The organism is Pseudomonas sp. IT-P74 (assembly GCF_949768175.1).
Lineage (GTDB): Bacteria > Pseudomonadota > Gammaproteobacteria > Pseudomonadales > Pseudomonadaceae > Aquipseudomonas.
In genome coordinates this window covers 169,444-331,928 of record NZ_CATKQD010000093.1, presented here as the reverse complement: position 1 = coordinate 331,928, position 162,485 = coordinate 169,444, and the positions used below count along the sequence as shown (strand labels likewise).

Here is a 162,485-nt window from a genome sequence, read left to right as displayed (position 1 = left end):
TGGCCTATTTACACCTCGAACACTGTGCCCTGTAGGAGCGAGCCTGCTCGCGAAGGTCGTCAATGATGACGCTAACTGCCTGGGGCCACGCGGTGTCCTGGCGTTCTTCGCGAGCGAGCTCGCTCCTACAAATGTTAAAGTCGTCCTTCGATTTTGCATTTCCAGGGACGCCACTATGCCGGACGCAACACCTCTCAGTGCTGGTTTTATGGTGGTTCACGGCAACCGCCTGGACGAATTGCGCAGCCTGGTGGTCAGCTGGATGCGGCGCTACCCGCTCGCTCCCCTGGAGAATGAAATCGCCTTGGTGCAAAGCAATGGCATTGCCCAATGGCTGAAGCTTGCACTGGCGGAAGATTCTGAAGAAGACGACATGGGAGGCTGCGGCATCGCTGCCGCCATCGATGTGCAGTTGCCCGGCAGCTTCATGTGGCAGCTCTATCGCATGGTCCTTGGCCGCGACGAAATTCCGGTCAAGTCCCTGCTCGATAAAGCCCCGCTGACCTGGCGCCTGATGCGCCTGCTGCCGCAACTGATCAATCAGCCGTACTTCGAGCCTCTGCAACGTTTCCTGACCCATGACACCGATCTGCGCAAACGCTATCAACTGGCTGAGCGTCTGGCGGATCTGTTCGACCAATATCAGGTGTATCGAGCTGACTGGCTCGAAGACTGGGCGCAAGGTCGCCATCAAACCAGAACCGCCAGGGGCGAAGCCAAACCCCTGACCCCGGCCAATTGCTGGCAGGCAGAGTTATGGCGCGCACTCTTGCTGGATGTGGGAGAAGAAGGCATGGCGCAAAGTCGTGCCGGCGTCCATCAGCGATTTGTCGAGCGCATCAATAACCTCGAAACAGCTCCCAAGGGATTACCCTCGCGAGTGATCGTTTTCGGGATTTCTTCCCTGCCTGCCCAAGCCCTGGAAGCACTGGCGGGACTGGCACGGTTCAGCCAGGTCCTGCTGTGTGTACACAACCCGTGTCGTCACCATTGGGCGGACATCGTCGCCGATAAAGACCTGTTGCGGCATCAATACAAGCGTCAGGCCCGCAAGAGCGGCACGCCGGTAGTGATCGATCCGCAAACCCTGCACCAGCATGCCCACCCGCTGCTGGCTGCCTGGGGCAAGCAGGGGCGGGACTACATCAACCTGCTCGACAGTTATGACGATCCCAGCAGCTATCGTTCGGCATTCCGCGACGGGCGCATCGACCTGTTCAGTGACGGTCAGCCGCTGAACGTGCTCAACCAGTTGCAGGACGACATCCTCGAACTGCGGCCCCTCAACGAGACTCGGGAGCGTTGGCCGGCTATCGATCTGCACAAGGACGAATCGATCCGTTTTCACATCGCCCATAGCGCCCAGCGAGAAGTCGAGATCCTCCACGATCAACTGCTCGCGCGCTTCAGTGCCGATCCGACACTGCGACCCAGGGACATCATCGTGATGGTCCCGGACATCGATAGCTACGCACCGCATATTCGTGCCGTTTTTGGCCAGCTTGACCGCCAGGACCCGCGCTTCATTCCGTTTACCCTGGCTGACCAGGGCCAGCGTGGTCGTGATCCATTGCTGATTGCGGTCGAGCACCTGCTCAAGCTGCCTGACAGCCGATTCCCCGTCAGTGAGATTCTCGATCTGCTGGACGTCCCCGCACTGCGCGCCCGTTTTGCTGTCGAGGAGCGTGACCTGCCGACGCTGCACCGCTGGATCGAAGGTGCCGGCATTCGCTGGGGCATGAATGCCGAGCAACGTGCCGGGCTCGGGCTGCCCAAAGAGCTGGAGCAAAACAGCTGGCGTTTCGGCTTGCGACGGATGTTGCTCGGTTATGCCGTTGGCAGCGCCGATGCTTATGAGGGCATCGAACCCTACGACGAGATCGGTGGTCTGGACGCTGCGCTCATCGGTCCGCTGGTTGCCTTGCTCGACGCGCTGGAAGTGGCTCATCACGAACTCTCTCAGCCTGCATCGCCGGGGCAATGGGGCTTGCGCTTGCAGGCGTTGGTGCAGTTGTTCTTCCTTGCCGGTAACGAACACGATGACTACTTGCTGGCCCAGCTCGAAGAGCTGCGTGAGACCTGGCTCGAGACCTGCGAATCCGTCGGGTTGCAGGACGAGTTGCCGCTGACCGTCGTCCGTGAAGCCTGGCTTGCAGGTCTGGATCAGGGCCGTCTCTCCCAGCGTTTTCTGGCCGGAGCGGTCAACTTCTGCACCTTGATGCCCATGCGCGCCATCCCGTTCAAACTGGTGTGCCTGTTGGGCATGAATGACGGCGATTATCCGCGCGCGCAGCCGCCGCTGGATTTCGACCTGATGGGCAGTGATTACCGTCCGGGTGACCGCTCCCGGCGCGAAGACGATCGCTACCTGCTACTGGAAGCCTTGCTGTCGGCAAGGGACCAGCTCTACATCAGTTGGGTGGGCCGCAGCATCCGCGATAACAGCGAGCGGCCTGCCTCGGTGCTGATTGGCCAGTTGCGTGATCACCTGGCCAGTGGTTGGCGATTGCTGCAAGGCGACGAGGATCTGCTGGAAGCCATGACCCGGGAACATCCGTTGCAACCCTTCAGCGCTCGCTACTTTCACGACGGGGATGAATCGTTCAGCTACGCCAGCGAATGGCAGGTGCTTCATCAGGCGGCAGAGCAGCAGCCAAGCACCGAAGTGCTCGCGCCCCACGTTCAGGACGAACCACTGAGTCTCGGTCAGGTGCAGGATTTCCTGCGCAATCCGGTACGGCACTTTTTCAGCCAGCGACTGAAGGTCTTCTTCGAGGCGGCTGAAGTGCCGTTGGCCGATGAAGAGCCCTTTGTCCTGGATGCGTTGCAGCGTTACAGCCTCAGCGACCGTTTGCTCGAAGCGGCGTTGGCGGCTCCGGCAAATACCGGACAGGCACTGGAAGATCAGGCGAAACGGTTGCAGAACAGCGGGCTGCTGCCCATGGCCGGATTCGGTGAGTGCCTGCAACGGGAGTTGATCGAGCCATTGCCTGACTTGCTGCAACGCCACCAACAGCTCCTGGCGTTGTGGCCAACACCGCTCAGCAGCGCGTTGCCCATCAGTATCGAGTTGCAGGGCCTGCACATCGAGGGCTGGCTCAGCGGCCTGCATCAGCGTGCTGATGGTGGTTTGTTGTCTGTCACAACGATCCCCAACAGTATCGGCTCGATCAAGTCGCGCAAATGGCATCGTCTGACACGCCCGTGGGTCAATCATCTGATGGCTTGTGCCAGTGGCATGGCGCTGACCACCGCATTGGTGGCCAGCGACGACAGCCTGTTGCTCGGTCCGCTGGAGCAGTCCACGGCGCGGAAAATTCTCGCTGACCTGTTGATGGCCTGGCAGTCGGGGATGCGCCAGCCTCTGCCGATCGCGGTCAAGACAGCCTTCGCGTGGCTGGGGCAAACCGACCCGGTCAAAGCCGAAGCCGCTGCGCGCAAGGCCTATGAAGGGGATGGGCAGACGACGGACGGAGAGCGTCGCGAAAGCCCGGCATTGGCGCGCCAATTCGCCGATTACGATGCCTTGATCGCCGATGAGACGTTCCCCCAATGGTGTGACGCACTCTATCGCCCGCTTCTCGAAGCACCCTGGCGTTCACTGTCCAGCGAGGAGTCGCGCTGATGAGCACGAAGACACCTCTGGCCCTGGCATTCCCGCTGCGCGGCAGTCAACTGATCGAAGCCAGCGCCGGGACCGGCAAGACGTTCACCATTTCCGCGTTGTACCTGCGTCTGGTGCTTGGCAACGGCGGGGAGGACAGTGGCTTCGGACGTGAGCTGTTGCCGCCGCAGATCCTCGTCGTGACGTTCACCGACGCCGCGACCAAAGAGCTGCGCGAACGCATCCGCACACGGCTCGCCGAGGCCGCACGCTATTTCCGCGATGAAACCCCGGCCCCCGACAGCCTGATTGCCGAGTTGCGTGGTCAGTACTTGCCCGAGCAATGGCCCGGCTGCGCAAACCGCCTGGACATCGCCGCCCAGTGGATGGACGAGGCGGCGGTGTCGACCATCCACAGTTGGTGCCAGCGCATGTTGCGCGAGCACGCGTTCGACAGCGGCAGCCTGTTTACCCAGACCCTGGAAACCGACCACAGCGACTTGCTGGGGGAGGTTCTGCGCGATTACTGGCGGCTGTTCTGTTACCCGATGCAAGGTGACGCCTTGAATTGGGTGCGCAGCAATTGGGGCGGGCCGGCGGCGCTGCTGCCGCGGATTCGTGCGCTGTTCGCCAGCGAGCGGGATGCGCATGAAGGGAAAGATCCCGCCGAAGTGATTGCGCAATGCCTGCAAGAACGAAGGGTTGCCCTGATCGAAATGAAGAAACCCTGGCTGCAGTGGGCGGACGAGTTGCTCGCGATCTGTCACCAGGGCGTTGCCGACAAGGCTGTCGACGGTCGCAAGATGCAGGCACGCTATTTCGAGCCCTGGTTTGAAAAGATCAAAGCCTGGGCCGAGGACGAATCCCTTGAGCAACTGGATATCGGCACCGGCTTCACTCGCCTGACCCCGGATGGCATGGCTGAAGCCTGGAAAGGTGAGGCGCCTCGACATCCGGGGCTCGATGCGATGGCCGGCCTCAAGGCCTGTCTCGATGGGTTGCCAACGCCTGATGCCGCCGTACTGCAACATGCGGCCCGTTGGGTCGGGGCGCGATTCGAGGAAGAGAAACGCCGCCGCGCGGAAATGGGTTTCGACGACATGTTGCTGCGCCTTGATGCGGCCTTGCAGTCCGATGGCGGCGAACGATTGGCAACTCTGATTCGTGAACAGTTTCCGGTCGCCCTGATCGATGAGTTCCAGGACACCGACCCGGTGCAATACCGGATCTTCGAGAGCATCTACCGCATTGAAGAGAACGGCCCCGAGTGCGGTCTGTTCCTGATCGGCGACCCGAAGCAGGCGATCTATGCTTTTCGCGGTGCCGACATCCATACCTACCTGCGCGCCCGCCAGGCCACCACCGGCCGCTTGCACACCCTGGGCACCAACTTCCGCTCGAGCCACGGCATGGTCAACGCAGTGAACCATATGTTCGAGCGCGCCGAAGCCCGGGAGTCAGGGCGCGGCGCTTTCCTCTTTCGGCAGAAGAATGGCGACAATCCGGTGCCGTTCACGCCAGTGGCCTCCCAGGGTCGCAAAGAAGTCTTGCGCATCAATGACCAGGCAATCCCGGCCTTGAACATCTGGCACTTGCCGGCCGAACAAGCGTTGTCCGGTGCGGTGTACCGGCAACATCTGGCGGCTGCCTGCGCCAGTGAAATCACGGCATTGCTCAATGGCGGGCAGCAGGGGCAAGCGGGGTTCACCCAGGACGGCAAAGCCTTCAGAGGCCTGCTGCCGGCGGACATCGCCATCCTGGTACGCGACGGCAAGGAGGCGCAAGCGGTTCGTGCGCAATTGGCCGCCCGTGGCGTGCGCAGTGTTTACCTGTCGGACAAGGACTCGGTGTTCGCCGCCCAGGAGGCGCATGACGTACTGACCTGGCTCAAGGCCTGCGCCGAGCCGGATGTCGAGCGTCCGTTGCGGGCCGCGTTGGCCAGCATCACGTTGAACCTGTCATTGACGGAACTTGAGCGTCTGAATCAGGACGAGTTGGCCTGGGAATCCCGGGTCATGCAGTTCCGTGGCTATCGCGAAGTCTGGCGCAAACAGGGCGTACTGCCGATGCTGCGCCGCCTGCTGCACGACTTCCGTTTGCCCCAGGCGTTGATCGCCCGCAGTGACGGCGAGCGCGTCTTGACCAACCTTCTGCACCTTTTCGAACTGCTGCAACAAGCCGCCGCCGAACTTGATGGCGAACAAGCCCTGATCCGGCATTTGTCGGAGCATCTGGCGTTGTCCGGGCAGGCTGGCGAAGAGCAGATCCTGCGTCTGGAAAGTGATGAGCAATTGGTCAAGGTCGTGACCATTCACAAGTCCAAGGGCCTTGAATATCCCTTGGTGTTCCTGCCGTTCATATGCTCGGCGAAACCGGTGGATGGCAGCCGCCTGCCGCTGCACTACCACGATGAATCCGGCAATGCCCAGGTCACCTTGAAGCCGACGGCAGAGTTGATTGCCCTGGCTGACGATGAGCGTCTGGCCGAGGATCTGCGCTTGCTCTATGTCGCCCTGACCCGGGCGCAACACGCCTGCTGGCTGGGAGTGGCCGACCTCAAGCGCGGCAACAACAATGGCTCGGTGCTGCATCTGTCGGCATTGGGTTATCTGCTGGGCGGCGGTGCGCCATTGGCCGACTCCCCGGCGTTGCAGCTTTGGTTGCGGGACCTGCAACAGGACTGCCCGGCGCTGGCCTGTGCCGAGATGCCTGAAGCGACAACAGTGCATTACCAGCCACCGCAAAACGACGCGACGCTGTTGGTTCCGCTGGTTCCGAAACGCAAGGCCAGTGAAAACTGGTGGATCGCTTCCTACAGCGCGCTGCGCATTGGCGACACCCTGAGTGTCGGCACGGATGAGGCGCCGGAGAGCCCGCAGGCGCAAAAACTGTTCGACGACGAACGCCTCGACCCGCAGGCCCCTAGGGAAGTGGTGGCCGGTGGCGGCGATATCCATCGCTTTCCGCGCGGCCCGAACCCCGGCACCTTCCTCCATGGCTTGCTCGAATGGGCGGGGGACGAGGGTTTTGCTGCGGCACCACAAGAGGTGATCGACGCCATTGCCCGTCGCTGCAACCGTCGAGGCTGGGAGGGTTGGATCAGCACCTTGAGTGACTGGTTGCAGCATCTGCTCAAGTCGCCGCTGCAACTGGGCAGCGGTCAGGCACCGGTGGTATTCGGCCAGTTGACGCAGTATCAGGTCGAGATGGAGTTCTGGTTCGCCAGCCATAAGGTCGATGTGCTCAAGCTCGATGCGCTGGTGTGCCAATACACTCACAACGGCGTGGCACGGGTCGCCGCCGAACCGGTGTTGCTCAACGGCATGTTCAAGGGTTTCATCGACCTGACGTTCGAACATGACGGCCGCTATTACGTGGCTGACTACAAATCCAACTGGCTCGGCGTCGATGATGCGGCCTACACCGCGCAGGCCATGGAACAATCGATTCTCGACAACCGTTACGACCTGCAATACGTGTTGTACCTGTTGGCCCTGCATCGCCAGCTCAAGGCACGGCTCGCCGATTACGACTACGACCGGCATGTCGGCGGTGCGTTGTACCTGTTTTTGCGCGGCACGCGTGCGGCCAGCCAGGGTGTGTTTTTCGCCCGGCCGCCAAGAGAACTGATCGAGCGTCTGGACAGGCTGTTCCAGGGCAAGCCAGAGCCCAAGGCCGAGCCCGCCTGGGAACAGGGAGTACTGTTATGAGTCGCACATTCGCCGATTTGCTGCCCACATCGCTGGCCGCCGAAAGCCTGGCCGATCTGGCACCACTGAGTCGTGCCGACGACTTGCTGTTGTTGCTCTCGCGTTGGGTCGAGCGTGGCTGGTTGCGCGCGCTGGACAAAGCTTTTGTGGCGTTTCTGCATGAACTGGCACCGGAAGACGATCCACTGGTGTTGCTGGCGGCTGCGCTGACCAGCCACCAGTTGGGCCATGGGCATGTCTGCCTCGACCTGTTCGAGACGCTGAAAGAACCGGACTTCGCCCTGTCGCTGCCACCCGAAGGTGACGTGCAGGGCGGCGCGATGCTGTTGCCCTCGCAGCTGCTGGGATCGCTGGACGGCGCTCATTGGTGCAAGGTGCTGGCCGCCAGCAATCTGGTCGCACTGGCCGCTGACAGTCGTGACAACGTGCGCGACCGGCCTTTGGTTCTATCGGGCAAACGCTTGTACCTGCGTCGCTATTGGGCGTACGAGCGGCGGATCGACCTCTCGCTACGCGAGCGCCTGACGGAACACGAATCCACGCCGAATGACTTGCTCCAGCGCCTCACCGGGTTGTTTGGCCCTGCCCGGCCGGGTGAAGTGATCGACTGGCAGAAGCTGGCCTGCGCCCTGGCGACGCGCAGCGCCTTCAGCATCGTCACGGGGGGACCGGGAACCGGCAAGACCACCACCGTCGTGCGCTTGCTGGCATTGCTCCAGGCGCCAGCGGTCGATGCCGGCATGCCCCTGCGCATTCGCCTCGCCGCACCGACCGGCAAGGCCGCGGCGCGTCTGACAGAATCCATCAGCCAGCAAGTCCAGACCTTGAAGGTCACAGAGGGCGTTCGGGAAAAGATCCCCTCCGACGTCACCACCGTTCACCGCCTGCTCGGCAGCCGGCCCGGGACTCGTCATTTCCGCCACCACGCCGGCAATCGCTTGCCGCTGGATGTGTTGGTGGTGGACGAGGCCTCGATGATCGACCTGGAAATGATGGCCAACCTGCTCGATGCCTTGCCGGCCCATGCGCGCCTCGTGCTGTTGGGGGACAAGGACCAATTGGCGTCGGTAGAAGCAGGTGCGGTTTTGGGGGACCTGTGTCGCGATGCGGAGGCTGGCTGGTACAGCCCGCAGACCCGCCAGTGGCTGGAAACCGTCAGTGGCGAAAGCCTGCAGGCCAGCGGGTTGCAGGAGGACGCCCAGGGCACTCATCCATTGGCTCAACAGGTCGTGATGTTGCGTCATTCCCGGCGATTCGGTGAAGGCAGCGGCATTGGCCAACTGGCTCGCTGGGTCAACCAGCAGCAACCCGAAGAAGCCCGCAAGTTGTTGTCGGCGCGAAGCCATGACGATGTGTATTGCCTGGCCCTCAAGGGGGAGCAGGATCGGGCCCTGGAGCGCTTGCTTCTAGATGGCCATGGTGAGGGGCCGCAGGGTTATCGACATTACCTGAGCGTGCTGCGCAATCAGCGGCCGCCACTGGACAGCCCGCTGGAAGATTCGCGCTGGATTGATTGGGCTCGACAAGTGTTGCAGGCCTTCGACGCGTTCCAGTTGTTATGTGCCGTGCGCAAGGGGCCGTGGGGTGTCGAGGGCTTGAACCAGCGGGTGACGGAGGCGTTGCTCAGGGCGCGCCTGATCGACAGCGACCAGCAGTGGTACGAAGGTCGCCCTGTGCTGATGACCCGCAACGATTACGGGCTGGGTTTGATGAACGGCGATATCGGCATTGCCCTCAAGCTCCCGGAACAGGAAGGCCACGGAAAACAGGTTTTGCGCGTGGCATTCCCACGCAATGATGGCCAGGGTGGCGTGCGATTTGTCCTGCCCAGTCGCCTGAATGATGTCGAAACCGTGTACGCCATGACCGTGCATAAATCCCAGGGCTCGGAATTCGCGCATACCGCGTTGATTCTTCCCGATGCCTTGAATCCGGTACTCACCAAGGAACTGATCTACACCGGCATTACCCGGGCCAAGGACTGGTTCACCTTGATCGAGTCTCGTGCGGGCGTGTTTGAAGAGGCGGTGAAACGCCGGGTCAAACGCTTGAGCGGGCTGATGCTGGAGCTAAAGGACGGCAGCGAGCCGGCAGGCTGAAAGGTCAGTAACAGTTGTAGGAAATTGCCCGAGGCTACGTAGTACGTGGCCTCGCTGGCATTTCGTTGCTGTGCTATCGTTGCGGCATCATTTCGCTACGATCCAAGAGTATCCCTGCATGAAGGTGGCTGTCAGGACGACAGAGCGCGTCGTTGGCTGTAGAAAAGCGCTGCTGGCCATCCTTCTCTGTCTGCTGGCCAGCGTCGCTTTCGCTCAATCGCAAGCCCCGGTGGGCATGGCGGACCAACGCGCCAAAGCAGTTACCCAGGTGGTTCTTGGAATCCTCAGCTATGCCCGCTGGCCCGTCGAGCCTTTGCTGCTGCGCTTGTGCCTGGTTGGCCCCACCGAATACACCGACGACCTGGTCAAGGGCACGACCCAGGCAACGGGTCGACCTGTCACGGTACAACGTTTGTTGGCCGACAACCCATCGATTGTCAGTGACTGCGATGCGGTTTATATCGGCAAGCTGACTGGCGTAGAACGCAGCCGATTGTTTGCCGCACTGATCGGGCATCCGGTGTTGAGCATCAGCGAGAGCGATGAGCAATGCACCGTCGGCAGCCTGTTTTGCTTGCGGGTCAGCGACGAGCAGGTGTCGTTCGAGGTCAATCTCGACTCTGTCGCCCGCAGCGGCGTACGCATTCATCCGAGCGTGTTGCAACTCTCCCGTCGCAAGCCGGCGGCGCCATGAAGCTACTGACACCGGGAAGCCGCCCGACTTTGCATTCGGTCATCGGTCGCGGCAATTTGCTCGTTGCGCTGGTGGGCGTTGCCATGGCCAGTGTTTCACTGACGTTGCTCGGCGTGCTGGCCTTGCGCGTGTACGCCGATCACAACCTGCACCTGATCGCGCGCTCGATCAGCTACACCGTGGAAGCCGCGGTGGTGTTCAACGACAAACCCGCCACCACCGAAGCGCTGGCGTTGATTGCCGCCAACGAAGAGGTGGCCGACGCCCAGGTGTTTGACCAGCAGGGCCAGTTGCTGGCCCGCTGGCAACGACCGGAAACCGGTTGGGTGTCCGATCTCGAATTGCACATCGCCAAAGCGTTTCTGGAAGAACCCATGAGCATGCCGATCACCCACCAAGGGCGGGAAGTCGGCAGCATCAGGCTCACCGGTCACGGCGCCAACCTGATGCGCTTTTTGCTCAGCGGTCTGGTGGGCATCCTGGTGTGCACGGCCATCAGTGCCTGGGTTGCGCTCTTCTTGGCGCGCCGACAACTTCGCGGGATCATCAAGCCCCTGCGCAACCTGGCCACCGTCGCCCACGCCGCGCGCAGTGATCGGGCCTTCGACAAACGCGTACCGCCTGCCGACATTACCGAGCTCGATGACTTCGGCAACGACTTCAATGCCCTGCTCGATGAACTCGAAGCCTGGCACTCGCACCTGCAAAGCGAAAACGAATCCCTGGCTCACCAGGCCAGCCACGACAGCCTCACCGGGTTGCCCAATCGGGCGTTTTTCGAAGGTCGCCTGATGCGCGCCCTGCGCAGCGCCAACAAACTCGGCGAGCGAGTGGCGGTGCTGTTTCTCGACAGCGATCGCTTCAAGGAGATCAACGACAGTTTCGGCCATGCGGCGGGTGATGCGGTGCTGGTGGCCGTGGCCAATCGGGTTCGGGCGCAACTGCGCGAAGGCGACCTGGTGGCGCGCTTGGGTGGCGATGAATTTGCCGTGCTGCTGACGCCGCTGCACAAGACCGAAGACGCCGAACGGATTGCCGACAAGATTCTGGCCAGCATGGACATACCGATTCCATTGCCGGGCAGTACCCAGGTACTGACCTCCCTCAGCATCGGCGTCGCGGTGTACCCGGATCATGGCGCAACGCCGGGTGCCCTGCTCAACGCCGCCGATGGTGCGATGTACCAGGCCAAGCGCCTGTCCCGAGGCGCACAGTACACGGCAGGGTCGGAGCACCCTGCCGCCGATGTTCAAAACAGGAGCTGATTTACGTGTTCACTTTCAACCCGCGTTCCCTGCGTTTTTTCACCATGACACTGTTCGTGGCCTTGCTGAGCCTGACCGGTTGCCAGACCGCCCCGCCAAAAGGCCTGACCCCGGCGCAGATTGCCGTGCTGAAACAGCAGGGTTTCGAGCTGACCGACGATGGCTGGGCCTTCGGGTTGTCCGGCAAGGTGTTGTTCGGCAGCGACGATGACAGCCTGAACAAACAGAGCACCGAAATCGTCGAGCGCATCGGCAAGGCGCTGCTCGGTGTAGGAATCGATCGAGTGCGGGTCGATGGCCACACCGACGCATCGGGCAAAGAGGCCTACAACGAGCAACTGTCCGTGCGCCGGGCGAAAAGCGTGGCCAAAGTGCTCAACACCGTCGGCATGAAACAGGAAAACATCCAGCTGCGTGGCCTGGGCAGCAGCGTGCCGGTGGCCAGCAACAGCACATCCAGTGGCCGCACCGAAAATCGCCGGGTGGCGATTGTGGTCAGCTCCGACTAATCGGCAAACAACATCTCCCGACTTTCCCCCATCAACAGCCCCTGATTCTGCTCGGTGACCTGGCGGATGTAATCCCACAACAGGGTGATCCGCTTGAGCTTGCGCAGATCCTCCCGGCAGTACATCCAGAACTGTCGGGTGATGTTGATTTCCTGCGGCAACACCGGCAGCAGGCGCGGGTCTTGAGTGGCTAGGAAGCACGGCAGGATCGCCAGTGAGCGTCCTTGCTGCGCCGCCACGAACTGCGCGATCACGCTGGTGCTGCGCAGGTTGGCGCTGGCGCCGGGCAGTACGTTGGCCAGGTACAACAGCTCCGAGCTGAACGCCAGGTCGTCGACGTAACTGATAAACGAATGTTTGGCCAAATCGGCTGGTTTGCGGATCGGCGGGTGGTTGTCCAGATAATCCTGGGTCGCGTACAGCTGCAATCGGTAGTCGCACAGTTTGCAGCAGACGTACGGGCCATGCTCCGGGCGCTCCAGGGCGATGACGATGTCGGCCTCGCGCTTGGACAGGCTGATGAAGTGCGGCAGCGGCAGGATATCCACCGAGATCGCCGGGTAGGTGTCGACGAAGTGGCTCAGCTGTGGCGTGATGAAAAAGCTGCCGAAGCCTTCGGTGCAGCCCATGCGCACATGCCCGGACAGTGCCACGCCAGACCCGGAAACCTGCTCGCACGCCATGTGCAAGGTACTTTCGATCGACTCGGCATACCCCATCAACCGCTGGCCTTCGGCGGTCAGGACAAAGCCGTTGGTCCGGGACTTTTCGAACAGCAATGTGCCTAACGCCGTTTCCAGGGAACTGATGCGTCGCGACACCGTGGTGTAGTCGACCGCCAGGCGCTTGGCCGCGGTGCTTGCCTTGCGGGTGCGGGCAACTTCAAGGAAAAACTTGAGGTCATCCCAGTTCAGCGAACCGAGGGAGGTGATGTTTTTTTGCATGTTGGACCGGTTTTTATGTGCGTTCTTATCAGATGTTTGCACATCTATACTCCAAAAACAGTCCGACAACCAATTCGTGACACATGGCTCATCTCAGGGCGACTATCTCGCCCCGGCTCCCAAGATAGCTCTCAATAAAAAAAGCAAAGATCCGGAGACCCACATGAACGTATCGCTCACGTCCAACGACACCACCGTACAAAAGGTCAAACTGTTGATCGACGGCGAGTGGGTCGAATCCAAGACCACCGAATGGCACGACATCATCAACCCGGCGACCCAGCAAGTACTGGCCAAAGTGCCGTTTGCCACTTCTGAAGAAGTCGACGCTGCCATCAGCGCTGCTCATCGTGCTTTCCAGACCTGGAAGCTGACCCCGATCGGCGCCCGCATGCGCATCATGCTCAAGCTGCAGGCGCTGATTCGCGAACACTCCAAGCGCATCGCCGCAGTCCTCAGCGCCGAGCAGGGCAAGACCATTGCCGACGCTGAAGGCGACATTTTCCGTGGCCTGGAAGTGGTCGAGCACGCCTGCTCCATTGGCAGCCTGCAAATGGGCGAGTTCGCTGAAAACGTCGCCGGTGGCGTCGACACCTATACCCTGCGTCAGCCCATCGGCGTGTGCGCCGGCATTACCCCGTTCAACTTCCCGGCGATGATTCCGCTGTGGATGTTCCCGATGGCCATCGCCTGCGGCAACACCTTCGTGCTCAAGCCGTCCGAACAGGACCCGATGTCGACCATGCTGCTGGTGGAACTGGCGATTGAGGCGGGCATTCCGGCCGGTGTGCTCAACGTCGTGCATGGCGGCAAGGACGTGGTGGACGGGCTTTGCACCCACAAGGACATCAAGGCGGTTTCCTTCGTCGGTTCAACCGCCGTCGGTACTCATGTCTACGACCTGGCCGGTAAACACGGCAAGCGCGTGCAATCGATGATGGGTGCGAAGAACCACGCCGTGGTGCTGCCGGACGCCAATCGCGAACAAGCGCTGAATGCGCTGGTGGGTGCCGGTTTCGGCGCTGCCGGTCAACGCTGCATGGCCACCTCTGTGGTGGTGCTGGTGGGCGCGGCCAAGCAGTGGCTGCCGGATCTCAAGGCGCTGGCGCAGAAGCTCAAGGTCAATGCCGGCAGCGAGCCGGGCACCGACGTCGGCCCGGTGATCTCGAAAAAGGCCAAGGCACGGATTCTCGATCTGATCGAGAGCGGCATCAAGGAAGGCGCGAAACTGGAGCTGGACGGTCGCGAGATCACGGTTCCGGGTTACGAGAAGGGCAACTTTGTCGGCCCGACCCTGTTCTCCGGCGTGACCACCGACATGCAGATCTACACCCAGGAAATCTTCGGTCCGGTGCTGGTGGTGCTGGAAGTCAACACGCTCGACGAGGCCATTGCCCTGGTCAACGCCAACCCGTTCGGCAACGGCACGGGCCTGTTCACCCAGAGCGGCGCGGCGGCGCGTAAATTCCAGAACGAAATCGACGTCGGCCAGGTCGGCATCAACATCCCGATTCCGGTGCCGGTCCCGTTCTTCAGCTTCACCGGTTCGCGCGGTTCCAAGCTCGGCGACCTCGGCCCGTACGGCAAGCAAGTGGTGCAGTTCTACACTCAGACCAAGACCGTCACCAGCCGCTGGTTCGATGACAACAGCGTCAACGACGGTGTGAACACCACCATCAACCTGCGTTAAGGAGCCGGACATGAAAATCGCTTTTATCGGTCTGGGCAACATGGGCGCGCCGATGGCGCGCAACCTGATCAAGGCCGGCCATGCATTGCGCCTGGTGGACCTGAACAAAGCCGTGCTGGCGGAGCTGGAGCAACTGGGCGGCAGCATCAGCGCATCGGCCCGTGAAGCGGCAGAGGGTGCCGAACTGGTGATCACCATGCTGCCTGCCGCAGTGCATGTACGCAGTGTGTGGCTGGGTGAAGACGGCGTGCTCGCCGGCATCGGCAAAGGTGTGCCGGCCGTGGATTGCAGCACCATCGATCCGCAGACCGCGCGGGACGTAGCCGCCGCCGCCGCCAAACAGGGCGTGGCCATGGCCGATGCGCCGGTCTCTGGCGGCACCGGTGGTGCAGCCGCCGGGACGCTGACCTTCATGGTCGGCGCCACCCCCGAGCTGTTCGCCACTCTGCAACCGGTACTGGCGCAAATGGGTCGTAACATCGTCCATTGTGGTGAGGTCGGCACCGGGCAAATCGCTAAAATCTGCAACAACCTGTTGTTGGGAATTTCCATGGTCGGCGTCAGCGAAGCCATGGCGCTGGGCGATGCCCTGGGCATCGACACCAAGGTGCTGGCGGGCATCATCAACAGTTCAACCGGGCGTTGCTGGAGCTCGGAGATGTACAACCCATGGCCGGGCATCGTCGAAACGGCGCCAGCGTCGCGCGGTTATACCGGCGGCTTCGGGGCCGAACTGATGCTCAAGGATCTGGGGCTGGCGACCGAAGCGGCACGTCAGGCGCACCAGCCGGTGGTACTCGGCGCGGTGGCCCAGCAGTTGTATCAGGCGATGAGTTTGCGTGGGGAGGGGGGGCAGGACTTCTCGGCGATCATCAACGGCTATCGCAAGCCGCAATAAAACTGTGGGAGCGAGCCTGCTCGCGATAGCGGTGGGTCAGACAACATCAATGTTGCCTGATACATCGCCATCGCGAGCAGGCTCGCTCCCACAGGGTTCTGCGTGTGGCAGAGAACTATTTACCGGGAGATCACGTCGGGTGATCCCCCGGTTTTTTTGTATCAGGCAAACACGAAATATTTGCGCACGGTTTCCACCACTTCCCAGGTGCCTTTCATCCCCGGCTCGATGACGAAAATGTCGCCGGCGCGCAGGTGGATCGGCGCCATGCCTTCCGGGGTGATGATGCAGTAGCCTTCCTGGAAGTGGCAGTACTCCCACTTCACGTATTCCACGTACCACTTGCCCGGCGTGCAGATCCAGGTGCCCATGATCTTGCTGCCGTCTTCACTGGTGTAGGCATTGAGGTTGACGGTGTGCGGGTCGCCTTCGAGTTTTTCCCATTTGCAGGCGTCGAGCACGGGCAGCGGGTGGGTGTCGCGAAGAACGGTAATCGGTGCGGTCATGATGACTCCGGGCAGTGGGCTCAAGAACTGAGGTCGCACCCTATAGCGCTTGTCCAATCATCAGTTGTCTGTGCTCGACACTGAGCTGTCCAGAAACGCACGGCCCTCAAAGACTGTTCAGGGGGCAGTCGCGCCTGGAGTGTTCGAGGCTGTTCTCGAATTCGACCAATTGCGAGTGCTGTTGCGACAGCGCCGCAATCCGCTCGGCGATTTCCTGTTTTTTGCTGGCGATGACTTGATGTGCCTGTTCCCAAGGCAACTGCGGGCCCTGATGTCCGGCGAAGACCGACTGCAGTTCCTTGAGCCTGAACCCCAACTGCTGGGCACATTTGATGAACGTCAGCAGGTCGACGCTGTGCTGGTCATAGATGCGGTACTTGCCCTGGCGGCGAGCGGCGGGCAGCAGGCCAATCGACTCGTAGTGCCGGATGCTTTTGACCGTGGTACCGGAACGTTGCGCGGCTTGGCCGATGTACATGGGAAGGTCCTTTTCTCCGAGGATAAAGCTCGGCGCATTATCGACCGACTCAAGCGCTGGCGATAGCTTCGGCTTGGCGTAACCAGGCCGCCTGCCGGTCTGCGCTGGCGCCGAGAGTTGGCCCGAAGGTGAGGGTTGGCTTGATGCCACAGAATTCCAGGGTGGTTTTGCGGACCTGATGCAAACCGGGCATGCGGTAGATCCATCGGTAGTACCAGGGCGGTGTGTCCATGGTCACCAGCAGGTGGGCGGTTCGGCCGCGCAGGAGTTTGTCGGGGAAGGCTTTGCCCTGGCGATACTTGAAGGCAAAACCCGGCAAGAACACCCGGTCGAAAAAGCCCTTGAGCAAGGCCGGTACGCCACCCCACCAGATCGGATAGACCAGCGTCAGTTGTTCGGCCCACAGGATGTCGGTCTGGGCGTTACGCAAATCGGCCTCCAGCGGCTGGACCTGCCGATAACCTTCACGCAGCACCGGATCAAAATCCATGGCGCCCAGAAACAGCTGACGCACTTCATGCCCGGCGCGCAATGCCGACTGTGTATAACGCTCGGCGAGGGCGGCGCAGAAGCTGTTGCTGGACGGATGCCCGAGGATCACCAGTATTCGTTTGCCCATCGTCGCTGTCCTTGAGGCTCAAACCTCAAGGATAAAGTCTGCCCCTCAGGGGAGAGTCAAGGCGTGCAGCAGAGCCTTGGCATAGCCGGGCAATGCGGCGAAGTCCCGGGCACAAAGCAACAGTCTGCGTTGGCCCCAGGGTTCTTGCAGGGCGAGGCTTTTGAAGGACAGTCCGCCTGACCCGCGTTCGACCGCGGCCAACGGTACGATTGCCAGCCCCGCTCCTCGGGCGACCATGCGCATCACGCCATCGAAGCTATCGGCGCGGATGCGAATCTGCATGCGCAGGCCGGCGTGCAGTGCCTGCTCTTCCAGGTACACCGCCAAGGCGCTGTTGGCATTCAGGCCGACGTAGTCGTGATGCAGCGTGTCGGTGAAGCTCACTGAGGTCGCCTGCGCCAAGGGATGTTCCCGAGGCATGATCAGCACCAGCGGGTCATCGCGGAACGCTTGGGTCTGCAAGTCATCGGTGTCCACCGCGTCGGAAACGATGCCCAGGTCCGCCGCGCCCTGGCGCAAGGCGTGGGTGATGCGGGTGCTGGGCAGTTCCTGCAGGTCGATGTCGAGGTTGGGGTGGCTGTGCAGGAAGTCCGCGAGCAGCTCCGGCAGGTACTCGGTGATCGCCGTGGTGTTGCACAGCAGCCGCACCTGACCTTTGACGCCCTGGGCGTATTCGGCCAGTTCCTGTTGCAGGCGTTCGGCCTGTTGCAGCAGGACCCGGGCGTGTCGGGCCAGGGCATTGCCGGCCGGCGTCGGGCTGACCCCGCGACGATTGCGCTGAAGAAACTCGACGCCCAGCGACGACTCCATGGCACGGATGCGTGCGCTGGCTGCCGCGAGGGACAAATGACTGCGTGCGGCGCCGGCGGTGATGTTGCCGGTGTCGAGGATGTTCAGGTACAGGCGCAGGTCGGTCAGGTCGAAGTGCATTGCGGCAACCTCTGGATGTTTACTGTCTGGATGGACGCCATCGCGAGCAGGCTCGCTCCTACAGTGGGTATGCGTTGTTCACAAATCCCCTGTAGGAGCGAGCCTGCTCGCGAAGAGGCCAGTAGCCTCAATCCATTTCTCAGCCTCTTGTATTGGGAGAGGCAGCCTCAGTATATGGCAGATTTTCAATCAGCCCTCGGGGGCCCACCATGGCCCCATGAATACACTCTCTGCGTTTTATCAGAATCTCGGGTTGGCCCTTTCGTTGTTGGTTATCGGCACCTTTGTGCTGGCCGGCATGATCAAGGGCGTGATCGGCCTCGGCCTGCCGACCGTTGCCATGGGCCTGCTCGGTCTGGCTATGGCACCGACGCAGGCTGCGGCGCTGTTGATCATTCCGGCGACACTCACCAACGTCTGGCAACTGGCGTTCGGCGGGCATCTGTCGGGGCTGGTCAAACGGCTGTGGCCGATGCTGCTGGCGATTTTCATCGGCACCGGGGCGGGCACGCTGTGGATCGGCATGAGCGGTGGCCATTGGGTGGTGCGGGGGTTGGGGGCGGCATTGTTGCTGTATGCACTGAGCGGTTTGTTCCTGCCGACTGTGCGCGTGGGACGGTGCAGCGAACGCTGGCTCGGTCCACTGTGTGGCGTGCTGACCGGCGTCATCACGTCGGCCACCGGCGTGTTCGTGATTCCAGCGGTGCCCTATCTGCAAGCGCTGGGCTTTAGCAAGGATGAACTGGTGCAGGCGCTGGGCCTGTCGTTCACCGTCTCGACCCTGGCCCTGGCCGGTGGATTGCTATGGCGCGGCGCGCTCGGCGGGGGCGAGTTGAGCGCATCGCTGCTGGCGCTGATCCCGGCCATGCTCGGCATGTGGCTGGGGCAATCGCTGCGCCAGCGGATCAGCGCCCTGTGGTTCAAGCGCGTGTTTTTCGTTGGCCTGGGTGTGCTCGGCGGCCATTTGCTGATCAGCGGCTAGCGGACGACGGGCTGATCATCTCGATGGCGCGGATCTCGAAGTCTCGTTCCAGGTATTCATCACGCTGTTCGAGAAACTGCTTCATGTGCGGCAGGTTCGAGTGCACGTCGAGGTGGGCCCGGGATTGCCAGATCTCGTAGAAGATGAACAGGGTCGGGTCCTGTTTGTCGCGCAACATGTGGTATTCGATGCAACCGGGTTCGGCTCGGCTCGCTTGCACGTAGCCGCTGAAAAACGCTTCGAAGGCGTCGGATTTTTCCGGACGGGTCTTGGCGTGCAGGATGAAGCCCTGGATTTCACTCATCTACATCTCTCCTCAAGTCAGAATTGGCGCCAGTCTAAGGCAACAATCGCCTGTCGATTCGTGCTTGTAGGTCAAATGAATTTTGCCAAATCGACGCTTACTCCGCGCGAGGTCGATCGGTACTCTGCCGCCATTGAATTCCCGACCCTTCCCGAGATCTCTCATGAAAAAAGTCCTGTTGCTCAATGGCGGCAAAAAATTTGCGCACTCCGACGGCCGCTACAACGCCACCCTGCATGAAGCCGCATTGAGCGTGCTGGATCGCGGCGGTATGGATGTGAAAACCACCTTCATCGACGAGGGCTACGACGTCGCCGAAGAAGTGGCCAAGTTCCTCTGGGCCGACGTGATCATCTACCAGATGCCCGGCTGGTGGATGGGCGCGCCGTGGACCGTGAAAAAGTACATCGACGAAGTCTTCACCGAAGGCCATGGCAGCCTCTATGCCAGCGACGGTCGCACCCGTTCGGACGCGTCGCAGAAGTACGGCAGCGGCGGTCTGATTCACGGCAAGCAGTACATGCTGTCGCTGACCTGGAACGCCCCGCAGCAAGCCTTCGACGACCCGACCGATTTCTTCGAAGCCAAAGGTGTGGACGCGGTGTACTTTCCGTTCCACAAGGCCAACGAGTTCCTGGGCATGACCGGCTTGCCGACGTTCCTGTGCGTGGACGTGATGAAGCGCCCGAACATCGAAGGCGACGTGGCGCGTTATGAGCAGCATTTGGCTGAGGTGTTTGGCCTCAAGGCTTAACGCTCGGCTACTATCCGATGCAACGGCCAGGAAGATCGCAGCGCCGATTCGCAAACGAGGACACACGTGAAAGCCAGATCCGATGAATTGCAGGTTTTCGTCTGTGTGATTGAATGCGGGTCGATTTCCGCGGCGGCCGAGCAGGTCGGGCAAACGCCTTCGGCGGTCAGCCGTACGCTGTCGCGGCTGGAGGCCAAGCTCGACACCACGTTGATCAATCGCACCACGCGGCGCATGGACCTGACCGAAGAGGGCAAGTACTTCTTCGAGCACGCCAAGCGGATTCTCGATCAGATGGACGAGCTCGAAGAACGCCTGTCCTCACGCCAGCAAACACCGTCCGGGCGGCTGCGGATCAACGCGGCATCACCTTTCATGCTGCATGCCATCGTGCCCTACATCGATGAATTCCGCAGGCTTTACCCGGACATTCAGCTCGAACTCAACAGCAACGATTTGATCATCGACCTGCTGGAGCAAAGCACCGACATCGCCATTCGCATCGGCACCCTGACCGACTCGACGCTGCATGCCCGCTCCCTGGGTTGCAGCCCGCTGCACATCGTCGCCAGTCCGGCCTACCTGGAAAAGCACGGCGCACCGCAAGCCGTGGCTGACCTGGTCCACCATACGCTGCTGGGGTTCACCCAGAACGAAGGCCTCAACCAGTGGCCGCTGCGTTATGTGCATGGCGATCGCTGGCCGATCCAGGCGTCGATCAGCGCCTCCAGCGGCGAAACCATCCGCCATCTCGCACTGGACGGCCAGGGCATCGCCAGCCTGTCGCATTTCATGACTATCGAAGACATTCGTGCCGGACGCTTGAAAGTGTTGTTGGCCGAATTCAACAGCGGCTATCGCCAGCCGATCAACGCGGTGTACTACCGCAACTCGCAACTGGCCCTGCGGATTCAATGCTTCCTGGACTTTATCCAGGGCAAGCTGGCGGATTATGCGAGCGCGGATTTCAAGGGTTGATTCGTGATTCCTGCGCAAAAGTGAATTGGGCCGGCAGGGATTTTTCCTCCGGGATCGCTGCCGGATACTCCTTGCATCACTTATCCACGCAGGGAGTTTCTCCATGAATGTATTCGTTACCGGCGCCGCCGGATTTATCGGCGGTTCCATCGCCACGGGCCTGGTCCAGGCCGGTCACAACGTCACCGGTCTGGTGCGCAGCGCCGAACAAGCCGATGAACTGCGCGCACTGGGCATCACCCCGGTGATCGGCACCCTCGACGACTGCGCCCTGCTGGCCGATCAGGCGCTTGCCGCGGACGCTGTGATCAACGCCGCCAGCAGCGATCATCGTGGAGCGGTGCAAGCCTTGCTCGATGCCTTGCGCGGTTCCGGCAAAGTGTTCCTGCACACCAGCGGTTCGAGCATTGTCGGCGATGCCTCGGGCGGTAAATCCAGTGATGTCATCTACGTCGAAGACAACCTGCCGGAGCCGACGGTCGACAAGGCTGCACGCGTGGCCATCGATAATCTGGTCCTGGCGGCGGCCATGGACGGGGTGAACTCGGCAGTGATTTGTAACACCCTGATCTACGGCCACAGCCTGGGCGTCCATCGCGACAGCGTGCAACTGCCGCGCCTGCTCAAACAGGCACGCAAAAGCGGTGTGGTGCGTCATGTCGGCCCCGGCCAGAACATCTGGTCCAATGTGCACATCGAGGACGTGGTGGCGCTGTACCTGCTGGCGTTGACTGAAAACGTGCCTGGCACCTTCTACTTCGTCGAAAGCGGTGAAGCGTCGTTCATCGACATGACCACCGCCATGGCCCAGGCGCTGAACCTGGGCGAGCCGCAGGACTGGGCGCTCAAGGATGCCGAAGCCGAGTGGGGCTATGAAATGGCCAACTATGGTTTGGGCTCCAACAGTCGGGTGCGTGGCAAGCATGCTCGGGAGTTGTTGGGCTGGGTGCCGAAGCGCACGTCGGTAGTGGAGTGGATTCGCGACGAGATGGTGTGAGTTCGCTTTAGACCGCGTCATCGTTCATCGCGAGCAGGCTCACTCCTACATTTGATTGCATTCCTTCTGATGGAACGCGGTTAAATGTAGGAGTGAGCCTGCTCGCGATTGCGTTTCCATTGGCCCATCTGCTGGCCGGGCTGCCTCTGATTCCGTAACATCCGCACACTCTTTTCCTGCTTCCCCTGCATGCGGTCCTCCATGAAACCAAAACGTCTACGCGCCGATGTCCTGGCCGGACTTACCACTTCCTTCGCCCTGCTGCCCGAGTGCATCGCCTTCGCGCTGGTGGCTCATCTCAATCCGCTGATGGGGCTTTACGGCGCGTTCATCATCTGCACCCTGACCGCGCTGTTCGGTGGGCGACCGGGCATGGTGTCCGGCGCGGCCGGGTCGATGGCCGTGGTGATCGTCGCGCTGGTGGTGCAGCACGGCGTGCAGTATCTGCTGGCCACGGTGTTGCTGGGCGGGCTGATCATGATGGCGTTCGGGTTGCTCAAGCTCGGCAAGCTGGTGCGCATGGTGCCGTATCCGGTGATGCTCGGCTTCGTCAACGGCCTGGCGATCGTCATTGCCCTGGCACAACTGGAGCACTTCAAGAGCGGGGAGGCCTGGTTGAGCGGTACGCCGCTGTACATGATGATCGGGCTGGTCGCGGTGACCATGACGGTTGTCTATGTGATGCCGCGCCTGACCCGTACGGTGCCGCCGGCGCTGGTGGCGATTCTCGGCGTGGGCGTGGCGGTGTATCTGCTGGGCCTGCCGACCCGCACTCTGGGCGACATGGCGCACATTGCCGGTGGCTTGCCGACGCTGGCGCTGCCGGACATTGCGTGGAACCTGGACACCCTGGGCATCATCGCGCCCTACGCGATCCTGATGGCGCTGGTCGGGTTGCTGGAAACCCTGTTGACCCTCAACCTCACCGACGAAATCACCGAGAGCCGTGGCTACCCGGATCGCGAGTGCGTAGCGCTGGGGGCGGCGAATGTGGTGTCCGGTGTGTTCGGCGGCATGGGCGGTTGCGCCATGATCGGTCAGACCGTGATCAATCTCAGTTCCGGCGGGCGCGGGCGCTTGTCCGGGGTGGTGGCCGGGGTGATGATCCTGTTGTTCATCCTGTTTCTGTCGCCACTGATCGAGCGCATTCCGCTGGCCGCGCTGGTGGGGGTGATGTTCGTGGTGTCGCAACAGACCTTCGCCTGGGCCTCGTTGCGGGTGCTGAACAAGGTGCCGCTCAACGACGTGCTGGTGATCATCGCGGTGACCGTGATTACCGTTTTCACCGACCTGGCCATGGCGGTGCTTTGCGGGATCATCATCGCGGCGCTGAACTTTGCCTGGCAACAGGCCCGACAGTTGTATGCCGACAGCCACCTGGAGAACGACGGCAGCAAGCTGTACCGGGTGCATGGCACGCTGTTTTTTGCCTCGACCACACCCTTCCTCAATCAGTTCGATCCGGCCAATGACCCGGCGCAAGTGACACTTGATTGCCAGCACCTGAGTTTTGTCGACTACTCGGCCATCGCCGCGCTGGGCACCCTGCGCGAGCGCTACACCAGGGCCGGCAAGCACCTGCGGGTGCTGCATTTGTCTGAGCGTTGCAAGAAATTGCTCAAGCGCGCCCGGATGCAGCACGACTGAAATCAAACAGGCAGGTGCGATGAAAATCCGCCTGCCTGATTTTCATTATTTGCGACAACTCATACCTCTGCGCGACACGCCTTACCTCTGCACGAAAATGACTTTCACCTCGTTTGAAAATCACCTTCCGAAATGTTTTAAGAGTTTCACAAATATTTCGACGTGACCCTCTCGAGGAGTACCGCATGACCCTGTCCTTCGGTTATTGGCTGCTGGTGTATGCTGCCATCGCCATCATTGCACTGATCGTTCTGATCGCCCGTTACCGGCTCAACCCGTTCATTGTCATCACCCTGATTTCCATCGGCCTGGCGCTGGTGGCTGGCATGCCGCCATCGGGTGTGGTGGGGGCGTACGAGGCGGGTGTCGGCAAGACCCTGGGGCACATCGCACTGGTGGTGGCGCTGGGCACCATGCTCGGCAAGATGATGGCCGAGTCCGGGGGCGCCGAGCAGGTGGCGCGGACCTTGGTCGACCGTTTCGGCGAGAAGAACGCGCACTGGGCGATGGTTTGCATCGCGTTTCTGGTGGGGCTGCCGCTGTTCTTCGAGGTCGGTTTCGTCTTGCTGGTGCCGATTGCCTTTACCGTGGCGCGGCGCGTGGGCGTGTCGATCCTGATGGTCGGCTTGCCGATGGTCGCCGGGCTTTCGGTGGTGCATGCGCTGGTACCGCCGCACCCGGCGGCGATGCTGGCGGTGCAGGTGTATCAGGCGTCGGTGGGGCAGACCTTGATGTACGCGATCCTGATCGGCATTCCGACCGCGATCATTGCCGGTCCTCTGTACGCCAAATTCATTGTGCCGCGCATTCAGTTGCCGGCGGAAAACCCGCTGGAACGCCAGTTCCTTGAGCGTGAACCGCGCGACAGTCTGCCGGGTTTCGGCATCACCATGGCAACCATCCTGTTGCCGGTGGTGCTAATGCTGATCGGCGGCTGGGCCAACCTGATTTCCACACCGGGCACAGGTTTCAACCAGTTCTTGCTGTTCATCGGCAACTCGGTGATCGCGCTGTTGCTGGCGACATTGCTGAGCTTCTGGACCCTCGGCCTGGCCCAGGGCTTCAACCGCGAATCGATCCTCAAATTCACCAACGAATGCCTGGCGCCGACCGCGAGCATCACGCTGCTGGTGGGCGCCGGCGGTGGCCTGAACCGGATTCTGGTGGATGCCGGCGTCACCGACCAGATCGTCGGCCTGGCCCACGAATTTCATTTGTCGCCGCTGTTGATGGGCTGGCTGTTCGCCGCGCTGATGCGCATCGCCACCGGTTCTGCCACTGTGGCCATGACCACCGCTTCAGGCGTGGTCGCACCCGTAGCCATTGGTCTGGGTTATCCCCATCCCGAGTTGCTGGTGCTGGCGACTGGCGCCGGGTCGGTTATCTTTTCCCACGTTAACGACGGCGGTTTCTGGTTGATCAAGGAATACTTCAACATGACCGTTACCCAGACCTTCAAGACCTGGACCGTGCTCGAGACGTTGATCTCGGTCGTTGCTTTCGCGTTGACCGTTGGTCTTTCTTACCTGATTTAGCCGGAGCCACTTGCATGGACATCCTCTACCAGATCCGCGCCCGTCAGGACTCCTTCAGCGCCGGTGAAGGACGCATCGCTCGCCTGATGCTCGACGACGTAGGATTTGCTGCCTCCGCCAGCCTCGAGGAGCTGGCGCTGCGGGCGGAGGTCAGCAGCGCCACACTGTCGCGCTTCGCCCGCACGGTCGGCTGTAAGGACCTGCGTGACTTGCGCTTGCAACTGGCCCAGGCCAGCGGCGTCGGCAGCCGGTTTCTCGATCCGGCGGGCACGCCCGAGCAGTCAGCGTTCTACGGGCAGATCGTGGGCGACATCGAGTCGACCTTGCGCCAGCACCTGGCGGCGTTCGATGAGTCGCGTTTCGCCGATGCGGTGAAACTGCTGGGCAAGGCGCGGATGATTCATGCTTTCGGCATGGGCGGCTGCTCGACCCTGTGCAGCGATGAACTACAAGTGCGCCTGGTACGCCTCGGCTATCCGATTGCGGTGTGCCACGATGCGGTGATGATGCGCGTCACCGCCGCCAGCCTCAGCGCCGAACAGGTGGTGATTGTCTGCTCGCTGACCGGCATCACCCCGGAACTGGTCGAAACAGTGGAACTGGCGCGCAACTACGGCGCACGCATTCTGGCCATCACCCGGGCCGATTCGCCGCTGGCGCAACTGGCCGACGTCGTCCTGCCCCTGCAAAGCGCCGAAACCTCGTTCATCTACAAACCCACGGCAGCGCGCTACGGCATGCTGCTGGCCATCGACGTGCTCGCCACCGAGCTGGCGTTGGCCAATCCTGAAGACAATCAAGAACGTCTGCGGCGGATCAAACTCGCCCTCGACGAATACCGCGGCGGCGACGATCACTTGCCGCTGGGAGACTGACATGCAGTACGACACGCTGATTCGCAACGCCCTGATCATCGACGGCAGCAACCGCCCCGGTTACCCCGCCGACGTGGCCATTCTCAACGGGCGCATCGAGCGTATCGGCGACTTGCGCGATGCCCGCGCCAGCGAAGAAATCGACGCGCAGGGCCATGTGCTGGCGCCGGGTTTCATCGACGTGCACACCCATGACGACACCGTGGTGATTCGTCAGCCACAGATGCTGCCCAAACTCAGCCAGGGCGTGACCACGGTCATCGTCGGCAACTGTGGGATCAGCGCGTCGCCAGTGAGCTTGCGCGGCGATCCACCGGACCCGATGAATCTGCTGGGCACGGCCGCTGCGTTCGTATATCCGACCTTCCGTGACTACCGCGCGGCGGTCGAAGCGGCGAACACCACGCTGAACGTTGCCGCGCTGGTCGGCCATACGGCGTTGCGCAGCAATCATCTGGATGACCTGTTGCGCACCGCCACGGCGGAAGAAATCAGTGCGATGCGCGAGCAACTGCGCGAAAGCCTCGAGGCTGGCGCCTTGGGCCTGTCCACCGGCCTTGCCTATGCCAGCGCCTTCTCGGCATCCACCGATGAAGTGATGCAACTGACCGAAGAATTGACCGCGTTCGGGGCGGTCTACACCACCCATTTACGCAGCGAATTCGAACCGGTGCTGGAGGCCATGGACGAGGCATTCCAGATCGGTCGCCATGCGCAAAGTCCGGTGATCATTTCCCACCTCAAATGCGCCGGTGCTGGCAACTGGGGGCGCAGTCCGCAGCTACTGGCATCCCTCGAAGAGGCGGCGAAAACCCACCCGGTGGGTTGCGATTGTTATCCGTATGCAGCGAGCTCTTCGACTCTGGATTTGAAGCAGGTGACCGATGCCCACCGCATCACCATCACCTGGTCGACCCCGCACCCGGAAATGGGCGGTCGCGACCTGATGGACATCGCCGCCGAATGGAATGTGCCGTTGCTGGAGGCCGCTCGCCAACTGCAACCGGCCGGTGCGGTGTACTACGGAATGGATGAGGCGGATGTCCGCAGAATCCTTGCGCATCCGCTGTCGATGGTCGGCTCCGACGGCTTGCCGGAAGACCCGTTTCCACACCCACGCTTGTGGGGCGCATTCCCCCGGGTGCTCGGACATTTCAGCCGTGACGTAGGACTGTTCCCGCTGCACACCGCCGTACACAAAATGACCGGGCTGTCGGCGGCACGCTTCGGTTTGAAGGGGCGAGGTGAGATCCGCGAAGGCCATTGGGCCGACCTGGTGTTGTTCGATCCGGCGACCATCCGCGATGTCGCCGATTTCAACGATCCGCAGCGGGCGGCGCAAGGCATCGAGGGCGTATGGGTCAACGGTGTGTTGAGTTACCGCGACGGCCAGGCCAACGGGCGCAGGCAAGGGCGGTTCCTGGCCCGGGAAGGGGATTTGCGCACGGGTTTTCAGTGAGTTTCGAGCACTGCGTCATAATGATGGCACTTTGAGGCTGGAGTATGGCATTTCCGCGCCGACTACCCTTGCTGGTCGGTACGTATTTTGTAGGAGCGAGCTTGCTCGCGATGGACAAAAAGGCACCGCGTTTATCCTGTAGAAACGCGTCATCGTTAACGTCCATCGCGAGCAGGCTCGCTCCCACCAGCCTCTGATCTTCAACCTTCGTTCGGCACCCGGTGGGTTTGGCGAAACTCGCCCGGCGGCATCCCGCGCCGGCTTTTGAACGTGCGGTGAAACGAGCGGGGTTCGGTGAAGCCCAGGTACTGGGCGATGTCCTGGATCGGCAGGGTGCTGTTGAGCAGGTAATGCTCGGCCAGTTCCTGGCGCAGGTCATCGAGGATCTGCTGGTACGACGTTCCGGCCAGATGCAGCTGGCGTTGCAGCGTGCGCACGGACACCGCGAGATGCTCGGCCACCTGCTCCTTGCGTGGCAGACCTTCCTTGAGCAACTTTCGCAGGATACTTTTGACCCGCTGCTCCAGCGACGCGTCCTCCAGTGTGGCCATCAATCCCTGGGCATGTTCTTCCAGTGTGCGCAGCAATTGCGCATCGGCCTGGCGCAATGGCAACTGCAAATACGGCAACGGGACAATCAGCGCCGAATAAGGCTGGTCGAACAGCACCGGACAGTCGAAGAACTGCTCGTATTCTGCCAGCGTCGTGTCGGCCGGGCAGGCATGTTCCAGCCAGACGGCGGCCGGCGACATTTGCGTGTCGGCGATCCAGCGCGCGTATTGCAGCCAGGAACCGAGCACGTTTTCCACCAGGTGCCGGCGAATTCGCGGGCGCTGATGGCGGCATGTCCAGATCAGGTGCACCTCGCTGCCTTGCACTTCGGCGCGGCTGACGCCCATGTCTCCCACCAGCTTCTCGAACGGCATGATGCGGCTCATGGCGTCGCCCAGTGTCGCGCAGTTCATGGTGATGTAGCCCAGCACGCTCCAGGAGTTGGGTAACACAAAACGCGCGGCGTTGAGACCGAACAACGCATCGCCCGAGTGTTCGCAGAAATAATCGAGCAGCCGTTCATGGGCTTCACCCGGCAACCGCAGGCTGTTGTCACTCAACTGCTGTGCCTGCAACCCGGCAGCCGCCAACGCCGGCTCGATGGCCATGCCCAGTTGTTCGGCATGTCGCAGGTATTTGAGCAGCGGCGGAACTGAAGTGAAGCCCAGGGATTGCATGACCGTATTCCTTTGATCAAGGCCCGCGTGCGCGGATGAATGCCCTGAAAGGTAATTTGAAACCACGGCTAAAGTAAATGGCTGACGCCTGCGCGACGTTTGACTCAATTGGCTACTCGAACTGGCCCGATGCGACCGTGACACTTTCGGGCGGCTGACTAGTATGGGGGCCTGAAATATCACTGATCAGAACCGCAAAAGGACACAGGCATGCGACGCTGGAACGGCTGGGGAGATGCAACCACGGTGGTCGAACTGCCGGCCCAGGGCGCGGGTTTTCTCGCCCGGCGGGTGGGTGACGGTCGAGCGCTGCCCGACGCGACGCTTGAGACGGCGTTGGCCCGCGTACCCCCATCGCGGTTGCAGCAACACTTCTTGTACAGCGTGGATGCCCATGATCGTTTGCTGCATGCTCGCGGCCAGAGCCTGCCGGACTGGCTGGCGTTGCGTGAGGGCGCGCTGGGAAATTATCCCGACGCCGTGGCCTATCCCGTGAGCGCTGAACAGATTCGCCGGTTACTGCTGCTCGCCCATGAACAGGACCTGTGTCTGATTCCTTATGGAGGGGGCACCTCGGTGGCCGGCCACATCAATCCGCCGGTTTCCGCGCGGCCGGTGGTGACGGTTTCCCTGTCCCGCATGAATCGCCTGCTGGAGCTCGACGAAGAGAGCCTGCTGGCCACCTTCGGCCCCGGTACCAGTGGGCCGCAGGTGGAAAGTCAGTTGCGCGCCCGGGGTTACACTCTGGGGCATTTCCCGCAGTCGTGGGAGCTGTCAACTCTGGGTGGTTGGGTCGCCAGCCGCTCCAGTGGCCAGCAGTCATTGCGCTATGGGCGGATCGAGCAACTGTTCGCCGGCGGGACCCTGGAAACCTTTGCCGGACCTCTGGAAATTCCCTCCTTTCCGGCCTCGGCGGCCGGGCCCGATTTGCGTGAGGTGGTGTTGGGCTGTGAGGGCCGTTTCGGAATCATTTCCGAGGTGAAGGTGCGGGTCAGCGCATTACCTGCCGATGAGCGTTTCTACGGGGTGTTTCTGCCCGATTGGCCCAAGGCGCTGCAAGCCATCCGCCAGTTGGCCCAGGCGCGGGTGCCGCTGTCGATGCTGCGCCTGTCCAACGCGGTGGAAACCGAAACCCAGCTGGCGCTGGCCGGTCACCCGCAGCAGATCGCCTGGCTGGAAAAGTACCTGGCCCTGCGCGGCGCCGGTGCGGGCAAATGCCTGCTGACGTTCGGCGTGACCGGTAACCGTCGGCAAAATGCGCTGTCCCTGCGTCAGGCCCGGCAGCACCTCAAGGCGTTCGGCGGGGTGTTTACCGGCACCTTGCTCGGCAAGAAGTGGGCGCAGAACCGTTTTCGTTTTCCCTACCTGCGCGAGAACCTGTGGAACGCAGGTTACGTGGTCGACACCCTGGAAACGGCCACCGACTGGAGCAACGTCGATAACCTCCTCACGCTGATCGAAAACAGCCTGCGCGACGCCCTGGCTGCCGAAGGCGAGCGGGTGCATGTCTTCACCCACCTTTCCCATGTCTACGGCGAGGGGTCGAGCATCTACACCACCTATGTGTTTCGCCCGGCGGCGGACTACCCCGCCACCCTGGCGCGCTGGCAGGCACTCAAACAGGCGGCCAGCCAGACCATCGTCGACAACCAAGGCACCATCAGCCACCAGCATGGCGTGGGCAAGGATCACGCGCCGTACCTGCGGCGGGAAAAGGGCGCGCTGGCGATGGACACCCTGCAGGCACTGAGTCGGCATTTCGATCCGGCCGGGCGACTGAACCCTGGCACGCTGTTGCAGGAGTGACGGCCATGAGCCTGGACTGGAACGCGGCGTGGCGACAGCGGGTGCTGCCGACGCTGGCGGATGAAACCTGGGATTTGATCGTCATCGGCGGCGGCATCAGCGGCGCCGGCATCCTGCGCGAAGCCGCGCGCCGTGGCTGGCGCTGCCTGCTACTGGAGCAGCGCGATTTCGCCTGGGGTACCTCCAGCCGCTCCTCGAAAATGGTCCATGGCGGCTTGCGCTACATCGCCAAGGGCCAGTGGCGCCTGACCCGCGATTCGGTCCGCGAGCGCCAGCGCCTGCTCGACGAAGCGCCGGGGCTGGTGGAGCCGATGAGTTTCATGATGCCGCATTACCGTGGCGGTTTTCCCGGACCTCGGGTGCTGGGTGGTTTGCTGTCCATCTATGACGCCTTGGCCGGGCGGCGCAGCCATCACTTCCATGACGCGCAACAACTGCGTTATCTGGCGCCCGGGGTGAAGGAAGATGACCTGCTGGGCGGCACCTGTTTTATCGATGCGCTGACCGATGATGCCCGCCTGGTGATGCGCGTATTGGGCGAGGCCCGGGCCGACGGCGCCGTGGTGCTCAACGGCGTGCGCGTGCAGCGATTGCTACGTGAAGAGGGGCGTGTTTGCGGGGTTCAGGTCGAAGACTGCGAGGGCGGCGGATCACTGACATTGCGTTGTGCTGTGCTGGCCGTGGCTACCGGCGCGTGGGCCGAGCGCTTGCGCCTGCCCGAAGCCCCTCGCCAGTTGCGCCCGTTGCGTGGCAGTCATCTGTTGTTGCCGGGTTGGCGTCTGCCAGTGGCGCAAGCCTTCACCTTCCTGCACGAGCGCGACCGTCGACCGGTGTTCGTTTTCCCGTGGGAGGGGGCCACGGTGGTCGGCACCACGGACCTCGATCATCACGGCGATCTGGACCAGAGCGCGAGCATCAGTCCTGAGGAACTCGACTATCTGCTGGCGGCCTGTAGTCAGCAATTCCCCGGCGCTGAAGTGGTCGCTGCCGACGTGCTGTCGACCTGGTCGGGTGTGCGCCCGGTAGTGGGCAGTGCGGCGGGTGAGCATCAAGGCAAACCGTCGAATGAAACCCGCGAGCATGTGCTGTGGCAGGAGCCGGGTTGCGTGACCCTGGCCGGCGGCAAGCTGACCACCTTTCGCCCGCAGGCGATCGAAGTGCTCAAGGCCTGCGCGACCATGCTCGACCGGCCCTTCAATGATGACGCCGCGCCGGTGTTCGCCATCGTGCCGCCGCTGGCTATACCGGGACTCAGCGCCAACCGCTGGCGGCGCCTGGCCGGGCGGCATGGCCGTGACCTGCCGAGGCTGGCGAAGCTGCTCGGCGAACTGGGCCACGACACCGTCGGCGGCACCGACACCTTGTGGGCGGAGCTGGCCGTTGCCTGCGATGCGGAAATGGTCCTGCACCTGGATGACCTGCTGCTGCGCCGAACCCGCCTGGGCCTGTTGCTGCCACGCGGTGGCGAGGATTATTTCGCTGCCATTGGCCAACTCTGCCAACCGCGACTGGGCTGGGACGATGAGCATTGGCAGCAGGAATTACAGCGTTATCAGGCGTTGTGGCAACGCCATCATGGTTTGCCGGATGCCGCGCATTGATGCCCCTTGAAGAGAGCTACATGGATAACCACCCGAACAAGCGTTACCTGTTGGCCATCGACAATGGCACCCAGAGCGTGCGCGCGCTGCTCTTCGACCTGCAGGGCAATCTGCTGGGCAAAGGCAAGGTCGAGTTGCAGGCCTATTACTCGACTCAACCTGGCTGGGCCGAGCAGGACCCGGAATATTACTGGGCAAAACTGGGTGAGGCCTGCCAGCAGTTGTGGCAGCAAACCGGCGTCGATCGTTCACAGATTGCCGGTGTATCCCTGACCACCCAGCGCGGCACAGTGATCAATGTCGATGCCCAGGGCAAGGCGCTGCGCCCGGCGATCCTGTGGCTCGATCAACGCCAGGACGAAGTCAAAGGCGGCATCAAGGGACCCTGGGGCTGGCTGTTCAAACTGGTCGGCGCGCAAGCCACGGTGGACTACTTTCGCGCCCAGGCCGAGGCCAACTGGATCGCCCGCAATCAGCCTGAAGTGTGGGCGGCGACCGACAAGTTTTTGCTGCTTTCGGGGTTTCTCACCCATCGCCTTTGCGGGCGCTTTGTCGATTCGGTGGGCTGTTGCGTCGGTTATCTGCCGTTCGACTTCAAACGCCTGAAATGGGCCGCCCCCACCGACTGGAAATGGCAGGCGCTGGCGGTGCGTCCCGAGCAACTGCCGAGCCTGCACAAACCCGGTGAAACCCTGGGCTACATCAGCGCCGAGGCCAGCTGCCACACCGGGATTCCCGAGGGGCTGCCGCTGATCGCCGCGGGTGCCGACAAGGCCTGCGAAGTCGTGGGTTCTGGCGTCGTTGACGCAGGCACTGTGTGCCTTTCCTACGGCACCACGGCGACGATCACCAGCACCCGGTCGCGCTATCTGGAAATCGTCCCGTTGATTCCGCCTTACCCGTCCGCGGTGCCGGATCAATACAACTGCGAGGTGATGATTTATCGCGGCTACTGGATGGTCAGCTGGTTCAAGAACGAGTTCGGCCTGCGGGAAATGCAGCAGGCCAAAGCCCAGGGCGTAGAGCCCGAACAACTCTTCGATGCGCTGGTCGACGCCGTGCCGCCGGGTTCCATGGGGTTGATGCTGCAACCCTACTGGTCGCCCGGCATCCGCGAGCCGGGTGTGGAAGCCAAGGGCGCGATGATCGGCTTCGGCGACGTGCATACCCGCGCGCACATTTACCGGGCGATCCTCGAAGGCCTGGCGTATGCCTTGCGTCAGGGCATGGAGAAGATCGAGAAGCGCTCGAAGGTCTCCATCACGCGCTTGCGTGTCGCCGGTGGCGGCTCCCAGAGCGATGCCGCGATGCAGCTCACGGCGAACATTTTCGGCCTGCCGGCCGAGCGTCCGCATGTCTACGAAGCGTCCGGCCTGGGCGCGGCCATTTGCTGCGCGGTGGGCCTGGGGCTGCACGCGGATTTCCCCACGGCGATGGCCGCCATGACGCGGGTCGGTGCGGTATTCATGCCGCAACCCGAGGCGCAGCAGATCTATGAGCGACTGTACAAAGAGGTCTACCTGCGCATGTATCGACAGCTCAAGCCGTTGTACCAGAGCATCCGCAAAATCACCGGTTACCCGGCCTGAAGGAACACCGAAGAACCCCTGTAGGAGCGAGCCTGCTCGCGATGGCGGTGTGTCAGTAAAATCAATAGTGACTGACACTCCGCCATCGCGAGCAAGCTCGCTCCTACAATGTTCAGCGGTGTTTTCACGCCACCTCATGTGGCGCTATCGGAGAACTTTTCTGGTGAGATCGGACAGTGTCAGGGGCTGGGTCGGTTGTTAGGCTCAACCCCCACGGCACATCCAATAAGAACCAGGCAATGAAGCTGACATTCCTCCTGTTGCTGCTTTGTGCAACGGCCCCCACAGCCTGGGGCTGGTCGAACCATACGGTGGGCAGCTACTTGGCGTTGCACGATTTGCCGACGTTGCGTGATGCGCCGCAGGTCGAAGCCGAGCCGCTGGAACAGTTTCTTTCCCAGCAATACCAAGCCGTGAGTGCGCTGCTCGATGAGCAGGAACGCTTCGCCCGCGAACACTTCGCCCAATACCCGCCGCGCCCCGACAACCTGCGATTGCCAGCCGTGCCTGGGGACAATCTGCGCCACGACTTCCTCACCGCACTGCGCATCAATCCCGGGATTCATCTGGCGATGGTCATCCAGCCGCTGCCGGGCAAGGATCTGCCCGAGCGTGAGCACCTCAAGGCCGAACAAGTCATGGTGGAGCAGACGCTCTCACCGTGGAACCGCCAGCGCTTCATCGTTGTGGCTGACCACGAACAAGTCGCGCCCCTGGCCGTGTTGGCCAGCGCCGCCGATGAGCCGGATTACGGCCACGACATCAACCTGTTCAGCGACAACCCGGGCGAGGTGGGCGCGTTGTACGGCTTCGGGCCGCAGTCTTTCGGCGACGCGCGGTTTCAGTACAGCTCCCAGGCGCCTTTCCATATGGGCTTCTTCCATGAAAGCCCGGTGGTGTACGCCGCTGCCGGATTTCTGCAGCGCAGCTGGCCGGACTGGCGCGCCTACCAGTACATGGGCTTGGCGCGACTGGCGTTTGCCACTGGCCATCCCTATTGGGGTTATCGATTTCTCGGTTGGGGCCTGCACCACGTTCAGGACCTGACCCAGCCTTATCACGCCAAGCCATTGCCCGGTGTCGACCTCGCCAATCTTCTTCTGTTGGAAGGCAAGGCTCTGGCCGGCTTCGATGCCGACAAGCAGGCGTCCATCGAACGGGTCGCCACCCGGCACATGGAAGTGGAGAAGTATCAGTCGATATGGCTGCGTCGATTACTGCGAGCGGGGCAGCCCCATCCGATGCTCGACGTTTATGCCGACTCTGCCAGAGACACCCATTACCCGCCGTACTCGGTGGACTACTTGCGTGAAGTGGTGAGTGCCGAGTCCGTCGACGAATCCGCGGCGTTTGATGAAGCCATCGGCCAGTGGCTGGACATGGCACCGATCACCAGTGATTTCAGCAACGGTAATCAGCTGCAGCGCGAAGACTTCGACCATCCGGCACTTAACCGGCAGCTGTTCAAACTGCTGGGGCATTTCGGCGCCCACAGCCGGATTTATACCCGCGCGGGATTGGCGCCATAGCCATCGCAGCAACAGTGTCAGAACACAAAAACAATAAAACCAGGGAAAGAGGAAAGGATCATGAGCACTCGATTTCGCCTGTCTGGCGCGGCGCTTCCCGGCGTGGGCCTGGCAGGGCTGCTGCAACTGTGCGCGGTCGACGGCGTGCAGGCCAAGGAGTTCAGCGTGCTGGACAATCAGGTCACCGGTTCATTCGACAGTACCTTGTCTTATGGCCGCTTGTGGCGGGTCCAGGGCCGGGACAAGAACAACGATGACGTCAACACCAACGACGGCAATCGCAACTTCGACACCGGGCTGGTTTCCGAGGTGTACAAGATCACCTCGGAGCTCGAGGCCAACTATCAGAACTACGGGATGTTCATGCGCGGCACCGCGTTCTATGACACCCAACTGATGGACAAGCGCAACGATTACTACCGTAACAACAACCCGTCGCAACCCAGCCAGAGTTTCCCGCAGGACGACCACTTCACCGACCAGACCCGCGATATCGCCGGCAGCCGGGTGGAGATGCTCGACGCCTACCTCTATGGCAACTGGGACGTCGCGCAGATGCCGCTCACGGCACGCATAGGGCGCCAGGTGTTCAACTGGGGCGAGGGGATTTTCTACCGTGGCGGGATCAACACCACCAACCCGGTGGATGCGGCCAAGTACCGTCTGCCCGGGGCCGAAGTCAAGGAAGTGCTGGTACCGGTGGAAGCGCTGAGCTTCAACATCGGCCTGACCGACAGCCTGACCATGGAAAGCTTTTACCAGACGAACTGGAAGGAAACCCGCATCGACCCGGTCGGCACGTTCTACTCGCAGACGGACCTGTTCGCCGACGGCGGCAACACCGCCTACAACAACTTCAGCGGTACCGCCCTGGACACCCCGGTGCCAGGCTTCGGCAACGTGATCGATCTGTACAGCGCGCTGGGCAACAACCCGCTGCTCAGCCAGGCCCTGAGCACCACCGGCCTGTACGCCAACGGGGTCACCCCGGCCTTTGGCAACACCGTCAAAGTGGCCACGGTCGGCAAGGACTTCAACGCGCGCAACGACGGCCAGTTCGGTTTCGCTTTTCGCTACATCGTAGAAGAGCTCAACAGCACCGAGTTCGGGTTGTACATGGTCAACTACCACGCCAAGGAACCAACCATTTCCGCCGATCTGGGCGGGTACCAGGGCATCGACATGAATGCCCTGACCAACTTGTTGGCCGGTGTCGCCGGCAGCCAGGCGGGACAACTGGCCAACGGCCTGGCGACCATGGACGTGCTGGGCAATATCCAGGCGCATCGGCGCTACGCCGAAGACATCCGCATGTACGGCTTCAGTTTCAACACCACCCTGGGCCAGGCGTCGGTGTTCGGTGAAGTGGCCTATCGGCCGAACCTGCCCATCGGGGTCGCCGCCACCAACGACCTGATCGGCGACCTGGCCAACGGCGCCGCCGCAGCGGCAGGCGGCCAGACCATCAACATCGGCGGGCAGCAGGTGACGCTCGACAGCCAGATCAATAACGCCGAACGGGTGGAAGCGTTCAACACATCCCTGGGCACCATTTACAACTTTGGCCCGAGCCTGTCATTCGACTCGATGTTCGGCGTATTCGAGTTGGCGTCCGAGCACCTGCGCGGCAGCAGCCTGCAATACACCGCGTATGACGGCAGTACCCGTTACTACGCTGGCACCGGCAACTTTTCCTATGTGTCCGGCGGCGAACGCAGCGACCAGGTCAACCGCAACTCCTACAGCTACACCGCGATGCTCAACGGCACCTGGAACGACGTGTATGCCGGGGTCAACGTCTCGCCTTATGTCGTCTACAAGGATGACTTCGAGGGCAACAGCTACCAGGCGGGCAACGTCATCGAGGGCCGCAAGGCCTACACCCTGGGGATCAAGGCCAACTACCAGAACAAGCTGGAGGCCGAGCTGCAATACACCGAGTTCTACGGCGGTGGGCAGGACAACGGCCTGCGTGATCGCGACAACGTCGGCTTCAACCTCAAGTATTTCTTGTGAGTTCCAACTCATCCCCCTGTAGGAGCGAGCCTGCTCGCGATGACGGACTTTCAGTCGAAGTTAATGTCGGCTGACACACCGCTATCGTCGGAACGCCGCCCGGAGCAGGCTCGCTCCTACAGGGATCTGCCGTGTTTTGCAGACCAGCTGGATTTTTTCGGAGAACGATCATGTTTCACACTTCACGACTGACCAAGACCACGCTGGCGCTGTTCCTGAGCCTGGCCGCCGGCAGCGCGCTGGCCGCGGTCACGCCCCAGCTAGCCGAGCAATTGAAGACCACGCTGACGCCGCTGGGGGCCGAGCGTGCCGGCAATGCGGCCGGAACCATTCCGGCCTGGAACGGCGGTATCACTCAGGCGCCGGCGGGCTACAAGCCGGGTCAGCATCACCTGGACCCGTATGCGGCGGACAAGCCGCTGTTCACCATCACCAAGGCCAACCTTGAACAGTACAAGGCCCACCTCAGCCCGGGTCAGATCGCACTGTTCAACAGCTACCCCGACACCTTCCAGATGCCGGTCTATCCCTCTCGCCGCTCGGGCTCGGCGCCGCAGTGGCTGTATGACAACACCTCGAAAAATGCGACCGCGACCAAGCTGCTCGATGGCGGAACCGGTTTTGCCGATGCCTATGGCGGTGTGCCGTTCCCGGTGCCCAAGGATGGCATCGAGGCGCTGTGGAACCACATCACCCGTTATCGCGGCATCTATGTGGTCCGTCGTGCCTCCGAAGCACCGGTACAACGCAACGGCAGCTTCGCGCTCGTGACCTCGCAGCAGGAAGGGCTGTTCAACTATTACCGCCCGGGCGGGCAGTTTGCCGACCTGAAGAACATCCTGTTCTACTACCTGGCGTTCGTGAAGAGCCCGGCCCGGTTGGCGGGCGGTGCAGCGTTGGTTCACGAGACCCTGGACCAGCTCAAGGACCCGCGCCAGGCCTGGGTCTACGACGCGGGCCAGCGCCGTGTACGCCGGGCGCCGAACCTCGCGTATGACACCCCGATCGCCTCATCCGACGGCCTGCGCACGGCGGACGATACGGACATGTTCAACGGCTCGCCAGACCGCTACGACTGGAAGCTCAAGGGCAAGCAAGAGGTCTACATTCCCTATAACAATTACAAAGTCGGCAGCCCTGAGGTGAAGTACGAGCAGTTGCTCACACCGGGCCACCTCAACCCGCAATTCACCCGATATGAGCTGCATCGGGTCTGGGTGGTCGAAGGCATGCTCAAACCGGGCGCGCGGCATATCTATTCCAAGCGCGTGCTGTTTCTGGACGAGGACAGCTGGGGCGCCGCCTTGGTGGATCAATACGACGGGCGAGGGGAGTTGTGGCGGGTGTCGATGGCCTACCTGAAAAACTTCTACGACCTGCCCACCACCTGGAGCGCGCTGGACGTATTCCATGACTTGCAGGCGCGTCGTTACTACGTGCAGAACCTGGACAACGAAGAGCCGGCCACAGTGGACTTCGCCCAAGCGGTGCCGGAAGACGCGTACTTCATGCCGTCGGCGTTGCGCCAGCGCGGGACGCGGTGATATTGGCCATTCGGAAGATTGCCGGGTTTTGGTTTACCAGGATGTGCTAGCCTGCAATCAATGATTTCATTGATTGCAGGGGGCATCATGGCCAGCATCACCATTAGAAACCTTGATGAGAAGCTCAAGGAGCAGCTGCGTATTACAGCGGCTCATAACGGACATTCCATGGAAGAAGAGGCTCGCCTGATTCTGGGCAGGGCCTTGGCGACTGTTGATCGCGCCGGTGGACTTGGAAGCAGGATCCGCAACAGATTCAGCGCTCTCGGAGGCGTCGAGCTTGATCTGCCAGAGCGTTCAGAGAAAGCAACGGCGGTGGATTTTTCTGAATGATAGTGCTCGATACCAACGTTCTTTCTGAGTTTATGCGAGTCGAGCCTGAAACCCGGGTGCTTGCCTGGGTTGATGCGCAGCCATCGATGGACCTGGCAGTCAGTGCGATAACGGTGGCAGAAATACTCCACGGCATCGCACGCCTGCCTTCGGGCAAGCGCAAACAGAAACTTGAAGCCCATGCCATGGCCATGTTCGAAGAGGACTTTGCCGGACGCATTTTGCCGTTCGATGCTCATGCCGCTGTTGAGTACGCAACGCTGACGGCAGGTGCTGAAGCCAATGGGCGTGCGGTTTCAATGGCAGATGCGCAAGTCGCTGCCATTTGCCGAAGCCATGGGGCAGCCATAGCCACCCGCAATGTACGAGATTTCGAGTTCAGCGGTGTTGAAGTGATAGATCCCTGGATGAGCTGAGCCCCCCTGTAGGAGCGAGCTCGCTCGCGAAAAACTTGCCAGCGCCGCGATCATTCAGAATGCACGCGTTATCGTTGACCACCATCGCGAGCAAGCTCGCTCCTACAGGACGAGCCTGCTCGCGATTGGATGGTCGATTCAGCGAGCGCTGAATGTCACACGCGGAAGTGGCTAACCATCTGCTGCAATTGACCACCCAGCCGCGCCAGTTCAATGCTGGACTTGGCGGTCTCGTCGCTCGCCGCGGCGGTCTGTTCGGACACGTCGCGCACGTTGATGATGCTGCGGCTGATCTCTTCGGCCACGGCGCTTTGCTGTTCGGCAGCGGCGGCGATCTGCTGGTTCATCGACTGGATGTTGGACACCGTGCGGGTGATGTTCTCCAGTGACTCGCCGGCCTTGCGGGTCAGGGCCACGCTGCTATCGGTGAGGACGCGGCTGTTGTTCATCACGGCGGATACTTGTTGCGTGCCGTTCTGCAGGCCGGCCACCAGGCCTTCGATTTCCTCGGTGGATTTCTGCGTACGCTGAGCCAGGCCTCGGACCTCGTCGGCCACCACCGCAAAACCACGACCGGCTTCACCGGCCCGGGCCGCTTCGATGGCGGCATTGAGTGCCAGCAGGTTGGTCTGCTCGGCGACGGCCTTGATTACGTCCATGACGCTGCCGATCTTGTCGCTTTCCCGTTGCAGCACGCTCATGGCTTCGGTGGAACGCACCACTTCGCTGGCCAGGCGTTCGATCTGAGCGATGGCTTCGTTGACCACTTTGTCCCCTTCACGGGCTTCGCCGTCCGCCGCCGCAGCGGCTTGCGAGGCTTCTTCGGCGTTGCGCGCGACTTCCTGCACCGTGGCGGTCATTTCGTGCATGGCGGTGGCGACCTGATCGGTCTCGACTTTCTGGCTGTTGACCCCGGCGCTGGTCTGCTCGGTCACGGCCGACAGCTCTTCGGCGGCGCTGGCGATCTGGGTCACGCCATCGCGGATGCCGCTGATCAAGTCGCGCAGGGTCACGCCCATGCGCGCGATGCCTTGTTGCAACACGCCAAGCTCATCACGACGGGTGACCAGCGCATTGTGGGACAGGTCACCGCTGGCGATGCGGTCGACCACCGCCAGGGTTTCGCGCAGTGGACGGGTGATCTGGCGAGTGATGACCACGGCGGCAATGATGCCCACCAGCAGTGCCAGCAGGGTGCTGATCAGTTGCAGAGTGCGCGCCCGGGCGCTTTCGGCGTCGCGACGGTCGAGCTGGATCTGATACAGCTGATCGCTCTGGGACACGATGGCGGCGCCCTGGTCGGTCATTTCCTTGCGCGCTTGCACTGCGTCATTGCTGGCGGCCTTGTAGGTCTGCAACGCGCTGCGGTAGTTGCCCAGCGCGGTTTCCAGCTGACGCAGGGCGTCTTGTTGGGAATCGGCAAAATGCACGTTCAGCGGTTTCAGGCTGGCGATGGCGGCGTCCAGTTGGCCGACGGCTTTTTGCTCGGTCTCGGCATTGGTACTGGCGGTGTAGCCGCGCACTTCGTAGCGCGCCAGCAGGAACGCTTCCTTGGCCGCGGTGATGGCCTGGAACTGTTCGAAACGCTGGTCGCTCAACGGCATTTGTTGCACGCGGGTATTGATGTCATTGATCAGCGTGTTGGCGGTTTCCGCGTTGGCGCTCATGGCGTCGCGGGCGCTGTTGCCGGCGCGATAGGCGCTGCGCATCTTGCCTAGTGACGTTCTGTAGGCGTCGATGACGGTGCCTTGCTCGCGCAGCAGCTTGAGGTTTTCCGGGCTCTTGAACTTCGCCAGCAGGGCTTGCTGCTGGGCCGAGAAGGCGTCAAGGGTGGTCTGCACGTTCTGCGCGGCGGTTTCGTCGCCGTTGGTCAGCATGTACTGCAGGCGAACCACGCGCAGCTTGGTCAGGCCGGCGTTGAGCTGGGTGATGTCGCTCATCCAGTTGCTGCGGTCAATCAACCCGCCCAGGCTGGTCCAGCCGGTCAGGGCCAGAACGCAGGTCAGTGTCAGGACCAGGCCAAACCCCAGGCCCAGTTTCAGGTTCACGCTGATGTTGCCGAACCAGCTATTCATCACATTCCTCCAGGAACTTGGTACTTCTTTATCGTCGGTTGGCTGGAAGATTGTTTTTTTTGGAAGCCGCCAAGCTGTGTAAGCAGGATGTATCGGCAGCAATCCCGGGAGCTGAAAGGATTTTTCCGCAGGGTTTGTGTAACAAGATTTTTACAGCGCTTTTAAGCTTTTTTTCACATAGGTTTCACCAGCCACCGACGCGCCTTTCTTTAACCTGCCGGGAATTTGATGAAGTAGCGCGTGCCGGCGAGGCGGCTTGATGTGGAATTAAGACTGAGTCTTTTCGGGATAAAACGCTCGATCGATCTGAACCGCTTCGCCCGCTATCGCAACGCAGCGGTGGTGTTGGCCTCGGTGTTGCTGGTGATCCCGTTGACGGTGTTTTTGCTGCGACCTGCCGCCGTTGCAGACCTGGCTCACGGCAATGTGACCGGTGCACAGGCGTTGATGACCGGGTGGGCCAAGGGCGACCTGATCGTTCTGGTGCGCCACGTCGAACGCTGCGATCACTCCTCGGCACCTTGCCTGTTTGGCAACGATGGCATTACCGAACGCTCGCGCCGTGTTGCCATGGGAGTCGGTGCGCACTTCCAGGACCTGGGCCTGGACAAGGCCGATATCTACAACAGCCCGATCCTGCGCGCGGCGCAGACCGCCAGCTTCATGTTCAACAAAGTCGGCACGGGCGAAGACTGGTTGATCAGTTGCAAGGGCACCATGCTGCGCGACGCGTTGGCGCACAAGGTGGCCGGGCGTAACCTGATTCTGGTGACCCACAGCGAATGCATGGCCCAACTGACAAAAGACCTCCATTTGCCGACGTCGACCCTGGGTTACGGGGCCTCTCTGTTTATCTCCGCCGAATCGCCGCAGACTCCGCGCATGCTTGGCTTCATCGAAGCCTCGGATTGGCCGACGGTGACAACCCGTTGAATTTCACCATCCCTTTGAATCAGGACTGAGCATGCCGACCGCCTCCCGCTACCGCTTTTACTGGGTGAATTTTGGTATTCCGCTGGCCTGCGCGGTCGCGGTGTTCCTGATGTTCGACATGACTGGCATCGACATCGCCTTCAACAATTACTTTTTTGATCCGGTGACGCAGACGTACCCGTTGGACCAGGTCCATCTGTTCGAAAAAATCACCCACAAATGGGCGCGGATCATTCCGAACTGGACCGGCGAAATCGCGATTATCGGTGCCTTGCTGTCGTTTCTCTGGCCGCGCCTGAAGGCTGAAAAGCACTCGAAAATCATCGCCTTCCTGGAAAAAATCAAAGTCGCACCGGTACTGCGCTTTGCCAACCGCCATCGACGCGACTTTCTCTACGTGGTGTTCGCGTTCTCCATCAGCACCGGGGTCATTCACTACCTCAAGGGCCACACCAGCGTGTATTGCCCGATCGAGACCACCCTGTACGGCGGCAAGATGGAGCACATTGAGTGGTATGAGAATTTCGACCTGCTGAAAGTCGCCGGTGAGGGGCGCTGCTGGCCGGGCGGACATGCGTCGGGCGGCTTCACCATGCTGGCGTTGTACTTCGTGGCGCGCCGTTATCGCTGGCGCTATTCCAAAGCGATCATGTACGGCTCGCTGACCCTCGGTTTCATCTATGGCACCACGCGGGTATTGCAAGGGTGGCACTACATGTCCCACACCTTCTGGGCCGGGATCTTCGTGTGGTTGGCGTGTTTACTGACGGCGCTGGCGTTTTATGGGCGAGCGAGGCTGGAGCAGCCGGTGCTTTCCAAAGTGCAACAACCGGTGGCGGCGACTCAGACCCAACCAGCGAATTGAGTTGGCGTTGAACCGCAAAACCCGCACCTCGAAAGGGTGCGGGTTTTTTGTTACTCGAGGAAACCTTCAGTGAGTCTCGGATTGCGAAGTCGCAGACAAAAAAAAGCCCGCGGGAGGCGGGCAAACCGTAGTTTCTTGAATGAGCGAGGACAATGTACAGGCCGGTGCGAGGGGGTGGGGTGAAGAAAAATTCATCTCGCTCCAAGTCCCGGGCTTTGCGGGTTCGCCCAGCGACTAATCTGTCTGTCAGGCATCGACTGGATGCCACTACCTGGAAACTGGGAGGCCCGTGTTTTCATTGCCGATTTCGCTGCTGCTGGCGTTCCTCATCGGCTGGGTCTCTCAGCGCATGGGTATGTGCCTGGTCAATGCCATCAGGCTGCTGCTCAAGCGTCGGCCGACCCTGTTCGTGTCGCTGGTCAGTTGTGGCTTGTTCGGTCTGTTGCTCGCACCGCTCTACGCCTTGTCTGGCGTCAGTCAGCCGCTGTTCATCCCAGAGGTTGGCTATCTGTCACTGGTTGGTGGCGGGTTGCTGTTTGGCCTCGCCTCGGTGCTCAACGACGGGTGCAGCGTCGGCACCCTCACCAAGCTCGCCAGCGGCAACCTCAACAAGGTCTTTACCATCCTCGGCTGGGTGCTGGGCATCGTACTGTGGCATCACCTGAACATGCTGCCCGAACACCGGGCGCTGCAAATGCCGATGATCACCAGCCGTCATTACTGGCTGGTCATTGGCATCGTGCTGCTGATTCTGCTGTTCCTGATCCGGATCCACGGTGACAAATACCTGGTGCTGTCGAGCCTGCTCCTGGGGGCGTTGACCAGCGCCCTCTACACCTTTGAACCGCTGTGGACGCCCAGCGTGTTTTTCTACGATCTCTCACAATTGTTCTGGGGCTCGGGCGACAGATCATTGACCACCCCGCGTGTGACGGTGTTCGCCATGCTGATGCTGGGCATGCTCTGTTACACCTTGCATCGCCGTACCTTCAACTACCAGCGGTTTGCCACGATGACAGCGGCCAGGCATTTGCTCGCGGGCGTGTTGATGGGCACCGGTGCATCGATGATGCTGGGCGGCAATGACTCGCAGATTTTGTTGGTGTTTCCGACGCTGACCTGGGTGGGGGCGGTGCCGTTGGTGTCGATTGTGTTGGGGATATTGGTGGGGGTTGGGGTTAAGCGGCTGCGTGCCTGATGATCGCGGCCCTGGAGTCGGACGACCTCAATGAGGCCGTCCATTTTCCAATGATCAAACCTGCATCCGCAACCGCCGCCCAACCACATCCAGCAAATCGCAACCATCGCGCAGGGAGGTGACCAGCACCCGCGCCAGTTCGCTGTAAACACCCTCGTCAGCCGCGAAGCTCTCCAGCAATTGTGTCGCGGTTCGAATGCGATAGGCGGCTGTTTCGTGCAGCACATCCAGCGGTGCTTCGGTGTCGATCAGCAGCGACGCGATGATGCAGTCGATACCGGTCATCGGCATGTAGCGATCGATCTCAAGCCTCCACTTCGTCGAGTGGCGCGATGTTGTCCAGTGCCCGGTTTACCAGCAATTGCGCCAGCACGGCCAGTTGCTGGATCGCCAGGGCGATGTTGCGACGCGAGCTTTCAAGTTCACAGGCAAGGTCGGTGCTCATGACGTTGAGCGAGGCGAGGGTTTCGCTGGCGTGGGTGAGCAGGGACGGTGTGTCGATGTCGGGGCGGAGGGTGAAGACGTGGCTGATGGGGTCGAGGTGGTTGGGGTTGCGCAGGCGGGTGCTGATGGTGGGTTCGGTGGTTTTTGAGAGGTTGGATAAGTCGGGTATTTCGGTTGTTGAATCTGGCGGATTAGGGCTGTGCTTTTTCATGACGGGGTTCCTGGTTTGTTCAAAGGAGCCGGCGCTATCCTGCTGTCAAACAAGGTAGGGTGGCAGCTGTACGCAGGTTGACAGACCGGAAACACAGGAAACCGGTGCATCCGAAGATGCCCCACGCACAGCCACCATGAAAATTGCACGCGCGAAAGCATGCCGTTTTATTGGGACGAGTGGAAGGTTCCGGTTTCAGCCTGTCAAAACTGATCGCTGATTTGCAGCGACCTCTGAAGGCTATCCTCGAGAAGTTGCGTCCGCCAGTTCATGAAAGGCGATGCGTTTTGAGGGAAATGTCCTAGGACGCGGTGAAGTCGTTGCACCGATCACAGGTCACTCGATTTCACCGTGTGCTTGAAATGATGCTCCCAAAGCCTGACCCCTAACCCGCCCGTCCGGTCCAGTGACGACCCCACCGTCAAATCCGTAATCAATGTCGGCTGCAAACCCGCATCAAACAGCGCAAACCCCGCCGCCAGGCAGCAGGTCTCGGTCTGCAGGCCGCACACCAGCACGCGTTCGACATTGAGGCTTCTCAGGTAGTCGATGGTTTCCGGTGTGGGCGCGTAGCCGTGCTTGATAAAGACGCGGTCGGCCGGGATCAGGCTGTCATCGTCGGTCGCAGGGTGCCAGCCGAGCTGTTTTTCGAAGGGGGTTATGGATTCGTCATGGCGCTCGACCGTGGCGACACTGGGCAGGGTGCCGATGAGCGTCTGGATACCGTCGATCAGCCATTGTGGCGGGGCGAAGCAGGGTTGTACGTCGATGATCAGGAGGGCTTGGCGCATGGGCTTCTCCGAGGTGATGGCAGTTTTAGGGGCGACTGTGCACATAGCGGCATTGCGCGACTGACCATGCGACCCTATCGTCAGATTTTACCTGCCACAAAGTGCTTTTGTGAGTTGTGGGCGTACGATGTAACTCACGTTTTCGCTGAAATCCTGGGGGAGCGAACGAAGCGACTGAACGATGTTGAATTGGAGAAAAGTCATGATTCGCAAGCACTACTTGAAAGCCCTGGCGACGCTGCTCATCGCCGCCGGCGTGCAGTGGGTGACGCTACCCGTCTACGCGACCGAGCAGGGTGAACAGCGACGTGAAGCGCGCGATACCAGGCAGGAAGGACGATCCACTGCCCGGCAAACCAAGGATGAATGCAGAAAGGGCAGTGACAAGAGCAACGTGGAATGTCGCCAGGACAAGCGCAGCACCAAGCAGGATACCCGTCGTACGGCTCGGGATATCAAGTACTGATCGTTGGTGTCGGGGCTGCTTCAGGCTGTTGCAGAGTTTGCGATGCAGCCGGAAACAACAACCCCGCACAAGGCGGGCTTCGTTGGTGTCTCAATTGGTGGGCCGGGGTAATCTGAAACAAGTCGGTATCTATCTGTTTTGGCTAGTAAATAATTGTTTGGTCAACTTGCTTGGAATACCAGTTGGAACGCTGCGTGGTCTGGATTCCGATGGACGGTGCTTTCTGAGCTCCGCCCCCCAAAACTAATCGGGGCTGAATCTATCAAGCCAATGGTCGAGCTGTTGATTGTTGCCCCTGCGCTCGCAGGTACAGGGGCTCCTAGCAAACGATACCGTCAATGATTGCTGTGTTGGCTAAGCCGACTCTCGAAGTATTGCGCAGTCTCTTTGTCGGTGCAGTACAGGTAGCAACCCTTCATTCCGCGTGTCATCAGGGTTCGGTATGTATTTTTGATGATCAGGTCTGTTTCATTTTTCGCGAGGGTAGGTTGCTCTTTCATCATTTTTTCCAGCCGCGAATCGATTTATCGTGCTTGTCGCGCTCATCCGGGGATGTCACTACCTTACCGTCACGTACGACTAGGTCTGGCCCGATGATCACCCCGATGTAGTCGACTTCCAAACCTTGGCAGGTATGAATGCAGCCAACCTGCTCGATGGATTTCTCAGCGATGATCCATAGGCTGCCATCCTGATCCAGGTTCCATTGGCGTTTGTAGTCACCAATGACGATATCAGCAGCGGAGGGGTCTTTCTTGCTCAACCAAGGCCAGCAATAGCCTGCGACCACACGAGCTTTGTTTCCGTGGTTTTTCTCGTTGATTGCCTCATGCATCGCCTGAGGTGAGTCGAACAGCCGAAGCGTCAGTGACCATTGAGTTGCCCATGGCCGGGCAATTAATCACGGTAAAATGGCCAGCCTCGGATCCTGAGGGCTGCGCGCAATTTATTCGGGCTGTCGCTCAATGATCCGCATCGATGCAATCTGGTTGGCCACCGAGCCGATGGATATGCGCGGCGGTACCGAAACCGAATTAGCCCGGGTGATCGCGGTGTTCGGTGCGGCGAAGCAACCTCGGCAACATTAGGTGCTTGGTAGGAGGGCTTGCGTTCTGGTTCGGCGGTTTGCTAGATTATTTCTCGCGCAGGGTAGGCGCATCACACCCGTCTTTGAAAGCTGGAAACGGCACTACCTGTTGGTTCTCTCATGCTCAAGGCCATGTTATTTCGAGGCCCTGTAGCGGCGTAGGCGGGTGGCGTTGCATTACGGGCGGAGAAACCAACATGAGCACCATTTCCAACGTTCGTCCTTCTACCCTCGCGGGTATCAAACGTACGGCCACTCGTATCAATGGCAAGAACCCCGAAATCATATACATGCAAGCCTTAGAGCTCGCTGCAAGACAGTCGGGTTTCGAAAGCTATCAACACGCACGTAAATCGTTGAAGGCTGGGTTCAAAATTCCAGTCCTCCATAGCGTTTATTTCTCTGCCTACTGGCGTGACTCTTCGACCAAGCCCCGAACGGCCGGTCTGGAGACTCTGGAGATTAAGCTCCCGAGGCCGCTGCCGGACTTCCTGGGCAAGCATCAGTGCCATTTCGCTCAAAATCTGCAAGGGTTCTTCGTTGAGTCGTTGGATCATGTGGAAATGAGGAGCACCGCTGAGAGCTTGGAGAGAGCGAGGGAGTTGCTGACTCGTGCAGCTCTGTCTCTTCAATTTATTGAAGCAGCACGGCTCCAGCCGGCAACAACCAAGATCCAGCGCTCGGCCATGGATAAGGCAGAACAGCTGCCTTATGCAGACCACATCTCTCGTTGGGTATGCGCCGACACTGGTGCCTGGCTGATGCTTGATGAGCCCTACGGCCATGTTGACCGGCCTGAATATCAAGCTAGGCGCAACGACTGGTCTATCGAGCATGGCTTGAGACTGGTAAAGCCAAGTTGGGAAGGTTTGTATTACCCGGGCAGCGCAGTCCCACATTTCGTGAGTCGTGATGTTGGCCTCCTCAACCGAGTCGTCGCTACGGCTGAGCGCCTCAGTGCGAACGCGGCTGACAGTTGGGTTTTCCAATCAGCGAATTTCAGCAGCCAGTTTGTAAGTCCTGCACGAGCTGAGTCAGGGAAGAAGCGGAAACCTCGCCCTGGTACCACGTACGGTTTCAGCAAGAATGCGGTCGAATACCGTCGGATGGAAGGATGGAGTTCCACCTGGCGACCCGCGCAGAAAATGAGCATCGCCGGCCACAACGAAATGGGCTGGATACTCAAGCGGCTGTACGCAACAGCCATGCCTTTCACCGCCCGCACGCCGTTGTCGGAGCTCCAAGCTGAGTTGGAAAACTGGATGGACGCCGAGTATCGGGGGGAAAAACATCCTGAATTCGACACAGATGCCTACTATGGCGGGCACAACATCTCTAGCTACCCAAGCCGTGTCGAAACGCTTGAGGCAGTGGATCGTCTGCGATCGATCATGACGGGTACCTACCTGGACTCAAAGCCGCTGAGAGATCACCTCAAAAAGCTGGATTCGGCACGTCTGCATATCGCCAAGTCGTAATCTCAACTCAGGGCTTTTGTGGTTTTTTTACTTCGGAGGTGGAAGTGGAAGGTCATAATTTTGAGCGCTTAAGGGCGCACATTCTGGAACTCTCAGTTGCTTCGAATTTCGACCAGGCTAGGCTTGAGTGGAAGCTCGATGCTGTGGAGGTTAGTGAGGAATTTGATCAGTGTCCGTGCGGAAAGGAAATCAAAGAGCACTGCTATATTTTGAATTTCAGGAACGGTAACAAGACTTACGTAGGGAACGTTTGTATTGACCGCTTCTTGGGTATTGATACGGGAAATCTGTTTGATGGGCTTCGGCGAATTAGCCTCGACCCGACTGCAAATGCAAACGCAGATGTGGTCGAATATGCTTGGGAAAAAGGCTATCTATTCAATGAGGAAGAGTACAACTTCTTGAGGCGTACCGTACTTAAGCGGAAGCTATCACCGAAACAAATTGCTTGGAAGAAAAAAGTAAATATTAGGATTTTGAAAGGCACAGTGGTAAGGCGTCGGACAGTCCGAGATTGAAGAAGGCGGACAGGCATCCAATGGACGCAGGTAATAATGCTGAGGTAGCTGAGAATTGCTCGATACCACCATACGGCGTGGTGGCAGACTGCTCCGGTTCTAGAGTCATGTCATGGAATCATGCAGCTTGCTTAGGATGGGGCGCCTTGGCGAAAGAACGTCAAAAATAATATGGTCGGTCTCAGTCGTTGGTAGCGCCATACAGCAGTCTTCGTAGTTTCTGATACTTCTCATGCAAGGGCATGGGAATGTGGGTGAGTGAACACCTGTATGTTTCGCTAGCGGTATTCCTTGTTTAAAAGCTGAAAACCATTCTCGAGGAGTCTCGACTATCTGCAGGGCGGCTCTTAGCGCCGAGTAGTCATAATGGTCGATTTCGGAGTTGAAGGGCACGGATGCCTTTATAACTGGGTTCGATACTAAATCGTATGTGATGAGTTCAAAGTCTTCCACTACATCGTTGCAAAGCTCGCCGGCGTACAGTTTTCCCCTACGATGTCTGCAGCCCTGAAGGACAGACCTAGGAGTGTGACAAATTGAACAGCTCATCTTTTTGATGATTTCACGGCTGCTGAAAAAAAGCTTATATGGATAAAGAAGTTGCCAGCTGTTAACTGCGTTGTTCAGAAAAGATTGACCAAAATCACCATTGACATACTCTCGATTGCTGCGAAGGTTCGCTAAAAGAATTTCGAGTCTTTCAAGCTTGCACCAGGCTTGATAAAACTCTTCGGCCGCTAGCAGACCAAAAATTTCCAAGTATAGGAAGTGGCCTTCAAGTAGAGTGCTGTAGACCCAGGCGTGGTTCTTGACTTTATTGTCGTCAGTCGCCTTTTTAAGATTGCTTAGTAGTGCGAGGTAGTACTCGTGCTGAGAAGATACGCCCCACCAATCGCTGAGCAATTTTTCAACCTCTGGTAATATATTTGCAGAGCTCATTTTTTCTCGAGTTCCTTGACGACCTTAAGGACGGCATTGGCCCTTCCGGATACACGATATTTTCTCTTGTTAGCCCCTTTGCCCTTGATAAGTTCAATGCGGACTTCAATATCCTCAGAGTTGTGTTGACTGATTTTGGAATGAATATAGGCGCCAAAAACTGTAACAAACAATGGTACGCTGACATCGCTTAGGATGTAGGTGCCAATATCAATAATGATGCTGTTTAGCTGGGAGTAATGAACACTGTCAGCATCGCCGCAAACTTTGATGCTGACGTCTTCAGAAAGGTGATCTCTCAGCAGTGCCATGAAATCAATTGCATCTGCACCTATAATCGCAGCAGGCCCCTCAGGGCTGGCTTCAGGGATCAGAAGGGTGATCGCGCTTGTGTCACCAAGACTGTCAATGTATTTTGATGCAGCACTGTTCTCAGCTACAACTTCTTCAAATATTCTTGCGGTAGAACTCATTGAAATGCTCCCTGTAATTCAATGAGGCGAATGGTACAGTTCCATTCCAGCCATCATGAAAGCGCTTGATGCGGCTTGTTTTTGCTCGCGTTATTATTTTCAGTAATATCGTATTTTCGGCTTTCCCGATCGCCATAATTAGTGAGAAAAAATAATGGCGGGGTTTAGTGTCGCTGCGACGAATAGTTGATATTAATAAGTGCTCTATAGGAGGCCGGGCTACGCCCGGCCTCCTATAGAGCGGTAGTTCAGTGTAACCCGATCATCTATATTGGTAGGCCGTCTGTCAATATAAAAGTCAACTAGATGTGGTGGTCTACATGCTCGACATTGCTGAGGGAAGGACGATACGAAGCCTGATCGAGCAAGCGTGATTAGCACGATTAGCACGATTCGTCTCGTAGTGTGCCGATGCGGCAGGCTTTGAATGGTTCGAGGGCGAGCGTGTGGCTGTCAGAGGCTTCGTGATCGATCACGCCGCATGTCATGCAGACTGGGTATGTCGCTGCTACGGACTCGAAGAGGCCGGCTACTGGGGGTGAAAAAGCGGAGGGGCGAGCGGCCTGCTGCTTCCAGCCTAAGCTGAAGCTGATGGAGGCGGTTTCTAGATGCCAGAAACGAAAACCCCGGCTCGAGGCCGGGGCGGGTGTTTCGTGGTCTTTGCAAGGAGTCGTAAGCTTTCGCTCATTGGAGCTCAGTGCCAACCGTTTTTCAATCCTACGAGCGGTTGACACCGATGTCAACCCTCTTTATATAGGCACCTGGCCAGTAGGAAGCCGAGCATGCCGCACACCGTCCAGTATAGACCCCATCTGATTGACCAGCTCATCAGCTCTCACCGAATTACCAGCTACAGCAGGGTGTTTTCGACCAGCAACGATGCTGAGCTCGTGGGGGCCTACCTGTGGAACTCCCACGTTTGCGGTGTTCTGTACCCGTTGCTCAGCGCTGCGGAGGTAACGCTTCGGAACTCAATTGACACCGTTCTGACCGCCGATATCGGGAAGTTCTGGTGGAAGGCCGGTAAGCTCAGATATAAAAGCTTCACCCCGGGCGCTGCGAATCCGCCGGATGCCGTTGCTAAGCTGACCAAAAATTTCGGTTCAGCCTACAACGCTGCCTTCATCGAGCGGAAAAATCGTAAGGTGAGGGGCAGCCCTGATCACCAGGACGTCGTCTCGAAAACGGACTTTTCCACCTGGGAATTCGTTCTGGACAACGAGTACATGGGTGACAAGCTCATCTGGCCGAAGCACCTGGGCCGCGTTTTTAAAGGGCAGTGGCCCACCAACCAGGCCGGCAACATGCTTTCCAGCTGCAAGGATCAAGTCAATCTGGTTAGGAAGTTTCGAAATCGGGTGTCGCACCATGAGCCCGTCTGGAAGCGATTCAATGTCACCGACGAACAGCAAGCCGTAGCTCATCTCCACGAGAAAATCGGCAAGATTACCGAGCTGATTTCGTGGATTTCGCCTGAGAAAATCGATCTGCTTGAGAAAAGCGGCGTGATCAAAACGGCCTACCGGGCCTGCTCAATTGCTGAAATCGAGCGCTTCAAGTATCAGTCCAAGACGAGTACGGTCAACAGCATGGCCAAGCTCATCAAGGTCGCAGAGGCTGCAAGCGCCGGGAACGAGGTGTTGAAAATAGCGGTTTACGGCAAGCGGAAGGGGATTTATACCCTCCAGGCTGACTGACCTGCGGGATTATCAGTCACGCTTCCTTTTAATCAGCCTAGCCTCCTGAGCCAAGTACATGGTCTTGGGCCGTAGAGGGGTACCTTGACCGTGTAGCCCATCCAGCCCTCTTCACTACTCATCAGGCGGCGGCGAGCAGTGTCAAAGGCGCTCAGCCAAGCCATCTGTATGTCGTCGCTGCTACGGACACGACGTGGCCGCCTAAATAGCGAGGCAAGGAACACCATGGAGGTATGGTCGATGCAAGCGATCTGATGCTAGGGTTTGCACACCAACCGACTCCACACTACGCAAGGAACGCTATGCGATCACTTGGAATACGCGCTGAGCCCAAGAAGGCGACGTTCGTCATCTACGACGATGAAGCGAAGCAAATCTTGAACGTCGAGTCCTTGATCATCCCGCAGATACTGAACAAGCCAGAGCAGCTCAAATTCGCCCGACACAGCATCCTCGACATCCTTCGGGAATATCAGGTCGACGTAGCTGGCATCCGGGTCGCAGAAGGCAACTCACAGAACCAGGATGCTGATCGGCTCTACCTGGAAGCCGTGTTCATGGAGTCGTTCGCAAGCAGCAGCATCAGAAAATACTTCGTGGGGCGCAAGACAAGCATCAGCGCTCGGCTTGGCATCACCGCAGCTCAATTCGCCTCGATCGTGAAGTGCGAAGCTGATCTTGATGACGTCGAGGGGTGGCCAGCCGGCAAGGCTCAAGCTGTTCGTGAGGCGATCCTTGTAGCCGTAGGAGCCACCCGATGATCATTCCTTACCAGGCGGCCCAGGTATCGTTCCAGAAGAAGCAACGCATCGGTGAGCATGGCGAAAACTCCGAGGTGTATGTCGCCCATGACGAACACCTGGACGCCGAGCTCGTGATCAAGCAGGTCAAGACCGATGGGTTCAACGAAGAGCGGTATCTGCTCGAGGCTCAGCTGCTTTACAAGAGCGTGCACCCCAACGTCGTGCAGGTGCTGTACGCCTGTAAGGATGCTCAGAACATCTACATTGCCATGCCGTATTACAGCAGAGGATCGCTTCATCAGATCGTAGAAGCGGAAGGGCTAACCTGCAGACAGCTCATCCGTTACTCCATCCAATTCCTAAGCGGCCTCAACAACATCCATTCCAAGGGGCTGCTCCACTTCGATATCAAGCCTGACAACATCCTGATCTCTGATACCGACGAGGCACTGCTGTCAGATTTCGGGTTCGCCAAGAACATGGACGACGATGGCTTTGCCACGCCCGAAGCCACCTACCGTCTCCATCTACCGCCGGAAAGCTCTGCGACCCGAGACTTCAACAACAGCGCAGACATCTATCAGGTCGGGCTGACTTTGTACCGTCTACTGGTGGGTTTGGATTCCCTGCAACGTCAGCGAGATTCCTACCACCTTGGTGCCGAGCTGATCCGTGCGCAACGCACAGAAACCTACCCAAACCTCACGCAACTGCCGCTTCATGTCCCGAAAAAACTCAAGACCATCATCAAGAAGTGCTTGAGATTCGACCCTGACACGCGGTATCAATCAGTAATGGATCTACTGAATGAGTTGTCGTCGATCGATGATTTAGGCCTGGATTGGCGGTTCTCAACGGTTGGGAATACCCAGCGCTGGGAAAGCATTTCGTCGGACGGTACATCGCTTTTGGTAGAGGTGGCCGATAATGGCCAGTGCACCGCCTCGAAAAAAACGGCTGGTGGCACGTATCGCAAGAAGCCGAAGCTCTGCGAGGCCAATGTAACCCCGGAGCGGACTCATGAAATCCTCATGTCATCAGAGTGGTAAGCAGGCAGGCAGGAAGGATGGGGATGGTTATCTGACCAGATCCCAAATTTCCACAGGACGTAGCCAGACAAGCTCTGGTCGCGCTCGCTCGTCTGTACCTCTGGTGAAAGTCGAAGACCTGATGGGCGATTCGAAAATCGTATATCACGGCCGATAACTCCGCCGGGCCTACGCGATTTTTTCGTGTAGGCCTATCTCTTGAGTCCTCCGTATCCTCGTAAATTTCCCTAGTCGATCGTTCCTAGCTTGAGCTTCTTTTGTGTCGATCGAAGGCCAGCTAGGCTCACTGACCAACGCAAGGGGTGGCCAGTTTGGGGAGCTAATTCCTACTGTTCGTCTGATCGACAGCTGAGGGCCGGATGTCGGCTGCGCTGTAGTTCATGCCATGTGTATGTCGCTGCTACGGGTTCGAAGAGACCGCCTGGCTCTTGACTGGACCTGGCTGACTTGGATGCCGCTGATAAAGCAGAGGGCGGGCAAGTGGTAAATCGCACTGCGATCAAGGCGGCACTGGCGAAGATTGAGGCCAAGCAGCAAGACAACCGTAGTTGCCAAGCCTTGATGAAGTCGATGGGGCTGGAACAATTCGACACGCACGAAAGCGATGCCCGAATGATGCGCACGCCAAAGGGGCGCGTGTTGCCTATAACGTGCAAACAGCCGTGGACGCAGAGCACTGTCTGATTTTGCATTACCAGGTGACGCAAGAGGGTGACGACCGCAAGCAGCTTGAATCCATAGCTAAAGCTGCCAAGGCCGAACTGGGTCAGGACACGCTGACCGTGACGGCCGATATAGGTTACTCAAATGGCCCGCAACTCCAGGCGTCCGAGGAAGCCTCCATTAGCGTGTACGTGCTGCCAAACTGAACCCCGAATCTTGGCGGCGAAACATTATCACAGCCACTGTCTATTGGGTCGATAGCAGTCGGTCTCACTCAGCGATTGAACCCCCATGTTTTTTGTAAACGACGAGCGAGCAGCCGCACGGTCAGCAAATAGTAATACCGCGTCGCATCGCTGCGTCGATTTAGGCGATGCTCAAGAAACCAAACCACGTGCTTTTTCTGCCAAGCCCAAGGCGTCTGTCGCTGCCAGCGCTCCGAGATTTCAGCTTGGATGATTCTCGCCTGCCGCAAATGGCGTTGCCTCGTGACGTGCGATCCGGTCAGCACGCTAGCCAAGAACAATTCCATATCGAATGGCTTACTCATGTGCGTCCTCCAATGTAGGTGGCGACCACATCGATTCGACCGTGCCCCAGCTCATAGCTGATTCGCCTCCGGGCCTCACGATCAAGGCGCTGATCTAACTGGTAGTATTTACCGCCGTTGATAGGCGCGCGGTGTTGGGTGATCTGCTCATAGCGTTCACACGCGAACGCCGCCCGTAGCTCATGAAAGCCTTTGAGGTTGTGGGAATGGAGGATGTCCCGCGCAGGTCGGATGACTTCCTGCAGAACGTTCAGGTAACTTTCGTTTGGCGCGATCAGATTGCGGCTACCCGCCGGCGACACCTGCTCCGCTAATGCAAGCGCATCACGCACATAGTCATCCACCGCAATCCAACGTGGTGCTGAGGCTCCGGCGCGGCCGCCTTTGGTACCGTCCTGGATATTGATCTTTTCGAAGACTTCAGCCTCACGACTTAGCCGTGACAGATCAGCCAAGATAGCCTCACGTAAGCGCATTCCGGTAGCTCGCGCCAACAGAACGATCGCTGCGGCCCGTCTCTGATCACGGCTACAAAGCGCATCGACAATCTGCTCAACCTGTTCGCGGTCTTGGCCCTGCGGCACTGAGTGGCGAATCCCGGTGCGCTGCATACCCAAAGCCTTACTCGGACTATGCAACCTCACGTACTGATCACCGCGAAGCGCCGCCATGGTCCTGTTAACGCTGGATAGCCGGTTTTGTGCGGTGCTGATGGCGAGGTCACCGCGCCCAACCACGTTGCGCAGGTACGCTGCATAGTCGGCCAACACCTTCCGATCGATGTGCCGCGCATCATTGATATCGGGCCCCTCCTCGGAACGACACCACTTCACGAATGCCTGCCAGCGATCACAGTGCGCCTTGACCGTGCCGTAGTGGCCACCGCCGAACATGTCTTTCAGCGCCTGAGGTCCTGCGTAGCTCAACTGCCTGCCGTAGCCGAAATTGCGGCCATCCCGCCTACCTACCAATGCCATGTCGATCACCTCATCGCTCGTTCTCCGATCCTTGCACCACGTCATCCCGCCAAGAATGCTGAGTGTTGTCAGGGATCAAGGCCCCTGCGACCTGTGGGGAATGTCCACTACGCGGGACTGACGGCTCCTTACGACTAGGAGCAAGGGCATCTCGTGATCTGGCCTCCTTAACACCGTTGCCGGTGGGCGGGTGGAGGCAGCACTTGCTGACGAAACCAGCGCCTGTAGATCCTGAGCCGGGTGAAACATCGATGAGATGGCCGGGGCATGCCTGACTGTCAGTCAGGTGCAGTCCATTCCGTGGTCTGCGGCACCATCATCTGCATCGCTGCTACTGGTGACATCGGCGTTTGTCACGCCGATTGTCACAAGGGGGATTGCCGCAAAGCCATGTGCGATCAGGGCTGCAGCAGTGGTAGAAGTGCCCGTCTCTTTCCAGAAGAAAGAGACGGGCACAGGTTGGCGCAATATTCGGCCAAGCGGATAGGTTGCTGCAGGGCAGCGAGGTACGGTGTAGCTGGCGCACTAGGGCCATGAGATTAGAGAGCATCCATCACCGGGGAGGTGACCGGGCGAGCTGCCGGATGCGAATCGCCTTTAGGGAGAACCACCGCGGGAGCGGCGTGACCTTGAAGGTTCGGGCCACCTGGGGTGCTGTCAGCGACAGCGCTTGCACGGCCAGTTCTACGCTTGTGGATAAACCCGGTCAAGGGTCGAAATTCAGCGTTACTCTGGACTTGGAGTGGGGTTATCCACCTATGGAATTCCGTGGTAAACCTCGGACAACGTCGTGGCTTTTAGCTTTTCAAAGTGAGGTCCTTCCAAAGAGGGCGGCTTTGCAGCCCTGTTTGGAAGGACCCGCGCTTACAAGCGGATAAACGAGACTGCTTGCCCTGAATTTTGAGCGCTCAGTAGTTGTTGTTGCCGTTATTGCGCCTGTACAGCGCTAGCGGATCGGTACCACATTCTTGTCTCTGACTTGGCTGTATGCTGAGGCGAGCAGGCTACCGGTGGCGGCTTTCTGGATGTACTCACTCCACCAGGCCATCATCGGCCGCCGGCGTTCGATGTAGTCGGCCCGGTTGTAGGCGCTCCGCACCTCATCCTTGTCGACGTGCGCCAGCGCAACCTCGATGAGTTCTGGGTCCCACCCGTGTTCATTCAAGATGGTACTGGCCATCGAGCGCATACCGTGGCTAACCAAGCGGTCCTGGAAGCCCATGCGTTTCAACGCCATGTTGGCGGTCTGGCTATTGGCATGAGTACGTGGATTTCGGTCTGCCGGGAAGACGTATTCTCGATGACCGCTATGGGGTTTGAGTATTTCCAGCAATGCCATTGCTTGATCGCTTAACGGGATGATGTGTGGGCGGCGCTTCTTCATCCGCTCCGGAGGGATGGTCCAGACACGCCTTTCAAAGTCGATGTCTGCCCAGCGAGTCGTCGCCGCCTCGGCGGGGCGAGTCATGGTGTGCAACTGCCACTCGATCAGGCAGCGGGTCGTGCGTTTGATACTGGCGTTTGCGATCTCCAGCATGAGCTGAGGGAGCTCTTCGGGCGGAAGTGCGGCCATGTTTTCTTTCTTGGGTTTCTTGAAAACCGCCCGGATGCCACTCAGTGGGTTAGCGAAGATCAGGCCGGAGTTCACGCCGTACGTCATGATCTCGTTGAGCCGCTGGCTAAGACGCTTGACCGTTTCCAGGCTGCCTTTAGCCTCGATTGGACGAAGCAATTCGATCACCATCGGCGCGGTGATTTTCGCGAGTGGCATCGTCTTCAAATCGGGTAGTACATGCAGAGTGAGTGACCGCCAGATGTCCTCGGCGTAAGCCGGCGTGACCGAGTCTTTCTTGAGCTCGAACCAGGCGGTGGCCACGTTCTCGAAGGTGTGTTCCGTTTCTGCGCGCTTGGCTTCATTCAGCGTATTGCGCTGCACCTTCGGATCGATGCCTTGGGCGAGCAGCTCGCGTGCTTCTACCGCCATCTTTCGGGCGTTCGCCAGCGAGAGCTCTGGGTAGGTACCCAAGCCCATGTTGATTCGGTTCTTGGTCACCGGTTCGCGGTAGTTGAAATTCCATAGCAATGAGCCGTTGCTGCGTACGCGGAGCTGCAAACCGTCGCCGTCTGTGAGGACGTAATCCTTGGACGCGGGTTTGACTCCCTTGAGCTGCCGATCGGAGAGGCGGAGGGCTGGAGCAGGCATGAGATTTTCCTCAGGCACTGATTTGGTATTCCAAAGATTAGCACCGGATGGTCTGGAATACCGTTTGGAATACCCGAGCGGCTGGAACTCAAAAACTCTCAAAAGACCGCAAAAGCGCTGGAAGCCGCGTATTTTCTGGGCCGCAGGCACAAAAAAAGACGTCCTTGGACGTCTTTGATTGATCATTTGGTGGAGCCGGGGGGATTTGAACCCCCGTCCGCCAGTACTCCGCTGTCGGTACTACATGCGTAGCCGTGTCTATTAAGTTAACCCTCAGCGACCCGACGGGCAGGGTGCTTTGGGCGAGTTGTGTAAGTTTTAGCCGCTTCGTCCACAACGTACTGCACGGCGATTCTGTTCTATATGACAATCACTTTGGGTTTACAGACATCCCCTGGTGATTGCTGGACCCGAAGGTACCAGAAGCTCAGGGCTAAGGCTGCTTACGCAGCGAGAGCGAATTCCTGGCCGTAGTTTTCGTCATTGGCAACTATAAGTAGTTGCAACAGTGGATTTACGAGTTCTGTTACCAACTCGGCATGCACCTAAAGTTTCGCAACCGGCGTCGAATCCTAAACGGCCCCGAGCCTGATGCTCTGTGAATCAAGTGAGCAGCAGGCCTGTACAGTGTACGTCATCACGCCCCGGAAGGCCAACCCGAAGGTTGACCACTACAGATCATGGGTTTGGCTGGTTGCTCTGACTGCCCGCGAGTGCCAAGGCCTGGGTGGCCTCGGTGACGCATTTATTGTCGTCTCCGGAGGCTTGTGAGGCTTCGGCGCTGGACATCAGCCTTTTGATCTCCATTGAGGTGTTTGTGGCGGTCGCCGGCAGCGCATTCACTTTGCCTTTGAGCTCTTGCAACTTGCTCGTACAAAGGTTGTTGTCCGCGGCAAATACAGGAGAGGCCAGCATGGCAGCAGCAATGAACAGGCCAGCGAGTGTGGTGCGTTTCATGGGGATCTCCTTGAGCTGATGGTCTCGGTGCTGCCGTATGAGCGGACGGTCAAGCCGAGCCCGAAGAATCAGCCACGATCTGACGGGGCCTACCTCAAAGACTACGATTCAACGCAAGAATTCGGTTTTTCAGACAATGTGCCGAGCTTTTCCAGCGATGGGGGGTTACACATGTCCAGACCCCGGATGCAACAAAACCCGCAACTGGCGGGTTTTGGTTTGCTTCGTATCGGGCGCAGCCGGGCTTTGAACTCCCGGCTGCCAGTACTCCGTTGTTGATGTACGCCAGCGCGGCCCGGAAGGCCAACCCGAAGGCTGGCCATGAACCGGGTTATTTCCCGCCTTTTTTCGCGTCAGTGACGGCCTTGATGATGTCGTTGGTCTCGGCGACGCAATCATCAGTGCCTTCCTTGGTGCCTTTTGCCTGGTCGGCTTTGGCTTGCTCGACGGAGGCTTTTACCTGCTCAGTCATTTCCGGAGGAATCTGTGCCTTGCCGTTTTCGATGGTTTTCAGGTTGACCGCGCAAAGGTCTTCTGCAGCAAACGAAGTGGAAGCCATGATGGATGCAGCAACGAACAAACCTAACAGCACAGAACGATTCATGTGTTTCTCCTTGAACTGAAGGACCAGCATTGCTGGCTATCAAATCGGTCTACCGAGTTTTGGGAAGGTCCCGCATTGGCGGGACTTGATCAGTGGACTGCGGCGGCACATCAGGGTTCTTTTTTCTGCTGTAGAACTGTTGATTCCGGCAAGAAGCATCAAGGAGGGCGCATTGATGCGCATGCCTTGATGTCCAGATTTCAGGGCTCCCTAGCCTGGGTAACGCGGTCCACCAGATAGACTAGTCCGTGGTAGTCAATGCCGCCATGTTGCGTCAGACCGATCTCACAGGTGCGGCTGGTGGAAATCCCTTCGCTGCACTGTTGCACCGCGTCCTTGAGCGTGCGCAGCGAATGGGCGTTCAGCTCCGGGGTGGTGAAACCCTTGTCGCCGGCGAAGCCGCAGCAGTGAATGCCTTCGGGAATGATCACGTTTTTGCTGCATTTGCGCGCCAGGTCGATCAACGCCTGGCTTTCCCCGAGGTGCTGGGTGCTGCAGGTGACGTGCACGGCGATCGGCGCCTCCTGAGGCGTGAAATCCAGGCGTTCCATCAGGTGCGTGCGGATGAAACGCACCGGGTCGTACAGGTCCAGACGGACTTCGCCGAGGTCTTGAACCAGGCGCAAGGTGCAGGGGCTGGTGTCGCAGTAGATCGGGTCGAGCCCGCCACGGCTGGCGTGAAGCAAGGCGCCGATCAGTTCCTGACGTTTGTGCTCGGCTTGTTCGGCGTAGCCTTTGGAGGCGAATGGCTGACCGCAGCACAGGTTGTCCAGGTTGTCCGGGAACACCACTTGATATCCGGCCTTCTCCAGCAAGCCTCGGGTCTTGTCGTGCAGCGACATTTGCTCCGTGTCGCCTGCTGCCGGCCCCATGGCGCGGGATACACAGGCCGCCAGATAGACCACGCGCGGGCGCGCGTCCGTCACTGTCGGGCTGAAGCGGATGGCTTTTTCCGGTTGCGGCATCGCGTTGGTCCATTGCGGGACCTGACCCTTGGACAGGCGCGTCAGCGTCGCCGACAACTTCGCCAATCTCGGCGCCCCCAGCAACATCCGCGCGCCATTGGCTACGTGCAGCGTGAAACGCGCACCTTGCAGTGCCGTGGCGAAATGTCCTTCAAGCCAGTTGGCGGTTTTCGTATGCGTCGCTTTCCGGCTACGCAGCTTTTTCACCAGCTCGCCGGTATTGATGCCTACAGGGCAACGTTGTGCGCACAGGCCGGTCGCGGCGCAGGTATCGATGCCTTGATAGTCGTAGGCGGCTTCGAGTTCGGACGTATCGATGCCCGCGCGTTTCTTCGCCTGGATGTCGCGCCAGATCACGATGCGCTGGCGCGGACTCAGGGTCAGGCCCTTTGACGGACAGACCGGTTCGCAGAAGCCGCACTCGATGCACTTGTCCACAATCTCGTCAGCGGCGGGCAAGGGCTTGAGGTGCTTGAGGTGGATCTGTGGGTCTTCGCTGAGCACCACGTCCGGGTTGAGAATGCCGTTGGGGTCGAGCAGTCGTTTGAGTTGCCACATCAACTGGTAGGCATCGCTGCCCCATTCCAGTTCAACGAAGGGCGCCATGTTGCGCCCGGTGCCGTGTTCGGCTTTCAGCGAACCGCCGAACTCCACCGCCACCAGTTGCGCCACGTCGTCCATGAACGCTTGATAGCGTGCGACTTCTTCCGGGCTGTTGAAGCCTTGGGTGAAGACGAAGTGCAGATTGCCTTCCAGGGCGTGTCCGAAAAGGATCGCTTCGTCGTAGTGATGTTTGTCGAACAGTTCGATCAGGCGGTTGACGCCAATGGCCAGCTGTTCGACCGGGAAGGTGACGTCTTCGATGATCACCGTGGTGCCGGTCTTGCGCACCGCGCCGACGGCGGGGAAGGTGTCTTTGCGGATGGCCCAGAGGCGGGCGTTTTCCTGCGGGTCTTCGGTGAAGTCGACCTGCTTTTCCACCGGGAACGCCTTCAGCGACGCCATGATTTGCGCCAGTTGCTCGTGCAGCAAGGTGGACGACGCGGCGCGGGACTCGATCAACAGCGCACAGGCATTGTTCGACAGATGCTGTACGAAAGCGGGCATGCCGGGTTTGTTTTGTACCGAGCGCAGGCTGCGGCGGTCCAGCAATTCCACGGCCGATACCGGTTGGTTCTTCAACACAGTGACCGCGTTGCAGCAGGTCTCGACATCCGGGAACACAATCAGGGCCGAAGCCTTGTTCGGGTGGTCGATCACGGTGTCGTAGGTCACGGCACTGATGAACCCGAGCGTGCCCTCGGAGCCCACCAGCAAGTGACTCAAGATATCCACAGGCTCGTCGAAATCCACCAGGGCATTGAGCGACAGGCCGGTGGTATTTTTCAGACGGTATTTGTGGCGAATTTTCGCAGCCAGTTCGGCGTTTGCCCGGGTCTCGCGTCCCAGGGTTGCCAAGCGCTCCAGCAATGCGGCATGGCTTTGGCGAAATGCCGTGACGCTGGCGGCATCCTCGGTATCGAGACGACTGCCGTCGGCCAGCACCAGGCGAATGCCGGCCAGGGTGTGATAGGTATTTTGCGCCGTGCCGCAGCACATGCCGCTGGCATTGTTGGCGACGATGCCGCCGATCTTGCAGGCGTTGATCGAGGCCGGGTCCGGACCGATCTTGCGTCCGAACGGTGCCAGCCAGGCATTGGCCTGAGCGCCGATCACACCCGGTTGCAATCGAATTTGTGTGCCTTGGCCGCGAATCTCGCGACCGTTCCAGTTATCCCCCAGCACGATCAGCACCGAGTCGCTGATGGCCTGGCCGGACAGGCTGGTACCGGCGGCGCGGAAAGTCACCGGCACTTGATCCCGTTGCGCCAGTCGCAGCAGCGCCACTACTTCGTCTTCGGACTCGACGCGGATAACCAGTTGCGGAATCAAACGATAGAAACTGGCGTCGGTGCCGAAGGCCAGGGTCGACAGCGGGTCATCGAAACGTCGTTCTGGTGGAATCAGTTGCTGTGCATCACGCAGGAAAGCGGCCGGTAGACTCATTGGTCCTCCAGGATCAGTACCACCAGGTCTTTCGGGCCGTGGGCGCCGTACGCCAGCACTTGTTCGATGTCGGCGGTTTTCGACGGGCCGGACACCAGCAGCGCGTTGGTCGGCATGCCCTGGGCCCACTCGAATTCCTGCTGCACCTGATAGAAGTTGTCGCGGATTTCGCTGGCCTTGAGCAGGGCGAAATGCACCGGTGGCACCAGGCTCATCAGGCGTGGCTCTTCCCGTGTCGGCCAGAGAATCAGGCTGCCCGTGGCAGCGATGGCGCCGAGGGGGGTGGTCAGGCTCGCCGGGGTGTCGTTGAACAACTCGGCTTTCCATTCTTCAACCGGGCGGTCGTAGGCCTTGAGCATTGGCAGGTCGGGATTGTTCGCCCAGTGTTGCGTGATCCGTTGACCGTGGGGCGTTGTCGGTGCGATCAGCAGACTCGGCAATTGGCGCTCCCGCAGCAACTGCGCGAGTAGCGTCGGCCACTGTTCACCGGACGTCAGATGAATCTCCGTGTGCACCGCTTCCATCAGCTTGCGCAGTTGTGCAATGCGTTGCTCAGGCGCGTAGGTGTAAGGCTGGGTCACCAGATCGACATCAAAGTTGTCAGCCACTGGCGTGGTGCCTGTCAGACTTTTGCGCAGCTTGGCGAGGATATTTTGCTTGGCGCTCATCAACGGTCTCCCTGTTTGGCCAAATGTTCGCGGGCCATGTCATGCAGCGAGCGGGCAGCGGGTTTCGGTGCGCTGTGGTTTTGCGTCCATGGGCCGACGTTGCTCGGCGTGAGGGCGCGCAACCGGGTGGCGAAGAAACCGAACAGGCGATACAGCGTTGGCGAGCTGTTGAGCTTCGCCCAGGCGTTCCAGATGAACCGCTCTTTGCGTGAGTACTTGCTGCCCTGACCGCGCATCACTTGATGAGGGCTGTCCGGGGCCTTGACGTTTTCTTCCCGCAGGCGCCGAAGCAAAGCAGGGATCGGGATTTTCACCGGGCACACTTCACCGCAGGCACCGCACAGCGACGAGGCGCTCGGATGATCCGGCACTTTCGCCAGGCCAACCATGTGTGGGGTGATGATTTTTCCGATAGGGCCGGGGTAAACCTCCCCATAGGCATGGCCGCCGATTCGGGTGTAGACCGGGCAATGATTCATACAGGCGCCGCAGCGAATGCAGTTCAGGGTCTGGCGCAGTTCGCTGTCGGCAAAGGCCTGGCTGCGGCCGTTGTCGAGCAGTACCAGATGCACTTCCTGCGGGCCGTCGAGTTCATGCTCCTTGCGTGGGCCGGAGATCATGTTGACGTAGGTGGTGATCGGGATGCCCAGGGCCGAGCGGGTTAGCAGCGACAGCAGCGGCACTACGTCGCGCAGGTTTTCCACGACTTTTTCGATGCCGGTGACGGCGATGTGCACGGGTGGCACCGTGGTGGTCATGCGACCGTTGCCTTCGTTTTCCACCAGCAGCAAGGTGCCGGTTTCGGCCACGGCGAAGTTGACGCCGGAGACACCGATGTCTGCTTCGAAGAATTTCTGTCGCAAGACCTTGCGACCGATCTGAATGAGTTGGTCAACGTCCTTGGTGTATTCCACGCCAAGTTTGTCGTGGAACAAGGACGCGACCTGACCGGCATTCTTGTGGATTGCCGGCATGATTATGTGTGAAGGCTTCTCGTGGTCGAGCTGGACGATGTACTCGCCCATGTCCGATTCCAGGCATTCAATGCCCCGATCAGCGAGGAAGTGGTTCATCTCCATCTCTTCGCTGACCATCGATTTGCCCTTGATCACTTGCCGCCCCTCGTGAGCGCGGATGATCGAGAGGACGATGCCATTGGCCTCGTCCACCGTTTCCGCCCAGTGCACTGTCACACCGTTGCGGGTCAGGTTCTGTTCCAGTTGTTCGAGCAGGTCGGGCAACTTGGAGAGCGCGCGGGCACGGATTGCATTGCCCAGTGCGCGCAAGTGTTCTCTTTCATGGGCATCGCTGAACGCCGCTGCCCGTTTGGTCATCAATGAATCCATCGCCTTGCGAAAGTTGCCTCGCAATTGCGCGTCACCCAGCGCCTTGTGGGCGCGGGTTCGGAAATCTTCTTCTACGGCGACCGTAGGAATAATCGTCGAGGTGCTCATTTCGCACCTCCGGTTCGCTGCCAGAGGAAACTGGCCAGATGCTGACCGCGCAACGCTTCCTGCTGCTTTTCCAGCGAGCCGTTGATGTTCATCAAGCAGCCGCAGTCGGCACTCAATACCTTGTGCGCGCCGGACTCCTTCAGCGCCCGGGTCTTGTCAGCCACCATCGCGCCGGAAATGTCTGGCATACGGACGCTGAATGTCCCGCCAAAGCCACAGCACTCACTTTCGTGATCGTGATTGACCCGCTCCACATTGCTCAACTGCGCCAACAACTCGCGGCCGTGCAGGTGGGTGTTCATCTCACGGCGTGCCGAACACGAGGTGTGCAGCGCCACTTTCACCGGCTCGCCGCTGTCCTTGAGCTGCACCTTGCAGACAAACAACAGGAACTCGGCCAGCTCAAAGGTTCTGGCCGCCAGGGCCTGGACCTGTTCCAACGTGTCTGGCTCGTCCTTGAACAAGTCCGCGTAATGTTCGCGCAACATGCCAGCGCAAGAACCTGACGGCACCACCACCGGATAGTCGCCGGCAAACAGCGCCAGTTGCGAGCGCGCCACGGTCCGTGCCTGTTCGGTGTAACCGGAGGTGTAGGCCGGTTGGCCGCAGCAGCTTTGCCCTTGCGGGTATTCGACACGAATGCCTTCGCGCTCCAGCAGGTGGATCGCATCCATCCCGGCTTGCGGGTAGAACAAATCGACCACGCAGGTCCCGAACAGGTAGACCCGTGACGGTTTCTCGCTGGGGTATTGCCGAGGCTCGGGCAGTGGCGGGGCGACACGGGTCGCATTCGGCACGGCGTTGTAAAAAAGCTCGCTCATCAGGCGGTCTCCGGGTGGTCCCGGTTATTCGTCTGTTGAGGCTGCTGAATATAGAGCCGGAAGCTTTCAGCAGCCTTACAGACCGGGGTGTGAATAGCGGACGCCGGGGGCGTGGCCCGGCGTCGGTTTTTATCGTGTTGCCTATAGCCTTAATGCACCAGCATGCCGGTGAACCAGTAAGCCTGGGCCAACGTGATCAAGCCGACAATCGTTGCAAAGAATAGGCTGTGCTTGAGGGTGAAGCGGAACAGATCCGATTCTTTGCCCACCAGACCGGTCGCGGCGCAAGCTACGGCGATCGATTGTGGCGAGATCATCTTGCCGGTCACGCCGCCGCTGGTGTTCGCCGCCACCAGCAAGGTGTCGTTGACGCCGATCTGGTGCGCAGTGGTTGCTTGCAGCGAACTGAACAGGGCGTTGGACGAGGTATCGGAACCGGTGAGGAACACGCCCAGCCAGCCGAGGAACGGCGAGAAGAACGGGAAGGCCGCACCCGTCGCCGCCAGCACCAGCGCCATGGTCGAGGACATGCCCGAGTAGTTGGTGACGAAGGCAAACGCCAACACCATGCCGATGGACAGGATCGGCCAGCGCAGTTCGTAGAAGGTCTCTCTAAAAGTGGTCAGACCAGTTTTGATATTGATCTTCAACACCAGCATGGAGATCAGGGCCGAGAAGAAAATCGCCGTGCCGGTGGCGGAAATCGGGTCCAGTTTGAACACTGCCGGAAGGGCGGTCGGCGCGGCCACGATCGGTGCGACCTTGATCACCATTTGATCCAGATGCGGGATGGCGAAGTTGAATACGAAGCTGTACATCGAACCGCCGGCGGCGAACATCGCCTTGAACGGCTTCAGGGTCCAGATGGTGACCAGTACCGTCAGGATCAGGAACGGCGACCAGGCCTTGAAAATTTCCCCAAGGCTGTAAGGCGAAGCCACGGTGGTGCGCTTCTGGCCGAAACCACCGACGCTGGCGCTCACCACGGAGGCCGAGACAGCACCGACGATGTGTTGGCCGGCGGCGCGTTTGGGTTGCCAGACTTTCAGGAACAGGGTCAGGGAAATCAGGCTGGCCAGGGCCGAGGTGATGTCCGGCAGTTCCGGGCCGATGAAGTTCGAGGTGAAGTACTGGGTCACGGCAAAGCTCAAGCCAGCTACCAGGGCTGCCGGCCAGGTTTCCCGCACGCCTCGCAGGCCGTCCATCATGAACACCAGCCAGAACGGTACGAACAGCGACAGCAGCGGCAGTTGGCGACCGGTCATGGCGCCGATCTTGAACGCGTCGATGCCGGTGACTTGGCCGGCAACGATGATCGGAATGCCCAGAGCACCGAAGGCCACCGGTGCGGTGTTGGCGATCAGGCACAAGCCAGCGGCGTACAGCGGGTTGAAGCCAAGACCTACCAGCAGCGCAGCGGTAATCGCCACGGGTGCGCCAAAACCGGCCGCACCTTCGAGGAAGGCGCCGAAGCAGAAACCGATCAGCAAGACCTGCAGGCGCTGGTCATCGGTGATCGACAGGACCGAACTGCGGATGACTTCAAACTGCCCGCTCTTGACCGTCAGTTTGTAGAGGAACACCGCTGCCACGATGATCCAGGCAATCGGCCACAGGCCATAGGCGAAGCCATACCCGGCGGCGGCGAACGCCATATCGACCGGCATCTGGAAAGCGAAGATCGCCACCAGAATCGACAAAGCCAGGGTGATGCTGCCGGCCACATGCCCTTTGAGGCGGAACACGGCCAAAGCCAGGAAGAAAAACACGATGGGGATGACGGCGGCGAGTGCGGACAGGCCGAGGCTGCCGAGCGGGGTATAGAGCTGTTGCCAGGTTTGCATATGGGGTGGCCCCTAATTGTTGTTGGTCAGGCACTGATCAGCGTTCTTGGATAATTGGTAAGACCAATTTACAATCGCTGTTGGCTAGGGTAAAAGCCTTGTAGGCGGTGTGTCAATTTGCCGCCCTAAAACTTTTGTCGAATGCGAAGTACGCAGGTCGTCTGTCTGGTCTTGCCAAATGCGCAATGGCAGGTGCTGGCGCAGCGTCAATAGGCCAGAATAGAGCCCCGGCGAGCCGTCGGATCGTGGAGTAATCGAGTTATGGGGTTTGATCAGATTCGTCAGCGCCGTTTGTCTGACGATATTGTCGAGCAGCTTGAGGGCATGATCCTCGAGGGCACGCTGAAAGCGGGTGAGCGCTTGCCGGCCGAGCGCGCGCTGGCCGAGCAATTTGGCGTGTCACGCCCTTCGTTGCGCGAAGCCATTCAGAAGCTGACCGCCAAGGGTCTGCTGGTGAGTCGCCAGGGTGGCGGCAACTATGTGGTGGAATCGCTGGGTAGCACCTTCAGTGATCCCTTGTTGCATCTGCTGGAAAGCAACCCCGAGGCGCAGCGCGATCTGCTGGAGTTTCGCCATACGCTGGAGGCGTCTTGCGCCTACTACGCGGCGCTGCGTGCCACGGATGTGGATCGCGAGCGGTTGACCGCGGCATTCAACGAATTGCAGGACTGTTATTCGCGTCACGAAGAGGTGAGTCGTGCCGAAGAAGGGGCGGCGGACGCAAGCTTCCACCTGGCGATCGCCGAGGCCAGCCACAATGCCGTGTTGCTGCACACCATTCGCGGGCTGTTCGACCTGCTCAAGCGCAACGTGGTGACCAACATCGGTGGCATGTACAAGCAGCGCACTGAAACCCGCGACATGCTGATCATGCAGCATCGGGAGTTGTATCAGGCGATTATCGACGGGCATGCGGAGCTGGCGCGGGAAGTTTCCAGTCGACACATTCTGTATGTGCAGGAGGTGCTGGAAGAGGTGCGTCAGGAAGTGCAGCGCGTGGCCCGGGCGGAGCGGCGCAAGGGGATGTAGTCAGTTCACTGTGGCGAGGGAGCTTGCTCCCTCGCCACAAAAAGCCGCGATCAGGCCGAAAGATTAATCTTCCTTGCCCTTGTTGCGCACCGCACGCTGCAACTCGCGACCAGCGTCGCGTTCGCGTTCGGTATCGCGCTTGTCGTATTCCTTCTTGCCCTTGCCCAGGGCGATCTCGCACTTGACCATGTGCTTGCTCCAGTACCAGGACAGGCACACGCAGGCGTAACCCTTTTGCTGCACGGCCGCGGCCAGCTTTTCCAGCTCGCGCCGGTTGAGCAGCAATTTACGGGTGCGCACCGGATCCGCGATGACGTGGGTACTGGCGGTCGTCAGGGGCGTAATGTGGCTGCCGAGCAGCCAGGCTTCGCCATCCTTGAGCAGCACGTAGCTGTCCACCAGCTGCAGCTTGCTTGCCCGCAGACTTTTTACTTCCCAGCCGGCCAGGACCAGACCAGCCTCGAACCGATGTTCGATGAAGTAATCGTGTCGCGCCTTTTTGTTTTGCGCGATGGTCCCTGTTGGGTGTTTCTTCTGTTTAGCCATAGGGGCGGCATTATAGGGACTTGCACGCGAGTCGGCTACGGTATCGCTACGTGCTTGAGCAGGTTGATTGAATCCCGGACAATGCGGCCTCTTTTTTGAACGCTTGGGCGTGATAACGATGTCGACAGACAAGGTTTCTGTCCACGGCAGTTGGGCTAGCCGCTGGGTCTTCATACTCGCCGCGACCGGTTCGGCCGTGGGGCTGGGTAGTATCTGGAAATTCCCGTACATGGTCGGCGTATACGGCGGCGGTGCTTTCGTGCTGATGTTCCTGGCCTGCATCGCGCTGATCGGGGTGCCGGTGATGCTGGCGGAAACCCTGATCGGCCGGCGTGCCCGGCAGAGTCCGGCCAATGCCTTGAAGATCCTGGCGACCGAGGCGGGGCACTCACCCAAATGGTCCTGGGGCGCGTTTGCCGGGATGATCACGGCGTTGCTGATCCTGTCGTTCTACAGTGTGGTCGGCGGCTGGTCGCTGGACTACATCATCGACATGGGGCGTGGCGATTTTCAGGGCGCGACGCCTGATCAGGTGGGGGCTTACTTCGGCAATGTGATCGCCGATCCCTGGCGCCTGACACTTTGGCACACGATTTTCATGCTGCTGTCAGCTGTGGTGATCGCCAAGGGCGTGGTTGCCGGGCTTGAGCGCAGTTTGCGCATCATGATGCCGTTGTTGTTCGTGATGATCCTGGTGCTGCTGGGCTACAGCATGACTACCGGTCATTTCATGGAGGGCGTGCATTTCATGTTCGACTTCCACCCGGAAAAGGTCCTGGACGGCTTGCTGCCGGCGATGGGGCATGCGTTCTTTTCCCTGAGCGTGGGCGTCGGCTCGATCATGATCTACGGCGCCTACATGCCGAAGAGCTCGTCTATATCAGGGACGGTCGTTGGCGTGGCGCTGCTCGACACGTTCGTTTCCCTGGTGGCCGGTCTGGCGTTGTTTCCGATTGTGTTCGCGGCGGGCCTGAACCCGAGCGAAGGCCCGGGGCTGATGTTTGTCAGCCTGCCGTTTGCCTTCGGTAACGTGGCGTTCGGGCAATTGATGGGGGTGGTGTTCTTCGTGCTGGTGGCGGTCGCTGCCTGGAGTTCGGCGATCTCCCTGCTTGAGCCGATGGTGGCCTACCTGGTCGAGCGCACTAAAGTGAGTCGTGCCTGGGTCACCTTCTGGCTGGCTTTCAGCTGCTGGTTTGTCGGCCTGGGCACGGTGTTCTCCTTCAATATCTGGAAGGAGGCCAAGTTCTTCGTGAACGAAGGCGGGATGTTCCACCTCTACCAATGGGGAGCAACCGGTGGCCTGGACTTCTTCGGTGTGATCGATTTCTTCACCTCGCGACTCATGTTGCCGCTTGGCGGTTTGTGTTTCGTGGTGTTTGCAGGCTGGATCATGGGGCGTGAAGCGGTGCGCGACGAGTTGTCGATCCGCAACCCTGCGCTGTTTGGCCTGTCCTTGTTCTTGATGCGCTATGTGGCGCCCATCGGCATTCTCGTAGTGTTTGCCGCCCAGCTGTGGAAGTGACGCTGACATGACGACACACATTTCACGTTCGGCCTTGCTGCCGTACCCGGCGCAAGCGCTGTATGACCTGGTCAACGACGTGGCGCGCTATCCGGAGTTTCTGCCGTGGTGTTCCTCGGCCGAAGTCCTGGAGAGCACCCCTGAGCATATGCGGGCGAGCGTCGGCGTGGCGAAGGGTGGCCTCAGTCAGCATTTCGTGACGCGCAACACGCTGGTTGCGGGGCAGTCGATCGAAATGAACCTCGAAGAGGGTCCTTTCACCCAATTGCATGGCATCTGGGTATTCAAGGCGCTGACTGACAAAGCCTGCAAGATCAGCCTCGATCTGTCGTTCGATTATGCCGGGCCACTGGTTCGTGCCACCTTGGGGCCGCTGTTCAATCAGGCGGCGAACACTTTGGTGGATGCGTTCTGCCAGCGCGCCAAGCAGATACATGGTTGAGGTCATGATTGAAGTCGAGGTGGTCTACGCGGCCGTAGACCGTCAGGTGCTGCTGACAGTGGCCGTGCCTGTCGGAACGACCGTGCGTGCGGCCTTGCTCAGGTCGGCCGTGGCTGAAGAGTTTCCGGAGCTGGATCTGACCCTTTGCCCTGTGGGGATCTTCGGCAAGGTGGTAGCTGACCCGGAGAGTCGGGCAGTGCAGGCCGGGGATCGCATCGAGATTTACCGCCCGTTGCTGGCTGATCCGAAAGAGGTGCGCCGACTGCGGGCAGCGAAAGCTGCCGAGGCCAAAGCGCGGAATCAGTGAGTGGCTGAAACGCCAGACAATAAAAAGCCCGGGCATGCCGGGCTTTTTATTGCGTCGCAAATTATTGCGGCGAGGTGTCCAGTGGTTGCGGCGTCGGGACCGGAACGGTTTCTACTCCGTCGACGTCCTTCTGGATCTGATCCAGCAACGAACCTGGCTTGACCGGTTTTTCCGGTTTTGGCTTCTCGACGTTTTCTGCCGGGGCGGCCACTGTCGTGCCGCTGTCCTTGCCGAGAATGGCTTCGTCACGGCTCACGCCGGGCATGAAATCACCGGAGAGGCTGACAAGCTGATCATTTGGGTTGAAGATAACGCTAATGCGTTCCTGTTGGCGTTCACCGCCACCCGGTTGCAGGCTGTACAGATAATCCCAGCGATCGGCATGGAACGTGTCGGTCAGCAGAGGGTTGCCCATGATAAACCGTACTTGCTTACGGGTCATTCCCGGGCGTAACTGGTCTATCATGTCCTGCGTGACGACATTGCCCTGCTGGATGTCGATTTTGTAAACCCCGGGGAATGAACAACCGGCGAGTGCGAGCAGTCCCACAAAGGTGAAACTGGTTAGCAAGAGCTTGGTGTTTTGCATCGGTGGGCGACTTCCACTATCTTGGCTGGGACAACGTAAACGCCGATCATACCCGCATTAAGAGAAGCTGCGAAGCAGCATCGCGAGAAAGCTGACCATGGTTGAAAATAGCGAACTACGCAAAGCCGGCCTCAAAGTGACCCTGCCACGGGTCAAAATTTTGCAAATGCTCGATTCCGCCGAGCAACGCCACATGAGTGCCGAGGATGTCTACAAGGCCCTTATGGAGGCTGGTGAGGACGTCGGTCTGGCCACGGTTTACCGTGTTCTGACCCAGTTCGAGGCAGCTGGCCTTGTGGTGCGGCACAACTTCGACGGAGGCCATGCGGTCTTCGAGCTGGACGACGGCAAGCATCACGACCATATGGTCAACGTCGAAACCAGCGAAGTGATCGAATTCTTCGACGAAGAAATCGAGCGGCTTCAGAAAGCAATCGTCGACAAGTATGGCTTCGAGATGGTTGATCACAATCTGGTGCTGTACGTGCGCAAGAAAAAGTAAGCATGTCGCGCGAACATCAGTTCGCGAAACGAACGAAGGCGACCCCAGGGTCGCCTTCGTGCTTTCTGCCTTTATTTATTCAGGCTTTTGCGGCGACCACCATTTTTTTGGCATGCGCCAGGGACTCCTTGGTGAGATCGATGCCGCCCAGCATCCGTGCGACTTCTTCGACGCGATCGTTTTTGCTCAATTTGGATACGGCCGTGCGGGTGGCGTCTTCGCCGCGCACTTTGTGCACAAATAGATGCTGATGACCTTGCGCCGCCACTTGCGGTAAGTGGGTCACAGTCAGTACCTGCCCGCGCTCGCCGAGCCTGCGCAGCAGCTGGCCGACGATTTCCGCGGTCGGGCCGCCAATGCCGACGTCGACTTCGTCGAACACCAGGGTCGGTACACGGGAGGTCTGTGCGGTGATCACCTGGATCGCCAGGCTGATCCGCGACAGCTCGCCTCCGGATGCGACTTTTGCCAAGGCTTTCAACGGTTGGCCCGGGTTGGCGCTGACCAGCAGTTCAACCTGTTCAAGCCCGTTAGGCAGCAGCTCGTTGCTGCTGTTTGGGCGCAACTCGATGGTGAAACGCCCGCCAGGCATGCCCAGGCGCTGGATTTCCTGCTCCACGGCGCTGGCCAGGCTACTCGAGGCTTGATGGCGCAGGTCGCTCAGCTCCCGAGCCCTTTCCTGGTAATGGCGAGCGTATGAAGACAGCTCGTCGCTCAGTCGCTCGATGGATTCGTCGTTGGCATTGAGGGTTTCGATTTCATCCAGCAGTTTCTGCTGCATCTCGGCGACTTCGGTCGGCTGGATGCGGTGTTTGCGCGCCAGGGTGTAGATCGCGTCGAGGCGTTCTTCCAGATATTGCAGGCGGGCGGGGTCTGCATCGAAGTTGTCGAGAAAGCGATTGAGTTCGCCAACAGCTTCTTCGACCTGGATCTGTGCGCTGGTCAGCAGGCTGCTGGCTTCGCCCAGAGCGCCGACTGAATTGTTCACGCTGGAAAGGCGGTTGAGGCTGGCTGTTAGCGCATTCAACACATTCCCGGAATCACTTTCACTGCATTGCTCGACGACTTGCCGGCAGATGCCGAGCAGGGTCTCGGCGTTGGTCAGGTTCTTGTGTTCCTGCTCAAGCTGCTCCAGTTCGTTGTCGCCAAGGCCAAGGTTTTCCAGCTCCTCGAGTTGATAGCTGAGCAACTGATGTCGGGCGCGTTGCTCGTCGCCGGAGTTGGAGAGTCGCTCCAGCTCCTGGCGGATCTGGCGCCAGCGCTGGGCGGCGAGTTGAACCTGACGGGCCAGATCGGTCGCGCCGGCATATTCATCGAGCAGACGACGGTGGGTATCGGTCTTGAGCAGCGATTGGTGTTCGTGCTGGCTGTGAATATCGATCAGCAGCTCGCCCAGCGCCTTGAGGTCGCCCAGCGGGCAGGGCGTGCCGTTGATGTAGCCGCGCGAGCGCCCTTCGGATGTGATGACCCGGCGCAGGATGCACGGGCCGTCGTTTTCGAGGTCGCGTTCGGCCAGCCAGGCGCTGGCTTCCGGAATGTCGACCAGATCGAAGGTGGCCAGGATGTCGGCCTTGTCGGCGCCGGGGCGGACCACGCCGCTGTCGGCGCGATCGCCCAGGGTCAGGCCCAGCGCGTCGAGCATGATCGACTTGCCCGCGCCGGTTTCCCCGGTGATCACGCTCATCCCGCGATCGAGTTCGAGATCGAGATGTTCAACGATGGCGTAGTTGTGTACGGACAGGTGCACCAGCATATGGGCCGCTCCCAGGTGTTAGGTCTGGTTATTTATACAGTGTTTTGTTTCTGGCTGACAATGCCCCTCGTTAGCTCGATTCGCTCGGTCCGACGAAAGTCTTATCGCGACCGGCAATGACAAAGCAGTTGTTTTTTGTAGGGTTAATCGTTGAGCCCCCTTGAAGCCGGATTTTGCGGCCCCATATAGCTGGGCAGAAGCGCGAGTTGAGCTCGCGGACGAAATTGAAAGGAGAAATCTATGGCTGACGAACAGACAGTGGATACGCAAAACCCAGACGCCAACCAGGCGCCCGAGGCTTCGGGTGATGACCTGGCGGCTCGTGTACAAGTGCTCGAAGAGCAACTGGCAGGCGCTCAGGATCAGGCTTTGCGTGTAGCCGCCGATCTGCAGAACGTCCGCCGTCGCGCCGAGCAGGATGTGGAGAAGGCTCACAAGTTCGCGCTGGAAAAATTCGCCGGCGACCTGCTGCCGATCGTCGACAGCCTGGAGCGCGGCCTGGAATTGTCCAGCCCGGACGACGAAAGCATCCGTCCTATGCGCGAAGGCATCGAGCTGACCCTGAAAATGTTCCAGGACACCCTCAAGCGTTATCAGCTTGAAGCGATCGATCCCCATGGCGAACCGTTCAACGCCGTTCTCCATCAGGCGATGGCCATGCAGGAAAGCGCCGATGTCGAGCCGAACAGCGTTCTGAAGGTGTTCCAGAAGGGCTATCAGCTCAATGGCCGCCTGCTGCGCCCGGCGATGGTCGTGGTCAGCAAGGCGCCTGCGCCGGTTTCGCCTTCGATTGACGAGCAGGCTTGAAATCCGCCGCAAGGCCCCCATTTATAAGTCAAGCGTTTAAGTGCTACCGCAGTTAGCCACCACTGCTGCGGCAACCAAATCCAAAGTTTCGGGAGAGTGAACATGGGCAAAATTATCGGTATCGACCTGGGGACTACCAACTCCTGCGTCTCCGTGCTGGAAAACGGCAAGGCAAAAGTTATTGAAAACGCTGAAGGCGCGCGTACTACGCCGTCGATCATCGCTTACGCCAACGATGGCGAAATCCTGGTTGGCCAGTCGGCCAAGCGTCAGGCCGTGACCAATCCGCATAACACCCTGTACGCGGTGAAGCGTCTGATCGGTCGTCGTTTCGACGAAGAAGTCGTACAGAAAGACATTCAGATGGTCCCTTACAAGATCGTCAAGGCTGACAACAGCGACGCCTGGGTTGAAGTGAACGGCCAGAAAATGGCACCGCCACAAATCTCGGCTGAAATCCTGAAGAAAATGAAGAAGACCGCCGAAGACTACCTCGGCGAGACCGTGACTGAAGCGGTGATCACCGTTCCGGCCTACTTCAACGACAGCCAGCGTCAGGCCACCAAAGACGCCGGCCGCATCGCTGGCCTGGACGTAAAACGTATCATCAACGAACCAACCGCAGCTGCTCTGGCTTACGGTATGGACAAGGCCAAGGGCGATCACACCGTGATCGTTTACGACCTGGGCGGTGGTACTTTCGACGTTTCCGTGATCGAGATCGCTGAAGTCGATGGCGAGCACCAGTTCGAAGTGCTGGCCACCAACGGTGACACGTTCCTGGGCGGTGAAGACTTTGACATTCGTCTGATCGACTACCTCGTCGACGAATTCAAGAAAGAAAGCGGCATGAACCTCAAGGGCGACCCGCTGGCCATGCAGCGCCTGAAAGAAGCCGCTGAAAAAGCCAAGATCGAACTGTCCTCGAGCCAGTCGACCGACGTGAACCTGCCGTACATCACTGCAGACGCCACCGGTCCCAAGCACTTGAACGTGAAGATCTCCCGCGCCAAGCTCGAAGCGCTGGTGGAAGACCTGGTTCAGCGCACCATCGAACCTTGCCGCATCGCAATGAAAGATGCCGGTATCGACGTTGGCGCGATCAACGATGTGATCCTGGTAGGCGGTCAGACCCGTATGCCACTGGTTCAGAAGCTGGTAACCGAGTTCTTCGGTAAAGAAGCTCGTAAAGACGTCAACCCGGACGAAGCGGTTGCCATGGGTGCTGCCATCCAGGGTGCGGTACTGGCCGGTGACGTGAAGGACGTTCTGCTGCTCGACGTCAGCCCGCTGACCCTGGGTATCGAAACCATGGGTGGCGTGATGACCGCGCTGATCGAGAAAAACACCACGATTCCTACCAAGAAATCGCAAGTGTTCTCGACTGCCGACGACAACCAGGGCGCCGTGACCATTCACGTGCTGCAAGGCGAGCGCAAGCAAGCCGCACAGAACAAGTCCCTGGGCAAGTTCGACCTGGCCGACATTCCACCAGCTCCACGTGGTGTGCCGCAGATCGAAGTGACCTTCGACATCGACGCCAACGGCATCCTGCACGTCGGTGCGAAGGACAAGGCTACCGGCAAGACTCAGTCGATCGTGATCAAGGCCAACTCCGGTCTGTCCGACGAAGAAATCGAGCGCATGGTGCGTGATGCCGAGGCGAACGCCGAGGAAGACCGCAAGTTCGAAGAGCTGGCCGCTGCCCGTAACCAGGGCGACGCACTGGTTCACTCGACGCGCAAAATGGTTACCGATGCTGGCGATAAAGTGACTGCCGAAGAGAAGACGGCAATCGAAGCAGCCGTAGTTGCCCTGGAAGCCGCTGTCAAAGGCGACGACAAGGCTGCTATCGACGCCAAGGTTGAAGAGCTGTCGAAAGTCTCCGCTCCAGTGGCGCAGAAGATGTACGCCGAACAGGCTCAGCCTGCTGAAGGCGCTGCACCGCAGGGCGAATCGGCTGAGAAGGCTGACGACGTTGTCGATGCCGAGTTCGAAGAAGTCAAAGACCACAAGTAAGTTGTTGGTCGGCCGGTTGACTGCCTTCTGGCGGTGACTGGTAGGATGTCGCCGCGCGGGAGCTTGCTCCCGCGTTGGCGTATCTGGAATACGCGAATTTTTACAGCATGCGACACGGTTCGCGTGTTGTCGGCATGGTCGGGAATGCTCCTGCTTTCCGAGCTGAAAGTGCCATCGAAATAAAGACCAGGATCGTTGAATTGACGTGAGTTGGGTCCGGGCCTGTATTGGGGCTCAACGAGTTCGGCAAACTCAGGAGGGTTTTGTCGGACGTCCTCAAGAGTGCGAAGACTTATGGCAAAGCGTGACTATTACGAAGTGTTGGGTGTTGAGCGTGGCTCAAGCGAAGCGGACCTGAAGAAGGCTTACCGTCGCCTGGCGATGAAGCACCACCCGGACCGTAATCCCGATGACAAGGCGTCGGAAGAGATGTTCAAGGAGGCCAACGAGGCCTACGAAGTGCTGTCCGACTCCAGCAAGCGCGCGGCGTACGACCAGTACGGCCATGCCGGTGTCGATCCGAGCATGGGTGGTGGCGGTGCCGGTTTCGGCGGTCAGAACTTCTCCGACATCTTTGGTGATGTCTTCAGTGACTTCTTCGGTGGCGGTCGCGGCGGTTCCCGTGGCGGCGCTCAGCGCGGCAGTGACTTGCGCTACACCCTGGAACTGGACCTCGAAGAGGCGGTGCGCGGTACGACCGTGAATATCCGCGTTCCGACGCTGGTCAACTGCAAGCCTTGCGACGGCTCCGGCGCCAAGAAAGGCTCCGCGCCGGTGACCTGCCCGACGTGCGGCGGTATCGGCCAGGTGCGCATGCAGCAAGGCTTCTTCTCGGTGCAGCAAACCTGCCCGCGCTGCCATGGCCAGGGCAAGATCATTTCCGATCCGTGCGACTCCTGCCACGGCGAAGGTCGTGTCGAAGAGTACAAGACCCTGTCGGTGAAAGTGCCGGCCGGTGTCGATACCGGTGACCGCATTCGTCTGTCCGGCGAAGGCGAAGCGGGTGCCCAAGGTGGGCCTACCGGCGACCTGTACGTGGTGATCAACGTGCGCGAGCACTCGATTTTCCAGCGCGATGGCAAGCATCTGTTCTGCGAAGTGCCGATCAGCTTCGTCGATGCGGCGCTGGGTGGCGAGCTGGAGATTCCGACCCTCGATGGTCGGGTCAAGCTGAAGATCCCTGAGGGGACCCAGACCGGCAAGCAGTTCCGTGTGCGTGGCAAGGGTGTCGCGCCTGTGCGTGGCGGCGGTGCCGGTGACCTGATGTGCCGTGTGGCGGTCGAGACTCCGGTCAACCTGAGCCGTCGCCAGCGTGAAATGCTCGAGGAGTTCCGTAGTTCGCTGGCGGATGACAACAGCCATTCGCCAAAAACCACCGGTTGGTTCGAAGGCGTGAAGCGCTTCTTCGGCGATTTGTAAGGAGACAGGCATGCGACGTATTGCAGTGATGGGCGCCGCCGGGCGCATGGGCAAGACCCTGATTGAGGCGGTGCAGCAAACCCCGGGTGCCGGTTTGACGGCGGCGGTGGATCGTCCCGACAGCACGCTGGTCGGCGCGGATGCCGGTGAGCTGGCTGCGCTGGGTCGTATCGGCGTGCCCCTGTCCGGTGATCTGGATCGGGTGGTCGACGAGTTCGACGTGCTGATCGACTTCACGCACCCGACGGTGACCCTGAAGAACCTGGCTTTCTGCCGCAAGCACGGCAAGGCCATGATCATCGGTACCACCGGTTTCAGCGTTGAAGAAAAGCAATTGCTGGCGGAAGCGGGCAAGGACATTCCGATTGTCTTCGCGGCCAACTTCAGTGTCGGGGTCAACCTCTGCCTGAAGCTGCTCGACACGGCCGCTCGCGTTTTGGGCGACGATGTCGACATCGAAATCACCGAAGCTCACCATCGGCATAAAGTCGATGCGCCGTCCGGCACTGCCGTGCGCATGGGCGAGGTAATTGCCGATGCGCTGGGGCGTGATCTGAAGAAGGTGGCGGTGTATGGCCGCGAGGGTCAGACCGGCGCTCGCGATCGCGAGACCATCGGTTTCGCCACTGTGCGTGCTGGCGACATCGTCGGTGATCACACCGTGCTGTTCGCCGCCGAAGGCGAGCGTGTCGAGATCACTCACAAGGCGTCCAGTCGCATGACGTTCGCCAAGGGCGCGGTACGTGCTGCTTTGTGGCTGGATGGGCGCGAGCCCGGCCTTTACGACATGCAAGACGTGCTCGATCTGCGTTAAGATGCACCCGAAATCGGGCTCGCGCACCGCGTTTGAGCCCGGTTTTGTTCCGCCAGGCGACGTCCTGTCGCATTCTCCAGCCTTTAAGGCTCATTGGCGGTAGACCAAAAAAGCCTTTTTCTGTAAGCTACAGCTTTAGTGTGTCCACTAAAAGCGCGCAGAATAATTCAGTGAACAAGCGGGGTGACGTGTCCATACGTCACTCCGCTTTTTTACAACCTGCGATCGCCCTTTCAGGCTTTATTTACGGGAGGTCTTCTTGACTAAGCCAGCCATACTCGCCCTTGCTGATGGCAGCATTTTTCGCGGCGAAGCCATTGGAGCCGACGGTCAAACCGTTGGTGAGGTGGTGTTCAACACCGCAATGACCGGCTATCAGGAAATCCTTACCGATCCTTCCTACGCCCAACAAATCGTTACCCTGACTTACCCGCACATCGGCAACACCGGCACCACGCCGGAAGACGCCGAGTCCAACCGCGTCTGGTCTGCCGGCCTGGTCATCCGTGACCTGCCGCTGGTGGCGAGCAACTGGCGTAACACGATGTCCCTGTCCGACTACCTGAAGGCCAACAATGTTGTGGCCATCGCCGGTATCGACACCCGCCGCCTGACGCGCATCCTGCGTGAAAAAGGCGCGCAGAACGGCTGTATCATGGCCGGTGACAACATTTCCGAAGCTGCCGCCATCGCCGCCGCCCAGGGTTTCCCTGGCCTGAAAGGCATGGACCTGGCGAAAGTCGTCAGCACCAAGGAAAGCTACGAGTGGCGCTCGACTGTCTGGGATCTGAAAACCGACAGCCACGCGACCATCGAAGCCTCCGAGCTGCCGTACCACGTGGTTGCCTACGACTACGGCGTCAAGGTGAACATCCTGCGCATGCTGGTCGAGCGCGGTTGCCGCGTGACCGTCGTGCCCGCGCAAACCCCTGCCGCCGACGTGTTGGCGCTGAAGCCGGACGGCGTGTTCCTGTCCAACGGCCCTGGTGATCCGGAGCCTTGCGACTACGCGATCCAGGCGATCAAGGACGTGCTGGAAACCGAGATCCCGGTCTTTGGTATCTGCCTCGGTCACCAGCTGCTGGCCCTGGCCTCCGGCGCCAAGACCCTGAAAATGGGTCACGGCCACCACGGTGCCAACCACCCCGTCCAGGATCTGGACAGCGGCGTGGTGATGATCACCAGCCAGAACCACGGTTTTGCCGTAGACGAAGCGACCCTGCCGGCCAACGTTCGCGCGATCCACAAATCGCTGTTCGACGGCACCCTGCAAGGTATCGAGCGTACCGACAAGAGCGCCTTCAGCTTCCAGGGTCACCCGGAAGCCAGCCCTGGCCCGAACGACGTAGCGCCATTGTTCGATCGCTTCATCACCGAGATGGCCAAGCGACGCTGATCGCTCGCCCTGATGTAGCAAAGCTTGAGGGTGGCCCCGTACCGGCGGCCCCCTCAAGGCTTCAGAGATTGAACAAGACGGCTTGCCGACTGACCTGCGGATTTGAGTGACAAACCCATGCCAAAACGTACAGACATTAAAAGCATCCTGATTCTCGGCGCTGGCCCGATCGTGATCGGCCAGGCCTGCGAATTCGACTACTCCGGCGCCCAGGCCTGTAAAGCCCTGCGCGAGGAGGGTTACCGCGTCATCCTGGTGAACTCCAACCCGGCCACCATCATGACCGACCCGGCCATGGCCGACGCCACCTACATCGAGCCGATCAAGTGGCAGACCGTTGCCAAGATCATCGAAAAAGAGCGTCCGGACGCGCTGCTGCCGACCATGGGTGGCCAGACCGCTCTGAACTGCGCCCTGGACCTGGAGCGCGAAGGCGTTCTGGAGAAGTTCGGCGTAGAGATGATCGGTGCCAACGCCGACACCATCGACAAGGCTGAAGACCGTTCGCGTTTCGACAAGGCGATGAAGTCCATCGGCCTGGCGTGCCCGCGTTCCGGTATCGCCCACAGCATGGAAGAGGCCAATGCGGTCCTCGAGAAGCTCGGCTTCCCGTGCATCATCCGTCCGTCCTTCACCATGGGCGGCACCGGTGGCGGTATCGCTTACAACCGTGAAGAGTTCGAAGAAATCTGCGCCCGTGGTCTGGACCTGTCGCCGACCAAAGAGCTGCTGATCGACGAATCGCTGATCGGCTGGAAAGAATACGAGATGGAGGTTGTCCGCGATAAGAAGGACAACTGCATCATCGTCTGCTCCATCGAAAACTTCGACCCGATGGGTGTGCACACCGGTGACTCGATCACCGTGGCTCCGGCACAGACCCTGACCGACAAGGAATACCAGATCCTGCGTAACGCCTCCCTGGCGGTACTGCGCGAGATCGGCGTGGAAACCGGCGGTTCCAACGTTCAGTTCGGCATCTGCCCGAACACCGGCCGCATGGTCGTGATCGAGATGAACCCGCGAGTATCGCGTTCCTCGGCGCTGGCTTCGAAAGCCACCGGTTTCCCGATCGCCAAGGTCGCGGCCAAGCTGGCTGTGGGTTACACCCTGGACGAGCTGTCGAACGACATCACCGGCGGCAAGACCCCGGCGTCCTTCGAGCCGTCCATCGACTACGTCGTCACCAAGTTGCCGCGTTTTGCCTTCGAGAAATTCCCGAAAGCCGACGCCCGCCTGACCACTCAAATGAAGTCGGTCGGTGAAGTCATGGCCATCGGCCGTACCTTCCAGGAATCCCTGCAGAAAGCCCTGCGCGGTCTGGAAGTGGGCGTTTGCGGTCTGGACGAGAAGGTTGATCTGGCCAACCCGGAAAGCATGAGCGTACTCAAGCGCGAGCTGACCGTGCCGGGCGCCGAGCGTATCTGGTACGTGGCGGACGCGATGCGCGCCGGCATGACCGTCGAAGACATCTTCGGCATGACCATGATCGACCCTTGGTTCCTGGTGCAGATGGAAGACCTGATCAAGGAAGAAGAGAAGGTCAAGACCCTGGGCCTGACCAGCATCGACCGCGATCTGATGTTCCGCCTCAAGCGCAAAGGTTTCTCCGATATGCGCCTGGCCAAGTTGCTGGGTGTGACCGAGAAGAGCCTGCGCGCTCACCGTCACAAGCTGGAAATCTTCCCGGTCTACAAGCGCGTCGACACCTGCGCCGCCGAGTTCGCCACCGATACTGCCTACCTCTACTCGACGTACGAGGAAGAGTGCGAAGCGGCGCCGTCGGGTCGCGACAAGATCATGATCCTGGGTGGCGGTCCTAACCGTATCGGCCAGGGCATCGAGTTCGACTACTGCTGCGTACACGCGGCACTGGCTCTGCGTGATGACGGCTACGAGACCATCATGGTCAACTGCAACCCGGAAACCGTTTCCACCGACTACGACACTTCCGATCGCCTGTACTTCGAACCAGTGACCCTGGAAGACGTGCTGGAAATCGTCCGCGTCGAGAAGCCAAAAGGCGTGATCGTCCAGTACGGCGGCCAGACTCCGCTGAAACTGGCGCGTGCCCTGGAAGCAGCTGGCGTGCCGATCATCGGCACCAGTCCTGACGCCATCGACCGTGCCGAAGACCGTGAGCGTTTCCAGCAGATGGTCCAGCGCCTGAACCTGCGTCAGCCGCCAAACGCCACCGTGCGCAGTGAAGACGAAGCCATTCGTGCCGCCAGCAAGATCGGTTACCCGCTGGTGGTGCGCCCGTCCTATGTACTGGGCGGCCGCGCGATGGAAATCGTCTACGAAGAAGAAGAGCTCAAGCGCTACCTGCGTGAAGCGGTTCAAGTGTCCAACGACAGCCCGGTGCTGCTGGACCACTTCCTCAACTGCGCCATCGAAATGGACGTGGATGCGGTCTGCGACGGCAAGGACGTGGTAATCGGCGCGATCATGCAGCACATCGAGCAGGCTGGTGTTCACTCCGGTGACTCCGCGTGCTCGCTGCCGCCGTACTCGCTGCCGGCGCACATCCAGGACGAGATGCGCGAACAGGTCAAGAAAATGGCCCTGGAGCTCGGCGTGATCGGCCTGATGAACGTACAGTTGGCGCTGCAAGGCGACGACATCTACGTCATCGAAGTCAACCCGCGCGCTTCCCGCACTGTGCCGTTCGTGTCCAAGTGCATCGGTGTTTCCCTGGCAATGATCGCGGCTCGCGTCATGGCCGGTAAGACCTTGAAGGAAATCGGCTTCACCAAGGAAATCATTCCAAACTTCTACAGCGTGAAAGAGGCGGTGTTCCCGTTCGCCAAATTCCCTGGCGTTGACCCGATCCTCGGCCCTGAGATGAAGTCCACCGGTGAAGTGATGGGCGTGGGCGACACCTTCGGTGAAGCGTTCGCCAAGGCCCAGATGGGCGCGAGCGAAGTGCTGCCGACCGGCGGTACTGCGTTCATCAGCGTGCGTGACGACGACAAGCCGCTGGTTGCGGGCGTGGCCCGTGATCTGATCAACTTGGGCTTCGAAGTGGTCGCCACTGCCGGTACTGCCAGGCTGATCGAGGCTGCAGGCCTGAAAGTGCGCCGTGTGAACAAGGTGACCGAGGGTCGTCCGCACGTGGTCGACATGATCAAGAATGACGAAGTCACCCTGATCATCAACACCACCGAAGGTCGTCAGTCGATTGCTGATTCGTACTCCATTCGTCGTAATGCCCTGCAGCACAAGATTTACTGCACCACCACCATTGCTGCTGGCGAAGCCATCTGTGAAGCGCTGAAGTTCGGTCCCGAGAAGACCGTGCGTCGCTTGCAGGATCTACACGCAGGATTGAAGGCATGAGCATAACGAAGTACCCAATGACCGTTCAGGGCGCTCGCGCCCTGGAAGAAGAACACACTCACCTGACCAAGGTCGTTCGTCCGAAGCTCAGCCAGGACATCGGTACGGCCCGCGAGTTGGGTGACTTGAAGGAAAACGCCGAATACCACGCTGCCCGTGAGCAGCAGGGTATGGTCGAGGCGCGGATCCGTGATATCGAAGGCCGAATTCAGAATCAGGTCATCATTGATGTCACGACCATTCCGCACACCGGCAAAGTGATTTTCGGCACCACCGTTGAAATCGCCAACGTCGAGACGGATGAGCGCGTCACTTACCACATCGTGGGTGAGGATGAGGCTGACTTCAAACTCGGCAAGATTTCGGTGGGTTCGCCACTGGCCCGCGCCTTGATTGCCAAGGAAGAGGGTGATGTGGTCGCCGTGAAAACGCCTGGCGGCGTTATCGAGTACGAGATTGTCGAAGTTCGTCACATCTGAAGGTTGGCGCCCGCTTCGTGCGGGCGCCATGCTTTGGCAACTGACCCAGATGTTGTGGGTCGGCGGCCTGTGGCTGTTGCAAATCGGTCTGCTGCCGGTGCTGGGGCGAATTGGCCTGGCGCCGCTGCTGATCGACGAAATCGCAGGCATGCTCAATACGCTGGTAACGGGATTCGCTACGGCGTGTGTGATTTTTCAGGCTTTGGTGCTGGTTAAGGCCGAGGGCCTTGCCAGTCTATGGCGGGATATTCGCGGGCAGCTGCTGTTGATGTCGCTGTGTGCGTGCGCGATGTACTTCGCGGTGCGTTTCGGCTGGCCGGATGCCGATCGTTGGCAGGTGTTCAGCTATCTTGTCTTGGGCTTTTCCGGGCTGGTGCTGGTGTTGCAGCCGATGCCGGGGTGGAGTGGCAGGGTGCGCGAAGCACACCCTTGACCCTTGCCATCACTTGAAGCGATGGACGTTCGACAGCTGCTTGTTGACGCTGAAGTTCTTGCGGTAGATCAGTGCCATCTTGCCGATGACCTGGACCAGATCCGCTTTGCCGACCTTGCAGAGCTCTGCAATGGACGCCAGGCGCGATTCGCGATCGAGGATGTTGAGCTTGATCTTGATCAGCTCGTGATCCGCCAATGCGCGTTCGAGTTCGGCTAACACACCTTCAGTCAAACCATTGTCTGCCACAATCAAAACCGGTTTCAGATGGTGGCCAATGGATTTGTACTGTTTCTTCTGCTCTTGAGTGAGCGGCATAATCTGACCCCTGCGTCTGATCTTGTAAAAAGCGGCGGCCAGTTTACCCGAGCGAGTCCGGGACCGCCCAGTTAATCACGACCCGTTTTATTTTCGAGGTGGCCCGTGGCCCGTTCCAAGACAAGTCTTAAATGGCTGCAAGAACATTTCAACGACCCATTCGTCAAAATGGCGCAAAAAGACGGGTACCGTTCCCGCGCCAGCTACAAACTGCTGGAGATCCAGGAAAAGGATCGTCTGATCCGCCCGGGCATGAGCGTAATCGACCTTGGTGCGGCCCCGGGTGGTTGGTCCCAGGTGACCAGTCGTCTGATTGGTGGGCAGGGCACACTGATCGCTTCTGACATTCTGGAAATGGACAGCATCCCGGACGTCACCTTCATTCAGGGCGACTTTACCGAGGATGCCGTACTGGCCCAGATCCTCGATGCCGTCGGAAATAAGGAAGTAGACCTTGTGATTTCCGACATGGCCCCCAATATGAGTGGATTACCGGCCGTGGACATGCCGCGAGCGATGTTCCTGTGCGAGTTGGCACTGGATCTTTCGACTCGGGTGCTCAAGCCCGGTGGTGATTTTTTGATCAAGATCTTCCAGGGCGAAGGCTTCGACGAGTTCCACAAGAGCGTTCGCCAGCAGTTCGAGAAGGTGCAGATGCGCAAGCCGACCTCATCGCGCGACCGTTCTCGCGAACAGTACCTGCTGGGTCGCGGTTTCCGCGGACGCAGTGAGGGTTGAGTGAATTTTCGATCAGGGTGATAGGTTTTTTGTATTACGCCTTGTCAGAATTAGCGAATATTGTGTAGGAAGTGTTTCACAAAGGGTTACAGACGGCGCCTGCCAAGTTGTAGGTAATGTAGTAAGTTAGGCCGGTGAATATCATGCGAAGCGCGCGTCAGTAGCGGAGCTTGCTTCAGAGGGTAGTTAATTGAACGATATGGCAAAGAATCTGATCCTGTGGTTGATCATCGCGGCTGTCCTGGTGACGGTGATGAACAACTTCTCCAGCCCTAACGAGCCGCAGACCCTCAACTATTCCGACTTCATCCAGCAGGTCAAGGATGGCAAGGTCGAGCGCGTGGCGGTTGATGGCTACGTGATTACAGGCAAGCGCAACGATGGCGACAGCTTCAAGACCATCCGTCCCGCGATCCAGGACAACGGCCTGATCGGCGACCTGGTGGATAACCACGTCGTGGTCGAAGGCAAGCAGCCTGAACAGCAATCCATCTGGACTCAGCTTCTGGTCGCCAGCTTCCCTATCCTCGTGATCATCGCCGTGTTCATGTTCTTCATGCGCCAGATGCAGGGCGGTGCCGGTGGCAAGGGCGGGCCGATGAGCTTCGGTAAAAGCAAGGCGCGCCTGCTCTCGGAAGATCAGGTGAAAACGACCCTGGCTGACGTTGCCGGTTGCGACGAAGCCAAGGAAGAAGTCGGTGAACTGGTCGAATTCCTGCGCGATCCGGGCAAGTTCCAGCGCCTGGGTGGTCGCATTCCTCGCGGTGTGCTGATGGTCGGTCCTCCGGGTACCGGTAAGACCTTGCTCGCCAAGGCCATCGCCGGCGAAGCCAAAGTGCCATTCTTCACCATTTCCGGTTCCGACTTTGTCGAAATGTTCGTCGGTGTCGGTGCCAGCCGTGTTCGCGACATGTTCGAACAGGCCAAGAAACACGCTCCGTGCATCATCTTCATCGACGAAATCGATGCGGTCGGTCGCCATCGTGGCGCCGGCATGGGTGGCGGTCACGACGAACGCGAGCAGACGCTCAACCAGTTGCTGGTCGAGATGGACGGCTTCGAAATGAATGACGGCATCATCGTGATTGCCGCGACCAACCGTCCTGATGTACTGGACCCTGCGCTGCTGCGTCCGGGCCGTTTCGACCGCCAGGTAGTGGTCGGTCTGCCGGACATCCGTGGTCGCGAACAGATTCTCAAGGTTCACATGCGCAAAGTGCCGATGGGCGACGACGTTGCTCCGGCCGTGATCGCTCGTGGTACTCCAGGCTTCTCCGGTGCTGACCTGGCCAACCTGGTGAACGAGGCATCGTTGTTCGCTGCCCGTGCCGGCAAGCGCATCGTCGAGATGAAAGAGTTCGAACTGGCGAAAGACAAGATCATGATGGGCGCCGAGCGAAAATCCATGGTCATGTCCGAGAAAGAAAAGCAGAACACGGCTTATCACGAAGCGGGCCACGCCATCGTGGGGCGTGTCGTGCCGGAGCATGATCCGGTGTACAAGGTGTCGATCATCCCGCGCGGTCGTGCGCTGGGTGTGACCATGTTCCTGCCGGAAGAAGATCGTTACAGCCTGTCCAAGCGTGCGTTGATCAGCCAGATCTGCTCGCTGTACGGCGGTCGTATCGCTGAAGAAATGACCCTGGGCTTCGATGGCGTGACCACCGGTGCCTCCAACGACATCATGCGCGCCAGCCAGATTGCGCGGAACATGGTGACCAAGTGGGGTCTTTCGGAAAAGCTCGGTCCGTTGATGTATGCCGAAGAAGAGGGTGAAGTGTTCCTCGGTCGCGGCGGTGGCGGTCAGGGTGCAAGCTTCTCTGGTGAGACAGCCAAGCTGATCGACTCCGAAGTACGCAGCATCATCGATCAGTGCTATGGCACGGCGAAGCAGATTCTCACGGACAATCGTGACAAGCTCGATGCGATGGCTGATGCCTTGATGAAGTACGAAACGATCGATGCCGAGCAGATTGACGACATCATGGCCGGTCGTCCGCCTCGCGAGCCTCGTGACTGGTCGGGTGGCACGGGTACTTCCGGTACTCCGCCGGTGGTGCAGGATGAGCGTCCGGAAACACCGATCGGCGGTCCTGCTGCTGACGTATAAGGTTTGAAATGACTTCTGTTCAGTCCTCGACCCGGTTGCCTTGCGGCAACCGGGTTCTTGATTTGGCCCAGACGCATGTCATGGGTATTCTCAATGTCACCCCTGATTCTTTCTCCGATGGTGGCCAATACAGCCAGCTCGACGCGGCCATGCGCCACGCCGAAGCCATGGTGGCGGCCGGCGCGACGCTGATCGATGTCGGTGGAGAATCCACCCGCCCCGGAGCCAGGGTCGTATCGCCACTCGAAGAGCTGGAGCGCGTAGCTCCCATCATCGAGCGCATCAGCCGCGAGCTGGATGTGATCATATCGGTCGACACCTCAACGCCAGCCGTCATGCGAGAAGCCGCGCGCCTGGGTGCCGGGTTGATCAATGACGTGCGTTCGTTGCGTCGCGATGGTGCCCTGGATGCAGCAGCGGCCACCGGTCTGCCGGTCTGCCTGATGCATATGCTGGGCGAGCCGGGCGATATGCAGGACAATCCGCAGTATCAGGATGTCACAAGGGAAGTCGGCGAGTTTCTCGCTGAGCGCCTGCATCAGTGTTCTTTGGTGGGCATTCCGGCTGAGCGGGTCATTCTTGACCCCGGCTTTGGCTTCGCCAAAACCTTGCAGCACAATCTAAGCTTGTTCAAGCATATGGAAGCCCTGCATGCCTTTGGGCGGCCACTTCTGGTGGGCGTTTCGCGCAAGAGCATGATAGGTCAGGCCTTGAACCGGCCGGTCGGAGAGCGCTTGTATGGCGGTCTTGCTCTCGCGGCCCTGGCTGTGCAGAAGGGCGCGCGTATTTTGCGCGTCCATGACGTGGCCGAAACAGTGGATGTGGTGAGAATGATCGCCGCAGTGGAATCAGCCGAATAAGAATCATGGAGCATTTATGACTAGGAAATATTTTGGTACCGACGGTATTCGTGGTCGGGTGGGTCAATACCCGATTACTCCTGATTTCATGCTCAAGCTCGGCTGGGCTGCTGGCATGGCTTTTCGCAAGATGGGCGCCTGCAAGGTGCTGGTCGGCAAGGACACCCGAATTTCCGGCTACATGTTTGAGTCGGCGCTCGAGGCGGGCCTGACGTCGGCAGGTGCCGATGTGATGCTGCTGGGGCCGATGCCGACTCCGGCTATCGCCTATCTGACGCGCACTTTCCATGCCGAGGCTGGCATCGTGATCAGTGCGTCGCACAATCCCCATGATGACAACGGCATCAAGTTCTTCTCCGGTAAGGGCACCAAGCTCCCGGATGAAGTCGAACTGATGATTGAAGAGTTGCTCGATACGCCAATGACCGTGGTGGAGTCGAGCAAGATCGGCAAGGTCTCGCGAATCAATGATGCGTCGGGACGCTATATCGAATTCTGCAAGAGCAGCGTGCCGACCGGCACCAGCTTCTCGGGCCTGAAAATCGTCATCGATTGCGCTCACGGTGCGACCTACAAAGTGGCACCGAGTGTGTTTCGCGAGTTGGGCGCTGAAGTCGTCGTGCTGTCGGCGCAGCCGAATGGTTTGAACATCAACGACAATTGCGGTTCGACCCATATGGGGGCGCTGCAGGCTGCCGTTGTGGCCGAGCAGGCCGATCTGGGTATTGCCTTCGATGGTGACGGTGACCGCGTTCAGATGGTCGATCACACCGGTGCGGTGGTGGATGGTGACGAATTGCTGTTCATCATTGCCCGTGATCTGCATGAGCGCGACAGGCTGCAGGGCGGTGTGGTCGGAACCCTGATGAGTAACCTGGGGCTGGAACTGGCCCTGGCGGACCTGGGCATTCCATTGGTGCGTGCCAACGTCGGCGATCGCTATGTCATTGCCGAGCTGCTGGAGCGCAACTGGATCGTGGGGGGTGAAAACTCCGGGCACATCGTATGCTTCAGTCACACCACCACGGGTGATGCAATCATTGCGGCGCTGCAGGTGTTGATGGCGCTGCAATCGCGTGGCGATGGTCTGGCGCAATCCCGGCAGGCGCTACGCAAGTGCCCTCAGGTGTTGATCAATGTGCGATTCGGTGGCGGCGCAAGTCCTCTTGATCATCCGTCGGTCAAGGAGGCCAGTGAGCGTGTGACCAAGGCCATGGCCGGTCGGGGGCGTGTGCTGTTGCGCAAGTCCGGAACCGAACCACTGGTGCGTGTGATGGTCGAAGGCGAAGACGAAACGCAGGTTCGCGGCTATGCCGAAGAGCTGGCAAAACTGGTTACTGAAGTTTCTGCCTGAATTCGGCTTGCCAGCCATGATTGTGTTGGGTAACATCTGCGCCCACTTTGACCGACGAGGTACAGCATGCGTCGCCCTATGGTAGCTGGTAACTGGAAGATGCACGGTACCCGCGCCAGCGTCGCTGAGCTGATCAACGGCCTTCGTGACTTGGCCTTGCCGAGCAGTGTTGATGTCGCGGTATTCCCGCCTTTCCTGCATATCAATCAAGTGATTGATGGCCTGGAAGGAAAGTCGATTTCGGTCGGCGCGCAGAATTCTGCGGTGGAATCCGGACAAGGTGCGTTGACCGGTGAGGTTGCGCCGAGTCAGTTGGTGGATGCAGGTTGTTCCCTGGTGCTTGTCGGGCACTCCGAGCGCCGCCAGATCATGGGCGAGCAGGACGCAGTGCTGATCCGCAAGTTCGCAGCGGCGCAGGCATGTGGCTTGATTCCGGTGTTGTGCATAGGGGAAACCCTTGAGCAGCGTGAAGCCGGAAAAACTCTTGAGGTTGTCTCGCGTCAGCTGGGCAGTATCATCGAGGAGCTGGGTGTCGGTGCCTTTGCCAAGGCAGTGATCGCTTACGAGCCGGTCTGGGCCATTGGTACCGGGCTGACTGCAACGCCGCAACAAGCGCAGGATGTGCACGCAGCCATTCGCGCCCAGTTGGCGGCAGAGAATTCTGAAGTCGCACAAGGTGTGCGGCTTCTATACGGCGGCAGCGTGAAGGCGGCCAATGCGGTCGAACTGTTCGGCATGCCGGATATCGATGGGGGTCTCATTGGTGGGGCTTCCCTGAATGCAGATGAGTTCGGTGCGATCTGTCGCGCCGCGGGAAACTGAAAAAATGCTGGAAACAGTCGTAGTCGTTTTTCATCTGCTGGGTGCATTGGGCGTAGTGGCTCTGGTTTTGCTGCAGCAGGGTAAAGGTGCGGATGCTGGCGCGTCTTTCGGAGCAGGTGCTTCAAATACTGTGTTCGGAAGCCAAGGTTCCTCTACCTTTCTTAGTAAGTTTACTGCTATACTTGCCGCAGGTTTTTTCATAACCAGCTTGGGGTTAGGTTACTTTGCTAAAGAGAAGGCTCACCAGCTGACTCAAGTAGGTCTCCCAAATCCAGCGGTACTGGAAGTTCCAAAGCAACAACCGGCTTCTGATGATGTCCCGGTGCTTCAAGAGCAAAAGTCGGCTACTCCAGCGACTGACGTGCCTCCAGCTCAAGAGCAGAAGTAAGAAGGGTTTCAAACGTAGTATTGCCGAGGTGGTGGAATTGGTAGACACGCAACCTTGAGGTGGTTGTGCCCATAGGGTGTAGGGGTTCGAGTCCCCTTCTCGGTACCAATTAGTCAGGAGAGCCCGCTGTTGCGGGCTTTCTTGCAGGTGGAAGGTTACATTGACCCTGTAGGGGATCGGTCGTATACTTCCGCCCCAGCTTTGTCGCGGGGTGGAGCAGTCTGGTAGCTCGTCGGGCTCATAACCCGAAGGTCGTCGGTTCAAATCCGGCCCCCGCAACCAGTTTAAGGAGCCCCTTTTAAGGGGCTTTTTGTTAGCTGGACACTTTCAACGCCGCTGTTCGACGGCGTTTCAAGGATGGGCGTTTCGCCCATTTTTTTATTTTGCATAGCATGCACATACATGCACTAGGGGGTTCAGGTGTCGAGCAAGCTAGAAGAGTTGCAGGCCTTGCTGGCCCCGGTGGTCGTGGCCCTAGGCTATGAATGCTGGGGTATCGAGTTTTCGGCTCAGGGTCGTCACTCGATGTTGCGCGTTTATATCGATAAAGAAGGCGGCGTGCTGGTGGACGATTGCGCCATCGTCAGCCGCCAGATCAGCGGTGTGCTGGATGTTGAAGATCCAATCTCCGTTGAGTACACCCTTGAAGTTTCCTCGCCTGGCATGGAACGCCCTCTGTTCACTCTTGAGCAGTTTGCAAAATTTGCCGGTGAACAAGTGAAGATCAAGCTGCGCTCGCCTTTTGAAGGACGACGCAACTTTCAGGGCCTTCTGCGCGGCGTAGAAGAGCAGGATGTCGTGGTGCAGGTAGAAGACCATGAGTTCCTGTTGCCGATCGATATGATCGACAAGGCCAACATTATTCCCAGTTTTGACTGAGGCGTGCCAGATACTGCGGATCCCGCGGATCCAATGGCTTGCGAAAGGCGAGGCGTACGATGAGCAAAGAAGTACTGCTGGTTGTTGAGTCGGTATCCAATGAAAAGGGCGTACCGGCAAACGTGATTTTTGAAGCGCTGGAGCTGGCCCTGGCCACTGCTACCAAAAAGCGTTTCGAAGACGAAGTTGATCTGCGTGTGGAAATCAATCGCCACACCGGTGCTTACGAGACATTCCGTCGCTGGACGGTCGTCGAAGAAGCAGACCTGGACGATCCGGCCATCGAAACCTGGCCGAGCAAGGTTGCCGAAACGCATCCTGGCGCCAAGGTCGGTGACGTCGTAGAAGAGAAGATCGAGTCCATCGAATTCGGCCGTATCGCTGCACAGACTGCCAAGCAAGTCATTGTGCAGAAAGTTCGCGAAGCCGAGCGCGCTCAGGTTGTTGACGCTTACCGCGAACGCCTGGGTGAAATCATCTCCGGCACCGTGAAAAAAGTCACCCGCGACAACGTGATCGTTGATCTGGGCAACAACGCTGAAGCGTTGCTGGCCCGTGAAGACATCATTTCTCGCGAAACTTTCCGGGTTGGCGTGCGTCTGCGTGCGCTGCTCAAGGAAATCCGCACCGAGAACCGCGGCCCGCAGCTGATCCTGTCGCGTACCGCGCCGGAAATGCTGATCGAGTTGTTCCGCATCGAAGTGCCGGAAATTGCCGAAGGCCTGATCGAAGTGATGGCTGCGTCCCGTGATCCGGGTTCGCGTGCCAAGATCGCCGTTCGCTCCAAGGACAAACGCATCGACCCGCAGGGCGCTTGCATCGGTATGCGCGGTTCGCGCGTCCAGGCAGTGTCGGGTGAGTTGGGCGGTGAGCGTGTTGACATCGTTCTGTGGGACGACAACCCGGCTCAATTCGTGATCAACGCCATGTCCCCGGCCGAGGTTGCGGCAATTATCGTTGACGAAGATGCCCACGCAATGGACATCGCCGTTGGCGCAGACAATCTGGCTCAGGCCATCGGTCGCGGTGGTCAGAACGTGCGTCTGGCTAGCCAGTTGACTGGCTGGACCCTGAACGTGATGACCGAATCGGACATCCAGGCTAAGCAGCAAGCAGAAACCGGCGACATCCTGCGCAACTTCATCGACGAGCTGGAAGTCGACGAAGACCTGGCACAGGTGCTGGTAGATGAAGGCTTCACCAGCCTGGAAGAGATTGCCTACGTACCGTTGGAAGAAATGCTCAACATCGACGGCTTTGACGAAGAAACCGTCAACGAGCTTCGCGCTCGTGCCAAGGATCGTTTGTTGACCAAAGCCATCGCTACTGAGGAAAAGCTGGCAGACGCCCATCCGGCCGAAGACCTGCTCTCGCTTGAGGGTATGGACAAGGATTTGGCGATGGAACTGGCGGTGCGCGGCGTAATTACCCGCGAAGACCTGGCCGAGCAGTCTATTGACGACCTGCTCGACATCGACGGCATTGACGATGATCGTGCCGGCAAGTTGATCATGGCCGCCCGAGCCCACTGGTTCGAGTAATTAGGCGCGGCCTGAGGAGAGAAGTGCATGACGCAAGTCACGGTGAAACAACTGGCCGATGAGGTCAAAACACCGGTAGAGCGCCTGTTGCAGCAGATGCGTGAGGCAGGTCTGCCGCACACCGCCGCCGAAGAACATGTGACTGACAGTGAGAAGCAATCGTTGCTGACTCACTTGAAAAGCAGCCACAAGGCGAAAGTGGAAGAACCACGCAAGATTACGCTGCAGCGTAAAACCACCAGCACCCTGCGTGTTGCTGGCAGCAAGAGCATCAGCGTTGAAGTACGCAAGAAGAAAGTCTTCGTACAGCGCAGCCCGGAAGAAATCGAAGCCGAGCGCAAGCGTGAACTGGATGAACGTCGCGCAGTAGAAAATGCTGCTCGTCAGAAGGCTGAAGAAGAAGCCAAGCGTCGCGCCGAAGAAGAAGCGCGTCGCCAGCCTGCTACTGCGCAGACCGCTCAAGCCGAACCTGTTGCAGCGCCTGCTACGGTGGCCGAGCCAGTTCGCGAAAGCGCACCGGTTGTGGCGGCTGCTCCAGCGCCTGCGGCCGATACCCGCAAGCGTGACGAACAGCGCCGTCCGGACAAGCCACGTGCCGACGACAGCAACCGTCGCGGTAGCGGCGATGGCGAGCGCAAAAACGCTCCGCATCGTGCTTCCGTCAAGGAAAAGGCTCCGGCTCCACGTGTTGCTCCACGTACTACCGACGAAGAAAGCGATGGCTTCCGTCGTGGTGGTCGCGGCAAGGCCAAGCTGAAGAAGCGCAACGCTCACGGTTTCCAGAGCCCTACCGGTCCTGTCGTGCGCGAAGTGAAGATCGGCGAAACCATCACTGTTGGCGATCTCGCCCAGCAGATGTCGGTGAAGGCTGCTGAAATCATCAAGTTCATGTTCAAACTGGGTACTCCAGCGACCATCAACCAGGTACTGGATCAGGAAACTGCCCAGTTGGTTGCTGAAGAGCTGGGCCACAAAGTGACCCTGGTCAGCGACACCGCCCTGGAAGATTCCCTGGCCGAGTCCCTGAAGTTTGAAGGCGAGGCAGTTTCCCGTGCACCAGTCGTGACCGTAATGGGCCACGTTGACCACGGTAAGACTTCCCTGCTCGACTACATTCGTCGTGCCAAGGTTGCTGCTGGCGAAGCCGGTGGTATCACCCAGCACATCGGTGCTTACCACGTTGAAACCGACCGTGGCATGGTGACGTTCCTCGACACCCCTGGTCACGCTGCGTTTACCGCAATGCGTGCCCGTGGTGCCAAGGCGACCGACATCGTGATCCTGGTGGTTGCAGCGGACGACGGCGTGATGCCACAAACCATCGAAGCCGTTCAGCATGCCAAGGCAGCTGGCGTACCGTTGGTAGTAGCAGTGAACAAAATCGACAAGCCGGGCGCCGATCTCGATCGCATCCGTAGCGAACTGTCGGTTCACGGCGTGACGTCGGAAGAGTGGGGTGGTGACACGCCGTTCGTACCGGTCTCGGCGAAGATGGGTACTGGCGTCGACGAACTGCTCGAAGCTGTATTGCTGCAAGCCGAAGTTCTGGAGCTGACTGCAACTCCGTCGGCTCCTGGTCGCGGTGTCGTGGTTGAATCCCGTCTCGACAAGGGCCGTGGTCCGGTGGCTACCGTTCTGGTTCAAGACGGTACCCTGCGCCAAGGCGACATGGTCCTGGTCGGTTCGAACTATGGCCGCGTTCGCGCCATGCTCGACGAGAACGGCAAGCCAATCAAGGAAGCCGGTCCGGCCATCCCTGTCGAGATCCTCGGCCTGGACGGTACCCCGGACGCTGGCGACGAGATGAGCGTGGTTGCCGACGAGAAGAAAGCCCGTGAAGTGGCTCTGTTCCGTCAAGGCAAGTTCCGTGAAGTCAAGCTGGCCCGTGCTCACGCCGGCAAGCTGGAAAACATCTTCGAAAACATGGGTCAGGAAGAGAAGAAGACGCTCAACATCGTCCTCAAATCCGACGTCCGTGGTTCGCTGGAAGCGTTGAACGGTGCCTTGAACGGCCTGGGTAACGACGAAGTGCAAGTGCGTGTGGTCGGTGGCGGTGTCGGTGGTATCACCGAATCCGACGCCAACCTGGCACTGGCCTCCAACGCTGTACTGTTCGGCTTCAACGTGCGTGCCGATGCCGGCGCGCGCAAGATCGTCGAGCAGGAAGGTCTGGATATGCGTTACTACAACGTGATCTACGACATCATCGAAGACGTCAAGAAAGCCCTGACCGGTATGCTCGGCAGCGATGTTCGCGAGAACATCCTGGGTATCGCCGAAGTGCGTGACGTGTTCCGTTCGCCGAAGTTTGGCGCGATCGCCGGTTGCATGGTTATCGAAGGTGTTGTGCACCGTAACCGTCCAATCCGTGTACTGCGTGAAGACATCGTTATCTTCGAAGGCGAGCTGGAATCCCTGCGCCGCTTCAAGGATGACGCTTCCGAAGTACGTGCCGGCATGGAATGCGGTATCGGCGTGAAGAGCTACAACGACGTTAAAGTCGGTGACAAGATCGAAGTCTTCGAGAAGGTGCAGGTTGCTCGCAGCCTCTAATTCGCGCACTTCAGGAGCCGTGACGGGTAGCCGCATGCAAATGCGCAGCTCGTCACCAGGACTCTAAACGCAACGCCCGGTCTGGCTTCTGTCAGGCCGGGCGTTTGCCGCTTTCAGACCACACGGGTTTCACCGTGAGGCAGTAACAGGTAACAAGACATGGCAAAAGAATATAGCCGTACCCAACGTATCGGCGATCAGATGCAGCGCGAGCTGGCACAACTGATCCGTCGTGAAGTCAAAGACCCGCGCGTCGGCCTGGTCACCATTACCGCTGTGGAAGTCAGTCGTGACGTCGGTCACGCCAAGATCTTCATCACCGTGATGGGTCAGGACAGCGCCGAAGAAATCGCACAAAGCATCAAGGTGCTCAACTCCGCCGCCGGTTTCCTGCGCATGCAGCTGGCTCGCGAGATGAAACTGCGTAGCGTTCCACAGCTGCACTTCCACTACGACGAAAGCGTCGTGCGTGGCGCGCACCTGTCGGCATTGATCGAGCGCGCAGTGGCTGAAGACAATCAGCATCCGGTTGCGGCAGAAGCCGAAGACACCAAGGAGTAATCGGTGGCTCAGGTCAAACGTATCCGTCGTAACGTCAGCGGCATTATCCTTCTCGACAAGCCGCTGGGGTTCACCTCCAACGCGGCCTTGCAGAAGGTTCGCTGGTTGCTGAACGCCGAAAAGGCAGGTCATACCGGTAGTCTCGATCCTTTGGCCACCGGGGTGTTGCCGCTGTGCTTCGGTGAGGCGACCAAGTTCTCGCAATACCTGCTCGATTCCGACAAGGGTTATGAAACCCTGGCGCAACTGGGCAAGACCACCACCACGGCGGATGCCGAAGGTGAAGTTTTGCAGGAACGTCCGGTGACCGTTGGTCGCTCCGATGTCGAGGCTGTACTGCCGAAATTTCGTGGGCAAATCAGTCAGATACCGCCGATGTACTCGGCGCTCAAGCGTGATGGCCAGCCGCTGTACAAGCTGGCTCGTGCGGGCGAAGTAGTGGAGCGCGAACCGCGTTCTGTTACTATTACGCGCTTGGAATTACTGGCCTTCGAAGGTGATACTGCGCGGCTGGCGGTGGATTGCACCAAAGGCACCTATATCCGTACCCTGGTGGAGGATATCGGTGAGCAACTCGGTTGTGGCGCTTACGTTGCAGAACTGCGACGTACCCAGGCCGGGCCATTCACCCTGGCGCAGACGGTTACCCTCGAAGAGCTGGAAGCGGTACATGCCGAAGGCGGCAACGAAGCGGTCGATCGCTTCCTGATGCCATCGGACAGCGGCCTGCTGGATTGGCCACTGTTGCAGTTCTCGGAAGCGAGTGCGTTCTACTGGCTCAACGGCCAGCCGGTACGTGCCCCGGATGCTCCGAAGTTCGGCATGGTGCGGGTACAGGATCACAATGGTCGTTTCATCGGTATCGGTGAAGTGAGCGAAGACGGGCGCATCGCGCCGCGTCGACTGATTCGGTCAGAATGACCGAAACCAGTCTGTGTAACAGCAGGCTGGCGAGGGTGGCTGTCAACAGGCACGGTCACTACTCTTTTTTAGATACAGGGATTTGTCCCTGGCCTGTTGAAACTGTTTTTCGACAAACAGTTTCCTGATAAAAGGATTGCCTCATGGCTCTCGACGTTCAAGAAAAAGCTCAAATCGTAGCTGACTACCAGCAAGCTGTTGGTGACACTGGTTCGCCAGAAGTGCAAGTTGCACTGCTGACCGCCAACATCAACAAGCTGCAAGGTCACTTCAAGGCCAACGGTAAAGACCACCACTCCCGTCGTGGTCTGATCCGCATGGTTAACCAGCGTCGTAAGCTGCTGGACTACCTGAAAGGCAAGGATCTGGGTCGCTATCAGACTCTGATCGGTCGCCTGGGTCTGCGTCGCTAATAAGCGATTGCGCTAGAGGTTGGCTGTCTGTCGTGCACCAGCGGGTTTCCCGCTGGTGCATGGCAGGCTTCCAGCCTCAAGTTTTATCTGGATACCTGCTTTACCTGAGTGACACCTGGACAAACCAGTCGGGCCGATTCCCGACATTGCCCAAGAATTTCGCAAGAAACCAGTTCCCCCAAGAGCCACAAAGAAGGTAGGACACCGTGAACCCGGTAATCAAAAAATTCCAGTTCGGTCAGTCGACCGTTACCCTCGAGACTGGCCGTATCGCCCGTCAGGCCTCCGGCGCAGTATTGGTCACCGTTGACGACGACGTCAGCGTATTGGTGACCGTAGTCGGTGCAAAACAAGCCGATCCAGGCAAGGGCTTCTTCCCTCTGTCTGTTCACTACCAGGAAAAGACTTACGCTGCCGGTAAGATCCCTGGCGGTTTCTTCAAGCGCGAAGGCCGTCCTTCCGAGAAAGAAACCCTGACTTCCCGACTGATCGACCGTCCGATCCGTCCGCTGTTCCCTGAAGGCTTCATGAACGAAGTGCAGGTAGTCTGCACCGTCGTTTCCACCAGCAAGAAGACCGATCCGGACATCGCTGCGATGATCGGTACCTCGGCTGCGCTGGCGATCTCCGGCATTCCTTTCGATGGCCCGATCGGCGCTGCCCGCGTTGCGTTCCACGAAAGCACCGGCTACCTGCTGAACCCGACCTACGAGCAACAGGCGGCTTCCAGCCTGGACATGGTCGTTGCCGGTACTTCGGACGCCGTGCTGATGGTTGAATCGGAAGCCAAAGAGCTGACCGAAGACCAGATGCTGGGCGCGGTACTGTTCGCTCACGACGAGTTCCAGGTTGTGATCAACGCCGTTAAAGAACTGGCCGCTGAAGCTGCCAAGCCAACCTGGACCTGGGCTCCTGCGCCAGAAGCCACCGAACTGCTGGGCGCTATCCGTGCCGAGTTCGGCGAAGCGATCTCCCAGGCCTACACCATCACCGTCAAGGCCGACCGTTACGCTCGTCTGGGCGAGTTGAAGGACCAGGTCGTTGCCAAGCTGTCCGGTGAAGAAGGCCAGCCTTCTTCCAGCGAAGTCAAAGCGGCTTTCGGCGAAATCGAATACCGCACCGTTCGCGAAAACATCGTTAACGGCAAGCCACGTATCGACGGTCGCGACACCAAGACCGTACGTCCATTGAACATCGAAGTCGGTGTTCTGCCCAAGACCCACGGTTCGGCTCTGTTCACCCGTGGCGAAACCCAGGCTCTGGTCGTTGCAACTCTGGGTACTGCCCGTGATGCACAGCTGCTGGACACCCTGGAAGGCGAGAAGAAAGACCCGTTCATGCTGCACTACAACTTCCCACCGTTCTCGGTAGGCGAGTGTGGTCGCATGGGTGGCGCTGGTCGTCGTGAAATCGGTCACGGCCGTCTGGCCCGTCGTTCGGTTTCGGCCATGCTGCCTGCCGCTGACGTGTTCCCGTACACCATCCGCGTGGTTTCGGAAATCACCGAATCCAACGGTTCGAGCTCGATGGCTTCCGTTTGCGGCGCTTCCCTGGCCCTGATGGACGCCGGTGTGCCGATGAAGGCGCCGGTTGCCGGTATCGCCATGGGTCTGGTTAAAGAAGGCGAAAAATTCGCCGTCCTGACCGACATCCTGGGTGACGAAGACCACCTGGGCGACATGGACTTCAAGGTAGCCGGTACCGCCAAAGGCGTCACCGCGCTGCAGATGGACATCAAGATCAAGGGCATCACCGAAGAGATCATGGAAATCGCTCTGGGCCAAGCCCTGGAAGCGCGCCTGAACATCCTCGGCCAGATGAACCAGATCATTGGCCAGTCGCGTACCGAACTGTCGGCCAACGCTCCGACCATGATCGCGATGAAAATCGACACCGACAAAATCCGTGACGTCATCGGTAAAGGCGGCGCGACCATTCGTGCGATCTGTGAAGAGACCAAGGCTTCGATCGACATCGAAGACGACGGTTCGATCAAGATCTTCGGCGAAACCAAGGAAGCGGCTGAAGCTGCACGTCAGCGCGTTCTGGGCATCACCGCTGAAGCCGAGATCGGCAAGATCTACGTGGGCAAGGTTGAGCGCATCGTCGACTTCGGCGCATTCGTCAACATCCTGCCGGGCAAGGACGGTCTGGTTCACATCTCCATGCTGAGCGACGCTCGCGTTGAGAAAGTGACCGACATCCTGAAAGAAGGCCAGGAAGTGGAAGTGTTGGTACTGGACGTGGACAACCGCGGTCGTATCAAGCTGTCCATCAAAGACGTGGCAGCAGCCAAGGCTTCGGGCGTTTAATCACGCCTTACGCCTGAGCGCTTCAACGTTGTAGAAAGTGCCCCGCAGTGAAAGCTGTGGGGCATTTTTTTGTCTGCAGGAAATTGAGACGTTCCGGAAGTTGCCTGCCCCTGAAGTCAGTGCTAGGTTTAGCCCACCGCCCGTGTAGCTCAGCCGGTAGAGCAGCGCACTCGTAACGCGAAGGTCGCAGGTTCGATTCCTGTCTCGGGCACCAGCAAGACTTGTTTTCAGATGATCCCGAATGGTTCTGAAGGCCAGACAAACCGCGCTGCTTACGGTTTTTTGCGTCAGAGAGATCCTTGATGATCCAGATCCATCTTCCATTCCCCAGATCAACGAGAACGCCATGACAATAAAAGAATTGACCCAAGAAGCCAGACACGAAGAAGCACTGAAAAAGTACGTGCTGGATGTGCCGGATCTGATGGAAGAGATCAAGGACCTGAGTGCCGATGATCAGAAAGACCAGATTCAATGGGCGTTCGAGGACGAGGCCGAAGCCCAGGGCCTGCAGCCGTGGGAGCTGACGCTCAAGTACACCTCAACGCCGGAAGAATACGAAGCAGAACGCCTGAAGTTGCACAAAGAAGCTGCCGAGGTGTTGGGCGTCGGGTGGGAAGAGTACTGCGAGATGAACAACCTGGTGGTTTGACACGAACTGTAGGAGCGAGCCTGCTCGCGATGGTCGTAAACGATTACGCGGGTTTATTGGTTAAACGTGGCGCTCTCGGGTACATCGCGAGCAAGCTCGCTCCTACAATTTGTACGTGTGATCAGAGACTCAGGCGCATCGACAGATCAACCGCCTTCACATCCTTGGTCATCGCACCGATCGAAATGTAATCCACCCCGGTCTGTGCAATCGGCAGCAACGTGCTTTCGTTGATCCCGCCGCTGGCCTCCAGCTTGGCCTTGCCGGCGTTCAGGCGCACGGCTTCGCGCATGTCGTCCAGGCTCAGTTCGTCGAGCATGATGATGTCGGCACCAGCCTCCAGCGCTTCCTTGAGTTCATCCAGGCTTTCCACTTCAATCTCGACCGGTTTGCCCGGGGCGATCTTGTGCGCGGCGGCGATGGCCTGGGCGATACCGCCGCTGGCGGCGATGTGGTTTTCCTTGATCAGGAAGGCGTCATACAGGCCAATGCGGTGGTTGTGGCAACCGCCGCAGGTTACGGCGTACTTTTGAGCCAGGCGCAGCCCCGGCAGTGTTTTGCGGGTATCGAGCAGCTTGACCTGAGTCTCGGCCACGAAGTCCGCCAGGTACTGCGCGCGGGTCGCCACGCCGGAGAGCAGCTGCAGGAAGTTCAGGGCGCTGCGTTCGCCGGTCAGCAGCGAGCGTGCAGGGCCTTCGAGGTGGAACAGCACCTGGTTGGGCGCCACCCGTTCACCGTCGGCAACCTGCCAATGCACCGCCACCCGTGGGTCCAGTTGCCGAAACACGTTATCCACCCAGGCGGTGCCGCTGATGACGGCCGCATCGCGGGTAATGATGGTGGCCTTGGCCAGGCGTTCGGCCGGGATCAACTGCGCGGTGATGTCGCCGCTGCCGATGTCTTCACGCAACGCACGGCGCACGTTGGCTTCGATTTCGGCGGTCAGATCGGCGAGATGTAGGTTCGGCATAACGGACTCCACAAACAAAGTGGCTCGATTATAGGGCCATGGCACGGACCAACCCAAGGCATCAGAGCGTTACGTTGGCACGGGCGCCTGCATTTGGTCGAATCCCTGCCGTTGTCGTGTTGGTCATCGTTGCCAAGCAAACGCCTGTTTGAGAGCAGATGCAGAGTCTTCTGGCACAAGGGGGAGTTTTTAAAAGATAATTCGCCTTGTATTTGACGTCATGAGTTTGACGAGTTGACGCATCACCGTTCCAGGGAGGCCGAATGCACAACGACGGGAATGTAGTGCCTTTGCACAAGGCAACTACCGACCAGGTGGCTCACTCGCCACTCGCCCGACTGCCGGCGATTCTTCTTCAGGTTCGCGACAAGGCCGCGCAACAGCTGCGACACGGATTGCAGGCGCTGTTCGACAACGCCGACGACACCCTCTTCGAAATGGCCGACCGCGCCCGCTGTGACATCGAGCAGAACATCTTCTTTCAAGCGATGCGCGATTTGCGCCTCAAGCGCAAAAGCATCGAGCGGGTTTTTCTCGAACAGCTTTTCGCCGCGTTTATCCGACTTGCCCAATACGAAAGCGCGTTTGCGGCCTTGCCCCAGACTCTGGCGGCCGACACCTCGACGGCGCAACCCGATGACGAGCGCGAGCGCACGGTCGCGGTGCAGGCGATGGTCAGCCGGGTGCTGGATCGCGACGGTTTCGCCCTGGACCAACTGACGGCCCGACTCTGTGCCTTGTTGGGCAAGGAGCCGGGCGACCTGCACAACCCTCTGGGTCCGGCGATGTTCTGCGAATACTTTTTGCAAGCCGCACGCCAGCTCGGGCTTGAGATCAAGGTCAAGCTGATCATCCTCACGTTGTTCGAACGCTATGTCCTCAGCGAGGCCGATCAGCTTTACGCAGAAGCCAATCAGCTGCTGCTAGCCACCGGTGTCTTACCCAACCTGAAACCGGCCCCGGTGCGTCGTACCACGGACCGACCTGACAAAAGCGTCACGGTCGGACTGACCGACGAGGGCCCCGATCCGATTTCCACGCGAGATCTGTTGCGCCTGCTTTCGCACTTGCAGCAATACGTGCCGGCACCGGCGGCCGTTGATGATTTCGATCTGCGCAACCAGCTCGAACAGTTATTGACCCGAGTCAGCGTCAAAAGCGGTCGGTCGCGGGTTTTCGGGGAGGCCGATGAAGATGTGATCAACCTGGTCGCCATGCTTTTCGAATGCATGCTCGATGATCGCAACCTGCCGGATTCCCTCAAGGCACTGATTGGCCGATTGCAGATTCCGCTGGTCAAGGTGGCGGTGCTCGACAAGAGCTTCTTCAATCGCAGCAATCATCCGGCGCGACGTCTGCTCAACGAAATCGCCAACGCGGCCATGGGGTGGGGAGCCTGTGACGATCATGAGCGTGACAGCCTTTACGTGCGCATCGACCAGGTCGTACAGCGTCTGTTGAATGACTTTGTCGATGACCCAGCGATATTTTCCGAATTGCTGGCCGACTTTCTCGCGGTTACCCAGGGCGAGCGCCGCCGCACCGACCTGGCCCTGGAGCTGCGCAACGGCGTGGCGCGAGTGCTTGACGACACCTTGCTGTTCGAGCGGGCGCTGGAGTCGGTGATCGGCAACCTCAAGTGCCTCAATCGCGGCAAGTGATCGCGCCCCGGGGGATTATCGCGGCATACTGTGCCAATACAGTCGACGTTGAAGGAATCGGTATGCAGTTGGACCCCGCGAGCGGTTGGATTCAGGGTGTGCATGTCTGCCCCTCACCCAACTTCAATGCGCGCCCCACAGGCGAAATTTCCCTGCTGGTGATCCACAACATCAGCCTGCCGCCAGCGCAGTTCGCCACCGGCAAGGTGCAGGAATTTTTCCAGAATCGTCTGGATGTCACCGAACACCCCTATTTTGAAGGGATCGCGGATTTGCGGGTGTCGGCGCACTTTCTGATCGAACGTGACGGTACCGTCACCCAGTTTGTTTCATGTCTTGAGCGTGCGTGGCATGCGGGTGTCTCGTGCTTCGAGGGGCGGGAAACCTGTAACGATTTTTCCGTGGGCATCGAGCTTGAAGGCACGGATGATCTGCCGTTCACTGACGCGCAATACAGCGCATTGACAGCCCTGACCCGCCAGTTGCAACAGGCGTTCACGGCAATCACCACAGAGCGCATCTGCGGGCACAGCGACATTGCACCGGGGCGCAAAACCGATCCAGGGCCGGCGTTCGACTGGGCACGCTATCGTGCCGCCCTGGCACAAGAGGAAGGACGATGAGTTTTCTGGTGTTGCTGTTGGCGGTATGGATCGAGAAGTTCTCGGCCCTGCGTCATCGGGTTCAGCGTGACAATGGCTGGACACACGAGCTGAACAAGCTTGAGGCCAGCCCGCGACTTTCGGAGCGGCCATGGCTGGTGTTGGCGGTAATGGTCTTGTTGCCGGTGGCGTTGCTGGGTTTGCTGCTGGTCGTCATCGAGCCGGTGGCCTACGGGTTACTGGCGTTGCCGATCCATTTGCTGGTGGTGATCTACAGCCTGGGGCGCGGTGATCTGTTGGGTGATCTCGGACCGTTCCGTGATGCCTGGCGTCGGGAGGACCTGCAAGCGGCGGCCCATGTCGCCAAGCGCGATCTGGATATCTGCGCAGACAGTGGCGAGCAGTTGCTGGAGCAGGTCGAAGGGCATTTGCTGTGGGAGGCCTACCAGAGCTTTTTCGCGGTGATTTTCTGGTACTTCCTGTTGGGACCGGTCGCGGCGCTGAGTTATCGGCTGCTGGCGCTGGCCGAAGAACACGGGAAAAACCCGGCGGTGGTAGAGCGCGCCGGGCAACTGCGTCATGCCTTCGACTGGTTGCCGGTGCGTCTGCTGGCGGCGAGCCTGGCGTTGGTTGGCAATTTTGTCGCGGTCAGTCGGGTCATGCTGCATGAGCTGCTGAACTGGAACATCAGCGCCGCGCAATTGATCGTGAAAGTCGGGCTGGTGGCCGGTGAAATTCCGGCACCGGTGAGCGGCGCCGAAGGTATCAACAATCTGGACCGCATCTGGGCGTTGCTGCTGCGTGCGGCGGTGCTCTGGTATGCCGGGTTTGCGTTGTGGACGGTCCTGCATTAACGCTGCATTCAGAACAAGCTCCTTGATCACAGGGCGGTCACTAGTGCGAAGTGCTTCGCCCTGTCGTTAACCTTAAGTTACAAAACCTCCTGCCGATTTAAGTTATACAGAGATAGCGCCGAATAGTGGCTATCTGCCGTCTGTCTGCGCCCGCCAATAAAAAAAATAAGAAATCGAAGGGAGACATCCAGTGAAGAGCTTGCTCTATCCCGCTGTCGCACTGATGAACCGCCTGAGCTTCGGCATGAAGTTCAGCCTGATCAGCGTACTGTTCCTGGTGCCGATGCTGGTGACCAACTTCTATCTGGTGCGGGACTCCTATCGCGAATTCCAGGGCACGCGCATCGAACTGCAAAGTCTCGACCTGTTGGGCAGCAGCCTGACGCTGCGGCGCGATCTGGAAACCCTGAACAACCTGGTGCAGATCAATGTCAGCCTCGGCCAATCCGGCAAGGCCGGCAATGTCGAATCGAAAATCAGCACCCTCGAGCAGAATATTCTGACTCGCCTGCAAGGGCTGACACCGATGGCCAGCGACCCGGAGCAGGTCGCGGTGTTTGATGGTAAACGCGATGAAATGATCACCGCGTTCAAGGCCCAGCAAACGGAAAACTCCCTGCAAAGCAAAAGTGCCTTGATCGGCAAACTGGTGGGCAGCGCGCAGATATTCAGCCAGCTCATCACCAGCCAGTCGGGCCTGAGTCGCGACAACCAGAGCGACATGCGCCAGTTGAGCGAGCTCGTCACCCTCGTCACGCCACGGGTCACCCAGATCCTGGGCGAAGGTCGGGCGATGGGGTCTTACTCGTTGGGGCAGGGGTTCATCAATTCGGCTTCGAGTACCCGTTTCGATGAATTGCTGGCGCAGATTGAAAAGCTCCAGGCCGAGTATGGCCTGAAGTTGCAGGATGCCCTGGGTTCCAGCAAGGCTGCGCGTGAGACCCTGGCCGCTCAGGCCGATAGCAGCCGGGCATCCTTGAAGAAGGCCAGCGAGCTGTTCGAAGAGCAAGTGGTCATGGCCGATACCCTCGACGCGCCGTGGCAGGGTTTTTACGATCAGGTCACTGCCCTGATGGACCAGACCTACCAACTCAACGAAGCCACCCTGAAGTATCTGGGCCCGCAGTTGCAGCAACGCCTGGACCAGAACCGCACGCACATGGTGTTGCAGGCCGTGGCGCTGTCAGTCGTATTTGTGCTGATCTTTTATCTCTACGGCGCTTTCTACGCCTCGACCCGCACCACGCTCAAGCGCCTGGGGGCGGTGATGGACAAGGTGGCGGCCGGCGACATGACCGTGACCTTCAGTGCCCACAGCCGCGATGAGCTGGGGGAGTTGGGCGAGGTGTTCAACGGCACGGTGAAAAAAATCCATGACCTGATCGAGCGGGTAGGGCAGACCGTCAGCGAAGTCGAGCGTCAGGCCGGGCAAGTGCAAAACGTTTCCGCGCAAAGCAACCAGGCCGTCGCCGGGCAGCGCACGCAGATCGAACAAGTGGCCACGGCCATGAACCAGATGTCGGCCACTTCCCAGGAAGTGGCGCGCAGTGCCGCCGCGGCGGTGAGCAGTGCCCACAGTGTCAACGATGAGACCATCAGTGGCCGCAGTCTGGTGGAATCTCAGCAAGGCAGCATTGCCGCGCTGGCCAGCGAGATCGATCAATCGGTACTGGTGATCAACCAACTGGCCAGCGACAGCCAGTCCATCAGCCGCGTGCTCGAAGTGATCAAGAGCATCGCCGAGCAGACCAACCTGCTGGCGCTCAATGCCGCCATCGAGGCAGCGCGGGCCGGTGAGCAGGGCCGTGGTTTCGCCGTGGTGGCCGACGAAGTCCGGACCCTGGCCAAACGAACCCAGCAATCGACCGAAGAAATCGAGCAGATGATCGCCAGGCTCCATGGCGGTGTCGGCGCGGCGGTCAAGGCCATGGGCACCAGCCATGAAATGGCCAGCGGCACGGTCGGGCAGTCGGAGAAGGTCCAGCGGGCGCTGGAAAACATCCTGGGAGCGGTCGGCATGATCGTCGACCAGAACCAACAGATTGCCGCCGCCGTGGAGCAGCAAACCGCGGTGGCTCACGACATCGACCAGAACATCGTCGAGATCAATCGCGCCGGCGAGCGCACCGCTGAAGGTGCGCATCAGACCGAAGATGCCAGTCGAGCATTGTCGGCCCAGGTCGTGGAGTTGAAGCAGTTGATCAGCGCGTTTCGGGTTTGAAAGAGCGCTCGGGGACCCTGTAGGAGCGAGCCTGCTCGCGATAACGGTTTATCAGGCGACATTGATGTCGACTGATACTCAGCCATCGCGAGCAGGCTCGCTCCTACAGTGGGCGGGTGCTGGCCGTTATGACCAGTTAAACAACTCGCAGGCATTGGCCGTACTGGCCGTGGCCAATTGCTCGGGGCTGATCGCCATGATGTCGGCCAGTGCCGCGCAGATCGCCGGCAGGTGTGCCGGGCTGTTGCGCTGGCCGGGGAACATGGCTGGGGCCATGTCCGGCGAGTCGGTTTCCAGCACCACAGAATCCAGCGGTAGCTCGGCGAGCACGCGGTGCATGCGCAGCGCTTGAGGCCAGGTCGCAGCGCCGCCAAGGCCGAGTTTGAAACCCAGCTTGATGTATTCCCGGGCCTCTTCCTTGCTGCCGGCAAAGGCATGGATGATGCCTGCCCGTTTGAGCTTGAAGCGTTTGAGCGTGGCAATCACCGCCGCATGGCTGCGCCGCACATGGATCAAAGCCGGAAGATTGAAATCCGCCGCCAGTCGCAATTGCGCCTCGAACAACGCCTGCTGGCGGTCGCGGTCCAGGGTTTCGATGAAGTAGTCCAGGCCGATCTCGCCGACTGCACACAGTTGCCGATGGCCGGCCAGACGGCTCAGCCAGTCAGCGAGTTCGCTCAGGTGTTGCGGGCGATGATCGTCCAGGTACACCGGGTGCAATCCGAACGCGGCGTGCAGGTCGGGATCACTCTGCACCAGTTCCCAGACCCGCTGCCAATTGGCCTGATAAACCCCCAGCACCACCATCCGCCGCACCCCGAGGGCGCGGCTTTCGGCCAGCAACGCCTGACGGTCGGCGTCGAAGTCCGGAAAATCCAGATGGGTGTGGGTGTCGATCAGCTCCACGGTTCAGTCCTGGCGAATACGCTGCTTGAACGTGCGCGCGATGGCTTGCACGCCAGGCCGGTAATCCGACTGCTCGATGGCGGCCAGGGCCAGTGCAAGAGCCTTGTCGGCGATCAACTGGTGTTGCTGGGCCATGGCGTTGACCGGCAGCGGCAGGAAGTCCAGCAACTGGGTGTCGCCGAATGTGCCGAGGCGCAGCGGGCGGTTTTTCAGTGGGAAGTCGTGCAGCGCATCGAACACACCCTGAAGCAGCACGTAGGATGTGGTCACCAGGGCATCGGGCAAATGACCCAGACGCTGCAGCAACTCTTCCATCAGTTGTTTGCCGCACTCACGGCTGAAGGATTCGCCTTCTTCGATCAGCACCTCGCCGCTGAACCCGGCGAGCGCTTCTTTGAAGCCGGCGCAACGTTCCTGGCTGATGCTCAGCTCCGGGCGGGCGCCGATCAGCGCGATCTGTTTGGGCAAGGGATCGAGCAGGCTGCGGGTCAGTTGCAGGCTGGCCTCGCGGTCGTCACTGATCACCGAGCAGAAATGCTCGGGTTCCATGACCCGGTCGATGGCGATGATCGGAATGCCCTTGGCCTGCAATTGGCGATAGCTGTCGTCGCCGGCCGGCAGGCAACTGGCAACGATCAGTGCGTCGCAGCGCCGGGCGCGGAACAGTTGCAGCAGTTGCCGTTCACTGTCCGGCGCATCATCGGAACTGGCGATCAGCAACTGATAACCCTGGGCCCGCGCGCCTTGCTCCAGCAATTTGGCGATTCGCGCGTAACTGGGGTTTTCCAGATCCGGCAGAATGAAGCCCAATGTGCGGGTGTGCCGGCTGCGCAAACCGGCAGCCTGTGGGTTAGGCGTGAAGCCATGTTGTTCGACGACCGCGCGCACGCGTTCGACGGTGGCGCTGCTGATGCGCTGTTGTTCGGCCTTGCCATTGATGACATAGCTGGCGGTGGTGACGGACACACCGGCCAACTGGGCAATATCACTGAGTTTCAACCCGCTGTTTCCTTGTTTTTTCGAGATTGCCTCGACATTTTCGTCAATCCTAACCGATTAAGGCAGGCGACCATTGTCGCAACGCATCCGACAAGTTGGACTTCAAGGATGGGCCAATATCGAGTAACGTGCCAATCGATCTAGATTAAACGATTCAGCAAGCGTATTTTCTACGCTTTAGGCGCCTTTGGTCGGTTCTGCCGTGAAACCGCCAAAAACGATGGCCAGGCGCCTGAGCTGACTCATTCAAAACAATACCTGGTGCCCCAAGGCGCCAAAAAGGAGAAAGCATGCTCGAGCTCACTGTAGAGCAGATTTCCATGGGCCAGTCGGCCGTGGATAAGTCCGCAGCGCTGCAATTGCTGGCCGGGCATCTGGTCGCCGATGGCCTGGTTGCCGAAGGGTATCTCGCCGGTTTGCAGGCGCGGGAAGCCCAGGGCTCGACCTTTCTCGGTCAGGGTATTGCCATCCCCCACGGTACGCCCGAAACCCGCGACCTGGTGTTCACCACCGGTGTGCGCCTGATGCAGTTCCCTGAAGGCGTGGACTGGGGCGACGGTCATATCGTTTACCTGGCGATCGGTATCGCCGCCAAATCCGATGAGCATCTGCGCCTGTTGCAATTGCTCACCCGCGCCCTCGGTGAAACTGACCTGGGCCAGGCCTTGCGTCGCGCCGGTTCCGCCGAAGCCTTGCTGAAGTTGCTGCAAGGCGCGCCGCAGGAGCTGGCGCTGGATGCGCAAATGATCGGCCTCGGTGTGGCGGCCGAAGATTTCGAAGAGCTGGTCTGGCGCGGCGCACGTTTGTTGCGGCAGGCCGACTGCGTGAGCAACGGGTTTTCCGCCGTTTTGCAACAGGTTGACGCGCTGCCCTTGGGCGATGGCCTGTGGTGGCTGCACAGCGAGCAGACGGTGAAGCGTCCGGGCCTGGCCTTCGTCACCCCGGACAGACCGCTGCGCTATCTCGGCCAGCCACTCAATGGACTGTTCTGCCTGGCCAGCCTCGGTGAGGCCCATCAAGCCCTGCTCGAACGCCTGTGCGCGTTGTTGATCGAAGGGCGTGGCCATGAGTTGGGGCGCGCCACCAGCAGCCGCAAGGTCCTCGAAGTGCTTGGTGGTGAAGTGCCCGCCGACTGGCCCAGTGCGCGAATTGCATTGGCCAACGCTCACGGTTTGCATGCGCGGCCGGCAAAAATCCTCGCGCAACTGGCGAAAAGTTTTGAAGGTGACATCCGCGTGCGCATCGTCGATGGTCACGACAGCGCCGTGTCGGTAAAGAGCTTGAGCAAGTTGCTCAGCCTCGGCGCCCGTCGTGGGCAGGTCCTGGAAATCATCGCCGAACCGGGCATCGCAGCCGATGCATTGCCGGCCTTGTTGGCCGCCATCGAAGAAGGCCTGGGTGAAGAGGTCGAACCGCTGCCGCCGGTAAGCCAGGCGCGCGAAGTCGTTGCCGATATGGCCGAAGTGGTCCTCGCCCCGATATCTGGCAGCGTGGTTCAGGCGATTGCCGCAGCTCCGGGGATTGCCATCGGCCCGGCGCATATTCAGGTGCTGCAAACCATCGATTATCCGTTGCGCGGCGAATCCGCCGGCATCGAGCGTGAGCGTCTCCAGCAAGCCCTGGCGCAGGTACGCCGTGACATCCAGGGCCTGATCGAGCGCAGCAAGAGCAAAGCCATCCGCGAAATCTTCATCACCCACCAGGAGATGCTCGACGACCCGGAACTGACCGATGAGGTCGATACGCGGCTCAAGCAGGGCGAAAGCGCCGAGGCGGCGTGGATGGCCGTGATTGAAGCGGCGGCCCGGCAGCAGGAAGCGTTGCAGGATGCCTTGCTCGCCGAACGTGCCGCCGACTTGCGCGACATCGGACGTCGGGTATTGATGCAGCTCTGCGGCATCGAAACCCCCAGCGAACCGGATCAACCGTACATTCTGGTGATGGACGAGGTCGGTCCGTCCGACGTCGCGCGTCTCGATCCTGCTCGCGTGGCGGGGATTCTTACCGCCCGGGGTGGCGCGACGGCGCACAGTGCGATTGTTGCCAGGGCCTTGGGTATTCCGGCATTGGTCGGCGCCGGCCCCGGCGTGTTGCTGCTGGTGCCGGGCACGCCGTTGCTGCTCGATGGCCAGCGTGGTCGCCTGCATGTGGACGCTGACGCAGCGACCTTGCAGCGCGCCACGGCCGAACGCGATACCCGCGAGCAGCGCTTGAAGGCGGCTGCAGAACTGCGCCATGAACCAGCGCTGACCACCGATGGCCACGCCGTCGAAGTGTTCGCCAACATTGGTGAAAGCGCCGGCGTCACCAGTGCGGTGGAGCAGGGCGCCGAAGGCATTGGCCTGTTGCGCACCGAACTGATTTTCATGGCCCACCCGCAAGCGCCCGACGAGGCAACCCAGGAAGCCGAGTACCGTCGCGTCCTCGATGGTCTGGCCGGGCGGCCGTTGGTGGTGCGCACCCTTGATGTCGGTGGCGACAAACCGCTGCCGTACTGGCCGATTGCGAAGGAAGAAAACCCCTTCCTCGGCGTACGCGGCATTCGCTTGACCTTGCAGCGCCCGCAGATCATGGAAGCGCAACTGCGCGCCTTGCTGCGGGCTGCCGACAACCGACCGCTGCGGATCATGTTCCCGATGGTGGGCAGCGTCGACGAGTGGCGCCAGGCCCGCGACATGACCGAACGCCTGCGCCAGGAAATCCCGGTCGCCGACCTGCAACTGGGGATCATGATCGAAGTGCCGTCGGCGGCGTTGCTAGCGCCGGTGCTGGCCCAGGAGGTCGACTTTTTCAGCGTCGGTACCAACGACCTGACGCAATACACCCTGGCCATCGACCGTGGCCATCCGACGCTGTCGGCCCAGGCCGATGGCTTGCATCCGGCGGTGCTGCAACTGATCGACATCACCGTGCGCGCGGCCCATGCCCATGGTAAATGGGTTGGTGTGTGCGGCGAGCTGGCGGCCGACCCGCTGGCGGTGCCGGTGCTGGTCGGTCTCGGGGTGGATGAGCTCAGCGTCGGGGCGCGCAGCATTGCCGAAGTCAAGGCGCGGATTCGCGAACTGGGCTTCACTCAGACTCAAACCCTTGCCCGCCAGGCCTTGGCCGTGGGCAGCGCCAATGAAGTTCGCGCATTAGTGGAGGCCCTGTAATGGCCCGGATTCTTACCCTGACCCTCAACCCGGCGCTGGACCTGACCGTCCAGTTGCCGCGCCTTGAAGCCGGCCAGGTCAACCGCAGCGATGTGATGCACACCCACGCCGCCGGCAAAGGCGTGAACGTGGCGCAAGTGCTGGCCGACCTCGGGCATCAGCTGACCGTCAGTGGCTTTCTCGGCGAAGACAACCTGCAAGCCTTTGAAACGTTGTTCGCCAAACGCGGTTTTGTCGATGCCTTCATCCGTGTACCAGGCGAGACCCGCAGCAATATCAAACTGGCGGAAAGCGACGGGCGCATCACCGACATCAACGGGCCGGGACCGCAGGTCAGCGAGGCGGCGCAGCAGGCCTTGATGGATCGACTGGAGCAGATTGCGCCGGGACACGATGCAGTCGTGGTCGCTGGCAGCTTGCCGTTGGGCGTGAGTGGGCAGTGGTTGCAGGCGTTGATTGTACGCTTGAAAGAACTGGGGCTTAACGTCGCACTCGACACCAGTGGCGAGGCGTTGCGTGCTGCGCTCAAAGCGGGGCCGTGGCTGATCAAACCCAACACTGAAGAGCTGGCCGAGGTGCTCGACTGCGAGGTCGTGTCGGTCAGCGCCCAATCCATAGCGGCGGAGCGTTTGCACGCTCAGGGCATCGAGCATGTGGTGATCTCCCACGGTGCCGAAGGCGTGAACTGGTTCAGCGTCGGCTCGGCATTGCATGCCACGCCACCCAAGGTCAGCGTCGCCAGCACGGTGGGCGCGGGTGATTCGTTGCTGGCGGGGATGCTCCACGGTTTGCTCAGTGCCGATACGCCGGAACAGACCTTGCGCACCGCCACGGCGATTGCCGCGATGGCAGTGACCCAGATCGGTTTCGGTATTGGCGATGCAGCGCAACTGGCGCAGCTTGAACAGGGTGTACGCGTGCGTCCCCTGACAGAACAATAAGAGGGTTTGTCATGAAGTTAGCCATCGTTACGGCCTGCCCGAACGGCATGGTCACCAGCGTGCTGTGTGCCCGGTTGCTCGATGCCGCGGCCCAGCGTCAGGGCTGGAGCACCAGCGTCGAAGTCACCGATGCCGCGCATCCCGAAAAACAACTGTCGGCGGCCACCCTCGACGCGGCCGAGTGGGTGCTGCTGGTGACCAGCGCGCCGGTGGACATGTCACGGTTTGTCGGCAAACGGGTGTTCCAGAGCACCCCGGCCCAAGCCCTGCAGGACGTGGAAGCCGTGCTGCAGCGAGGAGCGCAGGAGGCACAGGTCTACGTCGCTACCGAAGCCGTCATCGAACCTGTGGCGGCGGTCCAGAACGCACCGCGACTGGTGGCCGTCACCGCGTGCCCGACGGGTGTCGCTCACACGTTCATGGCCGCCGAGGCCTTGCAGCAAGCGGCCAAGCGCCTGGGTTATGACCTGCAGGTGGAAACCCAGGGCTCGGTCGGCGCGCGCAATCCATTGAGCGCACAAGCCATTGCCGAGGCCGATGTGGTGCTGCTGGCGGCCGATATCGAAGTCGCCACCGAGCGTTTCGCCGGCAAGAAAATCTATCGCTGTGGCACCGGCATTGCTCTCAAGCAAGCCGAGGCGACCTTGAAAAAAGCCTTGGCCGAAGGTCAGCAGGAAAACGCCTCGAGTGCAGCCAAGACAACGGCCAAACAGGAGAAGACGGGCGTTTATAAACACCTGCTGACCGGCGTGTCGTTCATGTTGCCAATGGTGGTGGCCGGCGGCTTGATGATCGCCTTGTCGTTCGTGTTCGGCATCACCGCTTTCAAGGAGGAGGGCACGCTGGCGGCGGCGTTGATGCAGACCGGCGGCGACACTGCGTTCAAGCTGATGGTGCCTCTGTTGGCGGGTTATATCGCCTATTCCATTGCCGACCGTCCGGGCCTCGCGCCGGGGATGATCGGCGGCATGCTGGCGAGCACCCTGGGCGCCGGTTTCATCGGCGGGATCATCGCCGGTTTTCTGGCTGGCTATGCGGCCAAGGCGATCAACCGTTATGCGCGATTGCCGCAAAGTCTTGAGGCGCTCAAGCCGATCCTGATCATCCCGCTACTGGCGAGTCTGTTCACCGGTCTGGTGATGATCTACGTGGTCGGTAAACCGGTGGCCGGGATGCTTGCCGGGCTCACGCATTTCCTCGACAGCATGGGCACCACCAACGCGATTCTGCTCGGTGTGCTGCTGGGCGGGATGATGTGCGTCGACCTCGGCGGGCCGATCAACAAGGCGGCCTATGCGTTCTCGGTGGGCTTGCTGGCGTCGCAGAGCTACGCGCCGATGGCGGCGACCATGGCGGCCGGCATGGTGCCGCCGATCGGGCTTGGCATTGCTACGTTCATTGCCCGGCGCAAGTTTGCGCAGGCTGAGCGCGAAGCCGGTAAAGCAGCGCTGGTACTGGGGCTGTGTTTCATCTCCGAAGGGGCGATTCCGTTTGCCGCCAAGGACCCGTTGCGAGTGATTCCGGCGAGCATCGCCGGCGGTGCACTGACCGGTGCGTTGTCGATGTATTTCGGCTGTAAATTGATGGCGCCCCACGGTGGGTTGTTCGTCCTGGCGATCCCGAATGCGATCAACCATGCGTTGCTTTATTTGTTGGCGATTGTGGCGGGGAGCCTGTTGACGGCGGTGGTGTATGCGCTGGTCAAGCGGCCGGAGACGGTGGAGTTGGCGGTAGAGCCCGTCACCGCCTGACATAGCCCCTTTGTAGGAGCGAGCCTGCTCGCGATTGCAGTGTGTCAGTCGACATGCATGTTGAATGTGTTACCGCCATCGCGAGCAAGCTCGCTCCCACAGGGATCTGCAGCGCTGGGAAGACCTGTGTCATGCCAGGGTCATAGGGCCATGCTTTAGTTTTTCCTTTTTCAGGGAGAACACCATGAGCGATTTCAACCTCGGGCGCCGTCGTGTCATGCAAGCGGTCGGCGCCGGGCTGTTGTTGCCGGGGCTGGCGCCGGCGGTGATCGCTTCGGTCAAGGATCGGCCGCAACTCACCGACGGCGTGCAGTCCGGCGACCTGCTGGGCGACCGGGCAATCATCTGGAGCCGCTGCGATCGCCCCGCGCGGATGGTGGTGGAGTGGGACACCCGCAGCCTGTTTCCCAACCCCCGGCGATTCGTCTCGCCCCTGGCCGATGCGCGCACCGATTTCACTGCCCGGGTCGAGCTCACCGGGCTGCCCGCCGACCAGGCGATTTTCTATCGCGTGCAATTCGAGGAAGCCCAGAGCGGCGTCGCCAGCGAGCCCTGGTTCGGTCATTTGCGCAGCGTGCCGCAAACCCGCCGCGACATTCGCTTTGTCTGGAGCGGCGACACCGTCGGGCAGGGCTTCGGCATCAACCCGGACATTGGCGGCATGCGCATCTACGAAGCAATGCGCCTGCGTCTGCCGGATTTTTTTATTCACAGCGGCGACACCATTTACGCCGACGGCCCGATCCCGGCGCAGCTCACCACGGAAGGCGGCCGGGTGTGGCGCAACATCACCACTGAGGCCAAGAGCAAAGTCGCCGAGACCCTCGATGAGTATCGCGGCAACTATCGCTACAACCTGATGGACGAAAACATCCGTCGCTTCAACGCCGAGGTCCCGCAGATCTGGCAGTGGGACGACCACGAAGTGGTGAACAACTGGTCGCCGGGCAAACAGCTGGATGCACGTTACCAGGACAAGGATATCCACAGCCTGGTGGGCCGCGCACGCCAGGCCTGGCTCGAATACGCGCCGATGCGTTTGCAGAGCGGCGATGGCGGCGGGCGGATCTATCGCAAGCTTGGCTACGGGCCGCTGCTCGATGTTTTCGTGCTGGACATGCGCAGTTATCGCGGGGCCAACGATGACAATCTGGGCGCTGAAAAACCCTTCCTCGGGCGTGAGCAACTGGACTGGCTCAAGCGTGAAATGCAGGCCTCGAAGGCGCAATGGAAAGTGATCGCCGCCGACATGCCCATTGGCCTCGGCGTGCCCGATGGTGAAGTCAGTCCCGGTGTCGCGCGCTGGGAAGCGGTGGCCAACGGTGACCCCGGCCCGGCCCAGGGGCGCGAACTGGAGATCGCCGAATTACTCGGTTTCCTGCGGGCGCAGCAGGTGCGCAATTTCCTGTTCCTGACCGCGGATGTGCATTACTGCGCGGCCCATCATTACCACCCGGATCGGGCGGCGTTCCAGGATTTCGAGCCGTTCTGGGAGTTCGTCGCCGGGCCGTTGAATGCCGGCAGCTTCGGGCCGAACGCGCTGGATAAGACCTTTGGTCCTGAAGTGGTGTTCGAGAAGGCGCCGCCGGCGCAGAACGTCTCGCCGTTTGCCGGATTTCAGTTTTTTGGCGAGGTGAATATCGATGGGCAAACGGGGGAGTTGAGCGTGGTGTTGCGGGATCTGGACGGGGTGTCTGTATTCGAGCAGAAGTTGCAACCGGTCTGACTGACTCTGGGTCCCTGTAGGAGCGAGCTTGCTCGCGATGAACCTGAGGATAACGCGCTCATCCTGTATGAACGCGTCATCGTTAACGACCATCGCGAGCAAGCTCGCTCCTACAGGGAAATCATTGGGTCAGTACACGTCGCGGCGGTAGCGGCCCTGTTCGATCAGGCGCTCCACTTCGGCGGCGCCCAGCACCTCGTTGAGCACCTGGTCCACGCCCGAAGCCATGCCTTGAAGGCTGCCGCAGATGTAGATCACCGCACCGTCCGCCAGCCACTTCTTGAGCTCGGCTGCCGATTCACGCAGGCGATCCTGCACGTAGATCTTTTCGGCCTGGTCGCGGGAAAACGCCAGGTTGAGGCGCGCCAGGTCACCATTGATCAGCCACTCCTCCAGCTCCTTTTGGCACAGGTAGTCGTGCTCGCGATGGCGCTCGCCAAACAACAGCCAGTGACGTTGCTGACCATCGGCAATCCGGGCCTTGAGCAGGCTGCGCAACCCGGCCAGCCCCGTGCCATTGCCCAGCAGGATCATCGGCACCGCTTGGGCCGGCAGATGGAAACCACTGTTGCGCCGCACGCGCAGGCTGATGGAGCTGCCCACCGGCGCGTGTTCGGTCAACCAGCCGGAACCGACGCCGAGGTTGCCGTCGGCATGCACTACCTGGCGCACGATCAATTCCAGCACGCCATCGGCCGGGATCGAGGCAATGGAATACTCGCGCATGGCCAACGGTACGAGGGCCTCTGCCAGTGCTTGAGCGTGCAGGCCGACCAGATGGGTGCGGTTCTCCGGCAACTGGCGGCTGGCCAGGGCCTGTTCGAGGGTTTCTTCCAGGCCGTTGAGTTGCACTCTGGTTTCCCCGTGAATCCCCATGCCGTCGAGGAAGTGCTCGATGGCCCACGGGCAATTGCGTGGCATCACTTCCACCAGGTCGCCTGCCAGCCAACTGCTGGTGGAAGGAGGCTTGAGGCCCAGCAAGTACACCGGCGAACCATTGCTGTCCGGATTGAGCAGTTCACGATGCAGCAGGGTCCAGTTGTTGTAGCTGGGCGCTTGCCAGGTATCCACGGGAGCCTGGCCGGTCAACAGGCCCAATTGCTGTTGCCAGTGACGCAAGGCGTAAGGGTCACCGCTGTCGACCTCCACCGGGGCGAACAAGGTTTTGCCGCCGTGTTCGCCGAGCCAGGTGTGCAGGCGCTTGGCGAATCCGCAGAAGTGTTGATATTGCCGGTCGCCGAGGCCGAGTACTGCATAGTTCAGGCGTTCCAGACTTGGAGTGCGGCCCAGTACCTTGCGTTCGAAACCGCGGGCGCTGTCCGGTGCTTCGCCGTCGCCAAAGGTGCTGACCACGAACAAGGCATTGTTCGATTCATGCAAGTCCTGCTCGCTGACGTCCGCCAACGGTTGCACTTTGACCGGCAAGCCTGCGGCCTGCAATTGCCCGGCGGTTTGCCATGCCAGCTGTTCGGCAAAACCACTTTGGCTGGCGAAGCCGATCAGCCACGTCGGCGCATCGCTGGCGGGTTGCACGAGGTCTTTGCGCGCCTCTTTTATCTGGCGTTTTTTGCGCCGACGATCCAGGTACAGCATCCAGCCTGTGACGAAGAACAGCGGCATGGTCAGCGCGGTGATGGTCAGGATGATACGCCCGACGATGCCGAAGTAGCTGCCGACGTGCAGCGCATAGATGCTGGTCAGCAGTTGCGCCTTGAGGCTCTTGTCGCTGTAGCGATCAACGCGCTTGACCACGCCGGTGGCCGGATCGAGGGTGATCTGGTTCAGGGCGCGGTCGTGAGGCGAACTTTTCAGCAGGAAGTACACAGTCGCGGGTTGCCCGGCCACGGGCGGCATGCGCACGTTATAGGAACTGAGTAGCGGACCGGCCGTGCTGTAGATGCTGCTCCACATCGCCGCGTAATCGGCTGTCGGTGCCGGACCGCTCGGCGCAGGCCCGCGTCCGCCGCGCACGCGTTCGCTCTGCGGTGAGTCGGAGAGCAAGCGGGTCAGGCCTTTGTTGTACCACTCGTAGGACCAGGACAGCCCGGTTAGCGCCGCCAGGAGGTAAAACACCAGACACCAGGTGCCGGCCACCGAGTGCAGGTCCCAGTTGAAGCTGCGGCCCTTTTTCTTCCAGTCCAGAGTCAGCCAGGCGCGCCAGCTTCTCCACTGGCGAGGCCAGCGCAGGTACAGGCCGGACAGGCAGAAGAACACCAGGATCAGCGTGCACGCGCCGGTGATCTGCCGACCTGTGTCACCCATGGCGAGAAAGCGGTGCAGTTGCAACATCAGGCCGAAGAAGTCCTGGCCGGTGGCGTCGCCAAGGAACTCGGCGGTGTAGGGATCGAAGTAACGCATCTCGCCACGGCGCTCGCCCGGTGGCGGGGTGAACCACACTTTGGCGGCGTTGCCGCTGTCGGTTTCCACGGTGAGCATCGAGACTTTTTTGCCCGACGCGGCTTCGATTCGCTCCACCAGTTCGACGGGCGGCAGCACACCGGCGACCTGTTTATCGACCTGCAACACGGAAGGGTTGAGTGTGCTCAGGATTTCATCCTGAAACGACACCGCCGCCCCGGTGATGCCCATCAGGGCCAGGACCAGCCCGGCGCTGATTCCGAAAAACCAGTGCAACTGGAACAGGGTTTTCTTCAACACGTCGCTCGCCTTGTTCGTTCAAATTGATTCATCACGGCGCGCATTATGCCGTGGGGTTGTCGAGAAGCATTCTTTTTTACGCACAAAGGCCCCGTTCATGTGGATGAACGGGGCCTGGCCACACACCAACTATGTAGGAGCGAGCCTGCTCGCGAAAAACTCGAGAACGACGCGGGGGTCAGGCTAGTCGCGTTATCGTTGACGACCATCGCGAGCATGCTCGCTCCTACAGGAAGTTGTTGGTCGCATTTCCATCAGAAGTGGAAGTTGGTACTCAGCAAAGCGGTGCGACCGGCTGCCTGGTTGGCGAAGTGAGTCGAGAACGCCTTGTCGTAGTAGGTCTCGTCGGTCAGGTTCTGCACGTTCAGTTGCAAATCGACGTTCTTGCTCAGCTTGTAGGCCGCCATCGCGTCGTAACGAACGTAGGAATCGACCATGGTGGTGTTGGCGGCACTGCCGAACACGTCGTCGACATAGAACGCACCGCCGCCAATGGTCAGCTTCGGCGTGACTTGATAGGTCGTCCACAGGCTGGCGCTGTTTTTCGGCGTGTTAGGCAATTCGTTGCCATCATTGGCTTTGTTTGCCGGCATGTCGCCGCCATCGACTTGCTCGCTGTCCATGTAGGCGTAACCGGCGAAGACCTGCCATTTGTCGGTGAGCTTGCCGGTGGCCGACAGTTCGACACCTTGAACACGGGTTTTGCCGACGTTTTCGTAAGTCGTGGTGTTGGTCTGCACACGAGCGTTTTCTTTCTCGGTGCGGAAGATGTCGGCAGTCAGGGACAGACGATCGTTCAGCAGGTCCCACTTGGTACCGATTTCGTAGTTCTTGGTGGTTTCCGGCTCCATGTCGCTTTTCAGCAGGTTGCCATTGCGATCCGGCGTGCCACCCAACGGGTTGCCTTCCGAACCTTCACCCAGGGTGTTGCCCGGTGGCGTGGCAGACGTCGCGTAGGACGCATAGATGCTGCCGTTTTCGGCGGGTTTGTACACCACACCGAACTGACCGGTAACGAATTCGCTGGTGTCATCGCCCTTGGACGTGGTCACGCTGGAACCGTTGAAGGTTTTGTAGTCGGTGTCGAAATGGTCGTAGCGCAGGCCCATGTTCACCAGCCACTGCTCGGTCAATGTCAGGGTGTCGAACACATACAGTGCGTAGGTGTTGGCCTTGGTGTCGGTGCCGGCGAAGTTGCGCGAGATGGCACCGCTCCACGGATCATTCGGGTTCGGGTTGGACAGCGAGGTGCAGTTGTAACCGCTTGGCGCGCCGATCAGGGCTGGCGAGCAGTTATTGGTTACCGCTGCCGTTCTCGGGGTGGTGTCCGTGTTGACGTTGTACGAGGATTTTTCACTTTCCTCGTGTGTGTATTCGACACCGGTGGAGAAGCTGTTCTTGAACCCGGCGATGTAGATATCACCAAACAGGTCGGTCTGGTTGGTGGTGGTCTCGGTGTTGCTCACGCGGGTATTCGCCCGACGCCAGACACTGCCGTTGTTGACGTTGCCTTTACTGTCGTCCGGCTGGGTCAGGATGTAATCCTGCATGCTGGAGCCGTGACGCAGGGTGTTCTTGATGGTCAGCGAGTCGCTCAGGTCGTGCTCGATGGCGAAGGTCGCGGTGTCGGTGCGGGTCTTGCGGAAGTCGCGATCGGTCAGACCATAGAAGTTGCTGCTGTCACCGCCGTCATTCGGCTTGTCCGGGTTGGACTTGGTACGGGCAGCCGAGCCACCGACCGGGATGGAGTACGGAATACCCGAGTCCGGCAGGTCGTTGCTTTCAAGATGGTAGTAGTCGAGGTTGACGCGAGTGTCGGTGCCCAGACCGAAGGCCAGGGACGGTGCGACACCCCAACGGTCGTAGTTGACGCTGTCACGTCCGGCGACGTTGCTCTCGTGGCTCAGCAGGTTCAGACGGCCAGCGGCGGTGTCGGTGAACTGGTAGTTGCCGTCGAAGGTGTAGCGCTGGGTCTGATCGGAGCCCCAGGTGAAACCACCGTCGAGCGAATCGCCCAGGTGAGCTTTCTTGCTGACCAGGTTGATGCTGCCGCCCGCGGCGCCACGACCACCGATGGCGGAGTTCGGGCCCTTGCTGACTTCGATCGATTCAACGGCGAAGATTTCGCGGCTCTGGGAGCCGGTATCGCGCACACCGTCCAGGTAGGTGTCGCCCTGGGCGTCGAAACCGCGGATGAACGGACGGTCGCCCTGAGGGTTACCGCCTTCACCCGCACCGAAGGTGATGCCCGGAACAGTGCGCAGCGCGTCCTGCAGGTTGAGCGAGCCGGTGTCTTTCAGAACCTGTTGCGGAACGACGGTCACCGAGCGCGGCGTGTCGATCAGCGGGGCGGTGTACTTGGGCGAGGAGGCTTTCTCGACGTTGTAGGTTGTCTCGTCCTGGGCTTCGCCGGTGATGGCGGTGGCGCCCAGCGAAATCACTTTGTCCGGTGCTTTTTCGTCGGTTTTTTCCGCCGCGAAAACCATGTGGCCCGCAGACCCGGCAGTAATCGCCATGCCGATGGCCGATGCGAGCAAACGTGGTGAACTGACCGGTACTTGTGGTTGTTGACGCGACATTTGAATTCCCCTCCCCCAGGATTTGAGGTGGCGGAATATAGGGTAAATACGTATTCGTAACAATTGCGAAATATTACTATTCGCACTGAATTTACATTCTTTACAATTTAACCTTACGGTTTTTGCTGACTCATTCGTCAGATGGGTTTTACACAGGCAATAAGAATCAATACCATTGGCATCCCTTTGTTTTCAGGTGTCTTGCCATGCTGCTGCATATTCCAGGTCTGTTCGAAAAAGACGAGGTGCGGCGCATTCGCGAGGCTCTGGAGCAAGCCGATTGGGCCGATGGCAAGATCACCGCCGGTTACCAGTCGGCCAAGGCCAAGCACAATTTGCAGTTGCCTGAAGGGCATCCGCTGGCCAAGGAGATCGGCGCGGCGATGCTGGAGCGGCTGTGGAAAAATCCGCTGTTCATGTCAGCAGCCTTGCCGCACAAAGTCTTTCCTCCGTTGCTGAACTGTTACACCGCCGGTGGCAGTTTCGACTTCCATATCGACAACGCGGTGCGTCAACCCAAGGGCAGCATCGAGCGGGTGCGTACGGATTTGTCCGCCACGCTGTTCTTCAGCGAACCGGAGGATTACGACGGCGGCGAGCTCGAAATCCAGGACACCTTCGGCACCCAACGGGTGAAGCTGCCTGCCGGTGACATGGTGCTGTACCCAGGCACCAGTCTGCACAAGGTCAACGCGGTGACGCGGGGAACGCGACTCGCCTCGTTTTTCTGGACGCAAAGCCTGGTGCGTGAAGACAGCCAGCGCGCCCTGTTGTTCGAGATGGACGGGGCCATCCAGCAACTGACCCGCGATGTGCCCGATCATCCATCGCTGATCCGCCTGACCGGTACCTATCACAACCTGTTGCGTCGCTGGGTCGAGGTGTAAGTGGCGGATTTTCGTTTACGCCGCGAGGAAATGCTCGACGGTGAGCGCCTGCGCGCGATGCTCGACGAAAGCCCGGCCCGGGCGGCCCAGGCGATTCTGATCGCGGCCCGCGAAGACGTCCTTGATGCGCAGGCGTTGCTCGGGCAGATTTTGCTGGACGGGCAGGGCATTGCTCAGGATCGGCCGCTGGCGCTGCGTTGGTTCGACATCGCCGCGCGGCGCGGGCATGTGATGGCGCGCAACATGCTTGGCCGTTGTCATGAGCATGGTTGGGGCTGTGCTGCCGATGCATCGCTAGCGGCCAGGCATTACCGACTTGCCGCCACGGCAGGGCTGGATTGGGCGATGTACAACTACGCCAATCTGCTGGCCACCGGACGCGGGGTGGTTGAGGATCAACTTCAAGCACTGAGTCTGTATCGTCGTGCGGCTGAGTCGGGCCATGCAAAATCGATGAATCTGTTGGGGCGGTATCTGGAAGAAGGGCGGGTCTGTCCGGCGGATCCGGCAGCGGCTCGTAACTGGTATCGACGTTCGGCCGAGGGCGGGGATTTTCGCGGGCAGTTCAGCTTTGCAGCGGTCTTGACCGACGAAGGGAATATCGAGGATGCATTGGTCTGGCTGCGCAAGGCGTTGGCCGGGGGGAATTTGAATTTTCTGCGAGTGGCGAGTCAGGCGTTGTCGAGCGCGACCGATCCAAGGATTCATGCACTGGCCCACGAATTTCATCATCGAGTCGTCGAATTGACCCCGGTCTCTTGAATCTTTGTGGGAGCGAGCTTGCTCGCGATGACGTCATGACATTCAACATCAATGTTGACTGACCTATCGCCATCGCGAGCAAGCTCGCTTCCACAGGGATTTGCATAAACAAAAAAACCCATGACATGTCATGGGTTTTTTGTTTTTTAGGCAGTCTTTACACGTAGAACGACTTCAGCGGCGGGAAGCCATTGAACTCGACGGCGCTGTAGCTGGTGGTATACGCACCGGTCGACAGCCAGTACAGGCGATCACCGATGGCCAGGTTCAGCGGCAGGCCGTACTTGTAGTTTTCGTACATGATGTCGGCGCTGTCGCAGGTAGGACCGGCGATGACCACTTCTTCCATCTCGCCCTTTTTCTCGGTCCAGATCGGGAACTTGATGGCTTCGTCCATGGTTTCGATCAGACCGGAGAATTTGCCCACATCCGTGTACACCCAACGCTCTACCGCGGTACGGGATTTACGTGCGACCAGTACCACTTCGCTGACCAGGATGCCGGCGTTGGCGATCAGCGAGCGGCCTGGCTCGAGGATGATTTCCGGCAGGTCATCACCGAAGTCTTCCTTCAGGAAGCGGATGATTTCCTCGGCGTAGGTTTCCAGGCTGTTGGTGCGGGTGATGTAGTTGGCCGGGAAGCCGCCGCCCATGTTGATCAGCTTCAGGTGAATGCCGTCTTCTTCCTTCAGGCGCTCGAAGATCACTTTGACCTTGGCGATCGCCGCGTCCCAGACGCTGATGTCGCGCTGTTGCGAGCCGACGTGGAACGAGATGCCGTAAGGCACCAGGCCCAGGTCGCGGGCGAGGATCAGCAGGTCCATGGCCATGTCGGTCTGGCAGCCGAATTTGCGCGACAGTGGCCAGTCGGCGGTGGTCGAGCCTTCGGTCAGGATGCGCACATAAACTTTTGCACCCGGGGCGGCCTTGGCGATGTTGCGCAGGTCGGCTTCGGAGTCGGTGGCGAACAGGCGCACGCCCTTCTCGTAGAAGTAGCGGATGTCCTTGGACTTCTTGATGGTGTTGCCGTAGCTGATGTGGTCGGCGCTGACGCCGCGATCCAGCACTTTGTCCAGCTCATAGATAGAGGCGATGTCGAAGCTCGAGCCTTTCTCTTTGAGCAGGTCGATGATCTCGACGGCCGGGTTGGCCTTGACCGCGTAGTAGACCTTGGCGAATTCGAAACCGGCGCGCAGGTCGTCATAGGCCTGGCTGATCATCGCGGTGTCGATCACCACGAACGGGGTTTCCTGTTTGTCGGCGAACGCCTTCATTTTCTGAAAGGTTTCGCGCGCGAAATAGTCTTCGACCTGGATCGACATACCTGGGAGCTCCTAATGGCAAACGAGTAAAAACAATGGGTGCAAATGAACGTCCTCCGTATCCCCACTTTGGTTCGCCTACTTCCCAAGGCATGTCGCCGAAAGCAAAAAGGCCATGGGAAGTGCAGCTTTCCCTTGGCCTTGCTGTCTCGTCGTCAGTACTTGAGCCGGATGGATCGTTTCCAGCATGGACGTTCGGCGCGAACTTTAGGGCGTGAGGGGCTTGAGATCAACAAAAAATGTCGCGTTTTTGCACTCTTCTGACGCGCGTTACGAGCATTACTCTTTGTAACCGACACAGATGACAGTCGGATGTTCCCGAGGAATTCGGAGGTGTTAAAAATACCTGCACGTTCGACGCTTTTGTACGCCAAGTCGCTAGTAACTACGATGGCGTCAACATCGGCGACGTTGTCTGCGAAAAGGTGGGCTGAGAGGGGATTTGACTATTTCAGAGCGTGTTTACGGATGGTTTTTACAGACGCCACTGTTGATATTTTTTTCCGGTATGCCGATTACCCAAAAATTGCACAAACCTTGTAGGGGCGAGCCTGCTCGCGATGGCATTTTCACTGCCAACATCGTCGTTGACTGATATTGCGCTATCGCGAGCAGGTTCACTCCTACAGGTTTTGCGTTTTTTACCGGGCGATTTGGGTGATCAGGCGACCACCGCCTCGGCCGGCGAGACGATATTTGTCTTCATCCCGCGCGACCGACCAGAGCTCAGATACGCCGCAATCGACTCCTGCGTGACCTCGCCAAGGAACACCCGCTCGGCATCCATTACCGGCAACCACGCCCGATTGAACTCGTACATGCGTGACAGCAGGATGCGCAAATGTTCGTCGTACGCCGCCGTGGCATTGAAGTCGCGTTGGTACTGCGCGCAGGTGCCGGTCTGACGGTGCAGGTCGCGACGTCGTACGTAACCCAGGGCTTTATTCTCGGCACAAGTGACCACGACATAGCGTCGGTCATGCTCGTCCATCAACTCCAGCGCTTCGGTCACCGGGGTATGCGGGCTGACGGAGGGTGCGTTGTCCGCTGCATCTTCGGCTTTCACCAACAGCAGACGCTTGAGTGTGCTGTCCTGGCCGACGAAGTTGCTGACAAATTCATCCGCCGGGTGCGCGAGCAGAGTGTCCGGGTGATCGATCTGCAGCAGCTTGCCGGCGCGGAAGATCGCGATCTTGTCGCCGAGCTTGATCGCCTCGTCGATGTCGTGGCTGACCATGATCACGGTCTTGTTCAGCGCCCGCTGCATGTCGAAGAATTCGTTCTGGATCATCTCGCGGTTGATCGGGTCGACCGCACCGAAGGGTTCGTCCATCAGCAACAGCGGCGCATCGGCGGCCAGTGCGCGAATGACGCCGATCCGCTGTTGTTGGCCACCGGACAATTCCCGTGGATAACGATTCAGGTATTGCTTGGGTTCAAGCTTGATCATGCTCATCAACTCGCGGGCGCGGTCGTGGCATTTCTGCTTGTCCCAGCCGAGCAGTTTCGGCACCACGACGATGTTCTCCTCGATGGTCATGTTCGGAAACAGGCCGATCTGCTGGATCACGTAGCCGATGTTGCGGCGCAGCGTCACTTCGTCGAGGCCGGTGGTGTCTTCGCCATTGATCAGGATCTTGCCCGAGGTCGGTTTGATCAGACGGTTGATCATTTTCAGCGTGGTGCTTTTGCCGCAACCCGATGGCCCGAGGAACACGCAGATTTCGCCTTCATTGACGGTCAGGCTTACCGAGTCCACGGCTTTCACATCTTTGCCGTTGCTTTGGAAGGTCTTGCTGAGGTTTTGAAGTTCGATCATTTCAGGAGTCCTTTTGGAGTCAGCGAGCGTTGCAGCATTTGCAGGATCAGGTCGGCGATGATCGCCAGCACGCTGACCAGTACGGCACCGACAATCAGCATCGACATGTCACTGCGGCTGATGGAAGCGAGGATGAGTACGCCCAGGCCGCCGGCGCCGATGGTGGCGGCGATGGTCATGACGCCGATGTTCATCACCACGGCGGTGCGCACACCAGCGAGGATCACCGGCACGGCGATGGGCAGTTCGACCATGCGCAGGCGCTGGCCGAAGGTCATGCCGATGCCGCGGGCGGCTTCGCGGATGCCCGGCTCGACATTGGTCAGGGCCAGGTAGGTGTTGCGCATGATCGGCAGCAGTGAGTACAGGAACACCGCGGTAATCGCCGGCATCGGCCCCAGGCCCTGGCCGAACTTGGAGTAGAACGGCAGCAGCAGGCCGAACAAGGCAATCGACGGCACGGTCAGCAGCACCGTGGCGCTGGCTTGCAAGGGGCCGGCGAGACTCGGGAAGCGCGTCATCAAAATGCCCAATGGCACGCCGACCAGAATCGCCAGGGTCACGGCAATGCCGACCAGGGTGATGTGTTGCCACGTCAGGTGTAAGACCAATGGCCAGTCGAGATGGGAAAAGGCGTTCAGGAATTCCATGACTTTTCCTCCTTAATTGATCGGGTGCTGGCGCAGAAAATCGGCGGCAACGGCGGAAGGACTTTGGTGCTCGACGTCGACCCGCGCGTTGAGTTCGCGCATGGTGTTGTCGTCGAACAGTTCAGCCAGCGGCTTGAGTTGAGCGGCCAATTGCGGATGCGCGTCGAGGTAGGCCTGACGCACCACCGGCGCGGCGGTGTAGTCCGGGAAGTAATGCTTGTCGTCTTCCAGCAGCTTCAGCTTGAAGGCGTTGAGGCGACCGTCGGTGGTGTAGACCAGGCCGGCAAACACCTGGCCGTTACGCAACGCGGTATAGACCAGGCCGGCGTCCATCTGCCGGATGTTCTTGCGGGTCAGGTTCATGTCGTAGAGCTTGACCATGCCATCCAGACCGTCCGAACGGTTGGCGAACTCGGTATCCAGCGCCACCAGGTTGTTGGTCTCGGCTTCCTTGCGCAGCACCCTGTTCAGCTCACTGATGGTGTTGATTTGCGGGTATTGGTCGGCGACGTTCTTCGGCAGGGCGAGGGCGTAGGTGTTGCTGAATTTCGACGGGGTGAGCCAGACCAGGCCTTTTTTCGCGTCGAGTTCTTTTACTCGTGCGTAGGACTGTTCGCTGTCGAGTTTTTCAGTCACATGGTTGTAGGCCACCAGCGAAACGCCGGTGTATTCCCAGAGCATGTCCAGCTGGCCACTTTCGTGGGCGCTGCGGGCCAGATTGCTGCCCAGGCCGCCGGTCACTTGCACCTCGTAACCCTTGGTGCGCAGGTACTGCGAAGTGATTTCCGCCAGCAGGGTTTGTTCGGTGAACACCCGAGCGCCGATGCGTATCAAGGGTTTGTCGGCGGCATGGGCAAATCCTGCGAACAGCAGGACGCAGCCTAGTAAAAAGCTTGATGTTTTCATGACGATTCCTTTGCCGAGGCTTAAGACGGGCGCAAGCCGCGTTCGAGCCAGAGGCGGCTGGCGAGTGTCACCAGGCCGTCGAGCAATAAGGCCAGCAGGGCGGTGCAGGCCGCGCCGAGCAGCAATTGCGGCTGATTGTTCAGGGCGATGCCAGGGAAAATCAGGCTGCCGAGACTGTTGGCGCCGATCAGGAACGCCAGCGGCGCCGTCCCGACATTGATCGCCAATGCCACGCGCACACCACCGATGATGATCGGCACCGCGTTGGGCAATTCGACTTTCCACAGCACCTGGAGCGGGGTCATGCCGATGCCGACGGCGGCTTCCTTGAGCGAACCCTGAACGTTTTTCAGGCCTTCATAGGTGTTGCGCACGATGGGCAGTAGCGAGGCGAGGAACAGGGCGAAGATGGCAGGACCGCTGCCGATGCCGAGAATGCCCAGGGCGATGGCCAGGACGGCCAGGGGCGGAACGGTGTTGCCGATGTTGAAGAACTGCATGAAGCGTTCGGCGCGGCCGACCATGGACGGGCGGCTGAGGAAGATGCCGGCAGGAATGCCCACGACAAGGGCGGCCAGCATGGAAGCGAGGACGAGAACCAGATGAGCTTGCAGGTAAAACAACAAATCGTCGCGGTAAAGTTCGATCGTGTTGATGCCGATCCATTGGATCAGCAGGGCCAGAAGGGCGATTACCAGCGCGCCTCCTATCAGCCCTTTGCCATAGTGGATAGCCACAGGCGGACTCCTTTTTTCAGTCGGCGAACACTTTTTCGTGTGGCAACGCCATTCCTGGCTGCCGAAAAAATGATCGCGAGAAGCAGCTCAAGCCGAGCGCGTTCCACTGTAGGAGCGAGCCTGCTCGCGATGGGCGTCAACGATAACGCTGGGTACTTGAATGTACGCGTTGTCTGGACGTTTTTCGCGAGCGAGCTCGCTCCTACAGAGGGTAAGCGCACGGCTTATCGAGCCATGAGCACAGCCTCGTCAGGCCGATTTGCAGGTGTTTCAGGCCCCCGACGAGTGGTCGTAACGGGGGAGTGGACGTCTCCTTGCTTTAAAAGGTTCCCATCTGAAGCAGCATTTGGCCACCCCTAATATGCTCAACGGTTCGGTTCTTGGATCAACTTGGGCTATAATCTGCGCCCTTTTTTGAATCACCTGCCAGGCGATTTCCCATGACCAAACAGGCCGCCGAAGTCGCGAAACGCCGCACTTTCGCCATTATTTCCCACCCCGATGCCGGTAAGACCACCATCACCGAGAAGCTCTTGCTGATGGGCAAGGCGATTGCGGTAGCCGGTACGGTGAAATCTCGTAAATCCGATCGCCATGCCACCTCCGACTGGATGGAAATGGAAAAGCAGCGTGGTATCTCCATTACCACGTCGGTCATGCAGTTCCCGTATCGCGAACACATGATCAACCTGCTCGACACCCCGGGCCACGAAGACTTCTCCGAAGACACCTACCGCACCCTGACAGCAGTGGACTCGGCGTTGATGGTGCTCGACGGCGGTAAAGGTGTAGAGCCACGGACCATCGCCCTGATGGACGTCTGCCGTCTGCGTGACACGCCGATCGTCAGCTTCATCAACAAACTCGACCGTGACATCCGCGACCCGATCGAACTGCTCGACGAAATCGAGGCCGTCCTCAAGATCAAGGCGGCGCCGATCACCTGGCCGATTGGTTGCTACCGCGACTTCAAGGGCGTGTATCACCTTGCCGATGACTACATCATCGTGTACACCGCCGGTCACGGCCATGAGCGCACCGATGTGAAAATCATCGAGAAGCTCGACTCCGATGAAGCCCGCGCCCATTTGGGTGACGAGTACGAGCGTTTCATCGAACAGCTGGAACTGGTGCAGGGCGCCTGCCACGAGTTCAACCAGCAGGAGTTCCTCGACGGCCAACTGACCCCGGTATTCTTCGGTACGGCACTGGGCAACTTCGGTGTCGACCACGTCCTCGACGCCGTGGTTGATTGGGCCCCCCGCCCACTGGCACGCGTGGCCAACGAGCGTACCGTGGAGCCGGTGGAAGAGAAGTTCTCGGGCTTCATCTTCAAGATCCAGGCGAACATGGACCCGAAACACCGCGACCGCATCGCCTTCATGCGTATCTGCTCCGGCAAGTACGAAAAAGGCATGAAGATGCGCCACGTGCGCACCGGCAAGGACGTGCGGATCGGCGACGCGCTGACCTTCTTCTCCTCCGAGCGTGAGCAGCTTGAAGAGGCGTTTGCCGGCGACATCATCGGCCTGCACAACCACGGCACCATCCAGATCGGCGACACCTTCAGCGAAGGCGAAGTCCTGGGTTTCACCGGCATCCCGCACTTCGCTCCGGAATTGTTCCGCCGTGTACGCCTGAAAGATCCGCTGAAATCCAAGCAACTGCGCCAGGGCCTGCAACAGCTGGCCGAAGAAGGCGCGACCCAGGTGTTCTTCCCGGAACGCAGCAACGACATCATCCTCGGCGCCGTCGGTGTGCTGCAGTTCGATGTGGTCGCCAGCCGTTTGAAGGAGGAATACAAGGTCGAGTGCTCCTACGAGCCGATCACTGTTTACTCGGCGCGCTGGATCGAATGCAGCGACAAGAAGAAGCTTGAGGAATTCTCCAACAAGGCCGTGGAAAACCTGGCACTGGACGGCGGCGGTCACCTGACCTACCTCGCGCCTACGCGGGTCAACCTGGCCCTGATGGAAGAGCGCTGGCCGGACGTGAAATTCCGTGCGACGCGTGAGCATCACTAAGCGCTGAATTGCAAAATCCAAAAGCCCCGACGTGAAAGCCTCGGGGCTTTTTATTGTCTGTTGCAATTCCCTGTAGGAGCGAGCTTGCTCGCGAAGATTCCAGCCGCGCTGCGTTTATCCGGACAGAGCGCGTCATCGTTAACGTCCATCGCGAGCGAGCTCGCTCCTACACGGTTCTTTGGTGTTAGTGGAATTGGGAATAGCCCCTATTCCAAACCAGTCTCCAAACCCTCTGCATTTTCCCCCGCTCGATAGCATCCAATCTGGAGAACCCGGCTGATCGGAACTAGATTTGACTCAGCGCCAGACAGGCACTCAACGAAAGGAAGGAATCGGCTATGAACAGATTGTTTCGCGTTTTACTGCTGTTGAAGGTGATGGTGATGTTTTCGCTCGGAACTTCGATGGCGTGGGCCGAGTGTATCGATCATGGGGAGCAGGCTTCGAGCGGGCAGGCGGGTTATGCGGGGTTGATGATCGCCAAGTCAGAATCGGAACCAGGAGATCAGGGGCAGGGTGGTGCTGACAACGACGATGACTCGACCACCGACGAGCCGGACTCCGATGAGGAAGAAGGCGACAGCCAGACCTAGTCACTCTATTGCAGGCAAAAGAAACCCCCTTCTACCTGAATGATGCGCAATCGAGGCGGAAGGGGGCGGGTTAACGCTGACTGCTTGAGCTACTCAATCCCTGTAGGAGCCAGCCTGCTGGCGATTGCGGTGTACTCGTAAACAGAAATGTTGACTGGTATGCCGCTATCGCCAGCAGGCTGGCTCCTACAGTTTTTTATGCCGCGCCGTCGAGGAATTGTTCGGCGTAGTGGCAAGCCACCTGGCGGCCGGCGAGCAGGCGCAGGGCCGGCTCTTCAGTGCTGCAACGCTCGGTGGCGTACGGGCAGCGCTTATGGAAGGCGCAGCCGGACGGCGGATTCAACGGGTTGGGCAACTCGCCGACGATCTTGATTTTCGGCTTGTCCGGATCCGGGTGGATGGCCGGCGTCGCCGACAACAGCGCCTGGGTGTAGGGGTGCAGAGGGCGGGAGTAAATGTCCTCTTTCGCCCCCATTTCCACCGGACGACCGAGGTACATCACCATCACGTGGTCGGCAACGTGGCGTACCACTGCCAGGTTGTGGGAGATGAACACATAGGCGGTGTTGAACTCCTGTTGCAAATCCATGAACAGGTTGAGCACCTGCGCCTGAATCGACACGTCCAGTGCCGAGGTCGGCTCGTCCGCCACCAGCACTTTCGGTTGCAGCATCATCGCGCGGGCCAGGGCGATCCGCTGGCGCTGACCGCCGGAGAACATGTGCGGATAACGCTGGTAGTGCTCGGGACGCAAGCCCACTTGCTTCATCATCGCCTGGACTTTCTCGCGACGTTCCGCGGCGCTCAGGTTGGTGTTGATCAGCAGCGGCTCAGCCAGTTGATCGCCGACTTTCTGCCGAGGGTTCAACGAGGCGTACGGGCTCTGGAACACCATCTGCACGTCCTTGCGCAGTTGCTTGCGCTGGGCCTTGTCGGCGCCGGCAACTTCTTGCCCGGCGATTTTCAAGGAGCCGGAGGACGGCACTTCGATCAGAGTCAGGGCACGGGCCAGGGTGGATTTGCCGCAACCCGATTCGCCGACGACAGCGAGGGTCTTGCCGGCTTCCAGTTCGAACGACACACCGTTGAGGGCGCGCACGGTGGCGTGACCCTTGAACAGGCCTCGGGACACCTCGTAGTGACGGGTCAGGTCACGGGCGGTAAGAACGACGGCCATTACGCCACCTCCTGGTTCAGCGGGTAGAAGCAGCGAGCGAGGCTGTTGCTTTTCTGGTCAAGGGCCGGACGTTGTTGACGGCAGTTGTCTTTCACGTACGGGCAGCGTGGCGACAGCAGGCAACCTTGCGGGCGGTCGTAGCGACCGGGAACGATGCCCGGCAGGGTCGACAGGCGCGAGGCGCCCAGGCTGTGTTCCGGAATCGCCTTGAGCAGCGCTTCGCTGTACGGGTGCGCCGGGATGTCGAACAGTTGCGGCACCTGACCGACTTCGACCGCTTGGCCTGCGTACATCACGCACACGCGCTGGGCGGTTTCAGCCACGACGGCGAGGTCGTGGGTGATCAGCACCAGGCCCATGTTCTGCTCTTTCTGCAAGGCCAGCAGCAGGTCCATGATCTGCGCCTGAATGGTGACGTCCAGTGCGGTGGTCGGTTCGTCGGCGATCAGCAGTTTCGGTTCGCCGGCAATTGCCATGGCAATCGCGACACGCTGGCTCATGCCACCGGACAGTTGATGCGGGTAGGCGTCCATGCGGCTAGCGGCACCCGGGATCTCGACTTTTTCCAGCAGTTCGATGGCGCGCTTGCGGGCAGCCTTGCCGGACATTTTCAGGTGCAGGCGCAGCACTTCTTCGATCTGGAAACCGACGGTGTAGCTCGGGTTCAGCGCGGTCATCGGATCCTGGAAGACCATGGACAGGTCTTTACCGACGATCTGTCGACGCTGGCGATTGTTGAGCTTGAGCATGTTCTTGCCGTCGAAATTCAGGGCGTCAGCGGTGACGATCCCCGGATGCTCGATCAGGCCCATCAGCGCCATCATGGTCACGGACTTGCCGGAGCCGGACTCGCCAACGATGGCCAGCACTTCGCCCTTGTCCACTTGCAGGTCGAGACCATCGACGACTGGCGTAGCGGTTTTGTCGCCGAAGCGAACGTTGAGATTCTTGATTTCTAGCAGTGACATGGGAATCTCCTCAGGCGGCGTTCTTGAGTTTCGGGTCCAGCGCATCGCGCAGGCCGTCGCCCATCAGGTTGATTGCCAGCACGCTGAGCAAAATGGTCAAACCAGGCAGGCTCACCACCCACCAGGCGCGTTCGATGTAGTCGCGGGCCGAAGCCAGCATGGTGCCCCACTCAGGGGTTGGCGGTTGTACGCCAAGGCCGAGGAAGCCCAGTGCGGCGGCATCGAGGATCGCCGAGGAGAAGCTCAGGGTGGCCTGAACGATCAGCGGCGCCATGCAGTTTGGCAGCACGGTGACGAACATCAGGCGTGGCAGGCCGGCACCGGCCAGGCGCGCGGCGGTCACGTAGTCGCGGTTCAGTTCGCCCATCACCGCAGCGCGGGTCAGACGAACGTAGGACGGCAGGGACACCACGGCAATGGCGATCACGGTGTTGATCAGGCCAGGGCCGAGGATGGCGACGATCGCCACGGCCAGCAGCAGGGACGGCAGGGCCAGCATGATGTCCATCAGACGCATGATGGTCGGGCCGAGCACGCGCGGGAAAAACCCGGCGAACAGACCCAGCAGGATCCCCGGAATCAGCGACATCACCACCGAGGACAAGCCGATCATCAAGGACAGGCGCGAGCCAGTGATCAGACGCGACAGCAGGTCGCGGCCCAGCTCATCGGTGCCGAGCAGGAACTGCAGTTGCCCACCTTCCAGCCAGGCCGGCGGAGTCAGCAGGAAGTCGCGGTATTGCTCGCTCGGGTCATGAGGGGCGACCCACGGGGCGAAGATGGCGCAGAAAATCACCAGCAGCATGAACATCAGACCGGCGACGGCACCTTTGTTCTTGGAGAACGCTTGCCAGAATTCTTTGTACGGAGACGGGTACAGCAGGCTTTGATCGACTGCTACCGATGGAATTGGAGTGGTCATGGTCATGATCTCAGCGCTGATGACGGATGCGTGGGTTGGCAAAGCCGTAGAGGATGTCCACTACGAAGTTGACCACAATCACCAGGCAGGCGATTAACAGGATGCCGTTTTGCACGACGGGATAATCCCGGGCGCCAATGGCTTCGATCAGCCATTTGCCGATGCCGGGCCACGAGAAGATGGTTTCGGTCAGGACCGCACCGGCCAGCAGGGTGCCGACTTGCAGGCCGACCACCGTCAGCACCGGAATCAGCGCGTTGCGCAGACCGTGCACGAACACCACGCGCGCCGGCGACAGGCCTTTGGCCTTGGCGGTGCGGATGTAGTCTTCGCGCAGCACTTCGAGCATCGAGGAACGGGTCATCCGTGCGATCACCGCCAGCGGGATGGTACCCAGCACAATGGCTGGCAGGATCAAGTGGTGCAGGGCGTCGAAGAAGGCGTCCGGCTCGTCGGCCAGCAGGGTATCGATCAGCATGAAGCCGGTGCGCGGCTCGATGTCATACAGCAGGTCGATCCGCCCGGATACCGGGGTCCAGCCAAGGCTTACCGAGAAGAACATGATCAGGATCAGGCCCCACCAGAAGATCGGCATCGAGTATCCCGCCAGGGAGATACCCATCACCCCATGGTCGAACAGGGACCCTCGCTTGAGTGCCGCGATTACCCCGGCCAGGAGGCCCAGGATGCCGGCGAACAACAGGGCGGCCATGGACAGTTCCAGGGTCGCGGGGAACAGGGAGGTGAACTCGCTCCACACGCTTTCACGGGTACGCAGGGATTCCCCGAGATCGCCGTGGGCCAGCTTGCCGATGTAATCCAGGTACTGGGCATACAGGGGTTTGTTCAGACCTAGGCGTTCCATTGCCTGAGCGTGCATTTCGGGATCGACCCTGCGTTCTCCCATCATGACTTCTACGGGGTCGCCCGGGATCATGCGAATCAGCGCGAAAGTCAGCAAGGTGATGCCGAAGAACGTGGGGATCAACAACCCCAGTCGGCGGGCAATAAAACTAAACATCGTGTGTTGTACCTCATCAGCCGGTTAGGCGTGCCCGGCATGCCTGGGTCAGGAATGCCGGGAGTTTTCTTATTACTTCACCTGGGTGGTGGCGAAGTTATTCGTGGTGAGTGGGCTAATGTGATAGCCCTCTACGTTGTTGCGCATTGCGGTAAACATTCTAGTGTGTGCCAAGCTGATCCACGGCTGGTCCTGGTTGAAAATAACCTGGGCCTGTTCGTAGAGCGCTGCGCGTTCGGCCGGGTCGGTTTTTTCCCGGGCCTGATCGATCAGGGCCTGGAACTTGTCATTGCACCAGCGTGCATAGTTTTCGCCGTTCTTGGCCGCTTCACAACTGAGCATAGGCGTCAGGAAGTTATCCGGGTCGCCGTTGTCGCCCGCCCATCCGGCGGAAACCATGTCGTGCTCGCCGTTTTTCGCGCGTTTGAGCATTTCGCCCCATTCCATCACGCGGATGTCGATCTTGATCCCGACCTTGGCCAGGTCGGCTTGCATCATCTGCGCGCCGAGCATCGGGTTCGGGTTGGTTGCACCGCCTCCGTTGCGGGTGAACAGGGTGAAGGTGGTGCCTTCCGGTACGCCGGCTTCCTTGAGCAGGGCACGGGCCTTGTCCAGGTCACGGGCCGGGTTCTTCAGTGTGTGGTTGAAGCCCAGCAGGGTGTCCGGGAACGGGTTGACTGCGGCTGTTGCATTGCCCTTGCCGAACAGCGCGTTGACAGCCGCTTCCTTGTCGAAAGCGATGTCGATGGCTTTACGCACCCGCACATCGCTCAGGTACTTGTGCGTGGTGTTGATGGCGATGTACGCGACGGTCATCGCGTTCAGTTCATCGACTTTCAGCTTGTCGTCTTTCTTGATGCTCGGGATATCATCCGGCTTCGGATACAGCGCGACCTGGCACTCGTTGGCCTTGAGCTTTTGCAGGCGCACGTTGTTGTCGGTGGCGATGGCCAGGATCAGCGCATCAGCCGGTGGCTTGCCACGGAAGTAATCCGGGTTGGCCTTGAAGCGAACCTGGGCGTCCTTGTTGTAGCGCTGGAATACGAACGGGCCGGTGCCGACTGGCTTGTTGTTCAGGTCGCCGGTCTTGTTCGCCTTGAGCAACTGGTCGGCGTACTCGGCGGAGTAGATCGAGGAGAAAGCCATGGCAATGTCGGCCAGGAACGGCGCTTCGCGACGGGTCAGGGTGAACTTGACCGTGTTGTCGTCGACTTTCTCGACGCTCTTGAGCAGTTCCTTGAAGCCCATGCTTTCAAAGTACGGGAAGCCCACGCTCGACAGTTTGTGCCACGGATGATTCGGGTCCAGCTGGCGCTGGAAGCTCCAGACCACATCGTCGGCATTCATGTCGCGGGTCGGCTTGAAGTATTCGGTGGTGTGGAACTTGACGCCTTTACGCAAATGGAACGTGTAGGTCAGGCCGTCTTCGCTGATGTCCCAGGAATCGGCCAGCGCCGGAATCACTTCGGTGGTGCCGGGCTTGAAGTCCGCCAGCCGATTGAAGATGGTTTCGGCCACGGCATCGGCGGTGACTGCAGTCGTGTACTGGACCATGTCGAAGCCTTCGGGGCTGTTTTCGGTGCAGACCACCAGCGGCTTGGCCGATACACCCATCGCGACACTCAGCAAGGCAGCCGCGATGGCCGCACGTAGGGGAAGCATTTTCATCAAGAACCCTCTGCAATCAGTTAAAGGACAAAAGCCGAACGGCCGATTCGTCATTGAATCAGCCGTTCGGCACGGGCATTACAGGATGTTGAACGGAACCGTGGTCACGAGACGGAACTCGTTGATGCTGCCGTCAGCCTGGTTTTCGCTGGCACGGTGAGCGGTGTAGGTGCCGCGGATCGTGGTGGCCTTGAGCGGGCCGCTCTGCACGGCGTAGGTCGCGCCGATGCCGTATTCATAGTGGTGTTCGCCATCCTGGGACTGGATGCCGTCGTAACCCTTGCCTGCCACGCCGCCGTTGCCGGTGTAGTGAGTACCGTCGATGCCCCAGCCGCGAGCCTGGTAGATGTTGAACTTCAGGCCTGGCACGCCGTATTCGGCCATGTTCAGACCGTAGGCAACCTGGAACGATTTTTCGTTCGGGCCGTTGAAGTCCGACAGCAGGGAGTTGGCCAGGTAGATGCCGTTGGTTTCGTGCAGGTAGTCGAAGTACTCGTTACCGTTCACCTCCTGATACGAGAGGGTCAGGGTGTGGGCCTGGTGGGTCAGGCCGAACGACAGCGAGTAGGTGTCGTTGTCGATATCACCGATCAGGGCTTTACCGGTTTCCTTGGTTTTGTAGTAGTTCAGGCCGGTGGTCAGGCTCAGTACCTGGCTGTCGCCCAGTACGTGAGAGGCGCCGAAGTAGTACTGGTTCCAGATGTCTTCAGCCTGGGTCGCCCAGAGGCTGGTGGTCAGGCTGGCAAATGGGGTGTAGGTGATACCGCCGGTGTGAACGTGGTCGGTTTCGACGATGCCGTTGGCGTATTCGGTGCGGAATTTGCGCTGGCTTTCTTCGGTACGCGGTGAGTTGCGGTCGAAGGTGGCCAGGTCGAAGGCCAGGTTGTTCAGCTCTTCGCTGTGCAGGGCCACGCCCTGGAAGCTCGAAGGCAGTGCACGGTTACCGATCACGTCGACCATCGGGCTGCTGAAGTTCATGCGGCCGGCGGTCAGGGTGCTGTTGGAGACACGCGCCTTGACGTTGGCCAGGCCCAGTTTGCTCCACTGGCCTTGAGCGTCGCCGCCTTCTTTGGTCAGAGTACGGTTGTTGCCCGCGCCTGGACGAGAGCCCGGCGCGCCACCGTTGTTGGACGCCAGGTCTTTGCGGTCCCGGTCCAGGGCGATGGCGTTGTATGCCGCCACTTCAGTGCTGAAGCCTACGGTGCCTTCGGTGAAGCCCGAGTTGTACTTGAGGATGGTGCCCTGGACCCAGTTGATCCGGCGATCGGTCGGGGTCGAAACGCCGTCCTTTTTGTAGGCGAACTTGGCGCCGCGTTGCAGTTGCTCGTTGGCATACCAGTTACGCGTGGTGCCGGTGATCGACTGGCCTTCGACAAAGCCGGTGGCTTCGCTTTGGGCGTTTTTCTCGTTCACGGTAACCGGGGTGAAAGCCTGGCTTTGGGACTCTGCGTAAGCCGTGGCGGTTACGCTGCTTATGGCCAAGGCCAATAACGCGGTGCTGCTCAGTTTCATGGGTAAAGCTCCTTACTTTCTTTTTTTATGCCGGTCTTTTTTTGTGATCCGGCTATTGGTTTAGAACTCATTCACGGCATCGCAAACGTTTGCTGCAGGCCAAATTGGCAAAAGACGGCAAAGCGTCTGCGTGAGGGCGGAAAATCCGCCCCCCGGCATTTCTGGCTAATCGGTTATTTTTCTATGCTGACACCCGAGAAAACGTTGCGACCGAACGGGCTCACCTTGAACCCTTCGATTTTGGCGCTCAGCGGCTGGTTGACCGTTGAGTGAGCGACTGGCGTGATCGGCACCTGCTGCTTGAGGTACTGCTGCGCCTGTTTGTAGAGCAGGGTGCGCTGGTCGCGGTCGGTGACGACCTTGGCCTGCTTGATCAGCTTGTCGTAAGCCGGATCACACCACATCGAGTAGTTGTTGCCGCCAATGGCGTCGCAACTGTAGAGCGTGCCCAGCCAGTTGTCCGGATCACCGTTGTCACCGGTCCAGCCGATCAGGCTGATGTCGTGCTCGCCATTCTTGGTGCGCTTGATGTACTCGCCCCACTCATAGCTGACGATCTTGACCTTGAGGCCGATCTTCGCCCAGTCGGCCTGGAGCATCTCGGCCATCAACTTGGCGTTGGGGTTGTACGGACGCTGGACCGGCATGGCCCAAAGGGTGATTTCGGTGCCTTCCTTGACGCCGGCAGCCTTGAGCAATTCCCTGGCTTTTTCCGGGTTGTAGGCGGCGTCCTTGATCGTGTCGTCATAGGACCATTGGGTCGGCGGCATGGCGTTGACCGCCAGTTGCCCCGCGCCCTGGTAGACGGCATTGAGAATGCCTTGCTTGTTCACCGCCATGTCCAGCGCCTGGCGCACTTCGAGCTGGTCGAAGGGTTTGTGGCGCACGTTGTAGGCGATGTAGCCGAGGTTGAAACCAGGCTTCTCGATCAGTTGCAGGGCCGGGTCGTTCTTCAGCGCAGTCACATCGGCAGGGCGCGGGTGCAGGGTGATCTGGCACTCGCCGGCCTTGAGTTTCTGCACGCGCACCGAGGCGTCGGTGTTGATGGCGAAAATCAGGTTGTCGAGCTTGACCCGGCTCGGATCCCAGTACTGCTGGTTGCCGGTGTAACGGATGTTCGAGTCTTTCTGGTAGCTCTTGAACACGAACGGCCCGGTGCCGATCGGCTTCTGGTTGATGTCGCTCGGCTTGCCTTCGGCCAGCAGCTTGTCGGCGTATTCGGCCGAAAGGATGGCGGCGAAGCTCATGGCGATGTTCTGGATGAACGCGGCGTCCACGCTATTGAGCGTCATGACCACGGTCAGCGGCCCGGTCTTTTCGACCTTGGCGATGTTCTTGTTCAGGCTCATGCCGTTGAAGTAAGGAAACTCTGTCGGATAAGCCTTACGGAAAGGTTGCTGCGGATCGAGCATGCGATTGAAGGTGAACAGCACGTCATCTGCATTGAAGTCGCGGGTCGGCGTGAAGTATTTGGTGGTATGAAACTTCACCCCTTCGCGCAGGTGAAACGTGTATTTGAGGCCGTCCTCGGAAATATCCCAGCTCGTGGCCAGGCCCGGTACGACGTTGGTCGCGCCTTTTTCAAACTCCGCCAACCGGTTGTACAGCGGCTCGGCGGCGTCGTTGTCGGTCGCAGTGGTGTACTGCGCCGTGTCGAAACCGGCGGGGCTGCCTTCGGAGCAGAACACCAGGCTGTTGTTGGCGGCCTGGCTGATGGAAGTGGCGGCCAACAGGCCGGTGCCCAGCAATGCGGATAAAACCAGGGTATGGCGCATAACGCTTCCTTTTCTCTCAAAGTGTTTTCAATGAGCCGCCGTCCCGTCCGCGGACGTAGAGGCATCACTGATTTCAAGCCATGCACACAGCAGTAACCGATGACCCACGCGTGCACTGGTCAGATCCCGACGGTATGAGCCATGGGTCCGGCAGTAAATGCGTAGAGTCCTAAAGACTCGTAGGAAATGGCAACGCGTCCTCGCCCGATGCTGTAGTCAGCTGCGGATTAGGATGTAGGCGAATTCCTGCCTTCTCGGAAGATAAAGCAACGGCGACGTCAGGAACGTCGCCGTTGCAAAACCTTATTTGCTGACGCTGACGCCGTAGAAGGAGTTCAAGCCAAATGGGCTGATCTTGAAGTCCTGCACGTTGGCGCGCATGGGTTGGAACACCGTCGAGTGAGCGATAGGTGTCATAGGCACGGCGTCTTTGAGGACGTGTTGCGCCTGTTTGTACAGCTCGGTGCGTTTGCTTTGGTCCGAAGTGCGCTTGGCTTGCTTGACGATGTCGTCAAACTTCTTGTCGCACCATTTGGAGAAGTTGTTGCCTTCCAGCGAGTCGCAGCCGAACAGCACGTTCAGCCAGTTGTCCGGATCACCATTGTCACCGCTCCAGCCAATCAGCATCGCCTGGTTCTCGCCACCTTTGGAACGCTTGATGTACTCGCCCCACTCGTAGCTCTGGATCTTGACCTTGAGGCCGATCTTGGACCAGTCGGACTGCAGCATTTCTGCCATCAGCTTGGCGTTCGGGTTGTATGGACGCTGTACCGGCATCGCCCAGAGAACGATTTCGGTGCCATCTTTCACGCCGGCTTCCTTGAGCAGCTCTTTGGCTTTCTCAGGGTTGTACGGCGCATCCTTGATGGTGGTGTCGTAGGACCACTGGGTCGGAGGCATGGCGTTGACCGCCAGCTGGCCGGCACCCTGGTACACGGAGTCGATGATCTGTTGCTTGTTGACCGCCATGTCCATTGCCTGGCGTACCTTCAGGTCAGCCAGCGGGTTCGCATCGGTTTGTCCCTTGACCTTGGGCATCACGTTGTAGGCGATGTAACCGAGGTTGAAACCCGCCTGGTCAGGCAGCTTCAGGGTCTTGTCTTCGCGCAGTGCCTTCAGGTCGGCCGGACGAGGGAACAGGGTGACCTGGCACTCGTTCTTCTTCAGCTTCTGGATACGTACCGATGGGTCGGTGGTGATGGCGAAGATCAGGTTGTCGATCTTCACGTCGTCAGGCTTCCAGTAGTCCTTGTTCCCGGTGTAGCGGATGTTGGAGTCTTTCTGGTAGCTCTTGAACACGAACGGGCCAGTACCAACCGGCTTCTGGTTGATGTCGGCGGCCTTGCCGTCCTTGAGCAGCTGGGCAGCGTACTCGGCGGACTGGATCGAGGCGAAGCTCATGGCCATGTTCTGGATGAACGCGGCATCAACGTCCTTGAGGGTGAACTTGACAGTCTTGTCGTCGACTTTATCGATCTTGGTGATGTTGGTATCCATCCCCATGTCGGTGAAGTACGGGAATTCAGTCGGGTACGCTTTGCGGAACGGGTCATCCTTGTTAATCATGCGATTAAAGGTGAACAGCACGTCGTCGGCGTTGAACTCACGAGTTGGCTTGAAGTACGGCGTGGTATGGAACTTGACGCCTTCACGCAGGTGGAAGGTGTACGTCAGGCCGTCATCGGAGACGTCCCAGCTGGTCGCCAGACCAGGAATTACGGCGGTACCGCCGCGCTCGAACTGGGTGAGGCGGTTGAACATGGTTTCTGCAGAGGCGTCGAAGTCGGTTCCGGTGGTGTATTGACCTGGATCGAAACCGGCCGGGCTCCCTTCGGAGCAGAACACCAGGTTAGTCGCTGCTTGGGCGAACGGTGCGCTGGCTAACAAGCTTGCGCCAACTAAAAACGGAATGACCGCGTGTTTAAGCATGGTGGCCTCATGATTTGTTGTCATTTTTGGAATTAGAGGACGACCTCGTGAGTCGTGCCTGCGGATACTTATGCAGGGGCCATACCCAATGCAAGATCCAGAGTGACTACTAGCCTTAAACAGTGGCACGAACGTACCTTAATGTCGCATTTGTGTAATTTCTGGCGCATTTGACCGTTTGCGCGGCTTTTTTACTGTGCAAATGACGCACTTTTGCAGTGCGCTCGCGGTCCTGGTTGCTCCCGAGTGGGGCGAGGGTGTTACTTATTCATACCCCGAATTGTGGGGTGGGTATGGCGTGAATAAGAGTGGTTATTGTTGCACCAATAGTGGCCAATCGAACTCAGTTGCACCCGGTACAACTGCCAGCTTTTCCCGGTGGTCTCTCCAGTTATAGCTCATGCCTGAAAACTGCCAAAAAAAAACGGCGATCATCTGAATGATCGCCGTCTTTTGTTTGCGGGCTATCGATTCAAGGCATCAGCACTTCAATCGAACCATCCGCGGTCATGCTGACCTGGCTGGTGCCGGCCTCGACATCCGGCGTCACCGGTACGCTGTCCATGGCGGCGGCTTTCATCATCATCGGCGCGCGCAGGTAAGGCTGTGGATAACCGTTGCTGTTGAGGTTCAGGTTGACGATTTTATAGCTCTTGCCGCCCAGAGCATCAGTCGCAAGCTGGGCGCGAGCCTTGAACGCGCTCACGGCGTCTTTGAGCAGGGCGTCTTCGCTGGCCTTGCGGGTCGGGGTGGCGATGGCGAAGTCCATGCCGCCCATTTTCAGGTCGGTGAGCAGTTCGCCGGTCAGCTTCGACAGCGCGGCGAAGTTCGGGCTTTCCAGGCGCAATTCGGCGCGCTCGCGCCAGCCGGTGATTTTCTGGCCCTTGGTGTCATAGATCGGGTAGCTGTTGCGGCTGCCCTGGCGCAGGGTGATGTCCTTGACTTGCTTGGCCTTGGCCAGCGCCTTGTTCATGGTGGTGCTGACGTCGGCGGCGAGTTTGGCCGGGTCGCTGTTCTGTTCTTCGGTGTAGAGGGTCACGATCATCAGGTCGCGGGCCACTTCCTGACTGACTTCGGCGCGCAGGGAAATCTGGTTGTAATGAAGCTCGTCGGCGGCCAGGGCCGGGAGGCTGGCGACGGTGCCAACGCCCAGGGCGAGGAGGGCGGCGCTGCGGCGGAATGTGTGCATGAAGGCTCCTTGAAAGGTGCGCAGGGGTATGATCCGGGCCTGCGTGAAACCATCAGACTCTAGCTTTTATGCTCCGGTTCGCACAGTTACAACTTCTATACAGATGCATCCCTGTAGGAGCGAGCTTGCTCGCGAAAAAACCGAAAGCGCCGCAGGGTATCAGGACTCCCTCGTAATCGTTGACGACCATCGCGAGCAATCGAGCGTCGACCGGCTGCTCCTACAGGCATGTGGCCGTTTGCCGCACTTTTGCCTGTCAGCCCCCGTGCTTGGTTATACTCCCTGCGATCCGCCTGGAGCGCTCATCAGGAGAGCTCATGCTCGCCCCCGTTCAAATCACTTCCGCCACTCGCCAGAACCTCTGGCGGCTGACGTTCATCCGCACGTTGGTGCTGGCCGCCCAGGCCGGTTCCGTTGGCCTGGCCTACTGGCTCGAATTGCTGCCACTGCCCTGGTTTCAACTGGCGGCAACGCTCGCATGTTCAATGCTGCTGTGCGTCTTCACGGCGATTCGCCTGCGCACCTCGTGGCCGGTGACCGAGCTCGAATATGCCGTGCAACTGGCTTGCGACCTGTTTATCCACAGCGCCTTGCTGTATTTCTCCGGTGGCTCGACCAACCCCTTCGTCTCCTATTACCTGGTGCCGCTGACCATTGCCGCCGTGACGTTGCCTTGGCGTTATTCGGTGATCCTGTCGGGTATCGCGCTGACGATGTACACGTTGTTGCTGGCGCAGTTCTACCCGCTGCAAACCTTCCCGATCGCTCGGGAAAACCTGCAGGTGTACGGGATGTGGTTGAGCTTTGCCCTCGCGGCTGCGGTGATTACGTTCTTCGCCGCGCGCATGGCCGAAGAGCTGCGTCGCCAGGAAGAGTTGCGCGCCATTCGTCGCGAAGAAGGCCTGCGCGATCAACAACTGCTGGCCGTCGCTACCCAGGCCGCCGGTGCGGCCCATGAACTGGGCACGCCGCTGGCGACCATGAGTGTGCTACTCAAGGAAATGCGTCAGGACCACCATGACCCGATGTTGCAGGATGACCTGAGCGTGCTGCAGGATCAGGTCAAGTTGTGTAAAGAGACCTTGCAGCATCTGGTGCGCGCCGCCGAGGCCAATCGCCGGTTGGCGGTGGAGATGCAGGACGTCACCGATTGGCTTGATGAAGCCCTCAATCGCTGGCACCTGATGCGCCCGGAAGCCAGTTATCGCTTCCAGCGCCTCGGCCAGGGCCCGGTTCCCCGCATGGCACCGCCACCGGACCTGACCCAGGCTTTGCTGAATCTGTTGAACAACGCTGCCGATGCCTGCCCCGAAGGGCTGCAAGTGACGCTGGACTGGGATTGGGAAAACCTCACCATCAGCATTCGTGACCATGGCGCCGGTGTGCCGCTGGCCATCGCCGAGCAAATCGGCAAGCCGTTTTTTACCACCAAGGGCAAAGGCTTCGGCCTGGGCCTGTTTTTGAGCAAGGCCAGCGTGACACGCGCCGGCGGCTCAGTGAAACTCTACAGTCATGAGGAAGGTGGCACGCTCACCGAGCTGCGCCTGCCCCGTGTCGCCCGAGGAGACGAACATGAGTGAAGAGATCCAAGTCGAAGGCGAAGAACTGCCGCATTTGTTGCTGGTCGATGACGACGCCACATTCACCCGCGTCATGGCCCGCGCCATGGCCCGTCGGGGTTTTCGCGTCAGCACTGCCGGTTCCGCCGAGGAAGGCCTGGAGCTGGCCAAGGCCGACCTGCCGGATTACGCCGCCCTGGACCTGAAGATGGACGGCGACTCCGGCCTGGTGCTGCTGCCAAAGTTGCTGGAAATGGACCCGGAAATGCGCGTGGTGATCCTCACCGGTTATTCGAGCATCGCCACCGCCGTCGAGGCGATCAAGCGCGGTGCCTGCAACTACCTGTGCAAGCCGGCGGATGCCGACGACGTGCTGGCGGCGCTGCTGTCCGAGCACGCCGACCTCGACAGCCTGGTGCCGGAAAATCCGATGTCCGTGGACCGCCTGCAGTGGGAGCACATCCAGCGCGTGCTGACCGAACACGAAGGCAACATCTCCGCCACGGCCCGTGCCCTGGGCATGCACCGCCGCACCCTGCAGCGCAAACTGCAGAAGCGTCCCGTTCGCCGCTGAACCTGCGTTGAACGAATGCGGGCCGTATCTCGCGACAAACCGGACCGATCATCTATGATCGGTTCGTGTGCGTACTTTTCTCTATCGAGCCTTATCCATGAATCAGAACGCTGAGTATTCCGCGGTCAACGACGCCGTGCGCGGGCAGTTTTTTCGCAAAGTGTGGGCGATGATCACGCCTTACTGGCGCAGTGAAGAGAAGGTCAAGGCCTGGACACTGCTGATCGCGGTGATTGCGCTGTCGCTGATCAGCGTGGGGATCTCGGTGTGGTTCAACACCTGGTACAAGGATTTCTACAACGCCCTGCAAAAGAAGGACGAGGCCGCGTTCTGGCAACTGATCCTGTACTTCTGTGCGATTGCGGCGGTGGCGATTGTCGGCGCGGTGTACCGGCTATACCTGACGCAGATGCTGACGATCCGCTGGCGGGCATGGCTTACCGAAAAGCACTTTGCACGCTGGCTCGCCGACAAGAATTACTACCAGCTGGAGCAGGGCGGTTACACCGATAACCCGGACCAGCGGATTTCCGAAGACCTCAACAACTTCACTTCCAACACCCTTGAGCTGGGTATCGGACTGCTGCGCAATATCGTCAGCCTGGTGTCGTTCTCGATCATTCTGTGGGGCGTGTCGGGCAGTATCGAAGTGTTCGGCATCACCATTCCCGGCTACATGTTCTGGTGCGTGCTGGTTTACGCCGTGGTGGGCAGCTGGTTGACGCATTTGATCGGTCGTCGCCTGATCGGCCTGAACAACCAGCAACAACGCTTCGAAGCCGACCTGCGTTTCTCCATGGTGCGAATTCGCGAGAATGCCGAAAGCATCGCGTTGTACAACGGCGAGCCGAACGAAAATCGTCGGTTGAGCAGCCGCTTCGGGATGGTCTGGCATAACTTCTGGGACATCATGAAGGTGTCCAAGCGCCTGACGTTCTTCACTGCCGGTTACAGCCAGGCCGCCATCATCTTCCCCTTCATGGTTGCCGCGCCGCGTTACCTTTCCGGCAAGATCGAACTGGGCGAGTTGATGCAAATCAGCTCGGCATTCGGCAATGTGCAGGAAAGCTTCAGCTGGTTTATCAGTGCGTATCAGAGCCTCGCTTCCTGGCGCGCCACCTGCGATCGTCTGTTGAGCTTCCACCAGGCCATGCGCGACAACGAAGAGCGTGCACCGGCCATCGACGTACAGAATTCTGGCTCGGTGCTGAAGGTGCACAACCTCGGCCTGGACCTTGCTGAAGGTCGCCACCTGCTGACCAACGCCGACATGACCGTGAAGGAGGGCGAGCGTGTGATGCTCAGCGGTCGCTCCGGCAGCGGCAAGTCGACCCTGCTGCGGGCGATGGGACATCTGTGGCCGACCGGCCACGGCAGTATTCGCCTGCCATCGGCGCGCTACCTGTTCCTGCCGCAAAAACCGTATTTGCCGATTGGCACCCTGCGTGATGTCCTCAGTTATCCACAGCCCGGCGATACCTATCCGAACGAGCGCTACGCGCAGGTGCTGGAAACCTGTCGCTTGCCGCACCTGATTGCCCGTCTCGACGAAGCCAACCACTGGCAGCGCATGTTGTCGCCGGGTGAGCAGCAGCGCCTGGCCTTTGCCCGTGCGCTGCTTTATGCACCGCAATGGCTGTATATGGACGAAGCCACCTCGGCGATGGACGAAGAAGACGAGGCCACGCTGTATCAGGCGCTGATCGATGAGTTGCCGGGACTGAGCATCGTCAGTGTCGGCCATCGCAGCAGTCTGAAGCGCTTCCACCCGCGGCATATCCGTATCGAGAATGGTCATTTGGTGGACCAGGCCGTGACCGCCTGAACACCGCAAATCCTTGTAGGAGCGAGCTTGCTCGCGATGGTAGCTAACGATAACGCGCGCTTTCTGAATAAACGCGGCGCTTTCAAGTCCATCGCGAGCAAGCTCGCTCCTACAAGGGGTTAGGTGATCGTACAACCGCGTTGCGCTATGATGCGCTTTCAGCCGCCGACTTTTTCGAGACAGATGTTCACCATGGAAAACCTGAACGACACACCACGCCTCCCACGCAAGCGCCGCAGCCTCGCTCAGGAACTGGTGACGGTGCTGTCCGAGCAGATCCGTGATGGCCATCTCAAGCGTGGCGACAAGTTGCCCACCGAGTCGGCCATCATGGATGCCCATGGCGTCAGCCGCACGGTGGTGCGCGAGGCGATATCCCGTTTGCAGGCGGCAGGGCAGGTGGAAACCCGCCACGGTATCGGCACTTTCGTGCTCGACACGCCGAGCCCGAGCGGTTTCCGTATCGACCCGGCGACCGTGGTGACCTTGCGCGATGTGCTGGCGATCCTGGAACTGCGCATCAGCCTGGAAGTGGAGTCTGCCGGGCTGGCGGCGCAACGTCGCAGTCCGGAACAGTTGGCCAACATGCGCGCTGCTCTCGATGCGTTGAATGAAAGCGCCGCTCACGCCAGTGACGCCGTGGCTTCGGACTTCGCCTTCCACCTCGAAATCGCGCTGTCCACCGGCAACCGTTATTTCACCGACATCATGACCCACCTGGGCACCAGCATCATTCCGCGCACGCGGCTAAATTCCGCGCGCCTGGCCCATGACGACCAGCAGCACTACATGAGTCGCCTGAGCCGTGAGCACGAAGAAATCTACGACGCGATTGCCCGCCAGGATTCCGATGCGGCGCGTGCCGCCATGCGTTTGCACCTGACCAACAGCCGTGAGCGGTTGCGTCATGCCCATGAAGAAGCTGAGGCGCAGCGGGGGTAAGTTTTATCTTCGAGCGACTCCTTGTCTGACAGACCGCTATCGCGAGCAGGCTCGCTCCCACATTTGAATTCGGCTGTTCACGAGATTTGTGTCCACAGGCGATCCAGTGTAGGAGCGAGCCTGCTCGCGATAGGGCCATCAGCCATTTCACAAATCCTCCCGTCTGTCTGCTCAGATTGGTCAATCTTCCGACAACGTATCTCTAATGAGCCCGTTGGCCGCCACATTCCTGTCCCGCTTTCCCTACGCCAGCGGCCGCTGAAAACCTGAGCTGGCGCGACTCCTTGTCCAACAATTTTCACCCTCCGCGATGAAATGCAGTTGACGGTTGTATTTTAAGTTGTACGATGACCTACAACTTCAGCGCAGGCTGAACGGTTTTCTCACACAACGTCGCTATCCAGGGTGTTCGAATAATGAATCCACAAGAACTGAAGTCCATCCTCTCTGCCGGTCTGCTGTCTTTCCCGGTCACCGATTTCAATGCTCAGGGCGACTTCAATCGCGCGGGTTACATCAAGCGTCTCGAATGGCTGGCCCCATACGGTGCCTCGGCGTTGTTCGCCGCGGGCGGCACCGGTGAGTTCTTCTCTCTGGCGGCCAGCGAATATTCGGAAATCATCAAGACTGCGGTCGACACCTGCGCCACCAGCGTGCCAATCCTGGCCGGTGTGGGCGGTTCGACCCGCCAGGCCATCGAATACGCACAGGAAGCCGAGCGTCTGGGCGCCAAAGGCCTGTTGCTGCTGCCGCATTACCTGACCGAAGCCAGCCAGGACGGCGTTGCCGCCCACGTTGAGGCCGTGTGCAAATCGGTCAACATCGGCGTGGTGGTCTACAACCGTAACGTCTGCCGCCTGACCGCGCCGCTGCTGGAACGTCTGGCCGAGCGCTGCCCGAACCTGATCGGCTACAAGGATGGCCTGGGTGATATCGAGTTGATGGTGTCGATCCGTCGCCGCCTCGGTGATCGCTTCAGCTACCTGGGTGGCTTGCCGACCGCCGAAGTCTACGCCGCGGCCTACAAGGCGCTGGGCGTGCCGGTCTACTCCTCGGCGGTGTTCAACTTCATCCCGAAAACCGCGATGGACTTCTACCACGCCATCGCTCGTGATGATCACGCTACCGTCGGCAAGATCATCGACGACTTCTTCCTGCCGTACCTGGACATCCGTAACCGCAAGGCCGGTTATGCCGTGAGCATCGTCAAGGCCGGGGCAAAAATTGCCGGCTACGACGCAGGCCCGGTGCGTGCACCGCTGACCGATCTGACCGGCGAAGAGTACGAAATGCTCGCCGCGCTGATCGACAAGCAGGGCGCCCAGTAACACCCGATAAACCAGGGCCGCTGAGCAATCAGCGGCTTTTTGCGTGAGGAGATCTCAAAGTGGCAGATGCAACGCGTTTCGATAACTACATCAACGGCGAATGGGTTGCCGGTGGCGACTATTCGACCAACATCAACCCGTCCGAACTGAGCGACGCCATCGGCGACTACGCCAAGGCTGACCTGGCTCAGGTCCACGCCGCCATCGACGCCGCCCGTGCTGCGTTCCCGGCCTGGTCCACTTCCGGCATTCAGGCGCGTCACGATTCCCTGGACAAAGTCGGTACTGAAATACTCGCCCGTCGCGAAGAACTCGGCACCCTGCTGGCCCGGGAAGAGGGCAAGACCCTGCCTGAAGCCATCGGCGAAGTGACCCGCGCCGGTAATATCTTCAAGTTCTTCGCTGGCGAGTGCCTGCGCCTGTCCGGCGACTACCTGCCGTCGGTGCGTCCGGGCGTCAACGTTGAAGTCACTCGCGAAGCCTTGGGCGTGGTCGGTCTGATCACCCCGTGGAACTTCCCGATCGCCATTCCGGCATGGAAAATCGCCCCGGCCCTGGCCTACGGCAACTGCGTCGTGCTGAAACCCGCAGACCTGGTTCCAGGTTGCGCCTGGGCACTGGCCGAAATCATCTCCCGCGCTGGCTTCCCTGCCGGTGTGTTCAACCTGGTGATGGGCAGCGGTCGCGTGGTGGGCGATGCACTGGTCCACAGCCCGAAAGTCGACGGCATCAGCTTCACCGGTTCCGTGGGCGTCGGTCGTCAGATCGCCGTCAGCTGCGTATCGCGCCAGGCCAAAGTCCAGCTGGAAATGGGCGGCAAGAACCCGCAGATCATTCTCGACGACGCCGACCTCAAGCAAGCGGTCGAATTGTCGGTGCAGAGCGCGTTCTACTCCACTGGCCAGCGTTGCACCGCTTCCAGCCGCTTCATCGTCACCGCCGGCATCCACGACCAGTTCGTTGAGGCCATGGCCGAACGCATGAAGTCGATCAAGGTCGGCCATGCATTGAAGGCTGGCACCGATATCGGTCCGGTGGTTTCGCAAGCTCAGCTTGAACAGGACATGAAGTACATCGACATCGGCCAGTCCGAAGGCGCGCGTCTGGTCAGCGGCGGTGGTCTGGTGACGTGCGACACCGAGGGCTACTTCCTCGCGCCAACCCTGTTTGCCGACAGCGAAGCTTCGATGCGCATCAGCCGTGAAGAGATCTTCGGACCGGTGGCCAACATCGTCCGCGTTGCCGATTACGAAGCCGCGCTGGCCATGGCCAACGACACCGAGTTCGGTCTGTCGGCGGGCATCGCTACCACGTCGTTGAAGTACGCCAACCACTTCAAGCGCCACTCCCAGGCCGGGATGGTGATGGTCAACCTGCCGACCGCCGGTGTGGATTACCACGTTCCGTTCGGTGGGCGTAAAGGTTCATCCTATGGATCACGTGAGCAAGGTCGCTATGCGCAAGAGTTCTACACGGTCGTGAAGACCAGCTACATCGGTTCGTAAACGCAACACCCCTGTAGGAGCGAGCCTGCTCGCGATGGTCTCGAGGTCGTGGCGATAAACCTGATGCCCCGCGTCATCGTTGACCACCATCGCGAGCAGGCTCGCTCCTACAACCCGCGCATAAAAATAATTTGTGGGAGTACATCTACATGCAATCGACCCAAAAGCCGACTCACGTCCGCTATTTGATCCTGCTCATGCTGTTTCTGGTGACCACGATCAACTACGCCGACCGGGCTACCATCGCAATCGCCGGCTCCAGCCTGCAAAAAGACCTCGGCATCGACGCCGTTACCCTCGGCTATATCTTCTCCGCATTCGGTTGGGCCTACGTGGCCGGGCAAATTCCCGGTGGCTGGCTGCTGGACCGTTTCGGCTCGAAAAAAATCTACGCACTGAGCATCTTCACCTGGTCGCTGTTCACCGTGCTGCAGGGTTATGTCGGCGAGTTCGGCATGTCCACCGCCGTGGTCGCGCTGTTCATGCTGCGCTTTTTGGTGGGCCTGGCTGAGGCGCCATCTTTCCCGGGTAACGCACGTATCGTGGCGGCCTGGTTCCCGACCGCTGAACGCGGCACTGCCTCGGCGATCTTCAACTCGGCGCAATACTTTGCCACCGTGTTGTTCGCACCGCTGATGGGCTGGATCGTCTACAGCTTCGGCTGGCAGCACGTGTTCATCGTCATGGGCGTGATCGGCATCGTCTTCTCGGGCATCTGGCTGAAAGTGATCTACAGCCCGCGCCAGCACCCGATGATCAACGACGCCGAGTTCAAGCACATCGCCGACAACGGCGGCATGGTCGACATGGACCAGGACAAGGGCAAAGGCAAGAAGACCGACGGTCCCAAGTGGGACTACATCCGTCAATTGCTGACCAACCGCATGATGCTCGGCGTGTACCTGGGCCAGTACTGCATCAACGGCATCACCTACTTCTTCCTGACCTGGTTCCCGGTGTACCTGGTGCAGGAACGCGGCATGACCATCCTCAAGGCCGGTTTCATCGCGTCCTTGCCGGCGATCTGCGGCTTTATCGGTGGTGTGCTCGGCGGGGTGATTTCCGATTACCTGCTGCGCAAAGGCCACTCCCTGACCTTTGCCCGCAAGGCACCGATCATCGCCGGCCTGCTGGTTTCCAGCAGCATCGTGGCCTGCAATTATGTGGACGTTGAATGGATGGTCGTCGGCTTCATGGCCCTGGCGTTCTTCGGCAAAGGCGTGGGCGCACTGGGCTGGGCGGTGGTGTCCGACACCTCGCCGAAACAGATCGCCGGCCTGAGCGGTGGCCTGTTCAACACCTTCGGTAACCTCGCGTCCATCACCACCCCGATCGTCATCGGCTACATCATCAGTTCCACTGGTTCGTTCAAGTGGGCACTGGTGTTTGTCGGTTGCAACGCCTTGGTCGCAGTGTTCAGCTATCTGGTCATCGTCGGCCCGATCAAGCGTGTGGTGCTCAAAGAGCCACCCGCGAACGGTACTGAAGCCCCTGGTAAATTGTCTCAAGCGCATTCCTGAGGAGCGGCGTCATGCAGTTGATTGAACATTCTGACTCGCCGCGCTACATCCGCCTGCACGAGCGGGATAACGTAGTGATCGTGGTCAATGATCAGGGTGTACCGGCCGGCACCGAGTTTGCGGACGGCCTGGTTACCGTGGACTTCGTGCCACAGAGCCACAAGGTCACCCTGGAGGAGATTCCCGAAGGTGGCGAGGTGATTCGTTACGGTCAGGTCATTGGCTATGCCTTGCAGCCGATTCCCCGCGGCAGCTGGGTCAAGGAAGATCAACTGCGCATGCCGACCGCGCCACCGCTGGACAGCCTGCCGCTGTCCACCGATGTACCGGCCGCACAAGCACCGCTGGAAGGCTTCACCTTCGAGGGTTATCGCAATGCCGACGGCACCGTCGGCACGCGTAACATTCTCGGCATTACTACCACCGTGCAGTGCGTGACCGGGGTACTGGATCATGCGGTCAAGCGCATCAAGGATGAGTTGCTGCCCAAGTACCCGCACGTCGATGACGTGGTGGCGCTGACCCACAGCTACGGCTGCGGCGTGGCCATCACCGCCACCGACGCCTACATCCCGATCCGCACCGTGCGCAATCTGGCCCGCAACCCGAACCTGGGTGGCGAAGCCCTGGTGATCAGCCTGGGCTGCGAGAAATTGCAGGCCGGGCAGGTGATGCACGACAACGACAGCTCGGTGGATCTCAGCGAGCCTTGGTTGTACCGCTTGCAGGACTCCAGTCACGGCTTCACCGAAATGATCGAGCAGATCATGGAACTGGCCGAGACGCGCTTGAAGAAGCTCGATCAGCGTCGCCGGGAAACCGTGCCGGCGTCCGAGCTGATTCTGGGCATGCAATGCGGCGGCAGTGATGCGTTCTCCGGCATCACCGCCAATCCTGCGCTCGGTTATGCCTCGGACCTGCTGCTGCGGGCCGGTGCGACGGTGATGTTTTCCGAAGTCACCGAAGTGCGCGATGCCATTTACCTGCTGACCTCACGCGCGGAAAACCAGGACGTCGCTCAGGAACTGGTGCGGGAAATGGACTGGTACGACCGTTACCTGGCCAAGGGCGAGGCGGATCGCAGTGCCAACACCACGCCGGGCAACAAGAAGGGCGGGTTGTCGAACATTGTCGAGAAATCCCTGGGATCTATCGTCAAGTCCGGCAGCAGCGCGATCAACGGCGTGCTTGGCCCTGGCGAGCGTTTCAAACGCAAAGGCCTGATCTTCTGCGCGACCCCGGCCAGCGACTTTGTCTGCGGGACCTTGCAGTTGGCGGCGGGGATGAATCTGCATGTGTTCACCACTGGTCGTGGCACGCCTTACGGGCTGGCCATGGCACCGGTGGTGAAGGTCTCGACCCGGACCGAACTGGCGCAACGCTGGCCGGACCTGATCGATATCGACGCCGGACGCATTGCCACCGGTCGCGCATCGATCGAGGAGCTGGGCTGGGAGCTGTTCCACTACTACCTGGACGTGGCCAGTGGCAAGAAACAGACCTGGGCCGAGCAGCACAAGCTGCATAACGACATTACCCTGTTCAACCCGGCGCCGATCACCTGAAACCGCGTTATCGTTCATCGCCAGCAGGCTGGCTTCCACAGGGATCTTCGGTGTTCACACAGTTTGTGCAACAAGGAAGATCCCTGTGGGAGCGAGCCTGCTCGCGATGGCGATCTTCCAGACGCCAACGTCCTTGGTGGCTTATCATTAGCCAACTAACGACACCATCAAGGTCCACTCCGGCATGCTGGCAATTTTCCTCGAAACCCTGAACATCACCGCGCCGGTGTTTGCCATGCTGTTTCTGGGGGTGCTGCTCAAGCGCATCGACTGGATCAACGACAACTTCATCCACACCGCGTCGGCCCTGGTGTTCAACGTCACCATGCCGGCGTTGCTGTTTCTGGGCATCCTGCATGCCGACCTGCACGCGGCACTGCAACCAGCGCTGCTGATCTACTTCTCCCTCGCGACCCTGGCGTGTTTTGCCATCGCATGGGGCTGGGCGATATGGAAGTGCCCGCGGGAAGATCGGGGGATCTACACCCAGGGTGCATTTCGCGGTAACAACGGGGTCATCGGCCTGGCGCTGGCCGCAAGCATGTACGGCGACTACGGGATTTCCCTCGGGGCGATCCTCGCGGCGCTGGTGATCCTGTTCTACAACACGCTGTCGACCATCGTGCTGGCGGTGTACAGCCCGGTAATCAAGTCCGATCCGTGGAGCATCTGCAAAAGTGTGTTCAGCAATCCGCTGATCATCAGCGTGATTGCGGCTGCACCTTTCGCCTATTTCAAGATCGGTCTGCCGGGCTGGCTGGAGACCTCCGGCCAGTATCTGGCGCAAACCACGCTGCCGCTGGCGCTGATCTGCATCGGCGGCACGCTATCCCTGGCGGCACTGCGCAAAAGCGGCAACATGGCGCTGAGTTCAAGCCTGGTGAAGATGATCGGCTTGCCGGTGCTGGCGACGCTGGGGGCGTGGTTGTGGGGCTTTCGCGGGGCGGAACTGGGGATTCTGTTCCTGTACTTCGGTAGTCCGACCGCCGCTGCCAGTTTTGTCATGGCCCGGGCGGCGGATGGCAATCACGAACTGGCGGCGGCGATTATCGTGATCACTACGCTGATGGCGGCGATCACCACCAATGTCGGGATCTTCTTTTTGCAGTGGGGTGGGTGGATCTGACCTCTGGAGTTGCGGTGTTCCTGAGGGCCTCATCGCGAGCTTGCTCGCGATGGCGCCAGATCAGGCAGCCTTAATTTCAATGACTCACTCAGGCTTCTGGTAGCTATCAATCACTTCCTGCGCCGCCCGAAACGCATCGATCGCCGCCGGCACACCGGCATACACCGCGCAATGCAGCAGTGCCTCGCGAATCTCATCCACAGTGCAGCCATTGTTCAGCGCACCGCGCACATGACCTTTCAACTCCTGCGGGCACTTGAGTGCAGTCAGAGCGGCAAGGGTGATCAGGCTGCGGGTTTTCAGCGGCAGGCCTTCGCGATTCCACACGCCGCCCCAGGCGTGTTCATTGACGAAATCCTGAAGCGGCCGGGTGAACTCGGTGGCGTTGCCCAGTGCGCGGTCGACGAAGGCGTCGCCCATCACTTGGCGGCGCACTTCAACGCCGGTTTTTTTATTCTCGGTCATGGGACTTCCTTCTTATGGTGTTGGCGATGCCAGGCGCGTAGCGACGTGAACAGCAAGAACGCCACCAGCGTCGGCAGGACGAAAAACAGCATCAAGTGTTCCAGCTTGCCGGCCAGGGGCATGCCGGTGGTGAACGACACCACGTGCAGCCCATACGCCAGGTACAAACCCAAAAACAGCAGGCCTTCGGCGCGGGTTACGCGGTAGCCGGTGTAGAACAGCGGCAGGCTCAGTACCGCGACGCCGAGCATCACCGGCAGGTCGAAATCCAGGGCGTTGGGCGATACCGATAGCGGCGACGGTGCCACCAGGGCGGTAAAACCGAGCACACCCAGGAGGTTGAACAGGTTGCTGCCAATCACGTTGCCCACGGCAATGTCGCGCTCGCCGCGCATAGCCGCGATCAACGAAGTGGCCAGTTCCGGCAGTGAGGTGCTGACGGCGACGATGGTCAGGCCGATGATCCGCTCCGACAACCCAAGATCGGTAGCGACCGCAACTGCCGCGCCCAGCAGCAAGTGCCCGGCGTACACCAGCATCGCCAGCCCGGCGACGATCATCAGCAGACTGCTGAGCCAAGGCGCTTGCGCATGATGGTCATGACTGGATACCGGCCGTCCCGAATGCCGTGACTGGCGCAGCAACAAGCCCAGGTAAATCGCCAGTGCTGTCAGCAACATCACGCCGTCGGTACGGGTCAGTTCTTCATTCCAGGCGAGTACGAACACCAGCAGGCTGGCGCCGATCATCAACGGAATATCCAGGCGCACCAGTTGCCGGGAAACCCGCAAAGGAATAATGAGTGCGGACAACCCGAGGGTGACGAGGATGTTGAAAATGCTGCTGCCGATCACACTGCCGACGGCGATGTCGGCATTGTGCGCCAGGGTCGCTTGCAGGCTGACCGCCATCTGCGGCGCGCTGCTGCCGAGGGCGACGATGGTCAGGCCGATGATCAGCGGTCGTACGTGCAATCGCGCGGCGATGCGTACGGCGGCGCGCACCATCAATTCGGCGCCGACAATCAGCAGGAACAATCCGCTGAACAATTCGATCACGCTGATCAGGGGTAAGTCGGCTAGTCCGAAAATGGTCGGGGCTCCATCGGTCAGTCGTCGAGGGCTTGCACGCGAACCCGCGCGGTGCCGCTGCGCAGCATGCCCAGGCGCTCGGCGGCTTCCTTGGACAGGTCGATCAGGCGGCCACGGGTGTGCGGCCCGCGATCATTGATGCGTACCACGCAGGATTTGTCGTTATTCAGATTGGTGACCTTCACCCGTGTACCGAAGGGTAGCTGGCGATGGGCGGCGGTCATGGAATTCATGTTGAAACGCTCGCCGTTGGCGGTGCGTTTGCCTTGGTGTTTGGCGCCGTAGTACGAAGCCACGCCGGTTTTGTCGTAGCCATGCGGATCGACGGTGTCGGTGCTGGCGCAACCGGCCAACAGAGAGAGCAGGGCGCAGGCGCCGAATAGACGTTTCATTCAAGGTTTTCCCGAAACAATTGTGGGAGCGAGCCTGCTCGCGATAGCGTTCTGACAGTCAACTCATCGTTGAGTGCCGGACCGCTATCGCGAGCAGGCTCGCTCCCACAGGGAATGGAGCCAGATTTTAGAGCTGGCTCCATCCTCATCAGCCTTCGAGCTTGCTTTTGAGCAGTTCGTTGACCTGTTGCGGGTTGGCCTTGCCTTTGGAGGCTTTCATGGCCTGGCCGACGAAGAAGCCGAACATTTTACCGCGCTTGGCTTCGTCTGCCGCGCGGTATTGTTCGACCTGCTCGGCGTTGGCCGCGAGCATTTCGTCCAGTACCGCCGAGATGGCGCCGGTGTCGGTCACTTGCTTGAGGCCGCGCTTGTCGATGATCTCGTCCGCGCTGCCTTCGCCGTTGGCCATCGCCTCAAACACCACCTTGGCGATCTTGCCGGAGATGGTGTTGTCCTTGATGCGCAGCAGCATGCCGCCCAGAAGCTCTGCGCAAACCGGCGACTCTTCGATGTCCAGGCCTTGCTTGTTGAGCAGGCTGCCCAACTCGACCATCACCCAGTTCGCCGCCAGTTTGGCGTCGCCGCCGATGCTCGCGACTTTCTCGAAGTAATCGGCTTGTTCGCGGCTGGTGGCCAGCACGCTGGCGTCGTAGACCGACAGGCCGAACTGCTCCTGGAAGCGCTCGCGCTTCTGCGGTGGCAATTCCGGCAGAGTGGCGCGCACGTCGTCGAGGAACGAGTTCTCGATGACCACCGGCAGCAGGTCCGGATCGGGGAAGTAACGGTAGTCGTTGGCTTCCTCTTTACTGCGCATCGGACGGGTTTCGTCCTTGTTCGGGTCGTACAGGCGGGTCTGCTGGATCACTTTTCCGCCGTCTTCGATCAATTCGATCTGACGCTGGATTTCGCTGTTGATCGCCTTCTCGATGAAGCGGAACGAGTTGACGTTCTTGATCTCGCAGCGGGTGCCGAATTCGACCTGGCCTTTGGGACGGATCGACACGTTGCAGTCGCAACGCAGCGAACCTTCGGCCATGTTGCCATCGCAGATCCCCAGGTAGCGCACCAGCGCGTGGATCGCCTTGACGTAAGCCACGGCTTCCTTGGCGCTGCGCATGTCCGGTTCGGAGACGATTTCCAGCAGTGGCGTGCCGGCACGGTTCAGGTCGATGCCACTGGCGCCGCTGAACTCTTCGTGCAGGCTCTTGCCGGCGTCTTCTTCCAGGTGCGCGCGGGTGATGCCGACACGTTTGACCGTGCCGTCTTCCAGGGCGATGTCCAGGTGGCCCTTGCCGACGATCGGCAATTCCATCTGGCTGATCTGGTAGCCCTTTGGCAGGTCCGGATAGAAGTAGTTTTTACGGGCGAACACGTTGTGCTGGCCGATCTCGGCGTCAATCGCCAGACCGAACATCACCGCCATGCGCACCGCTTCCTGGTTCAGCACCGGCAGCACGCCGGGCATGCCCAGGTCTACGAGGCTGGCCTGGGTGTTCGGCTCGGAACCGAACGTGGTGGAACTACCGGAAAAGATTTTCGACCGGGTGGTGAGCTGGGTGTGAATCTCCAGCCCGATCACGACTTCCCATTGCATGTGTGTCTCCTCAGAAGCCGGTTGGGGTGCGGGTGTGCCAGTCAGTGTTCAACTGGTACTGGTGCGCAACGTTGAGCAAGCGGCCTTCCTGGAAATACGGGGCGAGCAGTTGCACGCCGACCGGCAGACCCTCGACAAAACCGGCCGGCATGGACAAGCCCGGCAGACCCGCGAGGTTGGCGGTGATGGTGTAGACGTCTTCCAGGTACGCAGCGACCGGGTCGCTGTTCTTGGCGCCAAGCTTCCAGGCCGGGTTCGGCGTGGTTGGGCCGAGGATGATGTCGACCTCATTGAAGGCCGCCATGAAGTCGTTCTTGATCAAGCGACGAATCTTCTGCGCCTTCAGGTAATAGGCGTCGTAGTAACCGGCCGACAGCGCATAGGCACCGACCATGATCCGGCGCTGCACTTCCGGTCCGAAACCTTCGCCACGGGAACGCTTGTACAGGTCTTCCAGGTTTTTCGGGTCTTCGCAGCGATAGCCGAAACGCACGCCGTCGAAACGCGACAGGTTGGACGAGGCTTCCGCCGGGGCGATCACGTAGTACGCCGGGATCGCGTGCTGCATGTTCGGCAGGCTGATTTCCTTGACCACGGCGCCGAGCTTTTTCAGCTCTTCAACGCTGGCCATGACCAGGTCGGCGATGCGCGGGTCGAGACCGGCGCTGAAATACTCTTTCGGCACGCCGATGCGCAGGCCTTGCAGCGAACCGCTGAGGCTGGCGCTGTAGTCCGGCACGGGTTCATCGATGCTGGTGGAGTCATTCGGATCGAAGCCGGCCATACCTTGCAACAAAATCGCGCAGTCTTCGGCGGTGCGTGCCAATGGACCGCCCTGATCGAGGCTGGACGCGTAGGCAATCATGCCCCAGCGCGAAACGCGACCGTAGGTCGGTTTCAGGCCGGTGAGGTTGGTCAGGGCCGCAGGCTGACGAATGGAGCCGCCAGTGTCGGTGCCGGTGGCCGCTGGCAGCAGACGAGCGGCAACCGCCGCTGCCGAACCGCCAGACGAACCGCCGGGCACGTAGTCCAGGTTCCAAGGGTTTTTCACCGCGCCGTAGTAGCTCGACTCGTTGGCCGAACCCATGGCGAATTCGTCCATGTTGGTCTTGCCCAGGGTCACGGCCCCGGCAGCGGCCAGCTTGGCGACGACGGTGGCGTCGTACGGCGCTTTAAAGTTGTCGAGCATCTTCGAGCCGCAGCTGGTCCGAATGCCCTGGGTGCAGAACAGGTCCTTGTGGGCGATCGGCGCGCCGAGCAGGGCGCCGCTCTCACCATTGGCCCGGCGGGCGTCAGCGGCTTTCGCCTGCGTCAGCGCCAGGTCTTCGGTGAGGCTGATGAAACTGTTGAGCTGCGGATCGAGCTGGGCGATGCGCGCCAGCAGGACCTTGGTCAGCTCTTCGGAGGAAAACTTTTTATCGGCGAGTCCGCGGGCGATCTCGGCCAGAGTCAATTGATGCATTGCAGGCTCTTTCCCTATTAGTCGATGACTTTCGGAACCAGGTACAGGCCGTTTTCGACCGCTGGTGCGATGGACTGGTAGGCCTCGCGGTGATTGGTCTCGGTCACGACGTCTGCGCGCAGGCGCTGGCTGGCTTCCAGTGGGTGGGCCAGCGGTTCGATACCGTCGGTATTGACCGCCTGCATTTCGTCGACCAGCCCGAGAATGCTGTTGAGGGCCGAAGTGATGTGTGGAAGATCGGCATCATTGAGGCCAAGGCAGGCCAGATGAGCGATTTTTTCCACGTCGGAGCGTTCAAGCGCCATTGGGATTCTCCAGTGGAAAACAAAACGGACGGCGTCCGTGTGTTAGATTGTCGGAACACTACCGCACTTCTACGGTCATAAGGCCGCGATTGTGGGGCTTGGTGCACAGAAAAGCGGCCAATTTAACATATTGGCGCCTTGCCCAAAATCCCTGTCGTTGTTAGAGTTTGCCGCACTTTTTTACCCACGCGTTGCCTAGGGTCCCTTTCCCATGTTCAAGAAACTGCGTGGCATGTTTTCCAGCGATCTTTCCATTGACCTGGGCACTGCCAACA

Annotated in this window: 134 protein-coding genes, 3 tRNA genes, 1 other RNA gene and 4 pseudogenes (1 of these 142 running past the window's edge); 87 read left to right on the top strand and 55 right to left on the bottom strand. The window is 59.9% G+C overall.

Annotated features, from left to right (window positions below; translation table 11 throughout):
- The first annotated feature begins 175 nt into the window (after window positions 1-175).
- The 6 genes from recC (at window position 176) to ACM6J5_RS29210 (ending at window position 11,881) form a co-directional block, all read left to right on the top strand.
- Window positions 176-3,625 carry an exodeoxyribonuclease V subunit gamma gene (gene recC / locus ACM6J5_RS29235; RefSeq protein ID WP_414929820.1) on the top strand — a complete coding sequence of 1,150 codons (3,450 nt, stop codon included), beginning with the start codon at window positions 176-178 and terminating at the stop codon, window positions 3,623-3,625.
- Window positions 3,625-7,314: an exodeoxyribonuclease V subunit beta gene (gene recB / locus ACM6J5_RS29230; protein WP_414929819.1), complete on the top strand. Its 3,690-nt coding sequence runs from the start codon at window positions 3,625-3,627 to the stop codon at window positions 7,312-7,314. Before recC ends, recB begins: the two co-directional genes overlap by 1 nt.
- Window positions 7,311-9,413, top strand: a complete 2,103-nt coding sequence (gene recD / locus ACM6J5_RS29225) for an exodeoxyribonuclease V subunit alpha (RefSeq protein WP_414929818.1) — start codon at window positions 7,311-7,313, stop codon at window positions 9,411-9,413. Before recB ends, recD begins: the two co-directional genes overlap by 4 nt.
- Window positions 9,414-9,531: 118 nt before the next feature.
- Window positions 9,532-10,107: a YfiR family protein gene (locus ACM6J5_RS29220; protein ID WP_414929817.1), complete on the top strand. Its 576-nt coding sequence runs from the start codon at window positions 9,532-9,534 to the stop codon at window positions 10,105-10,107.
- A complete protein-coding gene (locus ACM6J5_RS29215; RefSeq protein WP_150672266.1) occupies window positions 10,104-11,372 on the top strand; it encodes a diguanylate cyclase domain-containing protein in 1,269 nt (422 codons plus the stop codon). The genes ACM6J5_RS29220 and ACM6J5_RS29215 overlap by 4 nt, the downstream gene beginning before the upstream one ends.
- Before the next feature lie 44 nt (window positions 11,373-11,416).
- Window positions 11,417-11,881, top strand: coding sequence for an OmpA family protein (locus tag ACM6J5_RS29210; RefSeq protein WP_095942490.1), 465 nt, complete (start codon window positions 11,417-11,419; stop codon window positions 11,879-11,881).
- Here the strand turns inward: ACM6J5_RS29210 and ACM6J5_RS29205 are convergent.
- Window positions 11,878-12,825: a LysR family transcriptional regulator gene (locus ACM6J5_RS29205; protein WP_095942484.1), complete on the bottom strand. Its 948-nt coding sequence runs from the start codon at window positions 12,823-12,825 to the stop codon at window positions 11,878-11,880. The genes ACM6J5_RS29210 and ACM6J5_RS29205 overlap by 4 nt on opposite strands.
- Window positions 12,826-12,988: 163 nt before the next feature.
- On the opposite strand from ACM6J5_RS29205, the gene ACM6J5_RS29200 reads away from it, so the two are divergent.
- A complete protein-coding gene (locus tag ACM6J5_RS29200; protein ID WP_414929816.1) occupies window positions 12,989-14,515 on the top strand; it encodes a CoA-acylating methylmalonate-semialdehyde dehydrogenase in 1,527 nt (508 codons plus the stop codon).
- 10 nt (window positions 14,516-14,525) lie between these two features.
- On the top strand, window positions 14,526-15,413 hold the full coding sequence (gene mmsB, locus ACM6J5_RS29195; protein WP_057716518.1) for a 3-hydroxyisobutyrate dehydrogenase: 888 nt from the start codon (window positions 14,526-14,528) through the stop codon (window positions 15,411-15,413).
- Window positions 15,414-15,574: 161 nt separating this feature from the next.
- Here mmsB and ACM6J5_RS29190 read toward each other — a convergent pair whose 3' ends face one another.
- The 4 genes from ACM6J5_RS29190 to ACM6J5_RS29175 all read right to left on the bottom strand — a co-directional run bounded on the left by ACM6J5_RS29190 (window position 15,575) and on the right by ACM6J5_RS29175 (window position 17,946).
- A complete protein-coding gene (locus tag ACM6J5_RS29190; protein WP_007900627.1) occupies window positions 15,575-15,919 on the bottom strand; it encodes a cupin domain-containing protein in 345 nt (114 codons plus the stop codon).
- Window positions 15,920-16,025: 106 nt separating this feature from the next.
- A complete protein-coding gene (locus ACM6J5_RS29185; protein ID WP_414929815.1) occupies window positions 16,026-16,397 on the bottom strand; it encodes a MerR family transcriptional regulator in 372 nt (123 codons plus the stop codon).
- 49 nt (window positions 16,398-16,446) lie between these two features.
- Window positions 16,447-17,016 (bottom strand): NAD(P)H-dependent oxidoreductase, encoded by a 570-nt coding sequence (locus ACM6J5_RS29180; RefSeq protein ID WP_414929814.1) that lies wholly within the window; start codon window positions 17,014-17,016, stop codon window positions 16,447-16,449.
- A gap of 45 nt (window positions 17,017-17,061) precedes the next feature.
- Window positions 17,062-17,946 carry a LysR family transcriptional regulator gene (locus ACM6J5_RS29175; RefSeq protein ID WP_414929813.1) on the bottom strand — a complete coding sequence of 295 codons (885 nt, stop codon included), beginning with the start codon at window positions 17,944-17,946 and terminating at the stop codon, window positions 17,062-17,064.
- 217 nt (window positions 17,947-18,163) lie between these two features.
- On the opposite strand from ACM6J5_RS29175, the gene ACM6J5_RS29170 reads away from it, so the two are divergent.
- Window positions 18,164-18,928, top strand: coding sequence for a sulfite exporter TauE/SafE family protein (locus tag ACM6J5_RS29170; protein ID WP_150672252.1), 765 nt, complete (start codon window positions 18,164-18,166; stop codon window positions 18,926-18,928).
- On the opposite strand, the gene ACM6J5_RS29165 is transcribed toward ACM6J5_RS29170, so the two are convergent.
- Entirely contained in the window at window positions 18,918-19,232 is a 315-nt protein-coding gene (locus tag ACM6J5_RS29165; RefSeq protein WP_095942477.1) for a putative quinol monooxygenase, read from the bottom strand. The two genes, ACM6J5_RS29170 and ACM6J5_RS29165, sit on opposite strands and share 11 nt — an antisense overlap.
- Before the next feature lie 163 nt (window positions 19,233-19,395).
- Between ACM6J5_RS29165 and ACM6J5_RS29160 the strand changes: the two genes are divergently transcribed.
- From ACM6J5_RS29160 to ACM6J5_RS29130, 7 genes are all read left to right on the top strand, one after another.
- Window positions 19,396-19,986: an NAD(P)H-dependent oxidoreductase gene (locus ACM6J5_RS29160; RefSeq protein ID WP_102669005.1), complete on the top strand. Its 591-nt coding sequence runs from the start codon at window positions 19,396-19,398 to the stop codon at window positions 19,984-19,986.
- A gap of 66 nt (window positions 19,987-20,052) precedes the next feature.
- Window positions 20,053-20,964, top strand: coding sequence for a LysR family transcriptional regulator (locus tag ACM6J5_RS29155; protein ID WP_150672249.1), 912 nt, complete (start codon window positions 20,053-20,055; stop codon window positions 20,962-20,964).
- Window positions 20,965-21,067: 103 nt separating this feature from the next.
- Window positions 21,068-21,961 carry an NAD-dependent epimerase/dehydratase family protein gene (locus ACM6J5_RS29150; protein ID WP_414929812.1) on the top strand — a complete coding sequence of 298 codons (894 nt, stop codon included), beginning with the start codon at window positions 21,068-21,070 and terminating at the stop codon, window positions 21,959-21,961.
- A gap of 201 nt (window positions 21,962-22,162) precedes the next feature.
- On the top strand, window positions 22,163-23,608 hold the full coding sequence (locus ACM6J5_RS29145; protein WP_095942473.1) for a SulP family inorganic anion transporter: 1,446 nt from the start codon (window positions 22,163-22,165) through the stop codon (window positions 23,606-23,608).
- A 185-nt stretch (window positions 23,609-23,793) separates the two neighbouring features.
- A complete protein-coding gene (locus ACM6J5_RS29140) occupies window positions 23,794-25,143 on the top strand; it encodes a gluconate:H+ symporter (protein ID WP_414929811.1) in 1,350 nt (449 codons plus the stop codon).
- A 14-nt stretch (window positions 25,144-25,157) separates the two neighbouring features.
- Window positions 25,158-26,018 carry a MurR/RpiR family transcriptional regulator gene (locus ACM6J5_RS29135; protein ID WP_414929810.1) on the top strand — a complete coding sequence of 287 codons (861 nt, stop codon included), beginning with the start codon at window positions 25,158-25,160 and terminating at the stop codon, window positions 26,016-26,018.
- A gap of 1 nt (window position 26,019) precedes the next feature.
- Window positions 26,020-27,477 (top strand): N-acyl-D-amino-acid deacylase family protein, encoded by a 1,458-nt coding sequence (locus ACM6J5_RS29130; protein WP_414929809.1) that lies wholly within the window; start codon window positions 26,020-26,022, stop codon window positions 27,475-27,477.
- Window positions 27,478-27,677: 200 nt separating this feature from the next.
- Here the strand turns inward: ACM6J5_RS29130 and ACM6J5_RS29125 are convergent, their stop codons facing one another.
- Window positions 27,678-28,706 (bottom strand): AraC family transcriptional regulator, encoded by a 1,029-nt coding sequence (locus tag ACM6J5_RS29125; protein WP_095942469.1) that lies wholly within the window; start codon window positions 28,704-28,706, stop codon window positions 27,678-27,680.
- 210 nt (window positions 28,707-28,916) lie between these two features.
- On the opposite strand from ACM6J5_RS29125, the gene ACM6J5_RS29120 reads away from it, so the two are divergent.
- The 8 genes from ACM6J5_RS29120 (at window position 28,917) to ACM6J5_RS29085 (ending at window position 39,540) form a co-directional block, all read left to right on the top strand.
- On the top strand, window positions 28,917-30,512 hold the full coding sequence (locus tag ACM6J5_RS29120) for an FAD-binding oxidoreductase (RefSeq protein WP_095942468.1): 1,596 nt from the start codon (window positions 28,917-28,919) through the stop codon (window positions 30,510-30,512).
- A 5-nt stretch (window positions 30,513-30,517) separates the two neighbouring features.
- Entirely contained in the window at window positions 30,518-32,113 is a 1,596-nt protein-coding gene (locus ACM6J5_RS29115; RefSeq protein WP_414929808.1) for a glycerol-3-phosphate dehydrogenase/oxidase, read from the top strand.
- Between the two features lie 20 nt (window positions 32,114-32,133).
- Complete coding sequence (locus ACM6J5_RS29110; RefSeq protein ID WP_414929807.1) at window positions 32,134-33,702, top strand: FGGY-family carbohydrate kinase; 1,569 nt, start codon at window positions 32,134-32,136, stop codon at window positions 33,700-33,702.
- A 239-nt stretch (window positions 33,703-33,941) separates the two neighbouring features.
- Window positions 33,942-35,231 (top strand): phospholipase, encoded by a 1,290-nt coding sequence (locus ACM6J5_RS29105; RefSeq protein ID WP_414929806.1) that lies wholly within the window; start codon window positions 33,942-33,944, stop codon window positions 35,229-35,231.
- A gap of 60 nt (window positions 35,232-35,291) precedes the next feature.
- Complete coding sequence (locus ACM6J5_RS29100; protein WP_414929805.1) at window positions 35,292-37,247, top strand: DUF1302 domain-containing protein; 1,956 nt, start codon at window positions 35,292-35,294, stop codon at window positions 37,245-37,247.
- Between the two features lie 170 nt (window positions 37,248-37,417).
- Window positions 37,418-38,791 (top strand): DUF1329 domain-containing protein, encoded by a 1,374-nt coding sequence (locus tag ACM6J5_RS29095; protein ID WP_414929804.1) that lies wholly within the window; start codon window positions 37,418-37,420, stop codon window positions 38,789-38,791.
- 87 nt (window positions 38,792-38,878) lie between these two features.
- Window positions 38,879-39,124: a FitA-like ribbon-helix-helix domain-containing protein gene (locus ACM6J5_RS29090; protein WP_046038645.1), complete on the top strand. Its 246-nt coding sequence runs from the start codon at window positions 38,879-38,881 to the stop codon at window positions 39,122-39,124.
- Window positions 39,121-39,540 (top strand): type II toxin-antitoxin system VapC family toxin, encoded by a 420-nt coding sequence (locus ACM6J5_RS29085; RefSeq protein WP_414929803.1) that lies wholly within the window; start codon window positions 39,121-39,123, stop codon window positions 39,538-39,540. The genes ACM6J5_RS29090 and ACM6J5_RS29085 overlap by 4 nt, the downstream gene beginning before the upstream one ends.
- Window positions 39,541-39,695: 155 nt before the next feature.
- On the opposite strand, the gene ACM6J5_RS29080 is transcribed toward ACM6J5_RS29085, so the two are convergent.
- Window positions 39,696-40,400, bottom strand: coding sequence for a methyl-accepting chemotaxis protein (locus tag ACM6J5_RS29080; protein ID WP_411740600.1), 705 nt, complete (start codon window positions 40,398-40,400; stop codon window positions 39,696-39,698).
- Between the two features lie 201 nt (window positions 40,401-40,601).
- Window positions 40,602-41,480, bottom strand: a pseudogene (locus ACM6J5_RS29075) (methyl-accepting chemotaxis protein); the annotation flags it as partial.
- Between the two features lie 396 nt (window positions 41,481-41,876).
- Here ACM6J5_RS29075 and ACM6J5_RS29070 point away from each other — a divergent pair.
- The 3 genes from ACM6J5_RS29070 (at window position 41,877) to ACM6J5_RS29060 (ending at window position 44,611) form a co-directional block, all read left to right on the top strand.
- On the top strand, window positions 41,877-42,548 hold the full coding sequence (locus ACM6J5_RS29070) for a histidine phosphatase family protein (protein ID WP_414929802.1): 672 nt from the start codon (window positions 41,877-41,879) through the stop codon (window positions 42,546-42,548).
- A gap of 31 nt (window positions 42,549-42,579) precedes the next feature.
- Entirely contained in the window at window positions 42,580-43,413 is an 834-nt protein-coding gene (locus tag ACM6J5_RS29065) for a phosphatase PAP2 family protein (RefSeq protein ID WP_414929801.1), read from the top strand.
- A gap of 289 nt (window positions 43,414-43,702) precedes the next feature.
- The gene (locus ACM6J5_RS29060) at window positions 43,703-44,611 is read left to right on the top strand and encodes a YeeE/YedE thiosulfate transporter family protein (protein WP_414929800.1); all 909 of its coding nucleotides are present in this window, start codon (window positions 43,703-43,705) and stop codon (window positions 44,609-44,611) included.
- A gap of 54 nt (window positions 44,612-44,665) precedes the next feature.
- On the opposite strand, the gene ACM6J5_RS29055 is transcribed toward ACM6J5_RS29060, so the two are convergent.
- The 3 genes from ACM6J5_RS29055 to ACM6J5_RS29045 all read right to left on the bottom strand — a co-directional run bounded on the left by ACM6J5_RS29055 (window position 44,666) and on the right by ACM6J5_RS29045 (window position 46,057).
- The gene (locus ACM6J5_RS29055; RefSeq protein WP_414929824.1) at window positions 44,666-44,914 is read right to left on the bottom strand and encodes a hypothetical protein; all 249 of its coding nucleotides are present in this window, start codon (window positions 44,912-44,914) and stop codon (window positions 44,666-44,668) included.
- A gap of 1 nt (window position 44,915) precedes the next feature.
- The gene (locus ACM6J5_RS29050; RefSeq protein ID WP_414929799.1) at window positions 44,916-45,266 is read right to left on the bottom strand and encodes a DUF6124 family protein; all 351 of its coding nucleotides are present in this window, start codon (window positions 45,264-45,266) and stop codon (window positions 44,916-44,918) included.
- A 329-nt stretch (window positions 45,267-45,595) separates the two neighbouring features.
- Window positions 45,596-46,057: a cysteine hydrolase family protein gene (locus ACM6J5_RS29045; RefSeq protein ID WP_414929798.1), complete on the bottom strand. Its 462-nt coding sequence runs from the start codon at window positions 46,055-46,057 to the stop codon at window positions 45,596-45,598.
- Between the two features lie 202 nt (window positions 46,058-46,259).
- On the opposite strand from ACM6J5_RS29045, the gene ACM6J5_RS29040 reads away from it, so the two are divergent.
- Window positions 46,260-46,523, top strand: a complete 264-nt coding sequence (locus ACM6J5_RS29040) for a hypothetical protein (RefSeq protein WP_095942453.1) — start codon at window positions 46,260-46,262, stop codon at window positions 46,521-46,523.
- 335 nt (window positions 46,524-46,858) lie between these two features.
- On the opposite strand, the pseudogene ACM6J5_RS29035 reads toward ACM6J5_RS29040, so the two are convergent.
- A pseudogene (locus tag ACM6J5_RS29035) lies at window positions 46,859-47,379 on the bottom strand (DNA/RNA helicase domain-containing protein); the annotation flags it as partial.
- Between the two features lie 109 nt (window positions 47,380-47,488).
- On the opposite strand from ACM6J5_RS29035, the gene ACM6J5_RS29030 reads away from it, so the two are divergent.
- The 3 genes from ACM6J5_RS29030 to ACM6J5_RS29020 all read left to right on the top strand — a co-directional run bounded on the left by ACM6J5_RS29030 (window position 47,489) and on the right by ACM6J5_RS29020 (window position 49,606).
- Window positions 47,489-47,611 carry a transposase gene (locus tag ACM6J5_RS29030; RefSeq protein WP_146038397.1) on the top strand — a complete coding sequence of 41 codons (123 nt, stop codon included), beginning with the start codon at window positions 47,489-47,491 and terminating at the stop codon, window positions 47,609-47,611.
- A 196-nt stretch (window positions 47,612-47,807) separates the two neighbouring features.
- Window positions 47,808-49,088: a DUF5623 domain-containing protein gene (locus ACM6J5_RS29025; RefSeq protein ID WP_103401965.1), complete on the top strand. Its 1,281-nt coding sequence runs from the start codon at window positions 47,808-47,810 to the stop codon at window positions 49,086-49,088.
- A 44-nt stretch (window positions 49,089-49,132) separates the two neighbouring features.
- Entirely contained in the window at window positions 49,133-49,606 is a 474-nt protein-coding gene (locus tag ACM6J5_RS29020) for a hypothetical protein (protein WP_414929797.1), read from the top strand.
- Between the two features lie 105 nt (window positions 49,607-49,711).
- Here ACM6J5_RS29020 and ACM6J5_RS29015 read toward each other — a convergent pair whose 3' ends face one another.
- Both ACM6J5_RS29015 and ACM6J5_RS29010 read right to left on the bottom strand, forming a co-directional pair.
- Entirely contained in the window at window positions 49,712-50,545 is an 834-nt protein-coding gene (locus ACM6J5_RS29015; RefSeq protein ID WP_103401963.1) for a SecC motif-containing protein, read from the bottom strand.
- Complete coding sequence (locus ACM6J5_RS29010) at window positions 50,542-51,018, bottom strand: hypothetical protein (RefSeq protein ID WP_414929796.1); 477 nt, start codon at window positions 51,016-51,018, stop codon at window positions 50,542-50,544. The genes ACM6J5_RS29015 and ACM6J5_RS29010 overlap by 4 nt, the downstream gene beginning before the upstream one ends.
- Before the next feature lie 782 nt (window positions 51,019-51,800).
- Here ACM6J5_RS29010 and ACM6J5_RS29005 point away from each other — a divergent pair.
- From ACM6J5_RS29005 to ACM6J5_RS28990, 4 genes and pseudogenes are all read left to right on the top strand, one after another.
- Window positions 51,801-52,715 (top strand): Abi family protein, encoded by a 915-nt coding sequence (locus tag ACM6J5_RS29005; protein WP_103401025.1) that lies wholly within the window; start codon window positions 51,801-51,803, stop codon window positions 52,713-52,715.
- A gap of 233 nt (window positions 52,716-52,948) precedes the next feature.
- A complete protein-coding gene (locus tag ACM6J5_RS29000) occupies window positions 52,949-53,476 on the top strand; it encodes a hypothetical protein (RefSeq protein WP_256587317.1) in 528 nt (175 codons plus the stop codon).
- Window positions 53,473-54,507 carry a serine/threonine-protein kinase gene (locus ACM6J5_RS28995; protein WP_103401026.1) on the top strand — a complete coding sequence of 345 codons (1,035 nt, stop codon included), beginning with the start codon at window positions 53,473-53,475 and terminating at the stop codon, window positions 54,505-54,507. Before ACM6J5_RS29000 ends, ACM6J5_RS28995 begins: the two co-directional genes overlap by 4 nt.
- Window positions 54,508-54,945: 438 nt before the next feature.
- Window positions 54,946-55,373, top strand: a pseudogene (locus tag ACM6J5_RS28990) (transposase); the annotation flags it as partial.
- A 71-nt stretch (window positions 55,374-55,444) separates the two neighbouring features.
- On the opposite strand, the gene ACM6J5_RS28985 reads toward ACM6J5_RS28990, so the two are convergent.
- The 11 genes from ACM6J5_RS28985 to ACM6J5_RS28935 all read right to left on the bottom strand — a co-directional run bounded on the left by ACM6J5_RS28985 (window position 55,445) and on the right by ACM6J5_RS28935 (window position 68,259).
- Window positions 55,445-55,720 carry a hypothetical protein gene (locus ACM6J5_RS28985; RefSeq protein WP_103401027.1) on the bottom strand — a complete coding sequence of 92 codons (276 nt, stop codon included), beginning with the start codon at window positions 55,718-55,720 and terminating at the stop codon, window positions 55,445-55,447.
- Window positions 55,717-56,697, bottom strand: coding sequence for an integrase domain-containing protein (locus ACM6J5_RS28980; RefSeq protein ID WP_414929795.1), 981 nt, complete (start codon window positions 56,695-56,697; stop codon window positions 55,717-55,719). Before ACM6J5_RS28980 ends, ACM6J5_RS28985 begins: the two co-directional genes overlap by 4 nt.
- A gap of 946 nt (window positions 56,698-57,643) precedes the next feature.
- Window positions 57,644-58,900, bottom strand: coding sequence for an integrase domain-containing protein (locus ACM6J5_RS28975; RefSeq protein ID WP_103401028.1), 1,257 nt, complete (start codon window positions 58,898-58,900; stop codon window positions 57,644-57,646).
- 187 nt (window positions 58,901-59,087) lie between these two features.
- Window positions 59,088-59,484, bottom strand: a transfer-messenger RNA (tmRNA) gene (ssrA, locus tag ACM6J5_RS28970).
- Between the two features lie 94 nt (window positions 59,485-59,578).
- A complete protein-coding gene (locus ACM6J5_RS28965) occupies window positions 59,579-59,857 on the bottom strand; it encodes a hypothetical protein (RefSeq protein WP_414929794.1) in 279 nt (92 codons plus the stop codon).
- A 331-nt stretch (window positions 59,858-60,188) separates the two neighbouring features.
- Window positions 60,189-60,461, bottom strand: coding sequence for a hypothetical protein (locus tag ACM6J5_RS28960; protein WP_095942418.1), 273 nt, complete (start codon window positions 60,459-60,461; stop codon window positions 60,189-60,191).
- 200 nt (window positions 60,462-60,661) lie between these two features.
- Window positions 60,662-63,472: an FAD-binding and (Fe-S)-binding domain-containing protein gene (locus ACM6J5_RS28955; protein ID WP_414929793.1), complete on the bottom strand. Its 2,811-nt coding sequence runs from the start codon at window positions 63,470-63,472 to the stop codon at window positions 60,662-60,664.
- Entirely contained in the window at window positions 63,469-64,140 is a 672-nt protein-coding gene (locus ACM6J5_RS28950; RefSeq protein WP_414929792.1) for a LutC/YkgG family protein, read from the bottom strand. The genes ACM6J5_RS28955 and ACM6J5_RS28950 overlap by 4 nt, the downstream gene beginning before the upstream one ends.
- Window positions 64,140-65,594: a LutB/LldF family L-lactate oxidation iron-sulfur protein gene (locus ACM6J5_RS28945; protein WP_414929791.1), complete on the bottom strand. Its 1,455-nt coding sequence runs from the start codon at window positions 65,592-65,594 to the stop codon at window positions 64,140-64,142. Before ACM6J5_RS28945 ends, ACM6J5_RS28950 begins: the two co-directional genes overlap by 1 nt.
- Entirely contained in the window at window positions 65,591-66,415 is an 825-nt protein-coding gene (locus tag ACM6J5_RS28940; RefSeq protein ID WP_150672220.1) for a (Fe-S)-binding protein, read from the bottom strand. Before ACM6J5_RS28940 ends, ACM6J5_RS28945 begins: the two co-directional genes overlap by 4 nt.
- Window positions 66,416-66,564: 149 nt before the next feature.
- On the bottom strand, window positions 66,565-68,259 hold the full coding sequence (locus tag ACM6J5_RS28935; protein ID WP_095942413.1) for a lactate permease LctP family transporter: 1,695 nt from the start codon (window positions 68,257-68,259) through the stop codon (window positions 66,565-66,567).
- Between the two features lie 261 nt (window positions 68,260-68,520).
- Between ACM6J5_RS28935 and ACM6J5_RS28930 the strand changes: the two genes are divergently transcribed.
- A complete protein-coding gene (locus tag ACM6J5_RS28930; RefSeq protein ID WP_414929790.1) occupies window positions 68,521-69,288 on the top strand; it encodes a GntR family transcriptional regulator in 768 nt (255 codons plus the stop codon).
- A 63-nt stretch (window positions 69,289-69,351) separates the two neighbouring features.
- On the opposite strand, the gene smpB is transcribed toward ACM6J5_RS28930, so the two are convergent.
- On the bottom strand, window positions 69,352-69,834 hold the full coding sequence (gene smpB, locus ACM6J5_RS28925) for an SsrA-binding protein SmpB (RefSeq protein ID WP_008057382.1): 483 nt from the start codon (window positions 69,832-69,834) through the stop codon (window positions 69,352-69,354).
- Between the two features lie 118 nt (window positions 69,835-69,952).
- On the opposite strand from smpB, the gene ACM6J5_RS28920 reads away from it, so the two are divergent.
- From ACM6J5_RS28920 to ACM6J5_RS28910, 3 genes are read left to right on the top strand one after another with little or no spacing between them, the layout of a single operon-like run.
- Window positions 69,953-71,356, top strand: a complete 1,404-nt coding sequence (locus ACM6J5_RS28920; protein ID WP_095942411.1) for a sodium-dependent transporter — start codon at window positions 69,953-69,955, stop codon at window positions 71,354-71,356.
- Between the two features lie 7 nt (window positions 71,357-71,363).
- The gene (locus tag ACM6J5_RS28915; RefSeq protein ID WP_150672218.1) at window positions 71,364-71,798 is read left to right on the top strand and encodes a type II toxin-antitoxin system RatA family toxin; all 435 of its coding nucleotides are present in this window, start codon (window positions 71,364-71,366) and stop codon (window positions 71,796-71,798) included.
- Window positions 71,791-72,105: an RnfH family protein gene (locus ACM6J5_RS28910; protein WP_150672217.1), complete on the top strand. Its 315-nt coding sequence runs from the start codon at window positions 71,791-71,793 to the stop codon at window positions 72,103-72,105. Before ACM6J5_RS28915 ends, ACM6J5_RS28910 begins: the two co-directional genes overlap by 8 nt.
- Window positions 72,106-72,166: 61 nt before the next feature.
- On the opposite strand, the gene ACM6J5_RS28905 is transcribed toward ACM6J5_RS28910, so the two are convergent.
- Window positions 72,167-72,694 carry an outer membrane protein assembly factor BamE gene (locus tag ACM6J5_RS28905; RefSeq protein WP_007973139.1) on the bottom strand — a complete coding sequence of 176 codons (528 nt, stop codon included), beginning with the start codon at window positions 72,692-72,694 and terminating at the stop codon, window positions 72,167-72,169.
- A 97-nt stretch (window positions 72,695-72,791) separates the two neighbouring features.
- Here ACM6J5_RS28905 and fur point away from each other — a divergent pair, with 97 nt between their 5' ends.
- Entirely contained in the window at window positions 72,792-73,196 is a 405-nt protein-coding gene (gene fur / locus ACM6J5_RS28900; RefSeq protein WP_003197684.1) for a ferric iron uptake transcriptional regulator, read from the top strand.
- A 79-nt stretch (window positions 73,197-73,275) separates the two neighbouring features.
- Here the strand turns inward: fur and recN are convergent, their stop codons facing one another.
- Window positions 73,276-74,949 carry a DNA repair protein RecN gene (gene recN, locus ACM6J5_RS28895; protein ID WP_414929789.1) on the bottom strand — a complete coding sequence of 558 codons (1,674 nt, stop codon included), beginning with the start codon at window positions 74,947-74,949 and terminating at the stop codon, window positions 73,276-73,278.
- Window positions 74,950-75,189: 240 nt separating this feature from the next.
- Between recN and grpE the strand changes: the two genes are divergently transcribed.
- The 8 genes from grpE to ACM6J5_RS28855 all read left to right on the top strand — a co-directional run bounded on the left by grpE (window position 75,190) and on the right by ACM6J5_RS28855 (window position 85,655).
- Complete coding sequence (gene grpE, locus ACM6J5_RS28890; RefSeq protein WP_095942407.1) at window positions 75,190-75,756, top strand: nucleotide exchange factor GrpE; 567 nt, start codon at window positions 75,190-75,192, stop codon at window positions 75,754-75,756.
- 102 nt (window positions 75,757-75,858) lie between these two features.
- Window positions 75,859-77,775, top strand: coding sequence for a molecular chaperone DnaK (gene dnaK / locus ACM6J5_RS28885; RefSeq protein ID WP_007973133.1), 1,917 nt, complete (start codon window positions 75,859-75,861; stop codon window positions 77,773-77,775).
- A 294-nt stretch (window positions 77,776-78,069) separates the two neighbouring features.
- Window positions 78,070-79,194 (top strand): molecular chaperone DnaJ, encoded by a 1,125-nt coding sequence (gene dnaJ, locus ACM6J5_RS28880; RefSeq protein ID WP_057716482.1) that lies wholly within the window; start codon window positions 78,070-78,072, stop codon window positions 79,192-79,194.
- Window positions 79,195-79,204: 10 nt separating this feature from the next.
- Window positions 79,205-80,008, top strand: coding sequence for a 4-hydroxy-tetrahydrodipicolinate reductase (gene dapB, locus ACM6J5_RS28875; protein ID WP_414929788.1), 804 nt, complete (start codon window positions 79,205-79,207; stop codon window positions 80,006-80,008).
- 259 nt (window positions 80,009-80,267) lie between these two features.
- Window positions 80,268-81,404: a glutamine-hydrolyzing carbamoyl-phosphate synthase small subunit gene (carA, locus tag ACM6J5_RS28870; protein WP_046038697.1), complete on the top strand. Its 1,137-nt coding sequence runs from the start codon at window positions 80,268-80,270 to the stop codon at window positions 81,402-81,404.
- Between the two features lie 117 nt (window positions 81,405-81,521).
- Entirely contained in the window at window positions 81,522-84,743 is a 3,222-nt protein-coding gene (gene carB, locus ACM6J5_RS28865; protein ID WP_414929787.1) for a carbamoyl-phosphate synthase large subunit, read from the top strand.
- A 2-nt stretch (window positions 84,744-84,745) separates the two neighbouring features.
- Window positions 84,746-85,222, top strand: a complete 477-nt coding sequence (greA, locus tag ACM6J5_RS28860) for a transcription elongation factor GreA (RefSeq protein ID WP_034148383.1) — start codon at window positions 84,746-84,748, stop codon at window positions 85,220-85,222.
- Between the two features lie 28 nt (window positions 85,223-85,250).
- A complete protein-coding gene (locus tag ACM6J5_RS28855; RefSeq protein WP_095942404.1) occupies window positions 85,251-85,655 on the top strand; it encodes an MFS transporter in 405 nt (134 codons plus the stop codon).
- A 9-nt stretch (window positions 85,656-85,664) separates the two neighbouring features.
- Here ACM6J5_RS28855 and ACM6J5_RS28850 read toward each other — a convergent pair whose 3' ends face one another.
- Window positions 85,665-85,973 (bottom strand): YhbY family RNA-binding protein, encoded by a 309-nt coding sequence (locus ACM6J5_RS28850; RefSeq protein ID WP_007942889.1) that lies wholly within the window; start codon window positions 85,971-85,973, stop codon window positions 85,665-85,667.
- A gap of 105 nt (window positions 85,974-86,078) precedes the next feature.
- Between ACM6J5_RS28850 and rlmE the strand changes: the two genes are divergently transcribed.
- The 17 genes from rlmE (at window position 86,079) to ACM6J5_RS28765 (ending at window position 102,077) form a co-directional block, all read left to right on the top strand.
- Complete coding sequence (gene rlmE / locus ACM6J5_RS28845) at window positions 86,079-86,711, top strand: 23S rRNA (uridine(2552)-2'-O)-methyltransferase RlmE (protein WP_150672216.1); 633 nt, start codon at window positions 86,079-86,081, stop codon at window positions 86,709-86,711.
- 199 nt (window positions 86,712-86,910) lie between these two features.
- Window positions 86,911-88,821, top strand: a complete 1,911-nt coding sequence (gene ftsH / locus ACM6J5_RS28840) for an ATP-dependent zinc metalloprotease FtsH (protein WP_095942402.1) — start codon at window positions 86,911-86,913, stop codon at window positions 88,819-88,821.
- Window positions 88,822-88,829: 8 nt separating this feature from the next.
- Window positions 88,830-89,681, top strand: a complete 852-nt coding sequence (gene folP, locus ACM6J5_RS28835; protein ID WP_414929786.1) for a dihydropteroate synthase — start codon at window positions 88,830-88,832, stop codon at window positions 89,679-89,681.
- 16 nt (window positions 89,682-89,697) lie between these two features.
- Window positions 89,698-91,035: a phosphoglucosamine mutase gene (gene glmM, locus ACM6J5_RS28830; RefSeq protein WP_095942400.1), complete on the top strand. Its 1,338-nt coding sequence runs from the start codon at window positions 89,698-89,700 to the stop codon at window positions 91,033-91,035.
- Window positions 91,036-91,101: 66 nt separating this feature from the next.
- Window positions 91,102-91,857: a triose-phosphate isomerase gene (gene tpiA / locus ACM6J5_RS28825; RefSeq protein WP_046038710.1), complete on the top strand. Its 756-nt coding sequence runs from the start codon at window positions 91,102-91,104 to the stop codon at window positions 91,855-91,857.
- Window positions 91,858-91,861: 4 nt separating this feature from the next.
- Window positions 91,862-92,245, top strand: a complete 384-nt coding sequence (gene secG, locus ACM6J5_RS28820; RefSeq protein ID WP_017336473.1) for a preprotein translocase subunit SecG — start codon at window positions 91,862-91,864, stop codon at window positions 92,243-92,245.
- Between the two features lie 22 nt (window positions 92,246-92,267).
- Window positions 92,268-92,353: transfer RNA gene (locus ACM6J5_RS28815), tRNA-Leu, on the top strand.
- 97 nt (window positions 92,354-92,450) lie between these two features.
- Window positions 92,451-92,527, top strand: a tRNA-Met gene (locus ACM6J5_RS28810).
- A 138-nt stretch (window positions 92,528-92,665) separates the two neighbouring features.
- The gene (gene rimP, locus ACM6J5_RS28805) at window positions 92,666-93,124 is read left to right on the top strand and encodes a ribosome maturation factor RimP (RefSeq protein WP_007973115.1); all 459 of its coding nucleotides are present in this window, start codon (window positions 92,666-92,668) and stop codon (window positions 93,122-93,124) included.
- A gap of 59 nt (window positions 93,125-93,183) precedes the next feature.
- On the top strand, window positions 93,184-94,665 hold the full coding sequence (gene nusA / locus ACM6J5_RS28800; RefSeq protein ID WP_007900474.1) for a transcription termination factor NusA: 1,482 nt from the start codon (window positions 93,184-93,186) through the stop codon (window positions 94,663-94,665).
- Between the two features lie 27 nt (window positions 94,666-94,692).
- Window positions 94,693-97,218, top strand: coding sequence for a translation initiation factor IF-2 (gene infB / locus ACM6J5_RS28795; protein WP_150672214.1), 2,526 nt, complete (start codon window positions 94,693-94,695; stop codon window positions 97,216-97,218).
- A 159-nt stretch (window positions 97,219-97,377) separates the two neighbouring features.
- Window positions 97,378-97,779, top strand: coding sequence for a 30S ribosome-binding factor RbfA (gene rbfA / locus ACM6J5_RS28790; RefSeq protein WP_007973108.1), 402 nt, complete (start codon window positions 97,378-97,380; stop codon window positions 97,777-97,779).
- A 3-nt stretch (window positions 97,780-97,782) separates the two neighbouring features.
- On the top strand, window positions 97,783-98,700 hold the full coding sequence (truB, locus tag ACM6J5_RS28785) for a tRNA pseudouridine(55) synthase TruB (RefSeq protein WP_095942398.1): 918 nt from the start codon (window positions 97,783-97,785) through the stop codon (window positions 98,698-98,700).
- A 143-nt stretch (window positions 98,701-98,843) separates the two neighbouring features.
- On the top strand, window positions 98,844-99,113 hold the full coding sequence (gene rpsO, locus ACM6J5_RS28780; protein WP_015093441.1) for a 30S ribosomal protein S15: 270 nt from the start codon (window positions 98,844-98,846) through the stop codon (window positions 99,111-99,113).
- A gap of 206 nt (window positions 99,114-99,319) precedes the next feature.
- Complete coding sequence (pnp, locus tag ACM6J5_RS28775; RefSeq protein WP_007915263.1) at window positions 99,320-101,425, top strand: polyribonucleotide nucleotidyltransferase; 2,106 nt, start codon at window positions 99,320-99,322, stop codon at window positions 101,423-101,425.
- Between the two features lie 138 nt (window positions 101,426-101,563).
- Window positions 101,564-101,639 (top strand) — tRNA-Thr (locus ACM6J5_RS28770).
- 132 nt (window positions 101,640-101,771) lie between these two features.
- The gene (locus ACM6J5_RS28765; RefSeq protein ID WP_095942397.1) at window positions 101,772-102,077 is read left to right on the top strand and encodes a DUF6388 family protein; all 306 of its coding nucleotides are present in this window, start codon (window positions 101,772-101,774) and stop codon (window positions 102,075-102,077) included.
- Between the two features lie 121 nt (window positions 102,078-102,198).
- Here ACM6J5_RS28765 and nadC read toward each other — a convergent pair whose 3' ends face one another.
- On the bottom strand, window positions 102,199-103,047 hold the full coding sequence (gene nadC / locus ACM6J5_RS28760) for a carboxylating nicotinate-nucleotide diphosphorylase (RefSeq protein WP_414929785.1): 849 nt from the start codon (window positions 103,045-103,047) through the stop codon (window positions 102,199-102,201).
- A 263-nt stretch (window positions 103,048-103,310) separates the two neighbouring features.
- Here nadC and ACM6J5_RS28755 point away from each other — a divergent pair.
- From ACM6J5_RS28755 to ACM6J5_RS28740, 4 genes and pseudogenes are all read left to right on the top strand, one after another.
- Window positions 103,311-104,675 (top strand): annotated as a pseudogene (locus tag ACM6J5_RS28755) (DUF1631 family protein); the annotation flags it as partial.
- Between the two features lie 95 nt (window positions 104,676-104,770).
- Window positions 104,771-105,331, top strand: a complete 561-nt coding sequence (ampD, locus tag ACM6J5_RS28750; RefSeq protein WP_414929784.1) for a 1,6-anhydro-N-acetylmuramyl-L-alanine amidase AmpD — start codon at window positions 104,771-104,773, stop codon at window positions 105,329-105,331.
- Window positions 105,328-106,164, top strand: a complete 837-nt coding sequence (gene ampE, locus ACM6J5_RS28745; RefSeq protein ID WP_095942394.1) for a regulatory signaling modulator protein AmpE — start codon at window positions 105,328-105,330, stop codon at window positions 106,162-106,164. Before ampD ends, ampE begins: the two co-directional genes overlap by 4 nt.
- Window positions 106,165-106,354: 190 nt before the next feature.
- Window positions 106,355-108,385, top strand: a complete 2,031-nt coding sequence (locus ACM6J5_RS28740; RefSeq protein ID WP_095942393.1) for a methyl-accepting chemotaxis protein — start codon at window positions 106,355-106,357, stop codon at window positions 108,383-108,385.
- 126 nt (window positions 108,386-108,511) lie between these two features.
- On the opposite strand, the gene ACM6J5_RS28735 is transcribed toward ACM6J5_RS28740, so the two are convergent.
- Both ACM6J5_RS28735 and cra read right to left on the bottom strand, forming a co-directional pair.
- Window positions 108,512-109,291: a TatD family hydrolase gene (locus ACM6J5_RS28735; protein WP_414929783.1), complete on the bottom strand. Its 780-nt coding sequence runs from the start codon at window positions 109,289-109,291 to the stop codon at window positions 108,512-108,514.
- A 3-nt stretch (window positions 109,292-109,294) separates the two neighbouring features.
- Entirely contained in the window at window positions 109,295-110,290 is a 996-nt protein-coding gene (gene cra / locus ACM6J5_RS28730; protein WP_150672212.1) for a catabolite repressor/activator, read from the bottom strand.
- A 290-nt stretch (window positions 110,291-110,580) separates the two neighbouring features.
- On the opposite strand from cra, the gene ptsP reads away from it, so the two are divergent.
- The 4 genes from ptsP (at window position 110,581) to ACM6J5_RS28710 (ending at window position 117,860) form a co-directional block, all read left to right on the top strand.
- Window positions 110,581-113,442, top strand: coding sequence for a phosphoenolpyruvate--protein phosphotransferase (gene ptsP / locus ACM6J5_RS28725; RefSeq protein ID WP_414929782.1), 2,862 nt, complete (start codon window positions 110,581-110,583; stop codon window positions 113,440-113,442).
- Entirely contained in the window at window positions 113,442-114,383 is a 942-nt protein-coding gene (gene pfkB / locus ACM6J5_RS28720; protein ID WP_095942389.1) for a 1-phosphofructokinase, read from the top strand. The genes ptsP and pfkB overlap by 1 nt, the downstream gene beginning before the upstream one ends.
- 11 nt (window positions 114,384-114,394) lie before the next feature.
- Window positions 114,395-116,134 carry a PTS fructose-like transporter subunit IIB gene (locus ACM6J5_RS28715; protein ID WP_414929781.1) on the top strand — a complete coding sequence of 580 codons (1,740 nt, stop codon included), beginning with the start codon at window positions 114,395-114,397 and terminating at the stop codon, window positions 116,132-116,134.
- Window positions 116,135-116,318: 184 nt separating this feature from the next.
- On the top strand, window positions 116,319-117,860 hold the full coding sequence (locus ACM6J5_RS28710) for an alkaline phosphatase D family protein (protein ID WP_414929780.1): 1,542 nt from the start codon (window positions 116,319-116,321) through the stop codon (window positions 117,858-117,860).
- Between the two features lie 129 nt (window positions 117,861-117,989).
- On the opposite strand, the gene ACM6J5_RS28705 is transcribed toward ACM6J5_RS28710, so the two are convergent.
- Window positions 117,990-120,518 carry a PepSY domain-containing protein gene (locus tag ACM6J5_RS28705; protein WP_414929779.1) on the bottom strand — a complete coding sequence of 843 codons (2,529 nt, stop codon included), beginning with the start codon at window positions 120,516-120,518 and terminating at the stop codon, window positions 117,990-117,992.
- Window positions 120,519-120,772: 254 nt separating this feature from the next.
- Window positions 120,773-123,097 (bottom strand): TonB-dependent receptor, encoded by a 2,325-nt coding sequence (locus ACM6J5_RS28700; RefSeq protein WP_414929778.1) that lies wholly within the window; start codon window positions 123,095-123,097, stop codon window positions 120,773-120,775.
- Between the two features lie 206 nt (window positions 123,098-123,303).
- Between ACM6J5_RS28700 and ACM6J5_RS28695 the strand changes: the two genes are divergently transcribed.
- Both ACM6J5_RS28695 and ACM6J5_RS28690 read left to right on the top strand, forming a co-directional pair.
- Window positions 123,304-123,984: a Fe2+-dependent dioxygenase gene (locus tag ACM6J5_RS28695; protein ID WP_414929777.1), complete on the top strand. Its 681-nt coding sequence runs from the start codon at window positions 123,304-123,306 to the stop codon at window positions 123,982-123,984.
- 30 nt (window positions 123,985-124,014) lie between these two features.
- A complete protein-coding gene (locus tag ACM6J5_RS28690; RefSeq protein WP_414929823.1) occupies window positions 124,015-124,746 on the top strand; it encodes a tetratricopeptide repeat protein in 732 nt (243 codons plus the stop codon).
- A gap of 157 nt (window positions 124,747-124,903) precedes the next feature.
- Here the strand turns inward: ACM6J5_RS28690 and ACM6J5_RS28685 are convergent, their stop codons facing one another.
- The 5 genes from ACM6J5_RS28685 to ACM6J5_RS28665 all read right to left on the bottom strand — a co-directional run bounded on the left by ACM6J5_RS28685 (window position 124,904) and on the right by ACM6J5_RS28665 (window position 130,179).
- On the bottom strand, window positions 124,904-126,067 hold the full coding sequence (locus ACM6J5_RS28685; RefSeq protein WP_095942382.1) for a type III PLP-dependent enzyme: 1,164 nt from the start codon (window positions 126,065-126,067) through the stop codon (window positions 124,904-124,906).
- Window positions 126,068-126,728: 661 nt separating this feature from the next.
- Window positions 126,729-127,886: a betaine/proline/choline family ABC transporter ATP-binding protein gene (locus ACM6J5_RS28680; protein WP_414929776.1), complete on the bottom strand. Its 1,158-nt coding sequence runs from the start codon at window positions 127,884-127,886 to the stop codon at window positions 126,729-126,731.
- Window positions 127,883-128,536 carry an ABC transporter permease gene (locus tag ACM6J5_RS28675; RefSeq protein ID WP_095942380.1) on the bottom strand — a complete coding sequence of 218 codons (654 nt, stop codon included), beginning with the start codon at window positions 128,534-128,536 and terminating at the stop codon, window positions 127,883-127,885. Before ACM6J5_RS28675 ends, ACM6J5_RS28680 begins: the two co-directional genes overlap by 4 nt.
- Before the next feature lie 12 nt (window positions 128,537-128,548).
- A complete protein-coding gene (locus ACM6J5_RS28670) occupies window positions 128,549-129,442 on the bottom strand; it encodes a glycine betaine ABC transporter substrate-binding protein (RefSeq protein WP_414929775.1) in 894 nt (297 codons plus the stop codon).
- A gap of 20 nt (window positions 129,443-129,462) precedes the next feature.
- Window positions 129,463-130,179, bottom strand: a complete 717-nt coding sequence (locus ACM6J5_RS28665) for an ABC transporter permease (protein ID WP_095942378.1) — start codon at window positions 130,177-130,179, stop codon at window positions 129,463-129,465.
- A 440-nt stretch (window positions 130,180-130,619) separates the two neighbouring features.
- Between ACM6J5_RS28665 and ACM6J5_RS28660 the strand changes: the two genes are divergently transcribed.
- Both ACM6J5_RS28660 and ACM6J5_RS28655 read left to right on the top strand, forming a co-directional pair.
- Window positions 130,620-132,203 carry a peptide chain release factor 3 gene (locus tag ACM6J5_RS28660; RefSeq protein ID WP_095942377.1) on the top strand — a complete coding sequence of 528 codons (1,584 nt, stop codon included), beginning with the start codon at window positions 130,620-130,622 and terminating at the stop codon, window positions 132,201-132,203.
- 338 nt (window positions 132,204-132,541) lie between these two features.
- The gene (locus ACM6J5_RS28655) at window positions 132,542-132,796 is read left to right on the top strand and encodes a hypothetical protein (RefSeq protein ID WP_095942376.1); all 255 of its coding nucleotides are present in this window, start codon (window positions 132,542-132,544) and stop codon (window positions 132,794-132,796) included.
- A 196-nt stretch (window positions 132,797-132,992) separates the two neighbouring features.
- Here the strand turns inward: ACM6J5_RS28655 and ACM6J5_RS28650 are convergent, their stop codons facing one another.
- From ACM6J5_RS28650 to ACM6J5_RS28610, 9 genes are all read right to left on the bottom strand, one after another.
- Window positions 132,993-133,973: a peptide ABC transporter ATP-binding protein gene (locus ACM6J5_RS28650; RefSeq protein ID WP_414929774.1), complete on the bottom strand. Its 981-nt coding sequence runs from the start codon at window positions 133,971-133,973 to the stop codon at window positions 132,993-132,995.
- Window positions 133,973-134,941 carry an ABC transporter ATP-binding protein gene (locus ACM6J5_RS28645; RefSeq protein ID WP_095942374.1) on the bottom strand — a complete coding sequence of 323 codons (969 nt, stop codon included), beginning with the start codon at window positions 134,939-134,941 and terminating at the stop codon, window positions 133,973-133,975. The genes ACM6J5_RS28650 and ACM6J5_RS28645 overlap by 1 nt, the downstream gene beginning before the upstream one ends.
- A gap of 10 nt (window positions 134,942-134,951) precedes the next feature.
- Window positions 134,952-135,863 carry an ABC transporter permease subunit gene (locus ACM6J5_RS28640; RefSeq protein WP_095942373.1) on the bottom strand — a complete coding sequence of 304 codons (912 nt, stop codon included), beginning with the start codon at window positions 135,861-135,863 and terminating at the stop codon, window positions 134,952-134,954.
- A 10-nt stretch (window positions 135,864-135,873) separates the two neighbouring features.
- Window positions 135,874-136,884 carry an ABC transporter permease subunit gene (locus ACM6J5_RS28635; RefSeq protein ID WP_095942372.1) on the bottom strand — a complete coding sequence of 337 codons (1,011 nt, stop codon included), beginning with the start codon at window positions 136,882-136,884 and terminating at the stop codon, window positions 135,874-135,876.
- Between the two features lie 72 nt (window positions 136,885-136,956).
- Window positions 136,957-138,552 carry an ABC transporter substrate-binding protein gene (locus tag ACM6J5_RS28630; protein WP_150672201.1) on the bottom strand — a complete coding sequence of 532 codons (1,596 nt, stop codon included), beginning with the start codon at window positions 138,550-138,552 and terminating at the stop codon, window positions 136,957-136,959.
- 78 nt (window positions 138,553-138,630) lie between these two features.
- Window positions 138,631-140,064 carry an OprD family porin gene (locus ACM6J5_RS28625; protein WP_150672200.1) on the bottom strand — a complete coding sequence of 478 codons (1,434 nt, stop codon included), beginning with the start codon at window positions 140,062-140,064 and terminating at the stop codon, window positions 138,631-138,633.
- Between the two features lie 173 nt (window positions 140,065-140,237).
- Window positions 140,238-141,839 carry an ABC transporter substrate-binding protein gene (locus ACM6J5_RS28620; RefSeq protein ID WP_150672199.1) on the bottom strand — a complete coding sequence of 534 codons (1,602 nt, stop codon included), beginning with the start codon at window positions 141,837-141,839 and terminating at the stop codon, window positions 140,238-140,240.
- A gap of 303 nt (window positions 141,840-142,142) precedes the next feature.
- Window positions 142,143-143,768 (bottom strand): ABC transporter substrate-binding protein, encoded by a 1,626-nt coding sequence (locus ACM6J5_RS28615; RefSeq protein ID WP_095942368.1) that lies wholly within the window; start codon window positions 143,766-143,768, stop codon window positions 142,143-142,145.
- A gap of 472 nt (window positions 143,769-144,240) precedes the next feature.
- Window positions 144,241-144,957, bottom strand: coding sequence for an SIMPL domain-containing protein (locus ACM6J5_RS28610; protein ID WP_414929773.1), 717 nt, complete (start codon window positions 144,955-144,957; stop codon window positions 144,241-144,243).
- A 317-nt stretch (window positions 144,958-145,274) separates the two neighbouring features.
- Here ACM6J5_RS28610 and ACM6J5_RS28605 point away from each other — a divergent pair, with 317 nt between their 5' ends.
- From ACM6J5_RS28605 to ACM6J5_RS28565, 9 genes are all read left to right on the top strand, one after another.
- The gene (locus ACM6J5_RS28605) at window positions 145,275-146,537 is read left to right on the top strand and encodes an ATP-binding protein (protein WP_057716443.1); all 1,263 of its coding nucleotides are present in this window, start codon (window positions 145,275-145,277) and stop codon (window positions 146,535-146,537) included.
- Complete coding sequence (locus ACM6J5_RS28600) at window positions 146,530-147,090, top strand: response regulator transcription factor (RefSeq protein ID WP_007973041.1); 561 nt, start codon at window positions 146,530-146,532, stop codon at window positions 147,088-147,090. The genes ACM6J5_RS28605 and ACM6J5_RS28600 overlap by 8 nt, the downstream gene beginning before the upstream one ends.
- Before the next feature lie 97 nt (window positions 147,091-147,187).
- On the top strand, window positions 147,188-148,915 hold the full coding sequence (locus ACM6J5_RS28595; RefSeq protein WP_095942366.1) for an ABC transporter ATP-binding protein/permease: 1,728 nt from the start codon (window positions 147,188-147,190) through the stop codon (window positions 148,913-148,915).
- Window positions 148,916-149,107: 192 nt separating this feature from the next.
- Complete coding sequence (locus ACM6J5_RS28590) at window positions 149,108-149,857, top strand: FadR/GntR family transcriptional regulator (protein WP_414929772.1); 750 nt, start codon at window positions 149,108-149,110, stop codon at window positions 149,855-149,857.
- Between the two features lie 416 nt (window positions 149,858-150,273).
- Window positions 150,274-151,185, top strand: a complete 912-nt coding sequence (gene kdgD, locus ACM6J5_RS28585) for a 5-dehydro-4-deoxyglucarate dehydratase (protein WP_123587268.1) — start codon at window positions 150,274-150,276, stop codon at window positions 151,183-151,185.
- A 59-nt stretch (window positions 151,186-151,244) separates the two neighbouring features.
- Window positions 151,245-152,690 carry an aldehyde dehydrogenase family protein gene (locus ACM6J5_RS28580; protein ID WP_150672197.1) on the top strand — a complete coding sequence of 482 codons (1,446 nt, stop codon included), beginning with the start codon at window positions 151,245-151,247 and terminating at the stop codon, window positions 152,688-152,690.
- 149 nt (window positions 152,691-152,839) lie between these two features.
- A complete protein-coding gene (locus ACM6J5_RS28575) occupies window positions 152,840-154,210 on the top strand; it encodes an MFS transporter (protein WP_095944245.1) in 1,371 nt (456 codons plus the stop codon).
- 11 nt (window positions 154,211-154,221) lie between these two features.
- Entirely contained in the window at window positions 154,222-155,775 is a 1,554-nt protein-coding gene (gene garD / locus ACM6J5_RS28570) for a galactarate dehydratase (RefSeq protein ID WP_150672196.1), read from the top strand.
- Window positions 155,776-155,959: 184 nt separating this feature from the next.
- On the top strand, window positions 155,960-156,901 hold the full coding sequence (locus ACM6J5_RS28565; RefSeq protein WP_095944247.1) for an AEC family transporter: 942 nt from the start codon (window positions 155,960-155,962) through the stop codon (window positions 156,899-156,901).
- Window positions 156,902-156,985: 84 nt separating this feature from the next.
- Here the strand turns inward: ACM6J5_RS28565 and ACM6J5_RS28560 are convergent, their stop codons facing one another.
- The 6 genes from ACM6J5_RS28560 to gatC all read right to left on the bottom strand — a co-directional run bounded on the left by ACM6J5_RS28560 (window position 156,986) and on the right by gatC (window position 162,210).
- Complete coding sequence (locus tag ACM6J5_RS28560; RefSeq protein ID WP_150672195.1) at window positions 156,986-157,366, bottom strand: carboxymuconolactone decarboxylase family protein; 381 nt, start codon at window positions 157,364-157,366, stop codon at window positions 156,986-156,988.
- Window positions 157,363-158,424, bottom strand: a complete 1,062-nt coding sequence (locus ACM6J5_RS28555) for a calcium/sodium antiporter (protein ID WP_150672194.1) — start codon at window positions 158,422-158,424, stop codon at window positions 157,363-157,365. Before ACM6J5_RS28555 ends, ACM6J5_RS28560 begins: the two co-directional genes overlap by 4 nt.
- A gap of 50 nt (window positions 158,425-158,474) precedes the next feature.
- Window positions 158,475-158,849, bottom strand: coding sequence for a septal ring lytic transglycosylase RlpA family protein (locus ACM6J5_RS28550; RefSeq protein ID WP_095944250.1), 375 nt, complete (start codon window positions 158,847-158,849; stop codon window positions 158,475-158,477).
- Between the two features lie 148 nt (window positions 158,850-158,997).
- A complete protein-coding gene (gatB, locus tag ACM6J5_RS28545; protein WP_150672193.1) occupies window positions 158,998-160,443 on the bottom strand; it encodes an Asp-tRNA(Asn)/Glu-tRNA(Gln) amidotransferase subunit GatB in 1,446 nt (481 codons plus the stop codon).
- Window positions 160,444-160,453: 10 nt separating this feature from the next.
- Window positions 160,454-161,905: an Asp-tRNA(Asn)/Glu-tRNA(Gln) amidotransferase subunit GatA gene (gatA, locus tag ACM6J5_RS28540; RefSeq protein ID WP_095944252.1), complete on the bottom strand. Its 1,452-nt coding sequence runs from the start codon at window positions 161,903-161,905 to the stop codon at window positions 160,454-160,456.
- A gap of 17 nt (window positions 161,906-161,922) precedes the next feature.
- A complete protein-coding gene (gene gatC / locus ACM6J5_RS28535; protein WP_007901429.1) occupies window positions 161,923-162,210 on the bottom strand; it encodes an Asp-tRNA(Asn)/Glu-tRNA(Gln) amidotransferase subunit GatC in 288 nt (95 codons plus the stop codon).
- A 211-nt stretch (window positions 162,211-162,421) separates the two neighbouring features.
- On the opposite strand from gatC, the gene mreB reads away from it, so the two are divergent.
- Window positions 162,422-162,485: the 5' portion of a rod shape-determining protein MreB gene (gene mreB / locus ACM6J5_RS28530; RefSeq protein ID WP_002555108.1), read on the top strand. It continues 974 nt past the right edge of the window; 64 of the gene's 1,038 nt are visible here — the first part of the coding sequence; it begins with the start codon at window positions 162,422-162,424; its stop codon lies beyond the right edge, outside the window.

Excerpts from the sequence above, each read along its gene's own strand:
- recC (WP_414929820.1), top strand. The coding sequence starts at position 176 with ATGCCGGACGCAACACCTCTCAGTGCTGGTTTTATGGTGGTTCACGGC.
- recB (WP_414929819.1), top strand. The coding sequence starts at position 3,625 with ATGAGCACGAAGACACCTCTGGCCCTGGCATTCCCGCTGCGCGGCAGT.
- recD (WP_414929818.1), top strand. The coding sequence starts at position 7,311 with ATGAGTCGCACATTCGCCGATTTGCTGCCCACATCGCTGGCCGCCGAA.
- ACM6J5_RS29220 (WP_414929817.1), top strand. The coding sequence starts at position 9,532 with ATGAAGGTGGCTGTCAGGACGACAGAGCGCGTCGTTGGCTGTAGAAAA.
- ACM6J5_RS29215 (WP_150672266.1), top strand. The coding sequence starts at position 10,104 with ATGAAGCTACTGACACCGGGAAGCCGCCCGACTTTGCATTCGGTCATC.
- ACM6J5_RS29210 (WP_095942490.1), top strand. The coding sequence starts at position 11,417 with ATGACACTGTTCGTGGCCTTGCTGAGCCTGACCGGTTGCCAGACCGCC.
- ACM6J5_RS29205 (WP_095942484.1), bottom strand. The coding sequence starts at position 12,825 with ATGCAAAAAAACATCACCTCCCTCGGTTCGCTGAACTGGGATGACCTC.
- ACM6J5_RS29200 (WP_414929816.1), top strand. The coding sequence starts at position 12,989 with ATGAACGTATCGCTCACGTCCAACGACACCACCGTACAAAAGGTCAAA.
- mmsB (WP_057716518.1), top strand. The coding sequence starts at position 14,526 with ATGAAAATCGCTTTTATCGGTCTGGGCAACATGGGCGCGCCGATGGCG.
- ACM6J5_RS29190 (WP_007900627.1), bottom strand. The coding sequence starts at position 15,919 with ATGACCGCACCGATTACCGTTCTTCGCGACACCCACCCGCTGCCCGTG.
- ACM6J5_RS29185 (WP_414929815.1), bottom strand. The coding sequence starts at position 16,397 with ATGTACATCGGCCAAGCCGCGCAACGTTCCGGTACCACGGTCAAAAGC.
- ACM6J5_RS29180 (WP_414929814.1), bottom strand. The coding sequence starts at position 17,016 with ATGGGCAAACGAATACTGGTGATCCTCGGGCATCCGTCCAGCAACAGC.
- ACM6J5_RS29175 (WP_414929813.1), bottom strand. The coding sequence starts at position 17,946 with ATGCACTTCGACCTGACCGACCTGCGCCTGTACCTGAACATCCTCGAC.
- ACM6J5_RS29170 (WP_150672252.1), top strand. The coding sequence starts at position 18,164 with ATGAATACACTCTCTGCGTTTTATCAGAATCTCGGGTTGGCCCTTTCG.
- ACM6J5_RS29165 (WP_095942477.1), bottom strand. The coding sequence starts at position 19,232 with ATGAGTGAAATCCAGGGCTTCATCCTGCACGCCAAGACCCGTCCGGAA.
- ACM6J5_RS29160 (WP_102669005.1), top strand. The coding sequence starts at position 19,396 with ATGAAAAAAGTCCTGTTGCTCAATGGCGGCAAAAAATTTGCGCACTCC.
- ACM6J5_RS29150 (WP_414929812.1), top strand. The coding sequence starts at position 21,068 with ATGAATGTATTCGTTACCGGCGCCGCCGGATTTATCGGCGGTTCCATC.
- ACM6J5_RS29145 (WP_095942473.1), top strand. The coding sequence starts at position 22,163 with ATGAAACCAAAACGTCTACGCGCCGATGTCCTGGCCGGACTTACCACT.
- ACM6J5_RS29140 (WP_414929811.1), top strand. The coding sequence starts at position 23,794 with ATGACCCTGTCCTTCGGTTATTGGCTGCTGGTGTATGCTGCCATCGCC.
- ACM6J5_RS29135 (WP_414929810.1), top strand. The coding sequence starts at position 25,158 with ATGGACATCCTCTACCAGATCCGCGCCCGTCAGGACTCCTTCAGCGCC.
- ACM6J5_RS29130 (WP_414929809.1), top strand. The coding sequence starts at position 26,020 with ATGCAGTACGACACGCTGATTCGCAACGCCCTGATCATCGACGGCAGC.
- ACM6J5_RS29125 (WP_095942469.1), bottom strand. The coding sequence starts at position 28,706 with ATGCAATCCCTGGGCTTCACTTCAGTTCCGCCGCTGCTCAAATACCTG.
- ACM6J5_RS29120 (WP_095942468.1), top strand. The coding sequence starts at position 28,917 with ATGCGACGCTGGAACGGCTGGGGAGATGCAACCACGGTGGTCGAACTG.
- ACM6J5_RS29115 (WP_414929808.1), top strand. The coding sequence starts at position 30,518 with ATGAGCCTGGACTGGAACGCGGCGTGGCGACAGCGGGTGCTGCCGACG.
- ACM6J5_RS29110 (WP_414929807.1), top strand. The coding sequence starts at position 32,134 with ATGGATAACCACCCGAACAAGCGTTACCTGTTGGCCATCGACAATGGC.
- ACM6J5_RS29105 (WP_414929806.1), top strand. The coding sequence starts at position 33,942 with ATGAAGCTGACATTCCTCCTGTTGCTGCTTTGTGCAACGGCCCCCACA.
- ACM6J5_RS29100 (WP_414929805.1), top strand. The coding sequence starts at position 35,292 with ATGAGCACTCGATTTCGCCTGTCTGGCGCGGCGCTTCCCGGCGTGGGC.
- ACM6J5_RS29095 (WP_414929804.1), top strand. The coding sequence starts at position 37,418 with ATGTTTCACACTTCACGACTGACCAAGACCACGCTGGCGCTGTTCCTG.
- ACM6J5_RS29090 (WP_046038645.1), top strand. The coding sequence starts at position 38,879 with ATGGCCAGCATCACCATTAGAAACCTTGATGAGAAGCTCAAGGAGCAG.
- ACM6J5_RS29085 (WP_414929803.1), top strand. The coding sequence starts at position 39,121 with ATGATAGTGCTCGATACCAACGTTCTTTCTGAGTTTATGCGAGTCGAG.
- ACM6J5_RS29080 (WP_411740600.1), bottom strand. The coding sequence starts at position 40,400 with ATGACCGCCACGGTGCAGGAAGTCGCGCGCAACGCCGAAGAAGCCTCG.
- ACM6J5_RS29065 (WP_414929801.1), top strand. The coding sequence starts at position 42,580 with ATGCCGACCGCCTCCCGCTACCGCTTTTACTGGGTGAATTTTGGTATT.
- ACM6J5_RS29050 (WP_414929799.1), bottom strand. The coding sequence starts at position 45,266 with ATGAAAAAGCACAGCCCTAATCCGCCAGATTCAACAACCGAAATACCC.
- ACM6J5_RS29045 (WP_414929798.1), bottom strand. The coding sequence starts at position 46,057 with ATGCGCCAAGCCCTCCTGATCATCGACGTACAACCCTGCTTCGCCCCG.
- ACM6J5_RS29040 (WP_095942453.1), top strand. The coding sequence starts at position 46,260 with ATGATTCGCAAGCACTACTTGAAAGCCCTGGCGACGCTGCTCATCGCC.
- ACM6J5_RS29030 (WP_146038397.1), top strand. The coding sequence starts at position 47,489 with ATGATCCGCATCGATGCAATCTGGTTGGCCACCGAGCCGATGGATATG.
- ACM6J5_RS29025 (WP_103401965.1), top strand. The coding sequence starts at position 47,808 with ATGAGCACCATTTCCAACGTTCGTCCTTCTACCCTCGCGGGTATCAAA.
- ACM6J5_RS29015 (WP_103401963.1), bottom strand. The coding sequence starts at position 50,545 with ATGAGCTCTGCAAATATATTACCAGAGGTTGAAAAATTGCTCAGCGAT.
- ACM6J5_RS29010 (WP_414929796.1), bottom strand. The coding sequence starts at position 51,018 with ATGAGTTCTACCGCAAGAATATTTGAAGAAGTTGTAGCTGAGAACAGT.
- ACM6J5_RS29005 (WP_103401025.1), top strand. The coding sequence starts at position 51,801 with ATGCCGCACACCGTCCAGTATAGACCCCATCTGATTGACCAGCTCATC.
- ACM6J5_RS29000 (WP_256587317.1), top strand. The coding sequence starts at position 52,949 with ATGGTCGATGCAAGCGATCTGATGCTAGGGTTTGCACACCAACCGACT.
- ACM6J5_RS28995 (WP_103401026.1), top strand. The coding sequence starts at position 53,473 with ATGATCATTCCTTACCAGGCGGCCCAGGTATCGTTCCAGAAGAAGCAA.
- ACM6J5_RS28985 (WP_103401027.1), bottom strand. The coding sequence starts at position 55,720 with ATGAGTAAGCCATTCGATATGGAATTGTTCTTGGCTAGCGTGCTGACC.
- ACM6J5_RS28980 (WP_414929795.1), bottom strand. The coding sequence starts at position 56,697 with ATGGCATTGGTAGGTAGGCGGGATGGCCGCAATTTCGGCTACGGCAGG.
- ACM6J5_RS28975 (WP_103401028.1), bottom strand. The coding sequence starts at position 58,900 with ATGCCTGCTCCAGCCCTCCGCCTCTCCGATCGGCAGCTCAAGGGAGTC.
- ACM6J5_RS28965 (WP_414929794.1), bottom strand. The coding sequence starts at position 59,857 with ATGAAACGCACCACACTCGCTGGCCTGTTCATTGCTGCTGCCATGCTG.
- ACM6J5_RS28960 (WP_095942418.1), bottom strand. The coding sequence starts at position 60,461 with ATGAATCGTTCTGTGCTGTTAGGTTTGTTCGTTGCTGCATCCATCATG.
- ACM6J5_RS28955 (WP_414929793.1), bottom strand. The coding sequence starts at position 63,472 with ATGAGTCTACCGGCCGCTTTCCTGCGTGATGCACAGCAACTGATTCCA.
- ACM6J5_RS28950 (WP_414929792.1), bottom strand. The coding sequence starts at position 64,140 with ATGAGCGCCAAGCAAAATATCCTCGCCAAGCTGCGCAAAAGTCTGACA.
- ACM6J5_RS28945 (WP_414929791.1), bottom strand. The coding sequence starts at position 65,594 with ATGAGCACCTCGACGATTATTCCTACGGTCGCCGTAGAAGAAGATTTC.
- ACM6J5_RS28940 (WP_150672220.1), bottom strand. The coding sequence starts at position 66,415 with ATGAGCGAGCTTTTTTACAACGCCGTGCCGAATGCGACCCGTGTCGCC.
- ACM6J5_RS28935 (WP_095942413.1), bottom strand. The coding sequence starts at position 68,259 with ATGCAAACCTGGCAACAGCTCTATACCCCGCTCGGCAGCCTCGGCCTG.
- ACM6J5_RS28930 (WP_414929790.1), top strand. The coding sequence starts at position 68,521 with ATGGGGTTTGATCAGATTCGTCAGCGCCGTTTGTCTGACGATATTGTC.
- smpB (WP_008057382.1), bottom strand. The coding sequence starts at position 69,834 with ATGGCTAAACAGAAGAAACACCCAACAGGGACCATCGCGCAAAACAAA.
- ACM6J5_RS28920 (WP_095942411.1), top strand. The coding sequence starts at position 69,953 with ATGTCGACAGACAAGGTTTCTGTCCACGGCAGTTGGGCTAGCCGCTGG.
- ACM6J5_RS28915 (WP_150672218.1), top strand. The coding sequence starts at position 71,364 with ATGACGACACACATTTCACGTTCGGCCTTGCTGCCGTACCCGGCGCAA.
- ACM6J5_RS28910 (WP_150672217.1), top strand. The coding sequence starts at position 71,791 with ATGGTTGAGGTCATGATTGAAGTCGAGGTGGTCTACGCGGCCGTAGAC.
- ACM6J5_RS28905 (WP_007973139.1), bottom strand. The coding sequence starts at position 72,694 with ATGCAAAACACCAAGCTCTTGCTAACCAGTTTCACCTTTGTGGGACTG.
- fur (WP_003197684.1), top strand. The coding sequence starts at position 72,792 with ATGGTTGAAAATAGCGAACTACGCAAAGCCGGCCTCAAAGTGACCCTG.
- recN (WP_414929789.1), bottom strand. The coding sequence starts at position 74,949 with ATGCTGGTGCACCTGTCCGTACACAACTACGCCATCGTTGAACATCTC.
- grpE (WP_095942407.1), top strand. The coding sequence starts at position 75,190 with ATGGCTGACGAACAGACAGTGGATACGCAAAACCCAGACGCCAACCAG.
- dnaK (WP_007973133.1), top strand. The coding sequence starts at position 75,859 with ATGGGCAAAATTATCGGTATCGACCTGGGGACTACCAACTCCTGCGTC.
- dnaJ (WP_057716482.1), top strand. The coding sequence starts at position 78,070 with ATGGCAAAGCGTGACTATTACGAAGTGTTGGGTGTTGAGCGTGGCTCA.
- dapB (WP_414929788.1), top strand. The coding sequence starts at position 79,205 with ATGCGACGTATTGCAGTGATGGGCGCCGCCGGGCGCATGGGCAAGACC.
- carB (WP_414929787.1), top strand. The coding sequence starts at position 81,522 with ATGCCAAAACGTACAGACATTAAAAGCATCCTGATTCTCGGCGCTGGC.
- ACM6J5_RS28855 (WP_095942404.1), top strand. The coding sequence starts at position 85,251 with ATGCTTTGGCAACTGACCCAGATGTTGTGGGTCGGCGGCCTGTGGCTG.
- ACM6J5_RS28850 (WP_007942889.1), bottom strand. The coding sequence starts at position 85,973 with ATGCCGCTCACTCAAGAGCAGAAGAAACAGTACAAATCCATTGGCCAC.
- ftsH (WP_095942402.1), top strand. The coding sequence starts at position 86,911 with ATGGCAAAGAATCTGATCCTGTGGTTGATCATCGCGGCTGTCCTGGTG.
- folP (WP_414929786.1), top strand. The coding sequence starts at position 88,830 with ATGACTTCTGTTCAGTCCTCGACCCGGTTGCCTTGCGGCAACCGGGTT.
- glmM (WP_095942400.1), top strand. The coding sequence starts at position 89,698 with ATGACTAGGAAATATTTTGGTACCGACGGTATTCGTGGTCGGGTGGGT.
- tpiA (WP_046038710.1), top strand. The coding sequence starts at position 91,102 with ATGCGTCGCCCTATGGTAGCTGGTAACTGGAAGATGCACGGTACCCGC.
- secG (WP_017336473.1), top strand. The coding sequence starts at position 91,862 with ATGCTGGAAACAGTCGTAGTCGTTTTTCATCTGCTGGGTGCATTGGGC.
- nusA (WP_007900474.1), top strand. The coding sequence starts at position 93,184 with ATGAGCAAAGAAGTACTGCTGGTTGTTGAGTCGGTATCCAATGAAAAG.
- infB (WP_150672214.1), top strand. The coding sequence starts at position 94,693 with ATGACGCAAGTCACGGTGAAACAACTGGCCGATGAGGTCAAAACACCG.
- rbfA (WP_007973108.1), top strand. The coding sequence starts at position 97,378 with ATGGCAAAAGAATATAGCCGTACCCAACGTATCGGCGATCAGATGCAG.
- rpsO (WP_015093441.1), top strand. The coding sequence starts at position 98,844 with ATGGCTCTCGACGTTCAAGAAAAAGCTCAAATCGTAGCTGACTACCAG.
- ACM6J5_RS28765 (WP_095942397.1), top strand. The coding sequence starts at position 101,772 with ATGACAATAAAAGAATTGACCCAAGAAGCCAGACACGAAGAAGCACTG.
- nadC (WP_414929785.1), bottom strand. The coding sequence starts at position 103,047 with ATGCCGAACCTACATCTCGCCGATCTGACCGCCGAAATCGAAGCCAAC.
- ampD (WP_414929784.1), top strand. The coding sequence starts at position 104,771 with ATGCAGTTGGACCCCGCGAGCGGTTGGATTCAGGGTGTGCATGTCTGC.
- ampE (WP_095942394.1), top strand. The coding sequence starts at position 105,328 with ATGAGTTTTCTGGTGTTGCTGTTGGCGGTATGGATCGAGAAGTTCTCG.
- ptsP (WP_414929782.1), top strand. The coding sequence starts at position 110,581 with ATGCTCGAGCTCACTGTAGAGCAGATTTCCATGGGCCAGTCGGCCGTG.
- pfkB (WP_095942389.1), top strand. The coding sequence starts at position 113,442 with ATGGCCCGGATTCTTACCCTGACCCTCAACCCGGCGCTGGACCTGACC.
- ACM6J5_RS28715 (WP_414929781.1), top strand. The coding sequence starts at position 114,395 with ATGAAGTTAGCCATCGTTACGGCCTGCCCGAACGGCATGGTCACCAGC.
- ACM6J5_RS28710 (WP_414929780.1), top strand. The coding sequence starts at position 116,319 with ATGAGCGATTTCAACCTCGGGCGCCGTCGTGTCATGCAAGCGGTCGGC.
- ACM6J5_RS28700 (WP_414929778.1), bottom strand. The coding sequence starts at position 123,097 with ATGTCGCGTCAACAACCACAAGTACCGGTCAGTTCACCACGTTTGCTC.
- ACM6J5_RS28695 (WP_414929777.1), top strand. The coding sequence starts at position 123,304 with ATGCTGCTGCATATTCCAGGTCTGTTCGAAAAAGACGAGGTGCGGCGC.
- ACM6J5_RS28690 (WP_414929823.1), top strand. The coding sequence starts at position 124,015 with ATGCTCGACGGTGAGCGCCTGCGCGCGATGCTCGACGAAAGCCCGGCC.
- ACM6J5_RS28685 (WP_095942382.1), bottom strand. The coding sequence starts at position 126,067 with ATGTCGATCCAGGTCGAAGACTATTTCGCGCGCGAAACCTTTCAGAAA.
- ACM6J5_RS28680 (WP_414929776.1), bottom strand. The coding sequence starts at position 127,886 with ATGATCGAACTTCAAAACCTCAGCAAGACCTTCCAAAGCAACGGCAAA.
- ACM6J5_RS28675 (WP_095942380.1), bottom strand. The coding sequence starts at position 128,536 with ATGGAATTCCTGAACGCCTTTTCCCATCTCGACTGGCCATTGGTCTTA.
- ACM6J5_RS28670 (WP_414929775.1), bottom strand. The coding sequence starts at position 129,442 with ATGAAAACATCAAGCTTTTTACTAGGCTGCGTCCTGCTGTTCGCAGGA.
- ACM6J5_RS28660 (WP_095942377.1), top strand. The coding sequence starts at position 130,620 with ATGACCAAACAGGCCGCCGAAGTCGCGAAACGCCGCACTTTCGCCATT.
- ACM6J5_RS28655 (WP_095942376.1), top strand. The coding sequence starts at position 132,542 with ATGAACAGATTGTTTCGCGTTTTACTGCTGTTGAAGGTGATGGTGATG.
- ACM6J5_RS28650 (WP_414929774.1), bottom strand. The coding sequence starts at position 133,973 with ATGGCCGTCGTTCTTACCGCCCGTGACCTGACCCGTCACTACGAGGTG.
- ACM6J5_RS28645 (WP_095942374.1), bottom strand. The coding sequence starts at position 134,941 with ATGTCACTGCTAGAAATCAAGAATCTCAACGTTCGCTTCGGCGACAAA.
- ACM6J5_RS28640 (WP_095942373.1), bottom strand. The coding sequence starts at position 135,863 with ATGACCACTCCAATTCCATCGGTAGCAGTCGATCAAAGCCTGCTGTAC.
- ACM6J5_RS28635 (WP_095942372.1), bottom strand. The coding sequence starts at position 136,884 with ATGTTTAGTTTTATTGCCCGCCGACTGGGGTTGTTGATCCCCACGTTC.
- ACM6J5_RS28630 (WP_150672201.1), bottom strand. The coding sequence starts at position 138,552 with ATGAAAATGCTTCCCCTACGTGCGGCCATCGCGGCTGCCTTGCTGAGT.
- ACM6J5_RS28625 (WP_150672200.1), bottom strand. The coding sequence starts at position 140,064 with ATGAAACTGAGCAGCACCGCGTTATTGGCCTTGGCCATAAGCAGCGTA.
- ACM6J5_RS28620 (WP_150672199.1), bottom strand. The coding sequence starts at position 141,839 with ATGCGCCATACCCTGGTTTTATCCGCATTGCTGGGCACCGGCCTGTTG.
- ACM6J5_RS28615 (WP_095942368.1), bottom strand. The coding sequence starts at position 143,768 with ATGCTTAAACACGCGGTCATTCCGTTTTTAGTTGGCGCAAGCTTGTTA.
- ACM6J5_RS28610 (WP_414929773.1), bottom strand. The coding sequence starts at position 144,957 with ATGCACACATTCCGCCGCAGCGCCGCCCTCCTCGCCCTGGGCGTTGGC.
- ACM6J5_RS28605 (WP_057716443.1), top strand. The coding sequence starts at position 145,275 with ATGCTCGCCCCCGTTCAAATCACTTCCGCCACTCGCCAGAACCTCTGG.
- ACM6J5_RS28600 (WP_007973041.1), top strand. The coding sequence starts at position 146,530 with ATGAGTGAAGAGATCCAAGTCGAAGGCGAAGAACTGCCGCATTTGTTG.
- ACM6J5_RS28595 (WP_095942366.1), top strand. The coding sequence starts at position 147,188 with ATGAATCAGAACGCTGAGTATTCCGCGGTCAACGACGCCGTGCGCGGG.
- ACM6J5_RS28590 (WP_414929772.1), top strand. The coding sequence starts at position 149,108 with ATGGAAAACCTGAACGACACACCACGCCTCCCACGCAAGCGCCGCAGC.
- kdgD (WP_123587268.1), top strand. The coding sequence starts at position 150,274 with ATGAATCCACAAGAACTGAAGTCCATCCTCTCTGCCGGTCTGCTGTCT.
- ACM6J5_RS28575 (WP_095944245.1), top strand. The coding sequence starts at position 152,840 with ATGCAATCGACCCAAAAGCCGACTCACGTCCGCTATTTGATCCTGCTC.
- garD (WP_150672196.1), top strand. The coding sequence starts at position 154,222 with ATGCAGTTGATTGAACATTCTGACTCGCCGCGCTACATCCGCCTGCAC.
- ACM6J5_RS28565 (WP_095944247.1), top strand. The coding sequence starts at position 155,960 with ATGCTGGCAATTTTCCTCGAAACCCTGAACATCACCGCGCCGGTGTTT.
- ACM6J5_RS28560 (WP_150672195.1), bottom strand. The coding sequence starts at position 157,366 with ATGACCGAGAATAAAAAAACCGGCGTTGAAGTGCGCCGCCAAGTGATG.
- ACM6J5_RS28550 (WP_095944250.1), bottom strand. The coding sequence starts at position 158,849 with ATGAAACGTCTATTCGGCGCCTGCGCCCTGCTCTCTCTGTTGGCCGGT.
- gatB (WP_150672193.1), bottom strand. The coding sequence starts at position 160,443 with ATGCAATGGGAAGTCGTGATCGGGCTGGAGATTCACACCCAGCTCACC.
- gatA (WP_095944252.1), bottom strand. The coding sequence starts at position 161,905 with ATGCATCAATTGACTCTGGCCGAGATCGCCCGCGGACTCGCCGATAAA.
- gatC (WP_007901429.1), bottom strand. The coding sequence starts at position 162,210 with ATGGCGCTTGAACGCTCCGACGTGGAAAAAATCGCTCATCTGGCCTGC.